This is a genomic window from Bacillus sp. FJAT-45066, assembly GCF_002335755.1.
In the GTDB taxonomy this organism is placed as follows: domain Bacteria; phylum Bacillota; class Bacilli; order Bacillales; family Bacillaceae_I; genus Bacillus_CD; species Bacillus_CD alkalisoli.
Genome location: NZ_NISQ01000001.1, coordinates 2,191,517 through 2,422,202, shown reverse-complemented (window position 1 = coordinate 2,422,202; position 230,686 = coordinate 2,191,517). Strand labels below are relative to the sequence as shown.

222 protein-coding genes, 17 tRNA genes, 3 rRNA genes, 6 pseudogenes and 2 riboswitches (1 of these 250 only partly in view) are annotated in these 230,686 nt (G+C 35.7%); of the genes and pseudogenes, 172 read left to right on the top strand and 76 right to left on the bottom strand.

What is annotated here, in order from left to right; translation table 11 throughout:
• The first annotated feature begins 397 nt into the window (after window positions 1–397).
• The 7 genes from CDZ92_RS12335 (at window position 398) to CDZ92_RS12305 (ending at window position 9,784) form a co-directional block, all read left to right on the top strand.
• Window positions 398–1,990 (top strand): response regulator, encoded by a 1,593-nt coding sequence (locus CDZ92_RS12335; protein ID WP_176483761.1) that lies wholly within the window; start codon window positions 398–400, stop codon window positions 1,988–1,990.
• A complete protein-coding gene (locus tag CDZ92_RS12330; protein WP_096155509.1) occupies window positions 1,987–3,024 on the top strand; it encodes a HEAT repeat domain-containing protein in 1,038 nt (345 codons plus the stop codon). The genes CDZ92_RS12335 and CDZ92_RS12330 overlap by 4 nt, the downstream gene beginning before the upstream one ends.
• A 2-nt stretch (window positions 3,025–3,026) precedes the next feature.
• On the top strand, window positions 3,027–4,436 hold the full coding sequence (locus CDZ92_RS12325) for a glycosyltransferase family 2 protein (protein ID WP_096155508.1): 1,410 nt from the start codon (window positions 3,027–3,029) through the stop codon (window positions 4,434–4,436).
• On the top strand, window positions 4,436–5,749 hold the full coding sequence (locus tag CDZ92_RS12320) for a hypothetical protein (protein WP_096155507.1): 1,314 nt from the start codon (window positions 4,436–4,438) through the stop codon (window positions 5,747–5,749). Before CDZ92_RS12325 ends, CDZ92_RS12320 begins: the two co-directional genes overlap by 1 nt.
• A gap of 13 nt (window positions 5,750–5,762) precedes the next feature.
• Entirely contained in the window at window positions 5,763–6,131 is a 369-nt protein-coding gene (locus tag CDZ92_RS12315) for a response regulator transcription factor (RefSeq protein WP_096155506.1), read from the top strand.
• Entirely contained in the window at window positions 6,121–9,012 is a 2,892-nt protein-coding gene (locus CDZ92_RS12310; protein WP_096155505.1) for an ATP-binding protein, read from the top strand. The genes CDZ92_RS12315 and CDZ92_RS12310 overlap by 11 nt, the downstream gene beginning before the upstream one ends.
• Window positions 9,013–9,160: 148 nt before the next feature.
• Window positions 9,161–9,784: an NUDIX hydrolase gene (locus CDZ92_RS12305; RefSeq protein ID WP_176483760.1), complete on the top strand. Its 624-nt coding sequence runs from the start codon at window positions 9,161–9,163 to the stop codon at window positions 9,782–9,784.
• Between the two features lie 53 nt (window positions 9,785–9,837).
• Here the strand turns inward: CDZ92_RS12305 and CDZ92_RS12300 are convergent, their stop codons facing one another.
• From CDZ92_RS12300 to CDZ92_RS12290, 3 genes are all read right to left on the bottom strand, one after another.
• The gene (locus CDZ92_RS12300) at window positions 9,838–10,890 is read right to left on the bottom strand and encodes an iron-containing alcohol dehydrogenase family protein (RefSeq protein WP_096155504.1); all 1,053 of its coding nucleotides are present in this window, start codon (window positions 10,888–10,890) and stop codon (window positions 9,838–9,840) included.
• A complete protein-coding gene (locus CDZ92_RS12295; protein WP_096155503.1) occupies window positions 10,887–11,537 on the bottom strand; it encodes an MtnX-like HAD-IB family phosphatase in 651 nt (216 codons plus the stop codon). Before CDZ92_RS12295 ends, CDZ92_RS12300 begins: the two co-directional genes overlap by 4 nt.
• Window positions 11,538–11,609: 72 nt before the next feature.
• A complete protein-coding gene (locus CDZ92_RS12290; protein WP_096155502.1) occupies window positions 11,610–13,118 on the bottom strand; it encodes a gluconokinase in 1,509 nt (502 codons plus the stop codon).
• 836 nt (window positions 13,119–13,954) lie between these two features.
• Here CDZ92_RS12290 and CDZ92_RS12285 point away from each other — a divergent pair.
• Window positions 13,955–14,470, top strand: coding sequence for a DoxX family membrane protein (locus CDZ92_RS12285; protein ID WP_096156996.1), 516 nt, complete (start codon window positions 13,955–13,957; stop codon window positions 14,468–14,470).
• A 252-nt stretch (window positions 14,471–14,722) separates the two neighbouring features.
• Here the strand turns inward: CDZ92_RS12285 and CDZ92_RS12280 are convergent, their stop codons facing one another.
• The 5 genes from CDZ92_RS12280 to CDZ92_RS12255 form a co-directional block, all read right to left on the bottom strand.
• The gene (locus tag CDZ92_RS12280) at window positions 14,723–14,926 is read right to left on the bottom strand and encodes a YfhD family protein (protein ID WP_096155501.1); all 204 of its coding nucleotides are present in this window, start codon (window positions 14,924–14,926) and stop codon (window positions 14,723–14,725) included.
• A gap of 568 nt (window positions 14,927–15,494) precedes the next feature.
• Window positions 15,495–15,623 carry a YfhE family protein gene (locus CDZ92_RS12270; RefSeq protein ID WP_096155499.1) on the bottom strand — a complete coding sequence of 43 codons (129 nt, stop codon included), beginning with the start codon at window positions 15,621–15,623 and terminating at the stop codon, window positions 15,495–15,497.
• Between the two features lie 163 nt (window positions 15,624–15,786).
• The gene (locus CDZ92_RS12265) at window positions 15,787–16,347 is read right to left on the bottom strand and encodes a GNAT family N-acetyltransferase (RefSeq protein WP_096155498.1); all 561 of its coding nucleotides are present in this window, start codon (window positions 16,345–16,347) and stop codon (window positions 15,787–15,789) included.
• Between the two features lie 232 nt (window positions 16,348–16,579).
• The gene (locus tag CDZ92_RS12260; RefSeq protein ID WP_096155497.1) at window positions 16,580–17,707 is read right to left on the bottom strand and encodes an amidohydrolase; all 1,128 of its coding nucleotides are present in this window, start codon (window positions 17,705–17,707) and stop codon (window positions 16,580–16,582) included.
• A 93-nt stretch (window positions 17,708–17,800) separates the two neighbouring features.
• Complete coding sequence (locus CDZ92_RS12255; protein WP_096155496.1) at window positions 17,801–18,706, bottom strand: TIGR01777 family oxidoreductase; 906 nt, start codon at window positions 18,704–18,706, stop codon at window positions 17,801–17,803.
• Window positions 18,707–18,842: 136 nt separating this feature from the next.
• On the opposite strand from CDZ92_RS12255, the gene recX reads away from it, so the two are divergent.
• A complete protein-coding gene (recX, locus tag CDZ92_RS12250) occupies window positions 18,843–19,649 on the top strand; it encodes a recombination regulator RecX (RefSeq protein WP_096155495.1) in 807 nt (268 codons plus the stop codon).
• A gap of 9 nt (window positions 19,650–19,658) precedes the next feature.
• Here the strand turns inward: recX and CDZ92_RS12245 are convergent, their stop codons facing one another.
• A complete protein-coding gene (locus CDZ92_RS12245) occupies window positions 19,659–20,324 on the bottom strand; it encodes an SDR family NAD(P)-dependent oxidoreductase (RefSeq protein ID WP_096155494.1) in 666 nt (221 codons plus the stop codon).
• 169 nt (window positions 20,325–20,493) lie between these two features.
• Here CDZ92_RS12245 and CDZ92_RS12240 point away from each other — a divergent pair, with 169 nt between their 5' ends.
• Window positions 20,494–22,125: an L-lactate permease gene (locus CDZ92_RS12240; protein WP_096155493.1), complete on the top strand. Its 1,632-nt coding sequence runs from the start codon at window positions 20,494–20,496 to the stop codon at window positions 22,123–22,125.
• A 71-nt stretch (window positions 22,126–22,196) separates the two neighbouring features.
• A complete protein-coding gene (locus CDZ92_RS12235) occupies window positions 22,197–22,523 on the top strand; it encodes a YfhH family protein (protein ID WP_096155492.1) in 327 nt (108 codons plus the stop codon).
• 393 nt (window positions 22,524–22,916) lie between these two features.
• Here CDZ92_RS12235 and CDZ92_RS12230 read toward each other — a convergent pair whose 3' ends face one another.
• Window positions 22,917–23,081 (bottom strand): YpzG family protein, encoded by a 165-nt coding sequence (locus tag CDZ92_RS12230; RefSeq protein WP_406564931.1) that lies wholly within the window; start codon window positions 23,079–23,081, stop codon window positions 22,917–22,919.
• Window positions 23,082–23,087: 6 nt separating this feature from the next.
• Window positions 23,088–23,252 (bottom strand): small, acid-soluble spore protein K, encoded by a 165-nt coding sequence (locus tag CDZ92_RS12225; protein WP_096155491.1) that lies wholly within the window; start codon window positions 23,250–23,252, stop codon window positions 23,088–23,090.
• Between the two features lie 129 nt (window positions 23,253–23,381).
• On the opposite strand from CDZ92_RS12225, the gene CDZ92_RS12220 reads away from it, so the two are divergent.
• Complete coding sequence (locus tag CDZ92_RS12220) at window positions 23,382–23,657, top strand: YfhJ family protein (protein ID WP_096155490.1); 276 nt, start codon at window positions 23,382–23,384, stop codon at window positions 23,655–23,657.
• Between the two features lie 37 nt (window positions 23,658–23,694).
• Here the strand turns inward: CDZ92_RS12220 and CDZ92_RS12215 are convergent, their stop codons facing one another.
• On the bottom strand, window positions 23,695–24,048 hold the full coding sequence (locus CDZ92_RS12215; protein WP_096155489.1) for a hypothetical protein: 354 nt from the start codon (window positions 24,046–24,048) through the stop codon (window positions 23,695–23,697).
• 78 nt (window positions 24,049–24,126) lie between these two features.
• Complete coding sequence (locus CDZ92_RS12210) at window positions 24,127–25,110, bottom strand: metal-dependent hydrolase (RefSeq protein WP_096155488.1); 984 nt, start codon at window positions 25,108–25,110, stop codon at window positions 24,127–24,129.
• Between the two features lie 72 nt (window positions 25,111–25,182).
• On the opposite strand from CDZ92_RS12210, the gene CDZ92_RS12205 reads away from it, so the two are divergent.
• Both CDZ92_RS12205 and mutY read left to right on the top strand, forming a co-directional pair.
• Window positions 25,183–25,539 carry a hypothetical protein gene (locus tag CDZ92_RS12205; protein WP_096155487.1) on the top strand — a complete coding sequence of 119 codons (357 nt, stop codon included), beginning with the start codon at window positions 25,183–25,185 and terminating at the stop codon, window positions 25,537–25,539.
• 63 nt (window positions 25,540–25,602) lie between these two features.
• On the top strand, window positions 25,603–26,703 hold the full coding sequence (mutY, locus tag CDZ92_RS12200; protein WP_227521535.1) for an A/G-specific adenine glycosylase: 1,101 nt from the start codon (window positions 25,603–25,605) through the stop codon (window positions 26,701–26,703).
• 53 nt (window positions 26,704–26,756) lie between these two features.
• On the opposite strand, the gene CDZ92_RS12195 is transcribed toward mutY, so the two are convergent.
• On the bottom strand, window positions 26,757–26,981 hold the full coding sequence (locus tag CDZ92_RS12195; protein WP_096155485.1) for a hypothetical protein: 225 nt from the start codon (window positions 26,979–26,981) through the stop codon (window positions 26,757–26,759).
• Window positions 26,982–27,091: 110 nt separating this feature from the next.
• On the opposite strand from CDZ92_RS12195, the gene fabL reads away from it, so the two are divergent.
• The 5 genes and pseudogenes from fabL (at window position 27,092) to CDZ92_RS12170 (ending at window position 31,266) form a co-directional block, all read left to right on the top strand.
• Complete coding sequence (fabL, locus tag CDZ92_RS12190) at window positions 27,092–27,841, top strand: enoyl-[acyl-carrier-protein] reductase FabL (protein WP_096155484.1); 750 nt, start codon at window positions 27,092–27,094, stop codon at window positions 27,839–27,841.
• Window positions 27,842–27,922: 81 nt separating this feature from the next.
• A pseudogene (locus tag CDZ92_RS12185) lies at window positions 27,923–28,105 on the top strand (gamma-type small acid-soluble spore protein); the annotation flags it as partial.
• A 339-nt stretch (window positions 28,106–28,444) separates the two neighbouring features.
• Window positions 28,445–28,699 (top strand): YgaB family protein, encoded by a 255-nt coding sequence (locus CDZ92_RS12180; protein WP_096155482.1) that lies wholly within the window; start codon window positions 28,445–28,447, stop codon window positions 28,697–28,699.
• Between the two features lie 139 nt (window positions 28,700–28,838).
• Window positions 28,839–29,369, top strand: a complete 531-nt coding sequence (gene ntdP / locus CDZ92_RS12175; protein ID WP_096155481.1) for a nucleoside tri-diphosphate phosphatase — start codon at window positions 28,839–28,841, stop codon at window positions 29,367–29,369.
• A 151-nt stretch (window positions 29,370–29,520) separates the two neighbouring features.
• Window positions 29,521–31,266 (top strand): ABC transporter ATP-binding protein, encoded by a 1,746-nt coding sequence (locus CDZ92_RS12170; protein WP_096155480.1) that lies wholly within the window; start codon window positions 29,521–29,523, stop codon window positions 31,264–31,266.
• A 50-nt stretch (window positions 31,267–31,316) separates the two neighbouring features.
• Here CDZ92_RS12170 and CDZ92_RS12165 read toward each other — a convergent pair whose 3' ends face one another.
• From CDZ92_RS12165 to CDZ92_RS12155, 3 genes are all read right to left on the bottom strand, one after another.
• The gene (locus tag CDZ92_RS12165; protein ID WP_096155479.1) at window positions 31,317–32,411 is read right to left on the bottom strand and encodes an FUSC family protein; all 1,095 of its coding nucleotides are present in this window, start codon (window positions 32,409–32,411) and stop codon (window positions 31,317–31,319) included.
• 436 nt (window positions 32,412–32,847) lie between these two features.
• A complete protein-coding gene (locus tag CDZ92_RS12160; protein WP_096155478.1) occupies window positions 32,848–37,317 on the bottom strand; it encodes a glutamate synthase-related protein in 4,470 nt (1,489 codons plus the stop codon).
• Window positions 37,318–37,653: 336 nt separating this feature from the next.
• Entirely contained in the window at window positions 37,654–38,949 is a 1,296-nt protein-coding gene (locus CDZ92_RS12155) for a glutamate-1-semialdehyde 2,1-aminomutase (RefSeq protein WP_096155477.1), read from the bottom strand.
• 291 nt (window positions 38,950–39,240) lie between these two features.
• On the opposite strand from CDZ92_RS12155, the gene CDZ92_RS12150 reads away from it, so the two are divergent.
• From CDZ92_RS12150 to CDZ92_RS12135, 4 genes are all read left to right on the top strand, one after another.
• Window positions 39,241–40,260, top strand: a complete 1,020-nt coding sequence (locus tag CDZ92_RS12150; RefSeq protein WP_096155476.1) for an ABC transporter ATP-binding protein — start codon at window positions 39,241–39,243, stop codon at window positions 40,258–40,260.
• A gap of 18 nt (window positions 40,261–40,278) precedes the next feature.
• Window positions 40,279–41,070: an ABC transporter permease gene (locus tag CDZ92_RS12145; RefSeq protein WP_096155475.1), complete on the top strand. Its 792-nt coding sequence runs from the start codon at window positions 40,279–40,281 to the stop codon at window positions 41,068–41,070.
• Window positions 41,071–41,074: 4 nt separating this feature from the next.
• The gene (locus tag CDZ92_RS12140; protein ID WP_096155474.1) at window positions 41,075–41,860 is read left to right on the top strand and encodes an ABC transporter permease; all 786 of its coding nucleotides are present in this window, start codon (window positions 41,075–41,077) and stop codon (window positions 41,858–41,860) included.
• A gap of 66 nt (window positions 41,861–41,926) precedes the next feature.
• Entirely contained in the window at window positions 41,927–42,349 is a 423-nt protein-coding gene (locus tag CDZ92_RS12135) for a potassium channel family protein (RefSeq protein WP_096155473.1), read from the top strand.
• 118 nt (window positions 42,350–42,467) lie between these two features.
• Here CDZ92_RS12135 and CDZ92_RS12130 read toward each other — a convergent pair whose 3' ends face one another.
• Window positions 42,468–42,668: a hypothetical protein gene (locus CDZ92_RS12130; protein WP_096155472.1), complete on the bottom strand. Its 201-nt coding sequence runs from the start codon at window positions 42,666–42,668 to the stop codon at window positions 42,468–42,470.
• A gap of 132 nt (window positions 42,669–42,800) precedes the next feature.
• Between CDZ92_RS12130 and bcp the strand changes: the two genes are divergently transcribed.
• The 5 genes from bcp to perR all read left to right on the top strand — a co-directional run bounded on the left by bcp (window position 42,801) and on the right by perR (window position 47,475).
• Complete coding sequence (gene bcp / locus CDZ92_RS12125; RefSeq protein WP_096155471.1) at window positions 42,801–43,268, top strand: thioredoxin-dependent thiol peroxidase; 468 nt, start codon at window positions 42,801–42,803, stop codon at window positions 43,266–43,268.
• 376 nt (window positions 43,269–43,644) lie between these two features.
• Complete coding sequence (locus CDZ92_RS12120) at window positions 43,645–45,198, top strand: AbgT family transporter (protein ID WP_096155470.1); 1,554 nt, start codon at window positions 43,645–43,647, stop codon at window positions 45,196–45,198.
• Window positions 45,199–45,314: 116 nt separating this feature from the next.
• Entirely contained in the window at window positions 45,315–46,271 is a 957-nt protein-coding gene (locus CDZ92_RS12115) for a D-2-hydroxyacid dehydrogenase (protein ID WP_096155469.1), read from the top strand.
• Window position 46,272: 1 nt separating this feature from the next.
• Window positions 46,273–46,827 carry a cob(I)yrinic acid a,c-diamide adenosyltransferase gene (locus tag CDZ92_RS12110; RefSeq protein ID WP_096155468.1) on the top strand — a complete coding sequence of 185 codons (555 nt, stop codon included), beginning with the start codon at window positions 46,273–46,275 and terminating at the stop codon, window positions 46,825–46,827.
• A gap of 213 nt (window positions 46,828–47,040) precedes the next feature.
• Window positions 47,041–47,475, top strand: a complete 435-nt coding sequence (gene perR / locus CDZ92_RS12105; RefSeq protein ID WP_176483759.1) for a peroxide-responsive transcriptional repressor PerR — start codon at window positions 47,041–47,043, stop codon at window positions 47,473–47,475.
• A gap of 19 nt (window positions 47,476–47,494) precedes the next feature.
• Here the strand turns inward: perR and CDZ92_RS12100 are convergent, their stop codons facing one another.
• Window positions 47,495–47,854, bottom strand: coding sequence for a YgzB family protein (locus CDZ92_RS12100; protein WP_096155466.1), 360 nt, complete (start codon window positions 47,852–47,854; stop codon window positions 47,495–47,497).
• A gap of 280 nt (window positions 47,855–48,134) precedes the next feature.
• On the opposite strand from CDZ92_RS12100, the gene CDZ92_RS12095 reads away from it, so the two are divergent.
• The 21 genes from CDZ92_RS12095 to CDZ92_RS11995 all read left to right on the top strand — a co-directional run bounded on the left by CDZ92_RS12095 (window position 48,135) and on the right by CDZ92_RS11995 (window position 56,348).
• Window positions 48,135–49,001, top strand: a complete 867-nt coding sequence (locus CDZ92_RS12095; protein WP_096155465.1) for a nucleotidyltransferase-like protein — start codon at window positions 48,135–48,137, stop codon at window positions 48,999–49,001.
• Window positions 49,002–49,329: 328 nt separating this feature from the next.
• Window positions 49,330–50,930: ribosomal RNA gene (locus tag CDZ92_RS12090) — 16S ribosomal RNA — on the top strand.
• A gap of 289 nt (window positions 50,931–51,219) precedes the next feature.
• Window positions 51,220–54,169, top strand: a 23S ribosomal RNA gene (locus CDZ92_RS12085).
• 131 nt (window positions 54,170–54,300) lie between these two features.
• Window positions 54,301–54,417 (top strand): 5S ribosomal RNA (gene rrf, locus CDZ92_RS12080).
• The 16S, 23S and 5S rRNA genes sit together here with 17 tRNA genes alongside, the layout of an rRNA operon.
• A gap of 14 nt (window positions 54,418–54,431) precedes the next feature.
• Window positions 54,432–54,506 (top strand) — tRNA-Asn (locus tag CDZ92_RS12075).
• A gap of 4 nt (window positions 54,507–54,510) precedes the next feature.
• Window positions 54,511–54,602: transfer RNA gene (locus CDZ92_RS12070), tRNA-Ser, on the top strand.
• A 16-nt stretch (window positions 54,603–54,618) separates the two neighbouring features.
• Window positions 54,619–54,693: transfer RNA gene (locus tag CDZ92_RS12065), tRNA-Glu, on the top strand.
• A 35-nt stretch (window positions 54,694–54,728) separates the two neighbouring features.
• Window positions 54,729–54,804: transfer RNA gene (locus CDZ92_RS12060), tRNA-Val, on the top strand.
• Window positions 54,805–54,875: 71 nt separating this feature from the next.
• Window positions 54,876–54,952: transfer RNA gene (locus CDZ92_RS12055), tRNA-Met, on the top strand.
• Window position 54,953: 1 nt separating this feature from the next.
• Window positions 54,954–55,029 (top strand) — tRNA-Asp (locus CDZ92_RS12050).
• Window positions 55,030–55,176: 147 nt separating this feature from the next.
• A tRNA-Phe gene (locus CDZ92_RS12045) sits at window positions 55,177–55,252 on the top strand.
• Between the two features lie 19 nt (window positions 55,253–55,271).
• Window positions 55,272–55,347 (top strand) — tRNA-Thr (locus CDZ92_RS12040).
• A 7-nt stretch (window positions 55,348–55,354) separates the two neighbouring features.
• Window positions 55,355–55,438: transfer RNA gene (locus CDZ92_RS12035), tRNA-Tyr, on the top strand.
• 35 nt (window positions 55,439–55,473) lie between these two features.
• Window positions 55,474–55,547 (top strand) — tRNA-Trp (locus CDZ92_RS12030).
• A gap of 15 nt (window positions 55,548–55,562) precedes the next feature.
• Window positions 55,563–55,638: transfer RNA gene (locus tag CDZ92_RS12025), tRNA-His, on the top strand.
• A gap of 55 nt (window positions 55,639–55,693) precedes the next feature.
• A tRNA-Gln gene (locus CDZ92_RS12020) sits at window positions 55,694–55,768 on the top strand.
• Window positions 55,769–55,771: 3 nt separating this feature from the next.
• A tRNA-Gly gene (locus tag CDZ92_RS12015) sits at window positions 55,772–55,846 on the top strand.
• A gap of 12 nt (window positions 55,847–55,858) precedes the next feature.
• Window positions 55,859–55,932, top strand: a tRNA-Cys gene (locus CDZ92_RS12010).
• 24 nt (window positions 55,933–55,956) lie between these two features.
• Window positions 55,957–56,045: transfer RNA gene (locus CDZ92_RS12005), tRNA-Leu, on the top strand.
• A gap of 71 nt (window positions 56,046–56,116) precedes the next feature.
• Window positions 56,117–56,198: transfer RNA gene (locus CDZ92_RS12000), tRNA-Leu, on the top strand.
• 76 nt (window positions 56,199–56,274) lie between these two features.
• Window positions 56,275–56,348 (top strand) — tRNA-Gly (locus CDZ92_RS11995).
• Window positions 56,349–56,480: 132 nt separating this feature from the next.
• Here CDZ92_RS11995 and CDZ92_RS11990 read toward each other — a convergent pair.
• Window positions 56,481–57,146: a B3/B4 domain-containing protein gene (locus CDZ92_RS11990; protein ID WP_096155464.1), complete on the bottom strand. Its 666-nt coding sequence runs from the start codon at window positions 57,144–57,146 to the stop codon at window positions 56,481–56,483.
• A gap of 115 nt (window positions 57,147–57,261) precedes the next feature.
• Between CDZ92_RS11990 and queG the strand changes: the two genes are divergently transcribed.
• From queG to CDZ92_RS11945, 9 genes are all read left to right on the top strand, one after another.
• Complete coding sequence (gene queG, locus CDZ92_RS11985; protein ID WP_096155463.1) at window positions 57,262–58,401, top strand: tRNA epoxyqueuosine(34) reductase QueG; 1,140 nt, start codon at window positions 57,262–57,264, stop codon at window positions 58,399–58,401.
• Between the two features lie 121 nt (window positions 58,402–58,522).
• Window positions 58,523–59,407 carry an amidase domain-containing protein gene (locus tag CDZ92_RS11980; RefSeq protein WP_096155462.1) on the top strand — a complete coding sequence of 295 codons (885 nt, stop codon included), beginning with the start codon at window positions 58,523–58,525 and terminating at the stop codon, window positions 59,405–59,407.
• 78 nt (window positions 59,408–59,485) lie between these two features.
• A complete protein-coding gene (trmL, locus tag CDZ92_RS11975; RefSeq protein WP_096155461.1) occupies window positions 59,486–59,977 on the top strand; it encodes a tRNA (uridine(34)/cytosine(34)/5-carboxymethylaminomethyluridine(34)-2'-O)-methyltransferase TrmL in 492 nt (163 codons plus the stop codon).
• Window positions 59,978–60,475: 498 nt separating this feature from the next.
• A complete protein-coding gene (locus tag CDZ92_RS11970) occupies window positions 60,476–61,423 on the top strand; it encodes a carbohydrate ABC transporter permease (RefSeq protein WP_096155460.1) in 948 nt (315 codons plus the stop codon).
• The gene (locus CDZ92_RS11965; RefSeq protein WP_096155459.1) at window positions 61,423–62,250 is read left to right on the top strand and encodes a carbohydrate ABC transporter permease; all 828 of its coding nucleotides are present in this window, start codon (window positions 61,423–61,425) and stop codon (window positions 62,248–62,250) included. Before CDZ92_RS11970 ends, CDZ92_RS11965 begins: the two co-directional genes overlap by 1 nt.
• Before the next feature lie 85 nt (window positions 62,251–62,335).
• Entirely contained in the window at window positions 62,336–63,613 is a 1,278-nt protein-coding gene (locus tag CDZ92_RS11960; RefSeq protein WP_096155458.1) for an ABC transporter substrate-binding protein, read from the top strand.
• 264 nt (window positions 63,614–63,877) lie between these two features.
• Window positions 63,878–65,671, top strand: coding sequence for a sensor histidine kinase (locus CDZ92_RS11955; protein WP_096155457.1), 1,794 nt, complete (start codon window positions 63,878–63,880; stop codon window positions 65,669–65,671).
• Window positions 65,652–66,386, top strand: coding sequence for a response regulator transcription factor (locus CDZ92_RS11950; RefSeq protein ID WP_096155456.1), 735 nt, complete (start codon window positions 65,652–65,654; stop codon window positions 66,384–66,386). The genes CDZ92_RS11955 and CDZ92_RS11950 overlap by 20 nt, the downstream gene beginning before the upstream one ends.
• 131 nt (window positions 66,387–66,517) lie before the next feature.
• A complete protein-coding gene (locus CDZ92_RS11945) occupies window positions 66,518–68,413 on the top strand; it encodes a PrkA family serine protein kinase (RefSeq protein ID WP_096155455.1) in 1,896 nt (631 codons plus the stop codon).
• Window positions 68,414–68,650: 237 nt separating this feature from the next.
• On the opposite strand, the gene CDZ92_RS11940 is transcribed toward CDZ92_RS11945, so the two are convergent.
• Window positions 68,651–70,180 (bottom strand): sodium/proline symporter, encoded by a 1,530-nt coding sequence (locus CDZ92_RS11940; protein ID WP_096155454.1) that lies wholly within the window; start codon window positions 70,178–70,180, stop codon window positions 68,651–68,653.
• Window positions 70,181–70,439: 259 nt separating this feature from the next.
• Here CDZ92_RS11940 and CDZ92_RS20015 point away from each other — a divergent pair, with 259 nt between their 5' ends.
• Together CDZ92_RS20015 and yhbH are read left to right on the top strand one after the other, a co-directional pair.
• The gene (locus CDZ92_RS20015) at window positions 70,440–70,598 is read left to right on the top strand and encodes a hypothetical protein (RefSeq protein ID WP_157842766.1); all 159 of its coding nucleotides are present in this window, start codon (window positions 70,440–70,442) and stop codon (window positions 70,596–70,598) included.
• Window positions 70,599–70,963: 365 nt separating this feature from the next.
• The gene (gene yhbH, locus CDZ92_RS11935) at window positions 70,964–72,139 is read left to right on the top strand and encodes a sporulation protein YhbH (protein ID WP_096155453.1); all 1,176 of its coding nucleotides are present in this window, start codon (window positions 70,964–70,966) and stop codon (window positions 72,137–72,139) included.
• Between the two features lie 373 nt (window positions 72,140–72,512).
• Here the strand turns inward: yhbH and CDZ92_RS11925 are convergent, their stop codons facing one another.
• Entirely contained in the window at window positions 72,513–74,048 is a 1,536-nt protein-coding gene (locus tag CDZ92_RS11925; RefSeq protein ID WP_096155451.1) for a glutathione ABC transporter substrate-binding protein, read from the bottom strand.
• Between the two features lie 447 nt (window positions 74,049–74,495).
• Here CDZ92_RS11925 and nikC point away from each other — a divergent pair, with 447 nt between their 5' ends.
• The 6 genes from nikC to CDZ92_RS11895 all read left to right on the top strand — a co-directional run bounded on the left by nikC (window position 74,496) and on the right by CDZ92_RS11895 (window position 79,968).
• A complete protein-coding gene (gene nikC / locus CDZ92_RS11920; protein WP_406564901.1) occupies window positions 74,496–75,395 on the top strand; it encodes a nickel transporter permease in 900 nt (299 codons plus the stop codon).
• A 21-nt stretch (window positions 75,396–75,416) separates the two neighbouring features.
• Window positions 75,417–76,340, top strand: coding sequence for a nickel ABC transporter permease (gene nikB, locus CDZ92_RS11915; protein WP_096155450.1), 924 nt, complete (start codon window positions 75,417–75,419; stop codon window positions 76,338–76,340).
• A gap of 15 nt (window positions 76,341–76,355) precedes the next feature.
• A complete protein-coding gene (locus tag CDZ92_RS11910; RefSeq protein WP_096155449.1) occupies window positions 76,356–77,369 on the top strand; it encodes an ABC transporter ATP-binding protein in 1,014 nt (337 codons plus the stop codon).
• Complete coding sequence (locus CDZ92_RS11905) at window positions 77,362–78,375, top strand: ABC transporter ATP-binding protein (protein WP_096155448.1); 1,014 nt, start codon at window positions 77,362–77,364, stop codon at window positions 78,373–78,375. The genes CDZ92_RS11910 and CDZ92_RS11905 overlap by 8 nt, the downstream gene beginning before the upstream one ends.
• Window positions 78,376–78,528: 153 nt before the next feature.
• Window positions 78,529–78,729, top strand: a complete 201-nt coding sequence (locus CDZ92_RS11900) for a cold-shock protein (RefSeq protein WP_096155447.1) — start codon at window positions 78,529–78,531, stop codon at window positions 78,727–78,729.
• A gap of 105 nt (window positions 78,730–78,834) precedes the next feature.
• A complete protein-coding gene (locus CDZ92_RS11895) occupies window positions 78,835–79,968 on the top strand; it encodes a zinc-dependent alcohol dehydrogenase (RefSeq protein ID WP_096155446.1) in 1,134 nt (377 codons plus the stop codon).
• A gap of 71 nt (window positions 79,969–80,039) precedes the next feature.
• Here CDZ92_RS11895 and CDZ92_RS11890 read toward each other — a convergent pair whose 3' ends face one another.
• Window positions 80,040–80,237 carry a hypothetical protein gene (locus CDZ92_RS11890; RefSeq protein ID WP_096155445.1) on the bottom strand — a complete coding sequence of 66 codons (198 nt, stop codon included), beginning with the start codon at window positions 80,235–80,237 and terminating at the stop codon, window positions 80,040–80,042.
• Window positions 80,238–80,364: 127 nt separating this feature from the next.
• Between CDZ92_RS11890 and CDZ92_RS11885 the strand changes: the two genes are divergently transcribed.
• The 11 genes from CDZ92_RS11885 (at window position 80,365) to CDZ92_RS11835 (ending at window position 95,958) form a co-directional block, all read left to right on the top strand.
• Complete coding sequence (locus CDZ92_RS11885; RefSeq protein WP_096155444.1) at window positions 80,365–81,249, top strand: DMT family transporter; 885 nt, start codon at window positions 80,365–80,367, stop codon at window positions 81,247–81,249.
• A 60-nt stretch (window positions 81,250–81,309) separates the two neighbouring features.
• Window positions 81,310–81,837, top strand: coding sequence for a hypothetical protein (locus tag CDZ92_RS11880; protein ID WP_096155443.1), 528 nt, complete (start codon window positions 81,310–81,312; stop codon window positions 81,835–81,837).
• A gap of 1,110 nt (window positions 81,838–82,947) precedes the next feature.
• Window positions 82,948–84,213: a hemolysin family protein gene (locus tag CDZ92_RS11875; protein WP_096155442.1), complete on the top strand. Its 1,266-nt coding sequence runs from the start codon at window positions 82,948–82,950 to the stop codon at window positions 84,211–84,213.
• A gap of 129 nt (window positions 84,214–84,342) precedes the next feature.
• On the top strand, window positions 84,343–85,332 hold the full coding sequence (locus CDZ92_RS11870) for a sodium:calcium antiporter (RefSeq protein ID WP_096155441.1): 990 nt from the start codon (window positions 84,343–84,345) through the stop codon (window positions 85,330–85,332).
• A gap of 408 nt (window positions 85,333–85,740) precedes the next feature.
• Window positions 85,741–87,561 carry a GAF domain-containing sensor histidine kinase gene (locus CDZ92_RS11865; protein WP_227521534.1) on the top strand — a complete coding sequence of 607 codons (1,821 nt, stop codon included), beginning with the start codon at window positions 85,741–85,743 and terminating at the stop codon, window positions 87,559–87,561.
• Window positions 87,558–88,193, top strand: a complete 636-nt coding sequence (locus CDZ92_RS11860; protein WP_096155440.1) for a response regulator — start codon at window positions 87,558–87,560, stop codon at window positions 88,191–88,193. The genes CDZ92_RS11865 and CDZ92_RS11860 overlap by 4 nt, the downstream gene beginning before the upstream one ends.
• A 282-nt stretch (window positions 88,194–88,475) precedes the next feature.
• Entirely contained in the window at window positions 88,476–89,933 is a 1,458-nt protein-coding gene (locus tag CDZ92_RS11855; protein WP_255249810.1) for a S8 family serine peptidase, read from the top strand.
• Between the two features lie 37 nt (window positions 89,934–89,970).
• Window positions 89,971–92,433 carry a S8 family serine peptidase gene (locus CDZ92_RS11850; protein ID WP_096156991.1) on the top strand — a complete coding sequence of 821 codons (2,463 nt, stop codon included), beginning with the start codon at window positions 89,971–89,973 and terminating at the stop codon, window positions 92,431–92,433.
• A 253-nt stretch (window positions 92,434–92,686) separates the two neighbouring features.
• Window positions 92,687–93,826: a S8 family peptidase gene (locus CDZ92_RS11845; RefSeq protein WP_096155439.1), complete on the top strand. Its 1,140-nt coding sequence runs from the start codon at window positions 92,687–92,689 to the stop codon at window positions 93,824–93,826.
• A gap of 140 nt (window positions 93,827–93,966) precedes the next feature.
• Window positions 93,967–94,773, top strand: a complete 807-nt coding sequence (proC, locus tag CDZ92_RS11840) for a pyrroline-5-carboxylate reductase (RefSeq protein ID WP_096155438.1) — start codon at window positions 93,967–93,969, stop codon at window positions 94,771–94,773.
• A gap of 114 nt (window positions 94,774–94,887) precedes the next feature.
• Complete coding sequence (locus tag CDZ92_RS11835; RefSeq protein WP_096155437.1) at window positions 94,888–95,958, top strand: SDR family oxidoreductase; 1,071 nt, start codon at window positions 94,888–94,890, stop codon at window positions 95,956–95,958.
• A gap of 238 nt (window positions 95,959–96,196) precedes the next feature.
• Here the strand turns inward: CDZ92_RS11835 and CDZ92_RS11830 are convergent, their stop codons facing one another.
• Window positions 96,197–97,954: an ABC transporter ATP-binding protein gene (locus CDZ92_RS11830; protein WP_096155436.1), complete on the bottom strand. Its 1,758-nt coding sequence runs from the start codon at window positions 97,952–97,954 to the stop codon at window positions 96,197–96,199.
• Between the two features lie 83 nt (window positions 97,955–98,037).
• Here CDZ92_RS11830 and CDZ92_RS11825 point away from each other — a divergent pair, with 83 nt between their 5' ends.
• The 4 genes from CDZ92_RS11825 to uppP all read left to right on the top strand — a co-directional run bounded on the left by CDZ92_RS11825 (window position 98,038) and on the right by uppP (window position 100,653).
• On the top strand, window positions 98,038–98,661 hold the full coding sequence (locus CDZ92_RS11825) for a DUF3298 and DUF4163 domain-containing protein (protein WP_227521532.1): 624 nt from the start codon (window positions 98,038–98,040) through the stop codon (window positions 98,659–98,661).
• A gap of 305 nt (window positions 98,662–98,966) precedes the next feature.
• Complete coding sequence (locus CDZ92_RS11820; protein WP_096155435.1) at window positions 98,967–99,377, top strand: fluoride efflux transporter FluC; 411 nt, start codon at window positions 98,967–98,969, stop codon at window positions 99,375–99,377.
• Window positions 99,370–99,756, top strand: coding sequence for a fluoride efflux transporter CrcB (crcB, locus tag CDZ92_RS11815; RefSeq protein ID WP_227521531.1), 387 nt, complete (start codon window positions 99,370–99,372; stop codon window positions 99,754–99,756). Before CDZ92_RS11820 ends, crcB begins: the two co-directional genes overlap by 8 nt.
• A 66-nt stretch (window positions 99,757–99,822) precedes the next feature.
• Complete coding sequence (gene uppP, locus CDZ92_RS11810) at window positions 99,823–100,653, top strand: undecaprenyl-diphosphatase UppP (RefSeq protein WP_096155434.1); 831 nt, start codon at window positions 99,823–99,825, stop codon at window positions 100,651–100,653.
• Between the two features lie 24 nt (window positions 100,654–100,677).
• Here uppP and CDZ92_RS11805 read toward each other — a convergent pair whose 3' ends face one another.
• Window positions 100,678–101,964, bottom strand: coding sequence for an ATP-binding protein (locus tag CDZ92_RS11805; RefSeq protein WP_096155433.1), 1,287 nt, complete (start codon window positions 101,962–101,964; stop codon window positions 100,678–100,680).
• A gap of 109 nt (window positions 101,965–102,073) precedes the next feature.
• Here CDZ92_RS11805 and CDZ92_RS11800 point away from each other — a divergent pair, with 109 nt between their 5' ends.
• Complete coding sequence (locus CDZ92_RS11800; RefSeq protein ID WP_096155432.1) at window positions 102,074–102,346, top strand: hypothetical protein; 273 nt, start codon at window positions 102,074–102,076, stop codon at window positions 102,344–102,346.
• A 284-nt stretch (window positions 102,347–102,630) separates the two neighbouring features.
• Here CDZ92_RS11800 and CDZ92_RS11795 read toward each other — a convergent pair whose 3' ends face one another.
• Window positions 102,631–103,134 (bottom strand): MerR family transcriptional regulator, encoded by a 504-nt coding sequence (locus tag CDZ92_RS11795; RefSeq protein ID WP_096155431.1) that lies wholly within the window; start codon window positions 103,132–103,134, stop codon window positions 102,631–102,633.
• Window positions 103,135–103,448: 314 nt separating this feature from the next.
• On the opposite strand from CDZ92_RS11795, the gene CDZ92_RS11790 reads away from it, so the two are divergent.
• On the top strand, window positions 103,449–104,756 hold the full coding sequence (locus tag CDZ92_RS11790) for a helix-turn-helix transcriptional regulator (protein WP_157842764.1): 1,308 nt from the start codon (window positions 103,449–103,451) through the stop codon (window positions 104,754–104,756).
• 13 nt (window positions 104,757–104,769) lie between these two features.
• Window positions 104,770–105,036, top strand: coding sequence for a hypothetical protein (locus tag CDZ92_RS11785; protein WP_096155429.1), 267 nt, complete (start codon window positions 104,770–104,772; stop codon window positions 105,034–105,036).
• Between the two features lie 40 nt (window positions 105,037–105,076).
• Here CDZ92_RS11785 and CDZ92_RS11780 read toward each other — a convergent pair whose 3' ends face one another.
• Window positions 105,077–105,397 (bottom strand): hypothetical protein, encoded by a 321-nt coding sequence (locus CDZ92_RS11780; RefSeq protein ID WP_096155428.1) that lies wholly within the window; start codon window positions 105,395–105,397, stop codon window positions 105,077–105,079.
• 137 nt (window positions 105,398–105,534) lie between these two features.
• On the opposite strand from CDZ92_RS11780, the gene CDZ92_RS11775 reads away from it, so the two are divergent.
• A complete protein-coding gene (locus CDZ92_RS11775; RefSeq protein ID WP_096155427.1) occupies window positions 105,535–106,365 on the top strand; it encodes an aldo/keto reductase in 831 nt (276 codons plus the stop codon).
• Between the two features lie 60 nt (window positions 106,366–106,425).
• On the opposite strand, the gene CDZ92_RS11770 is transcribed toward CDZ92_RS11775, so the two are convergent.
• Window positions 106,426–107,190, bottom strand: a complete 765-nt coding sequence (locus tag CDZ92_RS11770; RefSeq protein ID WP_096155426.1) for a FixH family protein — start codon at window positions 107,188–107,190, stop codon at window positions 106,426–106,428.
• A gap of 94 nt (window positions 107,191–107,284) precedes the next feature.
• Between CDZ92_RS11770 and CDZ92_RS11765 the strand changes: the two genes are divergently transcribed.
• Window positions 107,285–107,707, top strand: coding sequence for a GNAT family N-acetyltransferase (locus tag CDZ92_RS11765; RefSeq protein WP_096155425.1), 423 nt, complete (start codon window positions 107,285–107,287; stop codon window positions 107,705–107,707).
• Between the two features lie 31 nt (window positions 107,708–107,738).
• Here CDZ92_RS11765 and CDZ92_RS11760 read toward each other — a convergent pair whose 3' ends face one another.
• The gene (locus CDZ92_RS11760; RefSeq protein WP_096155424.1) at window positions 107,739–108,689 is read right to left on the bottom strand and encodes an RluA family pseudouridine synthase; all 951 of its coding nucleotides are present in this window, start codon (window positions 108,687–108,689) and stop codon (window positions 107,739–107,741) included.
• Window positions 108,690–108,803: 114 nt separating this feature from the next.
• Here CDZ92_RS11760 and CDZ92_RS11755 point away from each other — a divergent pair, with 114 nt between their 5' ends.
• Window positions 108,804–109,220, top strand: coding sequence for a DUF5365 family protein (locus CDZ92_RS11755; protein ID WP_096155423.1), 417 nt, complete (start codon window positions 108,804–108,806; stop codon window positions 109,218–109,220).
• 332 nt (window positions 109,221–109,552) lie between these two features.
• On the opposite strand, the gene CDZ92_RS11750 is transcribed toward CDZ92_RS11755, so the two are convergent.
• Both CDZ92_RS11750 and CDZ92_RS11745 read right to left on the bottom strand, forming a co-directional pair.
• Window positions 109,553–110,038, bottom strand: a complete 486-nt coding sequence (locus CDZ92_RS11750) for a thioredoxin family protein (RefSeq protein WP_096155422.1) — start codon at window positions 110,036–110,038, stop codon at window positions 109,553–109,555.
• Window position 110,039: 1 nt separating this feature from the next.
• A complete protein-coding gene (locus tag CDZ92_RS11745) occupies window positions 110,040–110,474 on the bottom strand; it encodes a disulfide oxidoreductase (RefSeq protein ID WP_227521530.1) in 435 nt (144 codons plus the stop codon).
• 338 nt (window positions 110,475–110,812) lie between these two features.
• Between CDZ92_RS11745 and CDZ92_RS11740 the strand changes: the two genes are divergently transcribed.
• From CDZ92_RS11740 to CDZ92_RS19650, 3 genes are read left to right on the top strand one after another with little or no spacing between them, the layout of a single operon-like run.
• Window positions 110,813–112,498, top strand: coding sequence for a glycoside hydrolase family 13 protein (locus CDZ92_RS11740; protein ID WP_096155420.1), 1,686 nt, complete (start codon window positions 110,813–110,815; stop codon window positions 112,496–112,498).
• 55 nt (window positions 112,499–112,553) lie between these two features.
• Window positions 112,554–112,820, top strand: a complete 267-nt coding sequence (locus CDZ92_RS19655) for a hypothetical protein (protein WP_141395223.1) — start codon at window positions 112,554–112,556, stop codon at window positions 112,818–112,820.
• Between the two features lie 7 nt (window positions 112,821–112,827).
• Window positions 112,828–113,340, top strand: coding sequence for a hypothetical protein (locus CDZ92_RS19650; protein ID WP_141395222.1), 513 nt, complete (start codon window positions 112,828–112,830; stop codon window positions 113,338–113,340).
• Window positions 113,341–113,593: 253 nt separating this feature from the next.
• On the opposite strand, the gene CDZ92_RS11730 is transcribed toward CDZ92_RS19650, so the two are convergent.
• Genes CDZ92_RS11730 through CDZ92_RS20325 form a run of 3 tightly spaced genes read right to left on the bottom strand, consistent with a single transcriptional unit; the run spans window position 113,594 to window position 116,154 of the window.
• Window positions 113,594–115,153: a GMC family oxidoreductase gene (locus CDZ92_RS11730; RefSeq protein WP_176483757.1), complete on the bottom strand. Its 1,560-nt coding sequence runs from the start codon at window positions 115,151–115,153 to the stop codon at window positions 113,594–113,596.
• Complete coding sequence (locus CDZ92_RS11725; RefSeq protein WP_141395221.1) at window positions 115,131–115,745, bottom strand: gluconate 2-dehydrogenase subunit 3 family protein; 615 nt, start codon at window positions 115,743–115,745, stop codon at window positions 115,131–115,133. The genes CDZ92_RS11730 and CDZ92_RS11725 overlap by 23 nt, the downstream gene beginning before the upstream one ends.
• 10 nt (window positions 115,746–115,755) lie before the next feature.
• Complete coding sequence (locus tag CDZ92_RS20325; protein WP_096155416.1) at window positions 115,756–116,154, bottom strand: hypothetical protein; 399 nt, start codon at window positions 116,152–116,154, stop codon at window positions 115,756–115,758.
• A gap of 222 nt (window positions 116,155–116,376) precedes the next feature.
• Between CDZ92_RS20325 and CDZ92_RS11715 the strand changes: the two genes are divergently transcribed.
• Window positions 116,377–117,876 carry a bifunctional GNAT family N-acetyltransferase/carbon-nitrogen hydrolase family protein gene (locus CDZ92_RS11715; RefSeq protein ID WP_096156988.1) on the top strand — a complete coding sequence of 500 codons (1,500 nt, stop codon included), beginning with the start codon at window positions 116,377–116,379 and terminating at the stop codon, window positions 117,874–117,876.
• Between the two features lie 42 nt (window positions 117,877–117,918).
• Here CDZ92_RS11715 and CDZ92_RS20505 read toward each other — a convergent pair whose 3' ends face one another.
• Together CDZ92_RS20505 and CDZ92_RS20500 are read right to left on the bottom strand one after the other, a co-directional pair.
• A complete protein-coding gene (locus tag CDZ92_RS20505) occupies window positions 117,919–118,212 on the bottom strand; it encodes a DUF4395 family protein (protein ID WP_369679961.1) in 294 nt (97 codons plus the stop codon).
• A gap of 20 nt (window positions 118,213–118,232) precedes the next feature.
• Window positions 118,233–118,307, bottom strand: a pseudogene (locus tag CDZ92_RS20500) (hypothetical protein); the annotation flags it as partial.
• A gap of 140 nt (window positions 118,308–118,447) precedes the next feature.
• Between CDZ92_RS20500 and CDZ92_RS11705 the strand changes: the two are divergent.
• From CDZ92_RS11705 to CDZ92_RS11675, 7 genes are all read left to right on the top strand, one after another.
• Window positions 118,448–118,954 (top strand): GreA/GreB family elongation factor, encoded by a 507-nt coding sequence (locus tag CDZ92_RS11705; RefSeq protein WP_096155414.1) that lies wholly within the window; start codon window positions 118,448–118,450, stop codon window positions 118,952–118,954.
• A gap of 257 nt (window positions 118,955–119,211) precedes the next feature.
• A complete protein-coding gene (gene glpK, locus CDZ92_RS11700) occupies window positions 119,212–120,702 on the top strand; it encodes a glycerol kinase GlpK (protein ID WP_096155413.1) in 1,491 nt (496 codons plus the stop codon).
• Window positions 120,703–120,822: 120 nt separating this feature from the next.
• Window positions 120,823–122,514, top strand: a complete 1,692-nt coding sequence (locus CDZ92_RS11695) for a glycerol-3-phosphate dehydrogenase/oxidase (RefSeq protein ID WP_096155412.1) — start codon at window positions 120,823–120,825, stop codon at window positions 122,512–122,514.
• Window positions 122,515–123,145: 631 nt separating this feature from the next.
• On the top strand, window positions 123,146–124,885 hold the full coding sequence (locus CDZ92_RS11690; protein WP_096155411.1) for a phospho-sugar mutase: 1,740 nt from the start codon (window positions 123,146–123,148) through the stop codon (window positions 124,883–124,885).
• Window positions 124,886–125,088: 203 nt separating this feature from the next.
• The gene (locus tag CDZ92_RS11685) at window positions 125,089–126,231 is read left to right on the top strand and encodes a GAF domain-containing sensor histidine kinase (RefSeq protein WP_303621591.1); all 1,143 of its coding nucleotides are present in this window, start codon (window positions 125,089–125,091) and stop codon (window positions 126,229–126,231) included.
• Complete coding sequence (locus CDZ92_RS11680) at window positions 126,228–126,860, top strand: response regulator (RefSeq protein WP_096155410.1); 633 nt, start codon at window positions 126,228–126,230, stop codon at window positions 126,858–126,860. The genes CDZ92_RS11685 and CDZ92_RS11680 overlap by 4 nt, the downstream gene beginning before the upstream one ends.
• Before the next feature lie 93 nt (window positions 126,861–126,953).
• Complete coding sequence (locus CDZ92_RS11675) at window positions 126,954–127,475, top strand: NADPH-dependent FMN reductase (protein ID WP_096155409.1); 522 nt, start codon at window positions 126,954–126,956, stop codon at window positions 127,473–127,475.
• 99 nt (window positions 127,476–127,574) lie between these two features.
• On the opposite strand, the gene CDZ92_RS11670 is transcribed toward CDZ92_RS11675, so the two are convergent.
• Complete coding sequence (locus tag CDZ92_RS11670; RefSeq protein ID WP_096155408.1) at window positions 127,575–127,835, bottom strand: YhdB family protein; 261 nt, start codon at window positions 127,833–127,835, stop codon at window positions 127,575–127,577.
• Window positions 127,836–127,956: 121 nt separating this feature from the next.
• On the opposite strand from CDZ92_RS11670, the gene CDZ92_RS11665 reads away from it, so the two are divergent.
• Window positions 127,957–128,976, top strand: a complete 1,020-nt coding sequence (locus tag CDZ92_RS11665; protein ID WP_096155407.1) for a M14 family zinc carboxypeptidase — start codon at window positions 127,957–127,959, stop codon at window positions 128,974–128,976.
• Between the two features lie 227 nt (window positions 128,977–129,203).
• Window positions 129,204–129,367, top strand: a riboswitch (M-box (ykoK) riboswitch).
• Between the two features lie 316 nt (window positions 129,368–129,683).
• Window positions 129,684–131,048, top strand: coding sequence for a magnesium transporter (mgtE, locus tag CDZ92_RS11660; protein ID WP_096155406.1), 1,365 nt, complete (start codon window positions 129,684–129,686; stop codon window positions 131,046–131,048).
• Window positions 131,049–131,084: 36 nt separating this feature from the next.
• Here the strand turns inward: mgtE and CDZ92_RS11655 are convergent, their stop codons facing one another.
• Window positions 131,085–131,957, bottom strand: a complete 873-nt coding sequence (locus CDZ92_RS11655; RefSeq protein ID WP_096155405.1) for a sulfite exporter TauE/SafE family protein — start codon at window positions 131,955–131,957, stop codon at window positions 131,085–131,087.
• Window positions 131,958–132,091: 134 nt separating this feature from the next.
• Here CDZ92_RS11655 and CDZ92_RS11650 point away from each other — a divergent pair, with 134 nt between their 5' ends.
• The 15 genes and pseudogenes from CDZ92_RS11650 to CDZ92_RS11575 all read left to right on the top strand — a co-directional run bounded on the left by CDZ92_RS11650 (window position 132,092) and on the right by CDZ92_RS11575 (window position 149,599).
• Window positions 132,092–133,504, top strand: a complete 1,413-nt coding sequence (locus tag CDZ92_RS11650) for a SpoVR family protein (protein ID WP_096155404.1) — start codon at window positions 132,092–132,094, stop codon at window positions 133,502–133,504.
• A 577-nt stretch (window positions 133,505–134,081) separates the two neighbouring features.
• Window positions 134,082–134,507, top strand: coding sequence for a hypothetical protein (locus CDZ92_RS11640; RefSeq protein WP_096155403.1), 426 nt, complete (start codon window positions 134,082–134,084; stop codon window positions 134,505–134,507).
• Between the two features lie 86 nt (window positions 134,508–134,593).
• Window positions 134,594–139,483: a DUF4132 domain-containing protein gene (locus CDZ92_RS11635; protein ID WP_096155402.1), complete on the top strand. Its 4,890-nt coding sequence runs from the start codon at window positions 134,594–134,596 to the stop codon at window positions 139,481–139,483.
• 79 nt (window positions 139,484–139,562) lie between these two features.
• Window positions 139,563–139,903: pseudogene (locus CDZ92_RS11630) on the top strand (SpoVR family protein); the annotation flags it as partial.
• Window positions 139,904–140,174: 271 nt separating this feature from the next.
• A complete protein-coding gene (locus CDZ92_RS11625; RefSeq protein ID WP_096155401.1) occupies window positions 140,175–141,014 on the top strand; it encodes a DUF2785 domain-containing protein in 840 nt (279 codons plus the stop codon).
• A gap of 35 nt (window positions 141,015–141,049) precedes the next feature.
• The gene (locus tag CDZ92_RS11620) at window positions 141,050–141,517 is read left to right on the top strand and encodes a GNAT family N-acetyltransferase (RefSeq protein WP_096155400.1); all 468 of its coding nucleotides are present in this window, start codon (window positions 141,050–141,052) and stop codon (window positions 141,515–141,517) included.
• Between the two features lie 314 nt (window positions 141,518–141,831).
• The gene (locus tag CDZ92_RS11615; protein ID WP_096156986.1) at window positions 141,832–142,308 is read left to right on the top strand and encodes a DUF2975 domain-containing protein; all 477 of its coding nucleotides are present in this window, start codon (window positions 141,832–141,834) and stop codon (window positions 142,306–142,308) included.
• A 9-nt stretch (window positions 142,309–142,317) separates the two neighbouring features.
• Entirely contained in the window at window positions 142,318–142,527 is a 210-nt protein-coding gene (locus tag CDZ92_RS11610; RefSeq protein WP_096155399.1) for a helix-turn-helix domain-containing protein, read from the top strand.
• 42 nt (window positions 142,528–142,569) lie between these two features.
• On the top strand, window positions 142,570–143,001 hold the full coding sequence (locus tag CDZ92_RS11605) for a hypothetical protein (RefSeq protein ID WP_096155398.1): 432 nt from the start codon (window positions 142,570–142,572) through the stop codon (window positions 142,999–143,001).
• Window positions 143,002–143,101: 100 nt separating this feature from the next.
• On the top strand, window positions 143,102–143,779 hold the full coding sequence (locus CDZ92_RS11600) for an HAD hydrolase-like protein (protein WP_096155397.1): 678 nt from the start codon (window positions 143,102–143,104) through the stop codon (window positions 143,777–143,779).
• 460 nt (window positions 143,780–144,239) lie between these two features.
• Window positions 144,240–144,938, top strand: coding sequence for a class I SAM-dependent methyltransferase (locus CDZ92_RS11595; protein WP_096155396.1), 699 nt, complete (start codon window positions 144,240–144,242; stop codon window positions 144,936–144,938).
• 22 nt (window positions 144,939–144,960) lie between these two features.
• The gene (locus CDZ92_RS11590) at window positions 144,961–145,854 is read left to right on the top strand and encodes a phosphotransferase family protein (protein WP_096155395.1); all 894 of its coding nucleotides are present in this window, start codon (window positions 144,961–144,963) and stop codon (window positions 145,852–145,854) included.
• A gap of 241 nt (window positions 145,855–146,095) precedes the next feature.
• Window positions 146,096–147,205: a YVTN family beta-propeller repeat protein gene (locus tag CDZ92_RS11585; protein WP_096155394.1), complete on the top strand. Its 1,110-nt coding sequence runs from the start codon at window positions 146,096–146,098 to the stop codon at window positions 147,203–147,205.
• Window positions 147,206–147,392: 187 nt separating this feature from the next.
• Window positions 147,393–148,121: a cytochrome c biogenesis CcdA family protein gene (locus CDZ92_RS11580; RefSeq protein ID WP_096155393.1), complete on the top strand. Its 729-nt coding sequence runs from the start codon at window positions 147,393–147,395 to the stop codon at window positions 148,119–148,121.
• Window positions 148,122–148,297: 176 nt separating this feature from the next.
• A complete protein-coding gene (locus CDZ92_RS11575) occupies window positions 148,298–149,599 on the top strand; it encodes a cell wall-binding repeat-containing protein (RefSeq protein ID WP_096155392.1) in 1,302 nt (433 codons plus the stop codon).
• Window positions 149,600–149,878: 279 nt separating this feature from the next.
• On the opposite strand, the gene CDZ92_RS11570 is transcribed toward CDZ92_RS11575, so the two are convergent.
• The 10 genes from CDZ92_RS11570 to CDZ92_RS11525 form a co-directional block, all read right to left on the bottom strand.
• Window positions 149,879–150,160 carry a DUF4190 domain-containing protein gene (locus tag CDZ92_RS11570; protein WP_096155391.1) on the bottom strand — a complete coding sequence of 94 codons (282 nt, stop codon included), beginning with the start codon at window positions 150,158–150,160 and terminating at the stop codon, window positions 149,879–149,881.
• 95 nt (window positions 150,161–150,255) lie between these two features.
• Window positions 150,256–150,522, bottom strand: a complete 267-nt coding sequence (locus CDZ92_RS11565; protein ID WP_096155390.1) for a hypothetical protein — start codon at window positions 150,520–150,522, stop codon at window positions 150,256–150,258.
• 148 nt (window positions 150,523–150,670) lie between these two features.
• Entirely contained in the window at window positions 150,671–151,174 is a 504-nt protein-coding gene (locus tag CDZ92_RS11560; protein ID WP_096155389.1) for a phosphoribosylanthranilate isomerase, read from the bottom strand.
• 115 nt (window positions 151,175–151,289) lie between these two features.
• A complete protein-coding gene (locus tag CDZ92_RS11555; RefSeq protein WP_096155388.1) occupies window positions 151,290–151,685 on the bottom strand; it encodes a DUF6262 family protein in 396 nt (131 codons plus the stop codon).
• Window positions 151,678–153,798, bottom strand: coding sequence for a tyrosine-type recombinase/integrase (locus tag CDZ92_RS11550; protein ID WP_096155387.1), 2,121 nt, complete (start codon window positions 153,796–153,798; stop codon window positions 151,678–151,680). Before CDZ92_RS11550 ends, CDZ92_RS11555 begins: the two co-directional genes overlap by 8 nt.
• Before the next feature lie 21 nt (window positions 153,799–153,819).
• Complete coding sequence (locus CDZ92_RS11545; RefSeq protein WP_096155386.1) at window positions 153,820–154,989, bottom strand: tyrosine-type recombinase/integrase; 1,170 nt, start codon at window positions 154,987–154,989, stop codon at window positions 153,820–153,822.
• A 389-nt stretch (window positions 154,990–155,378) separates the two neighbouring features.
• Window positions 155,379–156,020: a hypothetical protein gene (locus CDZ92_RS11540; RefSeq protein WP_096155385.1), complete on the bottom strand. Its 642-nt coding sequence runs from the start codon at window positions 156,018–156,020 to the stop codon at window positions 155,379–155,381.
• Between the two features lie 315 nt (window positions 156,021–156,335).
• Window positions 156,336–157,262, bottom strand: a complete 927-nt coding sequence (locus tag CDZ92_RS11535; protein WP_096155384.1) for a F510_1955 family glycosylhydrolase — start codon at window positions 157,260–157,262, stop codon at window positions 156,336–156,338.
• A gap of 54 nt (window positions 157,263–157,316) precedes the next feature.
• Window positions 157,317–157,994 carry a response regulator transcription factor gene (locus CDZ92_RS11530; protein ID WP_096155383.1) on the bottom strand — a complete coding sequence of 226 codons (678 nt, stop codon included), beginning with the start codon at window positions 157,992–157,994 and terminating at the stop codon, window positions 157,317–157,319.
• Between the two features lie 2 nt (window positions 157,995–157,996).
• Window positions 157,997–159,358 carry a sensor histidine kinase gene (locus CDZ92_RS11525; protein ID WP_255249809.1) on the bottom strand — a complete coding sequence of 454 codons (1,362 nt, stop codon included), beginning with the start codon at window positions 159,356–159,358 and terminating at the stop codon, window positions 157,997–157,999.
• Window positions 159,359–159,527: 169 nt separating this feature from the next.
• Here CDZ92_RS11525 and CDZ92_RS11520 point away from each other — a divergent pair, with 169 nt between their 5' ends.
• The 4 genes from CDZ92_RS11520 to CDZ92_RS11505 are packed head-to-tail and all read left to right on the top strand — an operon-like array spanning window position 159,528 to window position 161,732.
• Window positions 159,528–160,109 (top strand): hypothetical protein, encoded by a 582-nt coding sequence (locus CDZ92_RS11520; protein WP_096155382.1) that lies wholly within the window; start codon window positions 159,528–159,530, stop codon window positions 160,107–160,109.
• Window positions 160,110–160,164: 55 nt separating this feature from the next.
• Window positions 160,165–160,614: a GNAT family N-acetyltransferase gene (locus CDZ92_RS11515; protein ID WP_227521526.1), complete on the top strand. Its 450-nt coding sequence runs from the start codon at window positions 160,165–160,167 to the stop codon at window positions 160,612–160,614.
• The gene (locus CDZ92_RS11510; protein WP_198508249.1) at window positions 160,601–160,822 is read left to right on the top strand and encodes a hypothetical protein; all 222 of its coding nucleotides are present in this window, start codon (window positions 160,601–160,603) and stop codon (window positions 160,820–160,822) included. The genes CDZ92_RS11515 and CDZ92_RS11510 overlap by 14 nt, the downstream gene beginning before the upstream one ends.
• 46 nt (window positions 160,823–160,868) lie before the next feature.
• Entirely contained in the window at window positions 160,869–161,732 is an 864-nt protein-coding gene (locus CDZ92_RS11505; RefSeq protein WP_441296498.1) for a VanW family protein, read from the top strand.
• Window positions 161,733–161,800: 68 nt separating this feature from the next.
• Here the strand turns inward: CDZ92_RS11505 and CDZ92_RS11500 are convergent, their stop codons facing one another.
• Window positions 161,801–162,739: an arsenic resistance protein gene (locus tag CDZ92_RS11500; protein ID WP_096155380.1), complete on the bottom strand. Its 939-nt coding sequence runs from the start codon at window positions 162,737–162,739 to the stop codon at window positions 161,801–161,803.
• 18 nt (window positions 162,740–162,757) lie between these two features.
• Window positions 162,758–162,988, bottom strand: coding sequence for a hypothetical protein (locus CDZ92_RS19640; RefSeq protein WP_141395220.1), 231 nt, complete (start codon window positions 162,986–162,988; stop codon window positions 162,758–162,760).
• Window positions 162,989–163,089: 101 nt separating this feature from the next.
• Here CDZ92_RS19640 and CDZ92_RS11495 point away from each other — a divergent pair, with 101 nt between their 5' ends.
• Window positions 163,090–163,605 (top strand): YcxB family protein, encoded by a 516-nt coding sequence (locus CDZ92_RS11495; protein ID WP_096155379.1) that lies wholly within the window; start codon window positions 163,090–163,092, stop codon window positions 163,603–163,605.
• A 92-nt stretch (window positions 163,606–163,697) separates the two neighbouring features.
• Window positions 163,698–164,054, top strand: coding sequence for a hypothetical protein (locus CDZ92_RS11490; protein WP_096155378.1), 357 nt, complete (start codon window positions 163,698–163,700; stop codon window positions 164,052–164,054).
• Window positions 164,055–164,303: 249 nt separating this feature from the next.
• Here the strand turns inward: CDZ92_RS11490 and CDZ92_RS11485 are convergent, their stop codons facing one another.
• Window positions 164,304–164,867: a Uma2 family endonuclease gene (locus tag CDZ92_RS11485; protein WP_096155377.1), complete on the bottom strand. Its 564-nt coding sequence runs from the start codon at window positions 164,865–164,867 to the stop codon at window positions 164,304–164,306.
• Between the two features lie 132 nt (window positions 164,868–164,999).
• On the opposite strand from CDZ92_RS11485, the gene CDZ92_RS11480 reads away from it, so the two are divergent.
• Complete coding sequence (locus CDZ92_RS11480; RefSeq protein WP_096155376.1) at window positions 165,000–165,302, top strand: hypothetical protein; 303 nt, start codon at window positions 165,000–165,002, stop codon at window positions 165,300–165,302.
• Window positions 165,303–165,386: 84 nt separating this feature from the next.
• On the opposite strand, the gene CDZ92_RS11475 is transcribed toward CDZ92_RS11480, so the two are convergent.
• The 4 genes from CDZ92_RS11475 to modA form a co-directional block, all read right to left on the bottom strand.
• Window positions 165,387–165,938 carry a hypothetical protein gene (locus tag CDZ92_RS11475; RefSeq protein WP_096155375.1) on the bottom strand — a complete coding sequence of 184 codons (552 nt, stop codon included), beginning with the start codon at window positions 165,936–165,938 and terminating at the stop codon, window positions 165,387–165,389.
• A 78-nt stretch (window positions 165,939–166,016) separates the two neighbouring features.
• Window positions 166,017–167,066 (bottom strand): sulfate/molybdate ABC transporter ATP-binding protein, encoded by a 1,050-nt coding sequence (locus CDZ92_RS11470; protein WP_096155374.1) that lies wholly within the window; start codon window positions 167,064–167,066, stop codon window positions 166,017–166,019.
• A 5-nt stretch (window positions 167,067–167,071) separates the two neighbouring features.
• Window positions 167,072–167,740, bottom strand: coding sequence for a molybdate ABC transporter permease subunit (gene modB, locus CDZ92_RS11465; protein ID WP_096156982.1), 669 nt, complete (start codon window positions 167,738–167,740; stop codon window positions 167,072–167,074).
• A gap of 3 nt (window positions 167,741–167,743) precedes the next feature.
• Window positions 167,744–168,532 carry a molybdate ABC transporter substrate-binding protein gene (gene modA, locus CDZ92_RS11460; protein ID WP_096155373.1) on the bottom strand — a complete coding sequence of 263 codons (789 nt, stop codon included), beginning with the start codon at window positions 168,530–168,532 and terminating at the stop codon, window positions 167,744–167,746.
• A 295-nt stretch (window positions 168,533–168,827) separates the two neighbouring features.
• Between modA and CDZ92_RS20615 the strand changes: the two are divergent.
• From CDZ92_RS20615 to CDZ92_RS11450, 3 genes and pseudogenes are all read left to right on the top strand, one after another.
• Window positions 168,828–169,011 (top strand): annotated as a pseudogene (locus CDZ92_RS20615) (hypothetical protein).
• Between the two features lie 81 nt (window positions 169,012–169,092).
• Window positions 169,093–169,479, top strand: a pseudogene (locus CDZ92_RS11455) (RNA polymerase sigma factor); the annotation flags it as partial.
• An 18-nt stretch (window positions 169,480–169,497) separates the two neighbouring features.
• On the top strand, window positions 169,498–169,749 hold the full coding sequence (locus tag CDZ92_RS11450) for a YfjL-like protein (protein ID WP_096155371.1): 252 nt from the start codon (window positions 169,498–169,500) through the stop codon (window positions 169,747–169,749).
• Window positions 169,750–169,847: 98 nt separating this feature from the next.
• Here CDZ92_RS11450 and CDZ92_RS11445 read toward each other — a convergent pair whose 3' ends face one another.
• On the bottom strand, window positions 169,848–170,789 hold the full coding sequence (locus CDZ92_RS11445) for a cupredoxin domain-containing protein (protein WP_157842761.1): 942 nt from the start codon (window positions 170,787–170,789) through the stop codon (window positions 169,848–169,850).
• Window positions 170,790–171,170: 381 nt separating this feature from the next.
• On the opposite strand from CDZ92_RS11445, the gene CDZ92_RS11440 reads away from it, so the two are divergent.
• From CDZ92_RS11440 to CDZ92_RS11415, 6 genes are all read left to right on the top strand, one after another.
• Entirely contained in the window at window positions 171,171–171,920 is a 750-nt protein-coding gene (locus CDZ92_RS11440; RefSeq protein WP_096155369.1) for a PIG-L deacetylase family protein, read from the top strand.
• 79 nt (window positions 171,921–171,999) lie between these two features.
• A complete protein-coding gene (locus tag CDZ92_RS11435) occupies window positions 172,000–173,799 on the top strand; it encodes an ABC transporter substrate-binding protein (protein WP_096155368.1) in 1,800 nt (599 codons plus the stop codon).
• Window positions 173,800–173,900: 101 nt separating this feature from the next.
• Window positions 173,901–174,878, top strand: a complete 978-nt coding sequence (locus CDZ92_RS11430; protein ID WP_096155367.1) for an ABC transporter permease — start codon at window positions 173,901–173,903, stop codon at window positions 174,876–174,878.
• On the top strand, window positions 174,871–175,728 hold the full coding sequence (locus tag CDZ92_RS11425) for an ABC transporter permease (RefSeq protein WP_096155366.1): 858 nt from the start codon (window positions 174,871–174,873) through the stop codon (window positions 175,726–175,728). Before CDZ92_RS11430 ends, CDZ92_RS11425 begins: the two co-directional genes overlap by 8 nt.
• Window positions 175,729–175,730: 2 nt before the next feature.
• Entirely contained in the window at window positions 175,731–176,699 is a 969-nt protein-coding gene (locus CDZ92_RS11420) for an ABC transporter ATP-binding protein (RefSeq protein ID WP_096155365.1), read from the top strand.
• Window positions 176,696–177,712, top strand: a complete 1,017-nt coding sequence (locus CDZ92_RS11415) for an ABC transporter ATP-binding protein (RefSeq protein ID WP_096155364.1) — start codon at window positions 176,696–176,698, stop codon at window positions 177,710–177,712. Before CDZ92_RS11420 ends, CDZ92_RS11415 begins: the two co-directional genes overlap by 4 nt.
• 85 nt (window positions 177,713–177,797) lie before the next feature.
• Here the strand turns inward: CDZ92_RS11415 and CDZ92_RS11410 are convergent, their stop codons facing one another.
• Window positions 177,798–179,177 carry an MATE family efflux transporter gene (locus CDZ92_RS11410; protein ID WP_141395219.1) on the bottom strand — a complete coding sequence of 460 codons (1,380 nt, stop codon included), beginning with the start codon at window positions 179,175–179,177 and terminating at the stop codon, window positions 177,798–177,800.
• 396 nt (window positions 179,178–179,573) lie between these two features.
• Between CDZ92_RS11410 and CDZ92_RS11405 the strand changes: the two genes are divergently transcribed.
• From CDZ92_RS11405 to CDZ92_RS11395, 3 genes are all read left to right on the top strand, one after another.
• Window positions 179,574–179,900: a metal-sensitive transcriptional regulator gene (locus CDZ92_RS11405; RefSeq protein WP_096155363.1), complete on the top strand. Its 327-nt coding sequence runs from the start codon at window positions 179,574–179,576 to the stop codon at window positions 179,898–179,900.
• Between the two features lie 370 nt (window positions 179,901–180,270).
• Window positions 180,271–180,705 (top strand): hypothetical protein, encoded by a 435-nt coding sequence (locus CDZ92_RS11400; RefSeq protein ID WP_096155362.1) that lies wholly within the window; start codon window positions 180,271–180,273, stop codon window positions 180,703–180,705.
• Between the two features lie 570 nt (window positions 180,706–181,275).
• Window positions 181,276–181,497: a hypothetical protein gene (locus CDZ92_RS11395; RefSeq protein WP_096155361.1), complete on the top strand. Its 222-nt coding sequence runs from the start codon at window positions 181,276–181,278 to the stop codon at window positions 181,495–181,497.
• Between the two features lie 36 nt (window positions 181,498–181,533).
• Here CDZ92_RS11395 and CDZ92_RS11390 read toward each other — a convergent pair whose 3' ends face one another.
• Both CDZ92_RS11390 and CDZ92_RS11385 read right to left on the bottom strand, forming a co-directional pair.
• Window positions 181,534–181,812 carry a hypothetical protein gene (locus tag CDZ92_RS11390; protein WP_141395218.1) on the bottom strand — a complete coding sequence of 93 codons (279 nt, stop codon included), beginning with the start codon at window positions 181,810–181,812 and terminating at the stop codon, window positions 181,534–181,536.
• Window positions 181,813–182,609: 797 nt separating this feature from the next.
• Window positions 182,610–184,886, bottom strand: a complete 2,277-nt coding sequence (locus tag CDZ92_RS11385; protein WP_141395217.1) for a DUF4084 domain-containing protein — start codon at window positions 184,884–184,886, stop codon at window positions 182,610–182,612.
• A gap of 258 nt (window positions 184,887–185,144) precedes the next feature.
• On the opposite strand from CDZ92_RS11385, the gene CDZ92_RS11380 reads away from it, so the two are divergent.
• The 11 genes from CDZ92_RS11380 to CDZ92_RS11330 all read left to right on the top strand — a co-directional run bounded on the left by CDZ92_RS11380 (window position 185,145) and on the right by CDZ92_RS11330 (window position 194,971).
• On the top strand, window positions 185,145–185,672 hold the full coding sequence (locus CDZ92_RS11380) for an RNA polymerase sigma factor (RefSeq protein WP_096155358.1): 528 nt from the start codon (window positions 185,145–185,147) through the stop codon (window positions 185,670–185,672).
• Window positions 185,647–186,222 carry a hypothetical protein gene (locus tag CDZ92_RS11375; protein ID WP_141395216.1) on the top strand — a complete coding sequence of 192 codons (576 nt, stop codon included), beginning with the start codon at window positions 185,647–185,649 and terminating at the stop codon, window positions 186,220–186,222. Before CDZ92_RS11380 ends, CDZ92_RS11375 begins: the two co-directional genes overlap by 26 nt.
• Before the next feature lie 204 nt (window positions 186,223–186,426).
• Window positions 186,427–188,784 carry an FtsX-like permease family protein gene (locus CDZ92_RS11370; RefSeq protein WP_096155356.1) on the top strand — a complete coding sequence of 786 codons (2,358 nt, stop codon included), beginning with the start codon at window positions 186,427–186,429 and terminating at the stop codon, window positions 188,782–188,784.
• An 11-nt stretch (window positions 188,785–188,795) separates the two neighbouring features.
• Entirely contained in the window at window positions 188,796–189,458 is a 663-nt protein-coding gene (locus CDZ92_RS11365; RefSeq protein WP_096155355.1) for an ABC transporter ATP-binding protein, read from the top strand.
• 217 nt (window positions 189,459–189,675) lie between these two features.
• Window positions 189,676–190,020: an ArsR/SmtB family transcription factor gene (locus CDZ92_RS11360; RefSeq protein WP_096155354.1), complete on the top strand. Its 345-nt coding sequence runs from the start codon at window positions 189,676–189,678 to the stop codon at window positions 190,018–190,020.
• Window positions 190,021–190,034: 14 nt separating this feature from the next.
• A complete protein-coding gene (locus CDZ92_RS11355) occupies window positions 190,035–191,333 on the top strand; it encodes an arsenic transporter (RefSeq protein WP_096155353.1) in 1,299 nt (432 codons plus the stop codon).
• 266 nt (window positions 191,334–191,599) lie between these two features.
• Window positions 191,600–192,019 carry an arsenate reductase (thioredoxin) gene (gene arsC, locus CDZ92_RS11350; RefSeq protein WP_096155352.1) on the top strand — a complete coding sequence of 140 codons (420 nt, stop codon included), beginning with the start codon at window positions 191,600–191,602 and terminating at the stop codon, window positions 192,017–192,019.
• A 69-nt stretch (window positions 192,020–192,088) separates the two neighbouring features.
• Window positions 192,089–192,448 (top strand): arsenite efflux transporter metallochaperone ArsD, encoded by a 360-nt coding sequence (gene arsD / locus CDZ92_RS11345; protein WP_096155351.1) that lies wholly within the window; start codon window positions 192,089–192,091, stop codon window positions 192,446–192,448.
• 22 nt (window positions 192,449–192,470) lie between these two features.
• Window positions 192,471–194,237 (top strand): arsenical pump-driving ATPase, encoded by a 1,767-nt coding sequence (gene arsA / locus CDZ92_RS11340; RefSeq protein ID WP_096155350.1) that lies wholly within the window; start codon window positions 192,471–192,473, stop codon window positions 194,235–194,237.
• A gap of 11 nt (window positions 194,238–194,248) precedes the next feature.
• Window positions 194,249–194,674: a protein-tyrosine phosphatase family protein gene (locus CDZ92_RS11335; RefSeq protein WP_096155349.1), complete on the top strand. Its 426-nt coding sequence runs from the start codon at window positions 194,249–194,251 to the stop codon at window positions 194,672–194,674.
• A gap of 18 nt (window positions 194,675–194,692) precedes the next feature.
• Entirely contained in the window at window positions 194,693–194,971 is a 279-nt protein-coding gene (locus CDZ92_RS11330; RefSeq protein WP_096155348.1) for an adhesin, read from the top strand.
• A 133-nt stretch (window positions 194,972–195,104) separates the two neighbouring features.
• On the opposite strand, the gene CDZ92_RS11325 is transcribed toward CDZ92_RS11330, so the two are convergent.
• On the bottom strand, window positions 195,105–195,422 hold the full coding sequence (locus CDZ92_RS11325; protein ID WP_096155347.1) for an ArsR/SmtB family transcription factor: 318 nt from the start codon (window positions 195,420–195,422) through the stop codon (window positions 195,105–195,107).
• 165 nt (window positions 195,423–195,587) lie between these two features.
• Here CDZ92_RS11325 and CDZ92_RS11320 point away from each other — a divergent pair, with 165 nt between their 5' ends.
• From CDZ92_RS11320 to CDZ92_RS11310, 3 genes are read left to right on the top strand one after another with little or no spacing between them, the layout of a single operon-like run.
• Window positions 195,588–196,397 carry a GNAT family N-acetyltransferase gene (locus CDZ92_RS11320; protein ID WP_096155346.1) on the top strand — a complete coding sequence of 270 codons (810 nt, stop codon included), beginning with the start codon at window positions 195,588–195,590 and terminating at the stop codon, window positions 196,395–196,397.
• Between the two features lie 20 nt (window positions 196,398–196,417).
• On the top strand, window positions 196,418–196,747 hold the full coding sequence (locus CDZ92_RS11315; protein WP_096155345.1) for a hypothetical protein: 330 nt from the start codon (window positions 196,418–196,420) through the stop codon (window positions 196,745–196,747).
• A 23-nt stretch (window positions 196,748–196,770) separates the two neighbouring features.
• Entirely contained in the window at window positions 196,771–197,202 is a 432-nt protein-coding gene (locus CDZ92_RS11310) for a VOC family protein (protein WP_096155344.1), read from the top strand.
• A gap of 245 nt (window positions 197,203–197,447) precedes the next feature.
• Here CDZ92_RS11310 and CDZ92_RS11305 read toward each other — a convergent pair whose 3' ends face one another.
• Window positions 197,448–198,059, bottom strand: a complete 612-nt coding sequence (locus CDZ92_RS11305; protein ID WP_096155343.1) for a Type 1 glutamine amidotransferase-like domain-containing protein — start codon at window positions 198,057–198,059, stop codon at window positions 197,448–197,450.
• A gap of 121 nt (window positions 198,060–198,180) precedes the next feature.
• On the opposite strand from CDZ92_RS11305, the gene CDZ92_RS11300 reads away from it, so the two are divergent.
• On the top strand, window positions 198,181–198,708 hold the full coding sequence (locus CDZ92_RS11300) for a sigma-70 family RNA polymerase sigma factor (protein ID WP_096155342.1): 528 nt from the start codon (window positions 198,181–198,183) through the stop codon (window positions 198,706–198,708).
• The gene (locus tag CDZ92_RS11295; protein ID WP_096155341.1) at window positions 198,701–199,582 is read left to right on the top strand and encodes a hypothetical protein; all 882 of its coding nucleotides are present in this window, start codon (window positions 198,701–198,703) and stop codon (window positions 199,580–199,582) included. The genes CDZ92_RS11300 and CDZ92_RS11295 overlap by 8 nt, the downstream gene beginning before the upstream one ends.
• 58 nt (window positions 199,583–199,640) lie before the next feature.
• Here CDZ92_RS11295 and CDZ92_RS11290 read toward each other — a convergent pair whose 3' ends face one another.
• Complete coding sequence (locus CDZ92_RS11290) at window positions 199,641–200,489, bottom strand: manganese catalase family protein (protein ID WP_096155340.1); 849 nt, start codon at window positions 200,487–200,489, stop codon at window positions 199,641–199,643.
• A gap of 211 nt (window positions 200,490–200,700) precedes the next feature.
• Between CDZ92_RS11290 and CDZ92_RS20610 the strand changes: the two are divergent.
• The 11 genes and pseudogenes from CDZ92_RS20610 to CDZ92_RS11240 all read left to right on the top strand — a co-directional run.
• Window positions 200,701–201,228: pseudogene (locus CDZ92_RS20610) on the top strand (protoglobin domain-containing protein); the annotation flags it as partial.
• A gap of 69 nt (window positions 201,229–201,297) precedes the next feature.
• Window positions 201,298–201,993 (top strand): methyl-accepting chemotaxis protein, encoded by a 696-nt coding sequence (locus CDZ92_RS20605; protein ID WP_406564930.1) that lies wholly within the window; start codon window positions 201,298–201,300, stop codon window positions 201,991–201,993.
• 21 nt (window positions 201,994–202,014) lie between these two features.
• Window positions 202,015–202,212: a hypothetical protein gene (locus CDZ92_RS11280; protein ID WP_096155338.1), complete on the top strand. Its 198-nt coding sequence runs from the start codon at window positions 202,015–202,017 to the stop codon at window positions 202,210–202,212.
• Window positions 202,213–202,341: 129 nt separating this feature from the next.
• Window positions 202,342–202,722: a GntR family transcriptional regulator gene (locus CDZ92_RS11275; RefSeq protein ID WP_096155337.1), complete on the top strand. Its 381-nt coding sequence runs from the start codon at window positions 202,342–202,344 to the stop codon at window positions 202,720–202,722.
• Window positions 202,719–203,621, top strand: a complete 903-nt coding sequence (locus tag CDZ92_RS11270) for an ATP-binding cassette domain-containing protein (RefSeq protein WP_096155336.1) — start codon at window positions 202,719–202,721, stop codon at window positions 203,619–203,621. Before CDZ92_RS11275 ends, CDZ92_RS11270 begins: the two co-directional genes overlap by 4 nt.
• Complete coding sequence (locus CDZ92_RS11265; protein WP_141395215.1) at window positions 203,605–204,342, top strand: hypothetical protein; 738 nt, start codon at window positions 203,605–203,607, stop codon at window positions 204,340–204,342. The genes CDZ92_RS11270 and CDZ92_RS11265 overlap by 17 nt, the downstream gene beginning before the upstream one ends.
• Window positions 204,339–205,055 (top strand): hypothetical protein, encoded by a 717-nt coding sequence (locus CDZ92_RS11260; protein WP_096155334.1) that lies wholly within the window; start codon window positions 204,339–204,341, stop codon window positions 205,053–205,055. Before CDZ92_RS11265 ends, CDZ92_RS11260 begins: the two co-directional genes overlap by 4 nt.
• A 295-nt stretch (window positions 205,056–205,350) precedes the next feature.
• Complete coding sequence (locus tag CDZ92_RS11255; RefSeq protein ID WP_096155333.1) at window positions 205,351–206,232, top strand: GNAT family N-acetyltransferase; 882 nt, start codon at window positions 205,351–205,353, stop codon at window positions 206,230–206,232.
• A 15-nt stretch (window positions 206,233–206,247) separates the two neighbouring features.
• The gene (locus CDZ92_RS11250) at window positions 206,248–206,997 is read left to right on the top strand and encodes an SDR family NAD(P)-dependent oxidoreductase (RefSeq protein ID WP_096155332.1); all 750 of its coding nucleotides are present in this window, start codon (window positions 206,248–206,250) and stop codon (window positions 206,995–206,997) included.
• Window positions 206,998–207,120: 123 nt separating this feature from the next.
• Window positions 207,121–208,449 carry a hypothetical protein gene (locus tag CDZ92_RS11245; protein ID WP_096155331.1) on the top strand — a complete coding sequence of 443 codons (1,329 nt, stop codon included), beginning with the start codon at window positions 207,121–207,123 and terminating at the stop codon, window positions 208,447–208,449.
• A gap of 10 nt (window positions 208,450–208,459) precedes the next feature.
• Window positions 208,460–209,089, top strand: a complete 630-nt coding sequence (locus CDZ92_RS11240) for a sortase (protein WP_096155330.1) — start codon at window positions 208,460–208,462, stop codon at window positions 209,087–209,089.
• Window positions 209,090–209,139: 50 nt separating this feature from the next.
• Here the strand turns inward: CDZ92_RS11240 and chrA are convergent, their stop codons facing one another.
• A complete protein-coding gene (gene chrA, locus CDZ92_RS11235) occupies window positions 209,140–210,309 on the bottom strand; it encodes a chromate efflux transporter (protein WP_096155329.1) in 1,170 nt (389 codons plus the stop codon).
• Between the two features lie 211 nt (window positions 210,310–210,520).
• Here chrA and CDZ92_RS11230 point away from each other — a divergent pair, with 211 nt between their 5' ends.
• From CDZ92_RS11230 to CDZ92_RS11220, 3 genes are all read left to right on the top strand, one after another.
• Window positions 210,521–211,072: a GNAT family N-acetyltransferase gene (locus CDZ92_RS11230; protein WP_096155328.1), complete on the top strand. Its 552-nt coding sequence runs from the start codon at window positions 210,521–210,523 to the stop codon at window positions 211,070–211,072.
• The gene (locus CDZ92_RS11225) at window positions 211,069–212,601 is read left to right on the top strand and encodes a S41 family peptidase (protein WP_096155327.1); all 1,533 of its coding nucleotides are present in this window, start codon (window positions 211,069–211,071) and stop codon (window positions 212,599–212,601) included. The genes CDZ92_RS11230 and CDZ92_RS11225 overlap by 4 nt, the downstream gene beginning before the upstream one ends.
• A 274-nt stretch (window positions 212,602–212,875) precedes the next feature.
• Window positions 212,876–213,247, top strand: a complete 372-nt coding sequence (locus CDZ92_RS11220) for a nuclear transport factor 2 family protein (protein ID WP_096155326.1) — start codon at window positions 212,876–212,878, stop codon at window positions 213,245–213,247.
• Window positions 213,248–213,652: 405 nt separating this feature from the next.
• Here the strand turns inward: CDZ92_RS11220 and pdxR are convergent, their stop codons facing one another.
• Window positions 213,653–215,044, bottom strand: a complete 1,392-nt coding sequence (gene pdxR, locus CDZ92_RS11215; protein ID WP_096155325.1) for a MocR-like pyridoxine biosynthesis transcription factor PdxR — start codon at window positions 215,042–215,044, stop codon at window positions 213,653–213,655.
• A 116-nt stretch (window positions 215,045–215,160) separates the two neighbouring features.
• On the opposite strand from pdxR, the gene CDZ92_RS11210 reads away from it, so the two are divergent.
• Complete coding sequence (locus tag CDZ92_RS11210; protein WP_096155324.1) at window positions 215,161–215,871, top strand: aspartate/glutamate racemase family protein; 711 nt, start codon at window positions 215,161–215,163, stop codon at window positions 215,869–215,871.
• A gap of 60 nt (window positions 215,872–215,931) precedes the next feature.
• Here CDZ92_RS11210 and CDZ92_RS11205 read toward each other — a convergent pair whose 3' ends face one another.
• From CDZ92_RS11205 to CDZ92_RS11180, 6 genes are all read right to left on the bottom strand, one after another.
• Complete coding sequence (locus CDZ92_RS11205; protein WP_096155323.1) at window positions 215,932–216,507, bottom strand: DUF6944 family repetitive protein; 576 nt, start codon at window positions 216,505–216,507, stop codon at window positions 215,932–215,934.
• Between the two features lie 30 nt (window positions 216,508–216,537).
• Window positions 216,538–216,969, bottom strand: coding sequence for a DUF6944 family repetitive protein (locus tag CDZ92_RS11200; RefSeq protein WP_096155322.1), 432 nt, complete (start codon window positions 216,967–216,969; stop codon window positions 216,538–216,540).
• 53 nt (window positions 216,970–217,022) lie between these two features.
• Window positions 217,023–217,532, bottom strand: a complete 510-nt coding sequence (locus CDZ92_RS20320; protein ID WP_176483756.1) for a hypothetical protein — start codon at window positions 217,530–217,532, stop codon at window positions 217,023–217,025.
• A 215-nt stretch (window positions 217,533–217,747) separates the two neighbouring features.
• Entirely contained in the window at window positions 217,748–218,230 is a 483-nt protein-coding gene (locus CDZ92_RS11190) for a DinB family protein (RefSeq protein ID WP_096155321.1), read from the bottom strand.
• 148 nt (window positions 218,231–218,378) lie between these two features.
• Window positions 218,379–219,902, bottom strand: coding sequence for an NCS2 family permease (locus CDZ92_RS11185; protein ID WP_096155320.1), 1,524 nt, complete (start codon window positions 219,900–219,902; stop codon window positions 218,379–218,381).
• Window positions 219,903–219,914: 12 nt separating this feature from the next.
• Complete coding sequence (locus CDZ92_RS11180; RefSeq protein WP_096155319.1) at window positions 219,915–220,511, bottom strand: xanthine phosphoribosyltransferase; 597 nt, start codon at window positions 220,509–220,511, stop codon at window positions 219,915–219,917.
• A 177-nt stretch (window positions 220,512–220,688) separates the two neighbouring features.
• A riboswitch (purine riboswitch) is annotated at window positions 220,689–220,790 on the bottom strand.
• A 230-nt stretch (window positions 220,791–221,020) separates the two neighbouring features.
• On the opposite strand from CDZ92_RS11180, the gene CDZ92_RS11175 reads away from it, so the two are divergent.
• The 5 genes from CDZ92_RS11175 (at window position 221,021) to CDZ92_RS11155 (ending at window position 224,896) form a co-directional block, all read left to right on the top strand.
• The gene (locus CDZ92_RS11175) at window positions 221,021–221,674 is read left to right on the top strand and encodes a transposase (RefSeq protein ID WP_227521524.1); all 654 of its coding nucleotides are present in this window, start codon (window positions 221,021–221,023) and stop codon (window positions 221,672–221,674) included.
• A 274-nt stretch (window positions 221,675–221,948) separates the two neighbouring features.
• Window positions 221,949–222,494, top strand: coding sequence for an RNA polymerase sigma factor (locus tag CDZ92_RS11170; protein ID WP_157842757.1), 546 nt, complete (start codon window positions 221,949–221,951; stop codon window positions 222,492–222,494).
• Window positions 222,478–223,638 (top strand): hypothetical protein, encoded by a 1,161-nt coding sequence (locus CDZ92_RS11165; RefSeq protein WP_096155317.1) that lies wholly within the window; start codon window positions 222,478–222,480, stop codon window positions 223,636–223,638. Before CDZ92_RS11170 ends, CDZ92_RS11165 begins: the two co-directional genes overlap by 17 nt.
• 47 nt (window positions 223,639–223,685) lie before the next feature.
• Window positions 223,686–224,015 (top strand): hypothetical protein, encoded by a 330-nt coding sequence (locus CDZ92_RS11160; protein ID WP_096155316.1) that lies wholly within the window; start codon window positions 223,686–223,688, stop codon window positions 224,013–224,015.
• Window positions 224,016–224,488: 473 nt separating this feature from the next.
• The gene (locus CDZ92_RS11155) at window positions 224,489–224,896 is read left to right on the top strand and encodes a DUF2500 domain-containing protein (protein WP_198508247.1); all 408 of its coding nucleotides are present in this window, start codon (window positions 224,489–224,491) and stop codon (window positions 224,894–224,896) included.
• Between the two features lie 53 nt (window positions 224,897–224,949).
• On the opposite strand, the gene CDZ92_RS11150 is transcribed toward CDZ92_RS11155, so the two are convergent.
• From CDZ92_RS11150 to CDZ92_RS11130, 4 genes are all read right to left on the bottom strand, one after another.
• On the bottom strand, window positions 224,950–225,150 hold the full coding sequence (locus CDZ92_RS11150; protein ID WP_096155315.1) for a hypothetical protein: 201 nt from the start codon (window positions 225,148–225,150) through the stop codon (window positions 224,950–224,952).
• 268 nt (window positions 225,151–225,418) lie between these two features.
• The gene (locus CDZ92_RS11145; RefSeq protein ID WP_096155314.1) at window positions 225,419–226,078 is read right to left on the bottom strand and encodes a hypothetical protein; all 660 of its coding nucleotides are present in this window, start codon (window positions 226,076–226,078) and stop codon (window positions 225,419–225,421) included.
• 654 nt (window positions 226,079–226,732) lie between these two features.
• On the bottom strand, window positions 226,733–227,104 hold the full coding sequence (locus CDZ92_RS11135; RefSeq protein ID WP_096155312.1) for a hypothetical protein: 372 nt from the start codon (window positions 227,102–227,104) through the stop codon (window positions 226,733–226,735).
• A 167-nt stretch (window positions 227,105–227,271) separates the two neighbouring features.
• Window positions 227,272–227,661, bottom strand: coding sequence for a PH domain-containing protein (locus CDZ92_RS11130; RefSeq protein WP_096155311.1), 390 nt, complete (start codon window positions 227,659–227,661; stop codon window positions 227,272–227,274).
• 107 nt (window positions 227,662–227,768) lie between these two features.
• On the opposite strand from CDZ92_RS11130, the gene CDZ92_RS11125 reads away from it, so the two are divergent.
• Window positions 227,769–228,353: a DedA family protein gene (locus CDZ92_RS11125; protein ID WP_096155310.1), complete on the top strand. Its 585-nt coding sequence runs from the start codon at window positions 227,769–227,771 to the stop codon at window positions 228,351–228,353.
• 12 nt (window positions 228,354–228,365) lie between these two features.
• Window positions 228,366–229,145: an undecaprenyl-diphosphate phosphatase gene (locus CDZ92_RS11120; RefSeq protein WP_096155309.1), complete on the top strand. Its 780-nt coding sequence runs from the start codon at window positions 228,366–228,368 to the stop codon at window positions 229,143–229,145.
• 172 nt (window positions 229,146–229,317) lie between these two features.
• Here the strand turns inward: CDZ92_RS11120 and CDZ92_RS11115 are convergent, their stop codons facing one another.
• Window positions 229,318–229,836, bottom strand: coding sequence for a CBO0543 family protein (locus tag CDZ92_RS11115; RefSeq protein WP_096155308.1), 519 nt, complete (start codon window positions 229,834–229,836; stop codon window positions 229,318–229,320).
• A gap of 109 nt (window positions 229,837–229,945) precedes the next feature.
• On the bottom strand, window positions 229,946–230,686 hold the 3' portion of the coding sequence (locus CDZ92_RS11110; protein WP_096155307.1) for an STAS domain-containing protein. 96 nt of this gene lie beyond the right edge of the window; 741 of the gene's 837 nt are visible here — the last part of the coding sequence; its start codon lies off the right edge, out of view; it ends in the stop codon at window positions 229,946–229,948.

Sequence of the window (230,686 nt, the reverse complement as noted above, 5' to 3'; positions counted from 1 at the left end):
AGATTACTTTTCATAATCGATAAAGTTCAAATGGTGAATATTAGAAAAACAACATAGTATGCAAATAAAGTCTATTTAAAAATATGGCTGTTTTAAAGGTTAATGTTGATTTTTGATACCTTACAAGCGGTTGATTTCTACGCATATCGTAGACTCCTCGAAAATGCTACTGCATTTTCTTCGTGCGATGTATCGCTGCCGTAGCTTTCCTTGTCCTGCGGGAGAAGCGGGGAGCGGGTGACCTCGCAGGCAAAGCCGAGGAGGCTCCCGGCCCGCCCGCGGAAAGCGAAGATATGCGCGGAAATCAACAGAGATCTTTAACATAGCCAAAATAAAACACGTTAAAAGTAATGCAATGAAAGTTGGTGCAACAGTGGAGAAATACAGGGAAAAATTGATGGCAAATATCAGAAGTCAATTGAGAGAGTGGTTTGAGAATAATAAGTTAGTAGCTAATGAAGAATTAGAGAGGTTTCTGCACTCTTTAGCTGGTACAGCAAAAACAATAGGTTTAGATGAATTAGGTAACTTTGCCACCACACAACTTGATAATCTAATAACCCAAGACAAAAAAGATTACTGGAACGAAACGGAATTACAAGAGTACTTATTACCTATTATTCGTATTAGCTATAGCGAAGAACTATTAGATATTGACTTAGAAAATGAACCAGAGCGTGACTATATAAAAGGACAACCTGTTATTCTCATAATAGATGATGAAACATCCTTACTAATGTATTTAAAAGAAACATTAGAAGGAGAAGGCTATCAAGTTTTTGTAGCTGCTTCTCACGAAAAGGCATTGTCATTTTTTTATGAAATCAAACCAGACTGCTTAATACTTGATATTCATATGGGTGGCTGGAATGGCTTAAACACATTGGAACAGTTAAAGGAAAAGCTCCAACAACTGTTTATCCCATCAATAGTAATGAGTGTAGACAATGAGAGTGAGACAAGAATCAAGGCGTTTGAACTTGGAGCAGATGATTTTATTCCAAAGCCTTTTGATATAAAGGAATTTAAGGTTCGAGTGGATCGACAATTACAACGAAAACGACATATAGAAAGTATCTTGTTAATGGATGAACTGACACAAATATTTAATCGTAAATATTTGGAACAATCGTTTGCACAATTACATGCAGAGTTTAACCGAACCGGCATTCCGTTTTGCCTTGTAATGCTTGATATAGATTATTTTAAAAAAGTGAATGACACATATGGACACATTATTGGGGATGAAATCCTTCAACAGTTTGCTTCTTTTGTAAAAGGGAAAGTCCGAATTAATGATGTAGTTGCTAGATTTGGAGGAGAAGAATTTACACTGTTATTGCCCAACACACAACGTGAAGATGGAGAAACGTTACTACAAAGAATTCTACATGATTTTAGTAAAGAAGTGTTCCATGCAAATGGGAGTACATTTTCTTGTACGTTTTCTGCAGGGGTTGTTCAAGTGGAACAAAGTCAAAAATCGATTTCATTTTGGCTGGACAAAGCAGATCAAGCATTATACGAAGCGAAGCAAACAGGTAGGAATAAAGTAGTAATATCCAACCAAGAAATAAAACGTGAGCTTCAAACATTAAAAGTTGCTGTCGTGGATGATGACCCTATTATTCGTTCCATGCTATCACAAGTACTAAGTAAAATCTCCCCACCTCGTCACTATAATATAGAAATTAAAACATTCCATGATGGTCTTACATTTCTAGAATCAGAATGGATTACAGATGAATGCTACTACGTAGTTATACTTGATGGTATGATGCCGAAAATGGATGGCTTAGAAGTTCTTCAAAAATTACGTCAGGATAGTAGACAAGATAAATATACAGTGATGATGTTAACAACTCGTAAAAGCGAAGCAGATATTAAGCGTGCCCTTCAACTTGGAGCAGATGATTATATGACAAAACCATTCAAGCTAGTAGAAATAGAATCAAGAGTGCAAAGATTATTGAATAAGGTGAAGTCATGATACTCCCTATTCAGTATGTACTATTTTTAATGAGCATTATGGTTCTAATATTAAGCGCTTTATTTGTTTTTTTAATAGTTAATAAAGCAAGAAGCAATCAACTGACTCTCCAAATTGAACGGAAAAAAGAATTACTTAGAGATCGCTTTTTTCTGTATCTATATGAAGGGGAAGAAACGACTACGATTATTCCAAAAGATTATAAAAGTTTTTTAGCACTAGAAAGTTTGCTTCACGATTTTGCAGATGTTTCTGCAGGTGAAGAAATGAAATGGAGAATTCAACAGTTTGCAGAAGAACATTTTACTCCTTATTATGAAAAAAACATTTTCCGTTCAAGATGGGCAGTAAGAATGAATATTTTATATGCCATTGAAAAGTTTCAAATGACAAACATGATTGAATTCGTATTAAAGTATCTCGATAAAAAAATTTTAACAAAAGCAGAAGAGAGTCAACTATTAAAAATATTAGTAACTTTAAATCATCCTAAATTATTCGCTTATCTTGTTAATACGAAAACTTCCTTATCAGAACTTGTTTATCGCACGTTAATTGGAATTATGACAGATGAACAGTGGGATGAACTCGTTAGAATGTATGATGAATTGCCATCGGAAATTAAATTCCCATTGCTTGATATGATTGGTATTCAATCGAAAGCGGAATTTGTTCCTTTCTTAGAAAAATGTCTTTTATCAACTGAGACAGAAGAAAGAATAAAAGCATTAAAAAGTTTAGCTGCTATCGGTTTTCCTATGCCTTTTGAAAAAGTGGAATCATTTGTGAGCTCCTCGATTTGGGAAGAACGCTTGATGGCTATAAAACTAATGGGGATTTCTGGAGAAAATAGAGTATTACCAATATTAGAGGAGCTTATGAGAGATGAACAGTTCGATGTTCGATCACAAGCTACTCAAGCTATTTTAGCCTTAGAAAATGGTAAGCAATATTTATTCGATGTGTACTTATCAACAGAAGATAAATACGCAAAAGATATGGCTGCCGAGTGGCTAGAAAAGGAGGAACAATAAGAATGTGGACATTTAATTGGTTTTCTGTTCTTTCTTTTTTTGGCTGGGCAGTGTTAATTTACATGCTATTTGTAATAGCTTTTTACGGAATGATGCTACTAATATCCTTTCAACAACTTCGTAAACAATACAAACTAGATGATGAAGAGCCTTATGGAGATCTATTGGAAGTTAGCTATACAAAGCCTTTGTCCATATTAGTGCCAGCTTATAATGAATCAGCGGGTATTATCGGTAGTGTTCGTTCTCTACTGAGTATTGAATATCCACTATACGAAGTAATTGTGTTAAATGATGGATCGAAGGATGACACACTTGAAAAGTTAATACAAGAGTTTCAATTGAGAAAAGTTCCCAAAGTTATAAGAAAACAACTAGAAACAAAGGACGTTAAAGCCATTTATCAATCTGAAATATATGAACATTTAATTGTGGTGGATAAAGAAAACGGCGGAAAATCAGATGCATTGAATGTAGGAATTAATGTTTCACAATATCCATACTTTTGTTCCATTGATGGTGACTCGGTTTTAGAAAGAGATGCTTTCTTAAAAGTAATGAAGCCTATTATCGAGTCAGATGGAGAAGTAATAGCATCTGGTGGAAGTGTACGAATTGCAAATGGATGTAAAATTAATAATGGTGCAGTAGAAAAGATAGGGTTATCTTCTCATCCACTTGTTATTATGCAAGTAATAGAGTATTTGCGTGCGTTTTTAATGGGGCGTATCGGGTTAAGTAAACACAACCTACTTCTGATTGTATCTGGAGCATTTGGTGTGTTTAGTAAACGGTGGGTAATCGATGCTGGAGGTTACGCTCATACAGTTGGAGAGGATATGGAACTCGTTGTTAGGCTACATCGTCTCATTAAAGAACGTAAAGCCAAAAATAAAATTATTTATATACCTGATCCTGTTTGTTGGACGGAGGCTCCTGAAAGTTTCAAGTTTCTTAGACGTCAAAGAAATAGATGGCACAGGGGACTATTTGATAGCTTATGGAAGCATAAGAAGCTAATCTTTAATCCAAAATATGGATCTATAGGAATGATTTCCATGCCGTACTTTTTATTTATAGAATTTCTTGGTCCAGTAATCGAGTTAATAGGTTATCTCTATATTATTATATCTCTATTTATTGGTGGAATATATTTAGAGTTTGCTTATTTACTGTTTTTACTAACGGTAATCTACGGATCTTTTTACTCCATGACTGCTGTTTTATTAGAGGAATGGAGTTTACGAAAGTTCCCGAAAGTTACAGATATTGTGAAACTATTTTTATTTTCCTTAACAGAATCATTATGGTATCGTCCATTAACGGTTTTATGGCGTTGTCATGGAATTGTCGATACAATTCGCAATAAAAAAGGTTGGGGAGATATGCAACGGAAAGGTGTATCATCGTAATGAAAAAATGGAATGCATGGCTTTGGAGTTCGATTATTATTGCAGTTTTTATTCTGATAGGTACACCTTTTTGGGGGTGGATAATTAAGCCAGTTACACAGCTAGATGTACTTATAATTAATAAAACAGTTCCAGATGAAACGTATCGTGAACATCTAGGGCTAACTTGGTTCTTCAACCAACAAAAAATAAGAAAGTCAAATGGACAAGACTACCGATTAGACAAAGACTATGTTGGTTATGTACCTAAGGCGAATAATACGTACGAGGTTAGACCTTACCCTAACAAGGATATACAACATGACATTATTTATATAGCTGATGGTTACGGAGTGTATGAAGCGGATTTGTTAACAGGAAATGAACAAGGTGAGCGTTCGGAATTAATTTATGGAGGAATGACAGCGGAAGATGTGGACTATATTAGAAATGCTGTTTTTCAACATGGGACAACGTTAATTGGAGAATTTAACACATTTGGTAGTCCAACTTCACATGAAGTAAGAGAGTCATTTTACCAATTATACAATTTAGAATGGACAGGCTGGATTGGTCGTTTTTTTGATCAGCTTGAAGGATTAGAAGTACCTGTATGGGCGAAAGAAAACTATGAGCAACAGTTTGGAGAACAGTGGAATTTTTCTAGGAAAGGTATGGTCTTTGTAGATGAGAGTGACCGTGTGATTGTCTTAACAGAAAAAGACATGCTAAGGAAAGAAGTGCTTTTTCAATATACAACGCAAGGGATAGATACCTTAGGCTTAACGGAATCAGCACCATATCATTATTGGTTTGATATTATTGTCCCACAAAATGAAGCGGAAGTACTTGCAACCTTTTCACTTGCTTTAACTGAAGAAGCAGAATCTCTATTAAAGGAGAACGGAATTCCAACCATGTTTCCATCAGTAGTTCACCATCAAAATCCTGCCTATGAAAGTTACTATTTTTCTGGTGATTTTGCCGACCAAGCAGATTTACCAGCGCTCTATCAAACTGTTGGATTTTCTACATTTAAAAAATGGCGAGCAAAAAGTAGAGACGACCTTGAATCGTTTTATTGGAGAATATACTCACCCTTGATGAGTGAAATTATAAAGAGACAAAAAGAAAAGGAACTAAAAGAAGAAAGAGAATTGGAGGCGTATTTCAATGGTTCCTATTTCATTCCTGGTAAATCAGGAAGTGACTACTTGCAAATGTACAAGGACGGACAGTGGGAAGATTTCCTTATTAAAGGAGTAAACATGGGTATTGCCAAACCTGGAACTTGGCCAGGAGATACAAAGATTTGTTTTCTAACATTGCTATAAAAGGGGAATCATAATGGCGAAAATATTGTTAGCGGAGGACGAAGAAGTCCTTCGCATGTTAGTAGTAGATACATTAGAAGATGAAGGTCACGACATAGTGGAAACGTCAGATGGAGAAGAAGCTTTAAAACATATTGAGGAAGAAGCGTTCGATTTAATTATATTAGACTATATGATGCCAATGTTAACAGGACTAGAAGTTATAGAAAAAGTCATGCATATTCCAGAAAGAAAAAATAGTAAAATTTTAATGCTATCCGCCAAAAGTCAAAAAAACGATCAAGAGAGAGTATTACAAGCTGGTGCAACTCATTTTATGTCTAAGCCGTTTAGTCCAATGGAATTAGCTCAAAAAGTCGAGGAGATTATTAGTGAAAATTAGATGGAATAAAAACAGTCTAAATTATCAATTCTTGAGGCTAATGATTCTTTTTTTCTCCTTAATTGTCATTGGTACGATTCTTTTAATTTCTTACCAATTTGCCGTAAACTCTACTTTTCTCAAAGAAGATGAGTTGTTAAGGGAAAAAGAAAAGATGGCACAAAAAATAGAGTATTCGATGCTAGAGAGTGTAATGGATGCAAGGGGATATTTAGCATTTAACGAAACTAGAATGCGAAACAATTCACTATATTTAGGAACAAACATAGAAGGTTATTTGAAAGACTTTAAAAATCTGGCAACTACAACAGAGGACGATGTTTTTTACCAAGAGGCAAGGAAGTTTGTAGATGAATTTTATACTATTATTCTTCCACAACGATTTCAAACGTTAGAGAGAGATGGATTAGAAGCAGTTGTAGAAGAATCAAAAAGAGAAGGCACTATTGAAAGAATAGATCAAATTAGGTCCACTACAGCCACTTATCATATTAACCTTAACAATAGTATTGAAGAAAGTTTCACTAAACTTTCAGACTCCATTAGACAAAGCCTTTATGTGTTTGTTGTTTTTATTGCCATAATGTTACTTATTTTATTTTACTTATCGAGAATGCTTTTAAAACAAGTAGCTAGGCCTTTAACGGAACTCGCCAGTACAGCAGAAAAAATTACAAAAGGTGATTTGCAAGTAAATTTAAACCTTAATAAATCAAGGAAAGATGAAATAGGTGCTCTAACAAGGTCTTTTTACGAAATGGTGGAAACACTACAAACAAAAGAAGAGGAATTAACAGCCCAAAATGAAGAGTTACTTGCACAGCAAGACGAACTACATGCAAGCCAAGATGAACTGCAACAGGCTATTGGGAAGATGAAGAACAGAGAAGAAGAATTACAATCTTGGAATAATTTTGTAAATGGACTTTCTTTCTCATTAAACAAGCATGAAGTACTAGATAGTACTGTTCATAGTTTAGGGATGGTTTTACATGCAAGTAAAGGACTTATTATTCTGTTGTCAGAAGAAAAAGACTATGCATGCTTTGGGTTGTCTAATCGTTCTATTGAACAGGCAGTTGAACAAATAGGAGAAGGCATTTTCTTTAAGGTGCAAGAAGGAAAAGTACCTTATCGATTCTCGAGACAATGTGAAAAAGAAGATAAAGGCTATCATGAAGGTGACTTTATGGTTCATGATATTGTCATTCCTGTCTTATCAACGGCTAATAAAGTCGTAGCATTAATGATGTTTAGTAGATTTGATGTTGCTTTTGATGAAAAGGAAGCAAAGATGGTCGAATTAATGGCAAAACAAGTATCAATTACTCTAGATAAGATAAATATTTATGAGCAATCAGAATATGATAGAAAATTAACGCAAAATACGTTGAACTCTATTCATGAAGGTGTACTGCTTGTTAATGATAATGGGGCGCTCCTAAAAGTAAATAAAACAATATGTGACATGCTTTCCTGTACCTCTCATGAAGCAATTGTAGGGAAAGGTTTTGAATACTGGTCTAAAGAAATTGGGAGTAAAGTAGAAAATGAACAGGAACTTACATTTTTCTTTAAACAAGTAATGAGCGGAGAAAAAACGATTGAAAATACGTTTCTTTATAAGATTAAAAATTCTTCACAAAATATTGTTATGAAAGTGTATTGTGAAGAGGTTTTTGAAGAAGGAAAAAGAATTGGTGTCATTTTTGTGCATCGTAATATTACAAAAGAACATGAAGTGGATCAAATGAAATCGGAGTTTGTAAGTACAGTAAGTCATGAGTTGCGAACTCCGCTAGCTAGTGTTTTAGGATTTACAGAATTAATGTTAACAAAACAATTACCTGAAGATAGACAGAAAAAGTATCTGACTACTATTTTTCAAGAAGCTAAGCGCTTAACATCATTGATTAATGATTTTCTAGACGTCCAAAGAATGGAAGCAGGGAAACAAACTTACGAGAAAAAGTATGAAGATGTTCTTCCGCTTATTAAACAATGTGTGGAAACACAAACAATAAACACAAATAAGCACATAATAAAAATAAACCGAGATACTGAAAACACTACTGTACTCGGTGATAAAGATAAACTTCTTCAAGTATTTAACAACTTAATAAGCAATGCTATTAAATATTCTCCAGATGGTGGAGAAATAGAAATAAGAGTATATCAATCATCCAAAGATCTGTGCATTGGAATTAAGGACAATGGCATTGGAATTCCATCTGAAGCCCAAGAGCACTTATTTACGAAGTTCTTCCGAGTAGATAACACCGACATGAGAAAAATAGGCGGTACTGGACTAGGTTTAGCTATCGTAAAAGAGATTGTAAAAGCTCATGACGGTCTAATTACTTTTACTTCAGAAGTAGGAAAAGGTAGTAGATTTACGGTACATCTACCATTAGTTAATACAGTTGAACAAATGTTAGGAGTAGCTTCTCCAGTAAAGAATAAAGTGAATAATGGAGGAGATGTCATTATTGTTGAAGATGACCGTAATCTCGCGTCTTTACTTGAAACAGAATTAAAAGATAGTGGCTTTTTTGTTAAACACTTTTATGATGGAGCAAGTGCGTTTAGTGCAATGGAGAAATCATTACCTGATGCAATTGTGTTAGATATCCTATTAGATAATCAAGAAATGGATGGGTGGGACTTTCTTAAGAAGGTCAAACAATCAACTAAGTTAAAAGATATACCAATTTTTATCTCAACTGCTCTTGAAGAAAAGGAAAAAGGAATGAACTTAGGCGCGCATGACTACTTAGTAAAGCCTTATCAGCCAAGTATGTTATCTAAATTAATTTTAAAATCCTTATTAATTCAAGATAGGAGTGGGGATATAATGGTTCCTGAACAGGAGAAAGAATAGAAGTTGAAAAAAGCAGAAACGATAAGTTTCTGTTTTTTCTATTGATAAGAGATGGTATACCAACTACAATTGTAGGAAGTCAAAAGCGTATAATAAAGGAATTCCTCAACCGGTTATATGAGGATTTAATAGAAAGAGGTTAAATAGAGTGGAATCAGAAATGTTTACCATTTTTAATGAGAATTATGAGAAGCTTGGAACTGCATCGAGGAAAGAAGTACATAAAAGGGGTCATTGGCACGAGACATTTCATTGTTGGTTTATTAAAAAAGATCAAAATGGGATAAAGATACTTTTTCAACTTAGAAGTGAAAGAAAAAAAGAATCTCCCAATCTATTTGATATAACAGCTGCAGGGCACCTTCTTGCAAGTGAAACTGTAGAAGATGGTGTAAGGGAAATTGAAGAGGAAATTGGAGTATCACTTTCTTTAGAAAAACTTATTCCTATGGGGATGTTTACATATCGTGTAGTGAAAGACGACTATATTGATAATGAGTTCGCTCATGTATTTTTATATGATTCAAACTATCACATGGAAGACTTCACGTTACAAGAAGAGGAAGTAGCTGGGATGATAGAAGTAGACTTTGATAGTTTGTATAAGTTATATCATGGACAAAGCACGCAAATAGAAGTTAAAGGGTTCAAAACTATAAAAAATGGGAGAGTCCCTATTCACCAACAAGTAACCAAATCAAGTTTTGTCCCACATGAAACAGCGTATTATCACTTTGTTTTAAAATCTATTAAAGATTACTTAATTAAGTAAGGGTGCTAAATACATTAAAGTCTACTTCCACAATAAAGAGAAGTAGACTTATTTTATTTTAATATACCTTGTAAAAGGAAGTCATCTTGTATAAAATGTATTGCATTATCTCGATATTTCTTTTCATGTAAGTACGTATAACGAGTAGGTTTAATGTCAGGAGCTAGATGAATAGCTTCTATAAATTCCTCTTTAACTAGATTAAGTGTTTTCGCATATTCAAAAAAACCTGTTCTCTCCAAAACTTTTCTAACTCGCTCTTGTCGATGTCCTTGAATATTGGCCATTATATAGGTTGCTACTCCAACTTGGATACCGTGCATATTCGGTTGAGGAGATATCTTGTCAAGTGCGTGTGAAATCAAATGTTCAGACCCACTAATCGGATTACTATTTCCACTAATATCAGTAGCAATTCCCCCCATTGTCATGGAACTAACTAATTCTTTCAAAAAAATTGGGTGTCTTATATCTGTCAACGGTGTCCGAACAAAGCTGTTCAGTGCTTTTTTGCTTAACATGGCGGCGAAGGCATTAACAGAACCAACACCATTCTTCTCTTCAAACTCCCAATCAACTAGTGCTGTCATATTAGACATTAAATCTCCGATACCAGATAAAATAAACTTTTCAGGAGCCTGCTCTATTATGGACAAATCTACTATGATTCCAAAAGGTACTTTTGCTGGAACGGTGGTCTTTTTACCATTTACCATTAACGAGCAGTTGCTGCTTGCAAAACCATCATTCGATGCAGAAGTTGGTATGCTGATAAAAGGTAATTTTCTGCTCCATGCGATGTATTTTCCGTAATCGACAACAGCTCCTCCACCCATTGCGACAACAACGTCAAAATTTCTGAGCTTAAAAGCAATGGAAATTAAGTCATTTATATCATAATGGCCGGAAAAATTTTTAATATCAATTTCTGTTTCTTTCATAGAAGTGGATATTAAGGAAGAAAAAGTCTCATATGTATAGTCATCCACAAGGAAAACAATATCCTTAAAGTCGAATTTCTTCCAAATAGGTTCTAAGTTTTTAATAATTCCTGGACGAATCTCTAAAATAGTCGGGATGGATATACTTGAGGGGGAATGGGTCATTCTAAAAACCCCTCTTTTTGAAGAAACGAAGCCACTTCAGAAAAATCCTGAACAGGAACGAAAGAAATTCCTTTTTCCTTTAGCAATCTTTGAAGAGGTCCAATTGCAAATGTTAAATCAGCAAATGCTGCCGGGTGAGAATCAGGCTCGCTATCCCCAATGAAATGAACCGTTTCATATTTTCCTTTTAGTTTTTGAATAACTTTTGATTTATCAATGCCATAACGCTCCGAATACTTCCAATCGTTTTGATCAATGTTCATAAAAACATTCTTTTCACGAAATTCACCTTCATTTGAAAAAATAACGACATTCTCTACATCATGCTTCCTTAAAATGTGCTTAATGTAATAGTCAGTCCCTGCACTTAATACGTAAAAATTACCGCCATGTCGTTGAACTTCTCGAATGAATGTTGGTACATATTCGTCTATTTCAATGGACAAGATTTCTTCTATTATCTGCTCTTCGTCTTGGTTGATGGACGAAAATACTTTAGCTAAAAATTCAATATCTTTTATAAATCCGTCCTTCCATTGCTTAAAAAGTTTTTGCCCTTCAGGAAAGTACTTTTCCATAACAAGTTGATAAAAATCCTTTTTAGAAATAGTTCCATCAAAGTCTGATACAAACGCCCATTTCTTCAACATGAGTTCCTCCTCGTGAGTGTATGACCATTCATTAACTTACTCAGCTTAGTACTAAATCATGATACATAGTTATTGCTGTAATATATCTATGTCTTTGAATAATGGCTTATTCAATCGATAAACCTCTTTAAAGATAGCGAATTTTTCTTCGTATAGTTCAGCATTTAGCATGACCGGTTCTATTGTTTGGGTGATTGGAATATAATTTTTTATTTCTTCAATTGAATTTACTTTTCCAAGACTATATAAAGCAAGCCAGGCAGCACCCCATGCGGAAGATTGGTGTGTTGACGGGACATGTACTTGTTTTTGAAAAATATCAGCTGTCATTTGTAACCATAATTCAGAACGAGCAAACCCACCACTTACTAATAATTTATTTGTTTCTCCAGCCTGTCCTTCTAGCGAATCATGAATTTCATACATATTATAAATAACACTTTCCATGACGGAGCGAACCATATCTGCACTTGAATGTGCTAAAGTAAGGCCAATCCATCCGCCTTTTGCTTTTGCATTCCATTTAGGTGCACGTTCCCCCGATAAATAAGGCATAAAAAATAATCCATTTGCTCCAGGTGGCGAAGTGAAAGCAATTTTTTCTAAATCGGAAATGGAGATAGATTCTTTTTTTGTCAAATTGGAAAATTGCGTCGCAAGCCATTGTAACAAAACAGCTCCATTGTTCGAAGCCCCACCAATAATACATGCTTCCTTTGAAAATCGATATGTAAAAGTACGTTGGTCTATATCCACGTTGTTGTCACTAGAAAAGCGTCTTATAGCTCCGCTAGTTCCAATTGTTAGTGCCGTTTCTCCATTTTTTATTGCCCCAACTCCAATGTTAGCTAAAACTCCGTCACTTGACCCAATAATAACGGGAACATACTCACTTAAAAATAAGTCATTAGCAACTTCACGCTTCAACGGTCCAATACTTTCGGTGCATGGAACAATTTTAGAAAGCTGGCTATTTTGAACCCCTGCTATTTCTAAAGTTTGTTCATCCCAATCAAGTGTATGTAAATTCATAAGTCCGGAAGCGGAGGCGATAGAATAATCAACAACCCATTCTCCAGTCCATTTATACAAAATGTATTCTTTTATGGACACAAACATAGATGCCCTCAAGTATGGTTCATACCGGTTTTCTTTCATCCAAATAAGTTTTAGAAAAGGAGACATCGGATGAATAGGAGTCCCAGTTTTCCTATAAATTTCTTTACCGTACGAGCTTTTCATAATCTCTGCTTGCGAGTAGCTTCGTCCATCTGCCCAAATAATCATCGGTGATATTGCTTGATCTTTTTCCATACAGATTAATGAATGCATAGCGGTTGAGAAGCTCAGAGCAATAACTTCCTCCGGTTTAATTCCTTTTTGCAAAATAGCAGTAGATATAGCAATTCTAGCTGCTCGCTCAATCTCTTCTGGGTTTTGTTCCGCCCAATTCTGCTTCGGATGATAGATAGAATAGAAGCTTTCAAACTCACTTAAAACGTCACCTTGTTCAGAAAAAATAACTGCTTTAGCACTCGTAGTGCCGATATCGATGCTAACAATATACTGTTTCATCATTCACTCCACCGTTTTCTCAAAATAAGAAATTGTTTTCATATATCTCTTTGTTCCTTAATAATATAAGCCGTAGTACAAATGAGCAAATTTTTTCTAAAATATAGCTCAAGTTATTTCCGAGCATAAAATGGTTGTGGATAAACAAACATATAAAGCAGCAATGAATGCGGGTGATAAAGTATGGTACAAAGGTTCTGTCTTCTCAAGACAGAGATTTTTTAGGAAAAAAGGTGTGGTAATTAACTGTTCTTTCGATATAATATTATTCTATGCTTTTCTCAATTTATCCACTAGTTTATTAACAGTATAATAGTTGGTATTTCAATTATACACAGACTTATTAACATTATCCACAACCGAGACAAAATTTATTAACAGGTATTTATTCACAAAACTAGGTTTTTTGAACCTGTTGTCTGACAACGCTTCATAGTGTTTATGCACATTATCCACAGGAGTGAGGATAACGTATGTTAACAACTCAACGTTTAACAACAAAAAAAGGTAGGAAGTTAAGTTAATCAAACAAGAAACATAATTTATGTACAGCTTGTGACGCCTATTGTAAATACATTAAACTAGTTGTATACTAAAGATAGAAAGTAAGTGAAAAACTTCACAAACTTTCTAATTGATCAAAAGCCGGCTAAAGTAAAAGTGAAGCTATCATACTATCACTCATCCACATATTTTTTTAAATAATACATGTGAAAAACTTCACAGAGTAGTTTGATCACTCTTGTAAGTAAAATGAAAACAATTAAATTTTTTTACACTAATTTGTGAAAAAATTCACAAACTATAATATTATCCTATATAAGGGGGAACTAAAAATGATGAACTTTTTAAAAGGACCTAAAGTAGCGGTTTTATGGACTGTGTTAAGAATATGGTTAGGTGTACAATGGTTAAAAGTTGGATTACCTAAAATTAGTAACTTCGATGCAAGTGGTTATTTAAATGGAGCACTAGCAAAAGCAGGTGGAGAAAACCCAACTGTACATGGTTGGTACGCAACTTTCCTAGAGACTTTCGCAATCCCTAACGTTGGATTATTCAACATCTTAATTCCTTGGGGTGAAGTATTAGTAGGTATTGGCTTAATCTTAGGAGCAGCAACAATTCCAGCATTAATTGCAGCAGCGTTTATGAACTTAAACTTCTTACTAGCTGGTACGTTAAGCACTAACCCAATGCTTTACACAGTAGCGATGATTCTATTATTCGCTGGTGGAGCAGCTTACTATTACGGTGTAGACAGATATGCTATCAAATTCTGGAACAATAAAAAAGCAGAAAAAAACAACAACAAGCATATGAATGTAAGCAATCGTCCAACTACAGCTCACTAAAATTGTAAAGGTCACCTGAAACTGGGTGACCTTTTTTCGTTGCTTAGGAAACTATAGTATTTTATTTATAACTTTGAACTTTGGGTAGGTTACATCTAGCTCCAGGCGCCATCGACTAAAAAACTTCCTGCTCCTCCGGTCGATAAGTCAACATCGATTTGTTCCTTGTGTCACAAATTGTGTTTTCTATATCTTACTCAGGAGCAGTCCAGTTTTTACGTCGATAAGCATGCGCCTTGCGCTTTTGTTCTTTTATTTAAAATTATCCTTTTTGCTGTTGCGGTGTATTCCTGCTGCAGAGGCACGAGCTTGAGCTTCTAAAATTTCGCCATCTGCATGATTACTATCTGCAAACTCAACGTCTTGATGGTTAGTCTTTTTCAAGGAATCTGGAACTTGAGGTAACGATTGTTTATTTTTATCGCGTTTCTTATGACCGTGATTAGATCTGCCCATTCGTAAAACCTCCCAATGGTTAATGTTAATGAGGAAACCCTCACTTGTTAACATAACCAAAATGTAAGATATTTAAGATGGAATATTTTTCGTTAAAGAACGAAGTAAAAGCCCCTCAAGACCGATATGGTTACTGGAAAGAGGGAAAACGTTCATGGGAAGTCTTCCCAAGACCGATATGGTTACTGAAAAGAGGGAAAACGTCCATGGGAAGTCTCCCCAAGACCGATATGGTTACTGAAAAGAGGGAAAACGTTCATGGGAAGTCTCCCCAAGACCGATATGGTTACTGAAAAGAGGGAAAACGTTCATGGGAAGTCTCCCCAAGACCGATATGGTTACTGAAAAGAGGGAAAACGTCCATGGGAAGTCTCCAAGACTGATATGATTACTGGAAAGAGGGAAAACGTTCATGGGAAGTCTCCCCAGGACTGATATCACTTCAGAAAGAATAGGTCAATAAATCGATAAAACAATGTCTCCATACAGGAAAAAAATATAACTACAAATTGAAATAACCCTCAACAACAAATGTCGAGGGTCAGCAAAAACACTATATCAAATCAAATCAGTGCCTTGCTTGTTTTGGAGTGTATCCACCAGCTTGGTCCGCCATTTTAAAATCTCTAGAATAAGAAACCTCTTGTGCACTACTTAAAGTACGCTTCGTTTTATCTCTTTTCTTCTTATCAGACATCGGAAACCCTCCTTATGTATGGTTGTTTGCAATAACTAACAAACCATTATTAATTTTTTCCATTTTTCCAACATCTATACTTATAAAAAACAAAAAAGCAATAGCATGGCCAATTCGCCACAAACTATTGCTTTTCTCTATACCCATCACTGACACGTGAAAATTATGCTTCTTTTAACTGATGATGCTCTTCCACAGGCTCTTGGACACGAAGTCTGTGTAAAGTATATAAATCTTTAGAAATTTCATAGAGATTGTAAATATCTTCACCTGCGTTAATTTCGTCTAGTAATGATTTTCTTGACTCATTCGCTAACATAACGTAAGGTAACTTTTCTGCAGCTTTAGTCGAACGTACATTTACTTTACGAATCCGCATGAAGATAGATTGAATATCTAATTCATAAAATAATTCATCGAAAAATTGTGTTTTCGCAATTTGATTATATCCATTTCCATGGTATGGCTTACCTAGCCATGTACCTAAAAATCCAGCCCCATCTTGCACATCAAATAAGTTTATGGTTCCAATTGGAGTGCCCCACTCATCGAGGATAGTTCGAGAGATAATCTCTCCACGCTCTTCTGCTTCCATCGTCTGTTTTGTGACAAATAGAAATTCCTCGTATGAGTATGCTTTTTGACGCACAAAAGGGAAGACTTCAGGATGCACCATGAGTTCAAAAAGAGTATGAGTCTCCTGAAGATCACGTTTTTTAAGCATGTCTATCCCTCCAATTGAGGGCAGAAGTGTTACGTAGCCCACCCTCGAAATTTTTTAGCTTGCAAAAAATTTCGGGGTGGGAATCGAACCCACTAGAACCAGCTTAACTGGTGGCGCACCATTTGCCTTCCCTAACGCTTAAATACAAAGTGTCAGTTATGATTTTGTGATATTTATGATTTGCTTTTGTTATCATACTTCATTTTTTCTAAAAAAGAAACAACTTTTTTTGTCAAAATTTCTGGTAAATTATTTCACCTTCAACCATTGTCCACAAAGGCTTTGCAAGGAAATCGAACGGGTGATGTGACCATAGAACTAAGTCGGCATCTTTACCTGTTTCGATACTCCCAACTCTATTCTCCACTTGTAGATTTCGGGCTGCGGTAATCGTTATTCCTTCTAGTGCTTTTTGAGCATTTAGACCTTCTCGAACAGCTATGGCAGCACACACATTTAAATATTGAATAGGAGTATATGGATGGTCTGTTGTGATCGAAACCTCGACACCATGGTCTGTTAAGGCTTGATATGTTTTCCAACTTTTATTTTTCAACTCAATTTTAGACTTACGAGTCATTGTCGGGCCGACAGCAACTTTTAAGTTTCGATTTTTTAAATGACTGGCAATTAAATGACCTTCTGTACAATGTTCAATTCGAATGTCTAAATCAAACTCATCCCCAAATCGAATAGCAGATAAAATGTCATCGGCACGATGAGCATGTATTCTAACTGGGATTTCTCTTTTTAAAGCTTGGATAATAGGTCTAACACGCAAACTGTCTATGCTATCACAATATTTAGCCTCATAAAAAGCCTCGCGTAACATCCCCATAATTCCCATTCGAGTGATTGAGTCTTTATTCCCTTGGCTATGCATTCGCTTTGGATTTTCACCAAGAGCTATTTTTAAGCCAGCCGTTTCTTTTACACACATGGCTGTAATATTGACTCCTGCGGTTTTTATGACAGAAGTAGTACCGCCAATTACGTTTGCACTACCAGGCATAATGTGTACTGTTGTAACCCCGTACATAAGTGCATCTTGAAATCCTTGATCCAAAGGATGCACTCCGTCAATTGCTCTTATATGAGGAGTGAGAGGTTCAATTGTTTCATTGGCGTCATTACCAGCCCACCCAGTACCTTCGTCATACAATCCTAGATGTGTGTGAACATCTATAAAACCTGGAAATAAATATTTTCCATTACAATCTATTTCAGGCCAGTCACCATTGTTTGTAATAGAAGGTGCAATTTTATCTATTTTCCCATTTTTTATAAGTACATCCCCACAACGGATCGGCTCTGAGGTAACCGGATATACTGTTGCATTCCTTAACAACAAAATGTTCATAACAAGCTCCTATCTTGAATGTGATACAAATGATTTGTACCATAGTATATTAAGTGTCCTCAGAAAAAGTGCCCATGGACATAGCTCATAATACTATTTTAATATGTCATTTAAAGCATCTTCAAGTTGTGTAAAAGAAAATTCGAAGCCCGATCTTTCTAGTTTGGCAGGCATCACTTTTTGCCCTTTTAAAACAAGGTCACTCATTTCCCCAAGGGCCATTTTTAATGCAAAGGATGGAGCTGGAATCCAATGCGGTCTGTTCATCACTTTTCCAATCGTTTTCCCAAACTCGTTCATTTTTTTAGGATGCGGAGCAGTTACATTAACAGCACCTTGTATATTTTTATTTTGGATACAATAGTCAATAATGTGAACCACATCTTTAATGTGTATCCATGACATCCATTGTTGTCCACTTCCAACCGGTCCACCAGCAAAAAACTTATAAGGCAAAATCATGCGGGGAAGAGCGCCTTCTTGTTTATCTAAAATAATTCCAAAACGTGTAAGAACTGTTCTAATACCATGTGATTCTGCGTGCAACGCCTCTTCTTCCCATTGAGAGACAGTACTAGCTAAAAAGTCATTCCCAGCCTTTTTATCATTCTCTGTAAAAACAGCTGATTCAGATGTACCGTAGTAACCAATTGCACTTGCGTTAATTAACACGGAAGGTTTGTTTACCATTTCAGACATAATTCTAACGATTTCTTTCGTTGAAGCAATTCTACTTTCTAAAATGCGGTGTTTTCTTTCTTCCGTCCAACGTCCACTATTAATAGATTCACCGGCTAAGTTAACAAAAGCATCAACGGAATGTAACTCTACTTCTGGTGTAGCGCTTCCGGTTAACCATTCTACATATTTAATCTGCTCTGTATTTTCTTTATTGGAAGTATCTCTCGTTAAAATGTATACTCTATGTCCGTTATTAATAAGATATTCCGTTAAATCTTGCCCGACTAGACCAGTGCCTCCTGCAATTGCAATATCCATGAATGTCACCCTTTCTGAAGTTCAAGTTCTATTTATATATTCTTTACCCTATTCTTACATCCTTCTAATCAATGTGTTTTGTAAGTATTTAACGTAGTCATATGTTACATTTAGTAATAGAGGAGGTTATCTCAAAATGAATGTCGTTACGAAAATATCTGTACAAAAAAAGAATACATCTCGCTTTAACATATTTATGGATAAAGGCCAAGGTGAAGAATATGCTTTTGCTGTTTACGAGGAAACACTTTTAAAGTTTCAACTCGCAAAAGGAAAAGAACTAGATGAATTAGATATAGAAGAAATTATTTTATCCGACCAGATAAGTAAAGCATACCAATCTGCCATTAATTATTTATCTTACCGAATGCGTTCGAAAAAAGAGATAAGCCAACATTTACGGGAAAAAGAAATAGAGGCATTTGTTATAACTGAGATACTAACAAAACTTGATAAACAAGGTTATATAAATGATTTAGCATTTGCATTAAGCTATGTAAGGACTCAAGTAAATACAACGTTAAAGGGCCCAGAAGTAGTAGTCCAAGAACTGTACGAAAAAGGGATAGAACAAAAATTAATAGAAGAAGCAATTTTAGAGTATTCTTTTGAAAAAGAACTAGATCATGCAATGAAGTTGATAGAAAAAGCGGAAACAAAATACAAGAAAGATTCCTTCACGATAAAAAAACAAAAAATTGAAATGGCATTAAAGCGGAAAGGTTACCGTTTCTCAACGATACAACAAGCATGGAATGAAATGAACGTCGAAAAAGATTTAGATGAAGAAATGGAATCTTTAAAGTTACAAGCTGAAAAGTTTAAACGTAAATACTCTGCTTATTCAGGCTATGAATATGTAATGAAAATGAAGTCAGCTCTCTATCGAAAAGGGTTTTCTATTGAGTTGATTGATCGATATTTAGAAGGAGAGGAGGAATAGCCTCTCCTTTTACAATACAATCTCCATAACACCTTCCTGATCAAGCTGTACAATTTTCTCAGCAATTGTTTTTGGATCTTTTAATCGTGTTTTGTCTGTTATGTGGTCTGAATGGTTCCAAAATGGTGTGTCCATGCCCCCCATGTATACTGCTTTAAAAACAATAGAGCCTTCCCATTCTTTTTGGAGACTTTCAGTAAAACCTCGAATAGCATATTTTGAAGCAACATAAACACTTTCATCTACTTTTCCTTTTAAACCTGCCGTAGAAATAATGTTTAACACTTTAGCGTTCGGCACGCTTAATAAATATGGGAGGAAAACCTTTGTCATATAAATAGTGCCGTTAACGTTTGTCATTAAACATTGATTAATATCATCTACTTGAAGAGCAGTCAAAGAACCGAAACAGCCAACCCCAGCGTTATTTATTAAAATTTGCACATTATGTTCTTCCACTATATGTTTTACTTTACTATTTAGCTCGTCGTAATTTGTAATGTCTAGTGAAAAAGCATACGCTTTTTTGCCATTGGATTGAATTTCTTTTTGTACTCGAAGCAGTGTCTCTTCATTTCTACCGGATAGGATAACTGTATATCCTATTCGAGCATATTCTAAAGAAAGTTCCCGCCCAAGGCCAGTACCAGCCCCAGTAATTAATACTGTTGTCACTATTTTTTCCCCCTACCAGTTAATATAATATTTATTAATAATAAACGAGCAAAAGGTAAAACACTATCTAGGAACTTATTATCGTTCATTACTTCGTCATAAAGTTTGTTCAACATTTCACAATCTTTGCATTATAATAAAGGTAAGTTTATTGAAAAAGGTGATATTCATGACAATTCTGCAGTTCATTACAGCATTAACTCCCATTTTAACTGTTTTTATATTTTTAGTATTATTACGTTTACCGGCAACGAAAGCGATGCCAATTAGTTTAATTGTTTCTGCATTGGCAGCATTAATTGTGTGGAAAGTACCAATGATTACGATAATGGCTTCGTTTTTTGAAGGGGTAATGATTGCATTATCTATTCTTTGGATTATTTTTGGAGCTATCCTGCTCTTAAATACGTTAAAAACAAGTGGTGCATTAAATACGATAAAAGTAGGTTTTACAAAGATTACACATGATATGAGAGTACAGTTAATCATTGTCGCATGGCTGTTCGGTGCTTTCATTGAAGGAGCTGCAGGTTTTGGTACTTCCGCAGCGATTGGAGCTCCAATACTAGTAGCACTAGGATTTCCACCATTAGCAGCAGCTGTTCTAATGTTGATTGCAGCGAGTTCCCCGGTTTCATATGGAGCGGTTGGAACCCCCATTATCGTTGGAGTAGAACAAGGGCTTATGCAAGGTGACTCTGTTGCAGAAGAAGTAATTGCATCATTAGGAACGGCTGATTTAAGTTTATTTTTACAACAATTAGCCATAAAGATTTCCTTAATGGAATTTTTTATAGGGACATTTATTCCATTAATATTGGTTGTTTTTTTAACAAGATTTTTTAGTGAAAAAAAATCATGGCGTGATGGCTTTGCTGTATGGAAATTTGCCATTCTAGCCGGATTTGCGTTTACTTTCCCAGCTTTTATTGTGGCGAACATTCTTGGACCAGAATTCCCGGCAATGTTAGGTGGACTATTCGGTTTAGTCATCATGATTCCTGCTGCAAAGAAGAAGTGGCTATTACCAAAAGAAGACTGGGTATTAGAACAAAGAGAAACAGAAGATGTTATATCAAAAATGAGCTTACGCAAAGCTTGGGTGCCATATATCTTAGTTGCTGCCCTACTAGTCATAACAAGAGTAGATCAGTTACCTTTTAAGAGCTTACTCAAATCAGCAAAGGTTACTTGGAACAACATTATCGGAACGAATATTGGCGTAACATTAGAGCCGTTATATTTACCTGGAACTGTGTTTATCATCGTCGTTATACTCACGCATTTTATTCATAAAATGCCAAAGCAAGATGTAAAAAAAGTATGGAAAAATGCAACTGGTATGTTGGGTGGAAGTTTTATTGCACTTTGTACAGCTGTTCCAATGGTTAGAATTTTTATTAACTCTACTACAAATGAGGCAGGGCTAATGAGCATGCCGCTAGAACTTGCAGATACATTTAGTAGTGCATTAGGTAATGGCTGGCCAATTGTAGCACCTTTAATCGGAAGTCTAGGTTCATTTATTTCTGGAAGTGCAACGTTTAGTAATATGATGTTTTCTTTATTTCAATTTAGTATCGCAGAACAGCTAGGAATGGATATTAGTACAGTTGTCGCCTTACAAGTGTTAGGGGCAAATGCAGGTAACATGATTTGCGTATTAAATGTTGTCGCAGCTGCATCTGTTGTGGGACTGTTAGGAAAGGAAGGAACAATTATTCGTTTTACAGTAGTTCCCATGCTTTACTACGCGCTAATGGCTGGGTTAGTCGGCACAGTTTTTATTTTCCTACTATAATCATTTGCTAATTTCTTGATGCATGATATGCTGAATTTAATAGGAAATACGCATTAGGAGGAACAACGTCAGTGGAAAAAAGATATAGTGAATTGACTCCGTATGAATTAAATCAAGAAATAGGGATGTTGAAGGAAAAAGCAAGAAAAGCAGAACAGCTAGGAATTGTTAATGAGTACGCTGTGTTGGAGCGTAAAATAACTATGGCTCAATCTTATTTAATGAACCCAGAAGATTATAATAGTGGGGAAGTATATGAAATTGAAGGAGATCCTGGTGTTCACTTCATTATCACCTATATGAATGGCATTTTTGCATGGGGACACCGAATTCATAATGGTGTTGAAAATAAAGAAGAAGGTTTACCAATTTCTATGTTACGTACGAAAGTGGAATGATTTTTGCTTAAAAGTAAGAAAGTCTGTATGTTTAGTACATGGCCTTCTTACTTGTTTATTTTAAGCTATGTTTAAAGCTTTAGTGCTGATAAATAATACCTGTTGATTTCCGTGCAAGGCTGAGACTCCTGCGGGAGAAGCGGGGAACGGGAGACCCCACAGGCGCCTGCGCCGAGGAGTAGGTTTTTTCACGACAGTGAAAATAACCTTCCTTTTTACCGCCCGCGGAAAGCGAAGCCTTGCACGGAAATTAACAGAGAACTTTAACACAGCTTATTGTTAAAAACTCCTTCAAAAAAAACCGAGTTAACCCAAACAGTTAACTCGGCATCCTTACATAACTAATTACAATTACGAACGCTTTCTAGTCTAAATCTCAACAATCTGCATATCCTATGCATGGCGTGTTTCCCCGTTTACTTGACGAAAAGCATGTTTTGAATTAGCCCATGGTTGTGGGAACGGGTTACCAAATCGATTACTGCGTGATGGCTTATGATTTTGTTTAGTTGCTATGACAAACCCTCCAATATTATTAGGGTTTTTGTCGTTTAACAACAACAATTAATACGTATTATCCTGTCTTTCACCAGAAGCACGCATGCGCTCTTGGGGGTGGGTGTTAATCGTGCCGTTCGCTCGCTTCGAAGCATATTCTGCTTTTGCGCGTGGTTCACCTTCCAACTTATTGCTATGCAGAATCGGGAAGTCTTTTGCTTTGTTTCTCAATCGAATCCCCTCCATCGTCAAGTTATATAAAATGTGCAATCTTCTTTCTGCACATATATAATATTTGATAGAACAGCTAACCTTATGTAAAAAGAATATAGGAAATAGAACCAATTGAGGTGAGAAAAAATGAATGAATATTTTGATCGACTCGCAGAAAGGCTATTAGAAAAAAACAAACATTTTTCTTATAACCAAGCAAGAACATGGGTAGAGTTATTATGGGAAGATTTTGAAGCCACTTACGCCAAAGCCGGCTTTAACTACAAAGGAAAAGACGTTACTGAAAGAATCGTTTCAGAATGGATTGAACGCCACGGTGAATCATTACACGAGTTTGTTGCTCAAAATCCTAAATACAAACATATTCTTAACAATGACAAGAACGACAGCTTACATCATTAATAGTAAAAAAAGTGTAAAAACCGGAGAAATCGGATTTTTACACTTTTTTTATACCTTTTTTTAAAATAAATCTAGCTAGCCAATAGCCAATAAAAAAGAATATAGGATAAATTAATATAAAACTTATTGCAGTCGAATTAAGCCAAACAAAGGTTGTAATGATAAAAGCTAAAGTGGAAACACCTAGCGCTAGTAGAAGGTTTTGATTAAGTAGCCCATTTGATAAACCTTGTAAAAAATAAAGAGCAGGAAAGATAAATACGATAGAATTCATGATTAAATTTTTTCCTACAAGGTCGTCTATATTAGAAGAGAATGCGATATTTGCTAATAATATAATCATTATTCCAGGAGCAAAAATATGAACCAAATAGAAAATTTTTCGCAACATAAAAAGCCCCCCCTTTTTCTAAATATATGAGAGGCTTGTATACATTATGAAAAAAGCTATTCGCTTTAAGCGATAGCTTTAGTCAGGAATTAACTCTAATTTACTACGCAATTTTTCCTCGCTAAAAATCCAGCCAGTATAAGAGCTAACAATATTTAAATCGAGGTCTAGCTGTACGACAGCAACGAAAGGATAATAATCTTTGCTTCGGTACCTTAAATCAATAAATCTTACCTCATAGTGGTCGGTATATTCTTCCATCTCCCAACGATATACAGGTGAGAAGGATAGAAAGGCTTCTACATTTTCATCCAATTTTGCTGCTTCAATAACAGCATTTTCAGGTAAGGGTACTCGTTCAAACTTATCATGAATAATGATTTGGTAATTAACCGCCCGAGCCACATAAAAGTTTTCCCCAGCAGTAATGGCTAAATGCCATTGATTGAATGAAATGGTAGGGGATATAATAATGGACTTTGCATTAGGAATAACAATTTTCACTTGCTTTATAACCTTTTGTTGCATTTGATAGCGGAATATATAATAAAAAATTAACAAGAAATAAATAAACAGGAATGTCCAACCAGGATGAAATCCTCCGAACACCCAAAAAATAATTCCGACAATATGTGCGCCCAAAATATAAGGGTCAAACGTGTTAATAATGCCTAAAGCAATCCATTTATTGCTGATAGGACGAAGTGCTTGTGTACCATAAGCGTTAAAAATGTCGACAAAAACATGAAGGATTACCGCAAGAAATGTCCAAATCCATAAATGGAACAGACTTGCCTCTGGAATAAACAAATAAATACTTCCGGTTATAAGTACCGGCCATAATGCAACGGCTGGAAGAGAGTGTGTAAGTCCACGATGATTTTTAATATATTTTGCATTATTTCTTAATTTTAATACTGTATCTAAGTCAGGAGCTTGTGATCCAAGTATGGCTCCAACCATAATGGCTTTAGCTGTTTCTGGGCTGCTTGCAATACTAGGATCAATCGTTGCAATGGAACCAATTGCAATGCCCATGACAATATGTGTTCCAGTATCCAATGATGGGCCTCCTTGTTCAATAGATTTAAAAGCTTCTTTCTATATCATGATGCAAAAAGGAGAATTTAAAACATGTGTAATGACCAAATAAATATTGCTATTCAATATGCCATTCAAATTAAAGACGTGAGTCAGTATAAAAACTTATTAATAGATATCCAAAACATCATGATAGATCTTGGTGCTGAAAACTTCGCAGTAGAACAATTTTTGGAATCTAAAAATAAAATAATGTGTGTAGAAACTTTCCGTTTTCCAAGTGAAGCACATTTCCATGCTTTAAAACATATCAGAAATACACCATCTCATTCAACTTTTAGTAAGCTTAATTCATTAATTGGTGAAAGTAAAATATATTATGTTGCGCTAAAATATGAAGAAGATACAATAAAACACAGTTCATACTCTATGCAACACATTACTGTATAATTACTCCATACTGAAGTATGGTACTATACTAGTATGCTTTCAATATTTACGGAGGTACAAGTATTGACTAAACAACAAGATATCCTTAATAATTTTGATAAAATAAAGTTTCAACATGATTTAATAGGTTGGTTTGAAATAGAGCAAAGAGATTTGCCGTGGCGAAAAGATCAAGATCCTTATAAAGTATGGGTTTCTGAAATAATGCTACAACAAACAAAAGTAGATACAGTTATACCTTACTTTCATTCCTTTATTGACCAATTTCCAAACATTGAAGCATTAGCCTTTGCAGAAGAGGAAAGGGTTCTAAAAGCTTGGGAAGGCCTTGGTTACTACTCAAGAGCTCGTAATTTACAAGCTGCTGTAAAGGAAGTGCATGAAAAATACAATGGTGTCGTACCAAAAGAGGTGAAAGAAATTTCATCCCTAAAAGGTGTAGGACCATATACAACAGGAGCAATCTTAAGCATTGCATATGGTATACCTCAGCCTGCTGTAGATGGAAATGTCATGAGAGTACTATCAAGGATATTATTAATAGAAGAAGACATCGCTAAACCAAAAACGAGAAAAATATTTGAAGAAGCAATTAAAGAAATTATCTCTATAGATAATCCGTCCTACTTTAATCAAGGATTAATGGAATTAGGTGCACTAATTTGTACGCCTTCATCCCCGTCTTGCTTATTATGTCCTGTTCAATCTCATTGTCGAGCGTTTCATAAAGGAGTTCAACGTGAGCTCCCAATTAAAACGAAGAAAAAATCAACAAAAGAAGTTCATCTAGTAGCGGGGGTTTTTGTGGATGACAATGGTAATTACTTAGTACGTAAAAGGGACAGTAAAGGACTTTTAGCGAATCTTTGGGAGTATCCAACCTTTGAAAAAGTGTCAGATGTAACGACATCGAAAAAGCAACTTGAAATGGAAATGAAAGAAACATATAAAATTGATGTCGAGATCGACGATTATCTATGCTCCATCCAACATGTATTCTCCCATTTAGTATGGAATATAACGGTTTATAAAGGGAAGTACAAGCATTCTAAAGCGATGATACCAGGAATTACAGAAGTTTCCGAGGAACAGCAATTCGAATTACCTTTCCCGGTGTCGCATCAAAAAATATGGAAAGCATACAAAGAAAACCTTCAAGGCTAAAATGCTTTGAAGGTTTTTATTTTATATTACATTCCTAACCACAATTGACTAACTCAATCAAAAGTTACTCTTGTTCCATGTGTCCAATCTGCTTCTTGACGTTTTAAGCCACCTCTTGCTTCAATTTCCTCTATAATTTCACGATGTATACTTTGCCCCTCTACATTTAAATAAGGAACCATCTGTTGTAAAGAATGATGAAAATAAGCTAATTCACTATCTTTCCAGTCTTGTTTTGCCATCATTGTAAGTTCAGTCATATCTCTGCCTACATACATTATATCAACCTCCATGAATTTTACTGCTTTTATTGTTTGAATAAAGAAATAAGTCTATACTGAAAGCAGATAACTTTTCATTGCAATAATACATACATGAGGTGGATGAGATGGAAAACAAGGTAGCGTTAGTAACAGGAAGTAGTCGAGGAATTGGTAAAAAGATAGCTATTGAACTAGCAAAAAAAGGTTATGACATTGTAATAAACTATAACCGTAGTAAAAGTGCTGCACAAGAAACAGCAGCTGAAATTGAACAATTAGGTCAAAAAACACTAATAGTTAAAGCAAACGTTGGTCAGCCAGAAAAAATTAAAGAAATGTTTCAATTAATTGATGAGCATTTTGGCAGAATGGACGTATTAGTAAGTAATGCTGCATCAGGTGTTTTACGTCCAGTCATGGAGCTAGAAGAATCTCATTGGGATTGGACAATGAACATTAACAGTAAAGCACTTCTATTTTTAGCTCAAGAAGCTGCGAAAAGAATGGAAAAAGTAGGCGGAGGAAAAATTGTAAGTATTAGCTCACTAGGATCTATCCGTTATTTAGAAAACTACACAACGGTTGGAGTTTCAAAAGCTGCCATTGAAGCATTAACACGTTATTTAGCTGTGGAGCTTGCACCGATGAATATCGTAGTAAATGCTGTATCGGGTGGAGCGGTTGATACGGATGCGTTGAAACACTTCCCGAATCGCGAAGAACTGCTAGAGGATGCAAAGAAAAACACACCTGCTGGACGCATGGTCGAGCCAGATGACTTAGTGAAAACAGTTATGTTCTTAACTTCTGATGATGCAAGTATGATTTGTGGGCAAACAATCATTGTTGATGGTGGAAGGTCATTACTTGTGTAAAATATTCCTAAAAAATATTATTTTTTTTAACATATAATCACCTCCAACGGGACATCTTAAATTTCGTGGAGGTGATTTCAAATGGCAAACAAATTCAATCAACAAGCTGGTAAAACTGCTTCTGGTACAAATGTTCAACAAGTAAAACAACAAAACGCTCAAGCTGGTCAGCAACAATACGGTGCTGAGTTCGCTAGCGAAACAGATGTTCAAGAAGTGAGAGAGCGCAACGCACAATCTGCAGCTCAGAAGAACCAAAACTCTTAATATTCAACAAAAACACTCCTTATCCAAACAGATAAGGAGTGTTTTTATTACATTTGGATAATGGTTATTTGCTAATGGAAGTTAGTAAATTACTTTTGATTATAAATCAATTAAAGAAGTATGATAACGCGAGTTGCGAGGCTCCCTGCCCCGCCCGCGGAAAGCTAGTGCCTCGTGCTATCATCAACAGTTAAAACTCGTTGTAAATTAAAGTAATAATATAAGTGAAGCACTCGACAAAACTTCTAATAAGTCAACAATCATAGTCAAAGGGATTAGCACACTCAAATAGAAATTAATTAGGGAGATACTTCGTGTACGAGGAGGAACTACATAATGGAAAGTTTTGATTTAGCAGTAGCAAAACAACTAAAAACAATGGATGAACTTCTCTTTTTACAATCAGAAATAGAACGATGTCAACAACTCGAAAAAGAACTTATACAATTAAAAAATGAACAAAAATTAGAATCCATTCAGCAAGAGATAGAGAGAATGAATATAGAATTAAAAGAAATTCAATTAATTTTTGAAAAACAGACAGAAGAAGCGATCCAATCTTATCAAACAATGGGGATTACGAGTGCTTAATATGAATTTCTTAATATTTCTGCCATCTTTTTTCAAGAAAGATGGCTTCTTTGTTTTAAAATCTAGTTACAACCGTTATAATAGGATAAAACGGTTCTTGAAGAAATTTAGTTTCCAGGAAGGAAAGTAGGGGAGAAAGATGGGCAGTCCCATGGAAGGAGAAACAATACAAATACATAGTTATAAACATAACGGCTTAATTCACAGAGTATGGGAAGAGACAACCGTTCTAAAAGGTTCTCAAAACTTAGTGATCGGCGGAAATGACAAAACAATTGTGACCGAATCAGATGGTCGGACTTGGATTACTCGTGAGCCAGCTATTTGTTATTTTCATTCTAAATATTGGTTTAATGTGATCGGAATGATTCGTGAAGATGGAGTTTATTATTATTGCAACATTAGCTCTCCGTTTATTGCAGACGATGAAGCATTAAAATATATTGATTATGACTTAGATATTAAAGTCTTTCCTGATATGACATTTATTTTGCTAGATGAAGATGAATATGAACGACATCGTAAAGAGATGAACTATCCAGAAGTAATTGATAAAATTTTAAAAAGCAATGTCGAAACATTAATTTCATGGATCCGCCAACGAAAAGGACCATTCGCTCCTGATTTCATTGACATCTGGTATGAAAGATATTTAACATATCGCGGATAAAGCAACACGAAAGCTTTTAAATGGACAAGTAGTAAAAGTTTATACTAGGATGAAACTACTTACCACAGTTTTTGACTGTGGTATTTTATATGTTTTTATGAATGGGGTAAAATACGCAAGAAGGAAATGGTTATATATTGGGGGGAATCCTTTGGGTAGTATTAGACGCTACTTACAATTTGTTAAGCCTTACACATGGCAAATTGTTGGAACAGTCATCATAGGAGTTTTTAAATTTGGATTGCCGTTACTAGTACCACTATTGCTGAAATATGTAGTGGACGACATTTTGCTTACGCAAGATATGTCTAGTGAGGAAAAATCAAGCGAATTAATGTTAATCATGGGAGTGGTTATTGCGGTCTTCATTTTATTACGACCGCCAATTGAATATTATCGTCAATATTTAGCACAGTGGACCGGAAGTAAAGTATTATACGATATTCGTGATAGCTTGTTTGAACATATTCAAAGATTAAGCTTAAGGTTTTATGCAAACAATCGAGCAGGCGAAGTCATTTCAAGGGTCATTCATGATGTAGAACAAACGAAGAACTTTGTTATAACAGGCTTAATGAATATTTGGCTCGATTTAGCAACTATATTAATTGTTATTATCATAATGTTCCAAGTTGACTTCATGTTAACAATCGTTTCCATCATTCTGTTCCCGCTTTATGGGATAAGTGTTAAATATTTTTACAGCCGACTACGTGATTTAACGAGAAAACGATCACAAGCGTTAGCAGAAGTACAAGGTCACTTGCACGAACGAGTTCAAGGAATGCCTGTCATTCAAAGTATGGCAATTGAAGATTATGAGCAAGAGCAGTTCCAAAAGCAAAATAAAAACTTTTTAAGCAAAGCGCTCGTACATACTAGTTGGAATGCAAAAACATTTGCTGTAGTAAATACGATTACAGATGTTGCACCGCTTTTAGTTATTTTTTATGCGGGTTACTCCGTTGTTCAAGGAACGCTTTCCATCGGGGAAATGGTAATGTTTATCGCCTATATTGATAGACTATACGCGCCGCTAAGAAGGTTAATAAACTCTTCGACGACATTAACCCAATCTTTAGCGTCAATGGACCGTGTATTCGAATTTGTAGATGAAAAATACGATATAACGGATAAAGAAAATGCTAAACCTATGAAGGCTGTACTAGGTGAAGTATCTTTTGAAAATGTTTCTTTCCGCTATGAGGAGAAAGAAGAGTATGTTCTTAAAAATCTATCATTAAATGTGCGTCAAGGAGAGACCGTCGCATTAGTAGGTATGAGTGGTGGAGGTAAATCTACTTTAGTAAGCTTGCTCCCTCGATTTTACGATGTAACAAAAGGTAAAATTCGTCTGGATGGAGTAGATATTAAGGACGTAAAAGTAAGACAGTTACGAAAAAACATCGGGATGGTTTTACAAGATAGTATTTTATTTAGTGATTCCATTCGTGAAAATATTGCGCTAGGTAGACCAGATGCAACGATGGAAGAAATTATTGAAGCTGCAAAAGCGGCCAATGCCCACGATTTTATCATGAACTTGCCAAAACAATATGAAACAAAAGTAGGGGAAAGAGGCGTTAAGCTGTCAGGTGGTCAAAAACAACGTGTCTCTATTGCAAGAGTATTTTTGAAAAACCCACCAATTTTAATTATGGATGAAGCTACATCGGCTTTAGATTTAGAAAGCGAACATCTCATTCAAGAATCATTAGAGCTTCTTGCTGCGGATCGAACAACATTCATTGTCGCACATAGACTTTCAACCATAACACATGCAGATCGAATTATATTATTGGAAAACGGTGAAATAGTGGAAGAAGGTTCACATGTAGAATTAATGAAAAAACAAGGTAGTTACTATAATCTTTACAGCATTCAAGAGCTGCATTAAAAGAAAAATGGTGTTACAGGAGGATTTGTTGCCGCCTGTAACACCATTTTTTACTCTTCAATCTGTTGATGGATATTAAATTCATTATCATCCTTGTGGTAGTTTTGAAAACTATCTATAAGCTTATTCAAGTGATCCAGTTGTTCACTATAATCAATAATTCGAGAAATGAGAGGGAATAGGTGATACCATATTTCCTCACTACAATATTCTTCACAACTCCATTCGTCTTTTTGCAACATGAATTCGTCAATGAATTGCTTCTTGTTAAAACGTTCTTCTTCATACATTTCCGAAGTATTATGCTTCTTTATTTTCCCTACAAATTTAAGCAAAATTTGTTCATGATAGTTAACTAAGTGGTCTAATTCTGCCTTTAAGTAGTGCTGAAATTCACTCGGCATGTGATGCAGTTCATTCTCTAAGCGATGAAGCATCTTAAGTGTGAAAAGTGCCCGATTGCTCGTTAAAATAAGCTGCCTAAAAATAACGAGCTTTCTCGCTTTAGCTAATGAATTTGCTTTAAAATACGTTCGCTCCTCTTTATATAAAAGGAACAATTGCTCTAATTTTAATAACCGTTGACGTAATGATTCAATGTCATTTTTCAATAAATGGTGTTCGGATGCGTGTCGCATGTTAATTCGTATCCATTTTAAAATATCTTCTGTTGTTTCTCTCACTTTGTAATACAGTCTCGTTTCATATTTCGGTGGTAGGAATATTAAGTTGACTAAAAACGCACTTAAAATACCAATTAAAACGGTAGAAAATCTTATTAATGAAAACTCTAAAAAATTTTCACCAGGACTTTCCATAATCGCTATTACTGTTACAAGTGCTAATGGTATTGTGTTTTCGATTTTAAGCTTTAAATTAATGGCGATTACAAAAATAGCTGTTAAGCCAATGATAAAAGGATCGTTTCCGAACAATAAGCCAAATACAATCGCCAGAATTGCTCCTATAACATTTGCCTGTACTTGTTCAATAATAGACTGGTACGATTTATATATAGATGGTTGTATGGCAAAAATAGCTGCGATACCGGCAAACAACGGGGAGGGTAGATCAAGCCAACGAGCGACAAACAACGCCAACGTAATCGCGATTCCCGTTTTCAATATTCGGGCACCAAGTTTCATTTCAATATCAAATTCCTTTCGTACTACGGAAATTTAAAGTACATCATCACCTACGTCTAAATTTCCACATATTCCAATAATTAAACACTAATGTACTATACAATGATTACTATTGTATAGCAATAAGGAATATGTATATTTTTTCTTGTTAAAAAACGCTGTTGATTGGAGCGCAAGTCTCCGCTTTCCGCGGGCGAGGCGGGAGCCTCCTCGACGCTCTGCGTCTGTGGGGTCTACCGTCTCTCGCTTCTCCCGCAGGAGTCTCCGACTTGCGCTCCAATCAACTGCTTGATTTGTAATATCAAATAGCTAATAGCTAACAATAAAAAATCCAGATCTAAACGCTATCTCGCGCTAGAAACTGGATTCAAATTTAGCTTAGCAGTTAGCTATTAGCTATTAGCTTTAAGCTCTTAGCTAACCACTAACCACTAAATCATTCCGTCGAAACAGCTGGATCTGCTTGTTCTTTAACTGGAATGACTTGAACGAAATTTTCTTCTAGGTTTTCTTTTAAACTCTCCAAATAAGCAACTTCATCCACTTGACCTTGCACATTAAGTGCTTCTATATAAGTGTTTAAAAGCTCACAAATTTCTTTCTTGCCTTTCTCACTTAACGTTTGTAAGCTTACTTTAGCGCCTTTTGCAATACGTCTTTGTATTGCTTCTTTTGTTAAGCCTAACTCAGGTTGATGGCGCAAATATACAACGCCACCGGTCATCCCTGCACAAATCCATGGACCAGGATCTCCTAAAACTAAGCCACGACCATTTGTCATATATTCAAAGGCAAAACCTTTTATGTTTGCCTTTACCCCAAGGTTTCCGTGTTCTTTTTCCGGGATAGCATGAACTAAACGGCCACCGATAATAATATCCGCTCCAGATAAACGTATTCCAGCACGAGCATCTGCGTTACCTTGTGCAATTAATGTTCCTTTTTGTGCACCATAACCGAATCCTTTACCGACAGACCCATTATAAAACACTCCATCTTTCCCACGATCTTTTAGAATAACCACTTTTCCACCAAAACTAGTTTTCCCAACACCATCTTGAGCCCCACCAGCTACGGTAATATTTACTCCGTTTGCATTGTAAGCGGCTAATCCATTACCAGGAATAGAAGATTCATATGTTAGCTCCACTTCTGGTAACTGGTTGTAAGTTCCATCTAAACGATTTCGTACACGATGGCAGGAAACTCGACTACCAAGAACACGTTGCTCAGCAGAAACACTTGAGAAGCTACGAGATTGTTGTAATTGGTCTATATGATAATCTAAATACTCCGCACCAGCAGCAACTAATAACTCATTTTCTTCCACACTTGCGGCCACTTCTTTTTGTGCTAGTTGCGGGACATCTAAAGCAGCTAGTAGGCCAGTTAAATCCATTTGATCTAACCCGCGAGCTTGCTCTAAAAGATCAGAACGGCCAACAATAGACTGTAAATTGTCAAAACCTAGAGAACCAGTTAATGCTTTCAGTTCACTTCCAAACGCAGTGAACAAATTCATTAACCCTTGAACAGCTAAGTCAGATTGACGAGGTACGAATCTACGTAAGCCATGGTCTTTTGCTTGAGCTTCCGATTCGATTTGAGTCGCAATACCAACATGACAAGTGTCTAAATGGCAGCCACGACATGTTGTACAACCAATAGCTATCATTGATAATGTTCCGAATCCAATACGGTTAGCGCCAAGAAGCATCACCTTCATACAATCTAATGCACTCTTAATTCCACCATCTGCCCAGATTTCGACTTTATTGCGTAGTCCGGATTCTAGTAAAGCATTATGTGCTGCTTTTACGCCAATTTCTACAGGTAATCCTACATATTGTAATGCGTGGATACGAGCAGCTCCTGTTCCACCGTCAAATCCGCTAATTGTAATGATGTCAGCACCTGCTTTGGCAATACCAACAGCAATTGTGCCTATGTTTGGTACAACAGGAACTTTTACGGCAACTTTCGCTTGGTCATTTGCTGTTTTTAATTCAGCAATCATTTGTGCCAAGTCTTCAATAGAATATATATCATGATTATTAGAAGGAGAAATTAAGTCAGAACCAATTGTAGCATTTCTCGCTTCTGCAATTTTAGCTGTAACTTTAGAACCTGGTAAATGGCCACCTTCACCAGGCTTAGCTCCTTGGCCAATTTTTATCTCTAATAAATTGGAAGAGTTTAGTAACTCAGTATTCACTCCGAAACGACCTGAAGCCACTTGTTGGCCTCGTGTTTTCGGGTATTTTCCAAGCATATCTTTTATTTCTCCGCCTTCACCGTTTAAACTAACCATGTTTAATCGATCAGCAGCTTCTGCATATGCCCGAAATGCAATTTCGTTTTGCGATCCAAACGACATGGACGCAATGAGAAACGGAAGGCTGTGCTCGCCAACAGATAAGCTAACTTTCTTTTCATCAACAGGTTGACTACTTTTCTTCAAATCTGTTAAATGTCTTATCGTAATTGGATTCTTCGTTTCTTGTTCGGAAAGTTTTTCCCTGTAGTCCGCATAGTCACCAGTTTTTGCAACATCCCCAATCGCTTTCCAAATGCGAGGGAAGAGGTGGAATGACTTTCCAGGACGAGATGTTTCATCTTCAAAGTCAATAGCGCGTTCCTTTGCATCTTTTTCAAGAAATTCAAGGCTGTAAGAGAGGTCATTTGCGCCCAAGAAGTTAACAATGCCTAAGTACTCAGCGATTTCTTCATTTAAACCAATAGATGAAAATAATCTACCGTACCCTCTTAGTTCATGGATGCCGATAGTAGAAATGACTTTTTCTAATCCTTTTGTTAATGCTTGGAACAAGTGAATAGTGGGCTTTGTCGATTCGTCACTTACTGTTCCAAATAGTAAATATGGACTGATGACGTTAGCGCCTAAACCGAGTGCTACGATACAATCGTGTAACGATCGGATTGCACCAGAACGAAGGACAAGAGAGCAGTTACGTCTAATTTGCTTCTCTACTAAAGCTTGATCCACAATAGAAGTAACAAGATGAGGATCAATCCAATAATTACCGTTCCTGTGTGCGGAAGAATCATCTAAAATTAAGAGAGTTTTTCCACTCTGAACCGCTTGAACGGCTTCATCTTTAATTCGAATTAATGCTTCGCCTAAAGAATCATTTTCATGAAAAACAGTCGGTAAGAAATAAACTAATTGTTGTTCAATGAAAAGATTAATAACTTCATCATAAGATGGCTGCTCTAATGTAGAAGCACAGTCGTGCCCATTCTGACCTTCGATTAAAAGAGGAGCGTACAATTCTATTGTTAATGGCTGTTCGGTTTCTTTTCCCCAATTCGCTAACACTGGTCTAGCTCCTATTACGGCCCGCGTCGAAAAATGTTCTGTTTCACGATCACGGTCAATAGCAGGGTTTGTCACAACCGCAACGCTTTCTTTTATAAAATCAGCAATATTTTTTCTACCATCAGCAATTGCTGCTAGTGGAACGTCATGGCCTAATGAGCGAATAGGTTCGACACCTTTTTCCGCCATTTGTTCAACAAGTTGAATATGCTCACGATCCCAACCGAAAGCAGCGTATTGCCCATTGTGTACTTTTGGTAAAGGTGATACGGAAACCACTTTTTCTAATGTTGGTGGCTTTAATCGACTTGAAAAACCACCCACATTCACTTTTTTCGAAAAGCGGTTATAAACTTCTTCTTGGAAGGAATGATATTCAAATATTTTTATCGTATCTCCATCCCACTTCAATCCAACTTTTTCTCCAGGTGAGAAAGGCTTTGGTTCTGCTGTATATTCATTCGTAGGTATGATTCCAGGTTCGGAAGAAAAATAATACGATGATTCTGTTTGCAGCATCCAAAGTGGGCGTAACCCAAGCGAATCTAAGCTAAACACGGCCTCATCATTGTAACGAGAAATAATTCCAGCAGGTCCTTGAGCAAAATGCCCCCAGCTTTCACGGATATAAGCATATAAATCTTGCAAGTGTTCAGGGTAACTTTTAATCTCATTTATGATAGGAGGTAAAATAATATCTAACGCTTCAAAAAGTGAATAGCCCTCTCTACTAATTAGAGTATCTATCGTTCTATTTAGGTCTTGTGAGTCACTACCTCCATCTGTTAAGGGAACGCCTAACATACGAGCTTCATCTCGAAGTTTCGCGATTGTATTAATTTCACCATTATGACCTAACACACTAAAAGGTTGAACTCTGAAGAAGTTAGAAAGTGTGTTTGTTGAGTATCTGTTATGCCCAAGTGTCATAGTAGACGCTACAAGAGGATGAGCTAAATCATGGTAGTATTTTGGTAATATATCTCCAGCTCCCATTACTTTATAAACGGCGTGGAAGTTAGAGAGGGAAGCAACATGAACTTCCACATTCTTTTCTATGTCAATCGTTAAATGAAATAAGTCATTCGCTTCACATTTGCTGTTTGTTGAAACAATTGCGAACTGCCAAAAGATTGGATTTTGCCTTAAAGCAATAGGACCGAGTGCTCCTTCGTTCGTCACTTTATTTGTTTCAAATATAACTTCAAAATGATAAGCTTTTAGAAGGCTAGTAATCTCTGTTTTCACTTCCGAGAAGTCTATTGTTCTATTAATAAATAGGTGTCCTACCGTAAAATCAGGACGATCAACTATAGAAGTATCTTCCCCGATACTGTCTAATTTTTCTTTCCATAATGCACGAGGGATATCAACGTGTAGCCCAACTCCATCCCCTTCACCATTAATAAAACCAGCGCGGTGATTCATTTTTACTAATGCATTTATACAGTCATCAATGTTATTCTTTGTAGGGATTTTTCTTTTTTCAATAGCGGAAACGATTCCACATGCATCATGTTCTTGATGATGGAAATCTTTAAATGTACTAGGACTCCATTTTTTCATATTGTGTGGCTAAAGGAATAGGGATTGTAAGAGGCCCCTAACTAGCCATTCACCTCCTGTATGATATTTTGGTAGAAAAACTTGAGGGTAGATAAGAAATGGAATTCCAAAACGGGTAGATATAATGTTAGGAATTTTTGCGAAGGGTATAACCTTTCTTATCTTTAAAATAAAACGAATTTTCAGACTTTAAAAACCATCATAACATTTCTATTCTACAAAATCAATTTTAATACATAAAAATGATGTAATTATGCGATGTAAGACTTGTGGATGTAAGCGTTTTCATTGTTTTGTAAAGGAAAAGAGTGCCTGCTAGACACTCTTTTTGTATAATTATTCATTTGCTAATTGTTTAAATGCATTTTCAACAGCTGTAAGCGTGGTAGCAACATCCTCTTTTGTATGAGCGATTGTCACGAACCAAGCTTCATATTTCGAAGGAGCTAAGTTTATTCCTTGGTGTAACATAAGCTTAAAGAATTTAGCAAATTGTTCTCCATTTGTATTTTCAGCTTGCTCGTAGTTTACGACGATTTCGTCTGTGAAGTAAATGGTTAAAGCTCCTTTAAGACGGTTAATCGTAATTTGTATGCCGTACGTTTTCGCATGCTTTAAAATACCTTTTTCTAACATTGCACCAATGTGATCTAAATGCTCATATACACCTTCTTGTTGTAACACTTCTAGGCATGCGATTCCAGAAAGAATGGACGCTGGATTTCCAGCCATAGTACCTGCTTGATATGCTGGGCCGAGAGGAGCAACTTTTTCCATGATTTCTTTTTTACCACCATATGCACCGATTGGTAGTCCCCCGCCAATTATTTTTCCTAATGCAGTTAAGTCAGGCTTTACTCCAAGCATATCTTGAGCTCCACCATACATAAAGCGGAATGCAGTAATTACTTCATCGTATATAACAAGTGCTCCTGCTTCATGAGTAAGGTCGTTCACTTGTTGTAAGAAACCAGGTTTAGGTTCAACAATACCAAAATTACCAACGATAGGTTCAACGAGAACGCACGCAATTTCATCTCCCCATTTTTCTAAAGCTTCTTTAAAAGGCTCGATGTCGTTAAAGGGCACAGTGATTACTTCTTTTGCGATACTTTTTGGAACTCCAGCTGAGTCAGGTGTACCTAATGTTGCTGGACCAGAACCTGCGGCTACAAGCACTAAGTCGGAGTGGCCATGGTAGCAACCAGCAAACTTGATAATTTTATCACGTCCAGTATAGGCACGAGCCACGCGGATAGTCGTCATAACTGCTTCTGTACCAGAGTTCACGAAACGTACTTTATCCATAGCAGGCATTGCTTCTTTTAACATTTTCGCAAACTTCACTTCATGAGGAGTAGGTGTGCCGTATAAAACACCTGTTTGGGCAGCATGTTGAATAGCTTTGGTAATATGTGGGTGTGCATGCCCTGTAATAATTGGACCGTATGCTGCTAAATAATCAATATACTTGTTTCCGTCTACATCCCAAAAATAAGCACCTTGTCCACGTTCCATGACAACGGGCGATCCACCGCCAACAGCTTTATATGACCTAGATGGGCTGTTTACCCCACCAACAATATGTTCTAATGCTTCAGCGTAAATTTGTTCAGATTTATTGAAATTCATTTATGTATCCTCCTAAGCGGAATCGATTATATTCAATTCATCATTTTATCATACTTTTGATAGTTACAAACATCTAGGAAAGTGTATTAAAATAGCGCGAATTGGTCATAAACCCATTTTTCAAGAACAAAACGAACACAAAAAATAGAAAAAGGAAGATATACATTAGCAATTAGAAACTAGTAATACCAAACACTTACCATTTGTAGGTTGAGCTCTTTTTGAGTAGACTAGTATATTGTGATGAAAAATGATTACTTTCAGCCAGTAGGTTGTTAGGAGGAAATAGATATGACGAAAAAAGTGATGGAAGTAGAATTATTGCGGAAAGAGTTTAAAGCATATTCTAGTCGCCCTGGATTGAAGGGGGCATTTAGAGATTTATTTACGAGAAACTATAAAGTTCTCCCAGCTGTAAATGATATTTCGTTTGAAGTTCGCCAAGGAGAAATGGTCGGTTATATCGGTGAAAATGGTGCTGGAAAGTCGACGACAATAAAAATGTTGACAGGTATCCTCACTCCAACATCTGGAATGGTACGTGTAAACGGTATGGATCCCCATAAAGAAAGGGAAAGATTTGTGCAGACCATTGGAGTTGTTTTTGGTCAACGTTCTCAACTTTGGTGGGATATTGCCGTTCAAGAATCATTTCGCTTACTTAAAAAAGTATATAAAGTTTCGGATGCGGATTATAACTCCCATATGGACCATGTTATTCGCACATTGGATCTAGGACCTTTATTAGATAAGCCAGTTCGAAAGCTTTCACTTGGTCAACGAATGCGTTGTGAATTAGCAGCAGCACTCATTCATAATCCACCTCTATTGTTTTTAGACGAACCAACAATTGGATTAGACGTGTTAGTTAAGTTGAAAATTCGTCAGTTTTTAAAAGAGATAAATGAAAAATATAAAACTACCATTCTGTTAACTACGCATGATATGGCAGACATTGAAGCACTTTGCGATCGAGTAATCATGTTAGATGAAGGAAAAATAATATATGACGGAGGTTTGCAAGATTTACGAAGAAACTGGGGAGATGGCAAACAGATTCAGTTCCAGTTCAAAGACCCGGTAACGGTCCAAGCACTTCAAATTATGACAAGCTATCTTGATGTGGAGTGGAAAGAAGGAGAAAAACCTAACACGTGGATTGCTTATGTTAGTAAAGAAAGTGACCAAGTTTCAGCTCTAATTAGTAGTGTAGTAGGGAAATATTCCATTACGGACGTAAGCATTCAAGAAATCTCTACAGAAGAGATTATTAGAAACATATACGATAAAGGAATGCTTGTTCATTCGTAGTAAGGAAGGTGAGAAAAGATGGACAAGTATATAGAAATGATACGAATTCGTTTCTTAATGATGCTAGCGTATCGAACGAATTATTATAGTGGAATTTTAATTTATAGTATTAATATTGGTGCTTATTATTTCTTATGGACGGCTATTTATGGCGGAAAAGAAGAAATAGAAGGTTTAAGTGCACTGCAAATGACAACATATGTAGCTGTCGCTTGGATGGCTCGTGCGTTTTATTTTAATAATATTGATCGGGAGATAGCACAAGAGATAAAAGAAGGTAAAGTAGCGGTAGAATTGATTAGGCCGTACAACTACCTTGGAATGAAAACGATGCAAGGATTGGGTGAAGGAATATTTAGGTTAGTATTTTTCTCCCTACCAGGTATGGTCATTGTTGGCTTAATATTCCCGTTGCAATTATCTAGTAACCTATCAACTTGGGGATTTTTCGCTCTCTCGTTAATCTTTAGTTTTATCATTAACACACAGATAAACTTGCTAACTGGTATGATGACGTTTTTCTTATTTAATAATGATGGATTAATTCGTGCAAAACGGGTTGTCATTGATTTATTCTCTGGACTTTTACTACCAATCAGCTTTTATCCATTATGGGCGCAAGATGTTATGGGGTTTTTGCCTTTCCAAGCGATTAGCTATATTCCGAGTATGATTTTTACTGGTGGTTTTGAAGGTTCTGAGATGTGGAATGCGATTTTCTTACAAGCTGTTTGGGCGATTATCTTAATCTTGCCAATACAAATGCTTTGGAGATTAGCGAAAAAACAGTTGATCGTGCAAGGAGGGTGAGAAAGTGTTTTATGTATCTATGTTTTTTCAATATATAGGGCAATACACAAAAACAAGGTTTCAGTATAGAGCGGACCTTGTAGTAGAACTCTTTTCTGACTTGCTCTTTCAAGCAGTAAACTTAGTATTTATATTAGTTGTGTTCGGCCATACTCAATTACTTGGAGGGTGGAGTAGGGAAGAAATCATTTTTATCTATGGTTTTTTCTTAGTTCCTTACGCTTTATTTTCGGCATTTTTTAATATATGGGATTTTAATGAGAGGTACATTGTAAGGGGAGAAATGGACCGTATTTTAACTAGGCCCATCCATAGTCTCTTTCAAGTTATTTTAGAGCGAATGGAATTAGAGTCTTTATTTGGAGCTATAACTGGGATAGCGATTATGTTTTATGCGGGGAGTATTTTAGGTCTTTCTTTTGCTTGGTATGATATTTTTATTTTCTTCTTGTTCGTTATTGGTGGAACTTTAGTTTACGCTGGGATTTTTGTTATGTTAGCTAGCATAGGATTTTGGTCTGATGCGAGAACATCTATCATGCCAATGATGTACAATATCGGAAATTATGGGCGTTATCCGGTAGACATATATAATCGAGTGATTCGTTATGTGTTAACGTGGATTTTACCTTTTGCATTTGTAGGGGTGTATCCTTCTGCCTATTTTCTTGGTAGATCAGAATGGTATTCATATGCATTCTTAACACCAGTAGTTGGGACTGTATTTTTTATCTTATCTGTTTTAATCTGGAACAAAGGAGTTACAAAATATCGTGGTGCAGGAAACTAGTCATATGTCATCTTAGACGGGCGTATATTTTATTGATAAGCATGTCCGATAGTAAGGAAGTGGCATATGGTGTTGTGGGTTGTGTTATTTGGCATCATTATTTTATCTATTGTAATGAGTTTAGTTCATATGTTTTCACCTAGAGATAAAAAGAAGAGTGTGCTGTTTATATCAAAAGAGACGTTAATTTTATTATTACTTGTGTATGCGACGTTAGTTGTTTCTTTTGGATTAATTTATAGTATCCTTCATATGAACAGCTTTCCTATTTTAATTGAAGGGGGAAAAGTGATCTCTGCAGAGTTCCCAAGTGTTGTCCTTTCTTCTATATACTTTAGTGCAGTGACAATGTTAACGGTCGGATATGGAGATATAACCCCAATAGGAATTGGAAGAGCCATTGCGTCCTTTCAAGCTTTAATAGGATATATCATGCCAGCAGCGTTTGTTGTGAGGATTGTGTTAGATATGGAACACCGAGAAGAGTAGACGGGAGTTATATAAAATATTATGGGGCATTCCAACAGTCGACGACGACATTTCGGATGCCCTTTTTACATTTTTACACCTATATTAATACCTCTTTTTGTCTTTGAATGATTAAAAACTACAAATTCTCATTTTGCTGTTTAATTTCCCCTTCATTTAAGAAATTGTTCGTCGCTTCTAAAGCTTTATGTTCATTCACTGAATCAGGATATTTATTCTCCATGCTCTCCAATGGCTGAGTAGCGCTTTCTCTCGCTATTGCACTTATGTTAGGTTCTTTAGGTTGTGTAACAGGTTGACGGTGTTCTTCGTTTCGCATCCTATTCGCCTCCAGTTATAATTTCCCCTAGTTTAAGCAAAAACTAGTTCTAGCATGCAACCTTTTAATTTGAATTGTCCTAACGCATACGATACCCTTATACATAACAAGATTTTATAGGAGGAATAAACGATGACAATTGAAATTGGAAATAAAGCACCTGATTTTGAACTACAAACCGAAAAAGGTGAAAGTGTAAAACTGTCTGATTATAAAGGGAAAAACGTTGTATTATACTTTTATCCAAAAGACATGACACCTGGATGTACGACACAGGCATGCGACTTCCGTGATAATCATGAAGATTTCTCCGAACTAGATACAGTGATTTTAGGAGTAAGTCCAGACCCAATGGATAAACACCAAAAGTTTATTGAAAAACACGGCTTACCATTTTCTTTATTAGTGGATGAAGATCATAAAGTAGCAGAACTATACGATGTTTGGAAACTAAAAAAGAACTTCGGGAAAGAATATATGGGCATCGAAAGATCCACGTTTATTATTAATAAAGATGGCGAGCTTGTGAAAGAATGGAGAAAAGTACGAGTCAAGGATCATGTAGAAGAAGCACTTCAGTTTATAAAAGAGAATTTATAGTTGCCTATTTTTCAAAAATGAGGTCAAACGTCTAAAACAAATATAGACAATCGGGAGTACTTTATAGTGTAGGGCATACCTCCTCGAAAGTTATTTTAAGTGCAAGCACACAAGCTTGCACTCTTTTTGTGTTTTCATTTCTTTAGAAACTATTGTGCGCATAACTAAATTTACTTAAAAGAATAAGTTTGGGTAAACCCTTGTGTGGAAAGCCTTCTATGTACTATTAACAAAAAAGGGTTAATTTTTCGAAAAAAAGACCAATTCTGTATTTTAACAGACCCCTTCCACGAGAAACTGTTATACATTATACTGAAAACTGGTTTTTTAAATATATTTTTTGAAAATTGGAGAGATTGAGAAAGGGGTAAACCTAATGGATACAACGCAGAATAAGAAGCGTGGTATATTAATGCGTTCTTTAGATGGTATCGAACGTGTTGGTAACAAGCTTCCACATCCCGTTACGTTGTTTGCAATTTTTGCACTATTAGTAATTATTTTATCAGGAGTATTCGCAAAACTGGGTGTGCAAGTGGAAGACCCAATTAATGAAGGTGAAATGCTTCAAGTTAAAAGCTTAATGAGTAAAGAAGGTATACAATATATCTTTGAAAGTGCTGTAAAGAACTTCACAGGATTTGCTCCACTAGGAACAGTACTTGTAACGATGATCGGTATTGGTATCGCTGAGCGTTCTGGCTTAATAAGTGCCGCGTTACGTGGCTTAGTAACCTCTGTACCAAAGCAGTTAATGACAGCTGCTCTAGTATTTGGTGGTATTATGTCAAGTATGGCTGCCGATGCTGGTTATGTAGTATTAGTACCACTTGGTGCTGTATTATTTGCAGGACTTGGTCGTCATCCTTTAGCTGGACTAGCTGCAGCTTTTGCTGGTGTATCAGCTGGATTCAGTGCTAACCTTTTACTAACATCATTAGATCCACTACTAGGTGGGCTAACCATCCAAGCCGCTGAAACGGTTAACCCAGAATATGCTGCTGGAATGAACTACATGATGAACTATTATTTCATGGTAGCTTCCGTATTTGTTTTAACAATAGTGGGTACATTCGTTACAGATAGAATCGTTGAACCACGTTTAGGTACGTACAAAGGTTCATTTAATGAACACGAAGTAAGTTACTTAAAACCTGAAGAGAAAAAAGGTTTATGGGCTGCTTTATTTGCATTCATTGGCACAATTGCTGTATTAGCGTTATTAGTAGTTCCTTCATGGGGACCATTACGTGGAGAAGGTACAATTTTAGAAGCTCCATTCTTCCAAACGTTAGTACCGATTATTTTAATAATGTTCTTCGTACCTGGTTTAGTTTATGGAATTATCACTAAGTCCATTAAGAGCGACAAAGACGTTGCGAACCAAATGTCAGAAACAATGGCTACTATGGGTGCGTACATCGTATTAGCATTCGTAGCTGGTCAGTTCGTTGCTTACTTTAATGAAACAAAACTAGGAACAGTTATGGCTGTTAATGGCGCGGAATTTATTCAAGGTGTAGGTTTCCAAGGCGAAAATATGTTTAGTAGCATTATGCTAATCTTAGTCTTTATTGTCGTAGCTGGTTTTATCAACTTATTCATCGGTAGTGCGTCTGCGAAGTGGGCTATTATGGCACCTGTTTTCGTACCAATGATGATGAACTTAGGATACTCACCTGAATTAACACAGTTAGCTTACCGTCTAGCTGATTCTACAACAAACGTAATTTCACCGTTAATGCCATACTTTGCTATCGTAATTGCCTTTGCGCAAAAGTACGATAAAAAAGTAGGTATCGGTACATTAATTTCTACAATGCTTCCATATTCGATCTTCTTCTCGATTGTATGGATGGTAATGTTGATTGTATGGATGTTGACGGGGGTTCCACTAGGACCTGGTGCACCGATAAACTATCCTGGTTAATAAATTTATTAAAAAACCGCCCGCTTGTTTTTGGACAGGTAGGCGGTTTTTTTTATATGATGTTATAAACAAACGTATAAAAATGAAGAACGAAACATCGCAAAGGGGATGAGGTAGTGTTAGTTGTTTCCACCTTTTTAATAAGAGAAGAAAAGTTACTAGAAGATTTGAAGAACGATTTTCCGAATGTTACATTTGAGTTTTATAAATCAATAAAAGAAGTACCTGCAACTTCTATGTCAACAGCTGAAGTCATTCTTACTTATGGAACAGACTTAACTTCCGAGGATATTTCTACAGCAAGCAAACTAAAATGGATTATGGTTGCATCCGCTGGAGTGGAAAAATTACCGTTCGCTGAAATAAAAGAAAGAAATATATTAGTAACAAATGCAAAAGGTATTCATGGCGTACCGATGGCTGAATATACACTAGCAATGATCTTACAAGTGACTAGGTCAGTTAAAACGTTAATAAAGTATGAGATGGAAGAGGAATGGAATAGAAAGGTTCCTACAACAGAACTAAGTGGGAAAACAATAACGATTATAGGTGCAGGTGCGATAGGAACTGAAATTGCCAAACTTGCACAAGCTTTTAATATAAATACGATTGGGGTAAATAGAAGTGGTAAGCCAGTAGACTATTTCGACGAAATATATAAAATGTCACACTTGGAAGAAGCGTTACAAAAGGGTGATTTTATTGTTTCTGTTTTACCAAGTACAAACGAAACGAAGTACATTATAGATAAACATCATTTTAATATAATGAAAGAAAGTGCAATATTTATTAATATTGGAAGAGGAGATTTAGTTAAAGAAGATATATTAATACAGTCACTAACTAAAAACGAAATATTTCATGCTGTATTAGATGTCTTTGAAACCGAACCACTTCCAAAAGGTCATCCCCTTTGGAAAATGGATAATGTGACGGTAACACCTCATATATCAAGTATCACACAAAATTACCAACCAAGAGCGCTGAATATTTTTGCTAACAATTTAAAATGTTACTTAAAACAAGACGATAATTATATAAATCGTATTGATGTCGAGAGGGGATATTAAGATGAAGATATACACTAGAACAGGAGATAAAGGTCAAACTTCTTTAGTATATGGTCAGAGAGTGAACAAAAATGACCAACGAGTAGAAGCTTACGGTACATGTGATGAAGCCAATTCAATGATAGGATTAGCTATCTCCTATTTAGATGAAGAAAACTTTGAAAAAAAAGAATTGCTTGTTCAGTGTTTATTAAAAATACAAACCATTCTATTCCATGTTGGAGCAGAATTAGCAACACCACAAGGTAAAGAAGTGAAGTGGAAATTAACGGATGATCATATTAAAGAATTAGAAAGTGAAATGGATACATTAAGTGAGGTATTACCACCATTAAAAAACTTCATTCTTCCTGGTGGATCCAAAAGTGGAGCTACTCTTCATTGTGCAAGGACGATTGTCAGAAGAGCTGAAAGAAGTGCAGTAAGCATTCATGATGGTATTTCCCCTAACGTCTTATCTTACTTGAATAGGTTGTCAGACTATTTATTTGTTGCGGGTAGGTACGTAAATGCTCAAGTAAAAAAAGCGGAACCTGAATTGCGTCCTGAGGTTTGATTGTTTTGATTAAAACATAGAGTAAAGTAGGTTATAAATGCGTTTTAATGAAGGCGAAATGAGTTTCGGATTGCTAAACATTCTGTTTGGTAATACAAGATGAAACGCACTTTAACAACACGTAAAAAAATTGACAAAAATATTAATAACATAGTAGACTATTTATAAATATTATAAAGTAAGAAATCTTATAGAAAAGTGAGGTGCATGGCGGTGGCAAACGAACAATTGAAAGAAGCGCTTGAAACGTTGAAACAAACTGGAGTTCGCATAACTCCACAACGTCATGCGATATTAGATTATTTAATTCAATCTATGTCACACCCTACAGCTGACGATATATATAAAGCACTTGAAGGTAAATTTCCTAACATGAGTGTTGCAACTGTGTATAATAACTTGCGAGTTTTCAAAGAAGTAGGACTTGTAAAAGAATTAACATATGGAGATAATTCAAGTCGTTTTGATTATGTTACAACAGATCATTATCACCTTATTTGTGATAGTTGTGGTAAGATAGTCGATTTTCACTATCCTGGTTTAGATGAAGTAGAGGCATTAGCTGCTCACGTAACTGGATTTAAAGTTAGTCGTCATCGTATGGAGATATATGGGATTTGTCCGGAGTGCGACAAAGGTGCGCATTAAAAAGGATGGAAGGTATCTATTACCTGCCATCCTTCTTTTTTTGATTATATTTTTCGTCAAACTCTTTTCCTTCAAGACTAGGGTCAAGTGTAAGTGTTTCATTACAGTACATACACATATCAACTCTACCTAAAACTTTCGTTGGTTTACCACATGTTGGACAAACAACCTGAACGGCTTTTGTCGATAGCATTCCAATCCAAAAATAAACAACCGTACTAGCAACAATAGCCAATAAACCAAGTAACATAAAAATTGTCATTACTAACATGTTACTTTGAAAGAAAATGCCAATGTACATAATGAAGAAACCTATAAAGATTAATGATAAAGCAAAAGTTCTAATCTTATTTATTTTACTTGAATATTTGCGAGCCAAGATAATCCCTCCTAATTTGATATAATATCATAAAAAAATAAAAATGGCTTAAGAAACAAATCTATATTAAAATAATTGAGTACATAATGAAAACGTATAACTAATAAAAGAATATTCCATTTAAACTTAGATAGTAATCTACTACTATTATATATTACTATTTTTATTCGTTTTAATTAACCGAACCGAAATAATGGAATAAATTCAAATGAAAAAAAGGTTTCAATAGAATTGTGTCGAATAAAATCGTATAAACTGTTTTCTTGGAGTGATAAATAAAATGGAAGATCTTCTTCGTCCAATATACCAAGAGCGTGCAAGTCAATCTAACACACTTGGAATATTAATGATAGAGAAAAGAAATCCGATAAGTCCTAATACTGATAAATTTGATGTTATCCTACTGATGATTGTAAAGGAGTTAGAAGACTCCTTATTTGTAAAACATTATGAGCTTCAAGACAAAAAAGCGGCTCTCTTCATAGTAGAAGAATCAAAGCTAAACGAATGGGTCATGCTAGGTACGAATCGTAGAATAATTGATTGGTTAACAAATGGTAAAGTGTTGTTTGATCGTAATGAATTTATTTATAACCTTAGAGAAAGATTAGATGAGTTTCCAATTGAAGAAAGAAAAATGAAGATTGGTTTAGAGTTTGCTAAACTAATTAGAAGATACTTAGAAGGTAAAGACTTCTTTGATTCAAAGCATTCACTAGATGCTTACAATCACATTGTTCATTCTTTGCATCATTTAGCTAGACTTTCTGTTATTGAACATGGCTTCCACCCTGAACTAACAGTATGGAATCAAGTCAAACAAATTGAGCCGCAAATTTATAAGTTATATCAAGAATTAATAGAAGGTAATGAATCAATAGACAAACGAATAGAGTTATTATTTTTAGCGAGTGAATTCTTAATCCATACAAGAACACAAATAGGCGCACAACATATGATAGAGATTTTGAAAACAAAAACTGACGTATGGTCTTATAATGATATGATTCACCATCCAGAGCTATCCAAATACTCAGTGGATTTGAGTGTGATGCTTGAGTACCTAGTAGAGAAAAAGATGATTCAAGTTGCAAAAATAGAAACAAAAGGTACAGGAGTATATCATAGAAGATATACAGTGATATAGAAGTTTTATATGGATAGAGATTAATCAAACTCTATCCATAAAAAAACTTTAAAAATTATTTCAGAAAAGTTATTGACTCTTTTTTTTGTCCATGATATATTAATAAACGTCGCTGAGATACGAGTTATCGAAAGTGAATAGAAAGAAAAAAACATGTTGACGAAAAATGATCAGTGTGTTATATTAATAAAGTCGCTTCTGAGCGATTAGTTAAAAAATGTTCTTTGAAAACTAAACAAAACAACAGCGTGTAAGTTAATCTTTAAGATTAACAATAAACAATTAATTTGACATTAGTCAGCAACAAAATGAGCATAAGCTCAAACACTCTTCGGAGAGTTTGATCCTGGCTCAGGACGAACGCTGGCGGCGTGCCTAATACATGCAAGTCGAGCGAATCTGATAAAAGCTTGCTTTTGTCAGATTAGCGGCGGACGGGTGAGTAACACGTGGGCAACCTGCCTGTAAGACTGGGATAACTTCGGGAAACCGGAGCTAATACCGGATAATATAAAGAACCTCCTGGTTCTTTATTGAAAGATGGTTTCGGCTATCACTTACAGATGGGCCCGCGGCGCATTAGCTAGTTGGTGAGGTAACGGCTCACCAAGGCAACGATGCGTAGCCGACCTGAGAGGGTGATCGGCCACACTGGGACTGAGACACGGCCCAGACTCCTACGGGAGGCAGCAGTAGGGAATCTTCCACAATGGACGAAAGTCTGATGGAGCAACGCCGCGTGAGCGATGAAGGCCTTCGGGTCGTAAAGCTCTGTTGTTAGGGAAGAACAAGTACCGGAGTAACTGCCGGTACCTTGACGGTACCTAACCAGAAAGCCACGGCTAACTACGTGCCAGCAGCCGCGGTAATACGTAGGTGGCAAGCGTTGTCCGGAATTATTGGGCGTAAAGCGCGCGCAGGCGGTTTCTTAAGTCTGATGTGAAAGCCCACGGCTCAACCGTGGAGGGTCATTGGAAACTGGGAAACTTGAGTGCAGAAGAGGAAAGTGGAATTCCACGTGTAGCGGTGAAATGCGTAGAGATGTGGAGGAACACCAGTGGCGAAGGCGACTTTCTGGTCTGTAACTGACGCTGAGGCGCGAAAGCGTGGGGAGCAAACAGGATTAGATACCCTGGTAGTCCACGCCGTAAACGATGAGTGCTAAGTGTTAGGGGGTTTCCGCCCCTTAGTGCTGCAGCTAACGCATTAAGCACTCCGCCTGGGGAGTACGGTCGCAAGACTGAAACTCAAAGGAATTGACGGGGGCCCGCACAAGCGGTGGAGCATGTGGTTTAATTCGAAGCAACGCGAAGAACCTTACCAGGTCTTGACATCCTTTTGCCTTCCCTAGAGATAGGGCGTTCCCCTTCGGGGGACAAAAGTGACAGGTGGTGCATGGTTGTCGTCAGCTCGTGTCGTGAGATGTTGGGTTAAGTCCCGCAACGAGCGCAACCCTTGATCTTAGTTGCCAGCATTAAGTTGGGCACTCTAAGATGACTGCCGGTGACAAACCGGAGGAAGGTGGGGATGACGTCAAATCATCATGCCCCTTATGACCTGGGCTACACACGTGCTACAATGGACGGTACAAAGGGCAGCAAAACCGCGAGGTCGAGCCAATCCCATAAAACCGTTCTCAGTTCGGATTGTAGGCTGCAACTCGCCTACATGAAGCTGGAATCGCTAGTAATCGCGGATCAGCATGCCGCGGTGAATACGTTCCCGGGCCTTGTACACACCGCCCGTCACACCACGAGAGTTTGTAACACCCGAAGTCGGTGGGGTAACCTGGGCACAACTTAGCCTCTTATAATTATGATAGGAAGTTAAGTTGTGCCTAGGAGCCAGCCGCCTAAGGTGGGACAGATGATTGGGGTGAAGTCGTAACAAGGTAGCCGTATCGGAAGGTGCGGCTGGATCACCTCCTTTCTAAGGAATAATACGCTTGTTGTTTTGTTTAGTTTTGAGAGAGCATTCCTCTTTCAAACTTTGAGATAGGTTTGAAGCGAGCAGGTCGAGGAAGCGACTGAGTGAGCACCGGAGTTTACTTAAGGGTAAATGAGGATGTGAACGAAGGAGCTGACGAAGAGATGCGAAGCTTAAAAGCTATCGAAAAATGTTCTTTGAAAACTAGATAACATAAGTAATGTCAAGATACATCAAAAGTATCGTTCATCTTAGTGAATTTTCTTTATTAGATATCTATTCGCGATATCGAGGTTAAGTTATTAAGGGCGCACGGTGGATGCCTTGGCACTAGGAGCCGATGAAGGACGGGACTAACACCGATATGCTTTGGGGAGCTGTAAGTGAGCTTTGATCCAGAGATTTCCGAATGGGGAAACCCACTACTCGTAATGGAGTAGTATCTTTACCTGAATACATAGGGTAATGAAGGCAGACCCGGGGAACTGAAACATCTAAGTACCCGGAGGAAGAGAAAGCAAACGCGATTTCCTGAGTAGCGGCGAGCGAAACGGAATTAGCCCAAACCAAGAGGCTTGCCTCTTGGGGTTGTAGGACACTCAACATGGAGTTACAAAGGAACGGGGTAAATGAAGCGACCTGGAAAGGTCAGCCGTAGAAGGTAAAAGCCCTGTAGTTGAAACTTCGTTCCCTCCTGAGTGGATCCTGAGTACGGCGGGACACGAGAAATCCCGTCGGAAGCAGGGAGGACCATCTCCCAAGGCTAAATACTCCCTAGTGACCGATAGTGAACCAGTACCGTGAGGGAAAGGTGAAAAGCACCCCGGAAGGGGAGTGAAAAGATCCTGAAACCGTGTGCCTACAAGTAGTTAGAGCCCTATGTTTTTTCTTCGGAAAAAACCCGGGTGATAGCGTGCCTTTTGTAGAATGAACCGGCGAGTTACGATCCCGTGCAAGGTTAAGTCGATGAGACGGAGCCGTAGCGAAAGCGAGTCTGAATAGGGCGAATGAGTACGTGGTCGTAGACCCGAAACCAGGTGATCTACCCATGTCCAGGGTGAAGTTCAGGTAACACTGAATGGAGGCCCGAACCCACGCACGTTGAAAAGTGCGGGGATGAGGTGTGGGTAGGGGTGAAATGCCAATCGAACCTGGAGATAGCTGGTTCTCTCCGAAATAGCTTTAGGGCTAGCCTCATGTGTTAGAGTCTTGGAGGTAGAGCACTGATTGGACTAGGGGCCCTCATCGGGTTACCGAATTCAGTCAAACTCCGAATGCCAAAGACTTATCCATGGGAGTCAGACTGCGAGTGATAAGATCCGTAGTCAAGAGGGAAACAGCCCAGACCGCCAGCTAAGGTCCCAAAGTATACGTTAAGTGGAAAAGGATGTGGAGTTGCTTAGACAACCAGGATGTTGGCTTAGAAGCAGCCACCATTTAAAGAGTGCGTAATAGCTCACTGGTCGAGTGACTCTGCGCCGAAAATGTACCGGGGCTAAACGTATCACCGAAGCTGCGGACTGTTCTTACGAACAGTGGTAGGAGAGCGTTCTAAGGGCGTTGAAGCTAGACCGTAAGGACTGGTGGAGCGCTTAGAAGTGAGAATGCCGGTATGAGTAGCGAAAGATGGGTGAGAATCCCATCCACCGAATGCCTAAGGTTTCCTGAGGAAGGCTCGTCCGCTCAGGGTTAGTCAGGACCTAAGCCGAGGCCGAAAGGCGTAGGCGATGGATAACAGGTTGATATTCCTGTACCACCTTCACTCCGTTTGAGCAATGGGGGGACGCAGGAGGATAGGGTAAGCGCGCTGTTGGATATGCGCGTCCAAGCAGTAAGGCTGAGAAGTAGGCAAATCCGCTTCTCATAAAGGCTGAGCTGTGATGGCGAGGGAAATTTAGTACCGAAGTTCCTGATTTCACACTGCCAAGAAAAGCCTCTAGCGAGGAGAATGGTGCCTGTACCGCAAACCGACACAGGTAGGCGAGGAGAGAATCCTAAGGTGAGCGAGAGAACTCTGGTTAAGGAACTCGGCAAAATGACCCCGTAACTTCGGGAGAAGGGGTGCTCTGTTAGGGTGTTAAAGCCCGAGAGAGCCGCAGTGAATAGGCCCAGGCGACTGTTTAGCAAAAACACAGGTCTCTGCGAAGCCGCAAGGCGAAGTATAGGGGCTGACGCCTGCCCGGTGCTGGAAGGTTAAGGGGAGAGGTTAGCGCAAGCGAAGCTTTGAACCGAAGCCCCAGTAAACGGCGGCCGTAACTATAACGGTCCTAAGGTAGCGAAATTCCTTGTCGGGTAAGTTCCGACCCGCACGAAAGGCGTAACGATCTGGGCACTGTCTCAACCAGAGACTCGGTGAAATTATAGTACCTGTGAAGATGCAGGTTACCCGCGACAGGACGGAAAGACCCCGTGGAGCTTTACTGTAGCCTGATATTGAATTTTGGTACAGCTTGTACAGGATAGGTAGGAGCCTGAGAAGCCGGAGCGCTAGCTTCGGTGGAGGCGTCGGTGGGATACTACCCTGGCTGTATTGAAATTCTAACCCGCACCCCTAATCGGGGTGGGAGACAGTGTCAGGTGGGCAGTTTGACTGGGGCGGTCGCCTCCTAAAGAGTAACGGAGGCGCCCAAAGGTTCCCTCAGAATGGTTGGAAATCATTCGTAGAGTGTAAAGGCACAAGGGAGCTTGACTGCGAGACCTACAAGTCGAGCAGGGACGAAAGTCGGGCTTAGTGATCCGGTGGTTCCGCATGGAAGGGCCATCGCTCAACGGATAAAAGCTACCCCGGGGATAACAGGCTTATCTCCCCCAAGAGTCCACATCGACGGGGAGGTTTGGCACCTCGATGTCGGCTCATCGCATCCTGGGGCTGTAGTCGGTCCCAAGGGTTGGGCTGTTCGCCCATTAAAGCGGTACGCGAGCTGGGTTCAGAACGTCGTGAGACAGTTCGGTCCCTATCCGTCGTGGGCGCAGGAAATTTGAGAGGAGCTGTCCTTAGTACGAGAGGACCGGGATGGACGCACCGCTGGTGTACCAGTTGTCTTGCCAAAGGCATAGCTGGGTAGCTACGTGCGGACGGGATAAGTGCTGAAAGCATCTAAGCATGAAGCCCCCCTCAAGATGAGATTTCCTTTAGCGCAAGCTAGTAAGATCCCTGAAAGATGATCAGGTAGATAGGTTCGAGGTGGAAGCGTGGCGACACGTGTAGCTGACGAATACTAATAGATCGAGGACTTAACCAAATTAGAACGATACAATCACTTTCTTGATATGAAAATATGTTATCTAGTTTTGAAGGAATATAAAAAAAGTGTGAAAAAACACTTGATTTTCTTCAAAGATATATTATAATAATATTTGTCTTTGAAAAATGTCTGGTAATGATGGCGAAGAGGCCACACCCGTTCCCATACCGAACACGGAAGTTAAGCTCTTCAGCGCCGATGGTAGTTGGGGGCTGTCCCCCTGCGAGAGTAGGACGTTGCCAGGCTATATATCCTTTATTCCACCATAGCTCAGCGGTAGAGCATTCGGCTGTTAACCGAAGGGTCGTAGGTTCGAATCCTACTGGTGGAGCCATTATGGAGAGCTGTCCGAGTGGCCGAAGGAGCACGATTGGAAATCGTGTAGACGGTCAACGCCGTCTCAAGGGTTCAAATCCCTTGCTCTCCGCCATTCTATCTAATATAACGGCCCGTTGGTCAAGCGGTTAAGACACCGCCCTTTCACGGCGGTAACACGGGTTCGAATCCCGTACGGGTCACCAAACTTTTTTTCAATGTAAAGAACTAGCCTTTATATGGAGGATTAGCTCAGCTGGGAGAGCACCTGCCTTACAAGCAGGGGGTCGGCGGTTCGATCCCGTCATCCTCCACCAAGATTTTTTCACGCTAGTGAAAATAATCTTCCTTTACTCACGCTAGTGAAATTAACTACCTATAATATTATCGCGGGGTGGAGCAGTCTGGTAGCTCGTCGGGCTCATAACCCGAAGGTCGTAGGTTCAAATCCTGCCCCCGCAACCAAGGTCCCGTGGTGTAGCGGTTAACATGCCTGCCTGTCACGCAGGAGATCGCCGGTTCGATCCCGGTCGGGACCGCCATTTTAAACTACTTGTTGTATTTGAGGGTTAAGAGAAGCAAGGAGTTCGAGAAACAAACAAACGAACATCGGAGCGTATTATACATACGTTAGGATGTGAGTGAGTGAAGTTGACGAAGAAATTAGAAGCTTATCGCAAACCGAATAAGGCTCGGTAGCTCAGTTGGTAGAGCAATGGACTGAAAATCCATGTGTCGGCGGTTCGATTCCGTCCCGAGCCACCACTTATTTTAATATAATAATGCCGGTGTAGCTCAGTTGGTAGAGCAACTGACTTGTAATCAGTAGGTCGTGGGTTCGACTCCTATCGCCGGCACCATTAAGTCGGAGGGGTAGCGAAGTGGCTAAACGCGGCGGACTGTAAATCCGCTCCTTTGGGTTCGGCAGTTCGAATCTGCCCCCCTCCACCACTTATTTTTATAAAAACAGTAACATTTTTAATCATAGGGGCATAGTTTAACGGTAGAACAGAGGTCTCCAAAACCTCCGGTGTGGGTTCGATTCCTACTGCCCCTGCCAATAAATTTTAATATGGCGGGTGTGGCGAAGTGGTTAACGCACCTGATTGTGGTTCAGGCATTCGTGGGTTCGATTCCCATCATTCGCCCCATAAAATTTATAAAACAACCTAATAAAGATAGATAGATATATATGAAATACTTCATTGGGCTATAGCCAAGCGGTAAGGCATCGCACTTTGACTGCGACATGCGTTGGTTCGAATCCAGCTAGCCCAGCCATTTGCGGAAGTAGTTCAGTGGTAGAACACCACCTTGCCAAGGTGGGGGTCGCGGGTTCGAATCCCGTCTTCCGCTCCATTTATTTTATTAGGCGGCATAGCCAAGTGGTAAGGCAGAGGTCTGCAAAACCTTTACCACCGGTTCGAATCCGGTTGCCGCCTCCACTATATTGCCAACACTTAACCCTTGCCGGGGTGGCGGAACTGGCAGACGCACAGGACTTAAAATCCTGCGGTAGGTGACTACCGTACCGGTTCGATTCCGGTCCTCGGCACCAAGCTTTTTTCGCTAAGCGAAAATAAGCATCCTAAAAAACAAACTTATTACTTAACTATAAGATACTGTCAAGCCGGTGTGGCGGAATTGGCAGACGCGCGCGACTCAAAATCGCGTTCCTTCTGGAGTGTCGGTTCGACCCCGACCATCGGTATCATGAACAACATTGTAACAGGTCTAAAACCTGTTATATATTTTTGTCAAATAGTCGACAAATTTCGACAAAATATGCGGGTGTAGTTTAATGGTAAAACCTCAGCCTTCCAAGCTGATGTCGTGGGTTCGATTCCCATCACCCGCTCCATACATATTAACCAACGCAGTGTTTCGTTTTTATAAACGAAGTATTGCGTTTTTCCATATGTAAAAGAATACTTTGAAGAACTAGTATGATCAGAGATAAATAAAAAGGAGAAGGAAGTAATTCCTTCACAGATTATGAAATAATACTAACTTCATATGTACCACCATGAACTTGTTGAAACATACTAGCAATGCTATTAAGCATGTTTCTGGCTTCAGAAGTATTCATAGAAGGTTTTAAGTATATAACATGAATAGCTTGTCTTGTTTCAGAAGTTACAGGTGTTCTTTTACTATCAATAAAAGGACTACCAAAAGGGCCAACCTGATCAACGCTATGTATTAAGTTTTGTAGATTAACTATGTTCCCATTCAACCCCTCGTAAGTTTCATTTCCGGTTCCAATACTAAATTCAACATTTCCTATGATTTTATTTAAATCATAAATACCAAATGGAATTTCATATTTAAGGGAGAAAAAGTTATTTAGGTCTACAGAAGAATTTATAGAAGGTAAGAATTGCGCCTTTTTCAATCTTCTATATAATGCTTCTACGGAAGGACGATAACGGTTCGGGTCTTTACCTAATTGTTTGAAAAGCTTTCTCCATTCTTGAACACCAGAAATAGAGGTAACTTCTTGCTCAAGCAAGTCTAAGTGACAAGATTCCTGAAATAACCTTATCCTACCTTTGAGCATTTGGGGAGAATCAGAAATTGTGATATCTTCATAATGTATGATACCAATCTTAAAATCAGGTAAAATATTTTTTATAGATGAATTTATGTTGAATTGCAAATGGAAACATCCTTTCAAATTAATTGTTTCAATAAACGAATTGTAATGAAGAAATTAACTCCACTTAAAGTTTATCATAAGTTTTCACTACATTAAAAATAAGGAGGTGTAGGTTATGAATATTTCTATATTAAAAGACGAGATTGTAAAATATAGTAAAGAAATTGGAATTGATAAAATTGGGTTTGCTAGTGCATCGCCATTTAGTGAACTAAAAGAACGATTAAAAATTCAGCAAGAAAATAAGTTTCAATCAGGCTTTGAAGAAGAAGATATAGAGAAAAGATCAAATCCAGACATTTTACTTCCAGGTGCAAAATCTATCATTGCCATTGCATTAGCTTATCCTTCTAAAATGAAGAACGCACCTCGAAGTACAAAAGAGGATCCTAGAGGCATTTTTTGTAGAGCATCGTGGGGCAAAGATTATCATCACATATTACGTGATCGTATGGAAAAGTTAGAATCTTTTTTAAAGGAAAAAGTTCCTCAAGTAATGTTAAAATCTATGGTTGATACTGGAGAACTATCCGATCGAGCTGTTGCTGAGCGTGCGGGTATAGGATGGAGTGCCAAAAACTGTTCGATTATTACGCCTGAATTTGGTTCTTACGTTTACTTAGGAGAAATTATTACAAATATACCTTTTGAAGCGGATAAGCCAATAGAAGACAATTGTGGAGAGTGTAATAAATGTGTGGAAGCATGTCCTACTGATGCACTTGTTCAAGGTGGACAATTGGATTCGAATAAGTGCATTGCCTTCCTAACACAAACAAAAGGATTTCTTCCTGAGCAATATCGTAAAAAGTTAGGTAATAGACTCTATGGTTGTGACACTTGTCAGACTGTTTGTCCTGAAAATAAAGGAAAAGACTTCCACCTTCATGTAGAAATGGAACCAGATCCAGAGCTAGCAAAACCAAAGTTAAAACCGTTGTTAACTATTTCAAATCGAGAGTTTAAAGATAATTTTGGACATGTATCCGGTTCTTGGCGAGGAAAAAAACCAATACAACGAAATGCCATTATAGCACTTGCGCATTTTAAAGATGAATCAGCCTTACCTATTTTATATGAGCTACTATTCAAAGATACTAGGCCAGTAATCCGTGGAACCTCTGCTTGGGCAATAGCAAAAATAGGTGGTTTTGAAGAAATAGAAAATCTTCAAAAAGCATTACTAGTGGAAAAAGAAGAGAAAGTCTTAGAAGAAATTACAAACGGTATTTCTATCATTAAAAATAAGCAATGAACTAAGTCAAAGAGATGTATTTAACATCTCTTTTTTCTTTACATCAAACTCATACGTTTCACATGTAATACATGTTTCCTTCATACATTTAAGAATAGAAGTATGTTGGGAGGGGAAGTTCATGTACAAAGAGCTATTAAGAAATCATATAGAAGGTTTATTAGAGAACTATGTATACAAAAGTAATAGAACTGGACGCTATATTATGGTAGAAGATACGATTATCGCTAAAAAGGCTATGCATGAGGCTAGAGGGGCTGAAATTGTTAAGTGTAAAGCGAAGGGACGAATAGCTTCCATTGAAAATGAAGAAGGAAAACATGTTGCAAACTATGAACTGTACATTACTTATTTAATCAATCATAAGAACAAGCTTTATTTAGAGGAAGAAGTAGTACACAGAAAAGCAGAAATTATTGAAGGGGAATTGTATCGAGATATATTACTATCAGATGAAGGAAAAGGAAATGATATTGAGCTTTTACCATCAATGGAAGAAGAGCCTTTAGAAAGAGATATTAGATTTAAATATAACCGCTTAGAGGCAGTTAAATATGCGGAGAGATGGTGGAACAGTTATAACCCGCAATTTAAGAAGTTTGAAGTAGATTGTACTAATTATGTTTCGCAATGTTTAAATGCAGGTGGTGCAATAATGGTTGGATATCCAAACCGAAATAGTGGTTGGTGGATGCGGAGTCAAAATTGGAGTTTCTCCTGGTCCGTTGCCCATGCATTAAGGTGGTATTTACCGAAAGCAAAACAAGGATTAAGGTCAAAGGAAGTAGGTTCAGCACGGGAACTTATGCCCGGAGATGTTATTTGCTATGATTTTCAAGGTGATGGAAGGTTCGATCATAATACATTTGTAGTAGCTAAAGACCAAGATGGCATGCCACTAGTGAATGCACACACATCCAACAGTAGAATGAGGTATTGGGCTTACGAAGACTCAACAGCGTATACACCTAACATTAAATATAAATTCTTTCACATCATCGGTTAAAAAATAATATTGCTTATCCTAATGAATAGATGTATTGTTGTATAGTGAATAATTGTAGTAACAGATGAGGTGACTATTATGGGAATACATGTAGTTTTATATCAACCAGAGATACCAGCAAATACAGGGAATATTGCACGTACTTGTGCAGCTACTAATACAACGTTACACCTAATTAGACCTTTAGGATTCTCAACTGATGATAAAATGTTACGAAGAGCAGGATTAGACTATTGGGAATTTGTAAACGTTGTATACTATGACTCATTAGATGAGTTATTTGAGAAAAATAAAGAGGCAGAATTCTTCTTTATTACAAAGTTTGGCATGAAGCCACATACTTCTTTTGACTATAGTAATTTAGAAAAAGATTACTTCTTTGTTTTCGGAAGAGAAACAACAGGGCTTCCAAAAGACTTAATTCAAAATAATCTAGATAATTGCTTGCGTTTGCCGATGACTACTAACGTAAGATCGTTAAACTTGTCTAATACTGCAGCAATATTAGTTTATGAAGCGCTTCGCCAACAAGATTATCCAAACCTTTCTTTAGAGTTTCCAGAAGAATAAGAGTATAAATAAAGGGCTGTGATGGTTTTCATCACAGCCCTTTATTTATTAATATTATTATTTTTTGTTTGTACCAGGTTGTCCGTTATATCCAGCAGTGAAGATAGCTGTTAAGAAAGTTAAACAAACACCTAGAATTAAGAATCCACCAATTCCCATATGTAAATCCTCCTTCAGACTAATGTACATGTTTACAGACTATCTATATTATATCCTAACGTTTAAATAATGTGAATGGAATGTGTGAAGAAATTATGACATCCAGAAATTACATAGTGCTTAAATTTTAATAGATCTGTTCATGTGTATCATAAGTTAGGATAGGTGTAGCAAAAAGAGTAAAAAGTGGATCAAAAACTCTACAAAGTATTTTGAATTTCTTCTATTAAACAAAATTATCAAAATATTCCCCCTTTTATATCAATAAAATCACCCCATCTATTAAACATTCTTTTTATAATGAAAGAAAGCGGTTACATAATAGGCGGTGAACAAAAGATGGATCCTAGTCCAAAACTAAATAAAACAGTATTAGAAAAGAAACTCCAAACATCACATGAAGTCAGAAGAAAAATAAAGTGGAAAAGTATACTCTCCTACTTAGCATTTGTAGGGCCTGCTTTACTATTTTTCTTTGTCATTCAAATCATTCCATTTATTATGGGTGTTTACTATTCCTTTACTTCATGGAATGGAGTAAGTTCTGTTGTGGAATGGGTAGGATTTGAAAACTATAAACGAATATTAACGAATGATTCGAACTTTTTTAATTCCTTTCTTTTTACAACAAGATTTATGTTGGCAGCCGTTATTATTAGTAACGGAATAGGTTTCGGTTTAGCACTTTTATTAAATACTGCTTTAAAAACTAGAAACTTGTTAAGAACAGTATTCTTCATACCTAACGTAATTGGAGGATTATTATTAGGTTTCATATGGCAGTTTATCTTTGTAAGAGGTTTTGCAGCAGTAGGAGAGCTGACAGACTGGTCATTTTTCAAGTTACCTTGGCTGGGGGATGAAACTACGGCATTTTGGGGAATTGTCATTGTTTTTGCATGGCAGATTAGTGGATATATGATGGTCATTTATATAGCTGCACTTCAAGGAGTAGATAACACGTTAATTGAAGCAGCAAAAATTGATGGAGCTTCCAATTTAACCGTTATAACCAAAATAATAATCCCGTTAATATTGCCTGCGTTTACTATTTGTTTCTTCCTTACAATTTCTATGGCATTTAAAATTTTCGATCTTAACATTTCACTAACTGGCGGTGGTCCATTTAACTCCACACAGTCTGTTGCCATTAACATTTATCAAGAAGCATTTCAAAATAACCGTTATGGATTAGGTACAGCGAAATCAATTATCTTCTTCCTTGTTGTAGCTGTATTTACAATGGTGCAAGTTATGATAACGAAAAAACGGGAGGTTGAAGCGTAATGAATCAGAAGTATACGAAGAAAACCCTCCTTTTAGAAATACTCGGCATTTTACTTGCCATTCTGTTTCTCATTCCGTTTTATTTTGTCATCATTAACTCAGTAAAAAGCTTTGCTGAAATATTGATCGATGCGGCAGCTTTGCCTAAAGAAGTACTATTCTCTAACTACTCAAAAGTATGGAACATTATAAACTTTCCCCGGGCATTCTGGAACTCGTTAATTATAACTGTTGCAAGTAATATTGGGATAGTTATCATCAGTTCCATGGCAGCTTGGAAAATGGTTAGAACACCAAATAAATTTAACAAGATTCTTTTCATAATAATAGTTTCGGCAATGGTAATACCTTTTCAAACCGTCATGATTCCATTGATGAAGCTTGGTGGGACATTAGGAATAGTGAATAGTATCCCAGGTCTTGTCATAATGTACTTTGGGTTTGGAGTACCACTCTCATTATTTCTGTATCATGGATTTGTGAAATCGGTGCCTATCGAAATTGAGGAAGCGGCAAAGATGGATGGTTGTAGTCAATTCGGGGTATTTTGGAGAATTGTGTTCCCATTACTAAAACCAATAACAATTACAGTCATTATTTTAAATACTTTATGGATTTGGAATGATTACTTATTACCTTTACTGGTTCTACAAAGTCCTGAATTAAGGACAATTCCTCTTGCTACTAGTTCATTTTTTGCTCAATATACAAAGCAGTGGGATATGGGGCTTGCAGCATTAGTGTTAGGTATCGCACCTGTTATCGTTTTCTTCTTATTCCTACAAAGACATATTATTAAAGGCATTGCTGCAGGTTCTATAAAGTAGGTATAAACAGGAATTAGTACAAGGAATAGCTAATTCTGTTTTATATAAAGTTTCTTAGTTAAAAAAACACGGGGGGTATATGGAAATGAAGCGTATTACTTTAGTTATGATTTCCTTATTATTGTTAGTTGGTATTTTTGCGGGTTGTTCGAATAATACTACATCGCCTGGTAATAATGATAAGCCAGGTAGTAAGGACGATATTGTAACATTAAACCTTTTTCAGTTTAAAGTAGAAATTGCAGACGATCTTCAAAAGATGATTAAAGAGTTTGAAGATGAGCATCCAACTATTAAAGTTAAGCTTGAAACGGTAGGGGGAGGAGCAGATTACGGAGCTGCGTTAAAAGCTAAATTTGCTTCTGGAGAAGAGCCAGACATTTTTAACAATGGTGGTTTTAAAGAGTTGGAGTTATGGCAAGAGCACTTAGCTGATTTATCGAATGAACCTTGGGTGAAAAACTTATTACCAATCGGGAAAGTACCGATGACAGGTGAAGATGGAAAGCTATACGGTATGCCAGTTAACCTTGAAGGATATGGCTTCATTTATAATAAAGATTTATTTGAGCAAGCTGGTATTACAAAAGCACCAACAACTATTTCAGAATTGCAAGCTGCATCACAAAAACTAAAAGATAGCGGCATTACTCCATTCTCCGCTGGTTATGCAGAGTGGTGGGTAATCGGACAACATTTATTAAACATTCCTTTTGCACAACAAGATGATCCTGAAGCCTTTATTGAAGGTCTTTATAACGGCACTGAATCAATGGTAGGCAATAAACACTTTGAAAATTTTAAAGCAGTGTTAGATGCTGAAATCGGATTTGCTAATAGCAATCCATTAACGACAGACTACAATTCACAAGTTACGTTATTTGCATCTGGTCAAACTGCAATGCTTCAACAAGGCAACTGGACGGAAAATATGATTTATGAAATTAGTCCAGACATCAATATGGCTTTTTTACCTATTCCATTAAGTGATGGATCTGAAGCAGACCGATTACCAGTAGGTGTACCTAACAACTGGGCAATTAATAAAAAATCTAAAAACATAGAAGAAGCTAAGTTGTTCTTAGATTGGATGGTTTCGTCTGAAACTGGAAAACGTTACATTACAGAGGAATTTGCGTTTATTCCTGCATTCTCTAACATTGAACCAACTGGATTAGGAGCATTAGGACAGTCCATTTTAGAATACTCCAAAGAAGATAAAACAGTACCTTGGACTTGGTTTATGTGGCCAGATGGAGCAAACAAAGAGTTTGCTTCAACTATACAAGAATACGCAGCTGGCAGAATTGACTACGACACTGTTTTACAACGCTTCCAAAACAGCTGGGATAATTTAAAATAAACAATTTAAATGAAAGCATGTCTATACGTAGGCATGCTTTCCCCTTTATACTTAATATGTTGGATGTATTAAAGAATAATTTTTAATGATGGTACATATTTGGCTGTTGATTGTAGCACAAGTCGGAGACTACTGCGGGAGAAGCGGGTAGCGGGAGACCCCGCAGGCAAAGCCGAGGAGGCTCCCGGCCCGCCCGCAAAAAGCGGAGACTTGTGCTACAATCAACAGCAGTAACTAATAGAGCCAATGTATGGGGGGATTAGTGTGTTTAAGAAAAGTATTCGTAATAGATTAATAGTATTACTTCTTATCGCAACCATCATTCCGTTTGGTACTTCTATCATTATTACTTACTATCATACAAAAGAATCTTTTAAAGACTTAGTCGTTCAAGAAAACACAAATCTTCTCTATCAAGGAAAGATAAATCTAGAAAATTATTTAAGTGATTTAAATGGATTAACATTATCTGTTTATAATAACCCCGAATTTATGAACTACTTAAGGTCATCCAACAAAGAAGCCAATTATTTAAACATAAATGTTGTAAAAAGTGTATTACAAACGATCCTTTATGCAGAAGAAAATATTAAGCAAGTTACTATATCATTACCAACTGACAATAGAAAGGTAACAGCTTCTAAACGATCGACTGTTGTCTTTTCTAATGAAGTTAGCTTAGCCATTTCACCAGCCTTTCAAGATGCTTTAGATAGCCCTTATAACATATATATTGAAGCAAAAAATGGACAAGTGAATCAGAGTGATAATAGCATCTACCTACATAGAGTTTTAACGAACGTACCTTCCGACCAAGTGCTCGCTTACATTACATTAAAAGTTTCATTAGATAAAATATTTGATTTAGGCGAAAACTTATATAACCCTGAAACAGAAGAGCTATACATTATTTCATCAGAAAGGGATTTTTTATATAGTTCAGTAACATTAGAAAAAAATGGTGAATACACGTGGATAGATTATCTTCAAAACGATGAGGCTAATACAGGCTCGATAACATGGCAGGATGAAGCATTTAACGGAGTTATGTTATTCCAACAAGTGCCCCCTTCAGTTGGAGGGTGGTTGTTAGTAAAAAGAGTTCCTTACACAACCCTTTACGAAAGTGCCTTTAATGTCACTAAAATTAACATTCTTTTTGGGTTAATAGGTTTATCACTAGTCATCTTATCTACACTTTTTATATCTTTTAGAATTACTTCCCCAATTCGAGTATTACTTCAAAATATACAACAAGTAGAAGAAGGTAATATGAAGGTGAAAATACAACCTTTAGGAAAAGATGAGATAGGTATTTTAAGTGATAGATTTCAACAAATGATGGATAAGTTGAATCATTTAATTAACAGAGAATATAAATTAAAATTAGAGAACAAAACGAATCAATTAAAAGTACTACAGTCTCAAATCAATCCGCATTTCTTATTCAATGCCTTGCAATCGATCGGTACAGTAGCGCTTAAAAACAATGTACCACAAGTATATTCACTCATTAACCATCTTTCAAAAATCATGCGTTACGGCATGAATGTGGAAGAAGATTTAGTGCCATTAAAAAAAGAAATAAACTATACAAAAGCTTTCTTACATTTACAAAAAGAACGGTTTGGCGAAAGTTTAGATTATCATTTATATGTAGACGAGTCATTATTGCATGTACATGTGCCTAAAATGATTTTACAGCCGATTATTGAAAATTATTTTAAGCATGGCTTTGAAAATCGAGATGGAGTAGGAGAAATAGTCATTTATGTAGAAAAAGCCGTGAACTACATAGAACTAATAGTAATTGATAATGGCACAGGTATATCAGAGGAACGAATGAAGGAAATTAACGCACATTTCATGCACGAGACATTGCAACCAGAAAGGGAAGACTCCAATATCGGCTTGAAAAATATCCGTGAAAGGTTAAGGTTGTATTATAATGACTTAGCATCTCTTAGTCTCACAAACAGGCAAGAAGGCGGTCTAGTTGTCACAATCAAACTTCCAATGAATGTGGTAGGTGAGAAGTATGAAAGCTTTAATAGTTGATGATGAAAAGCATGTTAGAGAAGGAATAAAAATACTTGCTGATTGGAAACAATACAATATTCATGCTGTTTTAGAAGCGGAAGACGGAGAAGAAGCAATCACTTTAATAGAAGAATGTAAGCCAGAACTTATTTTTACAGATATGAGAATGCCTAAAATGGACGGGATTTCTTTGTTAAAGTGGTTAAATACAACCAATCAAAATAGTGTAGTAATTGTTGTAAGTGGATACGAAGATTATAAATATATGAGAAGTGCAATAAACTATAATAGTTTTGATTACATTTTAAAGCCTATAGATCCTGAAATTTTGAATGAAGCACTCGAGAGGGCAGTAGAGAAATGGAAAGAAACGAACAAAACTTCCAAAGATGAACTAACGAATAGCAAAAAAAGTTTATCAAAAGTTGCACAATATATTTGTGAGCACTACGAAGAAGATTTAACGTTACAGCATATTGCTGATAAGTTTTATTTAAGTAGAGAACACTTGTCGAGAAAATTCAAACAAGAATATGGACAAACGATTACAGATTATTTAACAGAAATTAGGATTAAGAAAGCTAAAGAATTATTGTTACAGCCTAATTATAAAATATATGAAGTGGCATATCTTGTTGGGTATCAAGATGAAAAGTACTTTAGTAAAGTATTCAAAAGAGTTGTTCATGTAACACCCAATGATTTTCGGAATTCATTCATAACAAAACAATGACGCAGTTTTCACAAATTTCATGTGAGAATTGTGTCTTTTTTTATTAATTGTAGATGAAAAGCATGTTTCAAGTTTCCTTAGCATAAATATTATTAATCTTGCTCTTGAAGAGATAAATGGGGGAGGTCCTTATGGATATTTTACAAAAGATTGGGAAGTATCGTGAAGAAGAACAGCGGCTAAAGTGGGAAGGATCCTTCGGAGAGTATTTGAAATTAATTAAAGAAAAACCTTATATTGCGCAGTCTGCACATTCAAGGGTATACAATATGATTAAAGACGCTGGTGTAGAAGAAGTGAATGGGAAGAGAAAATACAAATTCTTCAGCAGCAACCTTTTTGGATTAGAAGAAGCATTGGAAAGACTAGTAGAAGAGTATTTTCATCCAGCAGCGAAAAGATTAGACGTGCGTAAACGTATCTTACTTCTAATGGGTCCAGTTAGTGGAGGAAAATCTACACTCGTTACTATTTTAAAAAGAGGTTTAGAAAAGTACACACATACTGATCGTGGTGCTGTATATGCTATTAAAGGCTGCCCAATGCATGAAGACCCATTGCACTTAATACCTCATCATTTACGAGATGATTTCCATCAAGAATATGGAATTAGAATCGAAGGGAATTTATCACCGTTAAATATGATGCGATTAGAGAAAGAATACAATGGAAAAATTGAAGATGTATTAGTGGAAAGAATCTTCTTGTCGGAAAACCAACGTGTTGGTATTGGTACCTTTAGTCCATCTGATCCAAAATCCCAGGATATTGCAGATTTAACCGGTAGTATCGACTTTTCTACAATAGCTGAATTTGGATCGGAATCAGATCCACGTGCCTATCGTTTTGATGGGGAGTTAAACAAAGCGAATCGTGGGATGATGGAATTCCAAGAGATGTTAAAGTGTGATGAGAAGTTTTTATGGCACTTATTATCTTTAACACAGGAAGGTAACTTTAAAGCTGGGCGATTTGCTTTAATTAGTGCAGACGAATTAATCGTTGCTCATACAAACGAAACAGAGTATCGTTCTTTTATTTCTAATAAGAAGAATGAAGCATTACATTCTCGTATTATTGTAATGCCAGTTCCTTATAATTTAAGACTTTCTCAAGAAGAAAGAATTTACGAAAAGATGATAAAAGAGAGCGATGTATCTGATGTTCATATTGCCCCACATACGTTACGTGTAGCAGCAATGTTTACAATCCTTACTCGCTTAAAAGAAGCAAAACGTGGCGATATTGATTTAGTGAAGAAGATGCGTTTATATGATGGTGAATCAGTGGAAGGCTTTAATTCTGTTGATGTAGAAGAACTGAAGAAGGAATATGCAGATGAAGGAATGAGCGGAATCGATCCGCGTTATGTTATAAATAGAATTTCTTCTACGATTATTCGAAAAGAAGTACCATCTATTAATTCATTAGATGTACTAAGGTCGATAAAAGAAGGTCTAGACCAACATGCTTCCATTTCAAATGAAGACCGTGAGAGGTACTTAAACTTTATTTCTGTTGCACGAAAAGAATACGATAATATCGCAAAAAAAGAAGTGCAAAAAGCGTTTGTTTATTCTTACGAAGAGTCTGCTAAAACATTAATGGATAACTATCTAGATAATGTAGAAGCATATTGTAACAGAGCTAAATTACGTGATCCACTTACTGGAGAAGAAATGAATCCAGATGAAAAGTTAATGCGTTCCATTGAAGAACAAATTGGAATCTCAGAGAATGCAAAAAAAGCTTTCCGAGAAGAGATACTTATTCGAATTTCAGCGTATGCACGTAAAGGAAAACGTTTTGACTACAACTCTCATGAGCGTCTCAGAGAAGCGATTCAGAAGAAATTATTCGCTGACTTAAAAGATGTGGTGAAAATTACTACTTCCTCTAAAACACCTGATGAAATGCAACTGAAGAAGATTAACGAGGTCGTAGCACGATTAATTGATGAGCATGGCTATAACTCTAGTTCTGCAAACGAATTACTTCGTTATGTGGGAAGCTTGTTGAACAGATAAATCAACTAAAAAGAGGCTTGGACAAAACCCAATGAATTAAAATAAAGAGGCTCCCAAGAGCAATTTTTTGTTCCTGGGAGCTTCTGCTTATTGATGGAACAAAGGTAGAAGTCAATGCGAAAGAAAGTCCGGAGGCACTATCAATAAAAGAAAACTAAAGGCCATATGAAGATCTACTTTAATTAATTTTTATGTCTGATGCACTTTATAGGCCTTTTTGCCCTAGCTTCTTTTTACTTATTGATTTAGATTGACATCTTTTAAAATAGAAATATGTTGCTCAGCATTTGCTGGTTTACTTGTAAATAAACTAACGATAACTGTTGCCAAAAGCGCTATTAAGAAGCCAGGTACTGCTTCATATGTTACTCCAAACAGTAGTTTTGCTGATAATGCTTTTATATCTGGTAAAAAGACAAATGTCCATTCAGGTTGTTTCTTTACAAGGATAACTGTAATTAATCCTAAGATCATACCAGTTAATACCCCAGCTTTTGTCGTGCCTTTCCAATAAAGTGAAAGTAAGAGTGCAGGTCCAAAACATGCCCCTAGACCACCGAACGCGAATAATACCATCCAGAATACGAATTCTTGTGCAGAGAATGCTAACCATACAGCTAACAACATGAAGATAGCGATTGAAATACGACTATATAAAACTAGCTTTTTCTGAGGAATTTCTTTACCTTTTGCAAAAATTTTATCATAAATGTCGCTTACAACAGCGCTTGTACCGACTAATAACTGACTGTCTGCACTAGACATAATGGCAGCTAAAACTGCTACTAATAAAATTCCCATAAAGAACGGGTTTAATAGTTCTTCTCCAAGTGTTGTAAAGATCGCTTCACTATTTTCATTAGGTAACAAGCTGATGGAAGGGAAATATGCTCTACCAGCTAAACCTATCATGATAGCTCCCCAGCCCATTACTACGTTCCAAACAGTACCAATTAATGCTGCTTGACGCATTTCGCTTATACTTTTTAAAGACATATATCGTACAAGAATATGAGGGTTACCTGGACTACCAAAACCAATCCCAAGTAGACCAACGATTGCACCGAAACCAAATGTCCAAATACTGGTGAATCCGGCACCTTGTGCATTCATCGTTTCAATGATTGGTCCAAAACCACCTAAACCAATAATTGCAATAATAGGTAGGATAATTAAAGATAAGAACATGAACATAGCTTGAAGAACATCTGTTTTACTAACTGCATGGAAACCACCAAGCATTGTATAAAGTAGAATGATAATAGCTGTTAACCACATACCATTGGATTGCGAAAGTCCTAAGCTAGAAGAAAATGCTGTACCCCCAGCAACAACTTGACTTCCAACGTATGCGACCATGAAGAAGATAATAATTAATGAACTAGTTATACGCAGTAGGTTTGTTTTGTCTTCATAACGTGATTCTAAAATATCTGGTACAGTAATACTTCCTGTTTTCTCACTGTAGACTCTGAATCTTTTAGCTGCATAAAAGAACATAAATACTTCTACTGTTATGTATCCCGCTACTGCCCAAACCGCATTTAAACCTGTTGCATATGCAGTACCTGTTACCCCTAATATTAACCATGCACTACGACCAGAACTAACTGCACTTAATGCAACAGTAAATTTGCCTAGACCTCTTCCTGCTAGAAAGAAATCAGTTAAGCCAGCTGAGCTTTTTCTGGAACTGACGAATCCAATACATACAAGTACGAGTAAGTAAAATACTAGTACACCTATTGTGAGAGGGTGTGCATTCATTTAGATTCCCCCTCCTTCTGGCCAGTATGAATAAAAGCTGCCACCCCGAGACCGATGATTGTTAATGGGACAATAATTAATCCCAAAATCATATCAAAGTTCATTAAAACTCCTCCTTTTTTTATCAGAAAATTCTGTACAATAGTATTTTACAAGAAAAACTTCAAATGGTAAAGGAAAGGAAGGAACTTTAGAAAACGTGTAAGCATGTTTCATTTTGTTTCAAATAGGGGAATATAGGTAATAGAGGTGATAATTTATGAATGATAAAAACAATAACGAACATAGCTCAATGGCACCAACGGAAAAAGAGATGGAGCGTTTAGCGAAAGAAATCGAACAGATTAAAAGGAATAAAACAAATCAAGAAAGATCCCCAAAACAATACGATAATAACGATGAAAATGAAAAAGAGTAAAAATATAGTGTGAAAAATAAAAGGCTACATTCGTCTTAGTTAATACGAATGTAGTCTTTTATTTGTGGCATGTACCTTTCACACTAATATTTTTTAATATCTTTATAAGGTATATTACAAGCTATAGAAAGCATAAAAAAACAATACAACAAAATGTAATATACTTGTCCTTCTGAAAAGAATAGGTATTTAATTTTCCTAATAATCAGTCAATTATTTAGTATAGTTGCATAAGATAAATTAACCAACCTTAATTGATGAAAGGTTGGTACATTTTTCACACTAGCCAAGGTATTATATGATATTTCGGATGAAAAGTTGACGGTTTTATTAAAAAAATTAAATTAAGAAGGAGGGAAACAATAATGAATTCAAATGAGTCGAGTTTCATTGTATCAAAAGAGGATTGGTCCCTCCATCGCAAAGGCTACGACGACCAAAAACGACATCAAGAAAAAGTTCAGGAGGCAATTAAGAACAATTTACCTGATCTCATTACAGAAGAGAACATTATTATGTCGAATGGAAAAGAAGTAGTTAAAATTCCAATACGATCTTTAGATGAGTACAGAATTAGATACAATTATGATAAAAATAAACACGTGGGCCAAGGTGATGGAGAAAGTCAAGTTGGTGACGTTATTGCACGAGATGGTTCAGGGAATGCTGGTCAGAAAGGTCCAGGAAAAGGGCAGGGAGCTGGAGATCAAGCTGGTGAAGATTATTTTGAAGCTGAAGTTTCGTTAATGGAATTAGAAGAGGCACTTTTTAATGAATTGGAGCTTCCGAACTTAAAGCAAAAAGAACAAGCGGATAACACGGTAGAACATTATGAGTTTAATGATATTAGACGTACTGGATTAATGGGGAACATCGACAAGAAGAGAACGATGATGTCCGCATATAAGCGTAATGCGATGAGTGGGAAAGCAAGCTTTCATCCCATTTATCAAGAAGACTTGAAATTTAAGACATGGAATGATGTTCTAAAGCCAGATTCCAAAGCAGTTGTATTAATGATGATGGATACAAGTGGATCTATGGGTATGTGGGAAAAGTACATGGCTCGAAGTTTCTTTTTCTGGATGACAAGATTTTTAAGGTCTAAATATGAGACAGTGGATATTGAATTTATTGCACATCATACAGAAGCAAAAGTTGTGACAGAAGAAGATTTCTTCTCAAAAGGAGAGAGTGGAGGAACGATATGTTCTTCTGCATATCGTAAAGCGCTAGAATTAATCGATTTGAAATACAATCCTACTAGGTATAACATCTATCCATTCCATTTTTCAGATGGAGATAACTTAACGTCGGATAATCAGCGTTGTGTGAAATTGGTTGGGGAGTTAATAAAAGTTTCTAATATGTTTGGTTACGGGGAAGTGAACCAATATAATAGGCATTCCACTTTAATGTCAGCTTATAAAAATATAAATGAAGAGGCGTTTAGGCATTATATTTTAAAGCAAAAAGTAGATGTGTTTCATGCAATGAAGGAGTTTTTTAAGAAAGAGGATAATAAGGTGTTTGCTAGGTAAAGACCAGTCTAAAATGGCTGGTTTTTTTGTTATAAAATCATTCTTATTGAATATGATATTCATTTCGTTGAATAGATTTAGTTCATTTTTCCAAAGAAAAAAGAAGAAAGTGAACTTGATAAGGCGTATGAAGTTCATTTTAATCAAGAGAAAAGAAGAAAGTGAACTTGATATGGGGAATGAAGTCCATTCTGCCAGAGAAAAAAGGGAAATGAACTTGATACGGAGAATGAATTATATTGCCTTTTCTAATTTTCTAATACAGACATAAAGAACCGTTACATCTTACATCACTTCCAAGACAACCCCATTAACATCATTTAATAAAAAAACCGAGTCAACATTAAGTCGACTCGGTTTACCCTTTTAGTTATTACTTAAGTTTAACGCCTTTGAAGAATGGAGTTCCACTGAAGTTTACGAATAATCCTTCTTCCACTTTGTTTGTAGCAAATACAAAGTCAGGATGTTGTAAGTAAACCATTGGAGCTTCTTCTACAAGGATTTCAGAGATTTCTTTGTAAGCTTCGTCACGTTTAGCTTGATCAGCTTCAGAACGAGCGAAGTCTAATAATTCATCTACACGTGGGTTAGCGTAGAATGAACGGTTACCAGGAGAACCAAACATTGTTGAGTGGAATAATGCATATAGACCGTAGTCAGCATCACCAGTAACAGTAGTCCAACCTAAGATAAATAGTTCATGCTCACCAGCACCAGTCATCTCTAAGAATGCACCCCACTCAATGATTTCGATTTGTACATCGATACCAAGTGGACGTAATTGGTCTTGAATTAATTCAGCCATATCTGCACGCTCACGGTTACCTTCGTTTACGTATAAAGTAGTTTGGAAGCCATCAGCAAATCCAGCTTCAGCTAAAAGAGCTTTTGCTCCCTCAACATCGAAAGGAAGTGGAGTTAAACCTTGGTAGTTACCAACAACAGTTGGAGCTAAAGGTCCTACAGCCGCAACACCTTGACCGTCTAAGATACCATTAACGATATCATCTTTGTTTACAGCCATAGCGATTGCTTGACGAACTTTGATGTTATCGAATGGAGCTTTTTCCATGTTGAAACCTAAGTAGTCCATACGAGTACCACGTACACGCTCTAGTTCAACACCGTCAAGACCTTCTACACGTTTAACGTCAGAAGAACCAACTTGGATAACGTGTGCTTCACCAGTTTCTAACATTGCAGTACGAGTTGCTTGTTCAGGAACAACTTTGAATTCCATAGTGTCAGCTACAGCTTTGTCGCCCCAGAAGTTTTCGTTACGTTTGAATTTAATTGAATCACCACGAACCCACTCATCTAATACGAATGGACCAGTACCGATTGGGTTTTCGTCAACTTTCTTTCCACCGTCTTTTTCTGCTTTCATTGCAGAAGGAGCGATGATAGAACCAGCGTTATGAGCTAAGTGAGCTGGTAGTGGAGCGAAAGGGAATTTTGTTTTAATGTGAACAGTATGATCATCTTTAATTTCAATTTCCTCAATCATATTTAATACAACAGCACGAGGAGAAGCGAAATCTGGATCAATGATACGCTCTAATGACATTTTTACAGCTTCAGCAGTGAAGTCTGTATCGTCATGGAATTTTACGCCTTTGCGTAATTTGAATTCCCAAGTAGTTTCATCTACTGGAGAGAAAGACTCTGCTAAAGAAGGGACTACAGAACCATCAGCAGCATACTCAGTTAAACGATCAAATATTTGCGTTGTTGCGTTTGTTGTTGCAGTATCATTCATACCGTGTGGATCAAGTGTTGGTGCATCTGAAGCAGTTACGAATACTAAGTGACCACCAGTTGTTCCGCCACTTTTTCCGCTACATGCAGCTAACACTAATACTAGAGCAGCTACAAGTACAAGAAATAAATTTCTTTTAAAATTCATTATTTTTACCCCCTACTAATTTTGGTTTGCTAGATACATAGTCTTGCTATGTATTGTTATTATAATAATGTAAATTTTCTAAATAAACAAGTGTTTTCTAAATGATTTTTTTACATAAATGTAATATTGTAATCATTTGGTAAAACAAATGACTTCTGCTAACCCCCTTTTAAAGATTAATATAGAATCAATTCTTCTATTATAATAGGAAATTACAGGATAATATTCCCCTAATTTTCCTAGAGAATAGTTAAGACACTACTTATTTATTCCAATAATTAGCTTAATATGTTAAAAAAGCAAAAAATATTAATATTTCTATTATAGATATATATTAAACTATTGTAATATTTCTAAAAACTAGCTAATATAATTACATGCTAAGTTTAAAGAATTATTACAATTATGTTAAAAATGTTACAAAACAATGAAGGGATGGATAAGGGTATGAACCAACCGCAAATCGAAACTCAGACAGCGCCTCCTGTAAAAGAGAAGAGTGCATCTCAAGAACGTTGGTTAGCTTTTTATAAGAAGTTAGCTAAGAATAAAGCTGCTATGGTCGGAGCTGCTATCGTTATATTATTTGTTTTTATAGCAATCTTGGCTCCATTTTTAGCACCACATGATCCTGTACTAACACAAGTTACTAACAAATTACAACCGCCATCAGCGGAACACTGGTTAGGTACAGATCACCAAGGACGTGATATTTTAAGTAGAATAATTTTTGGAGCAAGGGTATCTCTAACAGTTGGTATTTTATCTACTGTATTAGGAGCTATTGTTGGTATCCTTTTAGGTATAGTATCTGGTTATTATGGTCGTTGGATTGATTCATTGATTATGAGGATTTGTGATGTGTTACTAGCTTTCCCTGGAATTTTATTAGCTTTAGCGATTGTGAGTGTACTTGGGGCTAGTACTACTAACGTAATTATAGCTGTTGCGTTTTTCGCAGTACCATCATTCGCACGTATCGTTCGAGGATCTACATTAAGTGTTAAGAAGTTAGAGTACGTTGATGCAATTAAAGCAATGGGAGCAAGTGATGCAAGAATTATTTTCAAACACATTCTTCCTAATATTATGTCGCCAATAATTGTACAGGCTACGTTATACATTGCTTCTGCAATTATTACTGCGAGTGCCCTTTCATTCCTAGGGATGGGAACTAGACCACCAACTCCAGAGTGGGGTGCTATGTTGTCACAAGGACGTGACTATATTAGACAAGCACCACATGTATCATTATTCCCAGGTCTAGTTATTTTGTTCGTAGTTATCGGTTTCAACTTATTTGGTGACGGTCTACGTGACGCACTAGATCCAAAATCGAAAAAATAAAAGAAGGAAGGTGTGTTAAACATGTTCGTATATATAATTCGTCGATTACTTCAAACCATTCCTGTTATGTTTGGTGTTACACTAGCAGTATTCTTAATGATGCATCTAATTCCTGGTGACCCGGCACAAATTATGGCAGGTGAACAAGCTGACCCAGCACAAGTGGAACAAATGCGTAAAAACTTAGGGTTAGACGATCCACTCCACGTTCAATATATTCGTTACGTATCAAATGCTATTCAAGGGGATTTAGGAACTTCTATTAGAACAAATCGTTCTGTAACAGAAGAAATCTTTACACATCGTTTTTGGATTACATTAGAATTAGCGATAATAGGTACAGTTTTAGCAGTTATTATAGGATTAATTGCAGGTATTATTTCTGCAACAAGACAATATTCATTTTCTGATGTTTCCATAATGGTTGTTGCATTATTCGGATTATCCATGCCTAACTTCTGGCTAGGTATTATGTTAATTTATTTCTTCTCTGTTCAGTTAGGCATGCTACCTGTTGCAGGATGGGGAACATGGCAACAAATGATTCTTCCTGCCATCACACTAGGTACTGGTGGGGCAGCTATAATAGCTCGTATGACTCGCTCTAGTATGTTAGAGGTTATTAACCAAGATTATATTCGTACAGCTTATGCAAAAGGTGTTAGTGATAAATTAGTTATTTATAAACACGCTCTAAGAAATGCTTTAATTCCAGTTGTTACTGTAGTAGGTTTACAGTTTGGTGGATTACTAGGTGGAGCGGTTGTAACAGAAACTATTTTTGCAATTAATGGTTTAGGGCGTTTAATTATTGACTCTATTCGTATGCGTGATTTTCCAATGGTACAAGGAACAATTTTAGTATGTGCGGTTCTGTTCGTGTTTGTTAACTTCCTTGTAGATATTACGTACCGAATGATTAACAAACGAATTGACTTGAACTAAGGGACGGTGAAATCGATGAGTGAAAAAATATTACAAGTTAAAGACTTACGTACTTCTTTCTTTACAGATGAAGGAGAAGTAAAAGCAGTTGATGGAGTAGATTTTGAGATTGAAAAAGGTAAAACGATTGGTATTGTAGGGGAATCTGGATCAGGTAAAAGTATTACATCCTTATCTATTTTACGTTTATTACAAGAACCAGTTGGTAAAATTGTAGGCGGAGAAATTATTTTTAAAGGCGAAAATTTATTAGATAAAACAAAAAAACAAATGATGGACATTCGAGGAAATAACATCTCGATGATTTTCCAAGAGCCAATGACATCATTAAATCCAACGTTAACGTGTGGAGAACAAATTGCAGAATCTGTTCGTATTCATCAAAAACTTGGTAAAAAAGAAGCATGGGCAAAAGCTGTAGAAATGTTAACACTTGTAGGTATCCCATCTCCAGTGGAACGTGCGAAACAATATCCATTTGAATTATCAGGAGGGATGCGTCAACGTGTTATGATTGCCATGGCATTAGCGTGTAATCCAGAGTTGTTAATTGCAGATGAGCCAACAACAGCACTAGACGTGACTATACAAGCACAAATTTTAGAGTTAATGAAAAAGCTTCAAGAAGAACTAGGTACTTCGTTAATGATGATTACGCATGACTTAGGTGTAGTAGCTGAGATGTGTGATAACGTGGCAGTTATGTACTGTGGAAAGGTAGTAGAGTACGCGGACGTAAAAACAATCTTTACAAATCCGAAACACCCTTACACGGTCGGTCTATTAAATTCCGTTCCTAAGCATGACCAAGATTTTGACGGGGACTTAGAAGTAATTAAAGGATCTGTTCCAAGTCCATTTAATTTACCAAAAGGGTGCAGCTTTGCTCCTCGTTGTCCACATGCAAGAGAAATTTGTTTAACAGACTTACCAGATCTTGAAAAAACTTCAGACGGTGATCAAGTACGCTGTTGGATGTACACGGATAAATGGGATAACCAAGAGGAGGTAGCGGCTAGTCATGAGTAACAATACATTATTAGAAGTAAAAAACCTCAAGCAGTACTTCCCTATTAAAGGTGGTATTTTTGGTAAAACGGTTAATCACGTTAAAGCAGTTGATGATATTTCGTTTGAAGTAAAAGAAGGGGAAACAGTAAGTATCGTTGGGGAGTCTGGTTGTGGAAAGTCTACAACTGGAAGAGCGATTCTTCGTTTAGAAACCCCTACAAGCGGTGAGGTGTATTTCCAAGGTGAAGACTTACTTGCGTTTAATAGCTCGCAAATGCGTAGAAAACGCAAAGATTTACAGATTATTTTCCAAGACCCTTATGCTTCATTGAACCCACGTCAAACGGTTTATCAAATTTTAGAAGAAGCTATAGAAATACAAAACGTTGTACCACGCTCAGAACGTCGTCAAACAATTAGAGACTTATTAGAAACAGTAGGTATCGGTGCTCACCAAATTGATCGTCATCCACATGAATTTAGTGGTGGCCAACGTCAACGTATCGGTATTGCTCGTGCACTATCTGTAAATCCTAAATTAATTATTTGTGATGAAGCAGTTTCAGCTCTAGACGTTTCCATTCAAGCGCAAGTTCTGAACTTATTAAAAGAATTACAAAGAAAATTTAATTTAACATATTTATTCATCTCACATGATTTAGGTGTTGTACGTCATATTTCTGATCGCATTATTGTTATGTATTTAGGTAAAATTGTGGAGGTTGGAGATAAGAAATCTTTATTCGAAAACCCTCAACATCCATATACAAAAGCGTTATTGTCAGCAATACCTAGTACTAATATTATGGAGAAAAAGGAACGTATTATTCTAAAAGGTGACGTTCCTTCTCCGATCAACCCACCAGCAGGATGTCGTTTCCATACTCGCTGTCCTTATGCTCATGATCGTTGTAAAACAGAAGAACCAAAACTACATGGCATTCCTGGTGAAAACCACCAAGCTGCATGCCACCTTGTAGAAGATGGTGCGATTGATTTCACAAAATTAACATCTAACTATTAAATTTTATCAAGTTTGCCCCTCAATATCTGAGGGGTTTTTTTTATGTGAATTTTTTTTACGAAAAATGTTTAAAAAGAAAAAAGTTAGGTTATATTAATTGGGCAAAGTTAATTTGTAAATTTCAATGTATGAACATGCTAGGAGGCAACAAAAGTGGAACATGGTAAAGTAAAATGGTTTAACAGTGAAAAAGGTTTTGGATTTATCGAGCGCGAAGGCGGAGAAGACGTATTCGTTCATTTCTCTGCGATTCAAGGGGACGGCTACAAGTCTTTAGAAGAAGGGCAAGCTGTTACTTTTGAAATTGAAAATGGCCAACGCGGACCACAAGCTACTAACGTTAATAAAGCGTAGTATACAACTTGTAGAACAGACTCTAAATTTTAGGGTCTGTTTTTTTATTTTGTTTTAAATTATTGGGCACACTTAATAAAGATGAAAAAAAGCGAGGTGTCTATAATGAAAGCTGTAACATACCAGGGAGCTCAAAAGATAGAAGTAAAGGAAGTGCAAGATGCAAAACTAGAGAAAAAGGATGATATTATTGTAAAAATAACTTCAACTGCCATTTGCGGATCAGATTTGCATTTATATCAAGGCAATATGCCATTGCCTCATGGATATATTATAGGACATGAACCGATGGGTATCGTTGAAGAAGTTGGACCAGAAGTAACGAAAGTAAAGAAAGGTGACCGTGTTGTTATACCTTTTAATGTATCATGTGGAGAGTGTATATATTGCCAACATGATTTAACAAGCCAATGCGATAATTCTAATCCACATTATGATTCTGGTGGCTATTTCGGTTATACAGAAAAATTCGGGAATCATCCAGGTGGTCAGGCAGAGTACTTAAAAGTACCATTTGGTAATTTTACACCGTTTGTCATTCCAGAATCGTGTGAACTAGAAGATGAGGCACTACTGTTTTTATCAGATGTATTACCAACAGCATACTGGAGTGTAATGAATGCAGGCGTAAAAAATAGAGATACTGTCATAGTGCTTGGCTGTGGTCCAGTTGGTTTGATGGCACAAAAGTTTGCTTGGATGTTTGGGGCAAAACGTGTTATCGCAGTGGATCATCTAGAATATCGGTTAAATCACGCGAAGAGAAAAAACAGTGTCGAAGCTTTTAATTTTACGAAGTATGAAGATATGGGAGAGCATTTAAAAGAAATTACACACGGTGGAGCGGACGTTGTAATAGATTGTGTTGGGATGGATGGGAAAAAGTCAGCATTAGAATTTATCGAGCAAAAGTTAAAGTTACAAGGGGGTACACTTGGGCCGATACAGATAGCTACGAAAGCTGTACGGAAAGCAGGTACAGTCCAAATTACAGGTGTTTATGGAAGTAATTATAATAACTTTCCATTAGGAGCATTTTTCGTAAGGAACATTACATTAAAAATGGGCCAAGCGCCTGTTATTCCTTTTATGCCTAAGTTGTTCGAGAAAATAACAAACAATGAGTTTGATCCAAGAGAAATCATTACACATAAAATTTCATTAGATGAAGCAGCACATGGATATAAATTATTTAATAATCATGAAGATGATTGTATTAAAGTTGTGTTAAAGCCTTAACAGAAAAAATACTCCTTTAGTTGATAAAGGAGTACTTTTTATTGTATAGAATATTAAGGGAAGGAAATTAGTTATTTACCAAATAGGCTGCGTACCGCTCTGTATATAACAAGAAGTGAAAATACAATGATAACAATTACAGCAACAATGACTAAAAACGGTGATACAGTAGTGCCTAGCGTTCCTAGTGCTGTTAATTTAGGAGCAACATAAATTAACGCAACTCCAGCTAAGATAGCTGCTAAATATATACGACCTACATCTAACATATTTATCCCTCCTTTACACGCAATATATGATGGAAGGGACGATATTATAATTGCTAAGGACTATAAATAAAAGCATATACTAAAAAATAGTAAAAACTTACTAGTATAATAGAAAGAGGGGAGTTAATTGGGGAGATTGGGTGCTGTATTGTTAGTGTTGATTGCTGCAGTTTTATGGGGTACCACTGGTACGGCTCAAACGTTTGCTCCTTCAACTGCAAATCCGATTGCGATAGGTGCAGTTAGACTTGCAATAGGTGGGGGATTGCTTTTACTTATTGTAATCGTTCAAAAAAAATGGAATGTTGATGGCATTTCAAAACGGTTAGTTTTATTAAGTGCGATTAGTATGGCAGCTTTTCAACCGTTCTTTTTTTCATCTGTTAAATTAACGGGAATCGCGGTAGGGACAGTTTTAGCTATTGGAAGTGCACCTGTTTTTGCAGGATGCATTGAGTGGCTAATAAAGAAAAAAGCACCTTCGTTCAATTGGTGGCTTGCAACAATAATTGCTATATCCGGATGTATCTTGTTGTTTTCTAGTAGAGAGGCGTTACATACTGATTCACTTGGGATGATTCTTGCAATCTCCGCTGGTTTTGCGTTTGCATTATATACTTTTAGTAGCAAACAACTTTTACATTCGAACAATCCAGAAACAGTTGTAGCGATTGTTTTTACTACGAGTGCTGTTCTATTATCGCCAGCAGTGTTTTTCTTTGATATGAGATGGTTCACAGAAGTAAGTGGTATGACAACAGTTATATATTTAGGTGTTTTTACAACCGCTATTGCCTATCTTTGCTTCTCAAAGGGATTAGAAAAAGTGCCAGCATCAACAGCAGTAACCTTAACTCTTGCGGAGCCATTAACAGCAGCATTGTTAGGGACATTTATTGTTAGAGAAGCATTATCACCATTATCATGGCTTGGTGTGTTATTAATCTTTCTTGCCATTATTGTACTCTCATCACCAACTAGAAAACGTCACCGAGAAGTAAAAGCTTTTTAACATGAAACCACCTGTTAAGCTAAAACGTCAAATAGATTAAAGGGCTTTATAGGAGGAATTATGAAAAATATCATTTTGTTATTGTTGTTATTATTGGGTCTATCTTCTTGCTCTACTTCTACAACTACGCAAGAGTATGAAAAATTTAATGTCAAAACTGCAGAGCTCATTATCACATCAAATTCAGGAGATTCTATCTCTCCATTTTATAGTTCAAGTACATATATTTATGATGAAGACTTTCCAATCCCTGAACACCATAAAGCTGACATGGAAAAAGATTTTGACGTTCGTCATGGTACAGGCGCAAGTTTAGACATGGTTACGGAAGAATTGAAAATGTTAGTTTTAAAGAAGGATGTAAAAATACTAAATCCTTTCCATGGCTTAGAAGTAGTTGATTTTACCGCAGTCATATTTACAGAGACTTTAGATCCAGTAAAATTATTAATAAAAGGTGAGAAGGCAAAACAGCCTTTTACTAACGAAGAAATACCAGAAGAATATTTAGCGATGATTGATGAATTAGAGGATGAGGAATATCTTTATGTATACCGAATGAAAAAGGGAAGTACTACTATGAAGTAAATATATTTTGGTACCAAAATAATCAGAGTGTTTATTTTGCAATAGAAAGAAAGTAAAGTGGTTTTTTACTAAGTAGTTCAGTTTTGAAGTAGAAAAAGTAAAATAGAAACAAAAATCACAAGGTAATTTACATTAGAATAAGCATATAAAAACGCAAGGTAATTAACCTTGCGTTTTTTACTATTTTAATTTACTCTTGAATAAATAAGAAAAATAAGAGCGCCTATCATAAAAGCAAAGAACAACGAAAGGGCTACAATTTTTGTTTTGTCCCACCCATCTTTTTCATCGTAAAAGTAATGTTTAATATTTTTAAACAAGTCTATAAGCACTGTTAAAATATCCAAATAATCACCTCTCAATAATCTTAATTATCAGATTATAGCCTCCTATATTATACCATGATTCAGAAAAATCAAAATATATTTATCTTAAATAAATAATATCATTCAAATTAAAGGCTTTATCTGTGATACTAAGTCTTTGAGCAGAAGTTAGTTGCTTTCCGTCAGCAGACTTGTAGGATAAACAGAAGTTATAATAAGTTCTTAAAATAGTTAAAGCGTATTGAACATATTTCGGATTGAAATTAGCATATGTTTTATCAACGTGACAATAACTATTGTCACTCTTCTAATTACTATGTTATTTTCAATGCTGATTTGCTTACTAAATCGCTATAAACATTGATATATAAAGAAAAATTTAAAGTCCAATTCATATGCGAATTGGACTTTAAATTATGGTGTTATCTTAATTTTTCTACCTCAAAACTGAACTACTTAGTTTTTTACGGCACTTTCTTTTTTTATTATTAAAATAGATATGTTATATGTTAAAGCTTAGTGCTGATATTAAATTACTAGTTAGCTGTGATTTCCGTGCAATGCGGAGACTCCTGTGGGAGAAGCGGGAACCGGGAGACACCCCGCAGGCGCGATAGCGCTGAGGAGGTTCCCTAGCCGCCAGTGGAAAGCGGAGACTTGCACGAATATCAACAGCGGTCTTAAACACAGCAAATAAAATAGTAAAAAATTATACAATTAAATTGCTAAAATCGTAATTTCAGAATATATTTATAGTAATGATATTTAGGAGAGTGATGAGATTTTGGACAGTATACCCTATGACTCGATTATTTTGTTAGGGGCATTATTAATTCTTTCAGGTTATTTTTCTGCTTCGGAAACAGCTATTACGAGCGCTAATAAAGTTAGATTGCGCAATCAAGCAGAGCACAATAAAAAAGCGAAAAGATCTTTAGATATAGCAGAGAACTTTGATCATAGCTTATCAACTATCTTAATCGGTAATAACATTGTGAACATTGCGATGGCGACAATCGCTACAAAGATTGCTACAGATATGTGGGGTAGCAACAACTCTACTTTATTAGTGACAACATTGCTCATTACGTTACTCGTATTAGTTTTTGGAGAAATTTTGCCAAAATCGTTTGCGAAACAATTTGCAGAAAAGTACTTGTTATTTATTTCTACGTCCTTAACAGGAATAATGAAAGTGTTCTTCCCAGTTACATGGCTGTTCGTCCAATTAAAACTTGGTGTCAATAAGTTAATTGGTACACGTGCTTCTGAGCCTACTGTAACAGATGAAGATGTTAAAGCGCTTGTTGAGATTGGGGAAGAAGAAGGAACATTTCTCTCACAAGAAAAAGAACTTTTGCACAATGCCATTGAATTCGATGATATTGTTGTAAATGATATCATTACACCTAGACCTGATGTTGTTGCAGTGTCAATGGATATGCATATTGACGAAATAAAAGAAATCTTTATTAAGGAACAATATTCTCGTTTACCAGTATTCGAAGATACAATTGATAATATAATTGGTATCATTTCACATAGAGACTTTTTTGCTCAATATGTACAAAATCCTAATTTTTCAATAAAATCTATTCTTAGAAAACCATACGTAGTAATCGGCTATATGAAGATTTCGAACTTATTAAAAGAGCTTCAAAAAACAAAAAATCATATAGCGATTGTTATTGATGAATATGGTGGTACTGCAGGTATCATTTCTATGGAAGATATTATTGAAGAAATTGTAGGTGAAATATGGGATGAACATGATGATAACGAAACATTCATTGAAATCATCAAAGACGGAAAAGTTAGAATGGACGGAAGAGTTCCTGTAGAAGAATTTTCTACATTTGTCCCAATCGATGTAAATGAAACAACATCCATCACATTAAGTGGTTGGATTTCCGAAACATTAGGTTACCTACCTAAAAAAGGGGAAGTTATGGATTTTGACAATGTATTGATTTTTATTGAAGAAGTAAGAAAGAATAGGATTCAAAAAGTTGTTGTAGAAACTAAATTACAATCCATTCATACTGCATAACCTCCTTTAAGATAAGGAGGTTTTTTATATCAATACAATGGGAATACATAATTTACCTATAGCGTTTTGAAAAGAAATACAAATACTAATTCGTATCAAACAATTTGATACAGAAAGAGGTATGCTAAGTTGGTATACGTTTATTTTATTATGTCCGTCCTTGCAACAATTATCATAGCAACAAAGCTTTCTAAATATGCTGATGCCATCAGTAAAAAAACAACCTATGGAGGAGCATTCCTCGGAGCAATTTTACTTGGAGGAGCAACCTCCCTTCCAGAAATTACTACAAGTTATACAGCAGCGATAATCCATAACCCTGATTTAATACTAGGTAACATTTTAGGAAGCAACCTGTTTAACCTTTTGACATTAGCCTTTTTAAATATTTATTTTATAAAGAAAAGGATTTTTCAATATAAAACGAAGGAGCATTTATACGCTGCGTTATTAGGATTATTTTTAACCGTGTATTTATTATTCGGTCTTTACATAAAGTCCGATATACAAATTTGGGGTGTTGGTTTAGACTCCATCTTGTTACTAGTAGGATATGGTTTTGGTCTTTGGTTATTATCTAAAATTCCAAATGAGCAAACAGGAGAAGAAAAGAAACCAGAACCTAACAGCGAAGTTTTACAGTCAGGTTCTCTAAGAAGTACTACTGTTAAATTTGTCATTAGTTGTTTGTTAATTATGTTTTTTGGGACAATCTTAACGGTGACTGGTGACGAAATAGCTGTAATAACAGGACTTGGATCTAGTTTTGTTGGAATGTTTTTAATCGCTGTAACAACTTCTTTACCAGAAGTAGTAAGTTGTATTGTTGCAGTACGATTAGGAAATCCAAGCCTTGCTATAGGTAGTGTATTAGGAAGTAACCTCTTTAACCTTTTCGTACTAGGAAGTTCAGACTTTTTTTATCGATCCGGTTTATTGTTAGCTTCAGTAGATATCTTTCATTATTTATCTACCATCACTTTGATTATTATGAATATAATCATCGTCTTTGTTCTAGCTAGAAAAACGCAAAGAACTCCTAAGTATGTTTATGTGTCCGTGATAGTTATTGCTCTCTATGTGTTAAACAGTTTGTATTTGTTCATAAAACCGTTTTAAATAGTAAATACGTCTAAAGTAGTAAATGTATACGTCTATTAGAGAATAGCTAATGTTAATTATGTTTTGTAATATAAATGATGTATCCCCACCAATGGATACAAACTAATTTAGCCATAGTTGGTCAGTGTACTTCATTCGACCAGCTATGTTTTTTTTTATACAATTGAGTGAGTTTCAATAATGTACAATTACTAAACGAAAAACGAATATTAAACCTATTCTTTATTGTAATTTACATTTTATATCGAACGTTTTTGAATTATAATAAACGGAACATTCGTTTTTCACTAAACGAACAGTAATTATGAAATTGATTCAATTAAAAGAGATATTTTATACTATAGACTTCATAGATTACATATAGCAAAATGTAATTATCACAATATTCAGATTGGTTGGGGTATAATGTTTTGTTTTAAGGGAGAGCAAACTATTGCTCAATTATATATGATGTTTATTTCAAGTATAGGATGGCTGCTGACTATTTTTTTATTTTTTCAAATGGACACAATCTCTTCTCCTGTAGAATTCATATTTCTATTCGTTTTTTTAGCTATATGTGAGCTATATCCAATGCCTGTACCTAAAGGGTTCTCTACTTTAACATTTCCAGTGCTTTATATGATTTATGTAGTGTATGGTGTAGAGATTACGGTCGTTTCCTATTTTATCGTGGTATTAGGTGTGAATTTATTACATAGGCGTCCTATTCGAATTATTTTTTTTAATCCTGCTCAATTAGCCGTGAGTTTATACTTAGCCCATTTAGCTCTACAGTTTATAAAACCTGTTTTCCTAACTGAAAATTTTATTGTGGAAGGAATTGTTGGTTTTTTTCTATTAATTACGTGCTTCTATTTATTAAATAATATTATTGTGGATATTGTATTAATTTTAAGGCCAGAAAGGTACACCTTCAAATTATGGAAACAAAAAGGAAAAGGAGAATTAATAAGTTTTACTGTTTCTTTTATTTATGGAGTTTTGATGCATATACTTGGTAGTCAAAACAGAGGAGAAATTGATATTATCTCTTACTTTTTCTTTTTTTCACCCTTAGTTGCGTTATCACTGTTGAGTTCCATTATTGTTAGACTTAGAAACGAAAAAAATAGACTAAAAAGCCTATTTGATTTTTCTTCAGAGTTAAATAAAGCAATTCCTAATAAAGATGGAGATAACATTACGCGTCTTTTAAAAGATTACATTATGGGGGACGATTGTATTCTGCTTCTTAAACATGATGAGGAAAAATGGGCAATTAATTCAATAAGAGGAAGTCTAAAGGAAGAAAATCTAAATATAAAGAAAATGGAATCAGTACGAGAACTGTTGGTTTTCGATAGTAGTTATCATAGTAAAGGGCCGTTACATGAATTTTTCTCTCCAACAGTTAAGGCAGAAGTATATGCTCCTTTATTAATTGATGAAGAGTTAGTAGGTTGTTTAATTGTTACAAAAACTAGAACAAAAAGTTTTACGGTAGAAGAGATAAGAACCATAGCCACGATAGCAAACCAATTAGCAATATTCTTTAAAACAAGGTTTTTATTTTTAGAAAAGGAACAAAGGGTTTTGTTAGAAGAAAGAAATAGAATAGCTCATGATATTCATGATGGAATTGCACAAAATCTTGCAGGTGCGGTGATGAAATTGGATACGTCATTAAAAAAAATCCATACAAACACACCCGAAGCCATACAATTAATAGAAGATAGTAGTACTAACCTACGAAAAAGCTTAAGAGATGTTAGAGATTCTATATACGCTTTAAAGCCTTATCCAACAGAGCAGTTAGGATTTTTACAAGCAGTTGAGAAAAAAGTGTCAGAACTAAATAGAGATTCAAGCTTCAATATGAGAATTGACTTCAACATAAGAGGAGAAAAGGTATCTCTTAGTTCTATGACAGAAAAGATTATGTTTAAAGTGTTTCAAGAAAGTTTGCAAAATTGTATTAAGCATGCTTTAGCTACAAAAGTTAATATTCTCTTGAGCTATCAAGCGGATCATGTAGTCTTGAAGATTAGTGATAATGGAATAGGATTTTCTTTATATGGAGCAATGATAAAAGCGATGGAAGAACCTCATTACGGTATACTTCAAATGAATGAAGCAGCGGAGAAAATCGGGGCTGCACTCCAGATAGAGAGTAAGGAAAAGGAAGGAACAAACATTATCTTGAAAGTCCCTAAGATGGGACTAGAAGGAGTTGAAAAATATTGATAAAAGTAATACTAGTAGATGATCATGCTGTTTTACGAGATGGTCTAAAAACAATCATTTCTAATGAAGAGGATATTCAAGTTATTGATGAAGCGACCAATGGTAAAGAACTACTCTATATAGTAGAAAAAGAAATTCCAGACGTTATTGTGATGGACATTAATATGCCTGATCAAAATGGAATAGAATTAACGAGTATTATTAAAATGAAATACCCTACAATTAAGGTATTAATGTTGACTATGTATAAGCATGATGAATATTTTATGATGGCAATCAAAGAGGGAGCAGACGGATATTTATTAAAAGATTCCCCTTCTGACGAGGTGATAAGTGCGATTCGCACGGTTTTTAAAGGAGAGTCCGTTATTCATACTTCCTTGACAAAAAAACTTTTCACTCTACATCAAGTAGATAAAAAACAAGATGACAAAACACTTACCGATAGAGAAAAAGAAGTGCTACTTTGTTTAGTGGAAGGCTTAACAAACAAAGAGATTGCTAGCAAGCTATTTATAAGTGACAAAACGGTAAAAATACATGTAAGTAACATTTTTAGAAAATTAGAAGTGAAAAGTAGATCACAAGCCATAATCTATGCGGTACAAAATAAATTAGTACCTATGTTGTAAGAAAACCATAAACGTGAATTTATGGTTTTTTTATTTTTTAAAAATTTAAATTTTTTAAAAAATAAGGATTTTCTACTATATAAAAGGGGTATTAGAACTTTGTCACTATGAATGGAGTACATGTAAAGATAACGAAATGGAAGGAAATTATTAGTACCTTAGTAGTAAAAGAATAGTACTCAATTTCATTTCAAATATAACTGATGCATAATAGTACTCTATCTATTCATTGTGTCAAAATAAAGTAAAGTTAAAATATTCAAAAAAATTGGAGGGAATAGTTTGAAAAAATTTGCAATGATTTTTACTATTACATTTTTAGCGGTAGGTTTGTTGTTTAGTTCAATATCACCAACTAAGCATGCAAATGCACTTTTACTAAAGTCTACAGTCGGTTTACTGGATTCTACTCTAGATTCATTATTTAAAAATACAAATGGTCCAGTACAAGTAATAGTTACCTTTAACAGTGAAAACGGAGTACAAGAACATCAATTAGAACTATTAAGAAAAGCGGGAATTACTACAGGATTAACATTCGAAGCCTTACCATTTGCTGGAGTGTTAGCAACAAAGTCACAAGTAGAAGCATTATTAAAAAATGAAGAAGTGCTTTCCGTTTATTATAACGCTCCGATAAAGTATGAAAATGAAGCTGCAACCGATATAACTGGAGTTAATAAAGTTAGAACAGATGATACATTCCGTAAGTTAAATGGTGGGTTACCTGTCAGCGGTAAAGGAATTGGAGTTGTCATAAATGATAGTGGAGTTGACGGTACTCATAAAGACATCGAGTTTGGGCGGAACTTAGTTCAAAATGTTTTCGGTAGTGCAAACTTAAACGCTATTTCAGGTCTCTTACCTATTACCTATATTGAAAATGTACCAAATACAGACTCTGATTCAGGTCATGGCACTCATGTAGCGGGAACTGTTGGGGGTACTGGTGCCATGTCTGGAGGTAAGTATGAAGGAGTTGCTCCAGGTGCAAAACTAATTGGATATGGTTCAGGAGCAGTTGTAGCGATGTTAGATACGCTCGGTGGATTTGAATATGCTTTAACCCATCAACAAGAATATAACATTCGTATCATTACGAATTCTTGGGGAGCTACAAGTGATGCAGGAACAGCATTTGATCCAAAACATCCGATTAATATTGCTACGAAAAGATTGTATGACAGAGGTATTATCACCGTGTTTTCTGCTGGGAATTCAGGACCTAATGAATCTACTATTTCAGGAAACTATAAAAAAGCTCCATGGGTAGTTACTGTTGCAGCAGGAGATAAACAAGGAAATTTAGCAAACTTTTCTTCTAGAGGCTTAAAAGGTTATGGTGGGACAATTGAAATTGACGGAGTTTCATATAATTGGGCAGATAAACCAACTATAACTGCTCCTGGGGTAGACATTATTTCAACTAGGGTCCTATCTCCTCTTTCTGCTTTAAGTGCAACAAAAGATGTGGAGTATATTTCACCTGAACATTTGCCGTATTACACAACATTTAGTGGTACTTCGATGGCAGCACCCCATGTAGCTGGAGTGATCGCATTACTTTTAGAAGTAAATCCTAACCTGAATTCTTTTGAAGTAAAAGACATATTAGAAAGAACTGCAACGAAAATGGATGGATATGAGAGCTGGGAAGTAGGAGCAGGTTATGTTAATGCCTATAAAGCTGTTGAACTAGCTTTCTCTTATCATGATAAGAAAAAAAACAATAGAAGATAATGCTACAAAAAAACTAATAGAAGAAAAGAGGATGAAAATGAGAAAAAGGTTGGCTGTTTTATGTGTGCTCGTTCTTATACTTCCGATGTTTGGGATTGGAAATGTGTCGGCAACTACTCAAAATAAGGTAACGGAAACAGTATTAGATGAGAAGTTACTAGATTTTTTATCTGGAACAGTAGATTTGGCTCAAGTAATTATTACATTTCATGGCGAGGATAAACCAACTGATTCGCAATTATCAATATTAGATAGTGTTGGAGTTACATCCGGTTTATCAATGAACTCTTTACCTATGGTGGCGGCACTAATAAATAAAGAACAGATGGAACAACTTGCAACACATGATGAGATTCGATCTATTTTCTTAAATGAAAAGCTTAATTATTATAATGCAGATTCCACAGCTTTAACTGGTGTAGATAAAGTTCGTACCGATTCAGAGTTTAGAAAACAAAACGGTGGATTACCAGTGTCAGGAAAAGGTGTAGGAGTTGTTGTGAATGATAGTGGTGTAGATGGAACTCATAAAGATCATGAGTTAGGGAGAAATTTAGTGCAAAATGTATTAGGAACTACAAATCTCCAAGGTATTACGGGAATTGTACCTCTTACTTATCAAGAAAACATAATTAACACAGATACAAATTCAGGGCATGGAACACATGTTGCAGGAACGGTTGGTGGAACTGGTGCCATGTCAGGTGGTTTACATGAAGGAGCTGCACCTGGAGCTAACTTAATTGGATACGGTTCAGGAGGTGCTTTATTTATATTAGACGGAATCGGTGGTTTTGATTATGCTATAACACACCAATTTGAATACGACATTCGTGTAATTACGAATTCATGGGGTTCTTCAGGCGATTTTAACCCTGATCATCCCATTAATATTGCTAGTAAGAAAGCATATGATAGAGGCATAGTTGTTTTATTCGCTGCAGGTAACGAAGGACCTGGAGAAAATACACACAACCCTTACGCAAAAGCTCCTTGGGTAATTTCAGTAGGAGCAGGAGAAAAGGATGGATCTTTAGCAAACTTCTCTTCAAGAGGTACAAAAGGAAAAGGTGGAACATTCGAAATGGACGGAAAGTCTTGGACCTGGAAGGACGAACCAGCAGTTGTAGCACCAGGAGTTAACATCATTTCAACACGAGTGCTTGCACCATTATCCGCTCTATCTTTAACAGATGACATTGAATTTATTGAAACAGCCCATTTACCTTACTACACTACAATGAGTGGTACATCCATGGCCACACCTCATGTAGCTGGAATAGTAGCATTATTATTAGAAGCAGATTCTCAATTATCGCCTGATGAAGTGAAAAATGTTTTACAAGTAACGGCTACGAATATGCCTGGATATGAATCTTGGGAAGTAGGAGCGGGTTATGTAAACGCTTATGCGGCAGTTGATATGGTGATGAACAGTAAAGATTACGGAACAACATTAAATAGTGATAAAGAGTTCAACTCTTATGTGGAAACAACTCAAACTTATGAAGATTTCTCAATAAACTATACGACTTTAACTTCAGAAAAGTATACTTTTACTGTGGAAGAAGGATTAACTAGTGTATTTGCAAAAGTGGATGGTAAAGGTTTATTAGGAGAAACAGGAAATCCTATTAACCTTGTTTTAACATCACCTGATGGAACCGAGTATAGTTCTGGAGTTAGTCTATTATTTGCATTATATACAGACAGAGTAGTCTTAGTATCGAATCCCATTCCTGGTCAATGGACGGCAGAAATAAGAGGACTAAGAGGAAATGAATTAAATCCAATCGGTATTGCTTTACCTGAAAAAGTAGAAGGTACATTATCTTTTATAAAAATTAATGGCTATTCGGGGTTAAACGATATTGATGGCCATGAAGCACAAGCTGCGATTCAAATGGGAGTAAAAGAAAGACTGTTCGATGGTTATAATGACGGAAGCTTTAGACCAGATGATAAATTAACAAGGTTTGAACTAGCAAGATATTTAGTAATGGGAGCAGGAATTAGACAAAATTTACCTTCCAATTCCACTTTTCAGGATGTAAATAAATCTGAAGCTCCATACGTAGAAGCAGTTGTAGCGACTGGTGCTGCACTACGCGACAAGCAACAAAAATCAAAAGGTGTTGTACTCTCAAAAGAAAATGGAAAGTTTGCTGGAAAAGGAAATGTTACGAAAGCAGAGTTAGCGTATTCTCTAGTACAAAGTTTAGGTCTTGAAGACAAGGCGAAGTCTCATACAGGAGATGTAACAGTTCAATATAACAACGAAAGAGTAGTACTTAAGGATCAAGCTGATATTCCTGCAGAATTAAAAGGATATGTTCAAGTGGCTTTAGATTTAAACATATTAAATGCTAATTTTTCCGTTACACAAGGAAGATTTGACTTAAAACCAAAGATTGAAGCAAGTTTTGCACCGAACGAAACAATAACTCGAGGTGGATTTGCAGTAGCCTTTACAAGATATTATCATGCATTTTTTCAATAAAGAGTAGAAAAGAGGAGGGGGATCCCTTCTCTTTTTCCTTACCATAAAGTTTCCTTTCTAATAGTATGAGTGAATAGTAATAGGTTATTTTGTTCATGAATTTTCCATGTTAAACCATTGGTCAAGTGATTAAAAAAAAGCCGTTTATTAACCATTTAATAGGTGGCACTTTCCCAATAACATTAATGAGAATCATATGCTACGATGAATATGTGTTACAAAACACAGACTATTCAAAAAATGGAGGTAGTGTATGAGAAAATCAAGTTTACGTAGTGGAGTTTCAGTTTTAGTTGCTTTTGTTTTGGTACTATCATTTGTATTTTTACCAGGAGATGCTCAGGCTAACGGAAAACCAGAAATGAAGGAATACTTAATTGGCTTTAAAGGAGCAGTTTCTGCTAACCATAAAAATGAGGTAGCAAAACTGGGAGGTAAAGTGGAACACCAATATAAATACATGAATGTAGTGCATGTAACACTTCCTCCTCAAGCTGTAAAAGCATTAGAGAATAATCCTAATGTGGCTTATGTTGAAGAAAATGTTAAATACGAAGCAGTAAGTCAAACAGTTCCTTATGGAGTTACACATATTAAAGCGGATGTAGCGCACTCCCAAGGGATAACTGGAAATGGCGTAAAAGTAGCTATCTTAGATACTGGTATTGATGCAAGTCACCCAGATCTAAATGTTGCTGGTGGTGCTAGCTTTGTATCAGGTGAACCGAATGCATTAACAGATGGTAACGGACACGGTACACATGTTGCCGGAACAGTTGCAGCATTAAACAATAATGTAGGTGTTTTAGGTATAGCGTATGATGTAGACCTATATGCGGTAAAAGTATTAGGTAGTGATGGAAGCGGTACGTTAGCTGGTATTGCTCAAGGTATTGAATGGTCAATTGCTAACGGTATGGATGTTATTAACATGAGCCTTGGTGGAAGTACAGGATCCTCCACTTTAAAACAAGCTAGTGACAATGCATATAATAGCGGAATTGTTGTAGTAGCTGCAGCTGGAAATAGTGGTAACTTTTTTGGGTTAATAAACACGATTGGCTATCCTGCTAGATACGACTCAGTTATTGCTGTAGGGGCAGTCGATGCGAATAACAACCGTGCTTCTTTCTCTAGCGTAGGAAACGAACTAGAGGTTATGGCCCCAGGTGTAAATATTTTAAGTACATTACCGGGGAATAGTTATGGTTCCTTAAATGGTACATCAATGGCATCTCCACATGTTGCAGGGGCAGCTGCATTAATGCTAGCTAAGAACCCGAACTTAACAAATGTTCAAGTCCGTCAAAAATTGAGTCAAACAGCAACAAATCTCGGAAGTAAATTTTATTTTGGAAATGGTGTAATTAATGTGGAGAAAGCTCTACAATAAATAAAGAACTATTAGAAACTGGACCTGCCTACATCATTTGTTAGGCGGGTTTTATTTTGTTATTTGCCACTAACATTTGTGCAACCTTATTCCCTCTTGTATAATCAAAAAGGATATTTACCGAAAGGAAGTGCACACTGATGAATCAATCAATTGGTTTTATTGGTTGTGGAAAAATGGCCCAAGCCATCATACAAGGACTGTTAAGCTCAAAAGTAGTTCAACCAAGCCAAATCATAGCAAGTGCTAAAACTATTGCCACAAGAACTCATGTACAAAAGGCTTTCAACATACAAATAACAGAAAATAATAGAGAAGTAGCCGAGGTTGCTGATACAATTATTCTTGCGGTAAAGCCTGACTTACATAAAGAAGTAATTGAACAAATTAAAAACTACATTCAACCAAACACAATTATCGTTACGATTGCTGCAGGCATTACACTAAACTTTTTGGAAACGCAATTCCAAAAACAAGTGAAAGCTATTCGTGTTATGCCTAATACCCCTTCTTTAGTTGGTGAAGGGATGAGTGCAATATGCGTAAACGAACAAGTTAGTGAAAACGAACTCACACTAGTGACTCAAATCTTTGAGAGCTTTGGTAAAGCGGAATTAATTGAGGAAAAGCTAATGGATGCCATTCCAGCAGTTAGTGCTTCTTCACCAGCGTACGTGTATATGTTTATTGAAGCTTTAGCAGATGGAGCGGTAAAGCAAGGGATACCACGAAAGCAAGCGTATAAATTAGCGGCACAGGCAGTGTTAGGTGCTGCTAAAATGGTATTAGAGACAAATCAGCATCCAGGTGAGCTAAAAGATAACGTGTGTACACCTGGTGGAGCAACGATTGAAGCAGTAGAAGCTCTAGAGAGAACTGGTTTTAGAGCTAGTGTTTTATCCGCGATGGAAGCATGTACGAAAAAATCAAAAGGGTTAAGTGATTGAGTATATTTTTTTATTACTAAATTTAACTAACACTTCCAATAACTAGTTTTGTATGAGTGAAAAAAGTGTATTAAGATAATGAGAGAAGTCTTTTACCTTGGAGGTAATGCATAAATGAATATATTCTTAACAGGTGCAACAGGTTTTCTTGGTGGAAAACTTATTCGCCAATTATTAGATAAAGGTCATTCGCTACACATTTTAGCTAGAAATATAGATAAAGCGGAAAGATTAATAGAATCTGTCTCCAGCAAAGAACAGCATAATATTACGATTTATAAAGGAGACATCACGGGAAAGAATCTCGGATTAACGAATGAAGCAATTCTTAACTTAACAAACAATGTAGATGTTTTCTATCATCTGGCAGCATTAGTTAAGTTTGATGAAGAACTACGTGACACTTTAATGAACATTAACTTACAAGGTACGAAAGAGGCTTTAGCAGTAGCAAAAAAGCTTGGGGTTAAAAAGTTTTTTCATGTAAGTACTGCCTATACAGTTGGTACAGACAACGTAGGATACGAGTCACTTTCACAACCAGGACGTGAATTTTTTAATCCGTACGAAGAAAGTAAAGCTTTAGCAGAACATGAAGTTTTCGATATGCAAGAGGAAATGGAAGTATCTATTTTTCGCCCATCAATTATCGTCGGGGACTCGAAGACAGGTGAAGCTGATTCGGAATTTACTCTGTACGGCTTCATGCGAGGGCTTGAAGTATTTAAGAAACGGCTGAAACGTAAAAATCTTCTAGAAGGAAGAAACATACACTTAATAGGAACAAAAGATGGCACGTCTAACTTAGTTCCAGTTGATTATGTGGCTGATATTTTAGCACTAGCTATTGAAAAAGCAGAAAAAAATAAGATCTATCATATTACAAATCCTGTACCTAAAACCAATCAACAAATTTTAGAAACAATAAAACAACATCTAGAATTTGGTGGTTTACAAGTGTTAGAAGTAGAAAAAGCATCTATCTTAACGAAAGAAGAAATTCAACTAAATGGCATGATAAAAGTATTCCAACCGTATTTAGATCGCCATATAAAATTTCACGATGAAAATACGCAGCAATTCATTAATGGAACAAACATCTCCCACCTTAACATGACAGATGAAATGTTAAACATCATCATTAGTGCGTATTTCCAGCTAAATAAAGAAAAAGTTACTGTTTAATGAAAAAGTGACGGTGACAAAAACCGTGAATTAAAAGAAAGAGGCCCCCGAGAATTATTGGTTCTGGGAGCCTTTCCTTATTGATAGAACAAAGGTAGAAGCCTATCTGATAGAAAGTCCGGAAGCACACTCTACAAAAGAATGATGAACTTCATAGGCCTTATGAAGTTCAACTAAGATAAAATATGGAGGCAAGATGAACTTCATTACCTTTTTTGTCCCATCCTCTTTCTTATTCTTAGTCCTCTAACCTTAACTGTGCTGTCGCTAGTTTTTGATAAAGTTCATGGTGTGCTAGCAACTCATCGTGTGTTCCACTACCTGATACTCTTCCATTTTCTAAGACAATTATTTGATCAGCATCAATGACCGTTGATAATCGATGAGCTATTACGAGTGTCGTTCTTCCAGTCATTAGTTTTTGTAATGCTTGCTGCACGAGTACTTCAGATTGCGAGTCTAGGTTTGATGTGGCTTCATCCAACAATAATATTCTCGGATTGCGGATAAATGCTCTCGCAATGGCAAGTCGCTGGCGCTGACCACCAGAGAGTTTAATTCCCCGTTCTCCAACTTCAGTCTCATACCCATCTTCTAAATCTTCGATAAACTCACTAGCATTTGCTAACGTTGCGGCGTGTTTTATTTCTTCCAACGTAACATCTCGTTGCAAGCCGTAACAAATGTTCTCTCTAATTGTCCCTGACATTATGGGACTTTCTTGAGATACATATCCAATTACCGTTCGCCATTCTCCTAAAGAAATGTCATTCACATTTTGGTATCCGATCTTCACATTACCGCTAGTTGGATCATAGAACCTTTCAATTAAAGAGAATATCGTTGTCTTCCCAGCACCACTAGGCCCAACAAATGCTGTTGTTTTACCACTAGGCACTGAAAACGAAACATCGTGGAGGATTGTCTTCCCATTACTATAGGAAAAAGTCACTCTTTCAAATGTCAAATCAGCTTTGGGGTCTAATGTAAAAGGCTCTTTAGATAATTCTCTTTTTTCTGTATCCATAGAAAGAATCGTTTGTATCCTTTCTGTAGCACCCATCGCTTTTTGAAAAACAGTGAAAAAACGAGCCATTTGACTAAATGGAATGACAATTTGAAACATGTAAATGATGATTGCCACAAGTGCACCTGGTGTTAAGTCGTTGGAAGCTACTCTTACGCCACCATATCCAATTAATATGACTAACACGAGCATCATAATAAACGTCATAAAAGGAGAGATAATAGCTTGTATTTTGGCTTCTTTTAAACCGAACTGAAACAAGTGGTTAATTCTTTCTTCACCTATTTTTTCTTCTCTTTCTTCCGCTCGATAAGCTTTCACAAGTCTAATCTCCGACAGAACTCTTCCTAAGTTAGCGGTAAAGCCTGCCATTTCATCTTGCATCCCTTTTGATACTTTGTACATTTTCCTACCTAGCGGAATAATAATAGCAAGCGACAGAGGGACAGCCAATAATAAAATAACAGTCATTCTCCAGTCGATATAAAGAAGTATTAGAACCGAACCAATAATCGAAATGATTCCAGTAATAAAGCTAACAAGTTGTGAAGTAATAAGTTGCTTTACTGTATTCGTGTCTTGAGTAAGTCTACTCATCGTTTCTCCGGATTCATTTTGGTCAAAAAATGGTATAGGGAGAGCTAGTACGTGTTTCCACAAGTTGTTACGAATACTCGCTACAATTTTTTCTCCTATGTAACTTAATAAGTAAAAGGAGAAACCTGCAGAAATGGTTTGCACAACAAAAGCCGCTGCTAAAAATAAAATAGTAGAGACTTGAAAGGATGTTGTAGAAAGTTCATCGACTAAAAACATAGTAAATACTGGAACAACTAATCCTGCAATAGTCTCTATGACACTAATAGTAAGAGCAATTGCTAGCAATCCTTTTGGCACATTAGAACCTTTAATAAATTGCAAAAATGATTGCCAGTTTACTTGCTGTTTCACTTCGTTATCTTTTTTCAAAATAATCTTTTCTCCTTACATACTGTTTTGATACAAGCCACGTGTGAATATAGTATAGAAGACACAAATAGGGTGGTGATGGCTTGTTCACTTTTATTCCGCCAGCAATCGTGAAAACAGGAAAACAGCAACTTTCTCCAAATTGGATTGTTTATTTTCCGGTTATAAGTGGCATACAAAATCGTACATTTGCGTTAACGATTAACAGAGAAGTTGCACAATTAATTCATAATCAAATAAAACAACAAACAGGTGAACAATATGCGAATGTTCATGAGCTATATAGCTGGTTCGGCTTAAAAACGAACGAACTTGGTGTGTTAAGTTTGACTATTAACAATTATACCTACTTTCGTCAAGCCGCACACGGTTTAACTGTAGTAAAATCATTAACTTTTGATACAGAACGTGGTAAAAAATACACGTTAGCTGAATTATTTAAGCCTGGGAGTAACTATGTAGGTAGAATTTCAAAAATCATTAAGGGACAGATTGAAGCAAGAGAGATCCCTACGCTAGAACCATTTACAAAAATAAAGCCAGATCAAGATTTTTATATTGCCGATAAATTGTTAGTAGTGTATTTCCAAGCATATGAAATTTCACCATATGTCGTTGGTTTACCTATGTTTCCGATTAATGTGTTCGATTTACAAGATATATTAAATGAAGAAGGGCCATTAGCTAAAATGGCAACAAACAGTTAAACAGAAGTAACGACAAAGACACTTGTGGACTTCCACAAGTGTTTTGTTCATTTATTACAGTCTATAAGTCTAGTGAGTTTCATAATGTACAATTACTAAACGAAAAACGAATATTAAACCTATTCTTTCATATAATTAACGTTTTATATCGAACGTTATTTAATTATATTAAACTTTACATTCGTTTTTCACTAAACGAACAGTATTATGAAATTGATTCATTCAAAGTGGGAGAAAATAGTTAAACATCTACAAATTTTCATTTAAACTATAGATAAGTATCTTTTGGAGGGTTAGGTGTTTTAATGACAAAAAACTTAATTGCGATTTTTTTGGGAGGGGCAATAGGAGCGTTGCTTCGTTATTACATAAATTTAGGAACAATTACGATGACTTTTCCCATAGGTACTGTCTTAGAAAATTTAATTGGGAGTCTTCTGTTAGGTTTACTCACGGGTTTCCTAATCAAAACAACGATCAGTGAATGGTTAAAAGTCGGTCTTGGAGTAGGTGTTTGTGGAGGCTTTACAACGATGTCCACATTAGCAGGAGATGCAAATATTTTACTTATGAATGGCTCTTTAGATTATGTCATCTTGTACATATTAACTTCTGTATTGGGAGGAATATTGCTAGCAGCAATTGGAGTTTATTTTGGATTAAGAATTGGTATTAAAGCTTTAGAGAAGAAAAAGAAGGTGTACGGGCATGGATAATATATTTCCTGTTTTAATCATGATTAGTGGAGGGCTAGGAGCAGTGGCAAGATATATAGCGGGCGTTTGGATAATGAAAAGGTATCCGACTCCGATTATTCCTATTGGCATGCTAGCTGTCAACGTTATTGGATCATTTTTTCTAGGAGTCTTGTATGGGATGATTTATGAAGAACCTAATGTGTTATATCAAAATCCATATTTTGTAACAATAGGTATAGGCTTTCTTGGTGCTTTCACCACGTTTTCTACTTTTAGTGTAGAGGTAGTTCAGTTAATAAAAGAAAAATTGTATAAAAAAGCTGGTCTATATGTTGCAGTAAGTGTTATTGGCTCTATACTAAGCTTTGCATTAGCATTTATTTTAATGAAAATTTAATACAAAAGTAGAATGCTTTTTATGATACAATAGGAGAGGATTTTCTAGAGAGGGAGATATTTTTATATGTCAATTTTAGAAGCAATTATTTTTGGAATAGTACAAGGTATTACTGAGTTTTTACCCATTTCAAGTACAGCTCATATTGTCATTACACAGCTTTTACTAGGATACAATTTCCCGGGTTTTGCGTTTGAAATTTTTCTACACTTAGCATCCATAGTAGCTGTAGTAATTTATTTTAGAAAAGATTTATGGAAAGTAATTACCGGATTCTTTCGTTATTTTAAGCAAAAAACTCCTGAAAACAAAGCGCAATTTTGGTTTGCCATATATATAGTTGTAGCAACTATTATTACTGGTGGGTTAGGCGTAGTATTAAAAGATATCTTTGACGAGTCAATGAAAAGACCATTAACAATCTCTATTACTTTAGCTATTACTGGTGTAGCTTTAATTTACATTGAGCGTTTCCACCGTTATGGTACTCGCGAAGAGAAAGATATGACTTTAAAAGATTCATTTATTGTTGGTTTAGGACAAACAATTGCGGTGTTTCCGGGAATTTCACGTTCCGGTGCAACGTTAGTTACAGCACTACTTGCTGGATTAAGTCGTGAAACAGCAGTACGTTATTCATTCTTGTTATCCATTCCAGTTATTTTAGGATCTACTGTATTAGCTTTCGGAGACGTTACGACTGACATGTTATCAGCTATTGGAACTCCAGCATTAATCGTTTCCTTTATTGTTACATTCATTTTTTCTTGGTTAGGAATCGTCTGGCTCATTGATTTCTTAAAGCGTAGTAAATTAATTTATTTTGCCATTTATTGTTTTGTAGTTGCAATTTTAGTTTACGTATTTATCCCTGCAGACACTGTTATGAATCTATAAAAAGAAAGGAGCCTGACTTAGTAGTCAAGCTCCTTCTTTTTTGTAACCTGGCAAGGATACGATGAATGTTGTTCCTTTTTTAGGTTTACTAGAAATAAAGATATCTCCACCGTGTGCATAAATGATGGAAAAAGCAGTCATTAGGCCTAAACCGGTTCCTTTTTCATGAAGCTGATATCTAGGTTCACCAAGAATGTTTATTTCTTCAAGTGTCATGCCTTTACCATTATCACGAATTTCAAAGTTTACTTCGTTTCCTTTTAAATAACTTTTCACTTGAATGTTGCCATTTTCGTGTTCAATTGCATCTATACAATTTTTTAATATATTTATTATAGCTAAAGATAATTGTTCTTTATCCCCTCGTATTCGGTAATTCTTTTTCTCAGATCTAACTAATTGTACATTGCTGTTTTGAGAGTACGTATTAATGGAATCGAAAACTGTGTTAATTAAATCTTTCGTGCCTAAAGGTTTAGCGGATGAGAGGTCATTAGAGGCTAATTCTAAGTAGTTTGTTATTACTTTTTCTGTTGTTTGAAGTTCTTTTAAGATAATGGGTACGTATTCTTGATTTGCTTTATTACGTTCTGTTCCAAGTAATTGGATAAATCCATTTACAACTGTTAATGGATTACGTATTTCATGCGCTACGCTTGCAGCTAATTCTGATACAAGTTGCAATTTTTTAGCACGGTTGTATTGCTTTTGTAGTTGATGAACGTCGTAAAAATATTCAATTGTTAAGAAACAGAGATAAAGAGTAATTAAGAAAATTGCCCCACCAACAGCAGCGTGTAAAATGGTATGGTCATAGTGTGCCATTCCGAGCCCGTAATAATAAGAACTTAAGGAGAGTGCTATGGCAGAGGATATCATTTTTATTAAGGCCATAGGTAGTAACAATACCAGCTTTTTCTTTTTAGTGAATTTACGCCAATAAGGGTGTAAGAGCGTTGGCAATATAACGAAAAACGGAATAGCTATTAGGGTGGCAAGCATTCCTTCATCTCCGCCTAAAAAAGCCCGATAGATTAATATGGATAGTACGGTTAAAAAACCTGAAATGTAGCCACCGTATATGATGGATACAAAAATAGGAATGGAACGTAAGTCATACTGTAATTCATTTCCAATTGGTATGGGAAATGTCATACAGAGAATTGCAGCAAAAGCACAGTGAAGAAAAATAATTAATTCCCTTTTCATTTGTGAATATTTTTCTCGATTGTAAAAGGAAATGCTATGATATAAAAGGATAGGAAAGAGAATAAAAAATAAATTCAAGATTATATCTTTTACGTAGTCCATAGTCGGCCCCTATAATATACATTTTTCATAAAAGTACCACAAAAAATAGGAAAATTCTACATTTTTTGAAAAATCTTATTTGAATTTATTTAGAAAGGAGAATATTATTATGAATACTGGAGAATTGTTAATCATTTACAAAAACTTATGGAATAGTAGGAACCTAGAAAATGTTAAAGATATAGATATAGAAGTTGTTTTGAAAGAGTTAATGAAAAGAGAATTGAAGGATGAGCTTACTCATCCTCGAGTGCGAAAAAATCCTTACGAAAAGTTTTATTTTGCAGTAACGAGAATTACAAATGCAGAGATCACAGATGAAGAGAAAGTAGCATTAATTAGTAGGTTTAAAGGAGTAATGGAAGGTATTTTGGAAGAGTGAACTTGAAAAGGTTTATGAAGTTCATTTTAGGTAATAAAAAAGAAGAAAATGAGCTTGATAAGGTCGATGAAGTTCATTTTAGGTAATAAAAAAGAAGAAAATGAGCTTGATAAAGTCGATGAAGTTCATTTTAGGTAAGAAAAAAGAAGAAAATGAACTTGATAAGGCAGATGAAGTTCATTTTAGGTAAGAAAAAAGAAGAAAATGAACTTGATAAGGCGTATGAAGTTCATTTTGACCAAGAAAAAAATAAAAAATGAACTTCATCCCTTTCGATACACACATCAAAGGCTAAATATGGAACGTAGCATACCTCTACGCTTTTGTTTCAAAGGTGTTTGATCTAACACCATTGGTGGATCTAGTTGTTTTTGTCTTTTATTTTCTATATTTAGAAGTCTCGCTTCTAACATTTCCATTTTATTTGTTAATTCCTCTATCTCTTTTCTTTGTTGGAGAAGTTGATAAGCAACAACTTCATCTGCTTTTTGTTCAATGATGCGTTCAGCAGCATAAATACGGTCTTCTAGTCTAGAAAGTTGTTGATCATCATAATTATTCATTCGAAGTTCTACCTTTCCTTTTCGGTTAACAAGTGAACGTTCTTGGGAGACTGCAACTTCACTGTCTGCTTTTATTTTTTCGAGTTGAGCGATTGCTTGTTCGCTATAGATGTAATGGCCATAATCATTCTTTTCACAAGGAATATCGAATTTTCTTACCCATTCGCGTATCGTTCTAGCTGACATCCCTAAATCTTCAGCAACATCCAACGTTTTTTTATCCATCACTTATTCCCCCTTACTAACTTATTAAACAAATCATTTTAAATTCCTATATGTAAGACAAAACTAGTGTTGATTCGGCAAAGAAAGTGGCTTTTTTACAAGTTGAAAAATTAACAATATAGGTAGTATTTACCTTATTCCTACATAACTAAATGAATTAGTTCCAAGAATCATATAATGTATATATAATAGAATAAATAAGAGGTTAGACATCTCTTTATTTTTCTGAATAATCTTTTTAATTGGTTCTATTAGACTATAAACCTATTATTACATACAATGTCACTATAAAAGTGTAAAGGATGATCCATAAAATGCTGATGGAACAACGTGTTGTGAATGCTTCTAAAATGGATATCGGAAGTAAAATAAAGTTTTATCGATTACAACGAAATATGAAACAAGATGAATTAGCAAAAGGAATCATCTCTGTTTCCTACTTATCTAAAATAGAGAATAATTTAACTGCTCCTAGTAATGAAGTTCTTCAATTACTTTGTGACAGGCTGGATGTAAATGTTTTTATGGAAGAAGATAAAGCTCTACATAAAGAAATAATCGACTGGTATAAGTGTATGGAAACTTCAGCTTTAGAAGTTAGTAAGAAAAAGTACGAAGAGCTATTGTTAAAAATAAAAATATTAAGCAACACAGAAACATTTATTTACTTTCTCTTGTTCGAAGTTCGGTATTTTTTAATGATTCGTGAACATGAGAAAGCAAAAAACATGTTAAACAACTTACAGCAATATATCGAGCTGTTTGACTTGCATATGCATTACTATTATCAGAAGTTTTATGCCCTCTATACGTACAGAACGAATGACTTTATTGCTGCGTTAGAACAATTTAAAAAGGCGGAGGAGCTATTTCATCGCTCTATTCATTTTGAAAAAGAAGAGGAAGCAGATCTATACTATTTGCTCGGTTTAGCTTTTAGTCAAACGATGAAGATCCCTATTAGTATTACATACACTTCTCAAGCGTTAAGTATTTATCAAGCCATTTACGAGACGAAGAGGTGTGCGGAATGTCATATTTTATTAGGAATCTCTTACAGAAGGATAGGAGAATATGAAAGGTCAGAAAAAAGTTATATTCTTGCTCAAAGAGTTGCAGATACTAGAAATGATACTTATTTAAAAGCTTTGCTTCATCATAATATTGGAAAACTATATGCTGTACAAAACAAATCTCAACAAGCATTAGAAGAATTTACAAAAAGCTATGATTTAAAACAAAATGCAAGTATTGCAAGCAAGTTGAATACTATCTATTGTATAGCAATTGAAAACGAAAAATTAGAGAACTTAGAAGAAGCGAAAAAATGGTTAACCTTAGGGGAAAACTATCTTAATGAAGTAGTGAATCTCAAAGAATATGAAGAGTATATTATTTATTTTACAATGTTAGAGAAGGTTGTTTTAGCTGATTACGAGTTTCTTGATGAGTATTTTCAAGAAAAAGCGTTGCCTTATTTCCGTCAACATGACCTTAGAGAGCAATTTGTGATGTATGCGGAAAAATTAGCTTTACATTTTGAAGCTTGTTATAAATATAAAAAATCAAGCTATTATTACTCGCTATGTTTTCAAGAACTTAAGCAACAAACTCACTATTAAGGAGGTTTTATAAATGAAGAAACTTATTACATCAGTAGTATTGGTAGGTTTAATCATCACTGCCCCTTTTTATCAGCAACATGCGTTAGAGGATTACCCAGAACCGATAAAAGGTAGCGAGTTAAAGTATGCGTTAGAGGACTATCCAGAACCGATAAAAGGTAGCGAATTAAAGTATGCGTTAGAAGATTACCCAGAACCAATAAAAGGTAGCGAATTAAAGTATGCGTTAGAAGATTACCCAGAACCGATAAAAGGTAATGGTTACGGTAGCGTTTGATATGTAGAGAGAGCTTAGGAACTAGTTTCCTAAGCTCTTCTTAATAATGGTTTTTCTCTTGTTGATAAAGAAAATAGCTTCTTTTTACATGTAAAGCAGCAATATAAACCGCGAAACAAAATAGTGCAACAATTATTATGACAAGAAGCCCGCTCGTATAAATTAACGCATCATAAGCAAAAGCTGTGTAATACCATACAAAAAGTGTTGCTAAAAAAGTGAGAAAAATAAAAAATAAACTTACAGCACTATGAAGCAAAAATGATTTTTGTCTATGGAACATGATAGTTGTATACAAATAACTAAAATAGACGGCACATACTAATGCGAGAATATTTAGCATTAGAATAAAATCATGCATAATGATCACCCATCCCTTTTTACTAGTGTATAAAGGGGACAAAAAGTGTGTGAAAACATAGGCAGAATGTTTGCTTTTTAAATATAAACATTCATAATAAATGGCAGACGATATCACATTTTGAAAGGAGATTTTAAATGTTCAATAACCTAAATGCTACAACCACACTACATAATGGAGTAAAAATGCCATGGCTTGGACTTGGAGTTTTCAAAGTTGAAGAAGGCGAAGAAGTAGAAAAATCAGTGGAAACAGCTATTAAGCTTGGCTACCGTAGCATTGATACTGCTGCGATTTATAGAAATGAGGAAGGGGTAGGTAGAGCGATTAAAGCTTCTGGGGTACCTCGTGAAGAGCTTTTTATTACTACAAAAGTGTGGAACAAAGCACAAGGCTATGAAATCACGCTTGAGGCTTTTGAAAGAAGTATGTCTAAGCTAGGATTAGACTATTTAGATCTATATTTAATTCACTGGCCTGTTAAAGGGAAATATGTGGATACTTGGAGAGCATTAGAAAAGTTGTACAGTGACGGAAAAGTTCGTGCTATTGGCGTAAGTAACTTCCAGATTAATCATTTACAAGATATTTTTGAAATGGCCAAAGTTAGACCAATGGTAAACCAAGTCGAATACCACCCAAAACTCGCACAAGTTGAATTATTATCATTCTGTAAAGAGAATAATGTTCAAATGCAAGCTTGGTCGCCTTTAATGCAAGGGCATTTATTAGAAAATGAAGTTTTAAAATCTATTGGTGAAAAACATGGTAAATCAGTTGCGCAAATTATTTTACGTTGGGATTTACAAAATGGTGTTGTAACGATTCCGAAGTCTGTAAAAGAACATAGAATGAAAGAAAATGCCGATATCTTTGACTTTGAATTAACGGTAGAGGAAATGGAAAAAATTAATGCGTTAAACGAAGACAAACGCATTGGTCCTGATCCTGATAATTTTGATTTTTAGGACGAAATAAAAATAGGGTGGACTCATACATGTCTGTATGGTCGACCCTATTTGTTAGTCTTAGTCTACATAAACCTCTTCTAATTGGTGTTCGTGTAAATCCTCGTTTTCAATATGAATATTAATGTTATGTTTTCCTTTTTCAGAAAAAAAATAGTTTGTTGCATACGTTCCATCTGAGATTTCTTCCGCATACATAAACTCACGACTCTCGGCACCTTCATGCCAAATCTCGAATTTAACAGTTGCTTTTGTTAGCGCAGCATTCTCTTTTTTTACTGTTACTTTTAAAGTAGTCTCTTCATTCATATGAAGATGGTGGCCAGCGTCAAAATGGATATCTAAATCTGCATGATGATGGTGGTGTCCACCGCTATGTCCGTGGTTGTGATCGCTGTGTTCTTCTTCTTCCTCGACTGGTGATGGAGTTCCTACCGTAAACTCTTCTCGAGGCATAACATGAAGGTCACGTGCTGTTGTATGTGCTACAACAAAGTAGAAGCCCTCTTCAAAGGTTTGAGTGAAAGAATAAATACCATTCCCATCATTTTTACCTTCAACCATATCATGATCTTTTTCTTGCCCTCTTTGCCATACTTCAAACATCACTTCGGAAGCGTCATCTACCATCTCGTCACCTTGTGTTACTCTAGCTTGGATAGTAACCTCTTCATTAGGTTGAATGTTTTCAGGTATTAGAATTTCTACTTCTACCATTTTAGGCATTTCGTTTACTTTGTCGCTTGTGTTATTATTTGTCCCACTATTACAAGCAGTTAAAAACATAATTATTATAGCAAATATAACAAAATGATTTAGCTTCATCGATAAAATCTCCTTTTAGTAAGTATTATAATAAAGAATAAATGATAAAAGTGAAAAAAATGTGAAGAAATCATAACAATATGGGGGAAACAGAATGATTAAGTTTCTAGAGTCAGAGAGTGATTTACTTGAAGGATATCATGTTTTAAAAGAACTACGTACATCTTTGTCAGAAAAGGAATTTTTTAAACGTTTAGCTGTGATGCAAAAAGAGGGATATCAAATGTTAGGTCTTGAAGATAAAGGACAATTAGTAGCTGTTGCGGGTATTATTCCTCTTACGAACTTCTACCATGGGAAACATATATACATATACGACCTCGTTACGAAGTCTACGGTCCGATCTAGTGGCTATGGAGAAAAGTTGCTAGATTATATTATTTCGATGGGAAAAGAAAAAGGTTATGAAAATATAACACTTTCTTCTGGCTTACAAAGAGTAGATGCACACCGATTTTATGAGAAGAAGATGAGTTTTGATAAAACAAGCTTTGTATTTGTAAAATCTTTGACGTGACCAAACAAAACAAAGGCAATTAGCTAAATTACTAATTGCCTTCACATTTTACGTTTTCTACTATTTTTTGCACTTGTAATGTAAGGTCTTTACTAGGAGAGAAATCATTAGAAATAGTTGCTGTTACTGAGACTACTTCGTCATTAAATGGATGTGGAACATCAAGTTTCCATGCATGTAAAGCTTGACCTGAATGGGAAAGTTTATTTTTTGCCCCATATAAATTATCACCAACTAAAGGATGGCCAATATGACTCATATGCACTCTAATTTGATGAGTCCTTCCTGTTTCAAGTGTAAGCTGTACAAGTGTACAACCAACAAGTTTTTTAATCACTTTAAAATTCGTTACTGCCTTTTGACCATTAGGCGAAACTCTTCTCCTTGATGCATGATGACGATCTTTTCCAATTGGTTGATTAATTCTACCAATAAGTTTATTCATTGCACCTTCTACTAATGCAATATATGTACGTTTAATTTTTCGTTCTTCTAATGCTTTATCTAAAAGGGCCCCACTTAAAGCATGCTTTGCAAAAAGAATTGCTCCACTCGTTTCTTTATCCAGTCGATGCATGTGTCTAACTTTGCTACGAATACCTTTTTGTTGAAAATAATAGGCAACACCGTTTGATAAAGTATTTGTTGAATCTATAGAACCAGGGTGTGTGTCTACCCCACTAGGTTTGTTCACAATAAGAAGGTGATCATCTTCATATAATACTTCAATTTCCATTGGAGACGGAGTAGGAGTTATTTGTTCATCTCTCGTTATATTTATTTTAAGTGTATCACCTATAGTTAGAAGGGAAGTCCAATTTGGTTGTTGTTCATTAACAACTACTTTCTTTTCCGTTCTGAATTCGTGTAGCAGCGTTTTAGGTACAGGAAATTGAGTTTTTAAAAAGTCTTGCAAAGAAATAGCTTCTTCTGTTTTGGTTATTTTGATAAAAATATTGTTTTTATGGGTTGTAATTTTCATCGTATTTCCTTTCTATTTTTGGGCTGTTAATGATTCCATTAACTACCTACTTAATCTTTTCATTATATGTGTTAATCTAGTGTTAAGAGAAGTGTTTTAAAGGTGGGTTCAATTGTGAAAGTAGTATTGGCAGCAACTCCTGAACAGGAGGAACATATCGGAGAATTGATCCAGCACCTCGTAACCAATGTATTACCTTATTATATAACGGATGAAGAAATAGAGTCTTATCCGCTATTCTTTTTCCCCGAACTTCACAACGATTTAGAGAAGATGTTTCCTCTTTATAATGGCACAATAAAAGATGCACTTGCAATTATTTCAAGTCTTCAAACTATTATTATCTTATTAGAAACCGTTCAAACAGAGCCAATAGAGCATAAACATCGAGAAATATTTACAAAAAACGTTGTATTGTTAAAAGAGTACGGTTTTACATTTCCATTTTCTATGGATCAATTCTCACAAGAAGAAAGAAAACAAGTTTTCTTTAGCCGATATGCGAAAGCAACGAATGAATACTTAGTATAGAAACGTAAAAAAAACTTCTGGTTGACTATGCCAGAAGTTTTTTTTTGCTATGTTAAAGGCCACTGTTGATTTCCGTGCAAGGATTCGCTTTCCGCGGGCGGTAAAAAGGTAGGTTATTTTCACTGTCGTGAAAAAACCTACTCCTCGGCGCAAGCGCCTGTGGGGTCTCCCGCTCCCCGCTTCTCCCGCAGGACAAGGAAGGCTACGGGAGCGATGCATCCTTCGTAAGGAAATGCGATAGCATTTTCGAGGAGTCTCAGCCTTGCACGGAAATCAACAGGTATATTGTTAAATATCAACACTTAGCTTTATCATAGCTTGTTTGTTTAATATTATTGAGCTGGTGTTTCTTCTTCGACAATATGTTCAAACCAGTCGTCGAAGAATTCTCTGCTTTGGTAGCCTTCTACACGATTTACTTCTTGTCCGTTTACAAAGTGCACTACTGTAGGTGTTGCCCTAATGTTGTAATCGTCCCATCCTTGATTGAATTCAAGTAGGTTGTATAACTTTAAGTCTACTTCCATTTCCTCAGCGGCAGGGACAATAATTGGGGAAGCGGCTTTACAAGCATCACATGTTGGACTGTAAAAATAGATAGTTGTCGTAACATCCGTTTCTAAGCTCTCTTCTAAATCATCAGGTAGAATGATGTTTTGATATAGTGGATCATTTAATTGTTTTTGAGTTTCTGCATGAATAACAGATTTACCGAATGGGTTGCCTTCAGATAATTTCTTTTGTTGTATGTTTGTTATAACAGCAAGTGCTATGAAAATAACGACAATAACCCCTACAATCACAAATAATTTCTTCATGTTATTTACCTTCTTTCGCCATTTTTTTTATGAAAAATAATAGAACGGTAATGCTAATAAATCCGATGAAAGCTAAAAATGGAATAGTAATAAAGCCGAGCAAGTTTATGTACTGTCCTGTACAAGGAACAACTCCACATTCAATCGAATTTTCCGCAAAGAAAGGAACTTTTTGTATTAAATAATGATAAGAAGAAACGATAATTCCGATGATAGAAAATGGTAATGCATACAATGGAATGTTTGCATCTTTTTTTACAGCTCCAATTCCAAGTAGTATTACAAGGGGATACATTAAAATACGTTGATACCAGCATAGTTCACATGGAATAAAAAACAATATCTCAGAAAAATACAAACTTCCAAGTGTAGCTATTAAAGAAATAGCCCATGCTGCAAATAACAAGTTTTCTATCTTTTTATTAGCATTTGTCACCTTACCAGCCCTACTTTCTAGTAACATCCTAAAAAAATTATAGTATGGAAAGGGAGGGATTGCAAAGATTTAAAAGGGGTTAAAAGTTTCTTTTGCAAATGTAATGCAAGACCGCTGTTGATTTCCGTGCAAGTATTCGCTTTCCGAGGGCGTGTCTAGGTCTAGCGGCTAGTAGTTACTAAATATAAACAAACTAATTATACAAATTATAAAGACCGTACAAAGCTTGCAAGAATTTCATTTTCCTGTAAAATTACAAGGGAATGAAATCGATTTCATAAATACAGATGGACAAGAATACATAACGCAATAATACTACTTTTAAAGGAGAGGTTTTTATGTCACGTAAATGGTGGAAAGAGGCAGTTGTATATCAAATTTATCCTCGAAGCTTCTGTGATTCTAACGGAGATGGTGTTGGTGACATCCAAGGAATCATTTCTAAATTAGACTATCTTAAGGAATTAGGGGTAGACGTAGTTTGGTTGTCACCAGTTTACCAATCCCCAAATGATGATAACGGCTATGATATTAGTGATTATCGCGACATTATGGATGAGTTTGGAACAATGGCAGACTGGGAAGAAATGCTAGCAGAAATGCATAAACGCGGTATTAAACTAATTATGGATCTTGTCGTAAACCATAGTTCCGATGAACATGCTTGGTTTGTTGAATCAAGAAAATCAAAAGACAACCCATATCGTGATTATTATATTTGGAGACCAGGGAAAGATGGCAAAGAGCCTAACAACTGGGAAGCAGCATTTAGTGGACCAGCATGGAATTATGATGAAACAACGGATGAGTATTACTTGCATCTTTTCGCAAAAAAACAACCAGATTTAAACTGGGAAAATCCGAAAGTTCGTGAAGAAGTTTACGACATGATGAAATTTTGGTTAGATAAAGGGATTGATGGATTCCGAATGGACGTTATTAACTTTATTTCTAAAGTGGATGGTTTGCCAGACGCACCAAATCCAGAAGGTAAAAAATACGTATCTGGCCACCAATATTTTATGAACGGACCTCGCATTCATGAATTTTTACACGAAATGAACAAAGAAGTTTTGTCACAATATGATGTGATGACAGTTGGAGAAATGCCAGGTGTTAATCCAGAAGAAGGAAAAATGTATACAGCGGATGAGCGTGAAGAGTTAAACATGGTATTTCAGTTTGAACATGTTGATTTAGATACGCAACCAGGAAAAAATAAATGGCACCTGAAACCACTAGATTTAAGAGATTTGAAGCGCTCTTTAGGAAAATGGCAAGTGGAATTAGAAGATGCTGGGTGGAACAGTTTATATTGGAACAACCATGACCAACCACGTATCGTTTCTCGTTTCGGTGATGATAAAGAGTATCGAGAGATTTCTGCGAAAATGTTAGCGACATGTTTGCATATGATGAAAGGTACTCCATACATTTATCAAGGTGAAGAATTCGGAATGACAAATGTGCGTTTTGAGTCTATTGATCAATACAAAGATATCGAGACATTAAATATGTACAATGAGCGTGTTCATGAATATGGAGACGATCCAGAAGATATTATGACAAGCATCTATACAAAAGGACGCGACAATGCTAGAACACCTTTGCAGTGGGATGAAAGTGAGTATGCTGGCTTTACTACAGGCACACCTTGGATTGAAGTGAATCCTAATTATAAAGAGATAAATGCGAAAGCGGCTGTTGCAGATACTAACTCTATCTTTCATTACTATCGTAAACTTATCCAACTACGCAAAGAAAATGAAGTAATGGTTTACGGAAAGTTTGAGATGTTAATGGATGAGCATCCGGAAGTTTTTGCTTATACGAGAACACTAGGGAATGAAAAGTTACTAGTAGTAACGAACTTCTCGGGTAATACTCCAATGTTTGAGTGGGAAAGTAAAGGTGAGCGTTCGAATAAAGAAGTGCTCATTAGTAATTACGAGGTTAATTTAGAAGAAGAAATAAGCTCATTTCAGTTAAAACCTTGGGAAGCTAGGGTTTATAAGTTGGTTTAAGTAGTGGGAAGTTTTCTAGGGTTGGTTTTAATATCGATTAGCGCATGAGAATTTATTGAATGGTCGTGAGGAATATAATCACGACCATTTTGTGGTGGAAAAAAAGTTAGTTACACCGACGATGGGGCATGTATTCATGGCCGGTATGGGAAGAAAAAAAGATCAAACCGTCAATGGGAGACGTCGCCAAGGCCGGTATGGGAAGAAAAAAGGGTTAAACCGTCAATGGGAGACGTCGCCAAGGCCGGTATGGGAAGAAAAAAGGGTCAAACCGTACATGGGAGTGGTCGCCAAGGCCGGTATGGGAAGAAAAAAGGGTTAAACCGTACATGGGAGTGGTCGCCAAGGCCGGTATGGGAAGAAAAAAAGGTCAAACCGTCCATGGGAGACGTCGTCAAGGGCGGTATGGGAAGAAAAAAAGGTCAAACCGTCCATGGGAGACGTCGTCAAGGGCGGTATGGGAAGAAAAAAAGGTCAAACCGTCCATGGGAGACGTCGTCAAGGGCGGTATGGGAAGAAAAAAAGGTCAAACCGTCCATGGGAGACGTCGTCAAGGGCGGTATGGGAAGAAAAAAAGGTCAAACCGTCCATGGGAGACGTCGTCAAGGGCGGTATGGGAAGAAAAAAAGGTCAAACCGTCCATGGGAGACGTCGTCAAGGGCGGTATGGGAAGAAAAAAAGGTCAAACCGTCCATGGGAGACGTCGTCAAGGGCGGTATGGGAAGAAAAAAAGGTCAAACCGTCCATGGGAGACGTCGTCAAGGGCGGTATGGGAAGAAAAAAAGATCAAACCGTCCATGGGAGTCTTCGCCAAGGCCGGTATGGGAAGAAAAAAGGGTTAAACCGTCCATGGGAGTGGTCGCCAAGGCCGGTATGGGAAGAAAAAAGGGTCAAACCGTCCATGGGAGTCTTCGCCAAGGCCGGTATGGGAAGAAAAAAGGGTCAAACCGTCCATGGGAGTCGTCGCCAAGGCCGGTAAGAGAAGAAAAAAAGTTCAAACCGTCCATAAGAGGATAATTATGACTGCTCTGTGGTAAAAATCAAAAAGAATCGGTCTTAAGAAAAACCTCCCTGACGTTAGAAGTAATTTAATAATCACAGATTCCCGAGCCTCAACTCCTCCATCATATACTCAGCACTTCGTAAAGCTAATGCATACGCTGTAAAAGTCGGGTTAGCCGATGGAGCTGTCACAAATGTAGGTGTACCTACGATAAATAGATTTTTAACATCATGTGTTTGACCGTAACTATTAACAACAGACTCCGAAGCATTTTCTCCCATACGACACCCACCCATTAAGTGAGCGTGTGACTTCAGGTGATACAAAGGCTCACCATCTGAAGCTTGACCAACTTGATATAACAACTTTTTTGCTGCTTCACGAATCTTTTTATCGTTTTCACATAAAGAATATTCAACTATCGGAATCGGAACTCCATTCTCATCCTTCTTATTAGATAGACTTATCTGATTTTTTTCTTGAGGTAGCGTTTCTCCGAGCATAGCAAAGCTTCCATAAAAATTGTAATCTAACATGCGACTTCGAAGTTCTTCTCCAATACACGCTGAATCATTTTCAAAAAACAAAGTCGCCAGGCGGAGGGGGCGCAAACCATACGAATTCATCATAAATCCTCTTGCATAATCGGATGATTTGCCAGATTCATATGGATCTAACGTTAAGGCTTGTACTGGATTTCCACGATACATCCTAATTTCATCTGCATACTTTACAATAAATTTGTCATTTAGATTGCTCATTAAAAATTTGCCGACTAACCCACTTGAATTAGCAAGTCCATCTGGAAATAAACTAGATGAACTATGTAATAACAATCTTGGAGTTTCAACAGCATATGTGGCTAACACAACCATCCGAGCTTCCTGAAAAAAAGATTCTCCATCTCTTTTATACTCCACTCCACTAACTAACCCGTCTTCGCCAACAGTCACGCGTGTTACTGTAGCATTATCAATAATATTAGCTCCGTTCGCAATGGCTTCAGGAACAAATGTATTCAACGGTGTGGTTTTTGCACCTGGTGTACAACCTTCTTCACAAAATCCTCTATTTGTACAAGGGTGTCTTTTCTTAAAAGGAGCAGTTAATATAGCTAACGGCGATACAGAATGCTTCAAACCAGCATTCTCACACCCTTCACGAAACTTTAACGTATTGTTACTTAAATCATGCTGGGCAGGATATGGGAATTTTCCTCCATAAGGCTCCCAAGGAAAATCAATGGGCCCAGACAGTAACAATTTTTTTTGAATTTTGTCATAGTACGGAGCAAGTGTATTGTAATTAATTGGCCAATCTTCTCCTACACCCTCAAAGCTTTTCGTACGAAAATCGGATTGATGGAAACGCAAAAGCTGTGCTGTATAATGCACAGCACTCCCCCCGACTCCCTTACCGGAAGTGCTTCTACTAAGGTCTAAAGGGTCTTCTCCTAGACTAATCCTTGGATCATTCCAAAATAGTTTTTCCATTTCAAGTTCATCACTTGAAAAGTCTCGCTCAGGCAAACGGTGAGGCCCGGCCTCTAAACAAATTACCTTTAAGCCACGGCGGCTTAACTCGCTAGCTATTATACTTCCACTAGCACCAGCACCAACAATACATACGTCAACTTTTTTCGTCTTTGTCATATAAAGGTGCCTCCCAAGAGTCAAACTGCTTAAAGCCAAATGCATAATAGCCGCGAGGATAAGCTGGTCCACCGAAACCTAAATCAGACCAAATAGAAGGGTCCGAATATACGACTTTTATTAATTCACTAGAAAAGGTATGTAGAAACAATCTAGGTTTAATTTTAATCCAAACATCAGGCATCCCGATGTCATCTTCTAATTGCTTTACATAAGAAAGTTGTAATTTTTTTTCTAAAGTAGAAAAAGGGTGGTGGAATTGTGAGTAACATTCCACATGAACATAACGCAGGCCGGTTCTTATAACATCCACTACCCTTAAATCACTTCCGCGAATAAAACCATTCAATTTCCCTTCACGACAACGCTCATCTAATAAAGATACGACATTTACACCAATGTCACCTAAATGAGAAGGGGTAATAATAGGATAAAGTGCTATAATTAATTCATGTTCATCTGGTTTAAAAATAGATACTTCACTAGCAGCCAGTCTCTTTTGAATTACACATTGTGTGGCTTTATCCCATTCATGAAATTGATCCATTACGTTAAACTCCGGAAAGTATGTTTGTTTAGGATGATCCATCATTCATACCTCCTCATCCGTACCAAATAATTAATAGTGAAACGAAGCCTAGTGATGCAATAGTAAAAGGAAGTGTAACAGGTGGTCCAGCCATAATATTTTCCTTTTTAATTCCACCTGTTCGATTACTTATTGCCCCCCAGTGTAGAAATCCACCATATAAACCAATTAAAATAACTAAAAATGATAGAATAGAGTAAATCCAACCAAGCACAGGATTAGGGAAAATTGCAAGGAGAATGCCGAAAATACCAACTAGTGGCAATGACACAACTGGAATATACATTTGCCAAGCGTGAAATTTCCCTCTTGCATGCCAGATGTAAATTTGTGTCCAAAGGGAAAAGTATCCAAATCCAATTAATAGTGTTAATAAACGAGCTAAACTCCACGAATCCCATCCTAAAATCATATGTAAGCCTCCAAGAAGGAAATTTTCCATTATTACGTTATTATTTTCTATAAGGGAAGAACTATGCGGTATAATGTAAAAGAAAACAAATAAACATAAGCCGTTATGTAAAAACAATTTGTTTTGGAATAATAAAATAAGGGAATAAGTACAAGTGGTATGACCAAAGAGTAGGAGTTGGAATTTGTGTCAAAGATCGATTTATCTAAATTTGAGAAAAAAATGATAATCCGTAACATAGAGGAAAAAGATATTGACGATATAATTAAGTTACAACATGTTTGTTTTCCAGGAATGTCACCTTGGAAGAGAGAGCATTTAGAAAGTCATTTAAATATGTTCCCAGAAGGCCAGTTTTGTGCAGAATACGACGGGGAAATAATCGGTTCATGTTCTTCTTTAATCATAAACTTTGATGAATATGATGACCGTCATACATGGGATGACATTACAGATGAAGGCTACATTACAAACCATAATGATGATGGATACAATCTTTATGGAATTGAAGTGATGGTTCATCAAGAATACCGCCGAATGAAAGTAGGGCATCGTTTATACGAAGCTCGAAAAGACCTGGCAAGAAGATTAAATTTAAAGAGTATTATTATTGGAGGACGTATACCACGTTATCATAATTATGCCGATGAAATGAGTCCTCGTGAATACGTGCGCCAAGTAATACGCCATAAAATTTATGATCCAGTATTATCTTTCCAACTATTAAATGAGTTTACGTTAATGCGTATTAATCCAGGGTATTTACCAGATGATTTAGCATCGAACAAATACGCAACCTTGATGGAATGGAATAATTTTGAATACGTGCCACAAACGAAACGTCACTTTAAAACATCGTTCCCTGTTAGAATTTGTGTTGTGCAATATATGATGAAGCCAATTAGTTCGTTTGAAGAGTTCGCTACTCAAGTAGAGTACTACACAGATGTAGCATCAGACGGTGGAGCGGATTTTGCTTTGTTCCCTGAAATTTTCACGACTCAGTTAATGTCATTTTTAAATGAAAAATCACCAAGTAAAGCAGTACAGCGTTTAACGGAGTATACGGAACAGTACATCCAGTTGTTTACGGATTTAGCTGTTAAATATAATGTCAACATCATCGGTGGATCACACTTCGTCGAGGAAGACGAAAAAGTATTCAATATTGCATATCTTTTCCGACGAGATGGAACTATTGAAAAGCAGTATAAAATTCACATTACGCCAAACGAACGTAAATGGTGGGGGATTAGTAGTGGGGATCGGGTAAGAGTTTTTGATACAGATTGCGGGAAGATTGCTATTCAAATTTGTTATGATATTGAGTTCCCTGAACTAGCGCGTATTGCTACTGAAAGAGGAGCCAACATTATTTTCTGTCCATTTAATACAGAAGATCGCCAAGGATACTTACGAGTACGATATTGTGCACAAGCTCGTGCGGTAGAAAATCAAATTTACACCGTTATTGCTGGTACATGTGGAAACTTACCACAAGTAGAGAATATGGATATCCAATATTCACAGTCTGCTATCTTTGCACCTTCAGATTTCGAATTTGCCCGTGATGGAATTGTAGGAGAATGTAACCCTAACATTGAAATGGTAATTATCGGGGATGTCGATTTAGAAATTCTTCGTAGGCAACGTCAATCAGGTACAGTAAGACAACTTAAAGACCGTCGTCGTGACCTGTATGAAATAAAATATAAACGTTAATAAAAAGAGGCTGCCATGAATTAATAGGCAGCCGTTTTTATCTCAATTTTTTAATGATCTTCTATATTGATATTGCTTCCACTGATAACGAATAAAACAACCTACACAGAACCCTAGGTTTGCTGCAAATGTAGCAAATGCGCAACCATAATGGTAAAAACAAACCCAATAAATGGTAAACTGAATGTAAAACCAAACAATGAAAGCCCTAAACATAAAAACGGCAATTGTCTGATAAAACTGGACTTGTGCAACTTTTTCTTGTGGATAGGTTGAGAGCGTTTTTTTATGAAAAGTTTTCCATGTAGAATAGCAGGATTTGCTTTGAGAAACAATCCAAGTATACCAGTGAGAAATGGAATAAATAAAATAGCATGTATCGATGTCAAAAGAGCAATTAGGATTAGGACCGTGTTACTACAATAAACCATTAATTTAATGTTACGAGTGGCTTAGGAATAGTTAAAGATTTTGTGCTCATTTTAATAACCCTAACTTTATCGGAATACTAACACTTTATTCTAAATAGTAAAGAATATTCAATATAAAAGTGAAAAAGAGAAAGGAGAGTATGATGGCAGTTAAAATTACACCTAATGGCGAGAAAGTGATTCTCCAACAAATAGCTAATTTAGAACGAGAATTAAAGCAAGTACGTATAGAAAAAAATAAAGCGTATCATGCTTGCGGTGATGATAAATTAGCTAATCCTAACTTTCATAAATTAGAGCAAGAAGAACGTATAGTAGAGGAACATATTCGAGAAATTCAACATTCATATAAGACTGCTGAAATTATTTACGTTGATGAGCGTAATACGGAAAAAGTTGATATTGGGTCTATTGTAAAGTGTTCGTTTGAGTATACAGAGTTTACGGAAGAAGAAATATATGAAATTGTAGGGTACGGAGAATCTAATTTAGAGGAAAATAAACTTTTCTATGATACACCAGTTGCAATACAGTTAATAGGTTTAAAGATCGGCGATGAAACTATTTTGTCGGTTCCTTCTGGAAAGGTAAAATGTAAAATTTTAAAATTGTATAGCGGATGGGAAGAAGTTGGATCCATTAATTAAGTTATTTATTGGTATAACACACAAAAATGCATGGATAATGAGATAATCCATGCATCTTCATTGTCTATTGGAAATTAGATACGGCCAAACCTTGTGGATAGCTTCTATCTAACTATGTAGTCTATTAAGAGACCTCCAACTATTGCTATGTTAATATCTTTACGAATAAGGGAATACAATTGTTTCATGAAGTAGAAAAATTTTGCAATCAAGATTAAGATAAATAATATGGCATTTTGTTGGAGGGAGAGGCAGACATGGAAAAATATATACTTGCTTTAGACCAGGGAACAACTAGCTCACGAGCAATAATTTTTAATAAACAAGGGGATGTCATGTATACATCCCAGCGTGAATTTACACAGTATTTTCCTAAACCAGGTTGGGTAGAACATAATGCTAATGAAATATGGAGTAGTATCTTATCTGTCATTGCTTCATGCTTTTCGGAATCAGGAATTAGACCTAGCCAAATTGCTGGAATCGGTATTACGAATCAGCGTGAGACAACCGTGGTTTGGGAAAAAGAAACAGGAAAGCCGGTATACAATGCAATAGTTTGGCAATCGAGACAAACCTCTTCTATTTGTGAGGAGTTAAAGCAAGATGGACATGAGGAAACTTTTCGTAAAAAAACGGGCTTATTAATTGACGCTTATTTTTCTGGAACAAAAATAAAATGGATTTTAGATAACGTTGAAGGAGCTAGAGAAAAAGCTGAAAGTGGTAAACTACTGTTTGGGACCATCGATACGTGGCTCATTTGGAAGCTTTCAGGTGGAAAAGCACATGTTACGGATTATTCAAACGCTTCTAGAACATTACTTTATAACATTCACGAGTTAAAATGGGACGAAGAACTTCTTGAGCTATTAACCATTCCTTCTTCTATGCTTCCAGAAGTAAAGTCATCTTCAGAAATATATGCTAAAACAGTTAGTTATCATTTTTTAGGAAATGAAGTACCAATTGCAGGTGCAGCAGGAGATCAACAAGCAGCATTATTTGGGCAAGCATGTTTTGAGGCAGGAATGGCGAAGAATACTTACGGCACTGGCTGTTTTATGCTAATGAACACTGGGGAAAAATCAATCCTATCAGAAAACGGTTTGTTAACAACGATCGCATGGGGACTTAATGGAAAAGTGACATATGCTTTAGAAGGAAGTATTTTTGTAGCTGGATCAGCTGTACAATGGTTGCGTGATGGGTTGAGAATGATAAAAAACCCTCAAGATACAGAAGGTTATGCTGAAAAAGTACAATCAACAGAGGGGGTTTATGTAGTACCAGCGTTTGTTGGATTAGGTACCCCGTATTGGGATAGCGAAGTGAGAGGAGCTGTTTTTGGATTAACAAGAGGTACATCTAAAGAGCACTTTATCCGTGCAACGCTTGAGTCTTTGGCTTATCAAACAAAAGATGTATTGGCAGCAATGGAACAAGACTCTAACATTTCGTTAAAAACATTAAGAGTAGATGGTGGAGCTGTGAAAAATAATTTTTTAACGCAGTTCCAAAGTGATATCTTAAATGTACCGGTGCAAAGACCGGTAATAAATGAAACAACTGCACTAGGATCGGCATACTTAGCTGGCTTGGCGGTTGGTTTTTGGAAAGATATGTCGGAAATAAAATCACAATGGAAAGTGGAAAAATCTTTTGAACCAGAAATGGATGAAGAAGTACAAACGAAGCTTTATGAAGGGTGGAAAAAGGCTGTAAATGCAGCGATGACGTTTAAGTGAATATAATTCTAGTGAAAGATATTGTTCGTTCTTTGAAGAGACCAAACAAAATATACAAGTATATTGCTTGTGTGTTTGTTGTGGTCTTTTTATATATAGTAGGTTGGGGGAGAATTTTGCATGAAATTTTCAAGCTTGAATAGAGTCGAACAATTAGCTTATATGGCAAAGGAACGGTTGGATGTCCTAATTATTGGGGGAGGTATTACTGGGTGCGGAATTGCACTTGATGCAACAACGAGAGGAATGAAGACAGGGTTAGTTGAAATGCAAGATTTTGCGGCAGGTACTTCTAGCCGATCGACAAAGTTAGTTCATGGTGGGTTGCGTTATTTAAAACAATTAGAAGTGAAAATGGTTGCAGAAGTAGGGAAAGAACGAGCGATTGTATACGAAAATGGACCACACGTAACAACACCAGAATGGATGCTACTCCCTATTCAAAAAGGTGGTACGTTTGGAAAGTTCTCTACTTCTCTTGGTTTGAAAGTTTATGATTTTCTTGCTGGAGTGAAAAAAGGAGAACGTCGTAGCATGCTAAATGCGAAAGAAACGTATGAAAAAGAGCCACTCTTACGCGAGGAAGGATTAAAAGGGGGCGGCTTTTATGTTGAATACCGAACAGATGATGCAAGGTTAACCATTGAAGTAATGAAGCAGGCAGTTCATAAAGGGGCATTGGCGGCGAACTATGCGAAGGCAGAAAGGCTATTATATGAAAAAGGTAAGGTTGTTGGTGTTACAGTAGTAGATCAATTAACGAATAAAGCTTTTGATATTTTTGCAAAAAAAGTAGTAAATGCCACAGGTCCTTGGGTAGATACGCTGCGTGAGATGGATAAGTCAAAGAAAGGAAAGCACTTGCAATTAACAAAAGGAATACACCTTGTGTTTGATCAACGTGATTTCCCACTGAAACAAGCGATATATTTTGATACACCAGATAAAAGAATGGTATTTGCCATACCGCGTGATGGTAAAACATATGTAGGTACAACTGATACGGTTTATAAGGAAGATATGGTACATCCTCGACTGACGAAATCGGATAAAGAATATGTGGTAAATGCAATAAACTTTATGTTTCCTTCGTTACGTATTAACGAGCAAAACATCGAATCAAGCTGGGCTGGTTTAAGACCATTAATTTATGAAACAGGAAAGTCTGCTTCTGAAATTTCCCGTAAAGATGAAATTTGGGAATCAGAATCAGGATTAATAACAATTGCAGGCGGAAAATTAACCGGATATCGGAAAATGGCCGAAATGGTAGTTGACTTGATAAACAAAAAGTTTAAGAAAGAAGGAAGTGGCAACTTCGGAACGTGTCAAACGAAGAATTTACCTATTTCAGGTGGGGATGTAGGTGGCTCCAAAAACCTAAAATCATTTGTAGAAGAGAAAATAAAAGTCGGTGTAAAACGGGGCTTGGCATATGAACAATCACAAAAACTTGTTAAACTATATGGGTCTAATATTGATCATGTGTTCAAGTACGTAGAGAAGCATAGAGAGGACGCTACGAAAATAGGTTTGCAGTTAGATGTGTACGCGCAAGTTATGTACGGAATAAAACACGAAATGGTTGTCACGCCAAATGATTTCTTTACGAGAAGAACAGGGGCTCTTCTATTCAACATGCAATGGACACAACAATGGAAAGTGAAAGTGTCGGAGCTAATGGCAAAAGAATTAAAGTGGAGTCAAGAACAGTTAGACAAATACCGTAATGAATTAGAATTTTTCATTTATCAAGCTACTTCGGCTATCGATGAAGATGAGCAAGTTGAAAATAATAAGAGAATAGGATAACGATTAGTAAGAGGCTGGTACAAAAGATTGTTAAATTACCTACCTCTCACAATCATTTTCAGCAAAGAAAAAGGCAAAAATGAAGATGGAGAAGTCTCCCACAATCATTTTCGGAAAAGAAGTAGGCAAAAATGAAGATGGAGAGGTCTCTCACAATCATTTTCGGAAAAGAAAAAGGCAAAAATGAAGATGGAGAAGTCTCCCACAATCATTTTCGGAAAAGAAGAAGGCAAAAATGAAGATGGAGAGGTCTCCCACAATCATTTTCGGAAAAGAAAAAGGCAAAAATGAAGATGGAGAGGTCTCCCACAATCATTTTCGGAAAAGAAGAAGGCAAAAATGAAGATGGAGAGGTCTCCCACAATCATTTTCGGAAAAGAAAGAGGCAAAAATGAAGATGGAGAGGTCTCTCACAATCATTTTCAGCAAAGAAAAAGGCAAAAATGATGGTGGAGAGGTTTCCTACAATCATTATCTCAGTCCCACACATAGTTTTGTCCCATCCATTTTTTCCACTATTTCATATACTTCGATTTATAGTATAATAACAAAATAATCCGTCATAATGAAGGACATTTCTTCGCAACAGCGAATGTTTTACCTTATCGGAAACCAAGGGAGGAATAGACAGATGAATTGGTTGGACAAGTATGAACTTTGGGAAAGTAATACAAACCTAGATGCAGAAATGAAGCAACTATTAGCAAAAATTGCTGATGATAAAGCGAAAGAAGACGCTTTTTATAAAAATTTAGAATTTGGTACGGGTGGCATGCGCGGTGAAATTGGTGCTGGTACGAACCGTATGAATATATATACTGTTAGAAAAGCTTCAGAAGGTCTGGCTCAATACATAAAATCTTTCGGAGAAGAAGCGATGAAGCGTGGGGTTGCAATTGCTTATGATTGCCGTCACAAATCGCCTGAATTTTCCATGGAAGCAGCAAAAACACTTGCTAGCCATGGTATTCAAACATATGTATTTGAAAGTTTAAGACCAACACCTGTGTTATCGTTTGCGGTTAGACATTTAAATGCGTTCTCAGGTATTGTAGTCACAGCAAGTCATAATCCACCTGAATATAATGGCTATAAAGTGTATGGTCCAGATGGTGGTCAGTTACCACCTGCAGAAGCAGATAAAGTGATTGATGAAGTAGAAAAAGTGGAAAATGAACTGTTAATCCAGGTTGCTTCAGAAGAGGAATTAACGGAAAAAGGCTTAATCAAAATGATTTCTAATGAAGTGGATGAAGCTTACTTGGATCAGTTAGTGACGATTTCGGTTCACCCTGAATTAGCTGAAGAAATTGGTAACGATGTAAAAGTTGTATTTACACCATTACACGGTACAGCGAATCACCCTGTGCGTGATGGTTTGGCGGCACTTGGTTATACAAATGTTTCGGTTGTAGCAGAGCAAGAAAAGCCAGATCCTAACTTTTCAACTGTTGCTTATCCAAATCCAGAAGAAGCAGCTGCTTTTGAATTAGCTATCCGTGACGGCAAGGCGATGGATGCAGATATATTAATTGCGACAGACCCAGATGCCGATCGATTAGGAATTGCTGTGAAAAATAAAGAAGGCGAATACGAAATTTTAACTGGTAACCAAACAGGAGCCCTTTTCTTATATTATTTATTAGCAGAAAAGAAAGCACTAGGCCAATTACCTTCCAATGGCGTTGTGTTGAAAACAATCGTGACGTCTGAATTTGGTCGTGTTATTGCGGACAGCTTTGGTGTGGCAACAGTTGATACATTAACAGGATTTAAATTTATTGGGGAAAAGATTAAAGAATACGAACAAACTGGCCAGTATTCCTTCCTATTCGGCTATGAAGAAAGCTACGGTTCGTTAATTGCTGATTTTGCTCGTGATAAAGATGCTGTTCAAGCTGCTGTTATGGCTGTTGAAATTTGTGCATTTTATAAAAAGCAAGGAAAAACAATGTATGAAGCATTGTTAAGCTTATATGAGCAATATGGATATTATGTGGAAGGCTTAAACTCTTTAACGTTAAAAGGAAAAGACGGGGCTGAGCAAATTGCTGGGTTACTACAAAGTTTCCGCAACGATCCACCAAAGGAAATTGCAGGTTTGAAAGTGGAAGTTACAGAAGACTATGTGAAACAAGAGAAAGTTACCGTTTCTACAGGTACAAAAGAAGCCATTCATTTACCGAAGTCAAACGTAATAAAATATTTCCTAGAAGACGGATCATGGGTTTGCGTACGCCCATCCGGTACAGAACCGAAAGTAAAATTTTACTTCGGTATTAAATCAGACTCATTAGAAGCAAGTCAAAATAAACTAGAAGAAATCTCTTCAGACTTTATGGAGACTGTAAATAGTTTAGTGACTGCATAATTAAATATATAAAACGAGATAAACCAGTAAACACAACCAAAAGTTGTCGCTACTGGTTTTTTATATTAGGAAAAAATTAACAGGTGCCTGGCACCTTTATACATCTAAAGTCGTAGAAAACTTGTCGACTTTATACTAACGAACTTTCTGCTTTAGCTTGGTATAATGGTAAAAAAGAAGATTTTAACAAAGGGGAGATCTGCTTGGCTTCAGAAGGTAGTCAGCAAATTAGAGAGTTACTTGCGATAAAGGCAATTGCAGAAGCGTTAAATAAAGGTACGGAAATGACTTGTATGTTGCATGAAGTGCTAGAAAAGTTACTTGATGCAATCGACTTAAAGACTGGCTGGATTTTTCTTATTGACGATAAAGGTAAATATGAACTTGCTGCGAGTTATGAACTGCCTGAGGGACTTAGTAAAGATAACAAAGAGCCCATGTGTGTTGGTGAGTGCTGGTGTGTGAATCAATACAATGATGGCAGGCTAAAAAAAGCCTCTAATATATTTGGATGTAAGCGATTGGAGGACGCTGTGAAATTCAACTGGGGAGACACGAACAATATTTCTCACCATGCAACCGTACCTATTATGGCAGGTGATGAGAAATTTGGTTTATTAAATGTGGCTTCTCCTAATAAGAAGGAGTTCACAGAAAAAGAGTTAGCCTTATTAGAATCTGTTTCTTTTCAGATAGGAACAGCCATTAAACGGTTAAAATTGTCTGAGCAAGAGCAAGCAATGTCTGTAGTTGCTGAAAGAAATAGGCTAGCGAGAGACTTACACGATTCCGTTAACCAACTGCTATTTTCTCTCATGCTAACAGTTCGTGGAACAAAAGAAATGACCGATGACCCTGAAATAAAGCAAATGTTAGAATACATGCAAGAACTGTCACAAGAAGCACTTCAAGAAATGAGAGCATTAATTTGGCAACTTCGTCCGCAAGGATTAGAAAATGGTCTAGTTAGTGCACTTTTGAATTATGGAAAAGTGCTAAATTTACAAGTTGAAGCTGATGTGAAAGGTACAAAAGAACTTCCAAATGATATGGAAGAATGTATTTGGCGCATAGGTCAAGAAGCGTTAAACAATTGTAAAAAATACGCTAGTTCTAAGAACGTTTATATAAATATAGAAAAGTTTGAGGATAAAGTGTTAATTATAATCAAGGACAACGGAATCGGCTTTGATTATGAGGTAGCAAAACAATTACCTTCACTTGGACTATCTAGTATGAAAGAAAGAGTAGCTTCTCTTTCTGGCACTTTGGAAATTAAAAGCTCAATCGGAGCTGGAACAACGATACATGTAGAAATTCCTTTTAAAGGAGAGAGTTTAAAATGATTAAAGTACTTATTGCGGATGATCATCATGTAGTCAGAAGAGGTCTCTTATTTTTCCTAAAGACGCAAAAAAACATAGAAGTAGTTGGGGAAGCAACAAATGGATTAGAAGCCGTTCAATTAGCATCTCAACTACAACCAGATGTCATCTTGATGGATTTAGTGATGCCGGTATTAGACGGAGTAGAGGCTACTAAACAAATCGTTGCAAAATTCCCGAAAATAAAAATATTGATTTTAACAAGCTTTGCCGATCAAGACCACGTTATACCCGCAATTAAAGCTGGTGCTGTAGGTTATCAGTTAAAGGATATTGAGCCTGACGAGCTGAGTAAATCAATTCAAGCCGTTTTTGAAGGGAAAAGTCAGCTCCACCCTCAAGTTACATCTCATGTCATGAACCATTTAACTAGCGGAAATGATGAAGAAGCAGAACGATTGAAAGAGTTGACGAAACGTGAACTGGAAGTGTTAAAGGAAATTGCGAAAGGAAAAAGCAATAAAGAGATAGCTGCTTCCCTTTACATTACGGAAAAGACAGTTAAAACCCATGTTTCCAACATCCTGTCTAAACTAGAATGCGCAGACCGCACACAAGCAGCTTTATTTGCAGTAAAACAAAAAATCTAAGACTATAGAATGAGAAAAATTCACACCATTCCTACGATTTAAAAGGACAACAAAAAATGTAAACTATAATTAACAATAAAAGGAGTGGTTTTGATGAATATTGTAGTGATAAATGGAAGTCCTAGAAAATCAGGGAGAACGAGAATAGCAACAACCTTTATAAAAGAAAAATTCAGAGCAAAAGTTATCGATTTAAGTGAAGAAAGTATTCCTTTATATAATGGTGAAGAGTATCAAAATGTGTTGGGAAATATTTTATCACTTCGTAAAACAATTAAAGAAGCAGATGCAGTTGTTATGGCATCCCCTGAGTACCATAGTGGAATGAGCGGTGCATTAAAAAATGCTTTAGACTTTTTAGGAAGCGACCAATTCAAACATAAGCCAGTAGCGTTACTAGCAGTTGCTGGTGGAGGAAAAGGTGGAATAAACGCTCTAAACAATATGCGTACAGTTGGTAGAGGGGTATATGCAAATGTTATTCCAAAACAACTCGTGTTAGACCCACATTGCTTTGACAGAGAAGCTTATACCATTAAAGAAGACAGTCAACACTTAGTTGAAGGGTTAATGGAGGAGTTATTAATGTATGCCAAGGTGTATCAGCAGTTTTAAAAAGGGAATTAAGAACGCCTGGCACTTATGTTGTCAGGTGCTTTTTAATGTTTAGGTAACGTAAAAAAGAGAAGGCGCAAAAGCCTTCTCTAATTTTTCTTATTGTAAACTAACGTACTCCTGATGTGTTTCCTCATGGTTTGGCAAGTTAATCTGTATTGCATGGTCAATATAGCGTAGCAACTGGTATAAGTTTCGCTCAATGACCTGGTAGTCTTTGGAGAAGTTGTACGAATGTAAAAATTGTTCAATATGCTTAGATAGAAAATCATCTTTTGTACGAACCATCAAAATCAATAGGTTATCCCATTGCGATCGATGTGTGTAATATAAAGCGCGATCATAGTCAATAGTGTTCATCGTATTGCCTCCTCTGTGAAGGAGTTAAAAATATTTTGCGCCATTTTCACTAAATAGTTCGTTGTAAATGTTGGTCAATTCTCCAAGTCATTTTTTGAAATAGTTAGGGAAAACTTACGGTATGAAGAAGAAAATGAAATTAAAGTTATGCTTGATAATTATGGTGTTACTATGTTCTGGATTTGAAAAAGAAATTGTAAACCCTCTTCAAATATATACGTTTGAAAGAATGCAAACAGACTTAATAAAATTAAATAAGCGATATAACAACGAGCTTGTCACAGTTGTAATTGGTAGAAGTCATTTCGGGAAACCGATTTATGCAACAAAATTAGGCAATGGCCACCAGAGTATTATCATATTAGGAGGTCATCATGGTCGCGAATGGTTAACAAGTACATTAACGATGAAAATGTTAGAAGAGTATGCAAAAAAATATAAGTCAAAAGCTACGATAAAAGGATATTCAACAGATATTTTAGATCATGTATCCATATGGTTTGTTCCAATGGTAAACCCTGATGGCATTTCCATCCAACAAGAAGGCATCAAACAACTTTCTAAGAAAAAACAAAAGCAACTAATCATCATGAATGGTGGTAAGAATGATTTCACTAGGTGGAAAGCAAATGGGGTTGGTATTGATCTGAATCGTCAATACCCGGCTGGATGGAAAGATATTAAAGGTTCTATTAGTAAGCCTTATTACCAATTGTATAAAGGTAAGAGACCATTAGAAGCGGAAGAGGTTAGGTCATTAGTAAAGTTCACAAGGAAAATAAAACCTTTAGCTGCTTTATCTTATCATTCATCAGGTAGAGTATTGTATTGGGAATTTCGTGAAAAAGGTACCGAACTAGAACGCAATCGAAGGATAGCTGAAAAAATATCTGATATAACAGGTTATAAACTTGATACTCCAGAAGAGAATGCAGTTGGAGGTGGTTATACAGACTGGTTTAGTCGTGAATTTAAAAGGCCAGCTTTTACACCTGAAATTTCTTATTATGTAAAAGATAATAGTCCTCCAACGACAGTTTTTGATGAAGAGTGGGGCAGAAATAAAGCTGTTGGATTGTTTTTGGCAATGGAGGCAAAAAAAATATATTTAGATAAAAGAAAAACTAAAGATGAAGGTTAGAGGTAATGGGTTACACGTGAGAGGTTTTCGGGTAGAGGAAATATAATAATATAGAATGAAGCGGAATGCCTCTGTAGCTCCTTTAGCAAATCACTTTTTTGTAAATTACCAATAAAAGTGCTTACAATTTTAAAGGAAAGAAAAGATTCTTAATGGAAGAAAAGAATGGCCCAAAAACCATTGACAAACTGTTTTTATCCCATGTAGAGTAGTAGTTGTGACAATTAGATAACCTTCGTTAGGTGAGGCTCCTGTGTAGGAGATACGCTACTGCCCAGAAACGTCCAAAGACGCCAATGGGTCAACAGAAACTATCGACATAAGGTGGTTTTTAATGTAGCTGGGTAACCCTATGCCACACAGTGCTAAAGCTCTACGAATGGGGGAGTTTATTTCGTATACGTACTTCTACGTCTTTACGTTTATTAACACCTTCATTCCACTTAGCGATGAAGGTGTTTTTTACTGGAGTGTTACAAGTGCCTGGCACCTGTAATATTTCTGAAATATTTCCCGGAGGTGATTATGAAAATGGATAATGGTCCTAGTCCGAGGACAAAACATATAGTAGATGGAGTAGAAGAGCGTTACTGTTTTCATGTTCAGCTCTTCCTAGATAGTATAGGTAACTGATTAAGCTTACAGACAACATGAATAACTACGCTCTCACACTTCCCTTCTACTGACAGATTTGGGAGGGTTGAGAAATGGTAAAAAACATGACAGAAGATCAAATTATCCTCAACATTATTAAATGTTTGAAAGAAGCAAAACGAAAAGAATTCCAAGAGATAATAGAGGAATTACAACCGTACGATACAGCGATTATTTATCAACAACTGCCAGACAAACATCGCACTCGTTTTTTAACTTATTTAACAATAGATCAGTTAACTGCACTTATACAAGAATTACCTCAAGATAATCAGCTAGAATTGTTTCAAAAAATTGGTGTAGATAAGTCCGCAAAAGTAATGGACTTAATGGATAATGATGACCTTGCTTCGCTTTTTGAAGAATTAGAACCAGAAATGAAAGACGCATTCTTATCCAAAATGAACAAAGCGGAATCTACAGCCGTTCAAGACTTAATGAAGTACGAGCCAGAAACAGCGGGTCGTATGATGACCAATCGTTTCGTTTGGATTCCAAAAACATATACGGTAAGAGAAGTAGTCAATAAGTTAAAATCATATGCGGAGCTAGCTGAAACGATTAACTACCTATATGTTATTAATGACGAAAAACAATTAGTTGGAGTAGTTTCTTATCGAGACCTTATCTTAGCAGATATTACAGCTAAAATTGAAGATATTATGTTCAGTCGTGTTATTTCAGTTACAGTCGATCAAGACCAAGAGGAAGTGGCACGGATCATTGAAAGATACGACTTTTTAGCTGTACCTGTAATTGAAGAAGATGGCACTTTGGCTGGTATTGTAACAGTCGATGACGTTCTAGACGTAGTTATTCGTGAAGCAACGGAAGATATTGAAAAACTATCTGCTTCCGGTAAAGATATTGACTTTGATACAAAAGCAGTTGTAGCGGCAAGACGTCGCTTACCTTGGCTAATTTTGCTTTTATTCATTGGACTTATATCTGGTAGTATTATCAGTGGATTTGAAGAAACTTTAGGCCAATTTGTTGCCCTAGCATATTTCATGCCGATGATTGCTGGGATGACTGGTAATACTGGTACGCAATCTTTAGCAGTTGTTGTACGTGGTTTAATTACACGCGAAATTGATAAAGATATTGTAACGAGACTTGTTCTTCGTGAATTAGGAGTAGGTCTAATAATAGGGGTTGTGTGTGGAGCACTTATTTCCATCATAGCCTTTGTGTGGCAACCACATGAGCCAATGTTAGGTGTAGTCGTTGGATTATCTCTTTTCATAACATTGATCATTGGCACACTAGCAGGAACAATCATTCCACTTATTCTTTATAAGTTAAAAATTGACCCAGCGATTGCCTCTGGTCCACTAATTACAACATTAAACGATATTCTTTCTCTATTTATTTACTTTGGAATCGCAACAGTATTTTTAATTAACATGGGATTATAAATAAGAAGCCGATGACTAAAAAAGTCATCGGCTTCTTTAATGGGAAACAACAGCTTTTCTTTGAAAGAATTTAATAAAGACAAATGAATTTACAGCTAGAGTATAAACGATTAATACAATGAACCCTGCCTCATCCCAATTTACCATCTTAAAAACTAAACTCGTCATCGTCGTAATATAGAGCAATCCAAGTAATACTTGAATCATACGGCTCTTAACGAAACTAGTGGCTTTTGCTCCGAGTGGTGCTCCGATAACTGCACCGGCTATAAGTAAAATCCCAATACTAAAGTTCATTGGATTTTGTACCGCAAAGGTCGTAAATCCAGCTGAAACGATAAAGATGATGCTAGCTAGACTCGTTGCAACAGCGTGTTTCGACTCAAAACGTAAGAAGGCAATAAGTAATGGTACTAGAATAAATCCACCGCCAACTCCTAAGGCTGTTGATAAAAATCCGGCAAAGAAACCAATGCAAATTAGTAAAAAGATTGGTGTACCTTGTTTCTCCTGATTCTGTGCATCCATACTAACATACGACTTCTCTTTGCTTAACATCTTAAAAGCAAAATAACTTAATAGCAGTAAATATAGAGCAGGAATAACTACCGTATCTAATGCAACATGTTCTAGCCATTTTACGAAAGGATAAGCAACTTGTGTCGCTATAACCCCACTTGAAGCAAGTATTGCAACTTCCTTCCAACGGATATTCTTCATTTTATAATGAGCGTAAACTCCAGCAAGTGAAGTTCCGATTGAAAACATAAGACTAGTTGCAATTGCCTCTAAAGGGCTGTATCCAAATAACATTAAAAAAGGAGTTAAAATAAACCCTCCACCAATTCCAAAAAAGCCAGATAAAATACTGATACAAAAACCAATAACAATAAAAATTAAGTATTCCACAATGTGCACCTCAATTCCTTATTAAAAGTATATCACCAAACAAGCCTACATTATTATAAAGTTTAACAAAGAAGAAAATCATCATCTTCCACACTTGTTCATACATTGTGATAAGAGGAAAGGGGAGGGTTACTTTGAGAAAAGAGGACGAAAAAGCACTCTTTTATGCTATTGATGAGATAACCGAGATTGCCAAAGGATTTGGGCTAGACTTTTACCCGATGCGTTACGAAATTTGCCCTGCTGATATTATTTATACTTTTGGAGCTTATGGCATGCCAACACGCTTTTCCCACTGGAGCTTTGGAAAACAATTTAATAAAATGAAACTTCACTATGATTTAGGTTTAAGTAAAATATACGAACTCGTTATTAACTCCAATCCTTGTTACGCATTTTTACTTGATACGAATACCCTCATTCAAAATAAACTTATAGTTGCACATGTTCTCGCACACTGTGACTTCTTTAAAAATAACTGTCGTTTCCAAAACACGAAGCGAGAAATGGTGGAAAGCATGGCAGCTACCGCCGAGCGTGTGAAATATTATGAACAGGAACATGGAAAACGTGAAGTAGAATCCTTTTTAGATGCAGTGTTAGCCATTCAAGAACATATCGATCCATCCCTTGTGAGACCGAAACTAGCGTGGAGCTTAGAAGACCAAGAGGAAGAAACAGAAATGAAAAAACAATCGTCCTATGATGATTTGTGGTTACTCGATGACAGAAACAAACCAAAAGCTGTACCGAAAAAAACAAAAAAGAAGTTCCCACCTCAACCGGAAAAAGATATTTTATTATTTATTGAACAATATAGCCGTGAATTGGAAGAATGGCAACGGGATATTTTAACGATGATGCGAGAAGAAATGCTCTACTTCTGGCCTCAACTAGAAACCAAAATCATGAACGAAGGCTGGGCTTCCTACTGGCACCAGCGAATCCTTCGCGAAATGGACCTAACAAGCGACGAAGCCATTGAGTTCGCAAAGTTAAACGCAGGTGTTGTGCAACCGTCCAAAACAAGCATCAACCCATATTATCTCGGTCTAAAAATCTTCGAAGACATCGAAGAACGATACGACAATCCAACGGAACAAATGAAAAAAGACGGCGTACAGCCTGGATCTGGTCGTGAGAGAATGTTCGAAGTACGAGAAGTAGAATCCGACATTTCCTTCATCCGTAATTACTTAACAAGAGACCTGGTGATGCGAGAAGACATGTACCTTTTCCAAAAACAAGGCAAAGACTACAAAATTGTTGACAAGCAATGGACACAAGTCCGTGACCAACTCATCAACATGCGAGTAAACGGTGGCTTCCCATATATCACAGTCAATGATGGAGACTACATGAAAGCAGGAGAACTGTACTTGAAACATTGGTATGAAGGAGTAGAACTGGATCTGAAATATTTAGAAAAGGTTTTACCTTACATCTATCAACTATGGGGTAGACCAGTTCATATGGAGTCCGTGATAGAAACGAAGAATGTGTTGTTTACGTATGATGGGAAGACGGTGCAGAGGAAGTTTATATAACTATTTAAAGCCGCATATTTTTTAGCGGCTTATTTTTATTTATAAACAATTAGCTATTAGTATAAAGATTAGTAACACAATTACTTACTCATTTCTCTGAATGGATAGATAAAGAGTTCTTGATACATTATATGCAATAAACTCATATGCCAGTGGTGTTATACAGTATGAGGAGTTGTCTCCAAAACTGAGATAGAAATTTCTATTCAAATTTATAATGCATTGTCAAAATCTGAAGTAATCTTGAAGAACTCCAACCATTTCAAAAAGACAATGAGACATCCGAAATACAATTATGGGACTTAAAGCAACAGATTGGTTACATAGATGAAGTAGATATTAAGATATTCGATTTTATTAAATAATATTATGCTAGTTCTTTTTATGTGAACGGGAGCGTTAATAATAGAAGAACAGCCACTAATCTAGCAGGGTTAGTGGCTGTTTTTGTTGAAGTAAAGACACAGTCTTTGATAAGAGAAAATAATTAGCTAAGGCAACGGAATAAATCTTCTAATATACATACAACCCATATTATAATATGTTAAAACTATAAAAATACTGAGGTAATCTAGCCATGAACATTTACCTAACTCTAAAATCTTTAGCAAAACGAAAAAAATTCATTACAAAACAACCGTATCAGCTCCAAGCCAAACCAACCTCATTGAGAGAGCTCATAACCGAAGTCGTCACACAAAACGTCAAACAGTTCAACGAGAAAGCTAGTAATCCAGAATTACGAATTGTAAATTACCTTTCCTCTACAGACATCGAGCAGCAAGTCCAAGTAGGAAAAGTTGGATTTCAGACAATTTACAATGAAAGTCTAGCCGATTTAAACAAGGCAATTGAAACCTCCATTCTAGCTTTTGAGGATGGCTTATACCGAGTGATCATAAATGATAAAGAAGCTGAGCAGTTAGATACCCCGTTAGTGGTACCAGAAGACTCCGAGGTTGTGTTCATACGTCTGACAATGCTCACGGGCCGAATGTGGTAGTCTTACTAAACTCAAACCAGATAGGCAAGTTCATATGGTAAAGCAGAAATAGAAAACCGCTCGTATTTTCAAAAGGAGGATTCAAAATGGCGATAGAGTCAAATGATCATTATTTCATAGAGTTTGAAGCAAAGATTGCGACCCTAGATGAAAACGATCAATTGCTGGCTAGACATATCCTAAAGTTCATGAAAGACGATTACTATAACCAGGACCGACATATTCGTCGCTTTATTAAAACATTAAACGAGCAAGTTGAAACCGATCAAAATAAGCTTAACAGACTAGTAGACTTAACGCGCAAATTACTTGGCGATTACAACGCTACAGTCATGCAATATATCATCAATCACGCAACAGAGTATTCCTACTCAACAGGCTACGAGCGGAGACCGTTCCGTACGAAAAACACTACCGTTCACCTAAGTAGGATTGTCGAAAAGTGTGCTTTACTTCATGATCTAGCCAAGCACCGTGTAACAATCATAGATATTTTAACAAACAAACACCTTGACCTAAATAATCAGATAATCAGTGACATTATCGCCTACGAGTTAGATCAGGAAAACAACGAAGTTCTAGATGCGCTTAAAGAAATCATCTTTGGCGACAATAATACAGCTCTTTTCACAAGAGAGATGATTAAGGGAATGCTGCTTAGCCATCGTGAGGAAGCGTACGCGATTATCGGGGAACTCCTCGTTGCAGCAAGGCTTCAAGAAGGGCTCCGTCAGAGCATTGTTGAGACAATGGATGAAGGTACACTTGGGGCAACATCGCACCTGCTAAACGTCATCCTTGAAAACAACCTAATCCGATATAGTTCAGTCATTAGAGCAATCGACGTGTGGACAGGTCTAACCCTTGAGGCGGAACAATCGCGAGTTGTAAAGCAAATATTACAATACATCCAGGACTGCCTAACAAATCCTGACCTTCGCAAGCAATGGCTAAATAGTGAGGACATGAACAAGTTGTACACAAGCCTATGGGCAAGTGCAGTGATCGAGGAGGAGGACCTTGAGCACCATGTCTACATGCTTATGGATAAAGGAGAGACCTATCAAAAGATTGTCGCCCAATATATGCTCTCCCAGAGTCAGAACGACTTGCTAAAGTATACGATTGCTTCCAAATATCTAGAGGAAACTGACCAAGAGCTGCAGGTCTTTTTGCTCACAAACTATACTTACGAGTGCTTCTTCTCATGGAATTGGAACCGTAAAACCAACCAGTATGACCATAAAATTCAGTTTGAACGGATTCCGACACTAGAAGAGAAGTCTGAACGTATACGCCAGTTCATTCTTCTTAGAAAAATGCTGGACTCTGCTCCCAAAAAAGAAATTACGTTCAAATCCAGAGTGTTCAGCGGTTTAGAGGTGGTATTCTCTGCTGACGCCATCGTCAGGAAGATGCTTTACCTGACTGCCTATGACATGGATCAAGAACTTATTGCACAAATCATAGAGAAAAAAGACTTGTATAACTCAGAAACAAGAGGCTACCTATTGGATTGCTTTACAAAAGATTATTCCAATCCTGTTCAACGAGAGTACATCTTTGCATGCTTGTCTGATAAAAGCATGACTAATCGCGAAAAAGCGATGACACGGATTCTAGATTTAAAACTCGTATCTGACGAAATAAACAAAATTGAAGCTATTTTAAAATTAAAAACAGGAAATCTTCGTCAAAGTGCCATTAAGCTTTTATTAAAGCTAGAAAACGCTTTACTAGAACAATCTTTAAACCGACTTTTAACGAGCAAAAGTGAACTACAACGGGTAGGCGGACTTGAAATAATATCAGAGTTAAAAGAAGAATCACATGGAAAATTCGTAAAGATGAAGGAAAAATGGAAGGTTATCAAGGAGCCGACTGAAAAAGAAAAGTTATTGATCAATAGGCTATCAACTAATCAGGAATATAGCTTACAGAATGGGTTTGGACTATTTGATCCAGAAAAGCAATTCGAAATGCCAACTGACCATATTTCGGAATTTGAGGCCAAAAGTTTATTTTCTATGGACCTTACAAAAATTCAAGGGATCCTTAAGGGTCTTTCTGAGTTAATTCACGAGCATCGGGAGTATGAATATGAAGTTGATTGGTACGGCTACAAGGAAACGCACTTAGTTGGAGCAACTCTAACTCGAAGTCGAACAGTCGAAGTACAGAATAAGCGGGAGGGGATCAATGATCTACCACTAGCAGAGGTTTGGAAGGAATATTTTAAAAATCTTACTACACAAGAGATTATCGAACTTAATGTAATGTTCAATCTAGACCTAGTGTATCGCTATCGCTTTAAAAAGATTAACAATTGGGAAATGGAAGACTACAAGAAGCCGAATGAGTGGCGTAAGGGGTTTCTTGATAAGATTTATCCGTTAGAAAAGGTAAAAGCCTTCTATAGCTTTACAACTGATATTCTTTACTGTGAGCAGATGAACGAGATTGTGTCGTCATTTTTCCAAGATTTAAACAAGGAAGACATTTTCAAAACAGCTATTGGAATGCTTCATACGATGATCAAAGCACTTCCTGAAGAGAAGCGGAAGTCAGAGCGCCAGATGTATCAGCTTATAGTATTCCCTTGGCTAGATTGGGCAAAGGCAAATGTGTATAATGATGACTCATACAGAATATACTTTCACCTAGTATATAAGTTATACACTATGAATAATTTCAAAAGCTTTGGACCGGACCTTACAGAGCTAAGCAGAGCATATGAATTAGAGCTTATCGACGAGAATGAACTGACAAAAGAGCTATTAGGAAGAGAGAATAGCAGAGATCATATTATAGACTTAACAAACGCAAAGAAGGGTTTAACGAAAGAACACACCTCCCTTGAGCCAATTAAAGAGAAGGTGATTACCCGTATCTTTGATATAGAATTAAAGCGAGGCGACCTCCCAACTGAGGTCACTCCACATGCAACAGGTATCATGTATTACGAAGGTATGGAGTATTTGATAACACTTTTATCAGGACTCGACAAGGAATCGTTCGTCCGTGGCTATTTTTATTATTATGGCAATATGAATGTAACGAAGAAGGAATCATTGAGCCACTTACTTCAAGTTTGTCATCCGAAGGTTGGCGAGAACGAGGACCTTCTTGCACAGCTTGTATTAGAAAAGAAAATAACTGACAAACGTTTACTTGAAGCTGCAATGTATGCTCCACAGTGGCTTGATATTGTAGCAGCCTACCTAAAGTGGGATGGACTGAAAAGTGCGGCCTGGTATTTCCATGCGCATACGAACGAATCTTTTTCTGCTGAGAAAGAAACGATTGTTGCTCATTATTCACCAATCACACCGGAGGAATTCCATGATGGTGCCTTTGATATTGATTGGTTCAAAGAGGCATATGCACAATTAGGTGAGGATCGTTTCAACATTTTATATGATTGTGCAAAATATATTTCAGCAGGTGCCAACCATCGTCGGGCCCAACTTTTTGCAGACGCAACGCTTGGTAAACTAAACTTAGAGGAAATGAAATCTTCAGTTGAAACAAAGCGAAACAAGGATCATTTACTGTGTTATAGCTTGATTCCAATTGATTCGGACATGACAAATGATGTGATGAACCGTTACGATTTTATACAGAAATTTTTAAAAGGAAGTAGGCAGTTCGGAGCACAGCGACGTGCAAGTGAAACAAAGATTGTAGAGATTGCACTAGCTAACCTTGCGAGAAATGCTGGGTATAAGGATGTAACAAGACTAAGCTGGGATATGGAAGCCCGTAAACTGGAAGAGGTTATACATGTTCTTGAACCGGTTCAGATTGATGACATGAAAGTACAGCTAGTAATTGATGAGAACGGGAAGGGTGACATCAAAGTCATCAAAAACAACAAAGAGCTAAAATCCGTTCCAACCAAATATAAAAAGCATGAATACATCTTAGAACTAAAAGCAATAAACGATGGAATGAAGGAGCAATTCAACCGAGCAAAAGTAGAACTAGAACGCTCAATGCTGCTAGAAACACCATTCAATTTACAAGAGCTAGTCAAAATGATGAATAATCCAGTTGTTGCCCCACTTGTAAAAAAACTTGTATTTCTAACCGATGACAAATTAGGCTTCTTTACTGGAAAAGAACTGCAAACTCCAACAGGTAAAAGTTATAGTTTACAGATGAATGAGTCAATCACACTTGCTCACCCGGTACATTTATATGAAAGTGGTAGTTGGAGTGAGTACCAACGCTATCTATTTGACCATCAGATTAAGCAGCCATTTAAGCAGGTGTTCCGTGAAATATACCGTCTAAATGTAGACGAAGAATCTGCAGGAACAGAGTCAAGACGATATGCAGGACATCAGATTCAACCAAAGAAAGCTGTTGCCCTGTTAAAAAATCGCATGTGGACAGTAAACTATGAAGAAGGACTACAAAAGGTTTATCATAAGGAAAACATCATTGCAAAAATTTATGCGATTGCAGATTGGTTCACACCATCTGATGTCGAAAGTCCAACACTTGAATCAGTGGAATTCTTTGATCGAAATACCTATGAAAGCATAGAGTTATCAAGAATTCCTAAGATTATCTTCTCTGAAACCATGAGAGATGTAGACCTAGTTGTAAGTGTTGCCCATGTTGGTGGAGTAGACCCAGAAGCAAGCCTTACAACGATTGAAATGAGAGCAGCCATCTTAAAGGAAGCATCGCGAGTCATGAAGATCAACAATGTAAGAATTGAAGGAAACTTCGCGTTGATATCAGGAAGTCTCGGTGAATACGGCGTCCACTTAGGTAGTGCCATGGCCTATAAACATGCGAGTGGAAACCTAAACATCCTTCCAGTTCACTCGCAGCATAGAGGAAAGCTTTTCCTGCCATTCCTTGATGAAGATCCTAAAACAGCGGAGATCCTGTCTAAGGTGTTGATGCTTGCAGACGATAAGAAGATTAAGGATCCAAGTGTGTTGAAGCAGTTAAGATATTAAGAGGCAAAGAGTGTTCATTTTTGGAAAGTGAAGATCTTTATTCATTAATACAGTATCCGACAACGAAAATCCTTAGAAGAACGAGGGTTGGGCATCTATTTGGCACTAACGCATCATTGAGAAATGGACCTAACAAGTGACGAAGCCATTGAGTACGCAAAGTTAAACCCTGGCTTAGTGCAACCGTACAAAACAAACATCAATCCATATTATTTAGGTCTGAAAATCTTCGAAGACATCGAAGAACGATACGATAATCCAACCGAACAAATGAAGAAAGAAGGCGTACAGCCAGGATCTGGTCGGGAAAGAATGTTTGAAGTACGTGAAGCCGAATCAGACATTTCATTCATCCGTAACTACTTAACAAAAGACCTTGTAATGAGAGAAGACATGTACCTATTCCTCTCCCGCCACCGTTTTTCCTTAGATCATTAATTTTAGGAGAAGAGTATTTATTCAATAGGAAGTGTTTATGTCATCCTATTTAGCGGCGTAATAGTACTTTTAGTTGGAGTTTTTTGGATGTTTATTCAGTTACTCAATCTCTACCAAAGTCAGAGGATGTGACAGAAACTACGTTTATATAACTCCAAAAAATAGTATTGGCAAATTAAGAAACCTTAAGAAAATAGAGTGAATTTTATTTTTGGAGTAGCTAAAAGTATATTATTCGTAAAAGGTGATTAAAATGGAATTTAAATTACAACTTATTGAATTGAAAAACAAAGATCTGAAGTGTTTGAGCAATGAAGACTTAGATTTTTTGCTCGACAAAATGGTAGTTAATATCGGTTCTGTTGATCCCGAATTCAGAGATGAACTTATATATACAACATTTATTAGAGTAATCAATGAAGACGTATTAACAGTCAAACAATACCAATATTTATTAGAAGTCTGTTTGGATGATAATCATTTGTTCTACAAAATTGGAGAAAAGAACACAGATTCTGTATTTACACGTTCTTTTTCTTCTTTAGTCATTGCTGGGCTTTTATCGAAAGATAGACAACTAGGCTTGTTATCCGATAAAGATTACAAGAAATTATTTGATAGAAGTGTAAAATACCTAGAGAACGAACAGGATACAAGGGGTTATGTTGAAGAAAAAGGTTGGGCTCACAGTGTTGCACACGGAGCTGATTTACTGGTATCACTAGTAAGACATCCTAAATTTACAGAGAAAAACTGTAAGGAAGTTCTTAAGACATTACATAATTGTTTGTATAAGGATGCGACATATATTGATGATGAAGAAGAACGCTTAATTTTTGTTATAGAAGCCTTAATGGAGAAAAAAATGGATTATAAGAAAATCGAACAATGGATACTTCAAATTCTTCATGATCTTGAGTTTATTTTTAATAATGAGGGGTTTTCTAATAAATATTTTCGCACAAAATTCAATATTGCTAACTTCCTAAAGACGTTATATTTCAGAATCGGATTTATAAACGAAAAGAGTAGTTTAAGAGATTTAATAAATGATAGTTTGAAGGAACTTCATCAAAAGATATATAGTTCTTAGTTTGATTGAGGTAATAATGAATTCGGGGAGTGTAAATGAAATATATAATAAGATTGGCTAATGAAAATGACTTATCGGGTCTATGCAACATTAGAAATAATAAAGATTTATTCACAAATTATTTAAAGCAATTCGCGATAAAGGAAACATATTTGGCAATCGCTGAACAAAATGCACGTTTATTAGGGTCCGGAGTTCTTAAATTAAATGGTACGTTAATCCCTAAATTAAGTGATCTATACGTAAAAGAAGAATATCGTTGTAATGGTATAGGATCAGGTTTAATAAGGTATAGAGAAAATATTGCAAGAGACTTAGGGTATCATCAAATATTTGTAAGTGTTGATCCAGTAGAAAATCCTGAAATGATAAAATTAATAAAAAGACACGGTTACGAATCTATTTCAGACCAATACTTAAAAAAAGCAATTTTTTATAACGATGATGGTACTACTTATGAAAAAACCTATACAAGAATCGATTTGAAAAAGATGTTGAACTAACCAGAGTTAATCTTTGGTCAAAAAAGGATATTTATTATTGTAGCCTGGTAAGCCTGAAATTCAATAGAATTACAGTTTTTTAAAATGAAGGTATTTGGTTACATCAGCTACTTTACAACCAGAGGTCTTAATAAACTTTTAAAAGAGTGAAGTTCCATGCGAACTTCACTTTATTTATATATATATCATTGATTTTTAAACGGGGATTTAGCTTGAGAAGTAAAAAAATTATTAAAATATAATAAAAATTTATTGTAAAACAATAAAAATTAAATTATAGTTAAATTATGGAATAGGAAGGGATGTGTTTGAATATGGAACGAGGAACAACAATGTTTTTAAAGGGAGCGGTTTTTCTGATTGGAATTACTGTAGCTAGTTTATGTGTCTTTTGGCTACCAAACTTAGCAAAAAACACAGCAGAAATGTTCCCAGAGTATGCTTTTTTACAGTATCCTGTATTACTTGGTTTGTATGCAACGTCGGTTCCATTTTTCTTTGCTTTGTATCAGTCTTTAATACTCTTAAAGTTAATTGAAAAGAATAATGCTTTCTCGTTAGGAGCTGTTATGTCGTTAAAATATATAAAGCTATGTGCAACTGTAATCAGTAGCTTATATATATTGGGGAGTCTTTATCTATTATTGCAAAATGCTTTACACCCTGGAATTGCAATTATTGGATTAACGATTATCTTTGCATCTTATGTTATTGCCGTTTTCTCAGCTGTTCTACAAAAGTTATTAAAGAGCGCCATAGATATTAAAACAGAAAATGATCTGACGGTCTGAGGTGAGACAATGGCGATTATTATAAATATTGATGTTATGTTAGCAAAAAGAAAAATGAGTGTAACAGAATTATCGGAAAGAGTAGGGATTACAATGGCAAATCTTTCTATCCTTAAGAATGGAAAAGCAAAGGCTATACGTCTTTCCACGTTAGAAGCTATTTGTAAGGCATTGGATTGTCAACCTGGGGATCTTCTTGAATACAGACCTGAAAAGTAAACTTAGGTATCAAGGAGATTTTTTAATGGAAGGGGAATAAATATGAAGCAAATACTTGGAAATTTATTTATTTTCTTTCTGTGTATTCAAGTAATAGGGTGTAGTAATACGCAAGAAACCACTATACCTCATGAGAATACTTTCATAATAAACTTTATTAATAAATCTGATATTGAATTCCAAGGTTTGGAAGTTTCTTATAATCAAAATGATACGTATAGAGGTTCTGTAAACATAGAGAATGCAAGTAAGAAGGAAAAGGTGAAAAAAGGAGATAGTATATCACTAGAATTTAATAAGAATAATTTCATGTTGAATGAAGAAGTCGAGTTTAAAGTAACTGTTCTTATAGACACAGGAGTAAATGAAAAAATAACTATCAGTTCACCAATATCAACAATGCTAGCCTCTTTGAAAAGTATTTACTATCTAGAGATTAGCGGTGAAGATAAGAACAGTTTAACTATAAAATGAGAAAGACAACATTATAAATCTTAATAAATCAAAGAAAACAATGATAGACTAAAATGCTAAACCTATACATCTTTTAACTTTTAATAGGAGGAGAAAAACAATGTTACAATCAATGATTTTTGATATGGACGGAACATTGTTTCAAACAGATAAAATTTTAGAGTTATCACTTGATGAAACTTTTAAATACTTACGTTCACTAGATTTGTGGGATACTGTTACGCCGATTGAAAAGTACCGTGAAATCATGGGTGTACCTTTACCAAAAGTTTGGGAAACATTACTCCCTAATCATTCTGTTGAAGTAAGAAAACAAACAGATCTTTATTTTCTAGAAAGACTAATAGAAAATATAAAAAGCGGTAAAGGTGCCCTTTACCCAAATGTAAAAGCTATTTTTGATTACTTAGTAGAAAACAATATTTCTATTTTTGTAGCAAGTAATGGTCTGGTTCCATATTTACAAACAATTGTAAATTATTATCATTTAGAAGATTGGATTACTGAAACATTCAGTATTCAACAAATTGAAACACTCAATAAAGGAGATTTAGTTAGGACAATAATAAATAAGTACGATATTAAATATGCAGCAGTAGTTGGTGACCGACTTTCTGATATAAATGCAGCTAAAGATAATGGACTAATTGCAATAGGGTGTGATTTTGATTTTGCACTAGAAGAAGAACTCGCTCAGGCAGATTATGTAATTGATAACCTGATGGAGTTAAAAACAATATTATTTACTAAGGAAAAAGTAAACGCTAGTGAAAAATGAGTCCAGTAAAAATTGAATGTTAGACTTTTTTAGGATGAGTTGTAAATTGTGTAAATTAATTATGTTTGAACAAGCTTTAGCCACTGATTATTGAGTGGCTAATTTCTATTTATATCGCAACTTAAAATTATTTACTTAGGTAGATTAATCAGCCGGACTCGAGTTATTACATGAATATTACAATTGTTACTAATGAAAAATCATTGACTTTATTTGCGAAGCTCTTATTTTAAAGAAATGATATATTAGAGAGTTTTTACTAAGTGCAAATAGTATAGGAATTAAAATGAATAATTTCATCACTACAACTGCATTAGACAGTTTACAAGCTAAACTGAAGTGGTTTTGAAGTTTTCAATGTGTTAATAAGTAAAGATAATATAATGTTGATGTAACAAAGGAGATGGAGGCTTTTGGTAAAATAAAATTATACATTTTTTTGATAAAAGGGGAACTTTGGATGGGGAGAGCTATTTTAAATTATGAAGATTTATTATTATTGTTAGATGATTTTCTGAGAGAACCAAAGGGGTTTTGGGAAGAGTTTTATGAAGATAGAAATAAAGAAATTCCGTTCTTCCAGATTAAAGATCCCGATGAAAACTTAGTGGAATATTTTGAGAAGGGTAACAACCCGAATCGAGTCTTAGAGATTGGTTGTGGTCCTGGTAGGAACGCTGTTTATATGGCAAAGCGTGGCTGTGATGTAGATGCTATAGATATTGCGGACAATGCTATCGAATGGGCGAAAGAAAGAGCATCAGAAGAAGGGATGAAAATTAACTTCCAATGCTCGTCCCTGTTTAATTTTGAGTATGAACCGAATACATATGATTTTATTTACGATTGTGGTTTGCTACACCATTTAGCTCCACATCGTCGCATTACATATCTAGAAATAATAAAGAAAGCACTTAAGAAGAATGGCCACTTTGGACTTGTATGCTTTAATGAAAAAGGTGCATTAAATACATCGGACTGGGATATTTACAAGGATGGTAGCTTGAAAAGAGGAATAGGATATTCACAGGAAAGACTAAGAGAAATTTTCTCGAAAGATTTTAATATCATTGATTTTAGAAATATGAAAAAGATAAACCAGCCTAGTGAAAAATTTGGAGAAAATTTCTTATGGGTTAGTTTAATGCAATTAAAATAATAACTTCAAAGGGTTTGTTAAGGTGAAATTAAATAAAAGAATAGAAGGAATTAGACAAAGAATATTAACTGTACTTTATACCTTTCCAGAATGGAACATACAACAAGTTACCTATGTAGGGAGTGGTGTTGTAAATGCAGTTTTTCTCGTCAAAGAAAAAAATTTAGGAATGCTAGCTGTAAGGACACCTTGGAATATAGAGGGTGACTTAGATAAAGCTTATTCGCTAAAAAAAGAAGCAGAAATTGCTCGTCATTGCTTTAAATATAATATTCCAGTACCAAAAGTTCATAAGCTGATTTTAAGCGAAGAGATTAGTTTTTTAGTATCTGATTTTGTATCAGGAGATGATAGCAGTGTTTCATCTTTTGATATTGGACAACTCGTTTCCAACATACATAATGTACCCATAGACGACTTAAAGATTATTGATCAAAATAACCGTTCATTAAGTAATATTATTTCTCACAGAGTAACCGAGCGAAACAATGAGTTTAGTAAATTAACAAATAAGAAAGTTATGTTACCTAATACAGAAGAGTTAGAAGGTATTTTAAACAAAGCTGATTCCATCCATTCCCTTTTACACCTTGATGTTAGACCACCAAACATTATTGCAGCTAATGGTAAGATCAAATCTATTATTGATTGGGATAATGCATTTATTGGTCATCCAATAATGGACTTAATGAGAATTTCTGAGACATGGGAGTTACATGGAGGAGATTTTCTAAAAGGTTACGGCAACGACAGTATTATAGAAAATACGGAAGAAGTCATACAACTAATATATCGATTAGACACTGCATTAATGCTAGTTATATTATTCCGTTCAATGATAAAGGATACTGAAAAAGCAAATTACTATATGAAAAGAGTTGAGTTTTTGGGTACTAAGTTAAGTAAGAGTTTATAAATAGAGGAGGAAGCATATAGTATTTTGATTAAAAGGATAGAAGCGGACTCTGTTTGGATTGGATATATAAATCAAATACAGAAGTTTTGCAGTGCGATTTTGTACACAAACATGAAAAGAATGTACGTGAAATGGAATAAACCTCATTATTAGTTCCGTAGTTAGACACAGAAAATCATAAGTTTCTGCAAAGATTTTATGTAATATCATCTGTGTACTAACTAATAATGGGGGTTATGATATGAAGAAATGTATTATTACAGGATTGATATTATTGTTAAGTTTATTTTTAGCTGCGTGTGGTGGAGCAGTAAACTCAATTGAAAGCCCAAGTTTATCTCGTTCAACTGAGGTGGATCAAAAACAGGAGATAAAAGAATCTATCTTTTTCTATACTGCTGATGAAGGTGGTATTTCAAAAGTAGATGCGTTGACTAATAAACTAGTAGAAACAATAAAAATAGACGGCTCTGTTCATAACGTTCAAATATCACCTAACAATAAAATGATTGGAGGGGTTGTAGTACCTCTTGATAGTCATGGTGACCATGACGAAAGTGATGATTCACATAAACATGATGAGTATGAAACAAGTCATGAATCTAATGGAAAGGCTGTATTTTATGATGCATATACAAGCCAATTAATTAGAGAAGTGGAAGTCGGATCCCACCCTGCACATATTGTGTTTACCGAAGATAGTAAGTATGCAGTCGTATCGAATGATGGAGATAACAATGTATCAGTCATTGATCTTTCGTCTTATGAAGTCATAGGGACAATTACAACTGGAAATGGACCTCATGGCTTCAGAATCGCAAAAGATAGCCAAACTGTTTACATTGCCAATATGGGAGAAGATACAGTAAGTGTTTTGGATTTGAATAGTATGGATGAATTGAAGCGGATAAAGGTTGGAACTACACCAGTAACAACTGCTGTTACATCGGATGGGGAACTTCTTCTTGTAACGTTGAATACGGAAAACGCTCTAGCTATTGTTGATCTTTCCGATGATTCAGTTGAAGAAATAGCAGTAGGAGAGGGACCAGCTCAAGTCTATATACAATCAGATGATAAATATGCATTTGTAGCTAATCAAGGAACTGCAAAGAACCCATCTAACACGGTAACGAAAATAGATTTAGCTACAAGAGAAGTTGTTGCCACGATTGAAGTTGGAAAAGGTTCTCATGGAGTAGTAACAAGTGATGACAATAAATTTGTCTATGTGACGAATATGTACGAGAATACCGTTAGTGTTATTAATAACGACAATAACCAGGTAGTTGCTACTGTAAAAGTTGGAAAAGTACCAAATGGAATAACAGTTCAATCAATTACTAAATAAAGCAATTATTTGAATGAAAAAAACGCGGACTAATTCCGCGTTTTTTCATTTTTCATTTTTACTAATCGTATTACATTTTAAAAACACTTGGAAAGTATGTTCCAAATTCCAATTCGCCTCTAACAATACATGCAAACTTTCTGCACATTTTCTTGGTACTATAAAAATAAAAAAGGAGGGTGTTAATTTGTACAATATTTTTAGCCAGTTTAGTAGCATGATATCGCAACCATTCTTAAACATGGCTTCGACCTTTGAACATTTCCCCCTACTTTTCGCCCTACTTTTAGGAGTTGTTGGGGCATTGGTCCCTTGTCAGTTAACGGCTAACATTAGTGCAGTAACGATCTATGGAAATCAGTCTCTTCAAAATAAGGTAAGGTGGAAGGAACTAAGTAGTTTTGTTTTAGGAAAAGTAGTAGCTTTCTCCCTACTAGGAGTAATTGTATGGATCATTGGAACAGATTTACAAAATAATTTAACTTTTATTTTTCCATGGATTCGTAAGTTAATAGGTCCATTATTAATTTTTGTAGGACTAGTCTTAATAGGAGTCTTCAAGTGGAATAGAACATTTCATTTGTGGAAAAAATCAAAAGCTACAAAACGAACTACCACTTTTGGTGCGTTTTTCTTAGGGTTTAGTTTTTCACTAGCTTTTTGTCCAACTATGTTCGTCATATACTTTCTGACTCTTATTCCTGTAACAATCATTACTCCATACGGCTTTTTACTTCCTTCAGTATTTGCCATTGGTACTGCCATTCCACTAATCGTATTTATTCTTCTTTTATGGAGTTTAGGGGGGGAAGGGTGGTTAATAAAAAAGGGGAGGTCTTGGGGCACTATTGTTCAAAAGACAGGAGGGGGCTTATTAATCCTTATTGGAATATTAGACACAATTACTTATTGGTAATTTTACTACAAAGCTTACAGATTATTATTAATTAAAGAATAGAAGGATTCTTTGTATTTTTTGTGAATTATGTGATGGAACTGTTATTATAGTACACAATAAACATAATACTGCATACTTTCTGCAAAAAAATTGGTTAGTATTTGAGTGAGAAAATAAATTAGGAGGTTTTTTTAATGAAGAAAAAGTTTTTCTTACTGATTGTTTCAGTTGCAGCTATCTTGTTACTAGCTGCATGTACAAATAACGAACCAATGAACCATGATAATATGGATCATAATGACATGGATCATGAAAATATGGAGGAACAGGAACATCAAGATCATGGAGAGGATGCAGCATCTAACGACATAGATAGAGATGGGTTTGCTCAAGCACCAACAAACTTTAATAAGAATGCTTCAGATAATTTACTGAGCCTAAACACCAAGAATATCACTCGTCTGAACACAAATGATCCAATAGAAGCGGCAGTGCTTGCTTCACAAACAACCTTTCCGTCAACTCATGAAGAAAATCAACCAGGGACCGTTATTTTAGTACCGGTAAATGAATGGCAATTAGGTTTGGCATCTGCAAATTTAATACACCACCCAAATAATGGTCCAATACTTTTTATTTCAGAAAATGAGATTCCAGCTTTAACGAAAAATGAGTTAACTCGATTAAATCCAATCGGCAATGTGGAAGGAACACAAGTTATGGTAATGGGAGATGTCAGCGAGTCAGTCCTTTCGGAATTAGATGACTATCAAGTTGAAACCATTCAAGGAAGTGATTATGCTAAATTTGCTGCAAGTGTCGATGAAAAATTCGCCAATGTTGTTGGTGGGAATTATCCAGAAAGTGTAATTGTTGTGTCATCTGATGAAGAGGCGAAATTATTCTCTCTTGTTGCAGCAAATTGGATTGCTCATATGAACGAATCTATCTTATATGTTTCAAAAGATGATATACCAGAGGCGACAATAGAAGCATTAACGAAAAGAAATAATGCCAACATTTATCTTCTTGGACCTGAAAGCATTCTATCTTCGGGATTAGAAAAAAAATTATCGGAATTTGGTAAAGTAACAAGGATTGCTGGAGAAAATCCTGTTACGACATCTATCTCATTTGCATCCTTTAAAGATAAAGATACGAGCTTTGGTTGGGGTCTTACAGAGCCCGGACATGGTGTCTCTTTTATTTCTACCCAAACACCTATATTGGCAATAGCAGGAGCACCGTTTTCCCATCTAGGTAAGCATGCTCCAGTTATCTGGTTAGAGGACGGAGAAGTAGAAGAACCTTTATACAAATTTTTAGCAACGATTAAACCTACCTTTACGGATGATCCTACACAAGGGTCTTATAATCATGGATTCATTCTTGGAACGATAAATGACGTTTCCTATCAAACTCAAGGAATTCTTGATGATAAATTAGAAATTGTATCTGCAAGCGGAGACGGTCATGGAGATCACGGCGGCCATTAAGAAATCAAAGCTACCATTCTGTTTTTATAAACAGGATGGTAGCTTCTATATTGGAAGGAGGAAAGATGTTTACTCTGTTAAGCAACTAATTCTGTTACCATGGAGAAACATATAAAATAACATAACTAGAAGACCAAATCAAATGCTTATATTTAGGTAAGATAAGTGAAATACTTGATATTAAAAGGACCACACATTTTAGACATATCTAATATGTGTGGTCCGATTTTATTGGCTTCTTCAACTAAAGCTACCCGTTAGCGTAATGTCTTTTTCCACTTAAGAAACTACTAATTTGAAATCTGTGGGAGTTAAAAATAATAAATGGATAATAATTATTATTAAAGGAATAGTTATTGCCAATGTATTACAGGTTAACCCCGCAATAGCAAATCCACGCCCTCTATGATTCGTCTTATGTATCTCTCTCAAACTTAAAAATCCTATAAAGAAACCGACAATAGCAATGACTAAAGAAAAGATAAAGCCAATTGGTGTTAAAAAAGTAAGTATAAATGAAACACTACCTAATATTAAAGAAATAATTCCTTTAGTGTTCATTGCGACCCTCCTCTGGTCAGGAATATAAATACATTTGAACTGCCTTCATGACAATTCCATCTTTCGCTCTAGCTCCCGATAGTTTAATAATTAGACTAACAATTTGTTTCTTCACCTTTTACTATTTTACCGCTTTGGTCATCTATATAATATGTGCCATATTCACAATCTGAGTCGATTTCCCATTTAACTATATACTGACCTCTTTTGTGGCTTACTGATTTTATTTTTATGTCCTTACGGTGGTGTTCAATAGCAATTGATTCTGCTTCTTTTTCTGTAATTTTCGGACTTGAATATTCACAGCCACTGGTTATGTAAAGGATAAAAACAAATGAAATAATAAACCCGATTTTTTTCATTTTCTAACCTCCAAATTATTTAAACGTTAGTTCATTATTATTAGATGTTTCGTATAAGTCGTTGTTCCACTAACCTGCTTCGTTAGTACAATAACTGCAACAGGAAAATGCCATACTCATTCTTGAAGAATAGCAACCCGTTAGGTTTTTAGCTAACACTAATCATACTTTTTAAGAAGTCTATCTTTCTAAAGTCTTTATTATTATTGTTATTCGCTCGATAACTGTCCTTGGATGAAGATTCGTAAACACTTAAATATTGGTTAGGATTTAGTAAATAATACTTTACATCTCCCATTTTTTGCATTTCTAAGTCTTCTAATTGTACTCCTGCGAAACTTGGCAAAGTGTCAATAATACCAAACTCTACTGATAATCCTTCTTTCGAGAACTCATGCTCATGTAAATCAATCAAACTATATTCCAACAAATTCATAATGTTCACTATATCATTCCAGTTATGTATATTTATTTCGGGCTGTACTTCCCAACCTCTTTCATCACCAGGCACATGAATATCTAAGTCTTGTGCATCCCAACTCTTTCCTGTAATGACCTCTAAACCAACCGAACCCATTAATAATGGAATTATATCAATATCGTTTAGTTTTTTTGCAATTTTAATAAACTCTTCAAACTTATGTTTGTCCATTTGCCCCTCCATTTTTGCTTTATTTCACCATGCTTCTTCAACTCTACTGTCTTATACTTCAACATTAAAGCCATACTTCCTTCTTGAAGTATGGCTCCGTTAGTTGAACAAGGATTTAAATCTTCGCAAAGTAATCAGACAGCTTTTCTTTTTCTTGTTCACGTAATTGTTTATTTTCCTTTTCCAGTTGTTTATTCTTTTTCTCCAATTTTTCGATCCTTCTTTTAAGAGAAGCAACTACGGCGTTGTAATTATTTTCATCACGCTTGATATTAGACTCCACAAAGGCTTCTTCTTGTTGTTTCCGAAGGAAATCAATACGTTCTTTAAGCTCTATGTGGTTGTAAAGCGTCGCTTTAGCTACACCTGCTTCTTTAGCTACGCTATTAAAGTTAATTGCATTTGCCCTCTTTGTAAGGCGTTTTATCGCTTCTTCAACCTTATCTTTGGTTTTCTGCTTACGTTGCTTGTGCAATTGCTTTATTTGCTCCTCACGGTCAAAATCAGCCATGTTTAACACCTTTCTTTTTCTTACTTTCGTATTTTCTCTTCATACGGTCAAAACGCCCAAAGATGACATTCCCACTCTTGATTGTCTCATAAATATTTTGATATCTCTCCAAGTTTTTTTCATTTGCTTTTACCATCTCTTCCCGACCATACTCTTTTGCGACTTGAATATTTTTGGTAACAGACTCAATGAGTAGTTCATATTTTTTTACGTCAAAACTATCCATTCCAACAGCTAAATCAAAGCAAGGCTTGCCGTCGTTTGCAGTGAGACATGGGGGTTCTGCTGCTAAAGGACAATTCCCATTGACTCGAGCACGACAAGTCCCGTAAGGGTTATCCAATGCGTTTAGTTTCTCATCTTTCCACATCATGTCTAAAACATCTTCAGGGATGTCTTCTGCTTCTGATACCTGATGAATTTCTCCATTAAGGTCGAATGTAAATACACCTTGTTTAACAACCTTTTCGAACTCTTTTCTTTTTGTATCATCCAATAGACGGGCATATCGCATCGTCATTTCAGGGGAAGAATGAGCCAATAGCTCCTGCACCGTTAAGATATCAGCACCACCATTCAACATCTTTACCGCATATGTGTGCCTAAACTGGTGGCTTTTAAAATGAAAGACATTTCCCATTTCATCTTTTATGTTTTTTTTGATTGCTAATTCATTAAGTTTATCTTGAACCCACCTCTGCGAAAAAGGTCTTCCTTTTCTAGCGCCACGGTACCGAACGAAAATATATTTATTAAGATTGTTATCATCATTGCTGAGTTCCTTGGAATTGTGTATTAAAACAGCTACCATATTGGCTAATTGTTCATCAATTGGAATTTTATGACCCTTAACATTCGTTTTTTCAATATCTGTTTGGATAGAATACTTACCATTTAAACGAACTAAACAATCCTGTGTTAACCCTAATACATCGCTGATACGCAATCCAGTCTTGAAAGAAACCCATACAACAGGTTGAACATCTTGATGGAGGTAGTTCATATTATTAAATAATTGCTCTAACACATGATCAGGAATGTAATCAATATCATCATCTGATTTTTTTTCTAGATTGGGATAATCCTCAGAATAAAGTAATTTAACAGTTGGTTTATCAGGTGCAATGTTGTAATCAAAGCGCTGAGTATCTTTCAAAAAGGTATATACACATTTTATATCATTATAAATAAATGCTTTCGGATTTTTTGAATTATTCCGCGCATATAAATGCAGCTTCTTTAAATACTCCTCAACATGCTGTCTTGTGAGATTATTTAAGTGATTCCATTTTGGCTCTAACTCTATAATAATATTAAAAAACCTTTTCACAGTATTAGCATAGTTGTAAGCTGTACCCCAAGAAAAGTGTTTACCACCTAATAATCTTGTTCGGATATATTTTTTTAGATACTCTTTAAATACTAAATTTTTCATGTCAGTAAAATCAATATAATTAGAGTTGCTAGATTTATTATAAGGGATTCCATATTTTTCATTTAAAACTCTGATATCCCATTTTTCTTTTTCCCATTCCTCACGAGTATCTGTTAAATTAAATAAATTGCTCCAAATATAACGAAAAAAATTGGCATTTTCTGATTTAATTTCATATTGAGTTTGTTGAATACTTTTTCTTACCCTTACTGTCTTAATGCCGTTTTTGTTGAGCCAGTGAATCCATGCCTTTTCAGTTCTTTCAATATCTAAATCAAGTATAGAATAGAGTTCTGGGTACTTATAACTAAGAAACTCAATCAAGTGATTTATCATTACACTATATGAGTTAAATAAAGTATGTAAACTCCATTGGTCACTAAATAGTTTGTTATAAAAAACAAACTTAAGTTCTAAACAAACAGTTTGACTTACACTATTAAATTTTAGGGTTTTATTCATTGTTTGTTCTTTTAGTTGTTCTGCGAAATCAGGAATTAGACCAATATCAATTACATTCCAAACATCATTGACGAGAAAATAATCATCATTCACAACTCTTCTTGTTACTTTTCCATCAGGGGATATATCCTTAACCTCGTAAGAGGAGAGGTTGGATGTGATTAAGTCCCAATATTCACTTTTTGGAATTGGATGGGTAGCTACGATTTTTTTCAAAGGCTTTCCTCCTAAAATAGTTTAAAACGGAACTGCTTCATCAGGAATATCTGATCGGAAGTCTTCCTCTCTACTTCTCCCAATTTCAAAGGCATGGGAAGCTTTCTCCCAATCTTTACGGATGTCATCTTCAGAAGGGTGGACGTATAGGTTTATCGTTGTTTGTATTTGGGCATGTCCTAAACGTTCTTGGACCATTTTAATATTCTTAGTTTCAAGATAATAAATGGTACCATGAGTGTGACGAAACATATGTGGAGTTATGTGTATCCCCGTTTTTCTTTCAATCTCTTTGAAGGTGGCATAAACATCTGAATAGGTAAGGGGTTGTCCAGCATTCTTTCCCCAAACCTTTACAAACACAAAGTTATGGTCTGGATTATATTCATCAACTACTTCATACAAATAATCGTCATATAAATCCATAAGCCCCTGAGAAATATCTAACCTGCGTTCTCCCGTCTTTAACTTACCGCCGTTTGGCAATTCGCCTCTATCCTTCAATTGGATTTTGTGCTTTCTTTGTTTGGCATCAAAATGAAAATCCTCAAGAAATAGGGAGAGGACTTCTCCTATACGCAATCCACTCTCAAAAAGTAATCGAACCAAGAATCGATCCCTAATGTTTGTAGTAGATTGATAGATTTCATTGACTTGTTCTTTAGAAAACACATTTACTTTTTCTCTTGGTTCATCTAATTTAAGGATATTTTTATTAACTGGCTTACCTTCATTTACATGATGCAAGAAACCCTTGTATCCATTACCGCCAGCACCTACAAACATCTTCTTCATTAGTTTTTCAACAATATTAGAATCAATTAACTCATTTCGATAAAGGTAATCATAAAATGATGTAACCACTGTTAAGTAATTGTTGACTGTTCTTTCACTACGCTTCGGTTTCAATTTTTTATGTGGTGTTACTTTATTATTCTCATACGGATTTCTTAACCAAGCAATAAAGTTAGATAACTTCTCAAAGCTCACATTTTGATAATCGATCCCTATTTGTTCCAAGTAAGTAAAGTAAAATTTCAAAGCAGTACAATAGGTTTGTAAAGTATTGCTGCTACTCTCTCTGTTATGTAGGTATTTCATATACTTTGCAACAGGTTCAACTGGCAATCCATCTGTACCAATTAGGAGATATGCCTTTCTATTGCCAACAAGTATTTGTTCAACTCTCAAGAAAACACCCCCATCAATTATTATCTTTAGTAGTGCCTCTACCTGAAATGCATGCCGTTATTCTTGTTTTAAGGTCCTCGAAACTATCGTTTCTGCGGAGTGCTATCCTCGCACCGAGGCTACATCCCCTAAGATACAAACAAACGTTCTTATTCCATGATTACATATTATACTTTTTATACCATGTTTGCAACCACTATTTTTTCAGTCAATTATGTAAATAAAAAAGGATAATTAGCCCTTATATTAGACTAACTATCCTATGAATTATTATCTAAATTTAAGCATTTGATTTGGTCTATTACTTTTATTTAAAAACGAGTTTTAGTATAACATTTCAACTTTTTATGGATTTTCTCCTTGTTATCGGAACTTCTGTATCCTTTAAATTAGCTGCTTTTTTTCTCCTTATATACAGTAAATGCAAAGCTAATAAGTTGAAGTATGACAATGGCTAATACTAAAATAATAAAGGGGATTTGAAGCCAATTGTTATTTTTAGTATTGTGAAGAAATAAGAAATAAAAAGTATGAATAATGACCAATAAATATAAGGTATTTGTCCGTTTTTGTACAAATTCCCATGATTTCCTTCCGAGTATTTTCATGCTTTTATTATTAGAAGTAATCATTAATAAAAGATAATATATTAGTCCAATAATACCAATGATATTTGCTAGCGCGAATCCTGGATGAAGTACCCATTCTCCTCCAAAAGGAGTAAAAATATAGAATAACCTTAATAAATCCCACTCTATCCACCCATCAAAAATAATAATGATATGTGCGATGGCTGTTATTCCAGACCAAATACCTAGAACTCTCCTCCAACTAAGAATAATGCTCAAATTAGGGAACAGCCTTGTAAGTGGTCCAAAAATAATGATGACCATTAAATAAAGTAAAGAAACATTAGCCACTGCTCTGTTCCAAGCATGCATAGGGTGCCATTCACTTCTACTTTCTAAAAATAAGAAAGTTAGAAGTGTGGTTATAAAACCAAGTATAATATGTTTTCTAATACTATTCATTTTTATGAAACTCCTTCTGATTCAATATTTTCGTGACAAACATAAGCTAAAGCTTTTGGTAGGTTTATTGATACATTTCACCTGGTTTTAAAACGGTTTTGACTTGAAGTAAAAGTTTGTTTACTTTTTGGAAGTTGAAAGAGACAAACCTCAAAATATTATTTCTACGGTGGAATGAAGGCGTTTTTAGTCATTGCTAAGGTTATATATTTCTCCTCTATGAATGTACTCCTTTATTTCTAGATAAATAGAGTATCTCATTATTTTGTGCAGAAAGTTTGGAGAATAAAAAAACGTATAGATTAATCTATACGTCTACTGAGAGGAATTGGAAGTAGGTGTTATATTTTTCCATTTACCTCCAGAATTGAATGTTCGAAAAAATTCATTCTGTAGTGTTACAACAACAATTTCTTCTCTATCTTGTGGATTGGAAGCTAAAAATAAGATTGGGCTTTTTTCACTATTTGGAAGTGTGTATGTTTTTTCGCTATTGGATGTTAAGTCTTTTTGAATAAGAGATACTTCACTTCCATCTATACTCGCATACAGTATTGTGTCTTCTTGAAATTCAACCGTTGTAATTGGATTCGGTGAAGTGATTAAGGTAAAAGTATCACCATAGTTGTCCGAATAATACAGGCCTTGACTTGTAGATATAGCCACAAGATTAGACTGAATAGGATGAGTTGCAATATTGCCAATAGAGCGGGCAGAAAAGCCATTCATTGCACTTTTAATCCAAGTATCTCCTTCATCATTCGTATAATATAATCCTTTCCCCAACTCTTTGTTAGGATGTTCATTTAATGCGTATATAGTTAAGCTATTGTAGCCGGCAGCAAGGTAATGGAAATCCGTTTCACCATAAAAGGCTAAAGTATCAAGTGTTTCTCCTAAGTTTTCACTTTTTATTAATCCTAGAGGGTCTTTTAGTTTAGATCCTCGTTCAGGGTGACCACTTGCATAAAAACCAACTTCTGTTGTTTGAAAACCCATAAAGTCATGATTATTTGTTATTGTTTCATACCATACGCCATTTGAAAATCTTTTAATCCCATGATGGGTTGCAACAAATATATCATTAGATTCTCCTAAATAACCTATACCATGTACATGATCGACTTTCTCATTTGTTAACTCGACATAAAAAGAATCACTGTTTAGCGTGTCATTATTGTTGGCAGCGCACCCAGCAATGAACAAAATCACAGTCGATAATAGTAATGCTCTAAACTTCATATCATTTTTCCTCCATCTTTTTTATATCTTGTAAGCCATCCTAAATTACCTTTCTTAAGACTGATCCCACCTATAACCAATTCCCCAAACCGTCTTCAAATATTTATCAATATTAAATCCTTCTTGACGTAACTTATCTCTAACATTTCGAATATGCGAATCAATCGTTCTGTTTTCCGTATCTAACCTAAAGCCTAATGAGTTTAGCAGGTGTTCTCTGGAGAAAACCTTATTAGGATAGGATAGAAATAGTTTTAATAGCTCATACTCTTTTCGTGTTAATGGTATTATTTTTTCGTGATAAGTGGCAGTATAGGCATGCAAATGTAATGTCAGTCCTTCAAAAGATAGGTCATCAACTGAATCTCTGTCACCTACCCTACGTATTATAGCTTCGATTCTTGCTAGTAACTCTTTTTCATTAAAGGGCTTCGTAATGTAATCATCTGCGCCACTTTTCAATCCTTTTACTACATCCTCAATTTCCGTACGAGCAGTCAGCATAATGACAGGAACATTACTAAAGTTACGTATTTCTTGAAGTGTTGCCCAACCATCCATTTTTGGCATCATTATATCCAAAAGAACTAAATCAACACTGTTTTCTTCCAGGAAATCTATTGCTTCTTTCCCGGTGCTCTTTTTAATACATTTATAACCATATGGAGAGATGTAAAGGGATAATAAGTCTAACATTCTTTGTTCATCATCTACTAGTAAGATAGTTGTCATATTTACTTCTCCTTTAACCTAATTGTAAAAGTAGTTCCCTCATCTAATTTACTCCTAACACTAATATCTCCATGATGAGCTTCGACCAATTCTTTCACAATGGATAGTCCTAACCCTACGCCTCCTGTGAGTCGAGAACGAGATTTTTCAACTCGATAAAATCGATTAAAGATGTATGGTAAATCTTCGTTAGGGATGCCTATTCCTTGATCTGTTATCATAATAAAAATATTTTTATTTTCTTTTTTTACTACAACAGTGGTAGTAGTGCCGCTTTCAGAATATTTAAGTGCATTGTCCAAGAGATTAACAAGTACTTGCTCTATTCTTTTAGGATCTATGTTCACTTTCCAAGGGTTTTCACATTTTAGCTCTAATGTTATATTTTTATTTAGGAAGACAGGCATTACTTTTTGAAAAATGCCTTCTAACAAAAGTTGTAAGTCGGTTGTTTCTTTATTAATAGTAAACATATTTTGATCTAATTTTGCCAAATCAAATAGTTCCTCTAAGAGATGATGTACCTTTCCTGCTTCTTCGTGAATAATGGACAAATATTCTATTCTTTCTTCCTCTGTTGTATCTTTTCGTTTAGCAATGTCTGCATAACCTTTAATATAAGTCAACGGAGTTCTTAATTCATGAGAGATACTGGCTAAAAATTCGTTTCTCTCCTTCTTTAAATAATTTAAGTCGTTCGCCAATGTTTGAATGGATGAAGCTAAATCACCAACCTCATCTTTTGTTGAGACAGGAAGTGTAACGGAAAAGTCGCCTTTACTTATCTTCTCGGTAGCCATTTTCATCGAATTTAGCGGCTTTGTTAACACATTTACTAAAAAGAAAATAGTAATTAACATAAAGAAGGTAATAACAATCGCAGCTATTAAGAAATGGTGGTTTAATTTTGAAATAATCCCTTGTATTGTATCGGTCTTTTTGATCATAAAAACATAACCAATGTTCCCATATCCAGCATCATAAGGGGAAACGGTTGAAAGATATTCTCCCTTTCTCCAATTGGATTGAAGAATAAGTCCTTCTCTTGGTACTTCATCATTCAATTCTAATTCCCGTATGTGATGTGAGTGGGGACTAGATGATGTAATGATTTCTCCATTTGAATTCAAAATAAATACATCTGTATCGGTATGAGTTTCCATTTGAGAAATATGTTCCATTGTAGTTATGTCAAAAGAAGATGCTAGAACATCACGGTGGTTATTACCTCTAGCTTTTAAAGCATGGAGCTCTTCTTCTACTAAAGACTCTACCACATGCTGATGTAGAAATATCATGGAGATGCCTTCAATAATTATGATGCAAACAAAAAACCATAAACTTAATTTTAATGAGAATCTCACTTGATTCGACTCCTTACTCTTATACACAAGTCTATAAGAAAAGTTTGAAGAAAGTGTGCAGTTTTCTTCTAATATTGTGTAGTTTTATTGATGATCTTGGAGATAAGTATTTGAAATACATGTCCAACTTTTTGTTCGCATATATATGTAATGAAAGGAGGAGATGTAATTGAATACCTTTTTTTACTATATATTATTTTCGTTAGGTAGCATATCAATTGTTAGTTGTATCTGTGCTTTTAGGTTCCGAAATAAATTAAGAACTATGTCTGCGATGGTCATTACTATGTCTTTATCTATGAGTCTCAGTGTCACTGCTGGACTCCTCTTCGGAGTACTGTACAAAGGAGATTTATTTACTTCGACAATCATATCCATTCTAATAGGAGTTGTATTTGCTATTATTAGTAGTTTTCCTTATGGTATTTTAATATCGGTAGAAGGTGTCATGTCTAGTACAATGGGGGCAATGATGGGAGCAATGCTAGGGGAGAAGATCTCCATCAATCAATCTTCTTTTTTGTTAATGTTTTTCCTAGTCATTACAATATGTTCTTCATTATTAATTTTTATCATTCCCAAATCAGATAAGTATCAAGATGAAACAGTAACAATAAGGTGGATTTGGAAACCAATTCTTGTCACCATTGTATTATGTTTATTCATCTCTATAGGATTTCAATTAAGTCAAACAGAGGCACATAAACAACCCATTGCACCAATAGAACAACACCATGGTCATGAAAATTAATGATTTTCCATATTCACAATTAATTAAGATTTTTAAAAAAGGGAAGGATTTAAAAATGTTAAAATTTATTATATGTAAGTCCATGCCTGATAGTGATTTATTAAATGCAATAGTAGACCTACATGCAGATATATTTGGTACTACTGATGATTTAATAAACAAAATGTGTAATAAACCTCGACTATTAATCAATATAGCTATGGATGGCAAAAAAGTAATAGGATATAAGATTGGCTATGAATTAGATAATGAAACATTCTATAGTTGGTTAGGTGGGGTAGATTCTACTTATAGAAATCAAGGTATTGCTTCCATCTTAATGGAGAAACAACATGATTATTTGAAGGAACAAGGGTATAAAGTTGTGCAAACAAAAACAATGAACAAATGGCGTAACATGCTAATTTTAAATATTAAACATGGATTTGATGTGATCGAGACTTACACAAATGAGAGAGGATTACATAAAATAATACTTGAGAAAAACTTACTTGAATATCTCTAAGTTATTGTCATCACACATTAAGAATGGGCAAGAAATCATTGATGAAAAGGCGGCTATTAAACCTGTACCTGACGAGATTGCGACTAAAGAGTTATTTAGCGCAAAAAATGATGAATTGGTTTTTCATACTTCCCACGAAAGCATTATGCTTGAAATTCGTCAAGATGTTGGTTTGAGGAGATTTGAATTCCATGAAAATAAACTATAAATACGGACTTTTGTTCATACTAGAATTGGGAGGTGGCCCTATACTAATTATGAACATTTTTTTTATTTTGTTGTTAATCTTTTCTAATACTACAAATGATACTGATTATTTAACACTTAAAGATAATGGACAAACCATAATGGTTATAAGCAAGGACGAGGTAATGACTTCAATCCTAGACGTTCCGCTCGTCAATAGTGTAGCTACGGAACAATTACTTCAGACGTTAGAAAAAGATATATTCCTTGAGCCAAAAAACGCAACCATCGGTGATGACGGCAGAATTGTTTCCGAAGAAGTTGGCTACAAATTAAACAAAGAGGCATTTTTAGAACTTTATTATGATTATTTATATCATAATCGATCAACTGTGATTGAGGTCCCTAAGATTCCTATCTATCCAAAGGTAGATAGCGAAATTCTTTCACAAATTAAGGTGAAAAAAATAGGACAGTTTGTGACATTCTTTAATTCTAGAAATATAAGTCGGACTCATAATATTACTCTTGCAGCAGAAGCAATTGATAATTATGTTGTATTTCCAAATGAAGTCTTTTCTTTTAATCAAGTAGTAGGGATGCGAACGGAAGGAAGAGGTTACTTACTTGCACCTATTATAATAAGAGGCGAATTATCTGAAGGTGTTGGCGGAGGAATTTGCCAAGTCTCTTCTACGTTATTTAATGCTGTAGACCTTGCAGGATTAAAAATTGTGGAGAGGTATTCACATAGTAGGAGTGTTCCTTACGTAAGACCAGGTCGAGATGCAACAGTAAGTTGGTACGGTCCAGACTTTCGCTTTCAAAATCAGTATAACCAACCTATTTTAATAAAGGCCAAACGATACGGAGGTAGTTTAATTGTTATGCTGTATTCATCGGATGCAATTAATCTAGAAATAAACAAATAATCTTTTGTTTGAAAAAGGCGCGTTGATGCTTACTTCCCGCGCCAAATTTCTTCAGAAAAAGAAGTGTGTTACCTTCTTCCTTTATTTAAAAATAATAAAACCTGAGTAATGATAGCTAAAATAGGCAATTCCAATAATGGCCCAATTACTAATGTTAAGGCAATCAAAGGTTGGTCTGGGAATGCTGTCATTGCGATTGCTAGAGCGACTGGTGAATTTCTCGCTAACGTAGTTAAACTTAAGCTAGTTCTATCTTGATAGGAGAATTTCATAAGTCTTCCAGCCAATTGTCCAACAAAAAAGTTCAAAACAAAAAACAAGAGAATAGGTATTGTTATTTTCCAAATTAAATCTATATTGGTGATCAGTAAATGACCTTGAGAAGCGAACATAGCCATAATCGCAAAGTTTAACAAAATAATGGGGAACACGCTAAATTTACTAACTAAGACGGTACTAATTCTATTGAACCTTTTTGATACGATAGCCAAAGCCAAAGGAAGGAATAACACAATCAGAATACTTTCGACTAGAAAGGAGAGCTGAATAAATTCTGTCGTACCTCCGAAAATGAGCAAATAGAAAGGTAATAAAAGGACTTGTAAGATTAAATTCAAAGGTAAGATAGCTGTTGATAGGGCAACATTTCCTCTAGCTAATCCTGTGAATATTAAATACCAATCTGTACATGGAGTTACCATCAACATAATAAAACCAATATACAATGCAGGCGTATTGCCTAAAAATACGGATGCCAATATCCATGCTAATACAGGAATCCATACAAAGTTTATGATAACAGACGTATAGGTGAACTTTGTGTTTTTAAAAGCACGTTTGATTTCTGTCAATGGAATTTGAAGGAAAGTAAAATAGAGCATTACGACTAATATTGGCACAATGAAAAATTCTGCGTTTGATTGTATTAAACTAACTTGGCCAATAACAATTCCGATAATAACGGAGGATAGTATGAAGAACGTATACATTTTTTCGATTAAACTCATTATGAAATCACACCTAATTTAATTATTCTTTGTAAGTAATTTTATCATAAGTATATATGAAACGAGGCCAGGGCCGAAGTGACTGAAGTTGGAGTCAAAATAACTGAAGTGAGAGTCGAAGTGACCGAAGCTAGAGTCGAAGTGACCGAAGCTAGAGTCGAAGTGACCGAAGCTAGAGTCAAAGTGACTGAAACAAGTGCCGAAGTGACCGAAATCGGAGCCTAAGTGTAACATTCTTGGACATGCCATGTATCCAAACACTCCCTTATTGATATTTTAATAAATTAAAGGGATTTTCATAGAGTGCGAGAATATATGAGACTAAAGTAAAAAATAAAAGGAAGATGAATATGGACTTACGATATAACCTAACAGAAGAAGACTTTTTACATTTTAATCTCTTTCATCTAAAAAACTCACAAACTGCAAAAAAATCATTAATGTTACAACGATTTGTTTCACCGCTTTTCTTTCTAGGCTTTTCGTATGTATTTTCAGTCATACTTGATGTGCCATTCTTAGCTATGTTTATTCCTTTTTTCATATTAAGTATTGTTTGGATTTTATTCTATCCAAAGTATTTTTATAGTCACGTAATTCGCAATGTGAAAAAAATGATAAAAGAAGGTAAGAATGAAGGTTTACTAGGTAATCATGTATTTAGTTTAAACGAAGATGGCTTTTCAGAAGAAACTAGTTCTGGGGAAACGAAAGTAAAGTGGTCAGGAGTTAATGAGTTTAAAGAAGATGACAAGTTCTTCTACATATACAACAGCTCTGTCAGTGCCTATATCCTCCCTAAAAGAGACATTGTGAATGAAGAGGAAGTAAGGAATTATATAAAGTCTAAGTTACAACAAAATTAAATAGTGAAACCGCTAGAAGGTGTTAATCGTCTTATGATTAGCACTTTCTTTTATTATAGTTAGTAAGTGACTTTTTTTAGGGGGAATCTCATTTGAAGAGAATCTTAGTATACCTTCTAGTTGTAGGAGTAATAATAGTAGCTTTGTTCATGAATCCAAAAGAGTTATACCATAGTTATAAAACAGAGAAAGAGATAAAAGGACTTGCTCCAATTTTTTTTGAATTAGCTAAAGATGAATTTGATGAATCTTTTGATTTTGATAAAGACTTTTACAACGAGAGTATAGAAGTAGAGTATATTGGTGGAAATTTATTTCAACTGAAAACTAGAGACATCAATATCATCATAAAAAGACATCGAAACAAGCATTCCAGTGATTATGAAATATATGTTAAGCATGAGGAAGAGTTTACTAGGTTTGACGGTTTAAAGAAAAACTTATTTTAATCAATAGAAGAAAGAGGAATTTCATGAAACTATCTATCTTGGAGTTACTAACTGTTTTTACAATATTTTACTGTTTGAGATATTTTTTTGATAATAAATATAAACGAAGAGAAAAGAAGAAAATAGCTATGGATGTTATTATTACAACTTTTTTGCTTTTGCCTTACAAGCTATACTTACTTTCGTAACTAACTAATTTACTATATTTTAAAAAAGGGCACATAAAAAAGCTGGTCATTTAAGACCAACTTACGTAAAAAGTTCATCAAGCTCCACTTTAAAATCATTTAAAAGTGAAGAATGAATGGTTCCTTTTTCTTTAAGTATACTAATTTGTTGATAATTACCTTCTGTGTCTAAAGCATATATTTGAACAGCATTTAACATTGGATTAACGATCCAATATTCTTTTACTCCATATTGCATGTAAATGTTTAACTTTGTAACTAAATCATGAGACTGATTGGATGGAGACAAAATCTCAATGATTACAGAAGGAACCCCTACATACTTATTTTCTTGAAATCCCTCTTTTTCACAGATGACGGATAAGTCAGGGATGACAATTTTTGTTCCTTCCACCTTTTCTCTCTGAAGCTCAATATCGTAAGGAGCGCTAAACACTTCACATCCAGAACCATTAAGGTGAGAGAATAACTTTGCATGTAGCTTGCCTGATATACGTTGGTGTTTCGTAGATGGGGAAGGACTCATAAAGATAAACCCATCAATATATTCTAACAGTTCTTCAGTCCGTTCTCTTTGTAAATAAAATTCTTGTAAGGATACTTTTTTACTTTGTGGAAGACTCATTTCTTTGGCCTCCTTATTTAATCATGTATATATATTATAACACATATAACATTTTGAAAAACTTTCCATCATTATATTTCAAAATAATTAGATAGTTTGTTACAATATTGTAATATAAGGGGTGATTCAACAATGGGTTTATTTAGTCCGAAAAACACAAAAAAGAAGATAATTAATGACAATGAGTTTTCATGGAACAAAAATAAAGTTGAACTTACAGAGGATGGTTATTTAGTTAGTGAAGGTGTTATCAATATTAATCGGATTCCAATCCGACATATAGAAACAGTGGTATATAGTGTGAATATAACGAAAGAAGTTGCGGTGCCGGAAATTCAGCTGATTGGTAAAGGGGTTGTACTAGGCACGCTGAAAATTGGGAATGACACAAAAGATGACCTACAAGATTGGTTGTTGGAAAGGTTAGGATTATAAGATATATTCACAAGTAGTGCCCGCTAAAAGTTAGAACATAACTCTAACTTTTAGCGGGCACTACCGTTTTTATGAGTTCACCAATTATCTTGGATAAAACCTTAACTGATGAGAAAGGAGTTCCCCGTCTGACTCTAAGTCTAACTTCTTTTGTAATTCTAAAGGTAATATAGCCGACATTGTCTGTAAAGTTGCGACGTCAAGTTCGGTGGATGTCGTCATCCCTGCAACTTCCTCTCCAATTATCGCCATATGAAAAGGAAGCCTCTTAAAAATAGAGGTTGCCAAATCGGTATACAATTTGTGAATGCTACTAATCCATGTATTGTTATCTACTGTTAGAGGATAAACGACATTAAATTTTGTCTCTAACAAATTAACTGGTAAAGAAAAGTCTAACCAAGTGGCCTCATTCTCTACTACCATTACCGATAACATACACGGATAATCTCCTACTGTTCCTTGTAAATAAAGAACGTCTCCAACTTGAAGAGGATCATCAAAAATAGTAAAGGAAAATTTATCAAGCTGCTTGATAGAGGATAATGCTTCTTTTATCTTTCTAGAGTCAGTTGTTAAAGGTAGTTCAATAGATAAGTCAAAATAACTGCCAGTCCAAATATCTTCTTGTTCCAAGTTCAACACATCCTACAAATCGTTTTTTGTACTTATTATAATAGTAAGGAGCGTTGGTAATCAAATGAAGCTATTCATCTATTCTAGCAAGAGTAAATCATTCGGGTGGATATATAACATACAATCCTCTTTAGCTATTAATTGTAACTGATCGTTTGGAACGTTAGCGTGTAAAGTAAATGCTTTTTCTATGATTAAATTAACTTGTGAGTAATGTATACCACTTACTACACTACTTATTGTGTATGGAAAAGTATTCGTGCCATTATAATCAGTTGCTACAAATTTTATATTGTTAGCATATAAACCCAGGTGAAAATAATCAGCGTTTTTCACTTTACTAACTTTTAATGAGATGTTATTGACTACACACTCAATATAAGTACTACCATCTTTAAACGAATCTATCTTTAAAATATTCTCACAACCAATTATCTTAGCACCCTCTACTGTTCTAGGTTTTTTAAACACCTCTTCTTTTTTCCCAACCTGAATAATGCTCCCGTTATCCATTAAAATAATATTGTCACAGAGACGATATGCTTCTTCCATATCGTGTGTGACTAGAAGAACAGTTCCAGAAAAATTAGATTTTATAAGGTAGAGAAGTTCTTGTTCAAGCGTATGTTTCACTTGGCTATCTAGGGCAGAAAATGGCTCGTCTAATAAAAGTAATTCAGGTTCAGTTACTAACGTTCTAGCAAGTGCAACTCTTTGTTGCTGTCCCCCTGATAATTGGCTTGGATAGTGATTCTCATAACCACCTAATTGAACTTTCTCCATGATGTCTGCTACTTTTTTCTTTTTCTCAATTGAATTTATACCTTTTAATCCATACTCGATATTTTTTTCTACTGTAAGGTGAGGAAAGAGCGCGTAGTTTTGAAAAACATAACCGATTTTTCTATCCTTTGGTTTCTCATTAAGTCGGTTTGCGGATTGAAAAACTGGCTTTTCATTGATGATAATCTCTCCTTTATCAGGAGATATAAGACCGGCTATACTTTGTAATGTGACACTCTTCCCACAACCAGATGGGCCGATAATACCTGTAATACCTGAACTAACTTGGAAAGAAGCATTTAATTGGAACGTATTTAATTTTTTTGAAATAGTTAGTTTCAGCATAACAATCACCTAGTCACTTTTTTTTCAAGTCTATTAATAATGTATAAAACACTTAAGGAAACAGCTGTCATAATAAAAACAAGGATATTAGCTAACTCACGATTTCCTGCCAGTAATGCATCGTATATGGCTATCGGCATTGTCATCGTTTCGTTTGGTATGCTTCCAGCAACCATAAGTGTTGCGCCAAAATCTCCAAGGGCTCTTGCAAAGGCAAGTGTAATACCAGCAGCAACTCCTTGCCAAGCTAATGGCATGACAATTGTTAAAAAGATATTAAACTCTGAACGCCCTAACACTCTTGCAGCGTTTAATAACGTTGGGTCAACTCCTGCAAATGCAGAACGGGCTGACTTTATTAGAAAAGGAATGGAAACAATTAATGCGGCGATAACAGCTCCCGTTGGAGTAAACACAATTGTTATATCAAATGTTTCTTCTAAAAACTTCCCAATACTGCTTTGTCTTCCCAATAAAACTAGCAAATAATAACCTAAAACAGTCGGAGGTAAAACGATAGGTAAAGTGATAAGGGTGTCCACTAAATCTGCTAGTCTGCTATTTGATTTATTTAAGTAGTAGGCGATGGGGATACCAATAATAAATGCGAGTATGGTTGCCGTAATGGCAACTCTAAACGAAAGCATTAAAGGAAAAAGATTAATGTCACCAATCATTTACTTTCCCTCCGGAACTATGAATCCGTACCGCTCCATGACTGGCTTCCCAACTGGCCCTTTAATAAATTGAATAAACTCATTTGCAAGATGATATTCGGAAGTCCTTCCAATAACAGCTATAGACTGCTCAAGTGGTGCATGTAACGGTTCATCGATAAGATGAAAGCTCATTTTTTCTTCATTAAAAAGAGATAATGCGACAATGCTTGCTTCTACATTGCCAGTTTCCATGTAAGCTAGTGTATCAGAAATATTACGACCATAAACTAGCTTGCACTCTAGTTGCTCCCATATTCCAGTTGTCTCAAGCGCCTGCTTAGCAGCTAAACCGTAAGGAGCATGGTCAGGATTAGCGATGGCGATTTTTTTTACCTCGGGTTTCAATAAATCATGAAGTGTTTTAATGTTCATGTCGTTATCTAATTTCGTTGCAATTCCAATTCGCCCAAAAGCATAGGTAGTTTGTGTTTCACGGATTATTAACTCTTTTTCTTTTAAATAGTCTACAAACTGAATATTGGCAGCAGCGAACACATCAAATGGCGCCCCGTGCCCTATTTGATCCGCTAACTGTCCAGTGGAACCAAAAGAAAAGGTAACTTTGGCACCTGTCTCTTCTTCAAAAAGTTTCCCAATTTCTTTGAAAGCTAGTGATAAATCAGAAGCAGCTGCAACTTTTATTTCTTGTACATTTGTCTCATTAGAACTAATGGAACTACAGCCGACAGTTACTATAAATATAGAAAAGATAAGTGAAGAAATCACTACTGTATGTTTTAGCTTCATTAATCTCGCTCCTACTAAAATGATGATAATTAAATTATAAGGTCAAATTACATATCCTACTGTGATGTATATCACACAATAACCAATACGCTGTTTTGTTCATAATAATTACACAATTAATCTTGGGAAAGGACTACAATAAACTAAATGAAATGAAAAAGGGAATAATTTATTTTTCTTAATTACTACTGTAATTTTATTAATCTATATAGCTGTTGATTTCCGCGCAATTTGGAGACTCCTCGAAAATGCTACCGCATTTTCTTCGTGCGATGTACCGCTGCCGTAGCCTTCCTTGTCCTGCGGGAGAAGCGAGGGCCGGGAGACCCCACAGGCGCTTGCGCCGAGGAGGCTCCCGACTCGCCCGCGGAAAGCGGAGACTTGCGCGGAAATCAACAGCGGCGTTTAACGAAGACTATAAAAATAAATTTTTTATAAATACATGTAACGAATCGCAGATAAATGTAACTAATTACTGAAAGGAGGTACAGAATGAAAGAAATTGAGGATCTGTATATTCAATATAAGCAAGATGTGTATCAACATCTCATCTTCTTTCTCTAACCCATAATCCTACCCTTTCAGAAGATATATTGTCGGATACATTTGTGAGTGCCATAACTTCTATTCACAGCTTTAAAGGTCACTCATCGGTGAAAACGTGGCTTTTCTCCATTGCCAGAAATACATGGTTGCAAAGATTAAGAAAAGAAAAATACGCAGTACAATTTAATGACCTACTTGGACTATATGTAACAGAAAATCTTTCTGAAAGTTTTAATACAAAAGAAACGATAAATCGAATAAAACAATTGCTACAAGAAAAAGATGAACGAACACAAAAAATCGTTCAATTAAGAATTGAAGGTTATAGTTTACAGTTTGATTTATACAGTCTTGGTTGCTGTAGGAATTGTGATTGGAAAGTTACTAAAATATGTATTTAAGAAAGAGAGATGAGAAAAATGAATACAAGTCTAAAAAGAGCTTCTAAAGTAGCAGCAGGAGTAGTCGGGATCGCCTTAATTGGCATCATATTATTTGTAACAAATGCGTTTGTCGGCAACCCAGTTTCCTCTTACTTGGCAAATAAAGCAATTAATAAATATGTTGAGGAAGAATACGGACATTTTGACTTAGAGACGGAGAAAGTTTATTACAATTTTAAAGATAATGCTGAATTACTTAACCTGGTAATACCGAACAAACCTGAATAGTTGTGTAACAAAAGGTTCACGTTCTATTTAACGTGAACCTTTTTTAATGGAAATATCTAATTTAAAAGGAAAGCTGATTAAGGAAATGTAAAGGTATATTAATTTACAACTAGTATGCCAACCATTCCTGCTTCTTTATGTCCAGGAATTGTACAATAAAATTCATAATTCCCTTTTTCTAAAGGTGTTAAAGTAACATTTGAAGTGCTGTTTGGCTGTACATGAAGATGAAAAAATTCGTTATTATTTACTTGAGAATGGTGGGCGTGACTATTATGGTTGTGATTAAGTTCCGTGTTTTCGAATTCTTTTTTATGTGGAAAATTGGAAATTTCAAAATCATGCTCAACATCATCACTATTAATTAGTTTTATTTCTATAGTTTCCGCCTTTGTTAAAACTAATTTAGTTGGGGAGTATTTATTATTCGATGTAATAATTTCAATTGTTTTAGCTTCGCTAGAACTTGAATTTTTATTAAGGTGATTTGCATGTTCTTGGCTAGTATTTTCTGATGAAACGTTAATTTGGTCTATTCCTATAAAAAGTGAGATGAAAAATATAAATACTAATAAAGGTTTAATAAACCACTTTATGGAAGCGTACTCGGTTTCTTTTTTTACTCTCGGAAATAGTTGAATGCAAATAAATGATACTATTACTGTAATGCATAACAACAGTTTAACGAGTAATATTGTTTCATCTAACGAGATCATGACCCCTAACATTGCCCCCATCATTCCACCCATTACACCAGCTAATATTCCATCTAATACTGCTAATAGACTTATTGGAAATCCAACTAGTAATCCAGTAAGTATTCCTATTCCCATTGATAATATAGTTGCGGTAACGAGTTCACTTTGTAAATACCCCCCTAGTAATACCCCAATAGTCAAACTGACAGTCATTCCTACCCCCATTGCAGTCATCATACCCGTCATGGATTGGATTTGTTTTCTATACAAGAATGTCATGTATGAGGTTAATAATACTAGGAATGATAATATGGAAAAAATAGTTATAATAAAAAGTATCAAATCAAGTCCTCCTCTCGTTTGTACAAATAATATGTACAAGTATGTCAAGCCATTCCATATAAATTTACAAGAAAAAAATATTAGTGTTATTGAAAATATACCCCTATAACGTATGTAGATGGGAATTTTAGTGAAAAAGTATAGTAATAGAAGAATATTAGTATATAGAAGGAAAAAGAGAGGTTTTATTATCATATAGATCGAAGTTATTATATAAATATACTAAAATATCAAAAAAAAAGATATGTAATATTACTTTGTGAATTTTTAGTGAAAAATAGTATTTACAATTCAGAATATTTTGATTATCATTAAGACAACAACCCACTATATACTATAGGGGGGTAATGTAAAATCGCTAAAAAACAGGAGGGAATGTAAATGGGGAAAGGTAAAAGACTGTTATTACTCGGTGTATATGGTATGGAGGTAGTGGAGTGTGGAGGTGCACTTGCGAAAAACGTAGAAAATGGTGGAGAGTCGTTTGCGTCCATGATGCTTTGTAGAGAAACTAGTCAACCACAAGTAACTAAGGCTGCTGAAGTACTTGGTGTAAAGATGCAATTTTCTAATTTTCAATCAGGTCATGTGGACAATAGTGTAGAATCAAAGAAAAAACTAGTGAGAGTGATTAGAGAAATCAAACCAGATATTATCATTACGCAAGATCCAGAACATTCCTTCCATGATTTAGATCCAGACAGGCGCCCCGCTATGATTTTAATTCTAGAAGCAATTGCATTGGCAAGTAGAGATTTCGCTTTAGACGAGATGGCAGATTTAAAACCACATCCTATTCCTACTATTTACTACATGACACCACACCATCCAAATACAGTCGTTGACATTTCTTCCGTTTGGGATAAGAAAGTAAAAGCTATGGACGTTTTAGAAAGCCAAATGGAATTTAGTGGTCAACATTTTGAAAGAGCATTAGATCCTACCGCGGCTGAAGTATTAGTTCCTGGCTTTGCAAAACTTGAAAGCCATTACCAAAAAGGTAGAGCTGTACATAAAGCTCTAGATATGGCTGTTCATGTTTACCATGGGCTAGCAACACATGGTCACTTCGCTCTTGCAGAAGCGTTTAGAAGAGAAGGGAACTTTCATTTACAGGAGTTAGTCGAATAATGATTAAGACAAAACATCATAAATAAGTAGTTTTTTAAGTTTATTATTTTTATAGTGAAATTATTAGGAGGTTGGGGGAATGAAGAATAGTTTAATCATAATGCTTATATTTCTTTTAATGTTAACTCCTGTTCGAGAAGCTTATGGTCAAGAAGACATTGTTGATTCTTTAAAAATTGGTATTTCTCGAGATGAATTCACAATTAATCCTTATACGTATAACACTGGTTATCCAGGACTTGATATGATGCAACTTGTATATGATACGATGTTTCATTTAGATGAAGAACTATTACCTCAACCTTGGCTTGTAAAGGAATATAAAATCAGTGAAGATGCATTAACCTATGATTTTATCTTGAATGAAAATATTAAATGGCATGATGGAGAACTATTAACAGCCGAAGATATTAAGTTTACTGTTGAGTATTTCACAGAGTATCCTAAGGCGCGCTTTACAAACCCATTAAGAGTTGTAGAAAAAATAGAAGTACATGATGCAACAAGTTTAACTTTTGTTTTAAGTCAACCGGATCCAAACTTTGTTGTCGGGCCTTTATCAGACGTACCAATTCTTCCAAAGCATATTTGGAGTGAAATTACTAACCCTGATGAAGAAAGTAATCAATCAATAGGTAGTGGTCCATATGTATTTGTAGAGCATAGATCTGATCAGTTTATAAAAGTAAAGGCTAACCCTGGATATCATAAAGGAAAGCCTACAATTAACGAAATTATATTTCCTATTATTGCAGATACTACAGCAATGTTTACTGCGTTAAGAGGGAATCAACTTGACGCTATTGCACCTAGTCTTACACCTGAATTAGTCGAACAGTTTGAAAGTAATCCGAACATTAAGGTAGTAACAGGACCTGGCTTCAGTTCTACTTTATTCCATATCAACGCTTCTGAGTACCCTATGTCGGAAACAGCTTTTAGACAGGCGATAAAATATGCGATTGATCCACAATATTTAGTAGATACAGTCCTATTAGGTTATGGTCAAGTAGCCAGTCCTGGTTGGATTCATCCAGCTTCACTATTTTTTAATAATGAAGTTACACCTTATAAAACTGATGTGGATAAAGCAAAGCAATTACTAGAAGAAGCTGGATTCGTAGATAGAGATGGTGATGGGTTCCGTGAAGATCAAAATGGTGAAAAGATAGAGTTATTTTCCATTGTTCCTTCTAATAACCCTGTCAGAGTTAGAACAGGAGAAATAATTACAGAATGGTTAACGGCAATCGGCATTAACGTGAAAGTTCGAGCAATGGATAATGAAACAGCTGTTGAACGCATGTGGCCGAGTTTTGATGTAACTCAAGGAAGAGACTTTGATTTAGGTATGTTTGGGTGGTCTGCTCCAGTACAGTTAACACCTGATAGGATGATAGATTTATTTCATTCAGATCTTAGCCTGGGCTCGTTAAACCTAGGTGCCTATTCTAATTTAGAGTTTGATAATTTAGCAACAAAATTAAAAGAAGAAATTGACCCGGTAGAAAGAGAAAAAATAATTCATGAAATGCAGCTTCTAGTAGCAGACGATTTTCCAATCGCGACACTATTTTTCAACGATGTTATTAATGCATATAACCCAAATATTTATGATGGATATACATTCCAAGCAGGCAAGGGAATAATACACAAGCTATCGTTTATCACAACTGGGGACGAAAAAGAAGTACCAGGTTCATCAAACAAAGAAACACCTAAAAATACCGATCAAAAGGAAAAGAATGATACAGACATAAAAGAAAAAGGTTCTAACTCTAATAACAAACTATTTATTCTTTTAGGATTTGTTATTGTTATCGCTGCTTCTGGGTTTTATATAAAGAAAAGATCTGGATCAAGAGATAAATCAGCTTAGGAAAATATTAAAACTCTTGTAAAAGACTATATTTAGTCGAATCTTTTACGAGAGTTTTTATAATCGTATTAATTTGTAAATTAGCACAAGGAGGGAGACCATTGTCCAAGTTTCTAACTGGTAAGGTTGTTCAATATAGTCTAGTTATATTTTTAATGTTGACATTAAACTTCTTACTGCCGAGATTAATGCCAGGTGACCCACTAATTTTCCTTGCTGGTGAAGAGGTTGCATTCTTAACAACTGCAGAAAGAGAAGCCATTTTGGAGAAACATGGCTTAAATGGGTCACTCAGTCAACAATATGTCACATACGTTAAAAGCATTTTCTCAGGTGATTTCGGATATTCCTTTCAAAAGAAACAGCCTATTGTAGATTTAATTAAAGAGCGAATACCTTGGACATTACTATTAGCAGGTCTTAGCTTAGTAATTTCTACTATCCTTGGTGTTATGATTGGAGCAATATCTGCATGGAAACGTGGAACTAAAACAGATGTTAATATTTTATCCTTCATGATGTTTTTAAGTGCAATGCCTTCTTTTTGGGTTGGAATGATTCTTGTTTCTATTTTTGCAGCGAAGCTAGGTTGGTTTCCTGTTTTTGGTGGCGAAACAGCATGGGCTAACTATACTGGTTGGGAAAGAATTAAAGATGTATCTCAGCACCTTGCCCTCCCTTTACTGACACTAGTATTAATATCTGTTACTAATACATTTATGATTATGAGATATTCGATGCTAAATGTTCTTGGAGAAGATTATATTATGATGGCAAAAGCCAAGGGGCTAAAAGAAAGAGTTATAAAATATAAGCATGCGATGCGGAACGCGTTATTACCGGTAGCGACTGTATTTATGTTGAGTTTAGGATTTTTGCTTGGTGGAGCTACTGTTATAGAAACAGTCTTTGCATATCCAGGTTTAGGTCGCTTAATGTTTGAATCAGTAATAAGTAGAGATTATCCATTAATACAAGCAACATTTTTAATTATTACGTTTGCAGTTGTCATTGCAAATTTCTTGGCAGATATTCTATATCCATTATTGGATCCGAAAGTGGGGAGAAACAATGGATAAGCATAAAATGCAACATTATTGGCAAATTTTTAGTACCAATAATTTAGGATTAATCGGTGTAGGAATACTTGTAATTATTCTATTTATAGCATTGGCAGCTCCTATTTTAGCTCCATTTGACCCTAGTGAACGTGTTGGTTCACCTTTCATGAAACCAAATAGTGAATTTTTGCTAGGAACAAATGATGTCGGCCAAGATATTTTTAGTGAATTGATATATGGAACACGAATTTCATTATTAATAGGTGTTTTAGCTTCTGTATTATCCATTGGAATGGGGCTGTTAGTAGGAATTGTTGCAGGGTACTATGGTGGGAGAGTAGATTCAATTTTAATGAGACTAGTAGATTTGGTTTTAGTAATTCCATTTTTACCATTGATGATTCTATTAGCAGCGTTTATAGGACCAAGCTTTTGGAACATAATTTTTGTTATTGCTGTACTATCGTGGGCAAGTCCAGCTAGGGTTATTCGCTCTCAAGTTTTGACACTCAAGACAAAGGGGTATGTAGAGGCAGCTAAATCAATAGGCACTAAAGTTCGAGTCATTATGTCTCGACATATCCTACCTGGGGTTGTTCCAATCGCTTTATCCCAATTTGTCCTAGCGGCAAGTTCTGCAATTTTAATTGAAGCTTCCTTAAGTTTTCTTGGTTTAGGTGACCCACTAAGTAAAAGCTGGGGAACAGTACTATATTATGCTCAAGCTAGAGGGGCGTTTCTAACGGATGCATGGATATGGTGGATTCTTCCTCCAGGAATATTAATAACAACAGTGGTAATTGGCTTTGCCTTTACTGGTTACTCGATGGAAGAAATACTAAACCCTAGGTTACGGAAAGGAAGGTAAATATGAGTGATGTGTTAACAGTCGAAAATTTATCTACTTATTTTAAAACAGATAAAGGGATTGCTAAGGCAGTAGAAGATGTATCTTTTTCCGTAAAAAAAGGGGAAATGTTAGGATTAATCGGAGAGTCTGGTTGTGGAAAAACAACAGTAGCACAGTCCATTTTACGTTTAATTGAGTACCCTGGGAAAGTAGTAAGTGGCAGAGCGATATTAGATGGAAAAGATTTAATATCGGCTACAGATAAAGAATTAGAGGATAGAAGATGGAAGGAAATATCCGTAATTCCTCAAAGTGCTATGAATGCTTTAAATCCTGTTTATACAGTTGGGGACCAAATAATTGAGTCAATCTTACTTCATGTAAAAATATCAAGAAAAGAAGCTTTGAAGAGGACGAAGGACCTTTTGGAACTTGTTGGAATTGATGGGGAACGTTGGAAGAGTTACCCCCATGAATTTAGTGGAGGCATGAAGCAAAGGGTCGCAATTGCGATGGCATTATCATGTAACCCAAAACTAGTAATCTCTGACGAATCAACTACTGGACTCGACGTACTAACACAAGCACAAGTTATTGCTCTTATTAAAAAGTTACAAAGAACGCTTGACCTTTCTGTTATTTTGATTTCACATGATTTACCGATGGTAACTGCAATTTGTGATCGAATCGCCATCATGTATGCCGGGAAAATAATAGAGTGGTCAAGTACAAAAGATATTTTAGAAGATCCAAGACACCCGTACTCAAAGGGGTTAATGAATGCAACACCGGATCTAGCTCATCCGGATAAACAAGTAATCTCGATTCCTGGTAGTGTTCCTAACCTTATTAATCCACCTCAAGGTTGTAGGTTTCATCCTAGATGTCAACATGCTATGGATCGGTGTAAACAAGAAGTACCAGTGATTAAGGAGGTTAAAAAAGGCCACTATACTGCTTGTTTTTTAGAGGAGAGTGATAGTAAATGAGTGCAGATGTATTAATTCAAATAAAGAACTTAAAAAAGACATTTACAAAAAAATCTGGTTCGATTTTTAATCGTAAAATTACCAATGTACATGCAGTAAATAATGTGAATTTAGAAATAAACAAAGGTGAAATTCTAGGTATTATCGGAGAGAGTGGATGTGGTAAAACAACTACTGCTCGCATGATTATGAGGCTAATGAAAGAAACAAGTGGAGATATTATTTTTGATGGAACTAACTTAAGTGAATTAAGCGATTCCCAGACTAATAAAATGCGAAAAAAAATGCAAATGATATTCCAAGATCCATATGATACATTAAATCCTGGTATGAGGATTTTGGATATAATAATGGAGCCATTGAATGCACATGAGAAGGAACTTGCCAATGATGATAAAGTAAGTAAAGTGAAAGCAGCGGTAGAAGCTATTGATTTAAAACCTGCAGAAGATTTTATTTATCGTTATCCCCACCAATTAAGTGGGGGACAACGGCAACGTGTGGCTATTGCAAGGGCTATCATCTTAGAACCTTTATTTATTGCTGCAGATGAACCAACCTCTATGTTAGATGTTTCCGTTAGAGCAGGAATATTAAATGCTCTACTTTCTCTGAAGAAAAAAATGGGGCTAACGATGATGTTTATTACACATGATTTAGCAACTGCAAGTTATATGTGCGATCGAATAGCTGTTATGTATCAAGGAAAGGTAGTGGAAATTGGTCCAACCAAGAAAATAATTAATAATCCATCCCATCCATATACAAAGGCATTGGTTTCCGTAGTGGCTGATTTGAACTATTTTATCGAAAATAAAGAAAGTATTATTCTAGATGGGGAAGTTGATGCAACCATCGTACATCAAGGATGTCCATTTGTAAGTAGATGTCCACACCAAGAAACATCGTGTCATTCTCATGCTCCAGAATTAGAGATTATTGAAAATCACCATTATGTATCATGTCACTGTCACATCGATATTAATGAACAGAAATATCCAGTATCTTTATAATGATTCTTGTAACTTATAATAAAAAGAGAAGAAAAAGGATTTTATCATTTTTCTTCTCTTTTGCTAGTTTAAGAGTTTGAAATCTTTATGTGCTTTCTTGTTTTTGTTCAAAAGATGAATCCATCCACTCATCTTTCGTAAACCTTCTCCATAATAAAAGTGCTCGAAAGAAGTTATCTAAACCAATCGCAATCCATACACCTGCAATACCCCACCCTAATGAAATACCTAACACATATACACCTATTGTCCGGATAGCCCATATTCCAATAGTAGTGATATACATAGGATATTTTGTATTTCCACCACCTTGGAAAACGCCTGTAAGAACTAGTACTACGGCCAACAAAGGTTGAATGAATGCATCAATTTGTAGGGCTATACGTATCTCACTTATAACTTGCAAATCATTTGTAAACAACTGTCCTAGCCATCCTGCTGAAAGGAATAATATGATCCCTATAATAGTCATAGTTATCATGGAGAGGAAAGTAATTATAAAGCCAACCTGTTTTGCTTGCATATACTGTCCAGCCCCTATATGTTGGGCAATCAATATAGTTGCAGCAGTTGCAAAACCATAGCCAATCATATAGGAAAAGACTTCAATACTTCCAGCGATCTGATGAGCTGCAAAAGTATTAGTTCCAAGTTGTATAATAAAGCCAAAATATAAAACTTGACCAATTCTCATAACCAATCGTTCAGCAGCAGCAGGACCTCCCATTGTTAAAAGGCTAATCTGAATTTCTTTGTTAGGCTGCCAATCATTCTTATTAAAAATTACAATTTTTGTTTCCGATTTTCTTAAATGATTCCACAATAATAGAACACCAATCAGCCTTACAATAACTGTAGCAATTGCGGCACCTATAATCCCCATGCTTGGAATAAATAAAAAGCCAAAAATAAAAATATAATCCAGGAAAATGTGTATGACATTAATCCAAATGCTTACTTTCATCGGTGTTTTTGTATCACCCGTACCTCTAAGTATACTACTTAAGACAAACATTAAGGATATAAGTATGGAAGGAATAGCTACAATTTGAAAATAGATAGTACCAAGCGAGAGAACATGATCATCTGCTCCCATTAATTTTAATATAGGTGACGCAAATAACAGAGTGAATATCCCAAAAAACAAACCTACAATAATAGATAATAAAATTGCTTGTTGTGCATATTTTTTAGTTTTGATTGTATCATTTGCTCCAGTATATTTTGCGATAAAAATATTAGCTGCAACTCCAATGGACATAAATATTGCAAAATAAACTAATAAAATTGCATTGGTTATTCCTACAGCTGATACTTCAGCTAATCCAATTTTGGATAAGAAAAAGGTATCTACAAAACCAATCACCGTTTGGAAAAAATTCTCGATAATAGCAGGGATAGAAAGAGCTAAAATAATTTGAACTTGCTTTAATAGGGGAGTATTTTCATGAAGGTTGTTATTCAAAGTTTTTCATCTCCTTTAAGTAGAGTATGAATCGTATTTGCATGTCTCCTTTATTAATTTTCTATCTTAATTATATGCCTATAGGGGGTATGGGTACAACAAGTTTTTTTATAATATATAGTAAAATAAAAAGGAATTTCTTTACATTCTATAATAGGTTTTCTATAATTTTAGTATCTTTGAATCAATTTCATAATTACGGTTCGTTTAGTGAAAAATGAATATTTTCCCTAAAAAAAGCATAGGGTGTTCATTTATTGATGTGTTTTTTTTAGAATAAACATTCTTATAATTCGTTTTTAAGTGTAGTAATCATACGTTATGAAACGGACTCCTTTGTTTAAGAGAAAAATAAGCTAATTATATATATCTATCATACTATTGGGAGTTGAAAAAATGGAAAATAAAAACGTGGCTAACAATGAAAATATTAACTGTAAAGATGATCTTCATGGACATGTACCGGAAGCTTTAAAGCAAAACTTAATGAAACGTTTGAATAGAATTGAAGGTCAAGTAAGAGGAATAAAAGGAATGATTGAAAGAGATGTATACTGTGATGATATATTGAATCAAATGTCTTCTGTGCAATCGGCCTTGAATGGAGTTTCACGTTTGCTATTAGAAAGTCATTTTAAAACTTGCGTAATAGAAAGATTGAATAAAGAAGAATATGAAGTTGTGGAAGAGTTTATGAAAACAGTTGCCAAGTTAGTTAAATAAACATTAGGGTTTAAAGTAGAAACAAGGAAGTGTTATGAACCTTGAACACTTCCTTGTTTTCTTTACGGTGTTCATTTCTCCCGCTTTTGGTTGAGATATTACCCCATATTCTTTTTAATTCCACTTATAGACAAATACTTGTGGAAAGAAGAGTAAGGTTCCTTTTTGTGGCCTTTTCTATTTTTGAAAAAATATTAAGAGAAGTTAAGTTGCTTCTTCTTTTATGGTTAGTTTTCATCTTATTTGCTGTTTGGTACACATATCCAAAATGAGTTAACAGAACTATTGAAGAAGGAATTAACTTTGCGAATCTTATTATGAAAAGCTTCTTAGTTGATAATAAACTAGAGGAATAGATAGGAGGGATAGTATGATGAGGAAATTATTAAGTTTAGTAGCTTTCTTGTTACTTATTTTTAATATGTCAGGGTGTAATAAAGATATAAACATTAGTCCACATGTCACCGTTAACGGTGAAGATGTAAGTACCATTTACCATGTAGGAGCAGGGGAGCTCGACGAAGATAAATATGCTGCACCACGTTTTACTGAGCATATTGAGGTGATGGAAGTAAAACCGGGTTCTTTAGTAGAGGTTATGTATATCGACGTGCCAAAAAGAGTCTATATTCATGCATGGTTAAATGATGAACTGAAAGTAAAAGAGGAATTAAAAGATGTTTCTTCTTCCTTACAGTTTAGTGCCCCAATGCAAGAAGGAACGTACATATATAGAATTGCCTCTAGATGGAACTTTCGAACTGCGAGTAATACGGTGTTTGTTTTAGAAGTGAAAAATAATTAGATGATAATAATAAGCAAACGAACCTTTGTGGTAGTTTAACTTTTTGGAGGTAATATGTCTATTTTATTGTTTTTTCTCATTCTAATGCCGCTTAGTATCCTTATACATGAATTAGGTCATGCGATCATTCCTACTTATTTTCCAAAAATCGTGTAGCAATTGTATTAGGGAATATTTCGAAATTAGAACAAAACAAAATCAAATTTCGCTCGGTAGAATTCGTTTTTACTTTTCTCTTTCTATACAAGGGTATTGCTACGCAGACTTGACTACTTTATCAAAATCTAAAAAAGTATTGTTCTTTTTATTCGGGGCGTTAGCTAGTCTACTGCTGAGTATTATCGCTTTTGTTTCTTTAAGTTCCATTGGGCATCCGATTCTTCGTGAAGTTATCGTATATACGGCTAACTTCAACTTCATATGTTTCTATTAACTATTATTCCGATAAAATATCCGAAATGGTATTTATATGCAGGGAGAAAAAGTGATGGGTTACAAATAGTGGAATGTCTTAAGGAAAAAAAGATGGCGGCATAAGTTAATTTCTAAACAACTTGAGGAGGTAGCATAATGAGTAAAGACAAAGTAATTGGTTGGTTCATGTTATGGGGATTAATCTTACTATTTGAATTAATTTGGCTATATGCTCAATCTGCAAATACATATAATTATGGCGCACTAATTTTTATTGTAACGCTAATCTTTGTAACGGTGTCCGTCGGGGCAGTCGGACTTACCATCTTAATCAAATTTAGCAAAAGTGATATAGACGATAAAGAGGAAAGTGGATGAGAACTTTCCTCTTTTCTATTCCTAATTATTGGATTACTAAATGTTTTCCAACCACCCTGAAAGTTCTCCATCCTTACAGTTTAAATATTTACTTCTAGAAGATGTAACATCCACTAAAAAATACGTGTCTTTTCGATCAAAACAAGCCATCAAATACTTCTCAAGTACATCAATATCCTCAGTTGTTTTTACTAAAAAAGCAGTATCATGAACATTTTTTATATCGTAGAGTTTGGCCAATCGTTCATCTATGCAGTTATTTGTCCATTCTTGCTTACTAGCACATTCATATGTAAATAAGTATATACGATTCAATTTTTTCATTCCTTTCCTCTTAATATAATCATAACAAACGAAGCGAAGGGAATAAAACAGAACGATCATATGGATAGCTAATTATTTCATACTAAAAAAAGTGCGGTTCAACAGTCAAAGGAACCGTACTTTAATCACTTTTCTAAGACAAAGTGTAGTTCATAAGGCGAATGAACCGTACTTTAATCAATTCTCTAAGACAAAGTGCCGTTCAACAGGGGAATGAACCGTACTTTAATCACTTTTGTAAGACAAAGTGTAGTTCATAAGGCGAATGAAATGTACTTTAATCACTTTTCTAAGACAAAGTGTAGTTCATAAGGTGAATGAACCGTACTTTAATCAATTCTCTAAGACAAAGTGCCGTTCAACAGGGGAATGAACCGTACTTTAATCAATTTCCTAAAACAAAGTGCCGTTCAACAGGGGAATGAACCGTACTTTAATCAATTTCCTAAAACAAAGTGCCTTTCAACAATCAAATGAACCGTACTTAAATCACTTTTCGAAGACAAAGTGTCGTTCATAAGGCGAATGAACCGTACTTTAATCAATTCTCTAAGACAAAGTGCCGTTCAACAGGGGAATGAACCGTACTTTAATCAATTTCCTAAAACAAAGTGCCGTTCAACAATCAAATGAACCGTAATTTTATCACTTTTCTAAGACAAAGTGTCGTTCATAAGGCGAATGAACCGTACTTTAATCAATTTCCTAAAACAAAGTGCCGTTCAACAGTCAAAGGAACCGTACTTTAATCGTTTTTCTAAGACAAAGTACCGTTCATCAGTCAAATTTCAACTTTTTTCTTTCAAGAATTGTGTAACTTCCTCCGCTGGAACTGGTTTACTAAAGTAATATCCTTGAAACTGTTTGCATCCCATACTCTTTAGTATTTCTAGTTGTTCCTTTGTTTCTACGCCTTCTGCTACCAAATCAAGTTGTAAACTTCTTGAAAGAGAGATGATGGAAAATACGACGGTTTTATTTGCTCCTTCATTGTTCAATTCCTTTACAAACTCTCTTGGAACTTTTAAAGCATGTATGGGCAGTTTTACTAAGTATGCGAGCGATGAGTAGCCTGTACCGAAATCATCAATGGACACTTGAATACCTAGATCGGTAATTTCATTTAACTTTTGGATGGTATCTTCATTACTGTACATAGCAATTGCTTCCGTTATTTCTAGTTCTATGAGCGCTGGATTAATTTTCGTTTCTAATAATATTTCTTTTAACATGTCTACAAAACCTGCTGATTGAAACTGTTTAGGTGATATGTTGACAGCTACTTTTATTTTCAATCCAATATCTTGCCATATCTTCCCCTGTGAGCAAGCTTCTCGTAAAACCCACTCGCTAATAGGGCCTATCAGATTCATGTTTTCCGCTATTGGAATGAAGGAAAGAGGAGGTATCAAACCTTTTTCAGGGTGATTCCATCGAATCAGTGCCTCTACACCATATGCTTTCCCACTTTTTGAGTTCATTTGCGGTTGATAGAATAAAGTGAATTCATTGTTTTGAATAGCATGGAAAAGATCTTTTTCAATCATAAATTTATTCTTTGATTCATCTTGCATTTCTTCCTCATACACCTGATATTGATTTTTACCTTTTGATTTTGACTCATACATTGCGATATCTGCTTTTTTCATTAATGATAAAGGAGTGGTAGGTGCATGATCATATGTATAAAATGCAATACCAATACTTGCTGTTGTACGGAAATCCGTTCCTTTTATATTATAAGGAAAACTTAGCTGTTCAATAATACGATTTGATATATTCAACACTTCCGATTCCTGCTGACAACTTGATATTAACAACGTAAATTCGTCTCCACCTTGTCTAGCAACTATGTCACCTTCATTCACACAAGTAAGTAGGCGCTTAGATACTGCGTAAATTAGTTCATCACCTGCATCGTGCCCTAATGTGTCATTAACAAGTTTAAATCGATCTAAATCTAAATACATAACAGCTGTCATTCCCTGATTTTCATGCACCGCTTGAAGCTGTTGGGCCAACTTCTCTTCGAAAAAAGCTCTGTTTGGAAGTTTTGTTAAAGAATCGTGATGAGCTAAATAATTGTATTGTTGTATTAGTCTTTTGTTTTCTACTAAAACGACTACTTGTCTAATAAACACAATAATAATGGCAATAAACGTACCAACATTTATGGCTTCCGTATTTGTATTTCCAGTCTTAATCAATACTATTAACAGTAAGGCGATGCTTGCGTATGGTAACGCAATTTCCATAAACTCTCGTTTCAACTTGCTTCCTTTTTTCTTACGTGTGTGTTTGCTACTTTTCTCTTCGAAATAAAAACTGGATATCCCTACAAGTAATAATGAAGCGGTGAAAAGTGGATCAATTAAACTACCAGTATCATAGTTACCTGTCACTAATAAATACAAGTAGCTAGAGTCAGCAACGATTTGAAAGACTAGTCCTAACAGGATAATAAAAAGCCCTTTTCGCAACTTTGTAAAATTCTCACTTAAATAAAGAGTGATGATGACGGAAGCTAGCAATAAAAGACCTCCAATTGGATATCCCAGATAAACAAATAAAAATACACCGTCTATATCTGAATCTAGAACTAACTTGTGAATCAGAAAGTGATAGCTTAGTGTAGTTGCTACTGTCATGATAATCAGTATTTCAAATACAAATCGTATTCCTCTAAAAATTCTTCCTTCCGAAAACCATAAAAAGATAAAACCTATTAAGAAAAATATTATTTGCAACATATAAAATAAATCAGGGGAACCTGGGAATGGTATTTCTGTCCTTAAATATACTTCATAATAACTCCATGCGATTTCTGCTAGAAAATAACTAAAACATCCAGCTGATAAAAGAATTAAAAAAGGTTTTGAGATTTGTTGTTTTATTCTTGTTGCGCGAAAAAGCCATATGGAAGCTAACAATGGAGCAAGAAGGGAAAATAGATTACGAACGACAACGATGTAAGAATTTTCGTCGTTTCCAAAAAACAGAACAACGTAATAACTTAATATATAAGTAGTAATAAAAAAAATTAACAACTTTTGTTTGGAAAACAACACGAGATTCACCTTCTGAATAGGTATTTAGAACTATACTGATATTCTACTACATTTCGACAAGATATTACATATATGTTCTCTATAGTGGTGTAATTATTTACTTAAGAGTAAAGTTGTAAAAGGGAAAAAATGTTATATTGGTGAAATAAGTGTAGAATTCTATATTTTCCTTTCTGAAAAAATTTATTATTAAAATGCAACTTTTTCAATACTCGTTCGACTATAGAGGTACAAAAAAGAACAGGAGGTGCACGGTTGACTTGGGAGGATCTTTATTTAGAATATAGCGGTAAGATTTATCGATACATATTACTTATGGTAGGAAATGAAGAAACAGCAGAAGATTTAACGCATGACACTTTTGTTAGAGTTGATAAGGCCATTAAAACGTATAAAGGAAATGCTAGTTATTATACATGGCTAGTCTCGATAGCCCGAAATGTAACATATGATTATTGGCGGAGAAAGAGGAAGATTCGCTTTCTTCCATTAGGGAAAAAAGAAGCCGCAGTCAGTCGTGACTTTCCTGAGGAGTTACTTTTAAAAGAAGAAGAAATACAAGAGCTTTACTTTGCAATAAGGAATTTAAAATGGAACTACAAAGAGGTAATCGTACTAAGGAAAATACAAGGACTATCAATAGAAGAAACAGCAATGGCGCTTGGTTGGTCCATCAGTAAAGTAAAATCTACTCTACAAAGAGCGTTGATTGCATTAAAGGAAGAAATAGAAGTTCAACAAAGGAAAGGGGGACTTCATGATGGACAAAAAAACGTTAAGTAATCATACACCAGACAATCACTTTTCTAAGTTGGGTGAATGGGAACGAAGGGAGGAGAGAAAAGAGGCAACGAGAAAGAAGATCGAAGCCACAATAAAGAGACAAAGATTTTCTTTTCGTCCTTATGTCGCTACAAGTGTAACCGTCGTTTTGTTTGCAATTCTATTAATTTCTTTTTTACCAGTACTAAACAATAGTGAACTGGGGCAAAGCCAAGTAACAGAAGAAAAGATAAAAATGGAAGGGAAATTAATAGAAGAATATTTTATGGTGGAACCGACACAGTTGATTAATAGACAAGTATTAATTGCAAGAGTATATGAAACGCAAAGAGAGATGAATTTTGGGAGCAATTTTTTCAAAAAGATTGGAGATGTAACGGTTCAGTATGAAAAAATAGAGCTAACAAATAGGGATAAACTAAATATGGCTTTTCATTTCGAAGGAGTTACTTATACTATCCAATACTTTTTAGATGAGAATAATGATGAACAAGAAGCCTTCCAATTTGCTGAAGAAGTAATTAATAAGGTGAAAAGTAAGGAGATGTAAGGAGGGAAAGCTTTGTTAAGGTACCTTTTGATTTCGATAAGAGAAAGATGGGCAACAATGAGTCTAGTTATCCTAACTTTATTCACTGTTGGAATTGGCTAACAATGGTCCCAAACAATTTCGGAACGTATTAGTATTCAAGCCAAAAGCGATTTAGAAGAAAATTGGCGTTATCAATATGATATTTTAGTTCTACCTAATAGCATGGACCAGGACTTAGCGTTAGAAGGCGGTTGGATACCACCACAGTCAAGTATATCTTCCTATGGTGGTATCTCTTTTGAAGAGCTTGAAATAATTCGAGAAATTTCAGGTGTTAAAGTCGCAGCTCCATTATCATTAATTGGCTTTTATGAAGGAGCAGGGATCTCCACACAGGCTGCTAATGCAGAAAAAGGCTATTTTTATATTATTAATATGGAAAAGAAAGTGAATGATGGATTAAGTGATCATATTGTAAGTTCATCTAACTTTCTAACATACTATTACGAAGAGGAAATGGAAGACTCCCTCATTTTTCAATCTTACAATAAAGAAAAAAATATTCCAGAGGGTTTTCGAGTTCAAGTTCCACCCATGGGGCATTTAAGGTATCCAAATGAATTACTAATTGTAGCAATTGATCCTGAAGCGGAAGAGCAAATCTATTCATTCGAAGAAAGTATGGAAGGGGGACTTTCCTCTTTAATTGAAGCAAAAATCAACCACTCTTCACAACCTACTTTGCCATTTATTGCACTAATTAACCAAGAGTACGAAGTAGAAGAAACGTTAAAAATTTTGAAAATAGATATTCCTTCTGAAGTTACAGAAGATGATTTAACCGAAGGTACGGAAACCTATCTAAGAAGTCTTCCATATGAGGAAATTGTAAATATCACTATTCCAACCTTTTCGCCTGAATGGCGACACAAAAATACCAATCTTTATGTAGAGAATGATAGTTACATAGAAGACCCAATCGGTATTGCGCCGTTCTCAACATTTTATAAATATAGCCCTTTAAAATATCGTGTGTTATCTGAACAAGCAGGAACGATTCCAGAAATACTGGTAGAGCAAGTACCACCACCATCTTTCAAAGCATTCAGTATTGATTTTCCGACCTACAGAACTCTGTTTGATGAGAATGAGGATTTGCATTTAACACCTAATATAGTTGGTTATTATGATCCGGGGAAAATAATACCGTTATATGAACAAGCATGGGAGATTGGTGACCCTGTAGACATATATACACCTTACCATAGTATGATTATGGAAGACGGTGATGGAAACAAAATTCCACATTCTCCACTACTTCCTTTACCTATAAAAAGTACATACTATCCTGGTGCGCCAGATATGCTTACTACAATTAATGCAGCCAGAATCTTTTATGGAGAAACACCACCACTATCCTCCATAAGAGTCGTAGTAGATGGAGTGAGTGATCGAACTGCAGATAGTCAACGAATTATCGAGGATGTTGCAAAACAAATAATAGATAAAACAGGACTGAGAGTAGAAATAATGTTAGGATCTGCTCCAGGAAAAGTACATGTTCAGTTAGAAGGAACGGAAGAAGGACAGGTTGGGAAAGTAGAAGAAGCATGGCAACAACAAGGAGTTAGTTGGACAATAGAGGAGCAAATTGAGGGAACGAATAAATATCTTTTCTACTATATACTTTTTATGAGTCTAATTTTCTGCTATACAGTAAACACTCATAGTTTGTTAAAACGATCAAAGGAGTTTGCTATGCTCCGAGCTATTGGCTGGTCACGTAAAAAAATAGGAATAACTTTATTTTTGGAAGTATTGGTTCTCACTTTTATTTCCATTGTCTTATTAGTTTGTGTAAGTGCATTTAATAGGATGCTAGATTCACATGAATATCTCTTAATATGGGCAGTTTTATTTTTACTTACAGCGATTGGATATGTGTCTGGTAGTGTAAAAGTACTTACTGTTTCACCGAGAGAAGGGCTGCATGGTGAAACAAGGCAAAAGTCCAAAAGAAGAGGCATTGGAATAAGTGGACTTGAATCATTTATTTTACATCAAATGCTAAGAAGACCGTTTCGCTTCGGATTACTAGTAATAATGATTGCCATAACAACACATATGATTTTATTATTTGTAACTACTCAGCAAAGTATGTCAGACATTCTGTTTTTAAGCTTTTTAGGTGAAACCATTGATATGAAGTTAGAGTCCTATCAACGAACTTTCTTGTATGTTGGAATTATGTTATCCGTATTGAGCATTGGGTTTATTTTAGCTTTAAGTATTGTAGAACGAAGTAGTGAATGGACACTTTTTCGATCAATCGGTTGGTCGAGAAGTAAAATACAAATGTTTTTGTGCTTAGAAGTCGGTGTAATTGGATTTGCGGGAGGAATATTAGGTACTTCAGGTGCTGGGCTTATGATAAATATATTTACGCAAACTTCATTGCCTGCTTGGTATTACATCGGTGCATTCCTTCTGCCTACATTAGCATTAGTGTTTTTCGCATTAATAGTAGTTCGTATTTTTGGTGGGAAGTCTAATGTTTTAAACGGTCACTACTCAGCTTAGGAGGGAAACAAATGATTGAAGTAAAAGGTATATCTAAATCCTATCAGGTAGGAGAAGAAAGTATATGCGTCCTAAACAATGTATCCCTTCATATAGAAGCGGGCAGTTACGCTTCCATTGTGGGACCATCTGGCTCTGGAAAGTCAACTTTGATGCATATTGTTGGTGGCCTAGAAACTTTTAATGATGGGGAAGTAAGGATAGATGGAGAAGAAATAAATAAGTTAAACGATGCAAGGCTTTCAACATTTAGGAAAGAAAAGATAGGGTTTATTTTTCAACAGTTTCAACTACTTTCTACTGCCACAGCTTTAGAAAATGTTATGATGCCACTTTTATCATTCTTTAGCTCTAAAGATGTAAAGTATAGGGCAGAAGAAGCTTTGCAGAAAGTAGGACTTTCGCATAGAAAGCATCACTTACCATCAAGAATGTCCGGTGGAGAGCAGCAAAGAGTAGCAATTGCAAGGGCGTTAGTTACTAACCCGAGAATTTTATTGGCAGATGAGCCAACTGGAAACTTAGATTCAGACACAGGGAATTCTATCATCAAGTTAATGGAAGAAATTCACGATTTAGAAAATGTGACAATTATGATGATAACACACGATATGTCCATTGCAGAGCGTGCGGATAGAGTAGTTAAAATATTGGATGGTAGAATTGTTAGTTAACTTTTGTAAAAGTGCATTTTAATCTATATATTGCTGTTGAAAAATGTGTCCTTACTTATAAGGGCACATTTTGTCTTTACAAAAACTTAACAAAGTATCGGTTGAAATTAGTATATAAGTGTTTTATTATATAAGTGCTTGATTATATGTTTATATCTTTTTTATTTCATTCATAACATAACAGATTTAATACAAAACTAAGTGTGGAGGTGTTATTATGCAAACTACTTCAGTGGAACTTGAGAAAGCAGCGACTTTATTAAAGTTATTAGGTGATAAAACAAGGCTCACAATGGTAAAAATTATGGACTCACATGATTGCTGTGTTTGTGAATTTGTCGAGATTTTTAAAATGAGTCAACCAGCTATTAGCCAGCATGTGCGTAAATTGAAAGATGCTGGGGTAGTGAATGAATCAAGACGAGGGCAATGGATTATTTATTCTTTAAATAAATCAAGTGAACTTTATCCGCTTGTAAAAGATTTACTGAACCATCTCCCAAATCAAGATGAGAAATTAACAGAATTAGAAAAGCAGGGACTAAGAATCTCTTGTGAATAATAGGGGGAAACAACATGACAGCGACAATTCTCGCATCATTGATCTTTTTACTTACGCTAACGTTTGTTATTTGGCAGCCAAAAGGATTATCCATAGGATGGTCAGCAATTGGTGGAGCAATATTAGCGTTAGCGGTAGGTGTTGTTGATTTTTATGACGTAATAGATGTTACATCGATTGTATGGAATGCGACCTTAACATTTATCGCCATCATTATTATCTCACTCATACTAGATGAAATTGGATTTTTTGAATGGTCTGCACTTCATATGGCTCGCCTTGCAAAAGGTAGTGGTGTAAGAATGTTTGTTTATGTATCTTTACTAGGAGCTGTTGTAGCGGCATTTTTTGCAAATGATGGAGCGGCATTAATCTTAACGCCAATCGTTCTCGCGATGGTTCGAAATTTGAACTTTAACGAAAAAATGATTTTTCCATTCATCATGGCAAGTGGATTTATTGCAGATTCTACGTCGTTACCATTTGTTGTGAGTAACTTAGTAAACATCGTATCAGCTGACTTTTTTGGCATCGGATTTGTTGAATATGCAACTCGTATGTTTGTACCGAACTTGTTTTCATTAGTAGCAAGTATTTTAGTTTTATACTTATTTTTTAGAAAAAGCATACCGAAAGATTATGATATGTCACAGCTAAAAGAACCTGTGGAAGCTATTCGAGATCCTAAAATGTTCAAGTTATCTTGGTATGTCCTAGCGGTATTACTTGTAGGGTATTTCGCAAGTGAGTTTATAGGTGTACCAGTATCATTTGTAGCGGGAATTATTGCCATTTTCTTCTTACTAATGGCTAGAAGAAGCCCGGCTGTTAATACAACAACAGTTGTAAAAGGTGCACCTTGGGCGATTGTATTTTTCTCGATTGGTATGTATGTCGTTGTTTATGGATTAAGAAATGTTGGATTAACTAACGTGTTAACAGATGTGATTCAATGGACTGCTGATCAAGGTTTTTTTGCCGCAACGATTGGTATGGGCTTTATCGCAGCGATTCTTTCTTCATTCATGAATAACATGCCAACCGTGATGATTAATGCACTGGCAATTACAGATACGAATACGACTGGTGTCCTAAGAGAAGCATTAATATATGCAAACGTAATTGGTTCTGACTTAGGGCCGAAAATTACTCCAATTGGATCATTAGCTACGTTATTATGGCTACACGTACTCTCGTTAAAAGGCGTGAAAATCTCATGGGGAACTTACTTTAAAGTAGGTATCGTCCTAACCATCCCAACATTGTTCATTACATTGGTTGGTTTATATATGTGGTTGCTTATCATTCACTAATAAATTTTCCTTCAAGTTGTAGTATGAAAGGAAAGTTTGTGTAAAGCTTTAAAATTTTCATATCAATACAAAGTTGTTGTAAGCACGAGGTGTGAGACTCCTGCGGGATTAGTGTGTCAAGGGAGACCCCACAGGCGCCGCGCGCCGAGGAGGCTCCCGAGACCACCCGCGGAAAGCGAACACCTCGTGCTTACAACAACGGTTAGTACCCTGTAATTGTAATAAATTTGTAAGGGTAACTTTCACAAACAAAGGAGCTAATTCAAATGAGCAAAAAATCAATTTACTTTTTATGTACTGGAAACTCTTGCAGAAGCCAAATGGCAGAAGGTTGGGCGAAAAAATATTTAGGAAACGAGTGGGATGTTTACAGTGCTGGATTAGAAGCACACGGCTTAAATCCAAATGCAATTAAAGCTATGGAAGAAGCTGGAGTAGATATTACTGGACACACTTCAGATGTAATTGATCCGAAAATTTTAGACAATGCAGACTTAGTAGTAACACTTTGTGGCCATGCAGCAGACCACTGTCCAGTAACACCACCTCACGTAAAAAGAGTTCATTGGGGATTTGATGACCCTGCGAAAGCGGAAGGAACAGAAGAGGAGAAGTGGGCTTTCTTCCAGCGAGTGCGTGATGAAATTAAAGAACGTATCGAACGTTTTTCTAAAACGGGCGAATAATACAATCAATGTAGCCAAGGGAACATTCTCTTGGCTTTCCTATTATAAGAAAATTAGGAGGTAAAGGTAATGAGTAAAATTGAAATTTATGACCCAGCAATGTGCTGTTCTACTGGAGTTTGTGGCCCAAGTGTGGACCCAGAACTAACTAGACTTGCATCTGCTGTTTATTCTCTAGAAAAAAAGGGCTTTGATATTAAACGTTATCAATTAACAAACGATCCGGATAAATTTACGGAAAACAGTGAAGTAAACGCATTACTTCATGAAAAAGGTCCAGATGCTTTACCAGTCATCTTACTAGATGGAAAAGCTGTAAAAGTAGGAACATACCCAACAAATGAAGAACTTGCTGACTGGTTGCAAGTAACACCAGAAGAGTTAACAGAAAAACCGCGTATTCGATTATCATTAAACATGAAAAAATAAGGAAGAAAGAAGTGAAATTTCAATGTTTCCATCTTTTCAACCAACGGAGATAGTAAGTACGCCATTTTTATTTTTTACAGGTAAAGGTGGAGTTGGAAAAACGTCCACTGCAAGTGCAACGGCGGTCGCGTTAGCAGACAGTGGAAAAAAGGTGCTTTTAATTAGCACAGATCCAGCTTCAAACCTACAAGATGTTTTTGGTGTCGAGTTAACCAATACACCTCAATCTATCCCAACTGTAAGTAACTTATATGCGAGCAATTTAGACCCAGAGGAATCTGCTAGGCTGTATCGTGAAAAAGTAGTAGGGCCTTATAGAGGGAAATTGCCAGAAGCTGTAGTTGCGACAATGGAAGAGCAATTATCAGGAGCATGTACGGTTGAAATCGCTGCTTTTGATGAGTTTACTAGTCTATTGACAGACTCGGGAATTGTATCTAATTATGACCATATTATTTTCGATACTGCACCTACAGGACACACTCTTCGATTACTACAATTACCGACTGCTTGGAGCGGTTTTTTAGAAGAAAGTACGCATGGAGCTTCATGTTTAGGTCCTCTTTCTGGACTAGGTGATAAAAAAGATGCTTACGGAAAAACAGTAGCTGAGCTGTCTGATGAGAGCAAAACGACATTAGTGCTTGTAACAAGGCCAGAGCAATCTTCTATTATGGAAGCGAGTAGGGCATCGGAAGAGTTAAGAGAAATTGGCATGCAAAATCAACTGTTGATTGTAAATGGCCTTTTAACGGAAAGAGTAGAAGAGGACGAAGTTTCTACTGCTTTCTATAATAGACAAAGGGAAGCTTTCAGTATGTTACCTAAGTCATATCTCCAAAAAAACACTTACAGTTTACCGTTTGTTTCGTATCCTTTAACCGGTGTAGATAACTTAAGGAAACTTTTTCGTAATGAAGATGTCTTAGTGGAAAAGGTTTTAATAGAAAGCAATATAGAGCTACCAGGATTGAAGGATGTTATTCAAGATTTCTCAGAGAGTAATAAGAGAATCATTTTTACAATGGGTAAAGGTGGAGTAGGGAAAACGACGATTGCATCTGCTATTGCAGTAGGATTAGCAGAAAAAGGACACCGAGTTCATTTAACAACAACCGATCCAGCTAGTCACGTCCATTATCAGTTCCAACAAAGCGCCTTGAATGAGAAGCTAACTATTAGTAGTATAGACCCTAAGCAAGAAGTGGAAGCATATAAGTCAAAAGTTATGGAAAAAGCGGCTCCTGATTTAGATGAAGAAGGACTAGCCTATTTACAAGAAGACTTAAATTCTCCATGTACAGAGGAAATTGCAGTATTTCGTGCATTTGCGGATGTGGTAGCAAAGTCAGATAATGAAATAGTTGTCATAGATACGGCTCCAACAGGACATACGCTACTGCTGCTTGATGCTGCTCAGTCTTATAGCAAGGAAATTTCTAGGTCTACAGGAGAAGTGCCAGAAAGTGTAACAAAACTACTTCCAAAACTAAGAAATGAACAAGAGACGGCTGTTGTAATTGTAAGTTTAGCTGAAGCAACGCCAGTGTTAGAAGCAGCCCGATTGCAAGAAGACTTAAAGCGAGCCAGCATTCAACCTACATGGTGGGTCATGAATCAGAGTATGTATGCAACAGGAACAAAAGACCCAGTATTGAGTGGAAAAGCAGCTTCGGAACTCTTTTGGTTACAAAAGGTGAGCGACGAACTAGCTGAGAAGTGTGCCATCGTACCATGGATGAAAGAAGAAAAAATAGGCTATGAAAAATTAAAAGACTATTCCCATTAGGAGGAACATCAATGGATAACAAAAACTATCATGAACTTATTAAAGGTCGCATTTTTATAGGTGGAGCAGATGACGTACAAGATATGTTGAATAACGAAAAAGTAGACGTTGTGTACGATTTACGTGCGGAAGCGCCAAATGAAGAGGTTACGTACACTCGCTTGCATAGCCCGATTGTAGATGATGCAGCAGATCAAGATGAATCCATTAAGACTTCTGTTGATCACGTTGTAAAAGCATACAACGAAGGAAAGAATATTTACTTCCATTGTCAAGGAGGCAGCAATCGTACAGGTACAGTCGCAATCGGCACATTGCTATCCTTAGGCGAAGCTACTACAATGGAAGAGGCAGAGAAAATTGCTAAAAAAGCTCGTCCAAAAATTAACGTAAAACCTGAAATGAAAGAAGCTTTAGGGAGAGTTTACGGGAAATAAGAGGGGAATGGATTTTACATGTTACAGATAACAGATAATGCGAAAGAAATGATTCAAACTGTATTGAAAGAAAATGGAGCGGAAGGAATTCGCTTGTTTGAAGTAGATGGGTGCTGTGGACCACAGTTTGCTCTTTCACTTGATGCACCAGAAGAAAACGATCACGTTGAAACAATCAACGGAGTTGTAGTTGCGATGGAAGAACACATTGTGAAAGTGGAAGGACTAGTTTTAGATCTAGAAGAATCGGAAAATGGCACAGGCTTAGTGTTAATTGGTGCGGATGGTTGTTGCTAGTAAGTACTCATATAATATTTAAAAAGAGTAGTCACAGCTGAATTTGGCCTTTGACTACTCTTTTTATTGTTTTCTCTGTGCGCGCCAAGAAATGTGAATGGACACAATCTCTATAATTCCTTGCCGCAATTCATCACTTTCGAAACAAACAACACAACTCTTCCGACAACAGATTATTAATTTCTTTTTGATTTAGATCGTAATAACTCCACGTTCCACGTGTTTCCTTCGTAATAATCCCTGCATCTAGCAAAATCTTTAAATGATAAGATAACTTCGACTGCGCCATACCTATCATAGGCGCTAAATCACAAACACACATTGCACCTTTTTCCGTTAAAATGTTCATAATTTGTAGACGTTTTTTATCAGCAAGAGCTTTAAACTTACTTTCATACGAAGCGAAGATTTTATCTTTCGAGATGTCCTGTATAAAGATTTCTTGTTTCATAAAATCACCTTCTTCAAAGTATTAATCAAATTTTATTGATACTTATATCGTATGTTTTATGGCATTAGAAGTCAATGTGTAATGTGGAATTTCAAATAATTTAAAGGAAATGGAATTCAAATGTAGAAATGTAAGGGATAGTTAATCAATAAAGGAGTTCATAGTATGTTTCAAATATTCGATACTAATGACTTAGAAAAAACCTCTTTCATACATAATGAAGTCCAGTACAATATCATTCACCGAATATTAGAAGGTGACAATGCCATAAGATATATGTCTAGAGATGGCAACTTAATTTACGCACAAACACCAGGAAATAATCCTTGGCTATGGATGGATAAAAAAACCAAAGAAGAAGAAAAAAATGAGTTAGTTAACAAACTCTTATCCTTTTTAGCTCACGTAAAAATTCCTGGTATCACGGCGGAACCAAATCTAGCCAATTATTTTGCAGATGAGTATGCAAGAAGGAATAATAAATCATACTCATTAACGATGGAAATGGAAGCATATGAACGAACGGAAGTTTTACCTCCTAAAACGGTACAAGGAGAAATGAAGCTTCCTTCGGATAATGATGTGGAATATATTGCACAATTTCTTTCTGGATTTTATTTAGATGGTCATGGATTGGAAGTTGATCCTATAACGCTACTTGGTAAGGCAAAAAAAATCATAGATACTGGAAATCTTTATATATGGGTTGTAGACGGAATCCCTGTTTCCATGACAAATGTTTCACATCGGTCACCACGACATGCCAGAATAAACAGTGTGTATACACCACCTCAACAGCGTAAAAAAGGTTATGCAAGTGCTTTAGTTCATGAAGTGTGTCGGGGAATTGAACGAGATGGACTAACACCAATGTTATATGCCGATGTTCAGAATCCTACTTCTAACAAAATCTATCAAGACTTAGGATTTAAGGTGTGTGGGAAAATTAGAGAGTTTTCATTCATTACTGAGTAGTGAATAAAGGTGGAATAGATTTGAATATAGCAACAGTGGACGTTAAGGTACAAGTGAATGAAAATGACTTTACGGAGAGGGAATTGAAGCTACTAGAAGTACTTTTCTTAAACATAGCTGCACCAGCTAATGCACAAATTACTGGGATTGGATTAGCTTTCAATCCTCTAAGCTTGGGAGAGAAAGATATTTTTTACATGCAATTTGCATGGCAAAACTCTCTTGAGGATAAAGTTTATTCAGAAATGAAAGAAACGTTAAATAGAAGGTTTGAAATTGCATTGAAAATGTCTAACATTGAAGGGGTAACTATCAAATTCATTGAAAATTCATTTGCAACAACTATATAGATAAATAAAAGGAGATGTAAAGTATGATCCCACAAAGAGTTAGTTTATTAACAATCGGGGCAGTATACTTACCAGCTTTACGCGCATTTTATCAAAAATTTGGCTGGGAAGAAGGAGAAATAAGCTCAGACAATTATGCAGTATTTAAAACAGCTGGTGTTATTCTCTCCATTTTTCCAATTGAAGAATTAGCAAAAGATGCTGGAGTGGAGATTAGTAAAGATATAGAATCGTTTCGTGGTGTCACATTTGCTATAAATGTAGATTCAGTAGAAGATGTGGATACAACGATAGAAGCAGTTAGACAAGCTGGTGGAAAGATTCTTCGTGAACCAAGTGATGCGTTTTGGGGCGGAAGAACGGCCTATTTCGCGGACCCGGAAAATAATTTATGGGAAGTCGCTTGGAACCCTTCCTCTGTTTTTGATGAACGTGGGGCAATGTTAAGCTTTTAATATAAAAAATAACCTTAGAGATAGGGTTATTTTTTATAAAAGGATTGGTGAAATAAATAAACTTAGCCTACAGAAAGTAAGCCAAACTGATGTAGTTTTGTGTTTATCAGAAGCAAAAAATTTACCCCTTAAGAAAAGCAAATAAATTTCTTTACAAGTGTAAAAAAATATATTCCAAAACCTATTAACTGCAAAGTTATAGACTATTTTCTTAAAAATAACGGAGCAAGTATAACCTCGATTGACTAATCCTTTATCAAAACAAATTCATCATCTTTTAACCGAATAACTTGCTGACCCATTTTTTGTTCGAATTGCAATAATCGCTGTTCAATCGTTAAACTCTTTTTGTTTCGGAATAAATCTTCTCTGTCATAGTGAGGGAAGACTAATTTGTCTGTTAGCTTTAATGCATCTAACTTCTTTAACTTAGTTGTGTTCATTTCTGGTGTAAAAAATTGTGCAACTTGAATGTTGCTGCCTAATACCATTGCTCCAGCACTAACCCCTACTATTACTACGTTTTCCTTTGCTAAATTTTTCAAGATGTTACTGGCACCACTTTTTTTCAAATTCATTAGTAAATGGAATGGATTCCCACCATTAATGTATAGTACATGGTAGTCTAGAAGAGAAGAGGCATCGTCCGTTTCCACGTCTAAAAATTGTACTTTCTGAAATCCCATTTCTTTGAATTCTTGATGTGCCTTTTTGGCAAAGCGATTATTTTCTTTTTGAGCGGAAGCGGTAGTGATTATAACTGCATTTAAGTTAAGAGGTGAGTCTTCTATTAGTTCGAAAAACGCCTCTTTAATTTCATCTGTATAAAAACCGCTGGAAGTCATTAATAATTTCATACTCTTGTTCACCTCTGTACGTTAATAATTCTATAAACACAACAAAAAACCTTTTATTTGAGAAAATGGGAACTTGAACTTGTGTAGCGTCGTCTATTTTATGAAAGAAAGGGGGAAGCGGATGGAGAACAACAAGTTAGAAAATCATGAGCTAATGGAATCACTAATCGATGAATATGGCACTGATTTAAAGAGATTAGCTTACATGTATATCAAAGATCATGCATTAGCAGAAGACATTCTTCAAGATGTTTTTGTTTCTTGCTATAAAAATATAAATAACTTTCGAATGGAAAGCAGCTACAAAACTTGGTTAGTTAAGATAACGATTAACAAATGTAAAGATACATTAAAGAGGTGGAGTTTTCGTAACCTTATTTTTAAAGAAAAGGTAAGTTCCATAAACATAAATCAGACTACGCCAGAGCATGTTCTAATTGAGAATGAGGAAGATATCCTCTTATATGAACAAGTAATGAAGTTACCAATCCAGTTTCGTGAGGTTATTATCCTTTTTTATTATGAAGAATTACATATTGAAGAGATTAGTACGTTACTAGGTGTAAAAGTGAATACGGTTAAAACGAGGTTACATCGGGCAAGGCAGAAATTAAAAGAGATGTTGAAGGGAAGTGGGATGCATGGATGAAAAGTTCAAAGGACTAAAGAGTAGGTGGAATCGATCTATTTTACATGATGTAAAAGTTTCTCCAACTGAGAAACAAAGAATACTCCGTTCATTACAACAAGCTCCGAAACGACGTCCGCCCTTCAACTATTATGTGGCAGTAGCAGTAGCATTTCTATTATTTATTGTTTTAGTCCCAAGTTTGTTTTCGACAAAAGAAGAAAGTGTACGGAGTTTTAATGCTAGTGAATCGTTAAAGGATATTTATGGATATAGTGTTTTTATATCAGAATATGATGATTATATTATTAAATATGTTCAAAAAACACCAAATGACCAGGGCGGGGTAGATACTACTTTTTACTATGTAAGAGATATAGGTGATAATCTACAAGTAGAGGTACGTGAGCAAGAAGATATTATATTCGGTTTTTCAGAACTTCAAGATGTTATTTTTAGTGTCATGTATAGTGACCGCACTTATACAGAATCAGAGTTGAGTGCACCGTACCGAGGATTTTATAACGATGTGAAAGTAAATTATGAAGTAGTATCAATAGAAAATGAGCACTATTATGTAGCATCTTTTAATGCATTAAAAGGTGGATCGTATCAGATAAGATACAATACGGAAAAATTAGGAAATAAGGAATATGAGAAGTTACTAGAAGACTTTGTTTTTGGTATGTATGATTTTTCGTATAAGGGGAGCGGTTGGAAAGTTATTTTATTCACCTTGAGTCTATTCTTGTATGCTGTTTCATTTGGTTTTATTGGGTTTGGGCTTATTACTTTTTTAATAAGGTTAGAAAGGTTAAAAGGTGGGGCTATGATGATGGTTGGGATTATCATTATGGTTGTTTTATCGTACTTAAGTCGAGTATTGACTTCATGATAACACTATTTTAAAGAAGGAAAAGCTGCTCCATTTATTTGGGCAGCTTTTCCTTCTTTTAATACATGTTAGGTGGTACTTCACGTAACACTTGTGGTAGTGTATTGTGCATGTAAGGTGGAGCTGGTTGTAAGGTAGGCCTTTTGGCTAGTGGAACTGGGTTCTCTACGTAATTGAATGTTCCTAGCCCATCCATACTTGTTCCGTGTGCCCATCTACCAGTTGCACTCTCATTACCACTTGATAAATTGAATAGTGTATATGAAACTTCTTGTTTTTCCAACTCTTTTGGGAATGTACTTGGTACAACAACATTTTCTTTTGCTTCCAATTCTTTAATGGCAGCAATCCATTGATTTTGATGCATGCGATCACGAGCAATTAACCATGAAAGCATGTCTCTCACACCGCGATCTGTCGTTTGCTCATATAGTCTAACTGCTTGAAGGCGACCTTGAGATTCAGCTGTTAAGTTTGCTCGGAAATCAGCAAGTAAGTTGCCGCTAGCAATAATGTAACCAGCGTTCCAAGGAACACCAACACTATTTACTGGCATTGCTCCTAAACCTGATACTATGGCATGTTGAGGATTCATCCCACCAAGAATGGCACCGATTACTGGATTTTCAGCGGCTTTTTCCAAATCTCCAACAGGTGCCCCATCTAATAATCTAGCAATCATCGTAGAAAGCATTTCAATATGGGCTAACTCTTCAGCACCAGTGTCCATTAATAAATCTTTGTATTTCCCGTTACCTCTTAAGTTCCAGCCTTGAAACATATATTGCATCGCAACAGATATTTCACCAAATTGTCCACCTAAAATTTCTTGTAACTTTTTTGCAAATATTGGATCGGGTCTTTCGGGCTTTGCGTTATATTGAAGATCTTTTACATGATAAAACAATTGCACACACCTCTCATCAAATTGACTCATCAACATACTTTATTAAAATTATTAGTGTTAGGTGTTTGTCTTGTAAGAGAAATTTTAGTGGCGCGAAAAAAATAAGTATTTACTATTCTTATAGTGTAAATGTTTTTTCACTATTTTTCGTACATCGAAACGTGTATGATAGATAGTAAATTGGTCTCATAAACATACGGGGGTATGTAACATGTTTTTTAAACAGAAGGAAAAACAAATAAAAAAACTACAATTCGAAAATGAAAATGTTGTGTTGAATATAAAAGATAACAGCTCCATTAGTAAGCAAATTTCTATGATTGGGTTAACAAAAACGGATTTGCAAATTATGAAAAGTCTGGAGCCGTTTGTTTTAGAAAAAATAGATTCTATTGTTATTAGGTTTTATGAAAACTTAGAAAACGAACAATCTCTGAAAAGTATTATAAATGATCATAGTTCCGTTGAGAGATTAAGAGGAACGTTAAAACGTCATATTACGGAAATGTTTAATGGTGTAATAGATGAGGAATTTTTCTATAAAAGAACAAAAATTGCCCATATGCATGTGAAAATAGGGTTGCAAACGAAATGGTACATGTGTGCATTCCAAGATTTATTGTTAGCTTTGACTGATTTAATAGAAGAGAATTTAGAAACAAAAGAAGAGATCTTGAGGGCTTTTAGAGCCGTTACGAAAATATTAAATCTAGAGCAACAATTAGTATTAGAAGCTTATGATCTTGAAACAGAACGATTAAAAGAAGTAGTTGCCAAACAAAAGACTGAGATTAGAACGAGTGTTGCTTTGGCTGCGGAAAATTTAGCAGCGATTGCTGAAGAAACAAATGCGTCTTTCTATCAATTAAATGTTCAATCAGAGGAGATTGTTTCGTTTGCTAATAAAGGTACGGAACTATCGTTGTTAGCCGAAGACCGTTCCCAAAAGGGACAAGCACAAATAGAAAAACAAAACGGAAATATGGATAACATTCAAACGTCCGTCCATGATATCTCAAGTGACGTAGAAAATTTATTAAATATAACTCAGCAGATGCAGGATATTGTAGATATCGTAACAAGTATTGCAGATCAAACAAACTTGTTGTCTTTAAATGCTGCGATTGAAGCAGCAAGAGCTGGTGAACATGGAAGAGGATTTTCAATCGTAGCTCAAGAAGTTCGTAAGCTTTCGGAAGAAACGAAGAAGTCTGTTTCGAATGTTTCTGAATTGATTAATAATACAAATACGCAAGTAACACGATTAACTGCTTCTCTCGATAAAATTATAAAAGCAGTTGAAAGTGGAAATGAATTAATGGATGAAACGGAAAATCATTTTAAAGACATTAACCGAACGATGGGTGAAACGAAAGAGCAGAATAATAAAGTTCAGAGCGAATTAGTTGCTTTCAAAAATGTGTTATTGGAATTAGGAAAGGCGTTTGAAGAAGTTGCTTTGTCAGCAGATCAGTTAACAATGATAACAAATGACATGGAATAATAGGGTTAGAAAGGAGATAAGATGACGTATTTATTAATAGCGGTTGCAATCATAATATTAGCTGGTGGCTTATTTGTCACTATTTCACTTGCTTCTAACAGTGATCAAAACTACGATAACGCGACAAAAGGTAATTTATCAAGACTAACTTACATTTATATCGCTTTAGTTGTATTTCTAGCAGCTGGATTAGGATTATACATTTGGAAGTTCGTTTAAACATAGTGAACACAGTCTTTCTTTTAAAGAGGCTGTGTTTATTTTTTTGTCGAACGATTACAGTTGTTTTATTTTGGAAAGTGTAGTATAGTACATTACAAGAGTAATGCACTATGTCGGATAGGTGGTGTGATTTTGAAACTAAATGACGATAAACCAATTTATGTCCAAATAGCCGAGTGGTTGGAGACAGAGATTTTAAACGGGAATTTTAAAAACGATGAAAAAGTTTATTCCCAATATCAGTTAGCAGAAGTCTTTAACATTAATCCTGCAACAGCTGCAAAAGGACTAAACATCTTAGCAGATGAACAAATTCTCTATAAGAAAAGAGGGTTAGGAATGTTTGTAACAAATGGAGCGCAGGACATTATTTTGGCGAAGCGAAAAGCATATACGTTAAAAAGGTTAGTTGCCGAGGTTGTAATAGAAGCAGAACGTTTAAATGTAACAAAAGATGAATTGATCAAGATGATTAAAGAAATGAAGAGCGGGGAGGAAGGAAGATGAATGTAGTAGAGTGTAAAGATGTTTCTAAAAGATACTACGGGGGAACTCACTACGCATTAAAAAATACGACTTTTCAGATTGAACAAAATAAAATTACAGGACTAATTGGAAGAAACGGTGCAGGGAAATCAACATTATTAAAGTTGATAGCTGGATATATGTATGAGACTACTGGAGATATAAAAGTGTTTGGTGAAAGACCATTCAATAACTTACTGGTTTCAGCAAATAGCATTTTTGTAGACGACAAAATGAGCCTTCCAGCGACACTGAATGTTTCCGAAATATTACAAGTGACTGGCACCTTTTATGAGAGGTGGGATCATGAGTTGGCTCAGCGTTTGTTTGATTATTTTAGCTTCCATCCGAAGCAAAGCCACCAAAGCTTATCAAAAGGAAAGAGTAGTACGTTTAATATGATTTTAGGGTTGGCATCTAGATGTGCTTTAACGATATTCGATGAGCCAACAACTGGAATGGATGCAGCGGTTCGGAAAGATTTTTACCGTGCTTTACTGAAAGATTACTTGGCAAATCCAAGAACAATTCTATTATCAAGTCACCATATGGAAGAGATTGAAGACATTATTGAAGATGTTTTGTTAATTAACGAAGGGAAAGTAGTATTGCATATGCCCATTGAAGAGTTTAAGGAATATGCAGTGGCATTTACGGGGCCAGCACCGGTTTTAGATGATTGGCTTGCTGGTAAAGACAGAATTCATACGAAAGAATTAGAGTTTGGTAAAGTATATACGGTTGTGAAAAATGATTTTTCGAGTGAAATGCTGGATATGGCAAGGCTTAAAGGATTGGATGTTTCGAAGGTTTCAGCAAGTGACTTAAGCGTCTATATGACAGATAAAACGGTAGGGGGAATAGATGATGTATTTAAGTAAACCGTCTGTTTCTGAGATTGTGAAAAAGCAGTACCTATATAAATTAAAGTCAGTGAATGTATATACTCCTTTAGTATTAGTTCAATTAATGGCTGTGTTATTTTCACTTATAGGTACAAGTTCATCTGGTTCTTATTCTGGTGGAGTTGGAATAATGAGAGCTCACTATTCTGTAGATGTAGTGATTGGCTTTACACTCGTGTGGGCATTCATTATCTCTTTCACTATGGCAACGAAAGTGTATCGAGAAGACGATTTTACTTTCGTTACAAATCGATTGACTTATAGCTTATCTAATATATTGTTTCTCGTTTCCATTACAATCTTTGCTGCTATTACTAGTATTTTATCAGGGCATTTGTTGAATGTGGTTGTTTCCATTTATCACTCGAATAAGCCATCAATCTTTTACCATGACCTAGATATAACTCTAAAGATGTATTTGACTGGCATTGTCGTGACAATTTTGATTATGCTGTTTGTAAGTTCTATTGGATATTTTGTAGGTGTGTTAACACAGTTGTTACCAACCTTAAAGTTTGTGCTACCAGTTGTTTTTATTGGGATGTTCATGATGCAACTGTCTTTTATTCCAACAATCTTTGAGTTTTATTTTCAAGAAAAGATATTTTCTCTTTTTCTTCTTAAACAATTAGTTACGGTATTTTTGTTGTTTTCAGCAACAGTCTATCTTTCTAAAAGAATGGAGGTTAGACAATGACAGCTATATTGGTAGTATGGCCATTAATATTGTTAGTTTTGGTTGTTATTTTTACTATGTTCTTAGTTAGAGGAAGAGATAAAGCAAAGAATAAATATTCTTCTTCAAGAAAAAGGTTCACTATATTGTATGGTTATGTTGGAATCTTAATAGTTGCACTTGTTGTTTCACCTTTTATACATTCTGAAGAGGTGAAGGTAGATTTAGCAGAAAGAGAGTTTGAGTCATCTGAACAATTTAAGATATCCGAGGAGATTTATGCTGGCAGGATTTCATCAGTTGATGAAAAACTAATCCAAAAGCGAAGTGAGTTTAGTCTTCCTGAAAATAAGTTAATTCTAAAACATTTTCACGAATACAACCCGTTAGAAGTAGTAGTAGAGCGTCTGGAGGAAGATGGAAATAAAGTAGAAATGTTAGTAATTAAGCGACGTGTAATTGATAACGGAGTGGACTTTTCCGACAAATTTGACCCAGTAAATGTAACGGTAGACGAGGGGAAAATAGAGATTACTCGAATGTATGAACAAGAATTAAGGATTGGTGTTGTGCAACATGGATTTCCGTTCTATTTATTTACAGATAAAAATCCATACGGAATGAACCATGACTATTCATACATTAGTGATGAAATTATCTATCTCCGTGTCCCAAAAAACATCGAAATCATCCATGACGAAAACCACGTCTACCTATACGAAATAGGCAAATAATATTAACAAAAATTACAGGGATGTTTAAACAATATTACGGGTGCCAGGCACCTGTAATACTGTTGAAATACAAGGGAGAAATACTAGTTGAAAGTTGCGTTTTTTATTTTACTTGTAATCTTTTTATTAATTTTATATATGTATTATTTTTTATTGGTACCCGCTCCTTTTTAAACAACTTACTATTTATATAAATTAGGGTGACGCACAGGTTCAGAGAATGAGCCTATGCGTTTTATTTTTGTTTCAAAAGAATGTTATGATTGTTTTACCACATATTTAGGAGGAAGTAGACATGATTTCTATTACATTCCCTACAATTAAAGAAGCATGCAAGATTGCGAGCTTCATAGGAACCTTAAATAAACAGAACGAGCATCACATCGGTTATATCGGTACAAAGGTAGAGGAGATTGAAAATGCTCTTTTGAATGACTTCAGCGATATTCCTTTTCATAAAAGCTTTGTAATGGCGTATGAAGATAACCAATTAGTAGGTGTATTAGGATTTGATGTTGACTTAGAAAATGAACAAGCCGAAGCATGGGGTCCATTTGTAGTGCATTCAAAATCAGGAAAGATTAGTGATTTGATGTGGGACTCTATTCTAAAGATTGTACCTAGGGAAGTAAAAACTCTTAGTTTCTTTGTTAATGAATCCAATAGAAATTGTATAGGTTTTGCTGTTAAACAATCTGCTGAAGAAAAAGGACTTCACTCTATTTTAACGATTACAAAAGAACAATTAGCGGAACAATACATTGGTGGAATGAAGGAAATGGCTGACCAAGAAAGAATGGCTGTTGTTGATTTACATAACGAAATTTTTCCTAACAGTTACCTATCTGGCAAGCGAATGATTGATAACGTCAATGAACTTAATAAACTATTTGTTTGTAAAAAAGAAGGTGAATTTGCAGGGTATATTTATGTGGAGGCAAATCCAGAGTTTGGAGATGCATCCATTGAGTTTTTTGCAGTTAGCCCTGCGTATAGAGGTAAAGGAATAGGGAAAGCACTATTACTGCACGGTGTGAGTTGGCTTTTATCCTTTGATTCTATTAACAAAATTCAGCTATGTGTGAATGCAAAAAGTGAACAAGCTATTCGGTTATATAAAAAGATAGGGTTTGAAGAGATATACACTCTAATTTACCTAGAGAAAGACATTTCTTAGAAAGAGGTGTAGAAAATGAAGTTTACAGACAAGGTTGTTATTGTGACTGGTGGGGCTAACGGTATCGGGAAAGAAATAGCAACTATGTATGCCGAAAATGGAGCTAATGTTGTACTTGCAGACATAGATATTGAAGCAGGTAAAAGTGTTAAAGAAAATATATTGCAAAACGGTGGAAATGTAGAATTTGTTCTAACAGATGTTAGTAAAGAAGAAAGTGTCCAACAATTATTTTCACATGTTCATGACAAGTTTTCTAAAGTAGATATTCTCATTAACAACGCTGGGAAATCTATATTCAAACCGTTTTTTGAAATGTCGCTTAATGAATGGGACGATGTCTTAAGCACAAATCTTAGAAGTGTTTTTCTTTGTTCAAAAGAAGCAGCGAGAGTGATGCGTAAAGGTGGAACTGGTGGATCGATTGTTAATATTGCTTCTACACGTGCGATGATGTCTGAACCTAATTCAGAAGCATATGCTGCTTCTAAAGGTGGAATGGTAGCAATTACGCATGCGCTTGCCGCAACGTTAGGTGAATATGGCATTACGGTAAATGCCATTTCACCGGGATGGATTGAAACTGGGGAGTACGATGACCTAAGAGAAAAAGACCATAAACAACACTTTTCTGGCAGAGTTGGCAAACCTGCTGACATTGCACGTGCATGCCTTTATTTAACTTCACCAGAAAACAACTTTGTTACAGGAACCAACCTAGTAGTAGATGGTGGAATGACAAGAAAAATGTTATACGAAGAATAACAGATGCTAGGTGCTTTTCGACAAAAGTCGACGAGTGCCTGGCACCTTTTGTTGAAATTTTATGTTTTTCCTTCTTTTGTTATGGGTAGTAAATCTAGGAATCTACTAAAGGGAGGAAATATTTTGAAGATTTTTGGCACTTTATTTCTATCTATTTTGTTAATCGTAAGTCCAACGTTAGTATTAGCATCAGAGCAAGAAGAAAAAGGGTTTGAGCAAGTAGAAGGTGAAGAAGTTGTAGTGTTGGTAACAAATGAATCGGAAGAGCATGCTGACGGGAAAAAAGAAGAAAAGACCATGGATGTTGAAGAAGAAATTGTTAATGATGTATCAGAAGAGGTAGAGTTGGTAGAGGAAGAAGTAAAAGTTGAAGAAAATGATTTAGTAGGGGAAGGACATATTAGTGGTTCGGTGGATGTGGTAGCAGAACCAACCGCTGAAAAAGAAAATGAATATATGCTTCACCTTACTATTAATATAGAAAACAAACGTGAAGAACCACTTACCGATGTTTTAGTAGAATTGAAATTAGACAATTCTATTACCCTTTTAGACGAAAGTATAGTTACGAACAATCAGAACAATGTAATCTTTTCTTTAGGAACAATGGAAGCTTTAGAAAAGTTAACATTTACTAAATCAATCCTTGTCAATGCGACTCCAGGTATCCTGCAGAAAACGATCAATGCAAAGGTAACTGGAAATATTGGAGAGGAAAGCGATGTACTAGAGTTAAATGATATTCTTATAACAATACTACCTCGTGAGAATATTGTGAAAGACCCAGTGTACGTTAAAGGGCAATTAAAAGGGTCAATCGTCCAAAAAGACAAGGAACAGTGGAAGGCCAATATGAAGGTGCATTTATCAGGATTAGTAAAAGAGCGATTTAATACGTTAGAAGTTCAAATAGTACTACCAGAATTTATGGTTTGGGATAAAGTTAGGCAGATGAATGGAAAGCCTGTATTCCATCAAAACAATATCCTTTCCGTTGTTCTAGAAACTTACGATGAAGAAATCGTTTTAGATTTGGAAGCGTTTTTTATAAATGGTGTTGCTAACTTAAACAATAACGATTTTATCTTAAGGTTAATTACGGATGAACAGGATATCGAATTTTCTGTTGATACAATTTTAGAGTTTGTGGCAATTAGCGAAAATAGTGAAGTGACGGAAGGAACAGAAGAAGTAGAAGAGTCAGTAGAATCAATAGAAGCAGTTGAAGAGGAAGAAACAATGGAGGAACTACCTATTTCACCAGTTAATACGAATACTGGCAGTACTGGGAGTTTACAAAATGTAAATCAAGAGAATTTATCTGTTGTTGCCCTTCCGAAAACAGGTTCGTGGTTATCAAGTTGGATTTACCTTGCAGTAGGAACATTATTGATAGCGGCAGGTTCTGTGTTGTTCTTCCGTTTTAAACCAGTTACAAACATTCAAGTATAGGGTTATCATCATGAATAAATGGAGAATTCTTAGTGTAAGTTTAATAGCTATTGGCATATTATTTTTATGTCTACCACTTTATCACAACTGGTCCGTTAACGAATCACAATCCACGTTACGTTCAGAGTGGAACTCATTAAATCGTGCGTATGCTTCAGATAATTCTGAAGAAAAATTTTTAACAAAAGAAGAGAGGTCTTCTTTAACACCCCCAACTAATCCTTTTCGAGAAAAAATTATGGAAAGTGGTCTAGTTGGACAGTTAAAGATACCATCCATTAATGTTGATGTTATGATAGCACCAGGTGTAACAAATGATGTATTGAAAAATGCAGTTGGATGGATGACTTCTACATCTTTACCTGAAGAAAATAGTAATATAGCAATAGCTGGACATCGAAGTCATACGTACGGGCAGTTTTTCCACCGTATGGGAGAAGTGGAGATAGGTGACATCGTGTATTTAGAAACACTTAGTGGAGAATACAAATTCGAAGTGTATGACATTTTAGTCGTTCTCCCTGATGACCTATCTGTCCTTGACCCAACAGATGAAGCAGAGCTTACTTTAATAACTTGTGAGCCACTTTATTCAGATGAATTTAGGTTAATTGTGAAGGCAAAACTATATAAACAGTAAAAAAGTTTGAGTAGGTCGGACTAAAATTCCGATTTCTACTCAAACTTTTTTTATAGTAGCGTTAAAATATAACCAGTAATCGCACCAGTTAACACAACAATCCAAGGTGGAAGTTTCCAAAACGTTAGCATGCTAAATAAGAAAGCTGCGATAACAAAGTCTATAGTAGACACAATAGTACTTGTCCAAATCGGATAATAGAACGCTGAAATTAAGATTCCAACAACGGCAGCGTTAACTCCCATAATTGCACCTGTAATTTTAGGGTTGTTTCTAATAATGGCCCAAAATGGAAGTGTACCAAAGATAAGTAAAAATGCTGGTAAGAAAATCGCGACTGTAGCAAGTATTCCGCCTTGCCAACCGTTCATTACTGCACCAAGATAGGCAGCAAATGTAAACAATGGACCAGGTACAGCTTGAGCCGCACCGTATCCCGCAAGAAAGGCTTCTTCACTAATCCAACCAGTAGGAACAAATTCACGCTCTAATAGTGGTAAAACCACGTGTCCTCCACCGAATACTAAAGATCCCGCACGATAAAAGCTATCAAACATAGCTATCCACCCTGAAGATGTAACTTCTCTTAATATAGGTAAAAGTACGAGTAAACCAAAAAATATAGTTAAACAAATAAGAGCAAAACGTTTTGATATAGGAAAGGAGCTATTTTCCTTTGCTTCTTGTTGATTTTCTTTAAAAAGAAGGTATCCAACAAAAGCCGCAATAAGAATTACAGCTACTTGTGATAAGGTAGTTTGCCATAAAAGCGTCCCAATTAGTGCAAGTAAGGCAATTGTTTTTCGCTTTACATCTGGGGTTAAATTTTTCGCCATCCCTAAAATGGCATGTGCGACAATAGCTACAGCAACTATCTTTAAGCCTTGAATCCAACCAAGGTCTGTAACATTCATTGCTTGTAAAAATAATGCAAATAAAATTAGTGCAACAACAGAAGGAAAGGTAAAGCCAATAAAAGCTATGATTCCTCCGATGATTCCTCCACGCATAACTCCGATACCAATTCCAACCTGACTACTTGCTGGTCCAGGTAAAAACTGACATAGAGCAACTAAATCTGCATAACTCTTCTCATCCATCCATTTCTTCCGTCGAACATACTCTGTATGAAAATACCCTAAATGCGCAACAGGTCCACCAAACGAAGTAAAACCTAACCGCGTCGAAATAAGAAATATCTCTATCCAACGTCTTAACATCAGCTTCAAGCTCCTTTTATTACAATAATGTTAAAAGTGCCTGGCACTTTTAACATCATTGTAACATTCCATAACGATCTAATGGAAAGGTGGTTATGGATTTAATGAAATCTTTACATTTGAATGTATTTCGAAATTAGAAGGAAATTGGCTTTTTTATACAGAAATATAAGAGTAGATATTTTTGTGTGAACTTACGGAGGGATAAAGAATGTTATATACGAGCGGAAAACTTACAGTTCGATTGTTAGAAGATAGGGACAAAGAACTTTTAGTGAAATGGTTATCAGACCCGAGAGTACTAGAGTACTACGAAGGAAGAGATAATCCTCATGACTTAGATATGGTAAATGAGAGCTTTTACGATGAAACAGATGGTGTGAATGGCTGTCTCGTCGGATATAATGATAGCCCGATTGGTTACATTCAATTTTACGAAGTAGACCCGAAGTATCGTATGCTTTACGGCTATGAGGATGACGAGGAAATCATCTATGGTATGGATCAATTTATCGGTGAAGTGGATTACTGGAATAAAGGTATAGGCACATTACTCGTTTCATCGATGGTAGATTATTTATCAACCAACAAAAAAGCATCTAAAGTCGTTATGGACCCTCAAACATGGAATGAGCGAGCAATTAAATGTTATGAGAAATGTGGCTTTCAAAAAATTAAACTCCTCCCAAAGCAAGAATATCATGAAGGTGAATATAGAGATTGCTGGCAAATAGAATATTCAACGAAGGACGCGGAAAATTGAAGAACATAGGAATAGTATTATTGTCATTTATAATGCTTATTGGCTGCGTAAATAGTGTAACTATCGATTCGGAGGCTATCGAAGTTTTACCAAAGTTGAAAGAAAACAATCGCCACTACATAGAACATGATTTTCAGGACATTTCACACATTTTATATGACTATTCAAATAGTAAAGAAGAGGAGTTATCAGATGAAATTCTTCAGTCATTAAGAGTAAGTAATGGCCGACCTCCGTCCAACACTTTTACAAAAGAACAAATGATAGAGGATGTGGAAACATTCCATATAACAGTCAAGTATATGTATCCACTTTTTGAATATATGGGTGGGGACGAATCCTTTCATAAGGCAAAGACAGATCTGATTCAACATATCCGAAATCTTAATGATAATACAAAGTTAGATCAATACCAATTTACTGCACTATTGAGAAGCCATTACGATTTCATCTTAGATGGCCACTTCACCATTAATGAAGCTAAAATGGGAGATTTTCATCATGCACTGTATCTCACAGATCAATATAGCTTTTATCAAAATGAAGAGATGGAATTTATTTTAACATCTGATGAAAGTGTTAGTTTAGTAGCTATTAATGACGATCAACAATTAGAAAAATACTTATATCCAACCCTTAACGATAGTGGAGAAATCGTTTTTAATCCTGCCATTTTCTCTAGCCCTTTAAGTAATGCAGAAAGAGATTGGAAATTAAATTTAATAGATAATCAAGGAATGAAAGAAGTGTCTGTTAATTTGAGGCAAGAGTCAAAAGTGTTGTCCCATCACTTATCAGGTGCACGCTTTGCACTTACGGAAAAAGAAGGAGTTCCTTGGTTGCAAATAAGAAGTATGATGGTTTATGAAAATGATTCTTATGATTATAACGACATTATCGATACAGCTACAAAACTTAAAGGTAAGCCCTATTTTGTTTTAGATTTACGTGGAAATACTGGCGGAAGCATGTATGTGATGAAATATTGGATGGAGGATTTTTTTGGAAAGTCGATTGGGATTCACGCACAGCATCTTCATCTATTTTCGAAGACTAGTATGATTTTTTTGCAAGATACACTTGATAAGTATAAGAATAGTGGAGTTTCTCACCAATTATTTGAAGAGGATTTTTCTAACATTTTCAGATTGCAAGATATTGGAGAATTATCCGAGCCACACTGGGAAATCGAAGAAAAAGTATTTGGAAAAATCGATGACAATCACACACATATCTTTATTTTGGTCGATAATAATACAGCTTCAGCTTCCGAACATCTTGTTGCTGCATTAAAACAAGCAAATAATACAACCGTAATTGGCATGAACACAATGGGTACGATGATTAGTGGAGATTCTTTATCGTGGCAACTTCCTAATACAAAAGTAGAAATGTTAGTTCCGACATTCTTTAACTATAGCCCGGATTTAATAAATAAAGAAGGAATAGGTATTCAGCCTGATATTTGGGTTAGACCAGATCGTGCGGAACAACGAATAATTAATTTTATACTAAAAAACTCTAAATAGTTTGGACGTGGAAAAATGAGTTTTTATTTATGCCTTAACACCAATTGTAGCGATTATATTTTTTGTTAATTGTGTGTCTTTAGCTAATAAAATACACAATGGTGATGAAAATACAGCGAATAATACAGGATGGGGAGCAATTATGATTGGATTTATCTCTTTAATTTTTTATCAAGTTTAATCAACTTGTTTCTATGAAATTATTTACTCTAAAAGAAGTGATTTGAATTATTAAGAGGTAACAAGATGAAAGTATATTTTAGGAGTGAAATTAATGAGTATGTACAGTAAAGAACAAATAAAAAGATTAGAAGAAAGCCATTTAAATATTGAGGTTCGTAGTTCAACAGAAGAATTAGATAAAATACTTTCTGATGATTTCTTTGAGATAGGTAGTTCAGGCAAGAAAATCTATAAAAAAGATTGTCTTACCAATGGATTATCATTAGATGAGATGTCTTTACATGATTTTGAATTTTGTCCATTAGCACCAGGTGTTGTACTAACAACTTATCTTGTTCATAATAAAACGAAAAATCGAAATACGTTGAGAAGCTCGATATGGAAGTTGATAGACGGGAAATGGAAACTTTATTTTCATCAAGGAACGGTAACGGATTTACAGGTAACAGACGTAGAGAATTAATTATTTTGATAAAAGACGCTGGGACATAGGAGAGGCTATAAAGAGTATACGACTGTTCTAGGAGACTTTTCAATTTATGTTCAATGGTTTTGCCACAACATCTTATATATCAAGTTCATTATTGAATTTTCCTTTAGTGAAAATAAACTTGTGAGACCTTATCAAGTTCATTATTAAACTTTTATTTGCTGGAAATGAGCTTGAGAGACCTTATCAAGTTCATTATTAAACTTTTATTTGCTAGAAATGAACTTGAGAGGCTTTATCAAGTTCATTATTGAACTTATATTTGCTGGAAATGAACTTGAGAGGCCTTATCAAGTTCATTTTCGAATTCTTCTTTAGACAATATGAACTTCAGTGAAATTTTATCCCATCCTTTTTTAGTAATAAATTGTAATTCTATTAGTTTAAAACCTCCTTCAACCAAGCAACACCTTTCTTAATTTCCTCTTCACTCAAGCTCCCATACCCCATCACAATTTTGGATCTATGTCTCCCTTTTTCAAGTGCATATTGTTCAACTGGGTAAACGGTAACTCCATTATCATATACTTTTTGCATGAGCTTGCTCGTAAATTCGACATGCTTGAAGTCTACTACTAAATGCATTCCAGCTTTTTGTCCAATGATGGTAACGTGGGGGAAATGTTTATTAAGTTCCTGCACTAGCGTTTCACGCCTTTTCTGGTAAATACGTTTCATTTTTCTAATATGTTTTTGCAAATGTCCTTCTGTTATAAATCTTGCTAAAACTAGTTGCTCTAAGGAGGAATTATGTCGGTCCGAGTACCACTTTATGTGTTGAAAAGGTTCTACTAATTCTTCTGGCAAAACAGCATAGCCAATCCGAAGAGCTGGAGATAATATTTTGCTGAAAGTTCCAACATAAATTACTTTTTCGGGAGCAAGCCCCTGCATAGACCTCACTGGTACCCCTTCATAAGTAAATTCGCTATCATAATCATCTTCTACAATATAGCAGTTATGTTTACGTGCATACGTAATTAGCTCAATTCTTCTTTGAATTGGCAAAGTACCACCTAAAGGGAATTGATGAGACGGGATCACAAATAAGAAATGTGGCTGTTCTTTTACAGGAAGCTTACTCGGTATGATACCAAATTCGTCTGTTGGAATTGGCATAACGCATGCACCGCCTGTTGTGAAAATATTCCTCATTTCATCTGTAACTGGATCTTCTACTGCTACAAAATCACCGTGATCTTTTAGTAATTTTGTAATGAATGAGAGTGCTTGAGTCGCCCCAGATGTAATGACAATTTGTCTTGGATGGCAAGTTACACCCCTCATCTTTTTTAAATAAGTTGCCAATGCATGTTGTAAGTCACATATTCCTTTTTTCGGAAGGTAACCAAATAGACTGTTCGGTGAATCGAGACAAACTTCTTTGGCAATTTTCCCCCAAATAGGACGAGGGAATTGATCCATTGCGGGATTCCCAGCTTTAAAATCAATTGTTTTGTCGCCCTTTGGAAAAGTTATATGATAATTCGGATCGGAATGCGCTTCACTTTTTATTTGTGAAATGGAAGTTCCGGTTGAGACAAAGGTACCCGATCGTGGGCGAATTTGTATATATCCTTCCGCTTCTAGTTGGTGATAAGCCTCTAAAATTACATTTCGAGAAATGCCTAAGGAACTTGCTAGCTCTCTAGAAGAAGGAATCTTCTCGTTTTCTTTTAAACTGTTATCTAAGATTTTTTGGCTAATTTTTTCATAAACTTGTTCAGTTAATGTTTTTTCGCTAGAACGATGGATTTCAAACCATAACACTGTTGTCACCTGCTTTTGAGTAAATCTGGTACTACGTAAATATTAGAAAATTGGTACTATTAAGGACCAGTATACCATGTTACGATGGGGGAAATGAACAACATGGGGGATATAGTATGAAAACAATAGGGTTAATTGGGGGATTAAGTTGGGAATCGACTTCTGAATATTATCGTTACATTAATGAAATGGTGAAGAGGCAAAAAGGTGGTTTACATTCTGCTAAAATAGTTATGTATTCTTTTAATTTTGAAGAAATGGTGGAATTGCAACATAGTGGAAAATGGGACATCGCAACAAAGAGAATGATCGAAGCAGGAAAAACGCTGCAAAATGGTGGGGTTGATATTATCGTTATTTGTACAAATACGATGCATATTTGCGCAGATGAAATGAGAGAGAACTTGGATATCCCGTTATTGCACATTGTGGATACAGTAGCTGAAAAAATTGAAGAACAGAAGATTACGAAAGTAGGGCTTCTTGGGACGAAATTTACGATGGAACAGCCATTTTATAAAGAGCTTTTGAAAAAGCAAGGTATTGAAGTTGTCGTTCCGAACGAGGATGACCGTCAAGTTGTCCATGATGTTATTTATGAAGAGCTGTGCAAAGGGAAAGTGAAAGAGAGTTCGAAAGAGAAATATTTAACAATTATCGAAAAGCTTCAGCAAGAAGGTGCAGGCGGAATCATTTTAGGCTGTACAGAGATTCCTTTATTGATTCAGCAAAAAGACACAAGTGTGCCGTTGTTTGATACAACGTATATACATGCAGTAGCTGCTGTGGAGTTTGCGTTGAAAGAGGAAAAATTACAAAAAGTATAAAGGTTAAGAATGGCTGTCCGAAAATCAAGTGTAGTTTTAGACTTGGATTTTGGCCTTTTTTTATGATGGGGTTAATGCTTGTTTTGTAATGGCGATAGCGGCAATTGTAGCACCGTAAAACTGTAGGTAACTACCAATTAGTGTCATGAGATTGCCGGTAGTTGACTTAGACTTTTTTACATAAAGTCCACCGATTGCTTCAAGTCCAGCACCTAGAGATTGCAAACTATATCCAATCGTAATTTCAAGACTAAACGGGTCACTTTGTGTGCTTTCTGAGCTAGCCTCTAGTACTGCACCTAGTGAGTGAAGTGAGCTACCGAGTATATTGTAATCTTGGCTTTTGGTTGTAAGTGATTGGATGTTTAATGCGGCGCTATAGACTCCTGTTGCGTTACCTGAAGCTTGCGTAAAGCTACCTAATATACTTATGGGATCACTCTCAGGTTGTTGTAAAATTCCAGCGAACCCTTGAAGACTATTGCCGATACCTTGGAAGCTGTTGCCAATAATGATTAAATCATAAATAGGAGTTTGGTTATTAACGTATTCTGTTTCAGCAACCGCAACGATAAGCGTGCCAATGGATTGTAGCCATGCACCTGAAATATTCAGAGTTTCTGTATGAGAAAACATGTTGTCCACCGCGCTCATGTTAGAAGTGTGTTATGGAACAAAAGTTGTAGAGGGAGAAATTAACCCTTCTTCTTCTTTACGTATTTCGGCTGTCTCATTTGTTGCTTCAACCCCAGCGCCTAGTGCTTGCGCCCAGTTACCAGAGGCAGATAGTCGTTGAGCTTGGAGTTTTTTTTCTGGAGAAGTTTCTGTAAGTTGTTGGGATACACCAATTGCTTCTAAAAAGTTGCCGATGGCTGAAATCCAAATCCCAAGTAAGATACCTTTTTCAAGTTCTGTGGCCTTTTCTCCTTTTGAATGGACCAACTTGGAAAAGCTAACAGCTTCGATGATTTGGCCAAATAGCTGTATCCATACGCCAGTTGCGACTCCTTGGAAGAGTTTTTCTTCAAGGGAAGATGAAGGATTAGCATTATGTTTGTCGGATTTGGAAATTTGGGATGAATTTTTAAAGTCCACCATCTTCACCTCTTCGTTCGTCATACTATTGTTTTTCTATTAAGGTAGAGTTGGTATTATTGTTGTCCACCGTAACCAGTACCGTATTGTGAGGTAGGGTAACTTTCATAACCTGTTCCACCAAAGTTTGATTCTGTGTAACTAGGACTATAGCCAGGACCACTGAAACCAACACCAGGGTAACCACCACCGTAGCCAGGACCACCGAAACCAGCTCCAGAGTAACCACCACCGTAGCCAGGACCACCAAAACCAGCTCCAGGGTAACCACCACCGTAGCTAGGACCACCGAAACCAAAACCAGGGTAACCACCACCAAAGCCAGGACCACCGAAACCAGCGCCAGGATAACCACCACCAAAACCTGGGCCACCAAAACCTCCTGCTGGGTAACCACCACCGAACCCAGTTTGATTAAATAGCGCACTACCAACTAATCCTCCAACTAAACCGCCTAATAGAGGGAATCCTATTCCACCAAAACCTCCACCGTGTCCTTTACCGTAACCACCACCGTGAGATCGAGGTGAGTATACGGAAGGTCCTCTCCAATGTTGTCTATACAATTGTAGTTCCTCCTCTTTCTGTATAATTTTAATCAAACTGCAAACTCTAACATTCTATTTCCGGGTACTGTACTCTGTATCATATGCCATAACCTATAAAACTTGTGGGCGCTTGTCACAACAAAGAAATATTACAAGAATGTTAAAGGTGCCTGGCACCTTTAACATTCTTGTAATAAAAAAAGTGGACTTCTAAAATGAAGTCCACTCTCTAATTAATCATTCCATATAATATTTACTAAATCGGTTAACGGGGGCTTGTAACCTAATTGTTTACCTAGTGAAACTATTTGTCCTTTATGGTGGTATTCATGGGTTGTTACGTGTGTAAATAACCAAAGAGGAGAGAATGTAGCTTCTCTTCCGTTAGAAAAGCTATAAACCTGTTCTTCAAATAACTCTCCTTCAGCTTTTTGGAAGAATTCTTCTACAAGTTGATTTACATTATGAAAAACACTTCTTAGCTCTGATACTGTTTCTGGAGTGCTGCCATTTAATACATCTTTTTCTTCATTTAAAAAACGAGAAATCCAAGTTTCATAGCATTTTGCCACATGTAAATGCAATTCTATCAATGACTTTCCTGAAAAAGAGATGTGCTCTTGTACTAAATCTTGAGGCGAGACGGATTCTAAATAAGAAAATAACACTTCTCTAGACTGTTTTATGTAAGCATATTGTTGAATTACTGACTTCATTTACCAAACCACCTAGCTAAAGAGTTTCCTTATATTCTAAGTGCAATTCACCGAATATTCAATAGGGAATTATCTGTATTTTAAAATAAATAAAAAAAGACTACAGGAGTGTTTCTGGTGCCAGGTACCTGAAACACTCCTGTAATAATTAAGCGGCTTTATCTTTTGTTGTATATGAATCTGTATTTTTTTCGTTTGCAACTTTTCCTTTGTATGCACAGTAAAGTAAGAATCCCGCAACTAGAATATAGCCCATTGTATATTCAGGTGATGCGTTAAAGTTTAATTGTGGTGCATGCATGAATCCAACAAACGACATTAGTGCACCAACCAAGGAGAAGATGGCTGCCTTTTTATATTGTTGATCAATAACGAAGGCGGTAATTGCTCCAAGTATGATGGCAGTGAACATAGCACCTTGGCCTAGTGGCACGATTCCTTCTGAAATGCCTGCGACTACTTCACCTGCAGGGTTGTTAAAGCGTGTCATCACATAGTTTGCGAAATAAGGTAACATCGCAATTGCAACTGCTGGAAAATATTTTTTATCATTAGATTGAAAAGCAGTTGTTACCATCGATAATCCAACAAAAACTAAGATTGGGGCAACAGCAGCTAAAGGAATAATGGAAGAAAGTGCAGCAATTCCACCAGTCATCGCGGCAATCGCGAAAACAACAGCATTTAATATACTATATCCTCGACCTGCTCCCATCTGTTTAGAACCAACTGTTGCAATATAAACAGTTGTTGGGAAAAGTCCACCAAACATAGCGCCTATCATTGTCCCTGCGCCGTCAACTGCTTGACATTCACGAACATCGTAAGAATCCCCGGCAGCAGCCATAGCATCCACATTATTCATCGTTTCAATTGCGTTATATAAAGTGATTGGTAAAATAACAGCCAGCAATCCAATTAACGCCCCAAATAAAAACGTCATACCTTCAAAAGCAGCTAAAGTTGGTAATATTGGATAAAATCCAATGTTTGCTAATCCATCGGATATTTTTTCAGGAGATTGATACCCCAAGACAAATGCTAAAATCGTTCCAATTAATACGGCAAAAAGTGTAGTTGGAATTTTGAAAGGCATTGCCATCTTTCCGATAACCCCAACAATGATAATGATTAATGATACTAATCCAACAACTGGAATGGAAAATGTGTTAAAAAGCATTTCTCCAGCGATAAAAGTTAATGCAACACCAGCTAAAGCCCCAAGCATCGCTGCACGCGGTAAATGATTGCGTATCCAGTTCCCGGTAAAGCTTACAGCAACTTCTATAAATCCACTTAAAAAAGCAGCCGCCACCGCAATTTTCCATGCAAGTTCAGGGTCTCCAGTTAACGTTTTTGCTGGTAGTAGTACTCCGAATAAAAACACAAACATAACTGGTGTACTGATCCCGTATGAAAGGGCCGTAACATCCGTTCGTCCTTCTTTTTGTGCCAATCGATTTGCCATGTATGCATAATATAGGTTCCCAACAATAACGGCAACCGCAGCACCTGGAATTACTTTACCGAAAACAATACTAGCAGGGAATCCTAAGCCTAGCATCGTTACGGCAATGATGACGAAGTTTGCTAAGTTATTTTGAAAGAGTGCAAAAAAAGCGTCTGTATCTTCTTTTTTATACCATGGATATACTACTGATTTCGTTGACATTTTTTCTTCCTCCTAGCTCAAGTGGGTTATTTCAGTTTGTTGTAAGAAGGTTACTTTGCCGTTTTGTAAAGATTGAATTCTTGCAAGGGACTCAACACGGTAACCGGTATCAAGAAGTTGCTGTCTACCAGGTTGAAAAGATTTTTCTATTACGATGCCGATTCCAGTCACGGTTGCACCAGCCTGCTCTACAACATTTGCTAAGCCCAATGCAGCCTGACCATTAGCTAGGAAATCGTCTATGATAAGAACTCGGTCGTTTTTTTCTAAAAATTCTTTTGAGACAGTAATCTCGTTTGTTTCTTGCTTTGTAAATGAATAAACACTACTTGTAAAAACATTGTCTTGAAGAGTGAGAGATTTCTTTTTTCTTGCAAAAATAAGAGGAACTTGAAGCATGTTTGCCGCCATAAAACTTGGTGCAATTCCGGAAGATTCTAATGTCAAAACCTTTGTGATTTGGTCATCTTTGAATCTATCAGCAAACTCTCTTCCAATCTCAATCATGAGATCTGTGTCTATTTGGTGGTTAAGAAAAGTGTTCACTTTAAGTACACCGTCTGATAGGACTGTTCCTTTTTCTAAAATGGCATGTTGAAGTTGTAACATGATGATGCCTCCTTTTGTTAGGGTAAGGTGGTTTGAAAAAACAAAAAAGCCGAACGCCTTTAGTCGTTGTAAATAATCTACAAGTGACCAAAGACATTCGGCTTATATTTACTGTTGAAAGGAAATATAAAGTCGACCGTGCTTATCGTTAACTAGTGAGACTAGTAAACTAAAAGCAAAGTATCATTCAGTACTCGTAGTCAAACCATTTACGGCGGTTTGGTAGAAACTTGTAGGCCATATCCCCACTATTATACGAGAGTATTAAATTAAGGTTCGTAATTCCATGATTAATAGTAGTGATTATAAAACAAAAACATCCATTTGAAAACCCCTTTGACTAAAAAAACGAATAAAAATATTCAAAAAACCAAAAAAGTTCGGCTTCGACATAGGTGCCAGGCACCACCCGAAATTTGTCGAATCAATTGGTTTTGTAGTGTTTGATTTGCAAATAGTTTTTTGATAATTTAGTAGTGAGAAATCAATAAAGAGGTGATTGTTTTACAATGGCAAGACGAAAGAGAGAATGGAAACCAGATCATTTTTATCATGTAGGGTGTAGAGGGAATAGGAAGGAAGCGATATTTAGAAATAGAGCTGATTTTCATGCATTTTTCTATATACTTGATTATATTTATGACAAGGCACCATTCGAAATTACTTCATATTGCTTAATGACTAATCATTATCATTTACTAGTTCGAACAAAAGAATTAAATCTATCTGCATTAATGGGTTTACTGAACAAGAGGTATGCAACTTACTTTAACAGCAAATACAACTTAACAGGCCATGTATTTGAAAACCGTTTTTTCAGTGAAGCTATCACAGATAGAAAGGGGTTGATGGACGTAAGTCATTATATTCACTATAACCCCGTTAAAGCTAATATAGTAAAAGATCCAAAAGAGTATAAATGGAGTAGTTATCAATACTTCAATCCACAACAAACTTCAAATAGTATTCCCCAACCATACATCAACATAGAGCCACTGCTTAACTTATTTCAAGGAAAAGATGACAACGAAAGAAGTTTTCATTACAGGGAGTATTGTAAAAATCTCCAACGAATAATAAATGATAGAGATAAAAGAAGCACTATAACACTTCGTAAAACTTCAACAAAAAGTCCACTAATTTCTACTAGTAATTTTTCCTAGTAAACTAATATAATGGAAAATATATATGGAATTTATATTTTTTTACAGTGGTGAGGGAAATATAGGATAAGAAACTATATTTTTAATTAAAACGATTTTTCAACCATGGAAGCCCTCGGGTGATTCACATCCCAAGGGCTTCCATGGTTGTTATTCGACAAATATCGGGTGGTGCCTGGCACCTGGATTTTTTTTACTTTAAGTGTAACAGTATGCTTATTGAATCGACTATTAGTTATTAAGTGGGAATGGATGTTGTATTGGGGGGATTAGTTTGAGTGAGAAAAAGTTAGCAGATGTGTTTTTGAGGGAAGTGTACCGTCCGTATTATCAAGACGTGTATCAATATTGTTTGTATTTAACAAACCACAAGGAAGAAGCTTTAGATTTAACACAGGATACGTTTTTGAAGGCAATGAAAAGTATCGAACGCTATCAAGGGAGGTCCAATTTAAGAACGTGGATTATGTCCATCGCACGAAATACGACAATTGATAGCTTTCGAAAAAAGAAATTCCAACGCTTACTACCGATGAAATGGGGAAAAGAGCAAACATTTGTAGCAGAATCACCTGAAAATTCAGTTGGCAACAAAGCAGAGTGGCAAGTACTTCAAGAAGCACTTACAACATTAAAGGACGATTATCGTCAAGTCATCATTTTAAGAGCTTTAAAAGAATTTTCCCCTAAAGAAGTTTCAGAGATTTTAGGTTGGAGTGAATCAAAAGTTAGAGTGACCTATCATCGTGCCATTGAGCAAATGCGGAAGAAAATTGGCAAAGATGAGGAAGGAGTGTTGACCTTTGAAAGAACAAAATAATCTAGAATGGCTAACCCCTTTAAAACAAAGACCTGACTTATATATGGATGAAAAGACTGCCATGAAAATAGAACAAAGATTACGCAGTGGGAAGAAAAGAAACACAATCTTCTTCTATGTTCCTGTTACATTTGCCACAATCGCTGCCATTGTACTACTTTTTACTTTTTTATCAAGTGGCATGCTTTTACAAAGAGGCTCATTATATGCTAAAGATGTTGAAAGGTTCCTAGCTGGAAAAGAAATACTTGAGAAGCAAGACTGGGATGACATGGAAAGAGAGATAAAGCTTCCGACACAAGCTCCTTTTGAAGTAGAGAAAGTAGAATTAAACAGAGATCAGTTTGGTCCACATCATATAAATGAAAAGGGGGTAGTAGAATACTTAGACGGAGATATTACTGTAATAGAAGTTACGTATTTTGGACAAATGAAGGATAAAAGTGTTTGGATGAGATTAACGCAAAAAGGTAGTGAATATGAACGGCAGATTACAGATGAGCAAAAAGTTGATATTAGAAAAGATTTAAAAGGCTTTTATTGGGACAGCGAAAATGTAAAAGGTATTTGGTGGGAAGACGGTGGTGCTGTTTACGAAATAGAAATAACGGTATTTTCTCCAGGTGGCAAAATTAATACAGACACAATCGAGCAAAAAGAAATTATTAAAATAGCCCAGTCTTTTGAGGTTTTTAAGAAAAAGGGTTTAGTCGAACAAAAAGATGACTATGTTTTAACGGACGAATGGAAGGAATCACTTTCAGCGTTTGATAGTGTAGGCAGACCGTATTATCATTTTACCTCTATTCCGTTTGAAGTAGTGGAGGTAAATTCGGAGTATTCACTTGGTGGAAACATTGATACAGTCCATGTTGAATACAGAGGCCCAGATAATAAATCTCTAGAACTTTTTGTATCCTTTAATCAGCCTATGGATAAGGATGCCCCTGATTTAAAAAGTGATTTTACGGAAGCCGTGACAAGTAACGGGTTAGTGTACTATTACGGGCATTTTGATTTGGATAAGACAATAGTGGTATGGGATGATGGGAAAAACAGGTTTTTAGTATATCTATGGGAGATTGAAGATGTTGAAGATAAAATCCCAACAATCATCGAGTCGATGAAGATATATGAGAATTAATTTCGCCTCGAAAAGTTTTGTATAAGAAGATATAAGGGAGTGCCTACATGAAAAAAGTGCCGGTTATAATCTTCCTCTTATTGAGCTTAACTGCGTGCGATTTCTTGAACTCACATCCTCTTTCGTTAGAAATGGTTGCCTACAATAGCTTAACGGACGAAGAAACAGCTAGAATACCAGTAAGTCCGAAAGATGCTAGAGTTGAGCTCATAGAAGTTAATGACAAGATAAATGAATATTTAAATCCAGAATACGAAAACAATAAAGTATATTCCATAACGTTTAAACATACGGAGACAGAACTAACCGGAAACTTAATCGTATTTATTGCTCTTGATAAGAAAACTGTAGTAGGTAAAGGGAATGCATCGAACTAAACAGGTTTTCTATGAATTTTGCTTATTAATTCAGACGACAGTTAAGGCTGTCGTTATTTTGTTCTTTAGGAAATTATAAAATTCATACTTTGTAGATAACTTTCAATTTAGAGTAGGTTACGTCTAGCTCCAGGCGCCATCGACTATAAAACTTCCTGCTCCTCCGGTCGATAAGTAAACATCGATTTGTTCCTACGTCACAAATCGTGTTTCCTATATCTTGCTTCGGAGCCGTCCAGTTTTTACGTCGATAAGCGGGCGCCATGCGCTTTTGTTCTGCTAATCAGCATAATAATATCAATTTATCTTCTTTTATTATCAAAATTTATTTTCGATTCATCATCAGAAAACGAAACCAAAAATAAAACTATAGCGTATATATTTACAAAAGGTTACAGTAATATTAAAAAGTGGTATCAGGTGCCAGGCACTTGTAACACTCCCGTAAAAATTCGAACATGGGGGAATGAGGTATGCACGATTTCGGTCCGGATCCGTTTGGAGCATCTAGTGGTTTTGATTTTTTTGGTATTATGTTCACTTTATTTCCTATTTTCTTTATGATTATTTTAGGAATAATCTTATTTACAGTTTTTAAAAACATTAAAGAATGGAGTAACAATAATAAACAACCAAGGTTGTCAGTAGGGGCCATTGTGGTGTCTAAAAGAATTGATGTAAGTAGAACGATGCATAATCATAATAATAATCATGCCCACTCCACGTCAACTACACGAAATTACGTTACATTTGAGGTAGAAAGCGGAGATAGAATGGAGTTTCAAGTAAGTGGAAAAGAATATGGGCTGTTAGCAGAGAGAGATAAGGGAAAGTTAGCATTTCAAGGGACTCGGTATTTGAGCTTTGAGCGAATCAGCTAAATTTTTACAGTAAATGAATGAAATAAATAAAAAAAGACTAAAGCACCGTAATCTTAACTTGCTGCGGCGCTTTGGTCTTTTTTTTCGGATATAAACTTATAAACAGAGATATTTTGCAGGATACTAACGATCATTAAGCTAAACATAAACCAAAAATAAGGGATATCATGGATGACTAACGCTATGACAGATGCCACTAACATCAGAAAGCTTGCTAACAAGCTAACGACGAAGATAATTTTACTTAACTTCAATTGTCTCTTCCCCCAATAGTCTTTTTAATTACAGTATCTATATACCCAATCTTCATTATATATTTTCCTATTATACATGAAAATCGGCTCTTTTTTATTACAATTTCATAATATTTATAGGAAAGTTAAGATAGTACTGTAAGTAATTACTTTAACTATAGGACGAAAATACCTGAAAAAAAGTTTTTATAAATATGAGTGGTAAACCATATTTTTACAAGTGCCTGGCACCTGGGTGAAATAAACAAAATTGTTGTATGTGTCCTTTTTATTCTTCATTTACTTCTGTTAGTTCATGTACTTCTTGAAGATATTCGTCTTCTGTTTCGTGTTTAATCCAGCCGAATTTAGGGGCAAAATAAGATTTTCCGGTTTTTGTTACTTCACCATCTGCATCCTTTTCTTCAAATGATGTAACAATCACGTTATGAAATTCTTTCACAGGTGTTTTAATGGTTTCATTAACGGAAGTTATTTCGTAAGAAACTGTGATACCGACTTGCTCTAGAACTTGCGTCCAAGTATCACCTTTAGTAGGGGGGAGAGACATGATTTTCGTTGTAGGATATTTTTCAATGTCGCTAGCAGACCAATCAAGAGGGAAACTTTCTTGAACAACTAAATAACCATAGATACCATCTTTTTTTTCCACATAAAAATTATTCGACTCCACTATATCAGTCGAATCCATTTGTTGTACTAACTTAGTTTGAACAATCTTACTATCTGGCACAATACTATACAAGACTCTGTAAGTCGTTTGCTCTTTATCCTCGACATAACGAACAAAAGTAAAATCACCATCTGTAGGTAAAACGGTTGTTTCTTCTTCCAAATTATTATCCGTTCCTAGTTGCTGTCCACCACAGCTAGACATTACAACAATAAATATAACTGCAATTATAGTTAAAAAGAGACTACGACCCATGCATAAACCTCCTAAGGAGTTTTTACATAGGTTTCCCTACTCCCCAAAAATCATACAAAAAGTCGGGATTATTCATCATGACTTAAAAATCTATAGCCAATAAACAATATTCCAAAACAAATAAGTGTTACTAGTATTAACTCATATCCAAAGCAAGTAGATTGAAGACATAAATCCTTCATAATGTTCACTCCTTTTCACTATAAAAACGCTTACAAAAAATCTTATAATTATAAATATTCGATTATTATGAGTAATTTCCTTTTTTACAGTGAAAAAGGTGAAAATATGTTTTTGGAATAATGTGTTTTAATGGACACTGTTGATTTCCGTGCAAGGCTTCGCTTTCCGCGGGCTTGTCTAGTTTCAGCGGCTAGCTCCTCGAGTCATAAGTCATTGTCGCCTTGAGGGTAAAAAAGCACCCTCAATTCTCCCCTGCCTTATGCTTGTCGGAGCTGAACGAGCCGCTTCAAACATTTCGTTGCGCCGGGAGCCTCCTCGGCGCAAGCGCCTGTGGGGTCTCCCGCTCCCCGCTTCTCCCGCAGGAGTCTCAGCCTTGCACGGAAATCAACAAGTAAGTTTTTAATAGCAACAATAAACTTTGGTACATCCAATAATAAAAAAAGAACCTTCAATAAAGAGGCTCTTTAACGATTATCTTTGCTCAAATTCTTCCGCTTTTTCTTGTGCTTCTTCTATTAAGTCTTCAATATACATTCTCGCTTCATCTTCATCATATGTCCTAAAAACCATATCTTTCGTCAGGACGCCTGTAAATTCCAATACAATAAATGCTGGAGCTTGTTCAAGGTTATAGCGAGAATATTGCTCATTCGCCTCATCTAAACCAACAATTAACTCGTATTCATCTAAAATAAACTCAATTTCGGGAATATTCATGATCATTGCATCTTCTTTGTTCTCAACCACTTCTATGAAAGAAAATCGATTGGAATAGTACTCCGTGGGACTGCTACAGGCTGTGAATAATAGAAGGAAAATGACAAGGAATAAAATACGTTTCATGCTAGCCCACCTTCGTCATCTTTTCTATATTTCAAAATTATTACAGGTGCCAGGCACTTGTAATAATTTCGTAATATCCTCTCTAATGATAAACGTTTCATAAATGTTTGAAAAGAGGAAAATGTTTGATTTCTTTTTTAAGTGCAATCCGGTTGCTTCTCTTGTTCCTATAGAGTTACTTTAATAGCGCTATTTCGCTTTATTAATTCATTTGCAAATCGTTGCTTATCTTCTGGTGATATTACGACAGAACCCCAGCGTCCATATTTAATTTCTAACCTATCCATCGATAAAGCAGGACTAGACAAAATACTCTTCGTAGACTGGATAGAAGTAATTTCAGAGATTTTTACTTTCCAACGAAATGGCCCTGAGACGATCCTTACTACATCGTCGTGGACAGAATAGTACGTTCTCAAATAAATGGCTAACACAAGCCATACGGTTAAACCGATAACAATAAGAATAACTATTGTCCCAGCATTAAATTCTTCGAACCATAAAGGAATAACAGACACAATAGCCACAACAACTGTTCCAAAAATAATTGATGTCATCCACCAATCTTTTTTCGAATAAAAACATTTAGTGCTTATTAAGTTCTTGACCACATACACATATAGTACAAGTATACAAAAATTTACTACAAAAAGAGGATGACAAAATGGAAGAATTTTTTTTCGGAATCTTTGAGTTTTTCGCAGACCTAGGTGTATGGGGCATTATGTTTGGGCTCATGGTCGAAGTAATCCCGAGTGAAATAGTCTTAGGTTATGGAGGCTATTTAATTTCAATTGGAGAAATAAGCTTCTTGAGTGCCCTTATAGCAGGTGCAGTTGGTGGGACGTTTGCTCAACTTTTCTTATATTGGGCAGGAAGTATCGGTGGCAGACCTTTCTTAGAAAAATACGGAAAGTACATATTAATCCAACCAAAACATTTAGACCTTTCGGAAAAGTGGTTTGTTGAATACGGCCCGATTGTTGTATTCGCTGCAAGGTTCGTACCAGTTGTACGACACGCAATATCTATTCCAGCTGGAGTAGCCAAAATGCCGTTTTTACCATTTCTCCTTTACACCATTGCAGCGGTTATTCCGTGGACTATCCTATTTTTATATTTAGGTTTTGAATTGGGTGAAAATTGGCGTGAAATCAAACAAGCTGCACAACCATTGATCATGCCTTTAATTTTTCTCATGTGTGTTGGAGTATTAACTTATTTTCTATTCAGCCGGAAACGTAAGTAAGAGGGGGATATTATGTCAAAAATAGAAGCATTTATTCTTGGGATTATTCAGGGATTAACAGAGTTTTTACCGATAAGTAGTACAGGCCATTTGTATCTAGGTAGAAATCTATTTGGTCTTCAAGAAGCTGGATTGCTACTTGATACCATGTTGCACTTTGGTACATTAATTGCGGTCCTTTATTTCTACAGAGAAGAATTCGTGAAAATAATTAAAAACCCATTTCACAAGCTTTCCCTTCTCCTCATTGTCGGTACAATTCCGGCAGTCGTTATCGGACTATCTTTTAAGGATTACTTTGAAGAAATTTCTACAACAGGTGTAACGATTGGTTGGGAGTTTTTAATTACGGGAGCTTTCCTTTGGTTTGCTGATTCCATCAAGCAAGGCGCAAAAAAGATGGACGATATTACTTGGAAGGATGCACTTTTTATCGGTTCCTTTCAAGCAGCGGCTATTTTTCCGGCCATATCTCGCTCAGGCCTTACTATAGCAGCAGGTTTATTTAGAAAACTAGACCGTGAAACAGCAGCGTATTTCTCCTTTTTACTTTCTACACCAGCAATAGCAGGGGCTGTAGTTTTACAAACTGCAGAAGTTGCCCAGGTGGGAAGGGAGGACATTTCCTTAACAGCTCTTATTATAGGAATTTTAGCATCGTGCTTTTTTGGATACATTGCAGTAAAATGGATGATCAACTACTTAAAAAAACACTCATTAAAAACATTTGCTATTTATGTGTGGGTGCTTGGAATTGGAGTTATCATATTACAAAAGATGGGATTATTCTAAAATCAAAATAGCAGTGCTAACGGAGTAGTATACGTTAACACTGCTATTTTAAATTACATTTAATCTCTTTGAACTCTAAGCAAAAACACCCAAAGTGTTCCATAAGTTGCAAACAATAATAGTAAGAAAATTGGTGTTGATAAAAAGTCGATAGGCATACATATCACTCACTTTATTTGATAACTTCATGTGGTACCGGAAATAGAAAAATTAAAATAAATATTATAGGCAGAGACAAAACAATCGCTAGCACAGGCTTTTTGGAATGGATTTTTAATATAATTAGAAATGCAAAATTAAACAGCGTCATATATATATGATTCCATCCGTTGTCATATATAAACATTCCTTTTTTGTAAAATAAATATTCAATAATGGAGAAAAAAGCTCCCCACACTACAATATATATGACTTTGTTCTTTGTCTCTTTCTTAGGAAAACGTTGTAGGAAAATGACAATCAATATCGGCATGATGATAAACGAAAATCCAATATCTATAAACGTATGATTCAGCAAGTCTGTAGTAATGGCCCGAAAGCTCCAAAGTGTATGATTGTAATATAAAAAATTATAAAATAAATTAGAAACAATAAAGAATAATACAGTTGGGTAATAAGGAAACCAATTTTTTCGATCAATAAAAAAGTACCCAAAGACTAACCAAACAACAACTACTAATAATAAGTACATATTTTTTCCCCTTTAATAAAATTTAGATAAACTTTATTAGTATGTACGATTATAGAAGTACTTATACAAAAAAAACCGAAACAGTAAGTTTCGGTTTTAATCATTTTATTTATTTTGCGCCTACAAGAGCCTTTTCTAATATTTGTTCCAGAGACCCTTTTAGTTCAATGTCTGATAATGTAAGGTGGGATTGTACGAATTGTAAGCTCAATTCAGCACGAAGACCTGTAATCGCAGGTGTGATCCCAATAAGCTTTAACGCGCGTATTAATAAATCTATTGTATGAATGACTGTTTGATCTACAATATATACACCAGAAAAATCGATGATCAATTTATTTATTTGAAGATTTTTGCACTTATCTAATGTCTCTTCAATTAGAATGCTTGCTCTTTCGTCGTCAAGTTCTCCAATTAAAGGTAATACAGCTATACCATTTAATAATGGAACAATTGGTACAGAAAGGCGAAGGAATCTAGCTTTTGTTTCTAATATTTTATCGTCCGTTGCTTTCGTGAAAGCTTGACTAAAACCAAATACAATAATATTAAATACTTCATCTATTTGTTCAAACTGATATGCCAATTCTTCTAATTTTAAATGTAGACGCTCGCCTTCCTGCTGTAAAAAATTCCAACTACATTTTTTATATAATGTCATATTGGAAAGTGTTGAATCAAGTGAAGCACCATTGCTCACTGCCATTTGCCCAATTGAACTGCCCCACTCTTTCGCATTATGTAAAATATCTTTATCTTTTGTTGAAATATACTCTCCAATATAATCAACTAAAGTGGAGAAAATACTAATTATTCCAATAGCCTGCTCTTCTTGCTTATAAACTTCATT

What these genes read in the sequence shown, in the direction of transcription:
- CDZ92_RS11705 (WP_096155414.1), top strand. Translation starts at nt 118,448, where the DNA reads ATGATGGCAGTTAAAATTACACCTAATGGCGAGAAAGTGATTCTCCAA.
- CDZ92_RS11865 (WP_227521534.1), top strand. Translation starts at nt 85,741, where the DNA reads ATGTTTTGTTTTAAGGGAGAGCAAACTATTGCTCAATTATATATGATG.
- CDZ92_RS11695 (WP_096155412.1), top strand. Translation starts at nt 120,823, where the DNA reads ATGAAATTTTCAAGCTTGAATAGAGTCGAACAATTAGCTTATATGGCA.
- CDZ92_RS11535 (WP_096155384.1), bottom strand. Translation starts at nt 157,262, where the DNA reads ATGAAGTTTAGAGCATTACTATTATCGACTGTGATTTTGTTCATTGCT.
- CDZ92_RS11265 (WP_141395215.1), top strand. Translation starts at nt 203,605, where the DNA reads ATGATGTATTTAAGTAAACCGTCTGTTTCTGAGATTGTGAAAAAGCAG.
- CDZ92_RS11765 (WP_096155425.1), top strand. Translation starts at nt 107,285, where the DNA reads ATGATTAAGTTTCTAGAGTCAGAGAGTGATTTACTTGAAGGATATCAT.
- CDZ92_RS11325 (WP_096155347.1), bottom strand. Translation starts at nt 195,422, where the DNA reads ATGAAACAAGAAATCTTTATACAGGACATCTCGAAAGATAAAATCTTC.
- CDZ92_RS11790 (WP_157842764.1), top strand. Translation starts at nt 103,449, where the DNA reads ATGCTGATGGAACAACGTGTTGTGAATGCTTCTAAAATGGATATCGGA.
- CDZ92_RS11585 (WP_096155394.1), top strand. Translation starts at nt 146,096, where the DNA reads ATGAAGAAATGTATTATTACAGGATTGATATTATTGTTAAGTTTATTT.
- CDZ92_RS11675 (WP_096155409.1), top strand. Translation starts at nt 126,954, where the DNA reads ATGAATATTGTAGTGATAAATGGAAGTCCTAGAAAATCAGGGAGAACG.
- CDZ92_RS11485 (WP_096155377.1), bottom strand. Translation starts at nt 164,867, where the DNA reads ATGAGTCTTCCACAAAGTAAAAAAGTATCCTTACAAGAATTTTATTTA.
- CDZ92_RS11805 (WP_096155433.1), bottom strand. Translation starts at nt 101,964, where the DNA reads ATGGACTACGTAAAAGATATAATCTTGAATTTATTTTTTATTCTCTTT.
- CDZ92_RS11270 (WP_096155336.1), top strand. Translation starts at nt 202,719, where the DNA reads ATGAATGTAGTAGAGTGTAAAGATGTTTCTAAAAGATACTACGGGGGA.
- CDZ92_RS11910 (WP_096155449.1), top strand. Translation starts at nt 76,356, where the DNA reads ATGAGTGAAAAAATATTACAAGTTAAAGACTTACGTACTTCTTTCTTT.
- CDZ92_RS11640 (WP_096155403.1), top strand. Translation starts at nt 134,082, where the DNA reads ATGAACATTTACCTAACTCTAAAATCTTTAGCAAAACGAAAAAAATTC.
- CDZ92_RS11970 (WP_096155460.1), top strand. Translation starts at nt 60,476, where the DNA reads ATGGATCCTAGTCCAAAACTAAATAAAACAGTATTAGAAAAGAAACTC.
- recX (WP_096155495.1), top strand. Translation starts at nt 18,843, where the DNA reads ATGAATGTCGTTACGAAAATATCTGTACAAAAAAAGAATACATCTCGC.
- CDZ92_RS11480 (WP_096155376.1), top strand. Translation starts at nt 165,000, where the DNA reads ATGGGTTTATTTAGTCCGAAAAACACAAAAAAGAAGATAATTAATGAC.
- CDZ92_RS11360 (WP_096155354.1), top strand. Translation starts at nt 189,676, where the DNA reads ATGCAAACTACTTCAGTGGAACTTGAGAAAGCAGCGACTTTATTAAAG.
- CDZ92_RS12300 (WP_096155504.1), bottom strand. Translation starts at nt 10,890, where the DNA reads ATGACCCATTCCCCCTCAAGTATATCCATCCCGACTATTTTAGAGATT.
- CDZ92_RS11610 (WP_096155399.1), top strand. Translation starts at nt 142,318, where the DNA reads ATGGCGATTATTATAAATATTGATGTTATGTTAGCAAAAAGAAAAATG.
- CDZ92_RS11960 (WP_096155458.1), top strand. Translation starts at nt 62,336, where the DNA reads ATGAAGCGTATTACTTTAGTTATGATTTCCTTATTATTGTTAGTTGGT.
- CDZ92_RS11420 (WP_096155365.1), top strand. Translation starts at nt 175,731, where the DNA reads ATGAGTGATGTGTTAACAGTCGAAAATTTATCTACTTATTTTAAAACA.
- CDZ92_RS11730 (WP_176483757.1), bottom strand. Translation starts at nt 115,153, where the DNA reads ATGACAAAGACGAAAAAAGTTGACGTATGTATTGTTGGTGCTGGTGCT.
- nikB (WP_096155450.1), top strand. Translation starts at nt 75,417, where the DNA reads ATGTTCGTATATATAATTCGTCGATTACTTCAAACCATTCCTGTTATG.
- CDZ92_RS12160 (WP_096155478.1), bottom strand. Translation starts at nt 37,317, where the DNA reads ATGAAAAAATGGAGTCCTAGTACATTTAAAGATTTCCATCATCAAGAA.
- CDZ92_RS11940 (WP_096155454.1), bottom strand. Translation starts at nt 70,180, where the DNA reads ATGAATGCACACCCTCTCACAATAGGTGTACTAGTATTTTACTTACTC.
- CDZ92_RS11605 (WP_096155398.1), top strand. Translation starts at nt 142,570, where the DNA reads ATGAAGCAAATACTTGGAAATTTATTTATTTTCTTTCTGTGTATTCAA.
- CDZ92_RS11365 (WP_096155355.1), top strand. Translation starts at nt 188,796, where the DNA reads ATGATTGAAGTAAAAGGTATATCTAAATCCTATCAGGTAGGAGAAGAA.
- CDZ92_RS11820 (WP_096155435.1), top strand. Translation starts at nt 98,967, where the DNA reads ATGACAAAAAACTTAATTGCGATTTTTTTGGGAGGGGCAATAGGAGCG.
- fabL (WP_096155484.1), top strand. Translation starts at nt 27,092, where the DNA reads ATGGAAAACAAGGTAGCGTTAGTAACAGGAAGTAGTCGAGGAATTGGT.
- CDZ92_RS11210 (WP_096155324.1), top strand. Translation starts at nt 215,161, where the DNA reads ATGAAAACAATAGGGTTAATTGGGGGATTAAGTTGGGAATCGACTTCT.
- CDZ92_RS11125 (WP_096155310.1), top strand. Translation starts at nt 227,769, where the DNA reads ATGGAAGAATTTTTTTTCGGAATCTTTGAGTTTTTCGCAGACCTAGGT.
- CDZ92_RS11965 (WP_096155459.1), top strand. Translation starts at nt 61,423, where the DNA reads ATGAATCAGAAGTATACGAAGAAAACCCTCCTTTTAGAAATACTCGGC.
- CDZ92_RS11785 (WP_096155429.1), top strand. Translation starts at nt 104,770, where the DNA reads ATGAAGAAACTTATTACATCAGTAGTATTGGTAGGTTTAATCATCACT.
- modA (WP_096155373.1), bottom strand. Translation starts at nt 168,532, where the DNA reads ATGAAGCTAAAACATACAGTAGTGATTTCTTCACTTATCTTTTCTATA.
- CDZ92_RS11305 (WP_096155343.1), bottom strand. Translation starts at nt 198,059, where the DNA reads ATGAAATTATTAATGACTTCCAGCGGTTTTTATACAGATGAAATTAAA.
- CDZ92_RS11980 (WP_096155462.1), top strand. Translation starts at nt 58,523, where the DNA reads ATGTACAAAGAGCTATTAAGAAATCATATAGAAGGTTTATTAGAGAAC.
- CDZ92_RS11555 (WP_096155388.1), bottom strand. Translation starts at nt 151,685, where the DNA reads ATGGCTGATTTTGACCGTGAGGAGCAAATAAAGCAATTGCACAAGCAA.
- CDZ92_RS12325 (WP_096155508.1), top strand. Translation starts at nt 3,027, where the DNA reads ATGTGGACATTTAATTGGTTTTCTGTTCTTTCTTTTTTTGGCTGGGCA.
- CDZ92_RS12120 (WP_096155470.1), top strand. Translation starts at nt 43,645, where the DNA reads ATGGATACAACGCAGAATAAGAAGCGTGGTATATTAATGCGTTCTTTA.
- CDZ92_RS11435 (WP_096155368.1), top strand. Translation starts at nt 172,000, where the DNA reads ATGAAGAATAGTTTAATCATAATGCTTATATTTCTTTTAATGTTAACT.
- CDZ92_RS11240 (WP_096155330.1), top strand. Translation starts at nt 208,460, where the DNA reads ATGAATAAATGGAGAATTCTTAGTGTAAGTTTAATAGCTATTGGCATA.
- CDZ92_RS11120 (WP_096155309.1), top strand. Translation starts at nt 228,366, where the DNA reads ATGTCAAAAATAGAAGCATTTATTCTTGGGATTATTCAGGGATTAACA.
- mgtE (WP_096155406.1), top strand. Translation starts at nt 129,684, where the DNA reads ATGGTAAAAAACATGACAGAAGATCAAATTATCCTCAACATTATTAAA.
- CDZ92_RS12135 (WP_096155473.1), top strand. Translation starts at nt 41,927, where the DNA reads ATGGTGTTGTGGGTTGTGTTATTTGGCATCATTATTTTATCTATTGTA.
- CDZ92_RS11670 (WP_096155408.1), bottom strand. Translation starts at nt 127,835, where the DNA reads ATGAACACTATTGACTATGATCGCGCTTTATATTACACACATCGATCG.
- CDZ92_RS11220 (WP_096155326.1), top strand. Translation starts at nt 212,876, where the DNA reads ATGAGTATGTACAGTAAAGAACAAATAAAAAGATTAGAAGAAAGCCAT.
- arsD (WP_096155351.1), top strand. Translation starts at nt 192,089, where the DNA reads ATGAGTAAAATTGAAATTTATGACCCAGCAATGTGCTGTTCTACTGGA.
- CDZ92_RS11355 (WP_096155353.1), top strand. Translation starts at nt 190,035, where the DNA reads ATGACAGCGACAATTCTCGCATCATTGATCTTTTTACTTACGCTAACG.
- CDZ92_RS11895 (WP_096155446.1), top strand. Translation starts at nt 78,835, where the DNA reads ATGAAAGCTGTAACATACCAGGGAGCTCAAAAGATAGAAGTAAAGGAA.
- CDZ92_RS12335 (WP_176483761.1), top strand. Translation starts at nt 398, where the DNA reads ATGGCAAATATCAGAAGTCAATTGAGAGAGTGGTTTGAGAATAATAAG.
- CDZ92_RS11625 (WP_096155401.1), top strand. Translation starts at nt 140,175, where the DNA reads ATGGAATTTAAATTACAACTTATTGAATTGAAAAACAAAGATCTGAAG.
- arsC (WP_096155352.1), top strand. Translation starts at nt 191,600, where the DNA reads ATGAGCAAAAAATCAATTTACTTTTTATGTACTGGAAACTCTTGCAGA.
- CDZ92_RS12290 (WP_096155502.1), bottom strand. Translation starts at nt 13,118, where the DNA reads ATGATGAAACAGTATATTGTTAGCATCGATATCGGCACTACGAGTGCT.
- CDZ92_RS12180 (WP_096155482.1), top strand. Translation starts at nt 28,445, where the DNA reads ATGGAAAGTTTTGATTTAGCAGTAGCAAAACAACTAAAAACAATGGAT.
- CDZ92_RS11250 (WP_096155332.1), top strand. Translation starts at nt 206,248, where the DNA reads ATGAAGTTTACAGACAAGGTTGTTATTGTGACTGGTGGGGCTAACGGT.
- CDZ92_RS12255 (WP_096155496.1), bottom strand. Translation starts at nt 18,706, where the DNA reads ATGGATATTGCAATTGCAGGAGGCACTGGTCTAGTCGGGCAAGATTTA.
- CDZ92_RS12220 (WP_096155490.1), top strand. Translation starts at nt 23,382, where the DNA reads ATGAATGAATATTTTGATCGACTCGCAGAAAGGCTATTAGAAAAAAAC.
- CDZ92_RS11260 (WP_096155334.1), top strand. Translation starts at nt 204,339, where the DNA reads ATGACAGCTATATTGGTAGTATGGCCATTAATATTGTTAGTTTTGGTT.
- CDZ92_RS12150 (WP_096155476.1), top strand. Translation starts at nt 39,241, where the DNA reads ATGACGAAAAAAGTGATGGAAGTAGAATTATTGCGGAAAGAGTTTAAA.
- CDZ92_RS11115 (WP_096155308.1), bottom strand. Translation starts at nt 229,836, where the DNA reads ATGTACTTATTATTAGTAGTTGTTGTTTGGTTAGTCTTTGGGTACTTT.
- CDZ92_RS11230 (WP_096155328.1), top strand. Translation starts at nt 210,521, where the DNA reads ATGTTATATACGAGCGGAAAACTTACAGTTCGATTGTTAGAAGATAGG.
- CDZ92_RS11750 (WP_096155422.1), bottom strand. Translation starts at nt 110,038, where the DNA reads ATGAAGAAATTATTTGTGATTGTAGGGGTTATTGTCGTTATTTTCATA.
- yhbH (WP_096155453.1), top strand. Translation starts at nt 70,964, where the DNA reads ATGAATTCAAATGAGTCGAGTTTCATTGTATCAAAAGAGGATTGGTCC.
- CDZ92_RS12095 (WP_096155465.1), top strand. Translation starts at nt 48,135, where the DNA reads ATGGAAGATCTTCTTCGTCCAATATACCAAGAGCGTGCAAGTCAATCT.
- CDZ92_RS11925 (WP_096155451.1), bottom strand. Translation starts at nt 74,048, where the DNA reads ATGAATTTTAAAAGAAATTTATTTCTTGTACTTGTAGCTGCTCTAGTA.
- CDZ92_RS11470 (WP_096155374.1), bottom strand. Translation starts at nt 167,066, where the DNA reads ATGCTGAAACTAACTATTTCAAAAAAATTAAATACGTTCCAATTAAAT.
- CDZ92_RS11255 (WP_096155333.1), top strand. Translation starts at nt 205,351, where the DNA reads ATGATTTCTATTACATTCCCTACAATTAAAGAAGCATGCAAGATTGCG.
- CDZ92_RS12195 (WP_096155485.1), bottom strand. Translation starts at nt 26,981, where the DNA reads ATGTATGTAGGCAGAGATATGACTGAACTTACAATGATGGCAAAACAA.
- CDZ92_RS12260 (WP_096155497.1), bottom strand. Translation starts at nt 17,707, where the DNA reads ATGAACATTTTGTTGTTAAGGAATGCAACAGTATATCCGGTTACCTCA.
- arsA (WP_096155350.1), top strand. Translation starts at nt 192,471, where the DNA reads ATGTTTCCATCTTTTCAACCAACGGAGATAGTAAGTACGCCATTTTTA.
- CDZ92_RS12165 (WP_096155479.1), bottom strand. Translation starts at nt 32,411, where the DNA reads ATGAAACTTGGTGCCCGAATATTGAAAACGGGAATCGCGATTACGTTG.
- CDZ92_RS11795 (WP_096155431.1), bottom strand. Translation starts at nt 103,134, where the DNA reads ATGGATAAAAAAACGTTGGATGTTGCTGAAGATTTAGGGATGTCAGCT.
- CDZ92_RS11620 (WP_096155400.1), top strand. Translation starts at nt 141,050, where the DNA reads ATGAAATATATAATAAGATTGGCTAATGAAAATGACTTATCGGGTCTA.
- CDZ92_RS11800 (WP_096155432.1), top strand. Translation starts at nt 102,074, where the DNA reads ATGAATACTGGAGAATTGTTAATCATTTACAAAAACTTATGGAATAGT.
- CDZ92_RS11330 (WP_096155348.1), top strand. Translation starts at nt 194,693, where the DNA reads ATGTTACAGATAACAGATAATGCGAAAGAAATGATTCAAACTGTATTG.
- queG (WP_096155463.1), top strand. Translation starts at nt 57,262, where the DNA reads ATGAATATTTCTATATTAAAAGACGAGATTGTAAAATATAGTAAAGAA.
- CDZ92_RS12205 (WP_096155487.1), top strand. Translation starts at nt 25,183, where the DNA reads ATGTGTAATGACCAAATAAATATTGCTATTCAATATGCCATTCAAATT.
- CDZ92_RS11680 (WP_096155410.1), top strand. Translation starts at nt 126,228, where the DNA reads ATGATTAAAGTACTTATTGCGGATGATCATCATGTAGTCAGAAGAGGT.
- glpK (WP_096155413.1), top strand. Translation starts at nt 119,212, where the DNA reads ATGGAAAAATATATACTTGCTTTAGACCAGGGAACAACTAGCTCACGA.
- CDZ92_RS11440 (WP_096155369.1), top strand. Translation starts at nt 171,171, where the DNA reads ATGGGGAAAGGTAAAAGACTGTTATTACTCGGTGTATATGGTATGGAG.
- CDZ92_RS11600 (WP_096155397.1), top strand. Translation starts at nt 143,102, where the DNA reads ATGTTACAATCAATGATTTTTGATATGGACGGAACATTGTTTCAAACA.
- CDZ92_RS11950 (WP_096155456.1), top strand. Translation starts at nt 65,652, where the DNA reads ATGAAAGCTTTAATAGTTGATGATGAAAAGCATGTTAGAGAAGGAATA.
- CDZ92_RS11155 (WP_198508247.1), top strand. Translation starts at nt 224,489, where the DNA reads ATGCACGATTTCGGTCCGGATCCGTTTGGAGCATCTAGTGGTTTTGAT.
- CDZ92_RS11780 (WP_096155428.1), bottom strand. Translation starts at nt 105,397, where the DNA reads ATGCATGATTTTATTCTAATGCTAAATATTCTCGCATTAGTATGTGCC.
- CDZ92_RS11560 (WP_096155389.1), bottom strand. Translation starts at nt 151,174, where the DNA reads ATGGACAAACATAAGTTTGAAGAGTTTATTAAAATTGCAAAAAAACTA.
- CDZ92_RS11395 (WP_096155361.1), top strand. Translation starts at nt 181,276, where the DNA reads ATGAGTAAAGACAAAGTAATTGGTTGGTTCATGTTATGGGGATTAATC.
- CDZ92_RS11320 (WP_096155346.1), top strand. Translation starts at nt 195,588, where the DNA reads ATGTTTCAAATATTCGATACTAATGACTTAGAAAAAACCTCTTTCATA.
- CDZ92_RS11295 (WP_096155341.1), top strand. Translation starts at nt 198,701, where the DNA reads ATGGATGAAAAGTTCAAAGGACTAAAGAGTAGGTGGAATCGATCTATT.
- CDZ92_RS11415 (WP_096155364.1), top strand. Translation starts at nt 176,696, where the DNA reads ATGAGTGCAGATGTATTAATTCAAATAAAGAACTTAAAAAAGACATTT.
- CDZ92_RS12155 (WP_096155477.1), bottom strand. Translation starts at nt 38,949, where the DNA reads ATGAATTTCAATAAATCTGAACAAATTTACGCTGAAGCATTAGAACAT.
- CDZ92_RS11175 (WP_227521524.1), top strand. Translation starts at nt 221,021, where the DNA reads ATGGCAAGACGAAAGAGAGAATGGAAACCAGATCATTTTTATCATGTA.
- CDZ92_RS19640 (WP_141395220.1), bottom strand. Translation starts at nt 162,988, where the DNA reads ATGGCATGTCCAAGAATGTTACACTTAGGCTCCGATTTCGGTCACTTC.
- chrA (WP_096155329.1), bottom strand. Translation starts at nt 210,309, where the DNA reads ATGTTAAGACGTTGGATAGAGATATTTCTTATTTCGACGCGGTTAGGT.
- CDZ92_RS11185 (WP_096155320.1), bottom strand. Translation starts at nt 219,902, where the DNA reads ATGTCAACGAAATCAGTAGTATATCCATGGTATAAAAAAGAAGATACA.
- CDZ92_RS11725 (WP_141395221.1), bottom strand. Translation starts at nt 115,745, where the DNA reads ATGATGGATCATCCTAAACAAACATACTTTCCGGAGTTTAACGTAATG.
- CDZ92_RS11615 (WP_096156986.1), top strand. Translation starts at nt 141,832, where the DNA reads ATGGAACGAGGAACAACAATGTTTTTAAAGGGAGCGGTTTTTCTGATT.
- CDZ92_RS11570 (WP_096155391.1), bottom strand. Translation starts at nt 150,160, where the DNA reads ATGAACACTAAAGGAATTATTTCTTTAATATTAGGTAGTGTTTCATTT.
- CDZ92_RS11145 (WP_096155314.1), bottom strand. Translation starts at nt 226,078, where the DNA reads ATGGGTCGTAGTCTCTTTTTAACTATAATTGCAGTTATATTTATTGTT.
- CDZ92_RS12110 (WP_096155468.1), top strand. Translation starts at nt 46,273, where the DNA reads ATGAAGATATACACTAGAACAGGAGATAAAGGTCAAACTTCTTTAGTA.
- CDZ92_RS12285 (WP_096156996.1), top strand. Translation starts at nt 13,955, where the DNA reads ATGAACTTTTTAAAAGGACCTAAAGTAGCGGTTTTATGGACTGTGTTA.
- CDZ92_RS11160 (WP_096155316.1), top strand. Translation starts at nt 223,686, where the DNA reads ATGAAAAAAGTGCCGGTTATAATCTTCCTCTTATTGAGCTTAACTGCG.
- CDZ92_RS11310 (WP_096155344.1), top strand. Translation starts at nt 196,771, where the DNA reads ATGATCCCACAAAGAGTTAGTTTATTAACAATCGGGGCAGTATACTTA.
- CDZ92_RS11665 (WP_096155407.1), top strand. Translation starts at nt 127,957, where the DNA reads ATGAAGAAGAAAATGAAATTAAAGTTATGCTTGATAATTATGGTGTTA.
- proC (WP_096155438.1), top strand. Translation starts at nt 93,967, where the DNA reads ATGAATCAATCAATTGGTTTTATTGGTTGTGGAAAAATGGCCCAAGCC.
- CDZ92_RS11715 (WP_096156988.1), top strand. Translation starts at nt 116,377, where the DNA reads ATGATAATCCGTAACATAGAGGAAAAAGATATTGACGATATAATTAAG.
- crcB (WP_227521531.1), top strand. Translation starts at nt 99,370, where the DNA reads ATGGATAATATATTTCCTGTTTTAATCATGATTAGTGGAGGGCTAGGA.
- CDZ92_RS11540 (WP_096155385.1), bottom strand. Translation starts at nt 156,020, where the DNA reads ATGAATAGTATTAGAAAACATATTATACTTGGTTTTATAACCACACTT.
- CDZ92_RS11130 (WP_096155311.1), bottom strand. Translation starts at nt 227,661, where the DNA reads ATGACATCAATTATTTTTGGAACAGTTGTTGTGGCTATTGTGTCTGTT.
- CDZ92_RS11180 (WP_096155319.1), bottom strand. Translation starts at nt 220,511, where the DNA reads ATGTTACAACTTCAACATGCCATTTTAGAAAAAGGAACAGTCCTATCA.
- CDZ92_RS11400 (WP_096155362.1), top strand. Translation starts at nt 180,271, where the DNA reads ATGATGAGGAAATTATTAAGTTTAGTAGCTTTCTTGTTACTTATTTTT.
- CDZ92_RS11890 (WP_096155445.1), bottom strand. Translation starts at nt 80,237, where the DNA reads ATGTTAGATGTAGGTCGTATATATTTAGCAGCTATCTTAGCTGGAGTT.
- CDZ92_RS11775 (WP_096155427.1), top strand. Translation starts at nt 105,535, where the DNA reads ATGTTCAATAACCTAAATGCTACAACCACACTACATAATGGAGTAAAA.
- CDZ92_RS11370 (WP_096155356.1), top strand. Translation starts at nt 186,427, where the DNA reads ATGGACCAGGACTTAGCGTTAGAAGGCGGTTGGATACCACCACAGTCA.
- CDZ92_RS11135 (WP_096155312.1), bottom strand. Translation starts at nt 227,104, where the DNA reads ATGAAACGTATTTTATTCCTTGTCATTTTCCTTCTATTATTCACAGCC.
- CDZ92_RS12265 (WP_096155498.1), bottom strand. Translation starts at nt 16,347, where the DNA reads ATGCTTAAAAAACGTGATCTTCAGGAGACTCATACTCTTTTTGAACTC.
- CDZ92_RS11595 (WP_096155396.1), top strand. Translation starts at nt 144,240, where the DNA reads ATGGGGAGAGCTATTTTAAATTATGAAGATTTATTATTATTGTTAGAT.
- CDZ92_RS12130 (WP_096155472.1), bottom strand. Translation starts at nt 42,668, where the DNA reads ATGCGAAACGAAGAACACCGTCAACCTGTTACACAACCTAAAGAACCT.
- CDZ92_RS12240 (WP_096155493.1), top strand. Translation starts at nt 20,494, where the DNA reads ATGACAATTCTGCAGTTCATTACAGCATTAACTCCCATTTTAACTGTT.
- CDZ92_RS20015 (WP_157842766.1), top strand. Translation starts at nt 70,440, where the DNA reads ATGAATGATAAAAACAATAACGAACATAGCTCAATGGCACCAACGGAA.
- CDZ92_RS11845 (WP_096155439.1), top strand. Translation starts at nt 92,687, where the DNA reads ATGAGAAAATCAAGTTTACGTAGTGGAGTTTCAGTTTTAGTTGCTTTT.
- CDZ92_RS20325 (WP_096155416.1), bottom strand. Translation starts at nt 116,154, where the DNA reads ATGATTTTAGGATGGGATTCGTGGAGTTTAGCTCGTTTATTAACACTA.
- CDZ92_RS11835 (WP_096155437.1), top strand. Translation starts at nt 94,888, where the DNA reads ATGAATATATTCTTAACAGGTGCAACAGGTTTTCTTGGTGGAAAACTT.
- CDZ92_RS11530 (WP_096155383.1), bottom strand. Translation starts at nt 157,994, where the DNA reads ATGACAACTATCTTACTAGTAGATGATGAACAAAGAATGTTAGACTTA.
- CDZ92_RS11205 (WP_096155323.1), bottom strand. Translation starts at nt 216,507, where the DNA reads ATGTTTTCTCATACAGAAACTCTGAATATTTCAGGTGCATGGCTACAA.
- CDZ92_RS11945 (WP_096155455.1), top strand. Translation starts at nt 66,518, where the DNA reads ATGGATATTTTACAAAAGATTGGGAAGTATCGTGAAGAAGAACAGCGG.
- CDZ92_RS11200 (WP_096155322.1), bottom strand. Translation starts at nt 216,969, where the DNA reads ATGGTGGACTTTAAAAATTCATCCCAAATTTCCAAATCCGACAAACAT.
- CDZ92_RS12145 (WP_096155475.1), top strand. Translation starts at nt 40,279, where the DNA reads ATGGACAAGTATATAGAAATGATACGAATTCGTTTCTTAATGATGCTA.
- CDZ92_RS11405 (WP_096155363.1), top strand. Translation starts at nt 179,574, where the DNA reads ATGGAAAATAAAAACGTGGCTAACAATGAAAATATTAACTGTAAAGAT.
- CDZ92_RS11575 (WP_096155392.1), top strand. Translation starts at nt 148,298, where the DNA reads ATGAAGAAAAAGTTTTTCTTACTGATTGTTTCAGTTGCAGCTATCTTG.
- CDZ92_RS11375 (WP_141395216.1), top strand. Translation starts at nt 185,647, where the DNA reads ATGATGGACAAAAAAACGTTAAGTAATCATACACCAGACAATCACTTT.
- CDZ92_RS11450 (WP_096155371.1), top strand. Translation starts at nt 169,498, where the DNA reads ATGAATACAAGTCTAAAAAGAGCTTCTAAAGTAGCAGCAGGAGTAGTC.
- CDZ92_RS11190 (WP_096155321.1), bottom strand. Translation starts at nt 218,230, where the DNA reads ATGAAGTCAGTAATTCAACAATATGCTTACATAAAACAGTCTAGAGAA.
- CDZ92_RS11565 (WP_096155390.1), bottom strand. Translation starts at nt 150,522, where the DNA reads ATGAAAAAAATCGGGTTTATTATTTCATTTGTTTTTATCCTTTACATA.
- CDZ92_RS11905 (WP_096155448.1), top strand. Translation starts at nt 77,362, where the DNA reads ATGAGTAACAATACATTATTAGAAGTAAAAAACCTCAAGCAGTACTTC.
- CDZ92_RS11280 (WP_096155338.1), top strand. Translation starts at nt 202,015, where the DNA reads ATGACGTATTTATTAATAGCGGTTGCAATCATAATATTAGCTGGTGGC.
- CDZ92_RS11495 (WP_096155379.1), top strand. Translation starts at nt 163,090, where the DNA reads ATGGACTTACGATATAACCTAACAGAAGAAGACTTTTTACATTTTAAT.
- CDZ92_RS12215 (WP_096155489.1), bottom strand. Translation starts at nt 24,048, where the DNA reads ATGTTGCGAAAAATTTTCTATTTGGTTCATATTTTTGCTCCTGGAATA.
- CDZ92_RS11425 (WP_096155366.1), top strand. Translation starts at nt 174,871, where the DNA reads ATGGATAAGCATAAAATGCAACATTATTGGCAAATTTTTAGTACCAAT.
- CDZ92_RS19650 (WP_141395222.1), top strand. Translation starts at nt 112,828, where the DNA reads ATGGGAGTGGTCGCCAAGGCCGGTATGGGAAGAAAAAAAGGTCAAACC.
- uppP (WP_096155434.1), top strand. Translation starts at nt 99,823, where the DNA reads ATGTCAATTTTAGAAGCAATTATTTTTGGAATAGTACAAGGTATTACT.
- CDZ92_RS11850 (WP_096156991.1), top strand. Translation starts at nt 89,971, where the DNA reads ATGAGAAAAAGGTTGGCTGTTTTATGTGTGCTCGTTCTTATACTTCCG.
- CDZ92_RS11635 (WP_096155402.1), top strand. Translation starts at nt 134,594, where the DNA reads ATGGCGATAGAGTCAAATGATCATTATTTCATAGAGTTTGAAGCAAAG.
- CDZ92_RS11690 (WP_096155411.1), top strand. Translation starts at nt 123,146, where the DNA reads ATGAATTGGTTGGACAAGTATGAACTTTGGGAAAGTAATACAAACCTA.
- CDZ92_RS12315 (WP_096155506.1), top strand. Translation starts at nt 5,763, where the DNA reads ATGGCGAAAATATTGTTAGCGGAGGACGAAGAAGTCCTTCGCATGTTA.
- CDZ92_RS11335 (WP_096155349.1), top strand. Translation starts at nt 194,249, where the DNA reads ATGGATAACAAAAACTATCATGAACTTATTAAAGGTCGCATTTTTATA.
- CDZ92_RS12270 (WP_096155499.1), bottom strand. Translation starts at nt 15,623, where the DNA reads ATGTCTGATAAGAAGAAAAGAGATAAAACGAAGCGTACTTTAAGTAGT.
- CDZ92_RS12330 (WP_096155509.1), top strand. Translation starts at nt 1,987, where the DNA reads ATGATACTCCCTATTCAGTATGTACTATTTTTAATGAGCATTATGGTT.
- CDZ92_RS11760 (WP_096155424.1), bottom strand. Translation starts at nt 108,689, where the DNA reads ATGAAAATTACAACCCATAAAAACAATATTTTTATCAAAATAACCAAA.
- CDZ92_RS11500 (WP_096155380.1), bottom strand. Translation starts at nt 162,739, where the DNA reads ATGAGTTTAATCGAAAAAATGTATACGTTCTTCATACTATCCTCCGTT.
- nikC (WP_406564901.1), top strand. Translation starts at nt 74,496, where the DNA reads ATGAACCAACCGCAAATCGAAACTCAGACAGCGCCTCCTGTAAAAGAG.
- CDZ92_RS11740 (WP_096155420.1), top strand. Translation starts at nt 110,813, where the DNA reads ATGTCACGTAAATGGTGGAAAGAGGCAGTTGTATATCAAATTTATCCT.
- bcp (WP_096155471.1), top strand. Translation starts at nt 42,801, where the DNA reads ATGACAATTGAAATTGGAAATAAAGCACCTGATTTTGAACTACAAACC.
- CDZ92_RS12280 (WP_096155501.1), bottom strand. Translation starts at nt 14,926, where the DNA reads ATGGGCAGATCTAATCACGGTCATAAGAAACGCGATAAAAATAAACAA.
- CDZ92_RS11515 (WP_227521526.1), top strand. Translation starts at nt 160,165, where the DNA reads ATGTTAAAATTTATTATATGTAAGTCCATGCCTGATAGTGATTTATTA.
- trmL (WP_096155461.1), top strand. Translation starts at nt 59,486, where the DNA reads ATGGGAATACATGTAGTTTTATATCAACCAGAGATACCAGCAAATACA.
- CDZ92_RS11770 (WP_096155426.1), bottom strand. Translation starts at nt 107,190, where the DNA reads ATGAAGCTAAATCATTTTGTTATATTTGCTATAATAATTATGTTTTTA.
- ntdP (WP_096155481.1), top strand. Translation starts at nt 28,839, where the DNA reads ATGGGCAGTCCCATGGAAGGAGAAACAATACAAATACATAGTTATAAA.
- CDZ92_RS12320 (WP_096155507.1), top strand. Translation starts at nt 4,436, where the DNA reads ATGAAAAAATGGAATGCATGGCTTTGGAGTTCGATTATTATTGCAGTT.
- CDZ92_RS11880 (WP_096155443.1), top strand. Translation starts at nt 81,310, where the DNA reads ATGAAAAATATCATTTTGTTATTGTTGTTATTATTGGGTCTATCTTCT.
- CDZ92_RS11300 (WP_096155342.1), top strand. Translation starts at nt 198,181, where the DNA reads ATGGAGAACAACAAGTTAGAAAATCATGAGCTAATGGAATCACTAATC.